A 226,128-nucleotide genomic window follows, 5' to 3' on the forward strand; every position below is an offset into this window, starting at 1 on the left:
ATGGCCCCGACCGCCGTCCAGGCGGCCTAACCCCAACTGTCACCTGTCCGTGCAGCAGTCCCGAGTGTTGGCCGGTGTGGCTCGGTTGCGTGAGACGCAGAGTTCAGCGTTACTGCGACATCGTGTCAACGACTTTCGAGGTTTCTTTGCCATTCGCCATAGGCGCGGAGAGTGTGCGTGAGACCGACCCCTCGCTGGGGCGTCGAACCGCGTCGAACCGCGTCGACCGGAGCGCGAGGTTCACGCGTGCTGCGCACGGGGACGGACCAAGGGTCCATCGCGGGCCGCCCTTCGCCTCTGCCCGTCCTCGGTCTGGCGGAGGAGACTCGGAAACGTGGTGTCGCACGCCTCGTCGGGGAGGGTCGTCATGTCGATACGGAAGTGGGCGCTGATCGGGGTCGCGGCCGCGCTCGCTGCGGCGCTCCAGGCTCCGGCGCCGGGGGCGACCGTCGCGGAGGACTCCTGGGGCCCGGTCCACAGGTTCGAGCGCAACCCCGCGGGCCAGTCGCTCACGGTGGACGGGCGCGACGTCACGACCGTCGCCTGGGGTTCGCAGCGTGGGTGGCCGGAACCGGTCAAGGTGGCCCGCCGTACGGCGCGCGGCCGGTGGCAGGCCCCGGTGACCCTCGGGGCGGGGTACGACCCGGTCGTCGCGGCCGACGCCGCCGGCAACGTGGTCGCCGCCTGGCGCCGCGACCGCGGGGGGTTCACCACGGGGGTCTGGGTCTCCCGGAAGCCAGCGGGCCACGGATGGACGACCCCGGTACGGATCTCCCGTGACAAGGCCGTCCCGGGCTACCCCGACGGCGAGAGCATCTACGGCGCCGGGAACCTCGACGTGGCCGTGCGCTCCGGCGGCGCGGCACTGGTGACGTGGGAGTGGGGCGACCCCGAGCGCGGCGTCCCGTACCGGGTCCAGGCGGTCTACCGGCCTGCGGGCCGGGCGTGGAGCGAGGTCACGACGCTGAGCCAGGGCGCGGGCGGCGCCCGCGCCACGATCGCGCCGAACGGGAGGGCGTGGGTCGCGTACGGCCGGCACCCGGCGACGGGCCCGACCCGGGTCATGGTCCGCTCCAGGCCGGCGGCCGGGCCCTGGGGCGCGGCCGAGCGGATCGGGTCAGGCTCCCTCGGTGCCGTCGAGGCCACCGGTCGCGGCGATGTCGTGGCCGTGTTCGCCCGCGGCGGCCGGGTGCGGACGGCCGTGCGCCACAGGACCACCGGAGCGTGGGACGCGCCGACACCCGTCACGCCAGCGTCGGTGCGCGCCCGGCGCTGGTCGGTCTCGCTGAACGCCGCCGGCGCGGCCGCGGTCGGCTACCTCGTCGGACAGCACCGGGTCGACGTCGTCCGTCGCCGCTCCGGGGGCCGGTGGACCGAGCCTCGGACGTTGGCCGACACGTCGCTGCGGCTGTCCGGGACCGTCGCCACGATCAACCGGGCCGGTGACGCCTTCGTCGGCTGGGACAACAGCTACGGGATCTGGGGCAGGTACCGGGCCGCCGGTGAGGGCTGGCGCCCGGCGACCGCGGCCCAGGAGGACACCGGCCAGGTCGACGTGCTCGAGGCGACCCAGGCGGCGCTGACGCCGAGCGGACGGGTGGTGCTGCTCTGGGATCAGGAGGCCCGGCCGCTGCGGGCCCGTGTGCTGCGCACCTCCTGAGCCTCCGCCCTGTCGGGGCGGAGGCGGACGGCAGCCTGAGCGATGCGGCGGGACCCGCGCGGACTCCGCCACCGCGTCGCCGGGACGCCCCCCGTTCCTCCCGCAGCCGGACCGGCGCCCTGCGCGCCTACGGGTCGGCTACACGGTCTCCTCGGCCATCAACCGCAGCCCGGATCCGGAGCTGGTCGCCGCGGTCGATCGAGATGCCGCGTCACATGGATATCCGCCCCGAGATGGCTGATTCAGGGGCGAATATCCATGTGACGTCGCACCACCCGGGCCGCAGCCCGGCAGCCGGCGCTACTGGACCTCGACGACGTCGACGAGGAACCAGAGCGTGGCGTTGCCCGGGATCGCGGACCCGCTGCCGGTCGCCCCGTAGCCGTAGGCCGGCGGGATCTGGAGCAGCACCCGGCTGCCGACCTTGACGTCGGTCAGGCCGATCGTCCAGCCCCGGATCAGCCCGCTGAGCGGCGAGGTGAGCGGCTCGCCGCGCGAGAAGCTCTCGTCGAACGGCGCGTCGGCGTCGTACGTGGAACCGAGGTAGTTGACGACCACGGTGTCGGTGGCCTTCACCGCGGCGCCGTCGCCCTCCTCGAGGACGACCCGCTGCACCGGGGTGTCGAGCGCGGGCTCGTCGATCCCAGAGAAGTCGAGGCCGGTGGGCTGGCCGCCCTTCTCGACGACCGAGGGCTGCGTCTCGGGATCGGCGTCGTGGACCTTGTCGTCGGTGGGCTCCGGGGAGCTCGCCTGCTTCTCGATCAGGTCGCCCACGAGGACGACGCTGTGCTCGGGGTCGATCCCGAGGGAGTTGCTCTCGGCCCGGGCGCCGAACACCGCCACCGGGTCGGCGACCACGGCGACGCGCGAGCCGTAGGTCTGACCCTCGAGCAGCGCCGTGAACACCTCGGCGAGCTGGGCGGGGTCGTAGGGGATCGCCTCCGGGGCGCCCTGGTCGTAGTCGCTGTACACCTGCTCCTCGGTGCTGCCGTTGCCGACCCACAGGTAGGTCATCACGGTGTCGCCCTCGGCGATGGCCTCGCCGTCGCCCTTGACCAGCGTGGTCGCCGACGTCTCGTCGGGCAGGTCGATGCTGTCGGACCACTCCGCGGAGATGCCCTCGCCGACCTCGCCGGTGAACGCGACCTGGTCGAGGGTGCCCTCGGTGGCCGCGGTCGCCCCCGACGACGCCGAGCCGGAGTCGTCGGTCGCGGTGTCGGAGTCGCCGCACGCGGCGAGCGCGGCGGTCAGGGCGGCGGCGGAGAGCAGAGCGGTGGGGCGTCGCAGGCGTCGGTGCACGTTCAGACCTTCTGGTTGAGGGCGCGACCTCGGCCGCGGGGAAGCGTGGGTGAGGCTACCGGGTGATCCTGTGCGCAGGCTGAGTCGGCGAACGCCGTGCGGCCTCGCGGTGGCCCCGTCGCGGCCGGGACCCGGCTACGGCGGCGGGCCCGCGGTCCGCGACGATGGCCCCATGACCCGCGTCCTTGACCTCCACGGCGACCTCCCGACCCTGCCCCTCGACCCCGAGACCGTCCTGTCCGGTACGCCGGCGGCGGGATCGCGCGCGCTCACCGAGGTCGGTGGCGCCGAGATCGGGGTCTGGGAGATCACCGCGGGGACGGTCACCGACGTCGAGGTCGACGAGGTCTTCGTGGTGCTGTCGGGGTCGGCGTCGGTGACGTTCGAGGACGGCGAGACGATCGACCTCGGCCCGGGCGTCGCCGTTCGGCTGAGGGCGGGGGACCGCACCACCTGGGTGGTGCGCGAGACGTTGCGCAAGATCTACGTGGCGTAGGGCCTCAGTCGGCGGGCTCGGCGTTGGCGCGCTCGGCCAGCGCCGCGAGCGCGTCCTCGCGCGTGTCGTGCACCTGCAGCGCGCGGAGCAGGCCGGTCAGGCGGAGCAGCCGCCGTACGGTGCCCTCGGGGCAGGCCACGGCGAAGCCCGTGCGGAGCACCCTCGCCTTCTTGTGGGTGCGCACGAGCACCCCCAGGCCCGCCGAGTCGATGAAGCCGAGGCCGGAGACGTCCACGACCAGGCCCGCGATACCGGCGATCAGCTGACCCTCCAGGGCGGCCCTGGCCGGGCCGGCTGAGAGCAGGTCCAGCTCGCCCGACAGCGCCACCACGGTGATGCCGTCGCGCTCCTCGGTCGTGACCGAGAGTCCCTCGATCTCGTGGTCGGCGGGGGTGCTGCTCATGGGGTCCTCCTCGTGGACGGTCTACGGCCTTCTACCCATCCCCGTCAGGCCTACACACCCCGGAGCGCCCGCGATCGCACCCGACGGCGGGGCGCGCCGGCCGCTGGGCGCCGACCTGCTGCCTGCCCGGCTCACCCAGGGCGCTCCGGGTGGCGGTGCCGCGCTGCGCTCGCTGAGGACGGGCCCGAGTCGAAGGTCCCTTCCCGCGGCCCGGGGGAGCGGGCAGGATCGGTCAGGCGCACCGGGCCGCTTGGGACCGGGACGAGGGGTCAGGGGCCGGCGATGGGCGAGACAGGATCACGGCCGACTGCGGCCGCCACGGCCGGCTTCTCGGCCATCCTGCTGACGCTCGCCTCCGCGCAGTTCCTGATGACCCTGGACAGCTCGGTCATGAACGTCTCCATCGCCACGGTGGCCGACGACCTCGGCACCGACGTCACCGGCATCCAGACCGCGGTCACCCTGTACACGCTGGTGATGGCGTCGCTGATGATCACCGGCGGCCGGATCGGGCAGAAGATCGGGCGCAAGCGAGCCTTCTCGCTCGGCTGTGTCGTGTACGGCGTGGGCTCGGCCACGACGGCGCTGGCGCCGAACCTCACCGTGCTGCTGATCGGCTGGTCGCTGCTGGAAGGCATCGGCGCGGCGCTGATCATGCCGGCCGTGGTCGCCCTCGTCGCGTCGAACTTCGAGGCCGCGCAACGCCCGCGTGCCTACGGGCTGGTGGCGGCCGCGGGGGCGATCGCTGTGGCGGCCGGCCCGCTGATCGGCGGCCTTCTGACCACGTACGCCTCGTGGCGGTGGGTCTTCGTCGGCGAGGTCGTGATCGTGCTCGGCATCCTGCTGCTCTCGCGGCGGATGGCCGAGAACCCGACCGATCCCAGTCGGCTCGACCTCGTCGGGACGGTCCTCTCCGCGATGGGTCTGGCGCTGGTGGTGCTGGGCATCCTCCGTTCGGGTGAGTGGGGCCTGACCCTCCCGAAGCCGGGCGCTCCCGCCTGGTTGGGTCTCTCGCCCGCGATCTGGCTGGTGCTCGGTGGCGGCCTCGTGCTCTTCGCGTTCCTCTCGTGGGAGCGACACCGGGTCGAGCGGGGCGCGGCGGTGCTCCTCGACCCTGCGATGCTGCGCAACCCGCAGCTGCGCGGCGGCCTGACGTCGTTCTTCTTCCAGTACCTGCTGCAGGCCGGGCTCTTCTTCTGCGTGCCGCTGTTCCTGTCGGTCGCCCTCGGACTGTCGGCGGTCGAGACCGGCGTGCGGATCCTGCCGCTGTCGCTGACGCTGCTGCTGGGCGCGGTGGGCATCCCGCGGTTCTTCCCGCGGGCGAACCCGCGGCGCGTGGTGCGTTCGGGCTTCCTCGCCCTGCTGGCCGGCATCGTGGTGCTGATGGGGGCCTTGGAGTTCGGGGCCGGACCCGAGGTGGTCACCGGACCGCTGCTGCTCGCCGGCCTCGGAATCGGCGCGCTGGCCTCCCAGCTGGGTGCGGTCACCGTCTCCGCGGTGCCCGACGAGCAGAGCGGCGAGGTCGGCGGCCTGCAGAACACGCTGACCAACCTCGGCGCGTCGATCGGCACGGCGGTGGCCGGCGCCGTGCTCGTCTCCGGCCTGACGGCGTCGTTCCTCACCGGGATCCAGCAGAACCCCGCCGTGCCGGACGACCTCGCCTCGCAGGCGCAGGTCGACCTCGCCGGCGGCCTCTCCTTCATCCCCGACGACGCCCTCGACACGGCGCTGGCCGATGCCGGGGTCACCGGCGCCACGGCGGACGCGATCGTGGAGGAGAACGCGGCGTCGCGGCTGGACGGCCTGCGGCGCGCGCTCGGTGCGCTCGCCCTGCTCGCGATGGTGGCGCTGTTCGTCACCGGCGGCGTCCCGACCCGCCAGCCAGGCTCCGGCTGAGGCGCGCCCTGCTGGCCGTTAGGTTGTCGGCGTGGGACGGAGGCAGCGCTGGCTGGTCGCGACAGAGCGCGGCTTCGACGGTCTGCGCCGCCGCTACCGCTACCGCGGTGGCCGGCAGCCGGACGACCTCCGGATCGAGGCCTACCTCGGGTACGCCGGCCCCGACCGCGCCGTGGTGGGCGGACGGGTCCTGGACGACCCCCCGCCGCCCATGGCGCAGGCGGGGGAGAGCCTCGGCGCGGCCGTCCGCCGCAGCGTCGGCCAGTTCCTCACGGTGGAGCTGCCGCAGGTGCCGCTGCGGATCCGGCTCGGGGCGGCCGAGGTCGAGGTGATCTCCGACGAGGAGGGCTACTTCCGCGCCGAGCTGGCCGTGGACGGCCTGCCGGTGCCATGGGCCGAGGGGAGCGTCGAGCTGGCGGCGCCGTACCGCGGCCTGGCGCCCGGCCACGCGACGCCGATCCGGGTCCGGGTGACCGGGCCGGACGCCCGGTTCGGGGTGATCTCCGACATCGACGACACGATCCTCGAGACCGGCGTGCAGCGGGCGGGGCGGATGCTGCGCACCACGCTGACCGGCTCGGCGCTGACCCGCACGCCGTTCCCCGGGGCCGCGGAGCTCTACCGCGACCTCGCGGGGCCCCGGGGCGACGGGAACCCGTTCTTCTACATCTCCTCCAGCCCGTGGAACCTGCACGCGTTCCTGGTGGCCTTCCTCGAGCACCGCGGCTTCCCGCTCGGACCGCTCCTGCTGCGCGACCTGATCGGCACGGCGGCCGGCCGAGCCCGGAAGCGGGACCGCATCGACGAGGTGCTGGCGCTCCACCCCGAGCTGCCGTTCGTGCTGATCGGCGACTCCGGTGAGAAGGACCCGGTGATCTACGCGGAGACGGTACGCCGCCATCCGGGTCGCATCCGGGCGGTCTACATCCGCGAGGTGCGGCTGGACCCCGGCGACGGCCGCGTCGAGGCCGTGACGGACGGCTGGTCCGAGGACGTGCCGTTCGTGCTCGCCGCCGACAGCGCCGCGGTACGCCGCCACGCGGCCTCCATCGGCCTGTTGGCCGAGCCCACCTGACCGCCCGCGGTCCTGAAGTGTGGGCCACGTCACTCCCGGGTTCCCCGCGGCGTAGAGTCGGGTGATGGTCCGTGTGCTTGCCATCGCCGATGAGGAGGCGCCCGACCTGCATGCCGGCGCGCTGCGGGATCTGGCGCCCGACCTGGTGCTCTCCGCCGGAGACCTGAACTGGGACTACGTCGAGTACGTGGCCTCGGCGGTGGACGCACCGGTGGCCTTCGTGCCGGGCAACCACGAGCCGGCGATCCCGCGCGTCAAGCAGACCCGCAACGGCACCTACGTCTGCGACGGCATCGTCTGCGACGCGCCCCGACCGCACGGCGCGGTCAACGCCGACCGCTCCGTGCTCGAGATCGCGGGGCTGCGGATCGCGGGGCTCGGCGGCTGCGTCCGCTACCGCGAGGGGCCGCACCAGTACACCCAGCAGCAGTACCGCAGGCTCGCCCGGCGTCTGGCCCGCCGCGCGCGGCGCGCCGGACCTGTCGACGTGCTGCTCACGCATGCGCCGCCGTTCGGGATGGGCGACGGGGACGACCGGCCGCACGAAGGGATCGAGGCGTTGCGCGACGCCATCGAGATCCTCCAGCCCACGTGGCACCTGCACGGCCACATCCACCCCTACGGCCACCCGAAGCCGGACCGGCAGCTGGGCGGCACCACGATCCGCAACGTCATCCCGTGGCGCATGCTGGAGATCACTCCTCGTGCCCTGGCGCCGCGCGACGCGGCGGGCAGAATGGTGTGATGAAGGACAGCGGATTCCCGCGCGCGGACGCCGAGAGCGACTTCCTGCGGGCCCGGCGGCAGGCCAGCCTCTCGGCGCTGGCCCGGCGGCTGCGCGGCGACGAGGATGCGGGCGAGACGCTCTCGTTCGCCGAGGTGGTCGAGGCGCTGGGGCGGCGGGCGGCGCGCCACCGGGGCATCCAGGAGATCCCGTTGGACGCGATCGTCGGCTCCGTCGACAAGGCCCGCGACTTCGACCGCCGGTTCCGGCCCACGTCGAACCGCAGCCGTGAGCGGTGGGAGCGGCTCGCGCTCAAGGCGCGCACGGGCACCTCGTTCCCGCCCATCGACGTCTACCAGCTCGGGAACCTCTACTTCGTCCGCGACGGCCACCACCGCGTCTCCGTCGCGCGGGCCCTCGGCGGCGCCACCATCGAGGCCGACGTGACCGAGGTGGAGACCGTGATCTCGACCGAGGGCATCGGCGGCCGACGTGACCTCGGCGACAAGAACTGGGGCCTACGCTTCCTGCAGCGCGTGCCGCTGACCGGTCGCCGCCGGGCCGAGATCGTCTGCACCGACGCCACCGACTACCACCGCCTCGCGGAGATGGTCGAGGCCTGGGCCTGCCGGCTGATGCACCGGGAGGGCGCCTACTTCGACAAGCCGACCATGGCTCGGCGCTGGTTCGACGAGGAGTACACCCAGGTGCTGGAGCTGATCGAGGAGGCCGGTGTCCGGGGACGCGACGAGACCGGTGCGGACGCTTACATCCGCGTCTCCCACGAGCGCTACCGCCTGATCCGCGAGCACGAGTGGAATCGCGAGGTCATGAAGCTCGTCGCCGAGCAGGGGCGTCCCCGGCGCCGCTGATCCGCACGCGGCGCGGGGCCACGACCTCAGGCGCCGGCGTGGGCGCCCGCCTTCTCCATCGTCAGGTTCGCGCCGTTGCTGGCGTCGAAGACGTGCATCATGTCGGTGTCGACGGACATGCTCGCCTCCTTCCCCTCGGCGACCTGGGAGGCCGGGTCGAGGCGGGCGGTCACCTGGGTCCCGCTGCCGTGCATGTCCTGCCCGGCGTCCTTGGCCAGCTCGTCGAGGTCGGTGGTGTGCGCCTCGCTGCCCTTGACGTTGAAGTAGGCGAAGATGTCGGAGCCCATCGACTCGACCACGTCGATCTCGACCTTGACCACCGGCTTCCCGTCGTCGCCGGTCAGGGCGGCGTCCTCGAAGTGCTCGGGGCGGAGCCCGATGATCACGTCGCGCCCCTTCGAGCCCTCGACGGCGCGGCGCACCCGGTCGGACATCGGGATCTTGCCGAGCCCGCTGTCGAGGCTGTCGCCCTCGATCACCGCGGGCAGGAAGTTCATCGACGGGGACCCGATGAACCCGGCCACGAACAGGTTCGCCGGTCGCTGGTAGAGCTCGGTCGGCGAGCCGACCTGCTGCACGACGCCGCCGCGCATCACCACGACCCGGTCGCCCAGCGTCATCGCCTCGGTCTGGTCGTGGGTCACGTAGAGCGTGGTCGTGCCGAGGGTCTTCTGGATCCGCGACACCTGCGTGCGCATCTGCACGCGTAGCTTGGCGTCGAGGTTCGACAGCGGCTCGTCCATCAGGAAGGCCTTCGGGTTGCGCACGATGGCGCGGCCCATCGCGACGCGCTGCCGCTGGCCGCCGGAGAGGTTGGCCGGCTTGCGGTCCAGGTGGGCGTTGAGCTCCAGCAGCGACGAGGCCTCGTCGACCTTCTTGCCGATCGTGGCCTTGTCGACGCCGGCGAGGACGAGCGGGAACGCCATGTTCTCGCGCACGGTCATGTGCGGGTAGAGCGCGTAGGACTGGAACACCATCGCGATGTCGCGGTCCTTGGGCGCCTTGTCGTTGACGACCGTGCCGTCGATCCGCAGCTCGCCCGCGGTGATGTCCTCCAGGCCGGCCACCATGTTGAGGGTGGTCGACTTCCCGCAACCCGACGGCCCGACCAGGATGATGAACTCGCCGTCGGCGATGTCCAGGTTGAAGTCGTCGACGGCCAGTGCTCCGTCGGGATAGCGCTTGACGACGTGGTCCAAGACGATTCCAGCCACGAGGTGCTCCTTTCCTGGGGCCAGGGCGTCAGCCCTTGACCGCTCCCGACGTGAGTCCAGCGACGATCCGGCGCTGGAAGAACAGGACGAAGATGACGATGGGGATGGTGATCACGACCGCCGCGGCGGCGATCGCCGCGGTGGGCTTCTCGAAGGTGGTCGCGCCGGTGAAGTAGGACATCGCCGCCGGCACGGTCCGGGCGTTGTTGGTCGAGGTCAGCGAGATCGCGAAGAGGAAGTCGTTCCAGCAGGCGATGAAGGCGAGGATCGCGGTGGTGAACACGCCGGGCATGGCCAGCGGCGCGATCACCTTGCGGAACGCCTGGTACGGCGTGGCGCCGTCCATCTTCGCCGCCTTCTCCAGCTCCCACGGGATCTCCCGGAAGAACGCGGACAGGGTGTAGATCGCCAGCGGCAGCGCGAACGTGACGTAGGGAATGATCAGGCCGAGCCAGGTGTCGAAGAGCCCGAGCGCGGTCTCGATCTTGAACAGCGGCGTGACCAGCGCGATCTGCGGGAACATCGACACCAGCAGGGCGGTGGCCACGATCGCCCGCTTGCCGGGGAAGTCGAGCCGGGCGATGGCGTAGGCGGCCATGGTGCCCAGCACCAGCGCGATGAACGTCGAGATCAGGCAGATGCCGATCGAGTTGATCAGCGCCCGGATGAAGTCGTCGTTCTTGAAGATCGTCGAGTACGCCTCGGACGTCGGGTTGCGCGGCAGGTAGTTGCCGTCGTTGAGGGTGTCGTCGCCCTTGAGGGAGAGCGAGATGATCCAGACGACCGGGATGAATGCGTAGAGCAGGACCACCAGGTCCGCGACGGCCCAGCCGACCTTCTTGCCCGTGGTCTCCGACGCCGCGGTCATCGTGCCTCTCCTTGTCCCGGCGCCGCCGCGCCGAAGAGCTTGACGAACAGGAACGCGATGATGGCGGTGGTGAGGAAGATGAGCACCGCCATCGTGGAGCCGATGCCGAGGTTGAGCCCTCGGATCAGGTTGTTGTAGGCCACGATCGAGACCGAGGAGGTGTCGTTCGCGCCGTTGGTCAGCACGTAGATGTTGTCGAAGATGCGGAACGCGTCGAGGGTGCGGAACAGCAGCGCCACCAGGATCGAGGGCTTGATCAGCGGCACCGTGATCCGCCAGAACCGCTGCCAGGCGTTGGCGCCGTCCATCGAGGCCGCCTTGAGCAGGTCCTCGGGGACCAGGGCGAGGCCGGCCATCAGCAGCAGCGCCATGAACGGCACCGTCTTCCAGACCTCGGCCAGGACGATGATCCACAACGAGGGCCATCGCTCGGTGAGCGGTGCGCTGTCCCCGGCCAGCCAGCCGATGCCTTGGGTCCAGGCGAAGCGCCAGGAGAACGCCGCCACCACGGTGACGATGCCGTAGGGCACCAGCGCGGACGTGCGCACGATGCCGCGGCCGATCAGCGTGCGGTGCATGACCACGGCCAGCGCCATGCCCAAGGCGAGCTCCAGCGTCGCCCCGACGACCGTCAGGAACATCGTCACGCCGAAGGCCTGCCACCAGATGCTGCTGCTCAGCACGGTGATGTAGTTGTCGAACCAGATGAACTCGTTCGCGTCGGGGGTGCGGAGGTCGGCCCGGAAGAAGGACAGGTAGATCGCGTAGATGATCGGGTACGCCGCGACGGCGAGCATCACGACCACCGCCGGGGCGACCAGCATCATGCCGAGGCGGGCCTCGTCCCGCTTGCCCTCGCTGGCCCGTCGCTTGGCGATCTTCGTGGTGTCGTCCTCGGGTGCGGTCGTCGTGCTCACGGCAGGATCCCCTTCCCGTCGATCGCGTCCTGGATGGAACCCTCCAGCTCGTCGGCCGTCTGCTGGGGGTCGATCGAGGTCGGCGGCGACAGCGTGGTCGACACGATGGTCGAGATGTTCTGGTAGAGCGGGGTCACCGGCCGCGGCACGGCCGTCTCCAGCTCGTCGAGCATGACCTCGTACATCGGGTAGGCCTCCTGGAACTCCGGCTCCTCGTACACGCTCGGCGACACCGGCGGGTCCCCTGCCTCCAGCGCCGTCTGCAGCTGGTGCTCCGGCGAGCGCAGGCACATCGCTGCCTCGTAGGCGAGGTCGGGGTTGTTGCTGTACTCGCTGATGGTGAGGTTCGAGCCGCCCAGAGTCGCGCGCGCCGGGGTGCCGGGCTCGAACTCGGGGATGCGGGCGAAGCCCAGATCCTTGGCGATCTCCGGGTCGGCCTGCCGCATCGCGGAGAGGACGTAGGGCCAGTTCAGGATGAAGGCGGCCTCGCCGTTCTGCATCTGGGCGAAGACCTCGGGCTCCTGGCTGTTGCCGAGGGACGCGCTGGCCAGGTCGCTGTTCGCGAAGTTGCTGATGATGTCGAGGGCCTCGACCGTCTTCTCGTCGACGGTCGGCGCGGTGCTGTCCTCGTTGACCAGGGTGCCGCCGAGCGAGGAGAGGATCGTGTTGAAGACGACGACGTAGCCCTCGTACTGTGCCGCGGTCATCCCGATGATGTGTGGCTTGCCCTCGTCGGCGAGCCTCTGGGCCTCCTCGGCCACCTGCTCCCACGTCGTCGGCGCTTCCGGGACGAGCGACTTGCGATACCAGAGGAGCTGGACGTTGGTGCTCTTCGGGATGCCGTAGAGCTTGTCGTCCCAGGTCGCGGTGGCCAGCGCCGGCGCGAGCACGTCCTCGCTAGCGGCGGCCTTCTGGTCCCCGGTGAGCTCGCGAATCCACCCCGCCTCGGCGAACTCGGCGGTCCAGGTGACGTCGGTGTTGAGCAGGTCCATGCCATCGTCCTTCGCGGCGAGGCGGCGGACGAATTGCTCCCGCTGGCCGTCGGCATCGCTGGGGATGAGGTTTCCGACGATCTTGTACTTCCCGTCGGCCTGCTCGTTGCAGTCGTCGATGATCTTGTCGAAGCCGGCCGCCGAGGCGCCGCCGTAGAGATTGATCACGGGCACGCCGCCGTCGTCGCCGCCGCACGCGGCGAGACCGCCGAGTGCGAGGGCCGCGACGCCGAGCGCCGCGTAGGTCTTCCGTCTCCTGGGGGGACCGGGGTGTCGCATCAGGTGGTGCCTCCTCCGAATCGAATCGGCCGGGCATGTGATGGGCGTCACATCTGAATCGAACGTAGGCCCTAGCGGGACGAGACCGCAACAGGCGACCCGGACTTTGCCAAGTCGTTATCCGGGGCCCGCGCCGGGCGTCGCCCCGGCGGCCGGGTCAGCGGATCCAGGCGGCCGCGTCGACGGGCAGGCGGCCGCCGTCGATGACGGCGCTCGCGACCAGAACCTCCCCCTCGAGAAGCGGCACCGGTGCGTCGCCCAGGTTCGCCACCACGCGCACCGAGTCGTCTCCTGGAGTTCCGATCTCGAAGGCGAGCACGTCCTCGCCGAGGTCGAGCCAGGTGAGGTCGCCGACGCCCAGCCGCAGGTCCCGGCGGACCCGCAGGAGCGTGCGGTAGAGCTCGAGCGTCGAGCCCGCGACGCCGTCCTGGCGGTCGACCGCGAGGTCGCCGTACGCCGCCGGCTGGGGCAGCCAGGCGTTGTCGTTCGGTCCGAACCCGTACGACGGCGCGTCGGCCTCCCAGGGGACGGGGACCCGGCAGCCGTCCCGGCCGAGGTCGGTACCGCCCGAGCGGAGCCAGTGCGGGCACTGCCTGACCTCGTCGGGCAGCTCGGTCGCCTCGGGAAGCCCGAGCTCCTCGCCCTGGTAGAGGTAGGCCGACCCGGGCAGCGCGAGCATCACTGTCGTCGCCGCGCGGGCGCGCCGCAGGCCGGCCTCCGCGTCGGGCTGCGGGTCGTCGGGGCCGATGCCGCCCATGTGCAGCGCGCCGGGCACCGGGTCGTACCCGAGGCGCGACGCGTGCCGCACCACGTCGTGGTTGGAGAGCACCCAGGTCTGGGGGGCGCCGACCTCGGCGACCGCCATCAGGGACGCGGCGATCTCCGCGCGCAGCTCCGCGGCGATCCAGGGGGTGGTCAGGAACCCGAAGTTGAAGGTCTGGTGCAGCTCGTCGGGGCGGACGTAGTCGGCCAGGGCCTGAGTCGGCCACACCCAGGCCTCCCCGCATAGGATCCGGTCGGCGTCCGCACCGGGCACGGCGTAGGAGTCCGTGACCGAGCGCCAGCGGCGGTAGATGTCGTGCACCCCCGGCTGGTCCCACATCGGCAGCGCCCCGGTCCGCTCGGTGCGCAGCGCGGCGGCGTCGTGCGGCACGTCGGGCAGCCCGGGCACCTTGACCAGGCCGTGGGCTACGTCGATCCGGAAGCCGTCGACACCCCGGTCGAGCCAGAACCGGATCACCGACTCCATCTCGTCGGCGACCTCGGGGTTGGACCAGTCGAAGTCCGGCTGGGTGGCGTCGAACAGGTGCAGGTACCACTGCCCGGGCCGCCCGTCCGCCTCGGTGACCCGGGTCCACGCGGGGCCGCCGAAGTTGCTCTCCCAGTTGTTCGGCGGCAGCTCCCCGGACTCGCCGCGACCCTCGCGGAAGACGTAGCGCGCGCGCTCGGGGCTGCCCGGCGGGGCGGCCAGCGCGGCCTGGAACCAAGGGTGCTCGCTGGAGGAGTGGTTCGGCACCAGGTCGAAGAGCACCCGCAGGCCCAGCTCGTGCGCCCGCTCGACCAGGGCGTCCGCGTCGGCGAGCGTGCCGAAGCGGGGGTCGATGTCGCGGTAGTCGGCCACGTCGTACCCGGCGTCGTTCTGCGGCGAGGTGTAGAACGGCGAGATCCAGATCGCGTCGGCGCCCAGCGCGGCCACGTGCGCGAGCCGCGCGGTGATCCCGGGCAGGTCGCCCAGGCCGTCGCCGTCGGAGTCCGACCAGGATCGGGGGTAGATCTGGTAGATCACGGCGTCGCGCCACCACGGCTGACGGTCCACAGGCTGCTGGTCTGCCACGTTCTCCTCCTCGCTCGGTCCCCGCTCCCGATCATGTCCCGGGCCGCCCGACGCGTCGAGGGGTGCGGAGGTGCGGCGCGTCAGCCGGTGCGGGCGAGCAGGCTGGCGAAGAGCTCGCCGTAGTCGATGAGGTGCCGGTCGCCGAGGAACCGGTCCAGCACGCGGGCGTGCGCGCCCGCCCCGAGACGGTCCCTCCGCCCGTCGTCGGCCAGCAGCCCGGCGGCCAGGACGCCGAACCGGTCGACGTCGGTCGGGTCCTCGAGGAGCACGCCGCTGACGTCGTCCTCGATCTGGTCGACGATGCCGCCGACGGCCGAGGCGAGCACCGCCCGGCCCTTCCACATCGGCTCGGTGACGGTCAGCCCGAACCCCTCCACGAGGCTCTTCTGGACCACGAGGTCCGCGTGTCGCTGCAGCGCGTTCACCAGGTGCGCGTTCTCGTCGACGTCGTCCATCGGCAGGCAGCAGAGGTGGACCCGGTCACGGGCGGCGCGGGGGAGGGCCGCGCGGAGCTCCCGGCACTCGGCGAGCACCTCGGCCCCCTCGGGGTCGTCGCTCACCCCCGCGGTGTCGGGGCCGACCAGCAGGAGATGGGCGTCGTCGGGGAACAGGTCGATCGTGCCGGCGAAGCCGGTCAGCACGCCGGCCATGTCCTTGAGGCGGTCCCAGCGGCTCACCTGGAGCACCACGCTCGCGTCCGAGGGCAGCGGACCGTGCTCGTCGAGGAGCAGGTCGCTGTGGGGCCGGACCGCCCCGCGGGTGCCGTCGCGACGGGTGTACCCGAGGCCCTCGGACGCCCCGTCGGCCACGATGCCGGCGAGGTCCAGGGCCGCGCGCGCGTCGCCCGGCGTGATCGGGGCGTTCTTGGCGCTGAACGGATCCAGCGACGGTGCGATCACGTGGACGCGCTCGGCCGGCAGCCAGGGAGGCACGTACGCGGCGCGCGAGAAGACCCACGCGTCGGCGCCCTCGACGTAGGGGCGCAGGAACGACCAGCCGCGGTCGGTATGGGCGTTGGTCCGGTCGGTGCCGATGTGACAGCGCCACACGACGCGTGCGCCCCGGCCGCGCAGCGCCTCGACCATGCCCGCGGTCTGCGGGTCGTGCAGCAGCACCACGTCGCCGGGGCTGACCCGGTCCACCCAGCCGTCCAGGTTGTTCGCGAGCACCCGCTCGTAGTGGGCGTGGTCCGCCTCCGTCAGGGCGGCGCCGTCCCCCGGGGCGCCATGGAGCAGGTGGTGCAGGCGCTTGGTCGTCGCGAAGAACGACCCGTCGCCGGCGAGCACGGCCCAGCGGGTGTCGACCCCGGCCCCGCGGCCGTAGGCGAGCAGCGTCTGCAGGATCTCCGCCACACCGCCGCCGTGCGCGGTCGAGTTGACGTTCCACACGATGCGGCCGGCCAGCAGACGGCGCGCGGCGTCGGCCGCGGCCTCCAGCGCCAGGACCCGCTCGGACGGGAGCACCTCGGCGAACCGGCGCAGCGGAAGGGCACCGATCTCGACCTCGCGCATGCCTCATCCTGCCCCAGGGAGGCGCGGGCGGTCAGCCCCGCGCTACTGCGCCGCGGCCCAGGCCGCTGCCGCCGCCTGGATGTCGGGGTAGCGCTCGGCCATCCGGACGGCGAGCGCCTGGGCGGCCTTGAGCGGGCGGACCATGACCATGAAGTCGACGATCCGGCCGTCCTCGTCGTAGACCAGGAAGTCGCAGCCGGTGATCGCCAGCCCGTCCACGCCGGCCTCGAACATCAGCGCGTGGTTGTCGCCGTCGCGCAGCTCGCGGACGTAGTGCAGGTCCTCGAACACCTCGACGACCGTGCGCAGGATGGCGTTGGTGATCGCCTTCCCGGGGTACGGCGAGAACGCCACCGGGCTGCGGAAGACGACGTCGTCGGCGAGCATCGCCTCCACGGCGTCCAGGTCCTTGCTCTCGACTGCCTCGCGGAAGGTGGTCACGGTGCCTCGCTCTCGGGTCGGTGATCGGTCGGCGCCGCGAGCCTAGGGGGTTCGACCGCGACCGCGGCCAGCAGCGCGCCGAGCGCGAACAGCGCGGCGCAGACGACCATCGCGGTCCCGAAGCCCTGGTCGAACCCCGCGGGGTCGTCGAACACGTCGCCGGTCAGCCCGGCGGCGACGGGCACCGCGGCGATCGCCAGCAGCGCCGCCGTGCGCGCCAGCGCGTTGTTGAGCCCGGACGCGAGGCCGGCGTGCTCGGCCGGGGCAGCGGACAGGGCGGTCGCGGTCAGCGGCGCGACGAGCGTGGCCAGCCCCAGCCCGAGCACCGCCACCGCCGGCAGCACGTCGCCGACGTACGTCGCCGTGGGGCCGATCCGCAGCGACAACAGCATCGCAGCGGCGCACAGCAGTGGCCCGGCGGTGAGCTGGAGCCGGGGGCCGATCCGCTGGGCGATCGCTCCGCTGCGTGCCGAGAGTGCCAGGGTGATCGCCGTGACCGGGATGGTCGCGGTGCCGGCGGCCAGCGCGGTCCACCCGGTGACCACCTGGAGCTGGACGACCAGCAGGAAGAAGAAGACCGCGATCGGGCCGTAGAGGACGAGGGTCACCGCGTTCACCGCGCTGAACTGCCGGATCCGGAACAGGTCGAGGGGCAGCAACGGGTCGTCGACCCGCCGCTCGACGCCCAGGAACGCGACCAGCGCCGCCGCGGCGAGCCCGGCCGCCGGCCACGACTGGCCGATCAGGGCGTAGGTGGCGGCGCCGAGCAGGGCCACGGTCAGCGCGGCGCCGAGCCAGTCCACCCGCCCGCGAGCCCCGCGGTCCACGGACTCGGGCATGTGGCGGAGGCTGATCGCGACCACCAGCGCGGCCAGCGGGAGGTTGACCAGGAAGACCCAGCGCCACGAGCCGAGGCCGAGCAGCCAGCCGCCGATCAGCGGCGCCAGCGCGCCGGCGACCCCGCTGAAGCCGGCCCAGGTGCCGATCGCGGGCCCGCGATCGGCCTCCACGAAGCTGGCCTGCAGGATCGAGAGCGAGGCGGGGGTGAGCAGGGCGCCGCCGACCCCCTGGAGCACGCGGGCGACGATGAGGAGCCCGATGGTCGGCGCCGCCGCGCACAGCAACGAGGCGAGGGTGAACCAGACCACGCCGACCAGGAACACCCGCCGGCGGCCGAGCCTGTCGCCCGCGGCCCCGCTGAGCAGCACCAGCGAGGCCAGGGTCAGGGTGTAACCGGTGACGGTCCACTGCAGGCCGGCGAACGAGGCGTCGAGGTCCTCGCCGATCGCGGGCAGCGCGATCGCGACCACGGTGCTGTCGACCGCGGCGAGCGCCGAGCCGAGCACGGTCGCCAGCAGCACCCACCGGCCGGCGGCCGATCGGTAGGTGAGCAGTCGCTCGCAGGTGACGGTCGGTGCGGCCACCGCCTCGGACGAGACGTCCGTGCAGGCGTAGGGGCCGAGCGGCTGGTGCATCGCGGACCACCTCTCGGGCGGTTGAACGATCTGCGCCGGGGCCGTCGTGCGCCCTCGGCGATGCGTTGCGGTCGCTGTTCACAGTAGGCGCACGACCGGGGCGTCGGTGCCGGTGGCCGCCCCGCCCCGACCGCGGCCGACCCCGACCGCGGGCTCACCCGGGTGGGTGCTGCCGGCGTTCCTAGCGACCGGTGGTCGCCAGGGCCTCCCACTGGACCGCGTCGTGCGCGGCGAAGACGGTCACCTCGGGGTGCCCGGTGGCCAGCTCGGCGAGACGCTCGTGGTTCTGCCGCACCCGGGGCCGGGACCAGGCGATGCTGTTCTCGAACAGCCGCAGCACCCGCGGGGTCGGTGTGCCGTCCAGCACGCCCCGGTGGAACATCGCGTCGCCGGCGTGCAGCAGCCAACCGGACTCCGTCTCCACCGCGACGCAGGCGTGGCCGCGGCTGTGGCCGGGCAGCGCCACCAACGCGATGCCGGGGGAGATCTCGGTGAGCTCGGTGGCAGCGGAGAAGCCGAGCCAGGCCTCGCCGTCGGCGCCGTGCTCGACGATCTTCGGGCCGTGGTCCCACTGCGGGGCCCGGTAGCGCAGCCGCTCCCGCCGGCCGGGTGAGCGCACGGCGGCGTCGTACTCCGCCGTGGTGACGTGCACGGCGGCCTCCGGGAAGTCGGCCAGCCCGCCGATGTGGTCGAGGTCGAAGTGCGTGAGCACGACGTGGCGGACGTCGTCGCGGCGGAAGCCGAGCGCCTCGACCTGGGTGGCCGCGGCCTCGGCCGGGTCCAGCGTGGGGCGCAGCAGCGTGCCGGTGGGGCCGAGTCGGGCGCGGGGCTGCGCGATGTCCGCGAGTCCGAAGCCGGTGTCGACCAGCACCAGGCCCGAGGCGTCGGTCTCGAGGAGCAGCACGTGGCAGACCAGCCGCCCGGCGAGCGGCGCGTTCATCGTGCCGCAGTTGAGGTGGTGGACTCGCATGGCGGACCTCCGGTGTCGGTGACGTCGCGTCACAGTCAACCAGCGGCGGCGTCCGCCGCGATGGGAGTCCGCCGAACGGTCGCCACCGGCTCAGCGACGGGTGACGTTCGCGTCGACGTCCTCGTCGGCGAGGTGCAGCAGCTCGCCGGCCAGCGCGGAGAGGGCGCGGCCCACCGCGAGCTCGTCGCCGATCTCCGGCACGCCCGCGTCGTGCGGGTTCTGTCGCGCCGTCCCGGTGCCGGACACGGTCCGCTCGCCGGTGTCGAGCCGGGCCTCCGCGTGCGTGTCGCCGTCGTGCTCGCCGATGAAGACCTCCACCCGCCACGTCTTGGTGTGCAGGTTGCCGGTCGATGCAGTCATGTCCGTCGCCTCCGGACCGCGTCCTGGCCCCGGCCACGGTGGCGGGGCGGATCCCGCGGATGGGCGACCGACGGGTGGCGTACCGCGGCACATGCGTAAAGGCCGTAGCACGCCGCCCGCCGGTCTCACTCCATTGCGCCACGATCCCGGCCGGCCCGGCAGAGCCGAAGGTCCCGAAGTTCCGGCGAGGGGCCTCGCGGTGCCTACCAGGCCATCACCGCGGTCTGGCCGGAGGCCCACGCGTAGTACAGCCGGGTGCGGACGACGTAGGAGCGTCCGGCGACGAGCTTGACCTTGACGAGGGCGTTGCGGTCCTCACCGCTGTCGTCGTCGCCGGCCAGGAACCTCAGCTCGCCGTCGACCTCCTCGAACACCACCAGGACCGAGTCGGCGGAGCCGAACGTGCCGACGCTGTACTCCCGGCTCGCGTCGGGGTGGAAGGCGAAGTCGGCCTGCTGACCGGGCGTCAGGGACAGCGGCGCCGACTGGAACGGCACCAGCTCCGGCAGGTCGTCGCCGTCCAGCGGCGGGTACCAGTAGCGCATGTAGGCCTGGTCGTCCGCCGAGAGGGTGCCCGGCGGCGTGATGCCGCCCCGGTAGGCCTCCGGGGCCAGGATCAGCCCGCCCGGGAACTGGTACTCCATGATGCTGTCCGGGTCCCAGGTGCCGCCCTCGACCTGACGCGGGTCGAGCTTGCGCAGCACGTTGTGGAAGGTGGTCTCCCGCGGCCAGTTGTTCGGCGGCCCGCCGAGGAACTCGTAGACCGCCTCCTCGTCCCAGGTGATGCCGGCGTTCGGGTTCTGGTGCTCGTGCGGCATGCCGAGCGTGTGCCCGATCTCGTGCCGGGCGGTGGTGTGCCCGTACGGGGTGGTCAGGTCCCACCCGAAGTTCATCGTCCGCTCGGTGGCCCCGATCCCGAGCACGTCGCGGCCCACGTAGGACCACGACCCGTCCCCGGCCTGGAAGCCGATCCGGACCTCGGACTCCGAGGCCTGGGTCACCTCGGTGAAGGAGAGCCCGATGCCGAGGTCCTTCCACTCCTGGAAGGCGGCCCGGACCACGTCCATCTGGTCCCCGTGGTCCGCCTCGTCCGCCAGGAAGTGGTAGTGCAGCACGGTGCCGTTGACCCACTTGCTGGCCGACACGAGGATCGCGCTCTGCCGGTCGAACGAGAGGTCGGGTCGGAGCTGCGGGAGGCTCCGCGGATAGGTGGAGCAGTAGTACAGCGGCTGGTCCTGTGGAAGTGCCATCGATAGTCACCAGATCTCGGGTCGGGAGGCACGGACGTCCTCCTCCGAGAATCCGCCGGCGCGGCTGGACACGTCAATGGCCCGCTCGGGTGGTCGTGTCCGCGACCGGTCCCCGGCGCAGCGTGGTCACCAGCAGGTACGCCGCCACCACCTGGGCGGCGAGGATGATCCAGCCGAGCGCGTCGGCGTGATCGGTGACCATCGCCCCGGCCACCGCGCCGCCCGCCAGCGCGCCGATCCCCTGGACGGCGGCGAAGATCCCGTAGGCGGTGGCCCGGCGCGCGGACGGCACCAGGTCCGCGACGAACGCCTTGACCGCGGAGTCCTGCACGCCGGTCGCGGCGCCCCAGACCACCACTCCGACGAGCACCACGGCCGCACGCGCGTCGAAGACCAGCCACGGCACCACGGCCGCCAGCACCGGCACCACCAGCAGCACGCGCCCCGACCAGCGGTCGAAGAGGGCACCGGTCGCCAGCGCCGCCACCGCTCCGACGGCCATCGCCACCGCGTAGACCAGCGGCGCCGCGGCCGTGGGGAAGACGCCGGCGCGGACGAACTGGAACGAGATGACGCCGAACGTCATCAGCCCGAACGTGGTCAGCGCGGCGGCCGCGGAGAACCGGTGGAAGGCCGCCGGCAGGTCCGCGCCCAGCGCGGGACGCACCAGCCCGGCCGGCGCCGGCGCCGCCACGGCCTCCGGGTCGGGCTCCGCGACCGCGGGCACCCGTCGGCGCAGCAGCGCGAGCAGCAGCAGCGAGACCGCGCCGGGGACGGCCAGCAGCGCCAGGCCCGGCCAGATCAGGCCGGTCGCGGCCGTCGTACCGGCGAGCAGGAGGGGGCCGGCGAAGGCACCGACCTGGTCCAGCGCCTTGTGCACGCCGAACGCCTTCCCGCGACCGGTGCGCACCGCGACGCGGGCGAGCAGTGCCGACTTCGCGGGGCTGCGGATCGCCTTGCCGGTGCGCTCGGCGAGGATCATCACGGCGGCGAACGCGATGCCGGCGGCGCCGAGCGCCGGCGCGAGGGCGAGCAGCGGCACGCAGACAGCGGTCAGGCCGTAGCCGAGGACGGTGAGCCGCCAGTGCCGCTGCGCGCGGTCGGCCCAGGGGCCGGTGACCAGGCGCAGCACCAGTGCGATCGCCTCGCCGGCTCCGGTGACCACGCCGACGGTCAGCGCGGACGCGCCCAGGCTGCCCAGGTAGGGGCCGGCGACCGACCGCATGCCCTCGTAGACCATGTCGGCGGCGAGGCTGACCAGGCCGAAGGCGACGACCGTGCGCCAGGGGGTCCAGGCGGCCGCCTGCGGCGTGCGGGCAGGCTGACCCCCGGTCGCGTCCGGTCCCGCGTGCGCCACCTGCCGACCTCCGCTCGTCGCCGACCCCGACCCGCCCCAGTCTGTCGCGGGAGCCCCAGCCTCGCGCGGCAACAGCCTGGACCGTCGCGTCGCGGCACCGGAATGATGCCAGCAGGAGGAACCGCATGAGCGCGAGCGAGAGCACTTCCGCCCCCGCGAGGCTGTCCTGGCCGACGCTGGCCGCGATGGTCGTCGGCAGCATGGTCGGCGCCGGCGTCTACTCGCTGCCCGCGAGCTTCGGCGTCGCCACCGGGGTCCTCGGCTCCCTGATCGCCTGGGCGATCGCGGGGACCGGCATGCTGATGCTCGGGCTGGTCTTCCAGAACCTCGCCATCCGTCGGCCCGACCTGGACTCCGGCGTCTTCATCTACGCGAAGGCCGGGTTCGGCGACTTCGCCGGCTTCACCTCCGCGATCGGCTACTGGGCGAGCGCGGTGGCCAGCAACGCCTTCTACTGGGTCTTCATCGGCGCCACGCTCGGTGGGTACGTCGACGGCTTCGGCGACGGCGACACCGTCCTGGCCGCCGCGCTCGGCACCGCCGGGGTGTGGCTCTTCCACGCGCTGATCGCCCGTGGCGTGCGGGACGCGGCGACGGTCAACCGGATCGTGACGGTCTGCAAGATCCTCCCGATCGTCGTCTTCGTGGTGGTGCTGCTCGCCAGCTTCGACGCGGGTGTCTTCGCCGACAACTGGACGGCCAGCGGCTTCGGCGACCTCGGCGGCCTCGACGAGCAGGTCCGCGACACGATGATCATCACGACGTTCGTCTTCGTCGGGGTCGAGGGCGCCAGCGTCTACTCCCGTTACGCCCGGCGCCGCGAGGACGTCGGCAAGGCCACCGTCCTCGGCTTCCTCAGCGTGCTCTCGCTGCTCTCCCTGGTCACCCTGTCCAGCTACGCGGTGATGCCGCAGCCCGAGCTCGCCGCGACCCGGCAGCCGTCGATGGTCGGCGTCTTCGGCTCGGTCGTGGGGGACTGGGGGGAGACCTTCATCAGCGTGGCGGTCATCGTCTCCGTCCTCGGCGCCTACCTGGCGTGGACGCTGATGGCGGCCGAGGTGATGTTCATTCCCGCCCGTACCGACGACATGCCCGAGCTGCTGGCCCGGGAGAATGCGCAGGGCACCCCGATCGCAGCGCTGATCGCCACCTCGCTGGGGGTGCAGGCGCTCCTCGGCCTGACGCTGTTCGTCGCCGACGCGCTCGACTTCATGCTGACCCTCTCCACCAGCCTGGTCCTGCTGCCGTACCTGCTGGCCGCCGGCTACGCGCTCAAGCTGGGCCTCACCGGGGAGGCCTACGACGGCGTCGCCTCCGGCGTACGGCGCCGGGAGACGGTGGTGGCGGGTATCGCGACCGGCTACACGATCTTCCTGTTCACCGCGGCCGGCCTGAAGTTCGTGCTGCTGATGACGGTGATCCTGGCGCCGGCGACGCTGCTCTACGTGAAGGCCCGCAGCGAGCACGGGCGCCGGCTCTTCACGCCGACCGAGGCGGCGCTGTGCGGGGTCGTCGTCGCGGCCGGCGTCGTCGGCGCGGTCGGGCTGTGGACCGATCGGATCACGATCTGACCCGCCCTGCGAAGCGGCGCGCTAGCGTCGCGGGGTGGGCGGCCGACCGACGACCAGCGACGGGATCGGCATCCCGTCACTGGTGGCGATCGGGGTCGGCGGGATGGTCGGCGGCGGTATCTTCTCCGTGCTCGGCCTGGTCGCCCAGACCGCCGGCGCGGGCAGCTACCTGTCGTTCGTGGTCGGCGGTGCCGTCGCGGCGCTGACCGGGACCTCCTACGCACGGCTCTCGGTCCGGCTTCGCAGCCGTGGCGGCACGGCGACCTTCCTGGACACCGCCTTCGGGACGACGGTGGCGGGACCGCTGAACGTGCTGCTGTGGCTGAGCTACTTCGTGATGCTCGGCCTCTACGCGGTCGCCTTCGGCGCCTACTTCTCGGTCCTGGTCGGACTGGACCCGAGCGGCCTGTGGCGCCACGTGTTCGGCAGCGCGGTGGTGCTCGTGTTCGCAGCGATCAACCTGGGCGGTGCCCAGCTGGTCGCGGGCGGCGAGGCGGCGCTGGTCTACGTCAAGGTCGCGGTGCTGGTCGTCTTCTGCGTCGGCGGGCTGACCGTGGTGGACACCGGGCGGGTGGCGCCCGACCAGTACCCGCCACTGGCCACGATCGTCTACGCCGGGGCCCTGATCTTCCTGGCCTACGAGGGCTTCGAGCTGATCGCCAACGCGGCCGAGGACGCCCGCGACCCCCAGCGGACGCTCCCGGTCGCCTACGGCGCGGCCATCGGCGGGGTGGTCGTGCTCTACGTGCTGGTCGCGTTCGTCGCGGTCGGCAACCTGACCCCGGCCGAGATCGCCGACCAGCGCGACTACGCGCTCGCCGCGGCCGCGGAGCCGGTGTTCGGCTCGATCGGCTTCACGCTGATCGCGGTGGCCGCGGTCGTGTCCACCGCGAGCGCGATCAACGCCACGATGTACGGCGCGGCGAAGTTCACCTACCTGATGGCCCGGCACGGCGAGCTGCCGCACCGGCTCGCCGTACCGGTCTGGAACCGCCCGGTCGGCGGCCTGATCGCGACCACGTTGGGCACCCTGCTGATCGTCAACACCGTCGACATCGAGGGCATCTCGCTGATGGGCTCGGCGGGCTTCCTGATCATCTTCGCCGCGGTCAACGTGGCCGCGGTGCGGATCGGCGGGTACGGCCCCGTCGGCCGACTCGTGCCGCTCGTCGGGGTGCTCGCCTGCCTGGGCTGCCTGGCCGCCCTGCTCTGGTACGCCGCGACGGAGATCCCCGCCCAGCTGCTGGTGCTGGCGGCGATGGTGCTGGTCGCCGTCGGCGGTGAGATGGCCCTGCGGGTGGGCCGTGCCGAGCGGGCCGCACTGGCGCGCCGGGCGCGCTGAGCGCGCGCTCGACAGGCGGGGCATCCATCCCACCCTCGGTGTGACCCTAGTCACAAATGACTGTTGGCGTGGTCACGGGCGTGCCCTAGGTTCGATGGAACTGTCTCGCAGCGTTGGGAGTCGCTCATGCGGAGATTTCTCGGGATCGCCGGCTCGGCCGTCGTCGTGCTGGCCACCTCGTTGGCACTGGCCACCTCACCCACCGCGTCGGCGGCGCCAGACGGCGACGACGATGCGCTGGACGCCTACACGGCTGAGGTGACCGCGGCCCAGCTGAAGGAGCTGAACGCCGCGGGCGTGGACGTCACCAAGGTGCGGGCGAAGGGCGACGGGTTCGAGGTGGACCTGGTGCTCGACGCCGTCGGCCGGGACAAGCTGCGCAGCCAGGGTCTGCGACCCCAGCTGACCAAGGTCGGGGGCAAGACCGTCCGCGAGTACGCCGAGTCCCAGGCCGAGAGCGGCTACGCGGTCTGGCGCGACTACGACGGTCCGGGCGGCTACGGGGAGATTCTGCGCGAGACGGCGAGGAAGTACCCGCAGGTCACCAAGCTGGTGAAGCTCGGGACGACCGGGCAGGGCCGCGACCTCCTCGCGCTCAAGGTCACCCAGGGCGCCCGCGGGATCGCCGACGGTAGCCGGCCGGCGGTGATCTACAGCGCCACCCAGCACGCCCGCGAGTGGATCGCGCCGGAGATCGACCGGCGCCTGATGGTCTACTACCTCAACGGCTGGCTGAAGAACGACAAGGCCATCACGAAGCTGCTGCGCACCACGGAGCTGTGGTTCTTCCCGGTGATGAACCCCGACGGCTACCAGTACACCTTCACCGAGGGCAACCGGCTGTGGCGCAAGAACCTCCGCGACAACGACGGTGACGGCCAGGTCACCGGCGCCGACGGCGTGGACCCGAACCGCAACTACCCCGAGCACTGGGGCTACGACGAGGAGGGCTCCTCCTCGATCCCCTCCAGCGGGACCTACCGCGGTCCGGCGCCGGCCTCCGAGCCTGAGACCCGGGCGATGATGAAGCTCCTCGACCTGTCGAACGCGGAGTTCCAGGTCAACTACCACTCCAACGGCGAGTGGCTGCTCTACCCCGAGGGGTGGCAGATCGGCTCGCCCACGATGGACGACCCGATCTACTACGCACTCTCCGGCAACCTGGACACCCCTGCCATCGAGGGCTACCACCCCGGCCTGAGCTCGGACGTCCTCTACAGCACGAACGGCGAGGAGAACGACTACGGTCACGCCGAGGCCGGGGCGCTGACCTGGACGCCGGAGCTCTCTCCGGGCTGCCCCACCTGCGGCTTCGTCTTCCCCGACGACCCGGCGCTGGTCGAGGCGGAGTTCCAGCGCAACCTGCCGTTCGCCCGCTCGGTCGCCGACTCGGCCGCCGACCCGGCGAACCCGAAGTCGGTCCTGGGCATCGAGACGAAGCCCTTCTACCTGAAGAGCGACGACGCCTACAAGGACGGCCTGCCCGGCGCGAACTTCACCTTCCCCTACTCCTACGGCGACCCGCAGCCGGTGCAGGTGCTGGCGAAGCGCTCCCTGGGGCCGGTGACGCTGAAGTACTCGATCAACGGCGGACCCGCGCAGAGCGCACCGACGTCCGAGTGGAAGCCCACCGGCCGTTACCAGCCGCCGTCGGTCTACTACCACCAGCTGCGCGGCACGGTGACCGGCACCGACCCCGGCGACAGCGTGGAGGTCTGGTTCGAGGGCGGTGGCGAGACCAGTGACTCCTTCACCTACGACGCGGTGGCCGAGTCCGGCAGCAGCGTGCTGGTGGTCGCCGCGGAGGACTACTCCGGCGCCTCGCCCAACCAGCCGGCCGGGCCGAACTACCTCGACTACTACCTGGACGCATTGGAGAACAACGGCATCACCGCCGACGTGTACGACGTCGACGCGATGGGCCGCGCCGCCCCCGACGACCTCGGCGTGCTGAGCCACTACGACGGCGTGATCTGGTACACCGGCGACGACATCGTGACCCGCAGGACCGGCTGGTCCGGCGGGAACGCCGACCGGCTGGCGCTCGACGAGATGCTCAACTTCCGCTCGTACCTGGACGAGGGCGGCCGGGTGGCCTACACCGGCGACTGGGCCGGCGAGCAGTACACCGGCAACGTCGGGAGCCAGCAGTACGACCCGAAGGGCGAGGGCCCGTGCCGCATCGGCGGGGTCCTCAACCCCGACTACGACCCCCGGCGCTGCGCCCCGTTGAACGGCGTCGGCGACGGGACGAACGACGTGCTGCAGTACTGGTTCGGCGGCTACCTCGCCGTACCGGGCGACGGTCTCGACGCCAACGGGGACGCCTACGGCGTCAACGGCATCGCCGACCCGTTCACCTCCCTCATGTGGGGGCTGAACGGCGGCGACGGGGCGGCCAACCAGTTCCAGACCTCGTCGTTCATCGCCACCAGCGGAGTGCTGCCGGTCAGCGACTACCCGCAGTTCGAGAGCGCGCCGGTGGCCCGCTACGACAAGCCCGGCGGCCCGTTCGACCCGCACACCGGCGACGCCTACGTCTACTCCCAGATCGCGGACGTGACGTACAAGCAGCTGAGTCGCTCGGTCGACGTGCCGGGCTCCGGAGGTGACCTGTCGTTCTGGACCTCCTACGACACCGAGGCCGACTGGGACTACCTGACCGTGGAGGTGCAGCGTCCCGACGGCACCTGGACCACGCTGCCCGACGCCAACGGCCACACGTCGCAGAGCACGGGCCTGAGCTGTACCTCGGGCTGGGCCGCACAGCTTCACCCGCAGCTCGACGCGTACCAGACCGTGAACGCGGACGGGACCTGCTCGCCCACCGGTACGACGGGGGAGTGGAACGCGGCGACGGGCAACTCGGGCGGCTGGCAGGAGTGGTCGATCGACCTCTCGGCCTTCGCGGGCGAGACGGTGCAGGTCTCCATCTCCTACATCAGCGACTGGGGCACCCAGAACCTCGGCGTCTTCGTCGACGACGTGACGTTGCCGGACGGCACCTCGACGTCGTTCGAGGGCGGCGACACCGGTGGCTGGGAGGTGACCGGACCGCCCGCGGGGAGCGCCCCGAACGCCAACAACTGGGTGTTCACCGACTCCTCGGGCTTCCCGGTCGGGGCGGTCATCTCCACGCCGCACTCGCTGCTGGCCGGCTTCGGGTTCGAGGCGATCAGCACGCAGCCCGAGCGCGACGAGGTGATGGGCCGGGTGCTCGAGCACCTGCTCCCGTGAGCGGCGCGCCCCCGGTGCCGTCCGCACCGGGGGCGCGCGACCGCTCGGCGTCCGCTCAGTGCAGCTGGTGGCGCCAGTCCTCCGGCACCCGGCCGGCCGGTCCCGGCACGGCCTGGTCCAGCGGGCGGTGCTGGGGGTCGGCGAGCGCGGGGCCGGCGACGAACGACTCGTCGACGTAGTCCCAGAACCAGGACTCGCCCGGCTCGAAGCTCTGCACGTAGCGGTGGCCGGCCTGCCGGGCGTGCCCGCTCGCGTGCTGGCTCGGGGAGGAGTCGCAGCAGCCGACGTGCCCGCACTGGGCGCAGCGTCGCAGGTGGAACCACCAACCGCCGGCCGCCTCGCAGTCCACGCATCCCGGGCCGCTCGGCCCGACCGTGACGTCGATCCCCGCGATGTCGCTCATGCAACGCTCCTGCCGTCGGTGGGTGTCACCGCCCAGCGTCGTGGTGATCGCGTCGGGGCGCAACCGACCCCGTCCCGCCCCAGGTGATCAGGCTCAGGCGACCATGACCGGCAGCCACTGCGCCGCGAACTGAGCCGTCACCCGCTTGATCAGCGCGTCGTCGGGCGGCTCGGTGTCGGCCAGCGGGAACGGCATCCGCAGGGCGTCGTACTTGTGCTGGCCGAGGCGGTGGAAGGGCAGGATCTCCACGCGCTCCACGGCCGGGCCCAGGGTGGCGGCGAACCGGGCGATCCCGTCGACGTTCTCGGCATCGTCGGTGACGCCGGGCACCAGCACGAAGCGGATCCACATCCGCTGGCCCACCGAGGCGAGGCGCTCGGCGAAGGCCAGCGTCGGCGCCACCTCCTTGCCGGTGAGGCGGCGGTAGGTGCGCGGGTCGTAGGACTTGATGTCGAGCAGCACCAGGTCGGTGACCGACAGCAGCTCCTCGTCGGCGCGGATGCCGAGGTGGCCGGAGGTGTCCAGGGCGGTCGACAGCTCCCACGCCTGGGCGGCGCGGAAGAACTCGGTGACGAACTCGGACTGCAGCAGCGGCTCACCGCCGCTGGCGGTGACGCCGCCGCGGGCGACCTGGAGGAAGCGCCGGTAGAGCTCGACGTCCTCCATGATCGCGTCCAGCCGCCGCCGGTGGCCGTCGCGCATGTGCCAGGTGTCCGGGTTCTGGCAGTACAGGCATCGCAGCGGGCAGCCGGAGAGGAACAGCACGAACCGCGTACCCGGTCCGTCGACCCCCGTGGAGAGGTCCCACGAGTGGACGGACGCCTCGAACCCGTCGGTCACCCCGCCCCCGCTCAGCCGGTCACATCGACTTGTGGAAGGTCCGCGAGATCACGTCGCGCTGCTGCTCGGGGGTCAGCTTCACGAAGTTCACCGCGTAGCCCGACACCCGGACCGTGAGCTGGGGGTAGTCCTCCGGGTGCTCCATCGCGTCCTCGAGCGTGGCCCGGTCCAGCACGTTCACGTTGATGTGGAAGCCACCGGCGTCGAAGTAGCCGTCGAGCACCCCGACGAGGTTGCCGATCTGCTCCTCGCGCTGCCGGCCCAGCCCGGAAGGCGTGATCGTCGAGGTCAGCGAGATCCCGTCGCGGGCGGCGTCGTACGGCAGCTTGGCGACCGACAGCGCCGAGGCGACCACGCCACGGTGGTCGCGCCCGTTCATCGGGTTGGCCCCCGGTGCGAACGGCTCGCCCGCCTTGCGGCCGTCCGGGGTCGAGCCGGTCGCCTTGCCGTAGACGACGTTGGAGGTGATGGTCAGCACCGACTGGCTGTGCTCGGCGTTCCGGTAGGTCGGGTGGCGTCGGATCCGGGCCATGAACGCCTCGACCAGCCACACGGCGATGTCGTCGGCCCGGCTGTCGTTGTTGCCGTACGTCGGGAACTCGCCGTCGATGTCGTAGCCGACGGCGAGGCCGGTCTCGTCGCGCTGCACGCGGACCGTTGCGTACTTGATCGCCGACAGGCTGTCCGCTGCCACCGACAGGCCGGCGATCCCGCACGCCATGAACCGGTGCACGGGGTAGTCGTGCAGCGCCATCTCGATGCGCTCGTAGGAGTACTTGTCGTGCATGTAGTGGATGACGTTGAGGGCGTCCACGTAGACCTCGGCCAGCCAGTCCAGCGTCCGTTCGTACGCCGCCAGGACGGTGTCGTAGTCGAGCACGTCGTCGGTGATCGGTGGGGTCGGCGGGGCGACCTGCTCGCCGGACATCTCGTCGCGCCCTCCGTTGATGGCGTAGAGCAGTGACTTGGCCAGGTTCACCCGGGCGCCGAAGAACTGCATGTCCTTGCCGACCCGCATCCCGGAGACGCAGCACGCGATCGCGGCGTCGTCGTCGAGGTTCTCGCGCAGCAGGTCGTCGGACTCGTACTGGATGGCGCTGGTGTCCAGCGACACCTGGGCGCAGAACCGCTTGAACCCCTCGGGAAGCGCGGGGGACCAGAGCACGGTCAGGTTGGGCTCCGGGGCGGGACCGAGGTTGTAGAGCGTCTGCAGGAACCGGAAGCTGGTCCGCGTCACCAGGGGGCGCCCGTCGGCGCCCATGCCGCCGATCGCCTCGGTCACCCAGGTCGGGTCGCCGGAGAAGAGCGCGTCGTAGTCCGGGGTGCGCAGGAAGCGCACGATCCGCAGCTTGATCACGAAGTCGTCGATCAGCTCCTGCGCGCCGGACTCGTCGAGGGTGCCGGCGGCCAGGTCGCGGGTCAGGTAGACGTCGAGGAACGAGGAGGTGCGGCCCAGCGACATGGCCGCGCCGTTCTGCTCCTTCACCGCCGCCAGGTAGCCGAAGTAGAGCCACTGGACGGCCTCGCGGGCGGTGCGCGCCGGCCCGGAGATGTCGTAGCCGTAGGCGGCGGCCATCTCCTTGAGCTCGAACAGCGCGCGGACCTGCTCGGCGAGCTCCTCCCGGTCCCGGATGATGTCCTCGGTGGAGGGCACGGTGTCGATCCCGGCGCGGTCGCGCTTCTTGTCCGCGATCAGGGCGTCCACCCCGTAGAGCGCCACCCGGCGGTAGTCGCCGATGATCCGGCCGCGGCCGTAGGCGTCGGGCAGGCCGGTGATGACCGCCGCCTTGCGGGCGGCGCGGATCTGGTCGGTGTAGGCGTCGAAGACGCCGTCGTTGTGGGTGCGCCGGTACTTGGTGAAGATCTCGCGGACGCTCGGGTCGACCTCGTAGCCGTACGCCGCCAGGCCCGACTCGACCATCCGCAGTCCGCCGTTCGGCATGATCGCGCGCTTGAGCGGGGCGTCGGTCTGCAGGCCGACGATCAGCTCCTGGTCCTGGTCGATGTAGCCGGGCGCGAACGCGGTGATCCCGGCAGGCGTGGCGGGGTCGACGTCGTAGATGCCGCGGGCCCGCTCCTCGGGGAACAGCGCGCTCACCGCACCCCAGACCGCGGACGTGCGCTCGGTCGGGCCGACCAGGAACGAGGCGTCGCCCTCGTAGGGCGTCCGGTTGCTGCGGACGAAGTCGGCGACGTCGATCGCGGACCGCCAGGGCCCGCCGACGAATCCCGCCCACGGGTCCGCCCCGACGTGCTCCACTGCTTGGTCGCTGGCCATCTGTACCTCCCGATAGGTCTGTCGGCCGACAGGTCCCGCGTCGTCAACGCTACGCCGCCGGGGCGGACGTCGGCAGGGGCGTTGGGCCGCGGGTCGGTGGGTCGGGGGAGGGGCCGAAGGTCCCTTGCCGCTCGCTGAACACCTGTTTAGCGTGCTGAACGTGGGTTCAATGACCGCCGGCGAGGACCCGGACCGCACCGCCAAGGCAGCGATCCGCGACGCGGCGACGGCGCTCTTCGCCGACCGTGGCCCGGAGGCGGTCACGGTCCGGCAGATCGCGGCGGCCGTCGGGGTCTCGCCGGCGCTGGTGGTCCACCACTACGGCAGCAAGGACGGGCTGCGCGGGGCCGTCGAGGCCCACGCGGCACGGACCTTCGAGGAGGTGATCGAGCAGCTCGGCTCCGACGACCTGGCCGCCGCCCTCAGCGGGGGCAGCACCGCGTCGCTGGCCCAGGCGTTCGCGGCCGCGTTCCCGCCGGGATCGCCGGTGCCGGCGTACCTGCGCCGCTCGCTGCTCGTCGGGGACGCGGCCGGCGACCGGGTCTTCGCCGGGTGGTTCGAGCTCACCGAGCGGCTGCTGGTCGACCTGGAGGCGGCCGGTGTGGCCCGCCCCAGCGGCGACCGGCGCGTGCGGGCGGCCTTCCTGCTGGTCAACGACCTCGCGGCGGTGCTGCTGGCCCGCCAGATCGGGGAGGTGTGCGGGCTCGACCTGCTCACCCCCGACGGCATGACCCGCTGGGCGGCCGAGGCCGCCGACGTCTACGCCCACGGCGCCTTCCAGGCGCCCGACGAGGGGAGTACCCATGCCTGACGAGATCATCCGGGCCGACGGCCTGGTCAAGGAGTTCGGGAGCTTCCGGGCGCTCGACGGCCTCGACCTCTCGGTCCGCCCGGGCGAGGTGCACGGCTTCCTCGGCCCGAACGGTGCCGGCAAGTCGACCACGATCCGGATCCTGCTCGGCCTGATGCGGCACGACGGCGGCCGCGTCGAGCTGCTCGGCGGCGACCCCTGGCGCGACGGGACGCGGCTGCGCGCCGACCTCGCGTACGTGCCCGGTGACGTCGCGCTGTGGCCCGGCCTCACCGGCGGGCAGTGCATCGACGTGCTGGCCTCCGTCCACGGCGGGCTCCGGGCCGAGCGCCGCGCCGAGGTGATCGAACGCTTCGACCTCGACCCCACCAAGCGGGCCCGGGACTACTCCAAGGGCAACCGGCAGAAGGTGGCGCTCGTCGCCGCGCTCGCGGCCGACGTCGGCCTCCTCGTCCTGGACGAGCCGACCTCAGGCCTGGACCCGCTGATGGAGCAGGTCTTCCAGGAGGTGATCCGCGAGCGTCGGGACGCGGGGAGCACCGTGCTGCTCTCCAGCCACATCCTCTCCGAGGTGGAGGCGCTGGCCGACCGGGTCAGCATCATCCGCAAGGGGCGCACCGTCACCACCGGCTCGCTGCGGGAGCTGCGCCGGCACACCCGGACCACGGTGCACGCGGTGACCCGCGCGGAGGTGGCCGGGCTGGAGGGCCTGCCCGCGGTGGCCGACCTCGCCTCGGTGCGCGGGGAGGCCGGGGTCGACACCCGGTTCACCGTCGGCCCCGACGGCCTCGGCGACGCCGTGGGCCGGGTGCACGCCGCCGGGGTCGAGAGCCTCACCGTCGAGCCGCCCAGCCTCGACGCGCTGTTCCTGAGCCGCTACAGCGACCAGCCGGAGGGACCGGGCGGCGAGGCGGGCCGGCACGCCGCGCGGCCCGACCAGCAGAACGTCGGGGAACCGGCATGAGCGGCACGTCGCTCCTGCTCCGGATCCAGGCGCGCGCCCAGTGGCGCCGGGTCGCGGTGTGGGTCCTCGCCATGGTGGCGTCGATGGCGTTCACCGCGCTGGCCGTCGCCGGCCTCTACGACACCCCGGCCAAGGTCGCCACGTACGGCGAGGCCGTGGTCAGCGATGCGCTGGTCGCGATCAACGGCCGCGTCGAGGGCATCGACACGCTCGGCGGGATCGTCCAGGACGAGTTCGGCTTCATGGGCTCCTTCCTGCTGCCGCTGATGGGCCTGGCGCTGGTCGCGTCGATGACCCGCGGCGAGGAGGAATCGGGGCGACTCGAGTCCCTGCTCGCGGGGCGCATCGGCCGGACCGCGCCGGTGCTGGTCTCCCTGGTGGTCGCGTCCGCCGCGATCGCCGCGATGGTGGTCGGCTTCGTCGGCTCCCTGCTGGCCTCCGGGATCGACCTCGGCGACGCGGTGCTCTACTCGCTGGCCTCGGGGATGGTCAGTCTGGTCTTCGCCGCGGTCGCCGCCACCGCGGCCCAGGTGGTGCTGCACGGGCGCGGGGTCTACCTGGTCGGCTTCGCCGTGGTCGGCCTCTCCTACGTGCTGCGCGGGGTCGGCGACGTGAGGGACTCCTTCTGGGTCTGGCTCTCTCCGCTGGGCTGGCTGGAGAAGACGGCGCCGTTCGCCGACCAGCAGCGGTGGTGGGTCCTGCTGATCCCCGCCGCCGTCTCCCTGGCGCTCGCCGCCGCCGCGCTGGCGTTGGCCGCCCGCCGCGACCTCGGTGCGGCGATCTACCGGCCTGGCCCGGGGCCGGCGTCGGCCTCGCCCCGACTGCGCGGTCCGCTCGGGCTGGCCGCCCACGGGCAGCGCGGCGCCTTCCTCGGCTGGCTGCTGGGCAGCGTGCTGCTGGCCGCGGTGATGGGGGCTCTGGCGCAGGAGATGGTCGACGCCGCCCTGGGCAACCCCGACCTGAGCCGCGCACTCGGGATCAGCGAGGGCGAGGTCATCGACGGCTTCCTGGCAGTCGTGCAGCTCTACCTCGCGATCCTCGGCGCCGGGTACCTGGTGCAGTCGATCGGCACGATGCGGCACGAGGAGGTCGGCGGTCGGCTCGAGCCGATGCTGGCCGGCGGGCTGTCGCGCTCGAGATGGCTGGCGGCACAGGTCGCGGTCGTCATCGTCGGCCTGGTCGTGGTCGTGGTGGGGTCCGCCGTGGCGTTCGGGCTCGCGACCGTCCTGTCGACGGGGGAGACCGGCTACCTCGGCACGCTGGTCGGGGCCGGACTGGCCTACCTGCCGGCCGAGCTCGTGATCGGCGCCGTCGGCGCGCTGCTGTTCGGCCTGCTGCCGCGCGCGTACGGGCTCGCGTGGGTGCTCTTCGGGCTGGTCGCCGCGATCGGGCTGCTCGGCCCCGGCCTCCAGCTGGACCAGTGGATCCAGGACCTGTCGCCGCTGACCCACGTCGGCAACCCGCCGAGCGGCACCGTGGAGGCGGCGTCGCTGGTCTGGCTCCTCGCGATCGCGGCAGCCCTGGTCGCCGGAGCGTTCGTCACCTTCCGGCAACGGCGGATCCCCCAGGGCTGAGGCCCGCGACACGCGCGGCCGGTGCCGCTAGCGTCGGCAACGGCCCGGACGCCCGGGAAGGTCGCTCACGGAAGGCGCCGATATGCGCACCCACGAGATCGGTACGACGGCCCGTCGTACCCGCCGCGTCGAGGCCCGGGACATCGAGCTGTTCACCGAGATCACGGGCGATCGGAACCCCGTGCACTACGACGAGGAGCTCGCCCGTGCGTCCCGCTTCGGCGGGATCGTGGTGCAGGGCGGCGTGACCTCCGGACTGCTCAACGCCGTGGTCGCCGAGGACCTGCCGGGACCGGGCAGCGTCTTCCTGGAGACCTCGTGGCGGTTCCTGGCGCCGGTCCGACCGGGCGACGTGATCACCGCCGAGGCGACGGTGACCGCGGTGCGCGATGACAAGCCGATCACCACCCTCGCCACCCGGATCACCAACCAGGACGGGGTCGTCGTCCTGGACGGGAGCGCTGTCGTCTGGCGGGATCCTGCGGTGGCCGAGGCCACCGACGCGGTCCGCGAGCAGTCGGACCCGCCGGCCTGAGCCGGGCGGAGGGTGGTCTCGGGGTCGCGCCTGACCGGGTCGCCGCGATCCCTCCACGGATTCGTCACGGATCCGCCAAGTTTCGCCGGCGGTGCTGGTCGAGGCTCGTGGCACAGGGCCACCGGCCACCCGGACGACCAGGAGAGCACCGATGTCCACCCTCAGCGATCCACGCCCGGCGAGCGTCCGTGCGGAGAGCCGCGGCACCGCCGCGGGAGCGACCGCACCGTTGGAGGCCGCCCGTGCCGGCGTGCACGACGGTCTGCGAGCGATCGTGCCGGTCTGCGTCGGCGTCGCGCCGATGGGGGTCGCCCTCGGCGCCCTGATCGGCGCCAGCGAGCTGGATCCGGTGGCGGCGCTCTCCTCGTCGGTGCTCGTGATGGCAGGGTCCTCCGAGCTCAGCCTGCTGGACATGAGCATCCGTGGGGTCGATGCCCTCGTGATCGTGGCGACCGCGCTGTTGATCAACGCCCGCTTCCTGGCCTACAGCGCTGCGCTGTCGAGCTGGTTCCCGACCTCCACCCGGTGGCAGCGCGCACTGATCGCTCTGCCCCTGGTCGATCAGATGTTCCTGGTCACCGCCCGCGACCACGAACAGGTGCGCCGCACGGAGGCGGCACGCCGCCGCTTCTACGCCGCCGCGGCGGCCACCCTGGTCGTGGTGTGGTGCGCGGCGCAGGTCTCCGGCTACCTGTTCGGCGCGCTCCTGCCCGAGGCACTCGCGCTCGACGCCGCCACCCCGCTGTGCCTGAGCGGGCTCCTCGCGGTCTCCCTCAAGAGCCGCCGGATGCTCGCGTCGGCGTGCGTCGGTGGTGCCGCGACCGGCCTCCTCGCGCTGGTCGCCGGCCCGGGCGCGATCCTCCTCGGCATCGCCGCGGCGGTCCTGCTGGTGCCCGCGGGGAGGGCGTCATGACGCTCTGGCTCGTGGTGCTGGCCACCGCCGTCGGTACCTATCTGATCCGCGCCTCGCTGCTGGTGCTGTGGAGCGGCCGGACGCCGCCCTCCGCCGTGGTCACGCGGGCCGCGCTGGTCGCGCCGGCCGCGCTCGCCGCGCTGCTGGTCAGCACGGGCGCCCACGCTCCTGGCCTGCCCGTCGTACTGGGGTGCATCGCGGGTTTCGCGGTCACCTACCGGACCAGGAACGTCATGCACGCGCTCGCGGCCGGCCTGCCGGTGGTCTGGATCGCCCAGGCGGCCGGCCTCGGCTGAGCGCTCCCCGGCGCTGGCCGCGCGCCGAACATGGGGATCGCCTCCCGATGTCGCCGGGCCGCTCCGTCCCTAGTTTCAAGCCGTCGGGTCAACGGCCCGCCGTACCCCAACCGAGGAGAGCACGATGAGCAAGACCTACCCCGAACCCGGCACCCGGCACCACGATGTCGTGGTCGTCGGCGCCCGCTGCGCCGGTGCGGCGACCGCGATGCTGCTCGCCCGCGCCGGGTACGACGTGGCTCTGCTCGACCGCTCCGAGCCGGGGGTCGACACGCTGTCCACCCACGCGCTCGCACGCGGCGGCGTGGTCCAGCTCGCCCGGTGGGGACTGCTCGACGAGGTCCTGGACACCGGAGCCCCCGCGGTGCGCACGGTCCGCTACCGCGAGTACGGTCCCGACGCCCGGGCTTCGGCGCCGATCACCATCAAGGACCGCGCCGGTGTCGACCTGATGCTGGCCCCGCGCCGTCACCGGCTGGACCCGGTCCTCGCCGGCGCGGCCGTCCGCGCCGGGGCCGCGCTGATGACCCGGACGACCGTGACCGACGTGCTCCGCGAGCCCGGGGGCCGGGTCCGCGGCGTGGTCGTCCGGCGGCCGGGTGGCGACGAGCTGCCCCTCACGGCGCGGCTCGTCGTCGGTGCGGACGGCGTACGCTCTCGCGTCGCCCAGCTGGTCGGTGCCGCCACCGGGGTCGCCCATGCCCCGACCGGCGCCATGGCCTACACCTATGTCCGGGGCGAGGAGTGGGACGGCTTCGAGTTCCACCTCGCGCCTCAGGCGTTCGCCGGCGTCTTCCCGACCCACGGTGGCGAGGCCTGCGTCTGGCTGGGGCAGCCCGCCGTCGCCGGCCGGGCGCTGCTGGCGGCCGGCGCGGACCGTGTCACGGCGTGGCGCGAGGCGCTGCGCGCGGCGGCTCCCGACCTCGCCGACGTCGTCGGGCGCGGGGAGGTGACCGCGCCGGTCCGCGGGTCGATCGGCCTGCCCAACCACCTGCGCCGGGCGGTCGGCCCCGGCTGGGCGCTGGTCGGGGACGCGGGCTACCACCGTGACCCGATCATCGGCCACGGCATCACCGACGCCTTCCGCGACGCCGAGCTGCTCGCCGCCGCCGCGCACCGCGCGCTCGGCGCACCGGGATCGGGAGACCCCGACGGATGCGAGGTCGACGCCGGCCTGGTCGCCTACGAGCGTGACCGGGACAGCCGCCTGGCCGAGACGTTCCGGCTCGCGCGGGCCCTCGGCGCCTTTCCAGGAGTCCGTCGCTTCGCCGACCTCCAGGTCGAGCTCAGCCGGGCGCTCGAGTCGGAGGCGTTGGAGCTGGCGGCCCGCCCGCAGTGGTGGCGCACCGCGGCGCCCGCCGCCTGAGCCCCGCCCGTCCACCTGACCCCCAGACGACCAGACCACCGGACCACCGGACCACCACTCTCCGAAGGAACCCCGCGATGACCACCACCCAGCAGCACCCCCGCATCAACGGCGTCGACACCGCCGCGCTCTTCGGCACCATCGACGTCGTCCGCACGCAGCCCGAGCTCGCTGCCTTCCGGTTCCGGTCCCGCTCGACCTGGGTCTCCGGCACCCACTCGGTCGGTACCTTCCTCGGCTTCACCGGGGCCGGCCAGGACCACCTGCACGCCACGCCCGTCGAGGTGCCCGCGGACCACCCGGCCGTGCTGACCGGCACGGACCACGGCCCGACCCCCGCCGAGCTGCTCCTCAACGCCCTCGGAGCCTGCCTGACCGCGGGGCTCGGCAACATCGCCGCGGCCCGCGGGGTGGAGCTGCGTGGCGTGCGGTGCACGGTGGAGGGCGACCTCGACCTGCGGGGCATCCTCGGCCTCGACGACTCCGTCCGCAACGGCTTCCGCGACGTGCGGGTCACGTTCGAGGTCGACAGCGACGCGGACGCGGCCACGGTCGCGGCGCTCGTGGCGCAGTCGCGCGCCCGCTCGGCGGTGTACGACGTGCTCACCGCAGGCACCCGGGTCGAGGTCGGGGTGGCGGCGTCATGAGCGCGAGCTTCCTGGCCGACCCCGAGCCCACCGCCGCCGTGCGGGAGCTGTACGCCGCCGAGGAGGCCGGTCAGGGCTACGTCGCCCACCTGACACGGCTCTGGGCGCACAGCCCCGAGGCGCTGCACCTGCTCGGCCAGCTGCTCGGCCTGGCCGGGCACCGGGGCGGCCTCGACGGTCGTGAGCGGACGCTGCTGGTCACCGCGGCGGCCGCGGCCAGCGGGAACTCGTACTGCTCCCTGGCCTTCGGGTCCAGGCTGGCGGCGGCGAGCACGGAGCGCGAGGCGGCGGCGGTCATCGCCGGCGGCACCCCGACCACCTCGGCCACCGATGCCGCCCTGGTGGCGTGGGCGCGCCGGGTCGCCGTGGACCCGCGGGCCACGACCGAGGCCGACCTCGCCGCGCTGCGCGAGGTCGGCTGCGACGACGGTCAGGTCTTCGCGATCACGCTCTACGTCGCGCTGCGCCTGGCCTTCGCCACCGTCAACGACGCGCTCGGCGCGGCACCCGACGCGGAGCTGGCCGAGCGGGTGCCCCCGGCGGTGCTGGCCGCGGTCGACTTCGGGCGACCGCCGGCGACGCGTCCGGGGGCCGTGGTCCGGGCAGGCGATCGCTGAGGGTCATCGGGCGAGCTCCTCCAGCACCCGGGCGCCGTGCTCGCGGACCGGCGCCAGATCCGCGGCCTGCGCGACGGCCCTCCGGGCGTCGTCGACCACGAGCTCGACATGGTGGGCGACCAGCCTGCGGTCGTCGGGGTCGGTGCAGAAGCGGCCGGTGGTGGCCAGCACCCGGATCAGTGCCCGGTCCACCCTCGGCTCCGCGCAGCCGTACCGCCTGATCTGTCCGGTGGCCAGATCGAGGTAGTAGGCCAGGTCGCGGCCGGGCACCACGACCCGGAGCGAGCCGCCGGCGTCGTACACGCACTGGTCGCCGAGCGGCCGCCGGACGAGGCTGGCGAGCAGGACGCCGAGGTGCTCGAGCGACTGGATGGTCGTGTACGGGTCGTTGATCGCGGGGGAGAGCGCCTTCACAGCGATGTCCGCGAGCTGTCGTACGCCGAAGGCGACGTCCTGCTCGACGGTGCGCTCGAACCCGACGCGCACCGCGGCCGGCAGGGCCGCGCGCAACGGCGCCGGGACGGCCGCGGCCACGGCCGGGGAGTCGCCCGCCCCCGGCCGCCACAGCCAGAGCAGCGGCGCGCCCGCCACGACGTACTCGCCGACCATGGCGGCCACCGACGCCACCAGGTCCCGCCCGGCGAGCTGAGGGACGAGCACCTCGGGGTGCACCGTCTGCACGTAGCCGGACCGGTGGGCGGGCACGGCGATCGCGGAGGCGGGCGGCGGCGGCTCCCGTCGGCCGGTCACGCCCCGGGTGGGCAGGTCGTGCTCGATCACGTGGAGAGTGCGGCGCTCCACCGAGCGCATCACCTCGTCGATCTGGATGGAGTGCGCCAGGTGGTGCACGAAGAACACCAGCATCAGCAGGCTGATGAAGAGCAGGGCCAGGGCGAAGCTGACCGCGAGGCGTGGATAGTCGTCGACCCGCCGGCCCGCGCTGACCCCGACCGTGAACAGGCCGGCGGTGCTGTAGGTGAAGGTCGCGACGAAGACGCTGAGCACGACCTGGTTGGGCCGGTCCCTCAGGAAGTTCCGCAGCAGGCGGGGCGAGAACTGGGTCGAGGCCAGCTGCAGCGCGACCACGGTCAGCCCCAGGACCAGGGCGATCACGGTGGCCAGCGTGCTGGAGATCGCGATCAGCAGGGTCCGGGCGTCGTCGGGGGTGCCCTGGAAGACGTACCAGCGGACGGAGGAGACCTGGACCTGCGCCAGCACGTAGCCGACGGCCAGGGCCAGGACGACGGCGGCGGTGGGCAGCACCCAGAGGGCGCCCCGCAGGTACTCCCGCACGACCTCGCCTCGCACGCTCCCCACAGTGGCCGCGCGGCGGCGCGTGGTCAACGCACCGCCGTGCCTGCTCACCGGGCCCGACGTCACGCGGCCCGGCCTCGCGTGGCCGCCGGGTCAGGAGAGCCCGAGCTCGTCGGCCTGGACCACGACCGCGCGGCGGTTCGGCAGGCCGAGCTTGGCCAGCACGGCCGAGACATGGTGGTCGGCGGTCTTCGGGGAGATGAAGAGCCGGCTCGCGATCTCTGCGTTGGTGAACCCGCGCGCGACCAGCTTGGCCACCTCGAGCTGGCGGTTGGTCAGGCCCGCGGGGTTGACCCGGGTGCTGGCGCGGGGGCGCTGCGGCACGTGGGGCAGGCCGTCCTCCCGCATCTCCTGCCGCAGCCGATCGGCGACGGCCACGGCACCGAGCAGGTCGAGGGCCTCGACAGCCGACACCCGGTGCTCGACCGCGGGCGAGTCGGCGAGCGCCAGCGCCGCGTCGTACTCGCAGCCCAACTCCCGCCACCAGGCAGCGGCGGCCGCGGGCCGGCCGGAGAGCGTCAGCCGGTACGGCTCGGCGACGGCGTCCGCCGGCGGGTCGGGCAGCAGGCCGAGGCGCACCAGCCAGACGGCGAGATCTCCCACGCCCCAGGTCGCGCCGGGCGCGCCGGCGAGGTCGTGGACCGCGGCCACCGCGAGGCCGGCCACCCGGTCGTCCCTCGCGCCGGTCAGCCAGGCGCGCTCCGCCAGGGCGGAGAGCACCGGCAGGCGCCGCAGCGGCTCGTCCAGGCGTCCGGAGAGCTCCCAGGCCTGCTCGAGGTGGCTGCCGCCGTCCTCGCCGCGGCGCAGTGCCACGAGGCCGGAGACGACGTGCGGCCAGAGCGCCGCGAGGGGCATGCCCGATCGGTCGAGCACCGCGGCCGCATCCTCCAGCGCCGCCTCCCAGCGGCCCTGCTCCAGCCGCAATCGCGATCGCACGCCCGTCTGCCAAAAGCGGCAGATCGGGATGTCACGCTCCGAGGAGAAGGCGAGCGCCTCCTCCAGCACGTGCTCGGCCGACCGCGGACGGCGCTGCTCGACGTCGAGGTTCGCCAGGTTGGAGTAGCCCGTCGAGGCGAGCTCGTCCAGGCCGGTCGCGCGCGCCTCCTCGATCAGGTCCACCAGTCGCGGGCGCGCGGCGGCGTCGCCCTGGGCGAGGTCGCTGACGGCGGTGAACAGACCGACCCGGGTCGCGAGTGCCGCGCTGCGGTGCCGGCGCGCGATCGCGTCGGCGTCGGACTGGCACTGCTGCACGAGCGCGAAGTCGCCGTTCTGGACCGCCAGGTAGCTGCGTGTGGTCTGCGCCTGGCCGAACTTCAGTTGCGCGTCCTGCGCCGGGAGGCCGCTGGTGATGGTCGCGGCCCGCTCCGCATGCGCCTCGGCCTGCGGACGCCGCGCGCTGTAGTACTGGTAGAGCGCGTAGGACTCGTGGGCGGCGGCGAGCCCCACCGGGTCCGCTGCCTCCTCCCACAGGCCGAACGTGGTCCCGACCGTGGCCAGCGCCGCGTCCAGCCGGTTCGTCATGTACAGCTCCTGGGCGAGCAGCGCCAACAACCGCGCGCGGTGCGCCGGCGTGGGTGGGTGAAGGTGCGCCAGAGCGGTCTCGAGGAACGCGACCGCCTCGGTGTGGGACCCGGCGCGGATCGCCTCCAGCGCCGCCGCCTCGGCGTACCGCACCGCGCGAGCGCCGTCCCGGGCGGCCACCGCGTGGTGGGTGAGGACAGCGAGGTCGCGCGGCTCGACGTGCTCCAGTGCCGCGACCAGGCGGGCGTGCAGGTGGGCGGCCCCGCCCGCCGGGATGGTGCTCTCCACGGCGAGGCGCGCCAGCTCGTGGCGGAACGACAGCCCTCCGCGATCGCGGAGCAGCAGCCCGCTGTCGTGCAGGCGACGCAGCGTCGGCAGGTCCACGTGCAGGGCCGGCAGGAGGCGGTCGTCCAGGCGGCCGGGCGCTGCCGCGGCGAGCTGGAGGACCTCGAAGTCGCCCGCGTCCATCCGAGCGGTCCGGGCCAGGACGGCGTCGCGGACGGTCGCCGGCAGCGGACGCCCCGGCTCCTTGGCGACCTCGACCACGAAGAAGGGGTTGCCCCCGGTCAGTGCGTGGACCGTGCCCGGTGCCAGCCCCGTGCCCGCCACCAGCTCGGCGACGGCGCCCTCGGAGAGCGGCAGGAGGCGGACGGTGGCGAGGTCGTCCAGCGCAGCGAAGTCGCCCAGGAGTGGTCGGGCGGAGTGCTGGGAGTCGATCGTCTCGTCGCGGTAGGTGACGACCAGCGTCAGCGGGATCGTCTCGATCCGTCGCACCAGGAACCGGAGCACCTCCGCCGACGCCGCGTCGATCCAGTGCAGGTCCTCCACCACGAACACCGTGCGCGCGGTGCCGAGGGACCGGTAGGCCGCCTCGCCCAGCGAGGCGAGGGTGGGTGCGGTGTCGGCGAGCAGCGAGCCAAGCCCGAGCTCGTCGGCGACGTCGCGGAACGGGCCGAGCGGCCGCGGGGTGCCCAGGGGGTCGCACGCGGCCCGGATCACCCGGACCTCCCCGGCGGCGGCGCAGGCGGCCGCCACCAGCGCGGACTTCCCGGCGCCGGCCTCGCCGACGACCGCGACTCCGGCGCCGCACCCGCGCGCCGTGCGCGCCACCGCCCGCCGAAGCACGTCGGCCTCGGCATCCCGCTCGAGGAGGGCCACCGGCTCACGGTAGGCGAGTCCCGCGCCCTCACCAAGGGCAGCGCGGGTCCGGGACGCGACCGTCCCGGACCCGCGCTGGTCAGGCGGCGGCACCGGGGGCGCTGTGCGGGCCGAACTCGTTGACCACGACCGAGACCAGGTCGGCCGGGAAGCCGCCCCGTCGGGCGTGTTCCAGGATGGTCTCGACGTCCTCGGTCTCGTGCAGGCAGTAGATCTTGTCGCCGGCGACGTAGCTCGTCACCCAGTGGTAGGGGACCCCGAGCGAGGCGACGGCCTCGTTGGAGGTCTGGGCGATCTCGGCCAGGTCGGCGTCGGTGAGGTTCGAGGCGCCGTCGATCTCGCGCTCGATGAGGAAGCGGTGCATGGTGGTGCTCCTTCGGTAGTGGTGCCGGCGGTCTGCCGGCGTCTCCCCAGAGTTGCTCGCCCCGCCGGGGAGGACATCGGGAGTGGGCCCCCATCTAGCGCGCTCGACGGCAGGGAGCGCGTCGGTGGGCGACCATGGAGCGATGGGGACGGTGGCAGTCGACGGTGACGACCTGACGCTCCGGCCGTGGGCGTACCCCGGCACGCCCGCACGTCGGGCGGGAGTGCTGCTCGGCGACGACTTCCGGCCGCTGGCGGCGCCCGATCCGGACACGGTGGACCGCGTGCTGCGCCGTGCCGGCGTCGTCCCGCTCGCCGCACGCCGCGCCGTGCTGGCGGTCGGCTCCAACGCCTCCCCGGCGGTGCTGCGGCGCAAGCTGGTCGCGGGTGGGGCGAGCGGCGCGGCACCACTGCTTCCCGTCGAGGTCGCGGGGATCGGGGTGGGCCACAGCGCGCACGTGAGTCGCGCCGGATACGTCCCTGCCGCCCCGGTCGCCGCGCCCGGCGCGCGACGGACCCTGGTCGCTGCCCTGCTCGACGAGGAGCAGGTGAGGTGCCTCGACGTGACCGAGCCGAACTATGTGCGCTGCCCGGTGCGCCTCGTCGACGCTCCTGCATGGCTCGAGTGGTCCGCCGCGGCGGGGGAGGGCTGGGTCTACGTCTCGCACCGGGGCGTCATCGCCCCGCCCGGTGCGCCGCCGGTGGAACTCCGCCCGCAGCCGGACGTGGTGCGGCTCCTGCACGGGGTGCTGCCGGAGCTCGGCCTGCTCGATCGCGGCTCCGGCGCGCGTGGCGCGATGCGTCGGCTCGGTGCCGACCCCGCGCTGCGCGAGGCCGTCCGGATCCGGCTGCTCGCGCGCGGCTGGGTGGCGGCGACGGATCCGGCGGGCTGAGGCCTCACCAGCCGAGCTCGCGCAGCCGCCGGTCGCCGATCCCGAAGTGATGGCCCACCTCGTGGACCACCGTGCGACGGACCTGGTCGACGACCTCGCCCTCGGTCGCGCAGCGCGCGGTGATCGCGCGCCGGTAGATGGTGATCCGGTCAGGCAGGACGCCGCCGTACGACGACGTCCGTCGGGTCAGCGGGATGCCCTGGTAGAGCCCGAGCAGGCCGGGGCGGCCGCCGTGGTGGTCGACGGTGACGGCGACGTTGTCCATCAGCCGGCCGAGCTCGGGCGGCAGCCCGTCCAGCGCCTCGGCGACGTACTCCTCGAACCGCTCCGGCTCCACCTCGACCATGGTCCGAGTCTCCCCCCACCGCTCAACGTCGTGGCGGCGCGGCGGGCCGCCGCGCCCCGAGACGCGCACCGCGGTCAGGTGTAGTCGAAGACCAGCCGGGCCGGCACCGAGCCGGCGAGCACCTCCGCGACCGCCTCATTGACGTCCTCCAGGCGCCGGGTCTCGGCGATCACCCTCGTCCGGCCCAGTGCATGCAGGCGGAAGACCTCGGCCAGGTCCTCGCGGGTGCCCACGATCGAGCCGATCACGCTGATCCCCTTGAGCACGGTGTCGAAGATCGGGATCCGCATCGGCCCCGCCTCCTCCGGCGGCAGCGCGACGCAGACCAGGCGGCCACCACGGCGCAGCGAGGCGAAGGCCTGCTCGAACGACGCGGGGCTCACCGCCAGCGCGATCGCGACGTCGGCCCCGCCGAGGTCGGCGATCGCCTCGACCGGATCGACCTTCGCCGCGTTCACCCCGTGGTCGGCACCGAGCTCGGCGGCCAGCGCGAGCTTGTCGTCGTCGATGTCGACCGCGACCACCTCGGCGCCGACGAGCCGTGCGTACTGCACCGCCAGGTGCCCGAGGCCGCCGATGCCGAAGACCGCGACTCGCTCGGCCGGGCTGATCCCGGCGACCTTGATCGCCTTGTAGGTGGTGACGCCGGCGCAGGTCAGCGGTGCCGCGTCCAGGGAGGAGACGCCGTCCGGGACGGGGACGGCGTAGTCGGCCGACGCCAGCGCATACTCCGCCCAGCCCCCGTCCACGGAGTACCCGCTGTTCTGCTGGGCCTCGCAGAGCGTCTCCCACCCGCTGATGCAGTGGTCGCAGTGCCCGCAGGCCTCGCCCAGCCAGGCAATGGCGACGCGGTCGCCGACGGCTCGACTGGTGACCCCGGCGCCGAGCGCGGTCACCGTGCCGACCCCCTCGTGGCCGGGCACGAACGGCGGCGTGGGCTTGACGGGCCAGTCGCCGTGCGCGGCGTGGATGTCGGTGTGGCAGAGCCCGCAGGTCTCCAGGCGTACCAGCACCTGTCCCGGCCCGGGCTCGGGTATCGCGCGCTCCTCGAGCGCGAGCGGCGCCTTGAACTCGGTGACGACGGCAGCCTTCATGGGTTCCTCCCTCGGGGCGATCGGTCCTCCTGGAGTCCAGCCAACGCGGGGGCGGCGTCCGCGGGCAGGGGCGAAGGTCCCGCCCGGCACCCCGCGAGGACCCTCCCGCTCGGCCCGTGCCCCGACGATGCTGGAGCCGTGACGGTCCCGACGATGAAGGGGTGGCAGACCACGGGCGACGGCGCGCTGCACTACGTCGACCTGCCGGTGCCCAGCACGGCTGAGGGTGAGGTGCTGGTGCGCGTGGAGGCGTGCGGCGTGTGCCGCACCGACCTGCACGTGCTGCACGGCGAGCTGCCGCCGCACCGGCCGCGGGTCGTGCCCGGGCACGAGGTGGTCGGGACGGTGGTGGCGGTCGGGGGCGATGTCGGCGGGGTGGCCCTCGGCGACCGGGTCGGCGTGCCGTGGCTGCGCAGCACCTGTGGCACCTGCCGCTGGTGCCGCACCGGTCGCGAGAACCTCTGCGAGCGCTCCGGCTACACCGGCTGGGACGTGGACGGCGGCTATGCCGAGTACGCCGTCGCGTCGGCCGCCTACACCTACCCGGTGCCGGCTGCCCTGGACGCCGCGCAGGCGGCACCGCTGCTGTGCGCCGGGATCATCGGCTACCGAGCCCTCAAGCGCGCCCGGCTGCCCGCGGGCGGGCGGCTCGGACTCTACGGCTTCGGCGCGAGCGCCCACCTCACCGCGCAACTGGCCCTCGCGCAGGGCGCGGAGGTGCACGTGGTCACCCGGGACGCGTCCGCGCGTCGGCTGGCGCTGGAGCTCGGGGCCTCGTCGGCGCTGCCGATCGGGAGCTCGCCGCCACCGCTGGATGCCGCGATCGTGTTCGCCCCGGCGGGCGAGGTGGCCCGCGACGCGATGGCGGACCTCGACGCGGCGGGCACGCTGGCGCTGGCCGGGATCTACATGACCGAGATCCCGCCGTTGGACTACGACCGCCACCTGTTCCGCGAGCGCACGGTCACCAGCGTCACCTCGAACACCCGGGCCGACGGCGTCGAGCTGATGCGCCTCGCGGCGCGGCTCGGCGTGGCCGCCACGGTCACGACCTATCCGCTGGACCGTGCCGAGGACGCTGTCCGTGACCTCGCGGCGGACCGGGTGCACGGCGTCGCCGTGCTCGACCTCCGCGGCTGACCCGTCGCCGGCTCGTGGGCGGTCACCCGGTCTCCTCGGTGGGGGCGACGGCCCCCGCGAGCGCGTCGCCGGTCGCGACGCGGTGCGCGCCGGCGTACACGTTGAAGGAGGAGCCGCGCAGGAACCCGACCAGCGTCATGCCGTGCTGCTCGGCGAGCTCGACGGCCAGCGTGGAGGGCGCCGAGACGGCGGCCAGGGTCGGGATGCCGGCCATCAGGGCCTTCTGCACGAGCTCGAACGAGGCGCGCCCGCTGACCATCAGCACGCTGCCCCGCAGGGGCAGCCGGCCGTCGAGCAGCGCGCGCCCGACGACCTTGTCCACCGCGTTGTGCCGGCCGACGTCCTCCTGCACGTCGAGCAGGTCGCCGTCGGTGGTGAACAGGCCGGCGGCGTGGAGGCCTCCGGTGCGGTCGAAGACCCCCTGGCCCGCCCGGAGTCGGTCGGGGAGCGCGGTCAGCGTGTCGACGCCGATCGCCGTGTCGTCGTCGGCGACGCTGAACCTGGTGGCGGCGCGGACGGTGTCGAGGCTGGTCTTGCCGCAGACGCCGCACGAGGACGTCGTGGTGAAGCTCCGGGTCAGCTCCGGCGCCGGGGGAGGCGTCCCCGGTGCGAGCGAGACGTCGACGACGTTGTAGCTGTTCCTGCCGTCCTCGCCGGCGCCCGCGCAGTAGCGGAGCGAGGCGATCTGGTCGGCGCGGTGCACCACTCCCTCGCCGGTGAGGAAGCCCGCGGCGAGCGCGAAGTCGCTCCCCGGCGTGCGCATGGTGACCGTCAGGGCGCGCCCGTCGACGCGGATCTCCATCGGCTCCTCCGCCACGAGCGTGTCCGTGACCCGCACCGATCCACCGTCGCGGAACCGCACCACCGGTCGCCTCGCCGTCACCCGTCCCACCTGGCACCTCCCTGTGCACCGAACCTACCCACCGGGGCAGGACGCGCGCGCCGATCCTGGCCCGCTCGGCGGTGCGGTGACGCTAACCTCACCGGGTGCCGCTGCTGCGTCGTCTCCTCAACCGCTCCGTCCACGCGGCCTGGCGCCGGCTGGAACGCCTCGGCGACGTGGCGCCGGGCACCGACCTGGCCGCGACGTTCGCCGACTTCGGTCGGGGGAGCTGCCTGGGCTTCCCGATCGAGGGCCTGTTCGGCGCGGAGTCGATCCACATCGGCGTGGACACGCTCATCGGCCGCTACTGCACGCTGTCGGTCGGGTACGGACCCGGCCAGCACTCGCTCCCGGCGCGCGGCCTGGTCATCGGGGACCGCTGCGTGATCGGCGCCCGAGCGTGCCTCACGGCCCACGACTCGATCGAGATCGGCGACGACGTCTGGTTCGGCAAGGACGTCTTCGTCTCCGACGCGAGCCACGGCTACCGGGACCTCCAGGTGCCGATCGGCCGCCAGTTCGGCGAGCACCTCCCGGTGCGGATCGGCGACGGCAGCTGGATCGGCCACGGCGCGATCATCCTGCCCGGCACCACCATCGGGCGTCACGTCGTGGTCGCGGCGGGGTCGGTGGTGCGCGGCGTGATCCCCGACCGCGCCGTGGTCGCCGGCGTGCCCGCTCGGGTCGTACGGCGCCACGAGGACGGGGTGGGCTGGGTCCGTCCAGCGGACCCCGAGGTGGCCACGACCGCGGCGTTGGAGCCGCTCCAGGCGCTGGAGTCCCAGGTCGGCTGACCGGCCGCTCGTGGCCTCGTGCCGTGACCGGCCGGAGCGGTCGGGTCAGCGGCGGCGGGCGGCGCGGAACGCGTCCTTGGGTGAGACCGCGGCGCTGTAGAGGAAACCCTGCGCCTGGTCGCAGCCGCGGTCGCGCAGGTAGCTCTCCTGGGCCTTGGTCTCGACGCCCTCGGCGACGACCGTCATGCCGAGCCCCTGGGCCATGCCGACGATCGCGTCGATGATCGGCGCGCGGTCGCTCGTGGGCGGCAGACCCCGCACGAACGTCCGGTCGATCTTCAGCTTGTCCATGGGGTAGCGCGCCAGGTAGGCGAGGCTGGAGTAGCCGAGACCGAAGTCGTCCACCGCGATCCCGACGCCCAGCTCGCGCAGCCGGTGCAGTGTCTCGGTCACGTGCCGACGGTGGTCCATCAGCACACCCTCGGTGATCTCGAGCTCGAGCTGGCCCGGGGCGAGCCCGGTGCGCTCGAGGATGGAGGCGACCGTCTCCACCCAGCCGTCGTGCCGGAACTGGTGCGGTGAGGCGTTGACCGCCAACCGCATCGGCCGGCCGATCTCGGCCTGGATGCGCACGATGTCGGCGCAGGCCCGCTCCAGCACCCAGGCGCCGAGCTCGACGATCATCCCGGTCTCCTCGGCGACGGGGATGAACCGGTCCGGTCCCACGTTGCCCAGGGTCGGGCTCTTCCAGCGCGCCAGCGCCTCGAAGCCGACGGTGCGTCCGCTGGCGAGGTCGATCTGAGGCTGGTACGCCACGGAGAGCTCGCCGTCGCGCAGCGCCTGGCGCAGTGCGGAGGCCAGGGAGAGCCGCTCGTTGGCGTCGATGCGCATGTCCTCGTCGAACCACTGGAGCTGGTTGCGCCCCGACGACTTGGCGTAGTACATCGCCGTGTCCGCGTTGCGCAGCACGACCGACGGCTCCGAGCCCTGCCGGGGGAAGTACGCGCCCCCGATGCTGAAGGTGGTGGTGAGGTCGTGGCCGAGCACGGTCATCGGCCGGGTCAGCTCGTCGAAGAGGGCGGTGGCGACCGCGGGCAGTGCGGTCGCCTCGCGCAGCACGACCACGAACTCGTCGCCTCCGAAGCGGGCGACGAGGCTGTGGTCGTCGGCCCAGGTCCGCAGCCGCTCGGCGACCTCCAGCAGCACGCGGTCGCCGACGTCGTGGCCCAGCGAGTCGTTGACGCGCTGGAAGTGGTCGAGGTCCAGCAGCAGCAGGGCGCCGTCGGTGCCGGACTCGATCGCCTCGGCGATGGCTCCGCCGAGGTGGCGCTCGAGCAGGCTGCGGTTGGGCAGGTTGGTCAGGGCGTCCTGCGTGGTCATCCGCCGTACGGCGTCCAGCGCCTCGCGCCGGGCGGTGATGTCGTGCGCGACCACGAGGTATCCGGTGAGCACGCCCGCCGGGTCCCGGAGCTCGCTGACTGCCTGGTTCACGTGGATGGTGGTGCCGTCGCCGCGTCGGTACTCGACGTCGCGCGGCGAACCGACGCGTTGCGCGAGCGGGGGACCGGTGTCCTCACCGGAGGCGGGCTCATCCGTCCCCGTGAGCTCGAGGTCGTGGATCGGGCGGCCCAGGAGGCAGCTGGCGCTCAGGCCGAGCAGCTGCTCAGCCGCCGGGTTGGCCGCGATCACCGTGCCGCAGCGGTCCGTGGCGAGTGCGCAGAACGGGATCGCCTCGAGGAAGGAGCGGCGCAGCCCTGCCTCGAGGCGCGCGCGCTCGCGGAGCCGTCCGCTGATGTCGGTCACCGAGGTGATGATGAACATGCGGTCGTCGAGGCGCACCGAGCTCACGCCGGCCTCGACGGGGACCTCGGTGCCGTCGCTGCGCAGGGCCAGGAACTGGCGGCCGTCGCGCATCTCGCGCGGGACGCGCACCTCCGAGTTGGTGACGTACGACGTGCGCATGGTGGCGTGCCGGGCCCGGTGACGCGCCGGCAGGAGCTCGGTCGACGCCATCCCGATCAGCGTGGAGACCGGGTACCCGTAGAGGCGCTCGGCCTGGGCGTTCGCGTAGACGATCCGACCGGCCTCGTCGGTCACCAGGATGACGTTCGGAGCGGCTCCCACCAGCTCGCGCAGGCGCACTTCCAGGTCGATCGCGGGAGTCGCGACCTGGGTCCCCTCGGAACGTCCGCTCATGTCCCTTCCTTCGTCGTCCGTCAACCGGTCCACGAAGGTCGGTGGCGTGATGGCGGTGAGGCTACTGGTTCGTCAGTCAACGCGTGTGGCAAATGCAAATGTCGTGTCGGGACGATGGGGAGAGATCACGTCCCACTACTCTCGCGAGAGTGACCGCGCCTGACTGGACCCCCGCCGCTCTCCCTCAGCGACCTGCCCGGATCGATCAGTTCGCCTCGCTCCAGGGGATCGACGGCGAAGGCTCCGGGACCGAGCGCTACGACCGGCTCTGGCGGTGGTCGGTCGCCGAGCCGGACGCGTTCTGGCGCGCCGTCGCGGACTACCTGGGGGAGGACCTGCCGGGACCGGCGCTGGCCGAGGAGCGGATGCCGGGGGCCGACTGGTTCCCCGACGCGCGGCTCAACTACACCGCCACCGTCTTCCGCGATCGCCCGGACGACGAGGTCGCGGTGATCGCCTGCACCGAGGACCCCAGCGCCACCGTGCGCCTCACCTGGGCCCAGCTCCGGGACCAGGTGGCCAGCCTCGCCGCGACGTTCCGCGACCTCGGCGTCAGCCGCGGCGACCGGGTGGTCGGCTTCCTGCCGAACGGCGCCGAGGCCGTGGTCAGCCTGCTCGCGACCGCCAGCGTGGGTGCCACCTGGGCGGTGTGCGGGATGGACTACGCGGCCTCCGCAGCCCGCGCCCGCTTCGAGCAGCTGGAGCCGACGCTCCTGGTGCACGCCTCCTCCTACCTGCACGGCGGCCGGCCCCACGACCGCGGGGACGTCGTCGCCGAGCTGGTCGGTGCGCTGCCGAGCCTGCGCGCCACCCTCGAGATCGGCACGGACGGGTGGGCCGCCGCGGTGGGCCGGGACGCCGAGCTGACGCCCGAGCCCGTCCCGTTCGACCACCCGCTCTGGGTCCTCTTCTCATCGGGAACCACCGGGCGCCCGAAGGGCATCGTCCACGGACACGGCGGCGCCGTGCTGGAGCAGGGCAAGCTCGCCGCGCTGCACTTCGACCTCGGTCCCGGCGAGCGGCTGCTGTGGTACACGACGCCGTCCTGGATGATGTGGAACTTCCTGGTCGGCGCCCTGCTGACCGGTGCCAGCGTGGTGGCCTACGACGGGTCGCCGGCGCGCCCGGGGCCGGACGGGCTGTGGGCGCTCGCCGCCGAGCACGAGGTGAGCGTGCTCGGCATGAGCCCCGGGTACGTCGCGGCGTGCCAGAAGGCAGGGGTCGGACCGGCCGGGCACGACCTTCACGGACTGCGCATGGTCGGCATCTCCGGGTCGACGTTCCCGGCGGGCAGCCACCGCGAGCTCCAGGCCAGCCTGGGGACGGGGGTGCAGATCTGCTCGATCAGCGGCGGTACCGACGTGGTCAGCGCGTTCGTCGGGGCGGTGCCGACCGTCCCGGTGTGGGCCGGCGAGCTCTCCCGGCCGTGCCTCGGTGTGGCGCTGGACGCGTACGACCCGGCGGGCCACCCGGTGCGCGGTGAGGTCGGTGAGCTGGTCGTGACCCGTCCGATGCCGTCGATGCCGGTGGCCTTCTGGGACGACGCCGACGGTTCGCGCTACCGGGAGGCCTACTTCGACACGTTCCCCGGGGTGTGGCGTCACGGCGACTGGATCACCCTGACCGACCACGGCTCGGTGGTGATCCACGGCAGGTCGGACGCGACCCTGAACCGCAACGGCATCCGGATGGGCAGCGGTGACATCTACGAGCCGGTCGAGGCCCTGCCGGAGGTGGCCGAAGCACTGGTGATCGGGGTGGAGCAGCCCGACGGTGGCTACTGGATGCCGCTCTTCGTCGTCCTCGCCGAGGGGGCCGAGCTCGACGACGCCCTGCGGCAGCGGATCACCACGGCGATCCGCACGCACGCCTCGCCCCGCCACGTGCCCGACGACGTGTACGCCGCGCCCGGGATCCCGCACACGCGCACGGGCAAGAAGCTCGAGGTGCCGGTCAAGAAGGTGCTGGCCGGCAAGGACCTCTCCGGTTCGTTCGACCCCGGCAGCGTCGATGCCCCGGACCTGCTGGAGTGGTACGCCGAGGTCGCCCGGCAGCGTCGCGGCTGAGCCCGGGCCGAGGTCGGCGGCACCTCCGAGTCTCCCGGGCCGCGAGCTCGTCGGCCGGCCGTTCGGCACGGCGTTCGGCACGGCGTTCGGCACGGCGTTCGGCACGGCGTTCGGCGGGGCCGATGTTCGCGTGAACGCGGGCCCGTGGCCGATCCACCGGTAGAATCAGACTCCCTGTTCCACCTTCGAAGGACCACACACTCGATGACACCCTGGCTTCTGCTGGGAATCGCCATCCTGCTCATCCTCGCCTGCGGTCTCTTCGTCGCCGCGGAGTTCGCCTTCGTCACGGTCGACCGTGGCCAGGTCGACCGCGCGGCGGAGTCCGGCGACACCTCTGCCATCGGTCTGCAGCGCGCGCTGCGATCGCTCTCCACGCAGCTGTCCGGAGCGCAGGTCGGGATCACCCTCACCAACCTGGGCATCGGCTTCCTGGCCGAGCCCGCGATCGCCGAGCTCCTGCGCGCCCCGTTGACCGGCATCGGGGTGCCCGACTCCGCGGTCAGCCCGGTCGCGGTGGCCTCGGGCCTGGCGATCAGCACGGTGCTGACCATGCTGATCGGCGAGCTCGTGCCCAAGAACGTCGCGATCGCGCTCCCGCTGGCCACCGCGCGTGCCACCCAGCGCCCGATGCGCCTGTTCACCGCGGCCTGCGCGGTGCCGATCCGGGGTCTCAACGGCAGCGCCAACGCGATCGTGCGCCGGCTGGGCATCGAGCCGCAGGAGGAGCTGCGCTCGGCGCGCAGCTCGACCGAGCTCGCCTCGCTGATCCAGCGCTCCGCCCACGAGGGGACGCTGGACGCGGACACCGCCGAGCTGATGGAGCGCTCGGTGGAGTTCGGGTCCCGGACCGCGGGCGAGATCATGACGCCGCGGGTGCGCACCCGCTCGCTCGGCGAGCAGGACCGTGCCAGTGCGGTGATCGCGCTGACCCGTGAGACGGGGCACTCGCGGTTCCCGGTGCTCGACGAGCAGGACGTCGTGGTCGGCACGGTGCACGTGAAGAACGCCGTGGCCCTGCCCCTGCACGAGCGCGCGACGGTCAAGGTCAAGCACCTGATGGCCCGACCGATCGAGGTCCCCGACACCCTCCGCCTCGACCCGCTGCTCGCCCTGCTGCGCGAGGACGGGTTCCAGATGGCGATCGTGCTCGACGAGTACGGCGACCACGCCGGGATCGTGACGCTGGAGGACGTGATCGAGGAGATCGTCGGCGACATCGCCGACGAGCACGACCGGCTCGGCGCCCGCGGCCGGCTGCGGCGCGACGGGTCCTGGTCGCTCTCCGGTCTGCTGCGGCCCGACGAGGTGGAGGACCTGACCGACGTGCCGCTGCCCGAGGGCGAGGACTACGACACGATCGCCGGCCTGGTGCTCAAGGTGCTCGGGCGGATCCCGGTCGCCGGTGACAGCGCGAGGGTGCCGCTCAGCGACCTCGACGAGGACGGCGAGGCGGTCGGCCGCACCGCGGTGCTGACCGTCGACCACATGGACGGACTGCGCATCGACCGGCTGTCGATGCGGGTCGAGGCGCACCCGGCGATGCCGGAGGAGGACCGATGAGCGACCTGTACGGCATCGGGCTGGCCGTCCTGCTGCTCCTGGCCAACGCCTTCTTCGTCGGCGCCGAGTTCGCGCTGATCTCCGCACGGCGCAGCCAGATCGAGCCCATGGCCCACGAGGGCTCGCGCATGGCGCGCACCACGCTGCGCGCGATGGAGAACGTCTCGGAGATGATGGCCGGCGCGCAGCTGGGCATCACCATCTGCTCGCTCGGCCTCGGTGCCGTGGCCGAGCCCGCGCTCGCGCACCTGCTGGAGCCCGGGATCGAGGCGCTCGGCCTGCCGCACGAGGCGGTGCACCCGATCGCTTTCGTGGTCGCGCTCGCCGTGGTGGTCTTCCTGCACGTCGTGCTCGGCGAGATGGTGCCGAAGAACATCGCGCTCGCCGGTCCCGACCGGGCGGCGCTCGTCCTGGGGCCGCCGTTGCTCGGCCTGGTGACCGTGCTGCGGCCGGTGATCGCCTCCATCAACGCGATGGCCAACGGCATCCTCCGCCTGCTGCGGATCGAGCCGAAGGACGAGGTGGCGAGCACCTACACCCGCGAGGAGGTGGCTGCGCTGGTGGAGGAGTCGCGCGGTGAGGGTCTGCTCGGCGACGGCGAGTACGACCGGCTCTCCGGTGCCCTCGGGTTCACCGAGAAGACCGTCGACGCGGTGATGATGGCCCCGGACCGGCTGGCCACGGTCGTCCGCGGTTCGACCGGGGCCGAGGTCGAGGCGCTGTGCGCGAGCACGGGCTTCAGCCGCTTTCCGGTGGTGGACGGCGCCGAGGCGCCGGAGCTGATCGGCTACCTGCACATCAAGGACGTCCTCGAGCCCGACGAGACCCGACGGCAGCGTCCCGTGGCGGACCGCTGGATCCGGCCGTTCGCCAATGTCACCCAGGGCAGCCAGCTGCACGAGGTGCTCGAGGTGCTCCAGCGTCGCGGTGCGCACATGGCCCGCGTCGTGGACACCTCCGGCACGACGCTGGGCGTGGCGGCGCTGGAGGACGTCATCGAGGAGCTGGTCGGGGAGATCCGCGACGCCGCGCACTCCGATGACCAGGCTGTGACGGGGGCTGACTAGGGTGACCACCGTGGCGGATCGGGAGAGCAGGCTCGAGCGCGCCTCCGGGCGGGTGCTGACGGTGCCCAACCTGCTGAGCATCCTGCGGCTGCTGCTGGTCCCGCTCTTCCTGTGGCTGATGCTGGGGCCCGAGGCCGACGGCTGGGCGCTGGTCGTCCTGGCGGTCTCCGGGGTCACCGACTTCCTGGACGGCTGGCTGGCCCGCAAGCTCGACCAGACCTCGCCGCTGGGCCAGCTCCTGGACCCGGTCGCCGACCGCCTCTACATCCTCGCCGTGGTGGTCGGTCTGGCGCTGCGCGACGTGATCCCGTGGCCGGTGGCGTTGGCCCTCCCGCTGCGCGACCTGCTGATGTGGGGCCTGGTCCCGCTGCTGCGCACCCGTGGCTACAGCGCGCTTCCCGTGCACTTCCTCGGGAAGGCAGCGACCTTCAACCTCCTCTACGCGTTCCCGCTGCTCCTGCTCGGCGAGGGCGACGGCACCGTGGCCACGCTGGCGCTGGTCTTCGGCTGGGCCTTCGCCGCGTGGGGCATCGGCCTCTACTGGTGGGCGGGGCTGCTCTACGCCTGGCAGGTGCGCACGCTCCTGGCGACCGTCGAGCGGGCACCGCGCCGGAAGGGGTCGGGCCGTGACTGACGTCACCGACCGGGCCCGGACGCCGCTGCTGACCCTGATCACCCAGGAGTCGCTGGACCAGGAGTACCAGGCCGTGGCCGACCGCCGCGGTCCCGGCGCGTCCTTGCGCCGTGTCTCGCGCGTCGGCGTGATCGCCGTCCTCGGCGCCTTCGCGCTGCTGGTCACCGTCGCGGCGGTGCAGACCTCGCGCAACGCGGCCGACCAGGACGCGAGCCGCGCGGCGCTGATCGCCCGGATCGAGAGCCGGCGCGACTCCGTCCACGACGCCCAGGGGCGCCTCAACGCCCTGCGCGAGCAGAACGCCCTCGACGAGCAGTCGCTGCGCGAGCTCGGCGACGAGCTCGCCGCGTTGGAGGCCCGGCGTGCTCGGATCGGCGCCGCCGCGGGCTTCACGCCGGTGGTCGGTCCGGGCATCCGGGTGACGGTCGACAACACTGCGCGGACCGCCCCCGGCAACGTCGTCCGTGACTCGGACCTCGCGGTGCTGGTCGACGCGCTCTGGTCCGCGGGAGCGGAGGCGATCGCGATCAACGGCCACCGCCTCACGGCGCGCTCGGCGATCCGGAACTCGGGTACGCCGATCGAGGTCAACAGCACCGGGATCGCTCCGCCGTACTCCGTCGTGGCGGTGGGCAACGTGGACCGCCTCGCCGCGGACTTCATCGAGTCCGACGCCGGCCAGGACTTCCTGGCGCTGGTGAACCAGTTCGCCTTCACCTACGAGGTGGACAACCTCTCGCAGGTCCGCCTGCCTGCCGCGCCCGTGGGGTTGCTCAGGCTACGGTCTGCGCGGGAGCTCTCGAACGAGGGCGCGGAACGACAGGGAGGCGGTGCGGCGTGATCGCGGTTCTGGGGCTGCTGGCGGGGGTCGCGCTCGGGCTGGTCTTCCAGCCCGACGTGCCGGTCGGTCTCGAGCCCTACCTGCCGATCGCGGTGGTCGCCGCCCTGGACGCGGTCTTCGGTGGCCTGCGCGCCTACCTCGACGGCATCTTCGACGACAAGGTCTTCGTCGTCTCGTTCGTCAGCAACGTGGTGATCGCCGCCGGCATCGTCTACCTGGGCGATCGACTGGGGGTCGGCGGCCAGCTCTCCACCGGCGTCGTCGTTGTCCTGGGCATCCGGATCTTCACCAACGCCGCCGCCATCCGAAGGCACGTCTTCCATGCTTGACGAGACCGACCAGCGCGCGGCCGAGGGCGCCGAGGAGTCGGTCGAGGAACCGACGGAGCAGCCGGTCGACGAGCCGACCGACGAGCCGACCGACGAGCCGACCGACGAGCCGACCGACGAGGCTGCGACGCAGGCGCCCGTGGCGGACCCGGCGCCGGAGGAGTCGACCCGGCGCACGTCGCCGGGCACCCCGGGCAGCCGCGTCGTGGCGGCGCTGCGCAACCCGACCCGGCGCCAGGTCGTGGTGGCGGTGCTGCTGGCCATGGTCGGCTTCGGGGCGGTGACGCAGGTGCGGATCGCCGGCGTCGAGGACAACTACGCGGGGCTGCGGCAGCAGGACCTGATCGACGTCCTCAACGCGTTGGCGGGCGCCCGGCAGCAGGCCGAGAGCGACGTCGACCGGCTGGAGACGGTCCGCGACGACCTGCGCAACGACAGCACCAAGCGACGGACGGCGCTCGAGCAGGCTCAGGGCGAGGTCGACGACCTGAACGTGCTGGCCGGTCTCGTGCCGGTCACCGGGCCCGGCATCCGGATCACGATCACCGAGGTGGACGGCACCGTCCGGCTCTCGTCGATGCTCGACACCGTGCAGGAGCTGCGCACCGTCGGCGCCGAGGCGATGCAGATCAACGGCAAGATCCGGATCGTCGCGCAGACCTCGTTCGCCGAGACCGACGGCGGGTTCCTGGTGGACGGGGAGCTCGTCGAGGCCCCGTTCGTCATCGACGTGATCGGCGACCCGGACGTGCTGAGTGCGGCGATGGTCTTCGCGTTCGGCCCGCGGCAGCAGCTGCGCGACGACGGAGCCGAGGTCGTGGTCACCAAGCTGTCCTCGCTCGACATCGAATCGGTGCGCGACAACGCCGATGGGCGCTTCGCGGAGCCGGACCCCGACCAGTAGCCTTCTGACCCGGGGCCACCGTCACGGTGGCCCGGACCAGCAGCGGCACCCGAGGAGCGCGCACCGTGAACCCCACGAACCTGAAGTACACCGCCGAGCACGAGTGGGTCGCAGAGGCGGGCAGTGCCCCGGGGTCGGTCCGGGTCGGCATCACCGACTTCGCCCAGGACGCCCTCGGCGACATCGTCTACGTGTCCCTCCCGGAGGTCGGCGAGGCCCTGACCGCCGGCGCGCCCTGCGGCGAGCTGGAGTCCACCAAGTCGGTGAGCGACATCTACGCGCCGATCGACGGCGAGGTCGTCGCGCGCAACGACGCACTCGACGCCACGCCGGAGCTGGTCAACAGCGACCCGTACGGCGAGGGCTGGCTCTTCGAGGTCGTCCCTTCGGTCGAGGGCGCGCTGGCCGATCTGATGGACGCCAGTTCCTACGAGGCCCAGCTCGGTTCCTGATCATCCGGCGCCGGGCAGGGTGTAGGTTCGAACCATCCACCTCACTGTCAGGGTGAGGGTTGTGCCTGAGGAGGCTTGATGCCGTTCTGCACCAACTGCGGTCGGCAGAACCCGGACGATGCGCGGTTCTGCTCCCAGTGCGGTACGCGGCTGGTGATCGCGGAGTCCGCGCCGACCGAGACCCCGGATCCCGCCGTCTCGCCGATGACCGAGACCACCGCGACGATCCAGTTCGGCGGCGGCGACAAGGTCGAGACGTCCGACCGGGCGCTGAACCCGGTCGATGCGGCGGCCGTCGACGCGCTGCCGCTCGGTCACGCCCTGCTGGTGGTGCAGAAGGGTCCGGGGGCGGGCAGCCGCTTCCTCCTCGACCAGTCCGAGGTGACCGCGGGCCGTCACCCCGACAGCGCGATCTTCCTGGACGACGTCACGGTCTCGCGCCGGCATGCGACGTTCCGCCGTGAGGCCAACGGGTACACGGTCGCGGACGCGGGAAGCCTCAACGGCACCTACGTCAACCGCGACCGGATCGAGCAGGTGCTGCTCAAGGACAGTGACGAGGTCCAGATCGGCAAGTACCGGTTGGTCTACTTCGCCGGGCACGAGAGCGCCTGATCTCGATGGTTCCCGCTCGCCCGGATCCGGCGCCCAGATCGGTCGCCGCCCGGGAGCTGTTCAACATCGGGCAGGTGCTCGACCTGCTGCGCGAGGACTTCCCGTCGGTGACGATCTCGAAGATCCGGTTCCTCGAGGAGCAGGGGCTGATCAAGCCCGAGCGCACCCCCGCCGGCTACCGGAAGTTCGCCCACCGCGACGTCGAGCGCCTGCGGTACGTGCTGCGCATGCAGCGCGACCACTACCTCCCGCTCAAGGTGATCGGGGAGCACCTCGACGCGATCGACAGCGGCCTGGCGCCGCCGCCGATCGAGCCGGTGGTCCCGGTGGTGCCGCAGGTGCAGCTCGGTGCCGACGGCGTGCCCACGCCGGAGTCCTTCCGGCGCCGCGACCAGGTGCGGCTCTCCCGGCAGGAGCTGATCAAGATCTCGGGCATCGACGAGGACCTGCTGACCGCGCTCGAGGGCTTCGGGCTGATCGTGGGGTCGGCGACCGGCCACTTCGACAGCGACGCGCTGGTCGTGGCGCAGACCGCGCGCGAGCTGGGTGACTTCGGCATCGAGCCGCGTCACCTGCGCGCGTTCAAGGCCGCCGCGGACCGCGAGGTCGGTCTGATCGGTCAGATCGTCGCGCCCGTGCGCCGCGGCCGCGACGCCGCGGCGGCGGCTCGGGCCGAGGAGGCCGTCAGCGAGATCGCCGCGCTGTCGGTCAAGCTGCACGCCACGCTCGTCAAGGCCGGGCTCCGCCGGCTCTGAGGTCCCACCGCCGTCCCCGGCTGTGAGTACGCTGGAGCCATGCGCGAGGTCGACGTCATGGGTGTCCGGGTGGAGATGCCGTCCAACCAGCCGATCGTGCTGCTGCGCGAGGTGAGCGGGGATCGCTACCTGCCGATCTGGATCGGCGCGGTGGAGGCGACCGCGATCGCCTTCGCGCAGCAGGGCGTGGTGCCCCCGCGCCCCCTCACCCACGACCTGATGAAGGACATCCTCACCGCGACCGGCAACGACCTGGAGCAGGTGCGGATCACCGACGTCCGTGACGGCGTCTTCTTCGCCACGCTGGTCTTCAGCTCGGGCGCCGAGGTCAGCGCCCGACCGTCCGACTCGATCGCGCTCGCCCTGCGCACGGGCACCACGATCTACTGCGACGAGGGGGTGCTCGACGAGGCGGGCCTCGCCGTGCCCACCGAGGAGGAGGACGAGGTCGAGCGTTTCCGTGAGTTTCTCGACCACGTCTCTCCCGAGGACTTCGAATCGACGTAACGTTCATGTTGAGGGTGAGAGTTTTCGCGACACGCCCCGTAGGTCTTTGACCCCCTTCGGGGGCACCCGTAGCGTCATCTCTTGCCCACCTGGAACCACGGAGGACCGAGTGAACGAGCAGCAGCCGAAGACGGCCCATGACCCTGCGGCATCCGCCGCCGCCGAGGAGCAGGGCCTCCTCTTCACCGACGACGTGTCGCCGCTGCCCAGCGACCTCGGCTACCGCGGTCCGACGGCGTGCAATGCCGCCGGCATCACCTACCGGCAGCTCGACTACTGGGCGCGTACCGGCCTCATCGAGCCCAGTGTGCGCGGTGCCAGCGGCTCCGGTTCGCAGCGGCTCTACAGCTTCCGCGACATCCTGATCCTCAAGGTCATCAAGAGCCTGCTCGACGCGGGCATCTCGCTGCAGCAGGTGCGTACCGCGGTCGGTCACCTCCGTGACCGGGGCACCGACGACCTGACGCAGGTCACGCTGATGAGCGATGGCGCCTCGGTCTACGAGTGCACGAGCAACGACGAGGTGATCGACCTCCTCCAGGGCGGCCAGGGCGTCTTCGGCATCGCGATCGGTGGTGTGTGGCGGGAGATCGAGGGCACGCTCTCCTCGCTGCCCAGCGAGCGTGCCTCGGACGGCTCGTCCTCCACCGGCGCCGACGAGCTCGCGGCTCGACGAGCCGCCCGCAACGCGGTCTGATCGTTCCTCACTGATAGGCTCTCCCGCGCCGTTGATGCTGCGCGGGAGAGTCTGTTCTCTTTTTCGGGATCGGGCGCCGAAGGGGCAATTCCTCCCCGGAACCTCTCAGGCACCAGGACTGCGCGGACCAGGCAACTCTGAAGTCGCGACGAGGCGATGACAGAGGGGGAGGGCTCGAGCGTCCGATCCGAGGAGCCTGAACCCGTGACCTCTCTTTCCGCCGGCCAGCCGGCCGACCTCTCTCCCTTCGTCGCCCGCCACCTCGGCCCCGACGACGTCCAGGTCGCGAGCATGCTCGCGCGCCTCGGCTTCGACTCCCTGGACGATCTGATGGATGCCGCGGTGCCCAAGGGCATCCGCGGCGGCGACCCACTGGCGCTCGGCCCCGGCGCGGACGAGGAGGAGACCGCCGCCGCGCTGCGCGCGCTCGCCGCGGCCAACGAGCCCGGCGAGGCGATGATCGGCCTCGGCTACCACTCGACCGTCACGCCCGCCGTGATCCGGCGCAACCTGTTCGAGGACCCGAGCTGGTACACCGCGTACACGCCGTACCAGCCGGAGATCTCGCAGGGCCGCCTGGAGGCCCTGATCAACTTCCAGACGATGGTCTCCGACCTCACCGGCCTGCCCACCACCGGGGCGTCGCTGCTGGACGAGGGGACCGCGGCCGGCGAGGCGGTGGCGCTGGCGTTCCGGGCCAACCGCAAGGCCTCCGGGCCGTTCGTGATCGACGCGGACGCGCTCCCGCAGACCATCGACGTGGTGCGTACCCGCGCCGCCGGCATCGGCGTGGAGGTCGTCGTCGCCGACCTCACCGACGGCCTGCCGGACGGCCCCGTGTCGGGCGTCCTCGTGCAGTACCCGGGGGCCTCCGGGCGGGTGCTCGACCCTCGTCCGCTGATCGAGCAGGCCCACGAGCGCGGCGGGCTCGCCGTGGTCGCCGCCGACCTGCTGGCCCTCACCCTGCTCGAGGCGCCGGGTGCGCTCGGTGCCGACGTCGTCGTCGGCTCCGCCCAGCGGTTCGGCGTGCCGCTCTTCTACGGCGGCCCGCACGCGGGCTTCATGAGCGTCCGCGCCGGCCTCGAGCGTCAGATGCCCGGCCGCCTGGTCGGGGTGTCGATCGACGCCGAGGGCCGCCCGGCGTACCGGCTGGCCCTGCAGACCCGCGAGCAGCACATCCGCCGCGACAAGGCGACCTCCAACATCTGCACGGCGCAGGTGCTGCTGGCCGTCGCCGCCGGCATGTACGCCGTCTACCACGGCCCGGCCGGGCTGCGGTCGATCGCGAGCCGGATCCACGAGCTGACCGGTCGCGCTGCCGCGTCGCTGCGCGAGGCCGGCCTCGAGCTGGTCGAGGAGACGTTCTTCGACACCCTCGGTGTGCGCGTCCCGGGACGGGCCGAGCAGGTGGTCGCCGAGGCCCGTGTCCAGGGGCTGCACCTGCGGCTGATCGACGCCGACACGGTCGGCATCTCCTTCGGCGAGACCGCCGGTGCCGGGACGCTGCGCGCCCTGCACGCGGCCTTCGGCATCACCCCGAGCGCTGTCGAGCCCCTCGCCGGCCTGCCGACGGGCCTGGCGCGGGAGACCGAGTACCTGACCCACCCGGTCTTCACCACGCACCACAACGAGACCTCGATGCTGCGCTACCTCAAGCGCCTCGCGCGTCGCGACTACGCGCTGGACCGCGGGATGATCCCGCTCGGCTCCTGCACGATGAAGCTGAACGCGACCACCGAGATGGAGCCGATCACGCTGTCCGGCTTCGCCGACCTGCACCCCTTCGTGCCGGCCGACGCCGCGACCGGCTACCGGCAGATGATCGAGCAGCTCGAGGGTTGGCTGGCCGAGGTCACCGGCTACGACCGCGTCTCGATCCAGCCCAACGCCGGCGCCCAGGGCGAGTACGCCGGCATGCTGGCGATCCGGGCCTACCACGTCGCCCAGGGCCAGGGGCAGCGCGACGTGTGCCTGATCCCCGCCTCGGCCCACGGCACCAACCCCGCCTCCGCGGTGATGGCCGGGATGCGGGTGGTCGTGGTGAAGTCCGCTGACGACGGCACGGTCGACCTCGACGACCTGCGGGCTCAGTGCGCCGCGCACGCCGACGACCTGGCCGCGATCATGGTCACCTACCCCTCGACCCACGGGGTCTACGAGGAGACCATCACCGAGCTGTGCGACATCGTCCACGAGCACGGCGGCCAGGTGTACATCGACGGCGCCAACTTCAACGCCCTCCTCGGCTACGCCAAGCCCGGCAAGTTCGGCGGCGACGTCTCGCACCTCAACCTGCACAAGACGTTCTGCATCCCGCACGGCGGCGGTGGCCCGGGCGTCGGACCGGTCGCCGTCCGCGAGCACCTGGCGCCCTACCTGCCCACCCACGTGCTGCACCCGGACGCCGAGCGTCGCGAGGGTGTGGGGGCGATCAGCGCCGCGCCGTACGGCTCCGCCGGGATCCTGCCGATCTCGTGGGCCTACGTCTCGATGATGGGGGCCGCCGGACTGACCCGCGCCACCGCGGTGGCGGTGCTCTCGGCCAACTACGTCGCCGCGCGTCTCGGCGAGCACTTCCCCGTGCTCTACCGTGGCGACTCCGGCCTGGTCGCGCACGAGTGCATCCTCGACCTGCGCGAGATCACCAAGCAGACCGGGGTCACGGTCGACGACGTCGCCAAGCGGCTCATCGACTACGGCTTCCACGCGCCGACGATGTCGTTCCCGGTCGCCGGCACGCTGATGGTCGAGCCGACGGAGTCGGAGGACCTGGCCGAGCTGGACCGCTTCATCGACGCGATGATCGCCATCAAGGGCGAGATCGACCGGGTCGCGGCGGGGGAGTGGGCCGCCGACGCCTCGCCGCTGCGGCACGCTCCGCACACCGGTGCGGTGCTGACCGGCGACTGGGACCGCGCCTACCCGCGCGAGCTCGGCGCCTTCCCGACCGGCTTCGACGCGGACAAGTACTGGCCGCCCGTCGCCCGGATCGACCAGGCCTACGGCGACCGCAACCTGGTCTGCTCGTGCCCGCCCATGGAGGCGTACGCCGACTGACCCGGACGAGGGGAGCACCCACGCCGTGACCGTCCACCGGTACGACGACGCGCTGGCCGGCCTGCAGGCCGCAGGCCGGCTGCCGTCGGTGTCGGGCGCCGTCGCCGAGGGGGGCCGCGCCGTCTGGTGGGGCGGGGTCGGGGAAGACCCGGTCCCGGTGCCGGGGACGGCGTACCGGATCGGGTCGATCACCAAGACGATGACGGCGGTCCTGGTGCTGCAGCTGGTCGAGGGCGGCGACGCCTCGCTCGACGACCCGGTGCGACGGTTCCTCCCCGACGCACCGCACGGCGACGCCACGCTCGCCGGGCTGCTGTCGCACACCGCCGGCCTGCCCAGCGAGCCCGTCGGCCCGTGGTGGGAGCGCACGACCGGCGCGGACCGCGCTGCCCTGTTCGCCGCCAACGCGGGTCGGGCGCCGATCGCCGGGCCGGGCGAGGTCTACCACTACTCCAACCTGGGCTTCGCGCTGCTCGGCGGGGTGCTCGAGGAGGCCCACGGCCGGACCTGGCGGGAGCTGGTCGCCGACCGGCTGCTGGGGCCGCTCGGGATGACGGCCACCGCGTACGGCCCGCCCCCGGGGCGCGCGCCGGGGTGGAGCGTCGACCACTTCACGGGCGTCCTGGCCGCGGAGCCGCACGCGGACACGGTGGCGATGGCGCCCGCCGGCCAGCTGTGGAGCACCCCGGGCGACCTGCTGACCTGGGCTGGGGTGCTGGCGCACGGCCATCCCCAGGTCCTGGGGGAGGCGACGGCGGCGTTGATGCGCGACCCGATCACCCCCGGCTACGGCCTCGGTGTGCGCCTCCTCGACGTCGACGGACACGCGTGGGTCGGGCACACCGGGTCGATGCCGGGCTTCCAGGCCAGCCTCTTCGCCGACCCGGCGACTGGTGACGCCGTCGCGGTGCTCGCGAACGCCACCACCGGGCTGCGCTCGGACCAGGTGCCCGTCCGGATGCGGGCGGCGGCTCCGACCGGCCCGAGGCCGTGGCATCCGACCGCGGACCTCCCGGATCCGGTCCGGGGCGTCCCCGGCCTCTGGTTCTGGGGCAACACCGCGTACTCGCTGGAGTGGTGGGGCGAGGACCTGCGGCTGCGCGACGTCCGCACCGGCGAGGTCGGCGACCGGTTCGGGCTCGCCGGCGAGCGCATCGTGGGGAGCGAGGGCTACCACCTCGGCGAGACGCTGGAGGTGCATCGCGACGCCCGGGGAGTGGTGACGCACCTGGAGTGCGCGACCTTCCTGTACACGAGGACGCCGTACGACCCCTCGGTGCCGGCCCCCGGAGGGCATCCGGACACCGTCCGCCGCGATTGAGAACGTGTTCTAGGCTGCCCCGGTGAGCGACTTCGTACCGGGCTGGTTCCGCAGGGGTGAGCGCGGCACGCTCCTCCCGCAGGCGCTGGCCGCCAGTCTGTGGAGCGACACGCAGATGCACGGCGTCGCGGTGAGCGGGTTGCTGGCGCTGACGCTGGAGGAGCACGTGGCCGAGCTCGGCCGCCCCGATCTGGTCCCGACCCGGTACCACGTCGATCTGTTCCGGCCCGCTCGGATGGTCCCGTCCGTCGGCCGGGCCACGGTGGTCCGCTCCAGCGCGCGACTGCTCCTCCTCGACGCCGTGATGGAGCAGGACGGCGAGCCGGTCGCTCGGGCGAGCGCGCTCTTCCTCCGCCCGGGGGAGGACCCCGCAGGCACACTCTGGACGGCCGCGGACCGTCCGGCCCCGCCGGGGCTCGACGTCGTACCGAACGACGGCGCCCACCACGTCCCGTTCTTCGCCAGCGATGCGCCCTGGTCCCAGAACTTCGGCGAGCACCAGAACGCGGGCCGCCACGCCACGTGGCAGACCGCGATGCCCGTGGTCGTCGGCGAGGAGGCCACCCCGTTCCAGGCGGTGGCCTCGGTCGCGGACGCCACCAGCATGGTGACCAACTGGGGGAGCGGCGGCATCGAGTACATCAACACCGACATCGACCTGACGCTCGCGCGGCGCCCCGACAGCACCACCCTGGGCATCCGCGCCACCGACCACGTGGCCGCACAGGGCCTCGCGGTCGGCACGGCCGAGGTCTTCGACCGGAGCGGGCCCCTGGGCACCGCGACGGTCACCGCGATGTCCAACGTGAAGCGGACGGTCGACCTGGGAGGGCCCGAGAACCCGATCCTCGGGCCCGACCGGGTCTGAGCGGGGCCGCTGCCCGAGCCGGGACCCTCAGCGGGCGGAGGCGGCCGCCGCGGCCACCGCAGCGCGCGGGGACCCGTGGAACGCGGGTCCGTGGCCCGGGACGACCACCTCGGCCTCCAGCTCCGACAGGAGCTCGAGCGAGGCCAGCGCCTCGTCGTCGTCGTGGTTGAAGAAGGACGGCAGGAGCTGAGGTCCCGGCGTGCGCGCGAGGGCGTGCTCGGTCATCAGGGCGTCGCCGACGAGCAGCGCACCCCGGTCGGGCAGGTGGAAGGCGGCGTGCCCCGACGTGTGTCCGGGCGTGGGCACCGGCACCGGGTGCCCGGGGAGGTCGAGGGGCTCGGTGGTGAAGGTGTCGACCGCCGCCAGTCGGTCGACACGCGCGGCCTTCAGCGCCACGATGTCCCGCATCCAGACCGCCACGTCGGGTCGCCAGACCCGGGCGAGCAGGGTCGCGACGGACACCTGCTCGATGTGGGCACCCGTCGCGTTCGGCACCTCCTTCTCGTGGACCAGCACCGGCGTCCCGACCTCGGCACGGAAGTACTCGGCGCTGCCCAGGTGGTCCGGATGGGCGTGGGTGAGGATGACGGCCGAGACGTCAGCGGGCGCTCGGCCCACCTTCTCCAGTGAGGCGATCACCCGGCCACGGTCGCCGGGATAGCCGGTGTCGACCAGCGTCACCTCGCCGCCGTCGACGATGAGGACCCACGCCACGTGCTTCGCGCGGGCCTGCCAGACACCGGGGGCGACCTCGTGTACGTCGACATTCACGCGTCGCAACGTAGCGGCCCGTGAGGCCGGCGTCGAGGCGCTGTCGGGAGCTCTGGGTGGTGCGGCGCGGGTGTGGTCGTGTGCCTGAGACAGCGGTAGGCGGGGTTCTCGGGCACACGACCCGCGGTCGGCAGCGGCGGGCAGGGAGCGGCGCCGGCGGATCGGGCGCTTCCGACCAGTCTCGGTGGGGCCGGACTGACCAGCGTCAGTGGGGCCGCCTCGAGGGCGCGGGGCTCCCGCCGGGTCAGCCCGCCTGCTGGTCCTCGACGATCTCGGCCTCCACGGCCTCGATGGCGTCCTCGATGGAGAGCTGCAGCTCGTCCCGGTCCAGGTCGGCGATCGCCTCGAAGTCGCCGCTGGTCAGCGCGCGCGGGACGACCTCGATCGGCTGCGGGGAGGGGATGACCGAGGACTCGTCCATCCGGTCCAGCTTGCGGGCGGTGACCAGCACGCGGGACTCCAGCGAGCCGGCGAAGGCGTTGTAGCTCTTCACCGTGCTCTCCAGCGAGCGGCGCAGCTTCTCGGCGTGCTCGCCCATCTTGAGGATCCGGAGGTAGAGCTCGCGGCCCAGGTCGAAGAGCTCCTTGGCGTCCTCGGTGAGCACGTCCTGGCGCCAGGTGAACGCCACGGTCTTGAGGATCGCCCAGAGGTTGGCCGGGGTGGCCAGCACGATGCCCTTGCCGAAGGCGTGCTCCAGCAGCGACGGATCCGCGTCGAGCGCCGCGGTCAGCAGCTGGTCGTTGGGGATGAAGGCGACCGTGAACTCGGGGCTGGCCGCGAGGCCGGACCAGTAGGACTTCGACGAGAGCGCATCGACGTGGCCGCGGACCTTCTTGGCGTGCTCGACCAGGTGCCGGTGGCGCACGTCGGGGTCGATGTCCTTGCGGCAGGCCTCCATGTAGGCGTTGTAGGGGGCCTTGGCGTCGATGGCCATCTGCTTGCCGCCCGGCATGTTGATCACCATGTCGGGTCGGCGCAGGCCCGAGTCGGCCTCGATCTGGTTCTGCAGGGTGAAGTCGACCCGCGACAGCAGTCCGGCCGACTCCACCAGCGTGGTGAGCTGGGTCTCGCCCCAGAACCCCCGCACGGCGTTGTTGGAGAGCGCGGAGGCGAGGGTGTCCGCGGCCTTCTTCGACTCCGCCACCGTGTGCTGGGTGGTGCGCAGCTGCTCGGCGAGCTCGCCGTGCTGGAGGTGGCGCTGCTTCTCCATGTCCTCCACGCGCAGCTGCATCGCTCGCAGCTGCTCCGCGACCGGGGTCAGGGTCTTGAGCACCTGGGTGTGCCCGGCGTCGGCCTTCTCGCGCTCCCGCTGGGCCTCCTGGTGCTGCCGCAGGATCTCCTGGTGCCGCTCGCGGGCGGCCGCGAGGACCTCCCGATGCTGCTCCTGGGCCGCGGTGAGGGCGGAACGGTGCTGCTCCTGGGCGGACTGGAGGGCCGCGCGCAGCTCGTCCAGGGAGGCCGCCGCGGCCGAGAGCCGGGCCTCCACCTCGGCGCGGGCCGCGGACTCCTGCGAACGGACCTCGGCGACGATCGCCTGCTGGCGCGCCTCGGCCAGCGCCTCGGCCTGGACCAGCTCCGAGCGGGCCCGCTCCACCTCGAACTGGAGCCGCTCGGCCTCGGCGCGTCCGCGCTCCGCCTCGCCGCGCAGCCGGTCCACCTCGCCGCGGTCCGCCGTGGAGGCTCCCGAGGTCAGGACACGCGTGGCCAGTGCGCCGACGGCGACGCCGACGACCAGCCCGATGAGCAGCAGCACGATCTCCATGCCTGCATCCAAACAGGCGGGCTCGACACAATCCCGTGGCCACGCCGGGGGAGGCCCGGTGTGACGGATCGCCGGTCTCCCGGGCGCCCGGCGCCGCCCTGTGCCAGCCTGGGCCCATGCGTCCCTGGACCGCCGTGCCGCCGCAGCCCGGGCGTCGCTTCGTGATCACCGGAGCCAGCAGCGGGATCGGCCTGGCCACCGCGCAGATCCTCGGGTCACGCGGCGCCGAGCTGGTGCTCGCCTGCCGCAACCTCGAGAAGGCCGAGGCGGCCGCCCGCACCGTGCCCGGTGCGGACCGGGGCCGCGTCCACGTCCGCCGGCTCGACGTCGCCGACCTCGGCTCGGTGCGCCGCTTCGCCGCGGCGACCGCCGAGGAGTTCGGCCACGTCGACGTGCTGATCAACAACGCCGGCGTGCTCGGCGTACCGCACCGGCTCACCCGGGAGGGCGTCGAGCTGCACTTTGCCACCAACTACCTGGGCCACTTCGCCCTCACCCACCTGCTGCTGCCCCACCTGCGCGACCGCGTGGTGGTCACCGGGTCGCGTGAGCACCGCGGCGGCCGCCTGGACCTGGACGACCTCGCCTGGCAGCGTCGCCGGTACCGGGTCTTCCGGGCCTACGCCGACTCCAAGCTGGCCGACCTGCTGTTCCTCGCCGAGCTCGATCGGCGGCTCCGCGCGGCCGGCAGCCCGGTGCGCGCCGTCGGGGCGCACCCGGGGGCGACGTTCTCCGCCATCACCAGCGGCACCGGCAACCCGGTACTGACCGCGATCGGCTCGTTCGGCCAGCGGCTGGTCAGCATGCCGACCTGGCGGGGCGCCCTGTGCACGGTCTACGCCGCGACCATGGACGTCCCCGGCAACGCCTACATCGGCCCGCACGGGCGGACCGAGATGTGGGGCTGGCCGGCGCCGGCACGGCGCAGCGCACGCGCCACCGACGTGGCGGCGGCGCGCGCGCTGTGGGAGCGGTCGGTGGAGCTCACCGGGGTCGACCTCCCGGGCGCGCTGCCGGCAGCCCCGTGATCAGCCCGTGATCGACACGCCCGTGATCTGGATCGAGGTCTTCGGCGCCCCGTCCTGTGCGCCCTCCGGCGTCACGCCCGCCCGGGCGGCGTCGGCGATCAGGTCGGTGCCGGTCGGATCCATGGCGCCGAACACCGTGTAGGCGGCGTTCAGTGCCGTGTCGCCGTAGCAGATGAAGAACTGCGAGCCGCCGGAGTCGGGTGCCCCGGTGTTGGCCATCGCCAGCGTGCCCTCGCCGTAGGTCTCCGACCCGGTGATCTCGTCGGGGACCGTGTACCCCGGGCCGCCGGTGCCGGTCCCGGTCGGGTCACCGCACTGCAGGATCTTGAAGACGTCGGCGACCGTCATCCGGTGGCAGGGGCTGTCGTCGTAGTACCCGCTCTCGGCCAGGAACACGATGGAGTTGACGGTGCAGGGCGCGGCGTCGGCGTCCAGGGTGATCGGCAGGTCGCCGATCGTGGTCTCCAGGGTCGCCTTCACCTCTCCCGAGACGGTCGGCTCGGCCGGCGGCAGTTGCGGGTCGGCGACGCTGCCATCGGGCGTGTAGGCGCACGTCGTGGCGGCGTCGGTGCTCTCGGAGGCCGCGTCGGACGCCGAGGCCGAGGCCGTGGTCGGGTCGCTCGCGGTGGCGTCCCCGTCGTCGCCCCCGCACGCGGAGAGGGTGGCCACGAGCAGCACGGCCGGTACAACGGCCAGGGAACGCGTCAGCATGGTTGGAAATCGTAGGCGCCCACCCCCGGCAATCCGGCGTAGGTTCGCCGGTATGGACCTCGGAATCCACTACGCGAACTTCAGCCACCCCGAGTGGCAGACCAGATTGGCGGACCGCCTCACGGCGACCGCCCAGGCCGCGGACGAGGGCGGAGTCGCCCTGTTCACGGTGATGGACCACTACTTCCAGATGGAGATGCTGGGTGGCCCGCCCGAGCCGATGCTGGAGGGCTACACGACCCTCGGCTACCTGGCCGGGATCACCGAGCGGGTCGACCTCGGCCTGCTGGTGACCGGCGTGACCTACCGGCACCCCGGACTGCTCGCCAAGATCGTCACCACCCTCGACGTGCTCTCCGGGGGGCGGGCCTGGCTCAACCTCGGCGCGGCCTGGTACGACCGGGAGCACGAGGGTCTCGGCGTGCCGTTCCCGCCGACGGCCGAGCGGTTCGAGCGCCTGGAGGAGACCCTGCAGATCGTGCGCCAGATGTGGAGCGACGACGACGGCCCCTACGAGGGCGCGCACTACCGTCTCGCCGAGACCGTCAACGTGCCGGCGCCGACGCGGGATCGGGTGCCGGTGCTGGTCGGCGGCACCGGCGAGCGCAAGACGCTGCGGCTGGTCGCGCAGTACGCCGATGCCTGCAACCTGTTCGCCGAGGGCACCGAGGTGATGAAGCACAAGCTGTCGGTGCTCCGGGAGCACTGCGACCGCCTCGGCACCGACTACGACGCGATCCGTACGACGATCCTGGTGATGACCGACCCGCTCGCCGACCGCGACGGGTTCCTGCGCGAGATGGAGGAGTACGCCGCCCTCGGGGTGTCGCTGGTGACGATGATGCCGCCCAGCGACGACCCCGAGGCGTGGGTGACGACGGTGGCCGAGGAGATCGTTCCCCGCCTCTCCGAGCTGTGAGCCTGGGTCAGTCGACCGGCCGGTAGATCAGCACCGAGCCCTGCGCGGCGCGGCCGCGACCGTCGACCACGGCCAGGTCGACGGTCCGCCCCGGCCAGATCGTGTCGGTGATGCCGTAGCCCCCGGGCAGGCCGGTGCTCGAGCCGAGCCGGCCGTTGGTCGCGAGCATGACCTGCTTCGCGGGCTGCCCCTTCGCGGCCACGAACCCGACCAGTCGGGGCGCGTCGGCCTCCTCCAGATCGAGGCGTGCGGTGCGGCCGGGCGCGTCGGCGAGCTCCCAGGTGCGCCCGGCGGCCTCGACGACGCGGTCGACCTCGACGCCGGCCACCTGCTCCCGCGCCCCGTCGCGGTAGATGCCGAGGCCGGCCACGGTGCCGTCGAGCGCGACGACCTCCTCCGACCCCCTCGACTCCGTCGTCGCGAAGGTGATCGTGTGCATCGTCCCGGCCGGATCGTCCAGCAGGTCGACGCCGGTCCCGCCGCCGCCCGCGTCGACGTCGGAGGGGTCACGGAGGCACTTCGAGTACAGCGTGGTGCCGTCGTCGATCCTGACGCTCAGCGCCATCGTGCGCTGCGACCCGCGGTCGCAGTAGAACGAGAAGGTCAGCGTCGAGATCGGCCCCGGCACCTCGAAGGTCATGCTGCTGGCCCCCTCCGGCAGGAAGCCGCCGTCGACGAGGGTCTCACCGGCGATCTCGTCACGGAAGACCGCGGTGCCGTTGGAGATGCCCGGGGGCAGGTGTCCGTCCACGCGCTCGAAGACCGAGAGACGGAGCACCGTCTCGGGAGAGATGCCCCGCGACCTGATCTCCAGCGGGACCGGGCCCGCCTGGATCGGCACCGGCGGCTGGTCCGCGTCACCGCCCATCAGCTGGGAGTGGACCGTGTCGAAGTAGGGGTCGACAAGGGTCACTCGCGCGCCGTCGGGCAGGTCGGTGGCCGACAGCTGAACGACCCGTGCGCGATCGCTGGAGGGAAGGTCGGCCGAGACGGTTCGTTCGCCCGGCTCGCCGTCCACGGCGAGGTCGAGCCGGTACTGGAAGCCGTTGACCTCGACCGTGGGGGCGTCGTCGGCCGGTTCGGCGTCCTTCCCGCCGCCCAGGGTCGGTACGCCGAGGGCGACCGCCGCCACCACGGCGGCGGTCCCGGCGGCCAGCGCGGCGTGGCGGCGGCGCCGGATGGCGCGGACGCGGCGGCGTACGGAGCCGATCCGGGCGGGGTCGGGCGCCCCGGCGACGGTCTCGGCGTCGTGGGCGAGCTGGCTGCGCAGGTCGTCGAGGGTGTTCATCGCGCACCTCCGGTGGTGTCGTCGGCGAGTGCGGGGTCGATCCTGAGGTGGGCCAGCGCCTTGTGCAGCTGGCTCTTCACGGTGCCGGTGCTGCACCCCATCACGTGGGCGGTCTCGGCCACGGAGAGGTCCTCGAAGAAGCGGAGGACCACCACCGCGCGCTGGCGCCGGGGGAGTCGGTCCAGCGCGTCGGCGAGGTCGTGCCGCTCGACGACCGCGGTGGCGCCGTGATCGCCGTCGGCACCCTCGGGGAGCGTCTCGGTGGGCTGCTCGCCGTGCCAGCGGCGGCCGCGCCAGCCGGCGTAGGTGGTGACCAGGATCCGGCGCACGTACGGCTCGGGGTGCTTCTCGATCCGGTGCCAGGCGAACCACGCCTTGCTGAGGGCGGTCTGCAGCAGGTCCTCGGCCATGGCGTGGTCGCGGGTCAGCAGGTAGGCGGTGCGGAGCAGGGCCTGAGCGCGGGCGGCCACGAAGGCCTCGAACTCGACGAGCTGGTCGGCATCGTTCGGCAACGCGGCCTCCGTTCGTCGGCTCGCGTCGGACGTTCGCAAGGTCATGCCCCTTCGACCGGGTGGCCCGGGGCTTGGTTGCCTCCGGCGCCCGGATTGTCGCGCCCCACGGCGGCGGTGTGGCGCACCTCGCGCAATCTGGACGCTCGTGGAGATCTTCGCGGCGAGTCCTGGTACCTCGACGACGAGGGCTGCCCCTACCTGACCGAGTGGGCGCCGGGCGGCCCGGCGGAGACCACCTCGCGGAGGAGGTGGAGCAAGCTGGTGACGGACCGGGCGCGGATCGCGTCCCGACCACCGCCGAGGCGCAGCGCACGGTGCCGGACGCCGTCCTGGCTCACGACCGCGACGTGGACCAGCCCCACCGGCTTCTCCGGCGTCCCGCCGTCGGGGCCGGCGACGCCGGTGGTGGACAGGCCGTACGTCGTTCCCAACCGCTCGCGGGCGCCCGCGGCCATCGCGACCGCGACCTCCTCGCTGACCGCGCCGACCTGGCGCAGCAGCTGCTCCGGTACTCCGACCTCGGCGGTCTTCGCCTCGTTCGCGTAGGTCACGAACCCGCCGAGCAGGTAGCGCGACGAGCCCGGGAGGTCGGCCAGCCGGCCGGCGACCAGGCCGGCGGTGCACGACTCCGCGGTCGCCACGGTCGCGCCGCGCGCGACCAGCAGGTCGGCCAGCACGCGGTCGACCGTGCGCCCGTCGGTCGAGAAGACCCGCGCGCCGAACCGGTCGACGAGCGCCGCGGTCAGCGACCGGTAGGCGGCCGCCGCCTCCGGCGCGAACCGCGTCACCACCTCCAGCTCGCCGTCGCGCAGGCAGGTGCTCACCTCGAGGTCGTCCAGACCGTGCCGCGCCTCGTGGTCGCGGAGCAGCCCGGCCAGCTCGGCCTCCGGGGGGCCCCAGATCCGGATCGTCTCCTCGTGCAGTGTCACCGCGCCGGCCAGCGCCGCCGCGACCTCCGGCGCCGCGAGCGCCGCGGGCCACATCGCCCGCAGCTCGCGGGGCGGGCCGGGGAGCACCAGCACCGGCGGCCCGTCGTGACCGTCGGGCGCGGGCACCACCAGGCCCGGCGCCGTCCCGGTCGGCTCCAGCACCCGCGCGCCGCGTGGCACCAGTGCCTGCTTGGCCGTGCCCGCCCGGACCTCGGCAGCGGGGGAGTCCCACCCGCGGTCGGCGTACAGCCGCTCGACGATCCTCTGGATCCGGGTCTGCAGCGCGACGTCCGGTGCCAGGGGGCGGGCCTGGAAGTCGGCGACCACGGCCGCGGTCAGGTCGTCCGCGGTCGGCCCGAGTCCGCCGGTGGTGATCACCAGGTCGTGCGAGGCGGCCAGGAAGCGCAGCGCGGCGAGGAGGTCGGCGGCGCGATCACCGACGACGACGACCTGGCCCACGTCGACGCCGAGGCGCCGCAGCTCCTCGGCGAGCCAGGACCCGTTGGCGTCGGCGACCCTCCCGGTGAGCACCTCGGTGCCCGTGACCACGATCCCCGCCCGCGCGCGCATGCGTCGATCGTAGGGGGCCGTGACCACGGGTCGCCGCCGGCGCCGAGGGCGCCCTGCTCGAGCCCCCACCCGCCCCGTCGGTTCGCGTGGCGGGGCTCGCCGGCGACCTCGCCGGCGAGCCGCTCGGTCACCGGGACGCCGGTTGACGTGGACGGAGGTCGCCGAGGTCGGCGTCCGCTGGGCGGTCGGCGTCGCCGACGGCCCGGAGGTCGATCTCGCCGGTGGCGCGGGCCGCCCGTTCCTCGGCCGCCTCGTCACCGTGGAACAGTCCGCCGACGTCCGTCCGCGGGGTGTGCACCCGGCTCCGCGGCGCCTCGACGATCTCGGTCCGCAGGCGCGGCATGCCGCGCTCGGCGTTCTCGCGGACCCAGGCGACCAGGTGCTCGCGGACGTGGCAGCGCAGGTCGAAGAGCGTGGGGGCGTCGCGGGCGGTGACCAGCACCCGCACCCGGACGTAGCCGCCGACGGCGTCGGTGACCTGCACGACCTTGGCCCGCCCGTCCCACAGGTCGGTGACCTCGAGTGCCCGGTCGACCTCGGCGCGCAGCGCCGCTGTGTCCACGCGCCAGTCCAGGTCGAGCTCGACGGAGCCGAGCAGCTCGGCGCTCTCCCGGGTCCAGTTCTGGAACGGGGTGGTGGTGAAGTAGCTGGACGGCAGCACCATCCGGCGCTCGTCCCAGAGCCGGACGACGACGTAGGTGAGGGTCAGCTCGTCGATCCAGCCCCACTCGCCCTCGACGATGACGGCGTCGTCGAGGCGGATCGCGTCGCTGAAGGCCAGCTGCAGCCCGGCGAAGACGTTGCCGAGGACGGAGGTCGCGGCGAGGCCGGCGACGACGCTGATCACGCCGGCCGAGGCGAGCACGCTGGCGCCGTACGCCTCGACGCCCGGGATGCTGAGCAGCACCGCGCCGACGGTGACCACCGCGCCGGCGACGTACACCAGGCGGCGCAGGATCATCACCTGGGTGCGCAGGCGCCGCGCGGCGCGGTTGTCCGCCCGGGCCACGCCCGCGGCGTTGCGGAGCAGCGCGAGGTCGACCAGGAAGACCAGTACGACGGTCAGCAGCCAGCCGGCGGCGAACACCATCGCGACCCTGGCCCCGCCGTCGACCGTGGCCCACCCCGGCAGGTCGTACCCGGCGTCGAGGTCGGCCAGCACGGGGGAGAGCGCGACCAGCGCGACGAGCGCCCGGAAGGGGATCCGGGCGCTCTCGGCGAGGCGTGAGGCGGGTGGCCAGCGTCGGGCGAGCAGGCCGATGCCCACCCGCGTCGCCGCGATCACCGCGACGGCGATGGCGAGGGCGACGGTCGCGGCCGCGAGCAGGTGCACGTTCGGTTCCTCCATCAGACCAGCGTGCCGGGGCGCCCGGCGGAACCGAAGGTTCTGTGGCCGGTTCCACACCGCCCGAGGATCGAACGCGGACGAGCCGCCGGGTGGGTCCTCACCCCGGCGGCTCGTACGTGTTGCTGGGTCAGGCCGGGCAGGTGTCCCGGTAGTCCGAGAGGTTGAACGAGCTCGGACCGGGGCACAGGTACGGGTCGTAGCGCGTGTCCTCGTCCAGGTAGCGCTTCAGCCACGAGACGAACAGCCGTCCCTGCCAGTCGTCGTCGGTGTTGGCGATCAGGTGGCCGGCGTTGTTGATCTCGCCGTACGCCTTCTCCGGGGCGTTGGTGAGCGTGTTGTAGAACGGGATCGAGTGCGAGGAGACGGGAGCGATCGTGTCGTTCTCAGCGCCGATGATCATGGTGGGGACGTCCACCCCGTACCAGGTCTTGTCGGTGTGCCACGGCTGCAGGGCGACGGCCGCCTTGACGATGCTGGGGCCGTTCTCGGCGGCGTACAGCGTGCCGCCGCCGCCCATCGAGTGGCCCGAGACCGCGATGCGGGACTCGTCGAGCCGGGCCGCGACGGCGCTGGGCGCGCGCTCGGTCAGGTACTCGACGCCGGCCAGGATCTGCCGGCCGCGGCTGTCGGGCTGGTCGTAGATCGTGTTGGTGTCGATGACCAGGACCACGAAGCCGTGGGAGGCCACCCGTCGTGCCAGCGGGATGTACTGGCTGGCGCGGGCCGTGAAGCCCGGCGAGAAGACGACGCCGCCGAAGGTGCCTGCGGAGGTGGACGTCGGGTAGTAGATGGTCCCGCCGCCGAAGCCGGACACGAAGGAGGACACCGAGTCGGTGCTCACCGAGAAGGAACCGCTCCCGAGCAGACTGCTCGCGGTGGGCGCAGGCCCGCGCTCGTAGCCGTCTGCCTGTGCGGGGCCCGCCACCAGGCCCGCCAGAGGGAGGGTCAGGGCTGCAGCAATCGCGCCGAGCCGGATCGCCAATTTTCGCACGAGATTCTCCTTTGCCAGGGGCCGGTGATCGGCCGCTCGACCCCGACGCTAGGACGCTTGATGTGTCGCGCGTCACAGTCGGACGGCCACAGCCTTGTTGTGCTGGATGCACAACCGCCCTTCTAGGGCGCTCGCACCAAACGACGCGCTCGTGCCCTGACCACGGGTCTGCACCGGGTGATGGCGCCCCGCGGTGACCGCGCTGGCGGTACGGCGACGGGGAGTGTTACTCAGCCGTCATCGAGCGCGGAGCGGGCGCCGGGGCACCGGCGACTCTCGCGTCGCCTCACTCGGCCGACGGCCCGGGGCCGCCCGGGTCGTGGGCGTCCTCATGCAGCCCGGCCGCCCGTGCGGCACGCTCCTCGGCCGCCTCGTCGCCGTGGAAGAGCCCGCCGACGTCGATGGCGATGGCCCCGATCCGGGAGTGCGGTGTGGTCACGATCTCGGTCCGCTGGCGCGGCATGCCGCGCTCGGCGTTCTCGCGGACCCAGGCGACCAGGTGCTCGCGGACGTGGCAGCGCAGGTCGAACAGCGTGGGGGCGTCGCGGGCGGTGACCAGGACGCGGACCCGGACGTAGCCGCCGACGGCGTCGGTGACCTGCACGACCTTGGCCCGCCCGTCCCACATGTCCGTGACGCTGAGTGCCCGGTCGACCTCGGCGCGCAGTGCGGTGGTGTCGACGCGCCAGTCGAGGTCGAGCTCGACGGAGCCGAGCAGCTCGGCGCTCTCCCGGGTCCAGTTCTGGAACGGGGTGGTGGTGAAGTACGACGAGGGCAGCACCATCCGGCGCTCGTCCCAGAGCCGGACGACGACGTACGTCAGGGTCAGCTCGTCGATCCAGCCCCACTCGCCCTCGACGATGACGGCGTCGTCGAGGCGGATGGCGTCGCTGAAGGCCAGCTGCAGCCCCGCGAAGACGTTGCCCAGCACGGGCCCGGCGGCCAGGCCCGCCACGAAGCTGATCACGCCGGCCGAGGCGAGCACGCTGACCCCGAAGCGGGAGACCGGCGGGAAGCTCATCAGCACCGCGCCGACGGTGAGCACGCCGCCGATCACGTAGACGAGGCGTCGCAGGATGAGCACCTGCGTGCGCAACCGACGCGCGGCCCGGTTGTCGGAGCGCGCCACCTCCGCCGCGTTGCGGCGCAGGCCCAGGTCGATGAAGAAGACGACCAGGCTGGTCACGAACCAACCGCCGGCCGTGATCGCGAGCACGCGGGCGGTGATCGCGGCCAGGTGCCAGCCCGGGGCGTCGCCCTCGGGGCGCAGGTGCTGGAGCACGGGGTTGAGCGCGATCAGGAGGACCAACACCCGGAACGGGACCCGCTCGCGGCGTGCCAGGTGGTCGAGCAGGGGCCAGCGGCGGGCCAGCAAGTGGGCCGCGACCTGCACCGCAACGATCACCGCGAGTGCCGCGACGATGGCGATGGTGGTGGCGGTCAGGAAGTAGGAGAGGTCGCCCTTCATCGCCACAGCCTGCCCGTCCGGCGGCACCAGCGGAATGCCTCGCGGCGCCGGATCCAGCGCGGCGCGCGAAACCGGTTCGCTCCCGGCCGGGCGGAACCGGCAGACTGGGTGCGGGCACGCGCAGGCGCGCGTCCCGGTGAGCGAGGGGACTGCTGGTGGGCGCGACGATCAAGGTGTCCGGGCTGTCCGCCGGACACGGCGCGGCGGCGCTCTTCTCGGGACTGGACCTGGTCGTCGGACCAGGGGACGTGGTCGGTCTGGTCGGCCCCAACGGGGCCGGCAAGTCGACGCTGCTGCGCACCCTGGCCGGCGAGCTGCGCCCCGAGGCCGGTGCGGTCGTGGTCGCCCCGGCGCACGCCACGATCGGCTACCTGCCCCAGGAGGTCGACCGGAGGCCCGGCGAGACGGTGCGCGGGTTCCTGGCTCGCCGTACCGGCGTGGCCGCCGCCCAGGCCGCCTTCGACGACGCGACCGCGCGGCTGGAGGCGGGGGCGCCCGGTGCCGACGATGCGTACGCCGACGCGCTGGAGCGATGGCTCGCCCTCGGTGCGCCCGACCTCGACGAGCGCGCCGAGGCGATCGCCGACGACGTCGGCCTCGCGATCGACCTCGAGCAGCCGATGACGGCGCTCTCGGGCGGTCAGGCCGCGCGCGCGGGCCTGGCCAGCCTGCTGCTGTCCCGGTACGACGTCTTCCTGCTCGACGAGCCGACCAACGACCTCGACCTGGACGGGCTGGCTCGGCTGGAGCGGTTCGTGGGGGACCTCGCCGCGGCGGCGGTGATCGTCAGCCACGACCGGGAGTTCCTGGCCCGCACGGTCAACCGGATCGTCGAGCTCGACCTCCACCAGCGGGCGATCAACGTCTACGGCGGCGGGTACGACGCCTGGCTGGCCGAGCGCGAGATCGCCCGGCGCCACGCCCGCGAGGCCTACGAGGAGTACGCCGACACGGTGTCCACCCTCCAGGCGCGGGCCGCCACGCAGCGCAACTGGGCCGCGCAGGGCGTCCGCAACGCGCGGCGCAGCATCAACAACGAGCCCGACAAGAACCTGCGTCGCTTCCGTGCGGAGTCGAGCGAGAAGCAGGCCGCCAAGGTCCGCCAGTCCGAGCGCGCCATCGAGCGCCTGGAGGTGGTGGAGGAGCCGCGCAAGGAGTGGGAGCTGCGGATGGAGATCGCCGCCGCGCCCCGTTCCGGTGCGGTCACCGCGGCCCTGCGGCAGGCCGTCGTACGGCGCGGGGACTTCACGCTCGGCCCGGTGTCGGTGGAGATCGGCTGGGCGGAGAAGGTGGCGATCACCGGGCCGAACGGTGCCGGCAAGTCGACGCTGCTCGCGCTGCTGCTGGGCCGGCTGGCCCCGGAGGCGGGGGAGTCGCACCTCGGGCCGGGCGTCGTCGTCGGCGAGGTCGACCAGGCACGGGCGCTCTTCGAGGGCGACGAGCCGCTGGTGGACGCCTTCCAGCGTCAGGTGCCCGACTGGGCGCCCGAGCCGGTGCGCACGCTGCTGGCGAAGTTCGGCCTCAAGTCCGACCACGTGCTGCGCCCGGCGAGCACGCTGTCGCCGGGGGAGCGGACCCGGGCGGCGCTGGCGCTGCTGCAGGCGCGTGGGGTCAACCTGCTGGTCCTCGACGAGCCGACCAACCACCTCGACGTACCGGCGATCGAGCAGCTGGAGTCCGCGCTGGCCGAGTTCCCGGGCACGTTGCTGCTGGTCACCCACGACCGGCGGATGCTGGAGGCGGTGCGGACCACCCGCGAGCTGCGCGTCGAGGGCGGGCGTGTGGGCGAGCGGTGAGCGGTGGCCCCGGTAGTACGCCTGAATTGCAGCCTTGATGAGGCCGGAATTCAGGCCTACTCTTGACGGGGTGCAGACACTGCCCATCTCCAAGGTCAAGGACCGGCTCAACGAGTTCGTCGATGCTGTCGCGCTGACCCGTGAGCAGGTCACCATCACCAAGAACGGCTCGCCGGCCGCCGTGCTCATCGGTGTCGACGAGTGGGAGTCGCTCCAAGAGACGCTCTTCTGGCTGTCCCAGCCCGGCATCCTGGAGGACATCGCCGAGGGTGAGCGGCAGCTCGCGGCGGGTGAGACGGCGGGGGAGGCGGAGCTCCGGGCCGAGTTCAACGTCCCGCGGCGTGGTGGCTCCGCTCCGGCTGCTGGCGCCTGAGCGAACGTGGGGTCGTCGTACGACGTTCGCCTGGCCTCGACGGCGCAGCATGACCTGCGTCGGGTTCCGCCGCGCATCGTGCCCGCGATCATCGAGTTCCTCTACGGAGATCTCTCCCGCGACCCCCGTCGCGTCGGCAAGCCCTTGCAGCGCGAGCTCGAGGGGTTCTGGTCCGCGCGGCGTGGTCCGTACCGAGTGATCTACCGGATCGATGACGGCGAACTGGTGGTGCTGGTCATTCGCGTCGACCAGCGGTACGCCGAGAAGCGGGTCAACGAGATCCTGCTGCGCCGGCAGTGGAATTCCGGGGCGGGCATGGGCTCTGACCAGGGTGTCCACCCGTGAACGACCTGTTCACCGACCACCTCGCCGCGTGGCGTGCGTACACGGCGACACCGTGGGCACGGATCCGGTACGCCGTCGTCGGAGACGTGCTGCGCCGTGAGTGTGACAGCCTGGGGGAGAGGCTCCGGATCCTCGACGTCGGCGGTGGCGACGGCCTGGACGCGGTGCCGCTGGCGGCACTGGGGCACGACGTGACGGTCCTCGACCCGTCCGCGGCGTGGTTGGCGGAGGCCCGGCGTCACGCGGCCGAGGCGGGCGTCGACGTCGCGACGGTCGTCGGCGGCCTGGACGACCTGCCCGACGGCACCTGGGATCTCGTGTTATGTCATTTCGTGCTGCGGTACCGGCCGGCCGGCCCGGGTGACGTGGAAGCGCTGGCGGCGCTGGTGCGTCCGGGCGGCAGGCTGTCGCTGATGGACGTCAATCCCGCCGGACGCGTCCTGCGGAAGCTGGTCTCCGAGGGTCCTGCGGCAGCCAGCGTCGAGCTCGTCGCTGACCGCCTGGAGACGGTGACCTTCGGGACCGATACCCGCAAGGTCGAGATCGACGACGCCGTGGCGGAGGCGCAGGATGCTGGACTCGACGTGCGTGCGCTGTACGGACACCGGATCGCCAACCATCTTCTGGTGGACGACGAGGCGAAGCGCGACCAGGAGTACTTCGAGCAGCTGCTTTCCCTGGAACGCGATCTGAGCGGTCGCGCACCGTTCAATCGCATCGGGATGGCGTGGCAGCTGCTCCTGGAGCGCCCCTGAGAGTCACACCGTTGTCATGACCCGGCTGTCATTCAGGAGAACGTCGTGGGGAGTGGCTCAGGGCGCTCCTCCCGACGCGCAATGACATAATGTCACTTATCGGCGATATGGCCCAGGAGGGGTCCCGAGGCGTCCGACGACCTGACGACGCATCGGTTTCACGACGGCGGGCCGAACAGCACCTCGACGGCACGTGAGTCGGCGTACTCCTCGAACCGCGCGATCCGTCCGTCGCGCAGGGTGACCACCAGGCAGGACGGGATCCGGACAGCCCGACCGTCGCCGCTGGCGCCCACGGTCACCGAGCGCACGACCCAGCCGCCGTCGAACACGTTCACCCTGACGTCCTCGACGCGCAGCTCCGCGCCGGCCTGGATGCTGCGCGTGCGTGACGGCGTCTGCTGGATCTCGGCCTCCCAGTCGCCGGTGTTGTGCCACGTGCTGACGCCGTGGGCGTACACGTCGTCGTCCGCGCGACGTCCCGCGAGGAACGCCGGCAGCCACCGGCGCGCGAGGTCGGCGGCCTGGTGCACGCCGGCGGTCGTGGGCGTCTCGATCACGACCTCACAGCCAGGCTCGTCCACAGGGCTCCTTCTCAGCCGGTGCGCCAGTTATGTCATCTGGATGCGCGTTGCGGGACGACGCTACCGGCGACGGCGTCGACCTGGAGCGCACTCCGTCAGTGAGGCCGGAGTCGGGCCGATCACGGCAGGTCGTGCGCGGATGACCCCGCAGGGGTTGACCTGGGGCGCCCCTCAGGGCGTTGTCTGGTGGGCATGACGCTTCCAACCCGCACCCTCGGCACCACCTCAGCGCTCGCCGTCTCGGCGCTCGGCCTCGGCTGCATGGGCATGTCGGAGTTCTACGGAACGCCCGACGAGGCCGGCGGCATCGCCACCATCCGGCGCGCGCTCGACCTCGGCGTCACGTTCATCGACACCGCCGACATGTACGGGCCGTTCACCAACGAGCGCCTGGTCGGCAAGGCGATCGCCGGCCGCCGCGACGAGGTGCAGCTGGCCACGAAGTTCGGCAACGAGCGGCTCGCCGACGGCACCCGGCTCGGGATCAACGGCAGTCCCGACTACGTCCGTCGCGCCTGCGACGCCTCGCTGGAGCGGCTGGGCGTGGATCACCTGGACCTCTACTACCAGCACCGGGTCGACCGGACGGTCCCGATCGAGGAGACCGTCGGCGCCATGAAGGAGCTGGTCGAGGCGGGCAAGGTACGGCACCTCGGCCTCTCCGAGGCGTCCCCGACGACGATCCGCCGGGCGCACGCCACCCACCCGATCACGGCACTGCAGACCGAGTACTCCCTCTTCACGCGCGACCTGGAGGACGAGATCCTGCCGACGCTGCGGGACCTGGGCATCGGACTGGTGCCCTACTCCCCCCTCGGCCGCGGCCTGCTGACCGGCGCCATCTCCAGCACGCCGTCGGCCGACGGCGATCGCCGCTCGACGGCGTACTTCCCGCGCTTCCTCGGCGACAACCTGACGGCCAACCTCCAGCTCGTCGACAAGGTGACGGAGGTGGCCGAGCGGAAGGGCTGCACGCCGGGTCAGCTCGCGCTGGCCTGGGTGCTCGCCCAGGGCGAGGACGTGGTGCCGATCCCGGGCACGCGTCGCGTCGCCTACCTCGAGGAGAACGTCGGGGCGGCCGCCGTGACGCTCGACACCGCCGACCTCGCGGCGATCGAGGAGGCCGTCCCGCGGGGTGCCGTCGCCGGTGATCGGTACGGCGACATGAGCTCCATCGACGCCTGAGCGGCCGGCTGGGGGTGGTCCGCGGCAGACTGGCGGGATGGCGACCGAGCTGACCCAGACCGACCAGCTGCGCGGCGGCAGGATCCACCTCTGCGAGCTCGCCGGGCTCGAGATCCGCGACTGCGAGGTCAGCGGGCTCACGATCGTCGACTGCTACGGCGGCGACGTCTCGCTGGGCGGCGACTTCGGGCGGGTGGTGGTGAACGACGTGGACGTGACGGCGTACGTCGAGGCCGAGCTGGACCGGCGGCACCCGGCCCGGGTGCTGGTCCGTGAGGCCGACTCCCCCGCCGACGTCCGCGCCGCGTGGGACGCGATCGTGGTGATGTGGGCCGAGACCGTCGAGCGGGCCCGGCTGCTCGGTGAGAGCGCGCTCCAGCGGCGGGTCGACGGTGAGTGGTCGTTCGTGGAGACGCAGCGGCACCTGCTGTTCGCCAGCGACGCCTGGGTCGGGAGCGCCGTGCTCGAGGAGGAGTCGCCCTTCCACCGCTGGGGCTACCCGGCGGGCAGCACGTCGCCGGAACAGGCCGCCAGCGCCGGGCTCGACCTGGGGGCGACGCCGACCCTGGACGAGGTGCTGGCCGCGCGCGCCGAGCGGATGGCGGTCGTACGGCGCCTCGTGGACCGGCTCGACGAGGCCGAGCTCGACCGGGTGTGCGCCCGCAGGCCCGCGCCCTGGTACGCCGACGAGGAGTACGTCGTACGGCGTTGCGTCAGGGTCGTGCTGAACGAGGAGGTCGAGCACCACCGCTATGCAGCGCGGGATCTCGCGGTGCTGCAGACGCAGGCGTGACCCGGCGGGCGCCGGTGCTACCCGATCCGGGCGATGCGTGAGCCGGTGGGCGCTGGGCATCGTCCGGTAGGTGACCTCCTCCCCCGCCCTGCCGACTGGCGGTCGGGCGAGCGCGTCGAGCGCGTCGAGCTCGTCGCTCCGGTCGACGCTGGCGGTGTTGCGGTCTGAGCTGATCGACCTGGCCCGCACCGCCCCGGGCGGTCTGGCCGTCGCGCACCGGTCGGCGTTGCGGACGCTGCTCCTCCTGGTGTGGACGCTCGCCATCGTGCTCGACGGCTACACCACGGTGGCGATGATGGGCGCCGGCATCTCCGAGGAGGCGAACCCCGTCGCCGCGGCGGCGATGTCGGTGATCGGTGTGCTCGGCTACACGATGGCCGCGTCCCTGCTCTCGGCCGCGCTGTGCCTGCTCGCGCTGGGCCGGCCGACCGGTCTCTACTCGTGGACCGTGGTCGCCACGATCGCCCTGGTGGGCTGCGCCAAGCTGGCCCAGGGCGCGGCGAACGCGCTGCTGTGGGTCCAGCTGACGTGAGCTCCCGGCCGGTGCGGCGGGTGACGTCTTGCGGCGCGGGAGGTGGCCCTGGTCGACTCACGGCATGGACACCGCATGGATCGCCCGCCCGGAGACGCCGGCCGACGACGGCCGGATCCGGGCAGTCAACGTCGCCGCCTTCCCCACCGCGGCCGAGGCCGACCTCGTGGAGGCCCTCCGGGCCGACCCGGACGCGTGGGTCGACGGACTGTCCTGGGTGGCGGAGGCGCCCGACGGCGCGGTCGTCGGTCACGCGCTGCTGACCCGCTGCACGGTCGGCGGCGAGCCGGCCCTGGCCCTCGCCCCCTGCGCCGTGCTGCCGGACCACCAGCGGACGGGTGCGGGAAGCGCCGCGATCCACGGTGCCCTCGCCGCCGCCCGGGAAGGTGGCGAGAGCCTCGTCGTGGTGCTCGGCCACGCCGACTACTACCCGCGGTTCGGCTTCGAGTCGGCCAGCAGCCTCGGCATCACCGCGCCGTTCGAGGTGCCGGACGAGGCGTTCATGGCGCTCCGCCTCGACCCGGACCGCCCGACCCCCGCCGGCGTGGTCGCCTATCCGCCCGCGTTCGGCGTCTGACGGCCACTGCCGGTCCGACGGGATCGGCTCGCCGCCCCAGCCCGGCGGCGGGCGATCGCCGCGGGCGACGCCGAGGCGGCGCGGATCGCGGCGCAGGCCCACGTGTCCTCGATCCTGGTGCGGATGCGCCGGGTGGCGCGGTCCACGACGTAGCGTCCACGACGTAGCGTCCACGCCGCCAGCGACGCGCGCCCGTCAGGAGATCGTGGCCGACTCCCCGGGGCGCAGGTCGATCAGCTCGCAGTCCGGTGCCAGACGCTCCAGCGCGCGCACGAACTCCGGGTGCGGCCGGTCGATCCACGGATCGGTCGGTCGGTGGATGATCGGCGGATGCAGGGTGCCCCAGTGGACGGCGAGTGCCCGCGCGGCGCCGGTGCGCACGCAGGCCTCGGCGGCCTGCACCGGATCGAGGTGCCCGCCCGACAGCCGCGGTCCCCAGCCGGCGATCGGCACCAGCACCAGGTCCAGGGGCCGACCGAGCATCTCCGGGATGTCGCTCATCGCGTCGAAGAGCTCGGTGTCCCCCACGGCCCACACCGTCCACCGGCTGCCCCGCACCAGGTGGCTGTTGACGGCGTTCGGGCGGTGCGGCATCGGGCGGTGCCCGTGTACGGCGGGGGCGGCGCGCACGCTGACCGGGCCGTCGGCGATCGGGTGCCACTCCTCGCCCAGGTCGACCCCGGCGAGGCCACGCCTGCGCAGCCACGCGGCGTTCAGCGGCGCGCTCAGCAGGGGCACGCCCGGGAACATCCGCAGCGACGGCAGCTCGGCGTGGTCGTGGTGGAGGTGGGAGATGAGCACGGCGTCGGGGTCCCGGTACAGCCGCGGGTGCGGCATCGGGTAGCGGCGTCGCAAGGGGCCGTTGTGCCGCTTGACCAGCGGGTCGGTCAGGATCCGGACCCCGTCGAGGTCCAGCGTGACCGTGGAGTGACCGATCCAGGACACGCTCAGGGCTCCGTCGGCGCGGTCGCTCCGAGCGCTGTCGGTCACGGTGCCTCCTCGTCCCACGTCGGCGCGGATCTACGCTCCCACGTCACGTCGGCACCCGGTAGGGCCGAGCCCCTCCGACCTCGCCGCCGGGGTGCGCGGCGGGCGGGGACCGGTCGGGTCCCCGCCCGCCTCCCGGACCCGTGGGACGTCAGGGGGTGTCCCACGGGCCGGGGTCCTCGTTCGGCCGATCAGGCCTCGGGCGCCATGTGGGGGTAGGCGACCGAGGTCGGCGGAACGAAGGTCTCCTTGATGGACCGGGGTGAGGTCCAGCGCAGCAGGTTGGCCGGCGAGCCGGCCTTGTCGTTCGTGCCCGAGGCGCGCGAGCCGCCGAACGGCTGCTGGCCGACAACCGCGCCGGTCGGCTTGTCGTTGATGTAGAAGTTGCCGGCGGCGAAGCGCAGGAGCTCGCTGGCCTCGGCGACCACCCGGCGGTCCTGGGCGAGGATCGAGCCGGTGAGGGCGTACGCCGAGAACGACTCCATCTGCTCGAGAACCTCGTAGTAATCGGCGTCCTCGTAGACGTGGACGGCCAGCAACGGGCCGAAGTACTCGGTCGCGAAGATCTCGTCGCCCGGGTCCTCGCTGACCACGATCGTGGGCCGGACGAAGTAGCCGACCGAGTCGTCGACCTGGCCGCCGGCGACGATCTCGAGGTGCTCGGCCGACCGGGCGCGGTCGATCGCGGCCCGCAGCCGGGCGAAGGCGCGGTCGTCGATGACGGCGCCCATGAAGTTGGTCAGGTCGGTGACGTCGCCCATGGTGAGGCCCTCGACCTCGGCGACCAGGTCGTCGCGGATCCGCTCCCAGAGGCTGCGCGGCACGTAGGCGCGTGAGGCGGCCGAGCACTTCTGCCCCTGGAACTCGAAGGCGCCGCGGATCAGCGCGACCCGGAGCACGTCGGCGTCGGCGGACGGGTGGGCCAGCACGAAGTCCTTGCCCCCGGTCTCGCCGACCAGCCGCGGGTAGGTCCGGTACGACGCGATGTTCTCGCCGACGGTCCGCCACAGGTGCTGGAAGGTCGCGGTGGATCCGGTGAAGTGGATGCCGGCGAGGTCGGGGTGGGTCAGCGCCACCTCGGAGACCTCGAGGCCGTCGCCGGGCAGCATGTTGATCACGCCGGCCGGAAGGCCCGCCTCCTCCAGCAGCTCCAGCACCAGGTGCGCGGAGGCCTGCTGGGTCGGCGACGGCTTCCAGACAACGACGTTGCCCATCATCGCGGGCGCGGTCGGCAGGTTGCCGGCGATCGCGGTGAAGTTGAACGGCGTGATGGCGTAGACGAAGCCCTCCAACGGCCGGTGGTCGCTGCGGTTCCAGACGCCGGGGCTGTTCGCGATGGGCTGCTCGGCGGTGATCTCCTTGGCGAAGTGCGCGTTGAAGCGCCAGAAGTCGATCAGCTCGCAGGCGGAGTCGATCTCGGCCTGGAACGCCGTCTTCGACTGGCCGAGCATGGTGGCGGCGTTGATCCGCTGGCGCCACGGGCCGGCCAGCAGGTCGGCCGCCTTGAGGAAGATCGCGACCCGCTCGTCGATCGGGAGCGCGCGCCAGGCCGGCGCGGCGGCGAGCGCCGCCTCGATGGCCTCCTCCGCGTCCTCGCGGGTGGAGTTGTTGAGAACGCCCAGCACGTGGCGGTGGTCGTGCGGCTGGACGACCTCGATCGGGGCGCCGCCGCCCATCCGGCGCTTGCCGCCGATGGCCGCGGTGAAGGCGACCGACTCCGCCTCCTGCAGGTGCAGCTCGGCGAGCAGCGCTGCCCGCTCCTCGGATCCCGGAGCGTAGGTCAGGTTCGGCTCGTTGACCGGGGCCGGCGTACGGGTGATGGCGTCCAAGGGGGTGCTCCTTCGGGTCGTGCTGCCGCGCGGTCCTCACGCGCGGGGCCACGGTCCACCGTAGGAGCGCCACGCGGCGCGGAGAACAGACGAATGTCCGAGAGCAGCGCTCGGAAGGTCGACCAGATGTCACGCCGTGAGGTAGTCGCTGAACGAGAGGGCCAGGTGCAGCGTGAGTCGATCCTGCCCACGCGTGAGATCCAGGCCGGTGGCGGCCTCGATCTGGCGGAGCCGGTGGTAGAGCGTCTGCCGGTGGATGGTGAGGGCGGCGGCGGTGCGGCCGGGGCTGCAGGCCTCGTCGAGGTAGGTCCGCGCCGTGCGGACCAACGTCTCGTCCGCGCCGAGCGCGAAGGCGCCCGCCGGTCCGGAGAGCACCGTGCGGCGCAGGTCGTCGGAGGCGAGGACCCGGAGCAGCTGGAGGGCGCCGAGGTCGTCCCACCGTGCCGGCGAAGGGACGCCGCCGGTCTCCGGCTGCCGGAGGGCTACCCGTAGGGCGGTCCGGGCGCCCGCCCAGCTGTCGGGCAGGCGCGCCAGGCCCGGGACCGCCGGCCCCACGCCGAACCGCAGCGAGCCGGCCAGCTCCTGGTCGGTCGGTCCGGGCGCGGAGAGGGCGCTCAGCAGCTCGCCGGCATCGCTCCACTCCCCCAGCCGGCGGGCTCCGATCAGCACGAGGCGCTCCGTGGCGCCGCGGCCCGGTCCGACGTGCTCGGCCCACACCACGCCCGGGCGGGCGCGCCGCGAGGCGACCTCGAGCGACCGCTCGGGGCCGGCGACCACCAGGCAGCGCACGGGGCCATCCAGCTCGAGCCCGGTCAGCGCCGCCAGGCCCCGAGCGGCCTGGCGGGTGTCGGCCCCGTCGAAGCCGATCAGGTCCGCCAGGTGCGCCTCGACCCGGGCCTGCCGCCGGCCGGCCTGGCTCAGCAGCACGCCGGCGGTCTCGGCGATGGCCATCGCGTCCGGCCACAGCGACTCCTCGACGGACTGGTCGGGGTCGATCAGCCAGAAGTAGCCGTAGGGGCGGCCCTGGTGGCGTGCGGGGACGCACAGCCGGGGGCTGATGCCGAGGTCGGGGTCGGCCGGCGTGCGGACCGGCTGCTCCGCGTCCCGGATGCCGTGGCCGTGGAACCAATCACGGATCTCGCGGCTCGCGCGCCGCTCGAGGATGGTGCGCCGGCGTACGTCGTCGACCTCGCCCTGGGCGGCGTACGTGATCAGGTTGAAGTCGGCGTCCTCGAGCACGCAGGGCCCTCCGAGGAGCGCGGCCAGGTCCTCGACCAGGGTCTCGAGCTGGCTGGTCACGGTCGCCATACCTGTGTCATTTGCTCCATATCCGGTCGCCGGATGTCGTCCATCTGTCCATACGCAGCCCCGCTCCGGGGATCTTACGCTCGGCTGCGACAGCGAAGGAGTGTGTGCCGTGCTGAGCACCGTGTTGAACAAGGCGTCCCGTAGTGGCCGCGCCCGTCGGGCCGTCGAGGCCGTCCCGATCACCCGCAAGGTCGTGGCCCGGTTCGTCGCCGGCGCCGAGCAGGCCGCCGCGCTCGAGGTGGCCCGCGACGCGGCGGCCGGAGGCCTGGCCACCAGCCTCGACATCCTGGGTGAGGGCGTCAGCGACATCGCCGGCGCCCGGCGCACCCGCGACCAGTACCTCGCCCTGCTCGACGCGCTCGCCAGCGCCGGCGCGGGCCCCGCCACGGAGGTCTCGGTCAAGCTCTCGGCCCTCGGACAGGCGCTGCCGGACCGGGGGCACCAGGTGGCGCTCGACCTCGCGGCCGAGATCTGCGCGGCGGCGACCGCGGCCGGCACGATGGTCACCTTGGACATGGAGGACCACACCACCGTCGACTCCACGCTGGCGATCGCCAACGAGCTGCGCCGCGAGCACCCGCGCACCGGCACCGTGCTGCAGTCCAACCTCCGGCGGACCGCCGGGGACATCGCCGACCTCGCCGCCGACCCGGTCCGGGTGCGCCTGGTCAAGGGCGCCTACAGGGAGCCGGCGTCGGTGGCCTACCAGCGCAAGGTCGAGGTGGACGAGGCCTACCGCGCCGACGTGGCGCGGCTGATGGCCTCGCGCTGCTACCCGATGGTGGCCACGCACGACCCGGCGATGATCGAGGTCGCCCGGCGCCGCGCCCGCGAGGAGGGTCGCGGGGCCAGCGACTGGGAGCTCCAGATGCTCTACGGCGTCCGGGGCGACCTCCAGACCGCACTGGTGGCCGAGGGGCACCAGGTCCGCGTCTACGTGCCGTTCGGCGAGGAGTGGTACCCCTACTTCATGCGCCGGCTGGCCGAGCGGCCCGCGAATGTCGCCTTCTTCCTGAAGGCGCTGGCCCGCGCCAGCTGAGCGCACTGACTCGACCGGCGGCGTGCCTCACCTCCCGAGGTACGCCGCCAGGTGCTCGCCGGTCAGCGTCGAGCGGTCCTCGATCAGCGCCGCCGGGGTGCCCTCGAACACCACGGTCCCACCGTCGTGGCCGGCGCCGGGCCCGAGGTCGATGATCCAGTCCGCGTGCGCCATCACCGCCTGGTGGTGCTCGATCACGATCACCGTGCGGCCGGCGTCGACCAGCCGGTCGAGCAGGCCGAGCAGCTGCTCGACGTCGGCCAGGTGCAGCCCCGTGGTGGGCTCGTCGAGCACGTAGACGTCGCCCTTCTCCCCCATCTGGTTGGCGAGCTTGATCCGCTGGCGCTCACCGCCGGAGAGGGTGGTCAGCGGCTGTCCGAGGGTGAGGTAGCCGAGTCCGACGTCGGCGAGCCGGGTCAGGATCTTGTGGGCCGCCGGGATCCGCGCCTCGCCGTCGGCGAAGAAGGGCTCCGCCTCGGCCACGGACATCCCCAGCACCTCCGCGATGTTGCGACCGCCGAGCGTGTACTCCAGGACCGCGGCCTGGAACCGCTTGCCCTCGCACTCCTCACACGGTGTCGCGACACCGGCCATGACCGCCAGGTCGGTGTAGATGACGCCGGCCCCCTTGCAGGTCGGGCAGGCGCCCTCGGAGTTGGCGCTGAACAGGGCGGGCTTGACCCCGTTGGCCTTGGCGAAGGCCTTGCGGATGGGGTCGAGGAGCCCGGTGTAGGTGGCGGGGTTGCTGCGCCGGGAGCCCTTGATCCCGCTCTGGTCGATCGCGACCACGCCCTCCCGGGGGGCGACCGAGCCGTGGATCAGCGAGCTCTTCCCGGAGCCGGCGACGCCGGTGACCACGGTGAGCACGCCGAGCGGGATGTCGACGTCCACGTCGCGCAGGTTGTGCGTGCTGGCGCCGCGGATCTCCAGGGTGCCGCTCGGCGACCGGACGTCCTCCTTCGCTCCCACCCGCAGGTCGAGGTGGCGTCCGGTGACGGTGTCCGCACCGCGCAGCTCCGCCACGCTGCCCTCGAAGACCACCTCGCCGCCACCGGACCCGGCGCCGGGGCCGAGGTCGACGACGTGGTCGGCGATCGCGATCGCCTCGGGCTTGTGCTCGACGACGAGGACGGTGTTGCCCTTGTCGCGAAGCCGGAGCAGCAGGTCGTTCATCCGGTCGATGTCGTGCGGGTGGAGCCCGATCGTGGGCTCGTCGAAGACGTAGGTGACGTCGGTCAGCGACGAGCCGAGGTGCCGGATCATCTTGGTGCGCTGGGACTCCCCGCCCGAGAGCGTGCCGGAGGGGCGGTCGAGCGAGAGGTAGCCCAGGCCGATCTCGACGAAGGAGTCGAGGGTCTCCCCCAGCGACGCCAGCAGCGGCGCCACCGACGGCTCGTCCAGGTCGCGCACCCACGCCGCGAGGTCGGTGATCTGCATCGCGCAGGCGTCGGCGATGCTGATCCCGGCGATCGTCGAGGACCGCGCCGCTGCGGTGAGCCGGGTGCCGTCGCACTCGGGGCAGGTGGTGAAGGTGATCGCGCGCTCGACGAAGCGCCGGATGTGCGGCTGCATCGCCTCGACGTCCTTGGCCAGGAACGACTTCTGGATCTGCGGGATCAGCCCGTAGTAGGTGAGGTTGATCCCGTCGACCTTGATCTTGGTGGCCTCCTTGTAGAGGAGGGTGTCCAGCTCCTTCTTCGAGTACGTGCCGATCGGCTTGTCGGGGTCGAACCAGCCGCAGCCGCGGTAGATCCGCCCGTACCAGCCGTCCATGCTGTAGCCGGGGATGGTGATGGCGCCCTCGTTGAGGGACAGGCTCTCGTCGTACAGCGCCGTCAGGTCGAAGTCGCTGACGCTGCCGCGTCCCTCGCAGCGCGGGCACATGCCGCCGGTGATGGAGAACTCGCGGCGCTCCTTGGTCTCCCGACCGCCCTTGGTGAACGTGACCGCGCCGGCCCCGGAGACCGAGGCGACGTTGAAGGAGAAGGCCTGGGGCGACCCGATGTGCGGCTGGCCCAGGCGGCTGAACAGGATCCGCAGCATCGCGTTGGCGTCGGTGACGGTGCCCACCGTCGACCGGGGGTTGGCGCCCATCCGCTCCTGGTCCACCAGGATCGCCGTGGTCAGGCCGTCGAGGACGTCGACGTCGGGCCGCGCCAGGGTCGGCATGAAGCCTTGGACGAACGAGGAGTAGGTCTCGTTGATGAGCCGCTGGGACTCGGCGGCGATGGTGCCGAAGACCAGCGAGCTCTTGCCCGACCCCGAGACCCCGGTGAAGGCGGTCAGGCGGCGCTTCGGGATCTCGACGCTGACGTCCTTGAGGTTGTTGACCCGCGCGCCGACGACCCGGATCCGGTCGTGGCTGTCGGCGGCGTGCTGGCTCTGCTCGGCCTCTGTGCCGGTGGTCGTCATCGTGCTGCTCCGTCCTCGGGGTCGCGCGTCAGGCTAGCGAGTGAACGGGCGGTACGACGGCCCGGTTCCCGACCGGTGCGGCGCGGCCGCCTCAGGGCTCGAGCAGCACCTTGATCGCGCGACGCTCGTCCATCGCCCGGTAGCCCTCGGCGGCCTCCGACATCGGCAGGGTGAGGTCGAAGACCGCGCCGGGGTCGAGCGTGCCGGCGAGCACCCGGTCCAGCAGGTCGGGCAGGTAGGCCCGCACCGGCGCCATCCCGCCGCGCAGGCCGATGTTCCGCTCGAACAGCGTGCGGATCGGTACCTCCACCCCGTGCGGCGCGCCGACGAAGCCGACGCCGCCTCCGGGCCTGGTCGCGTCGATGGCGGTCTTCATCGCTCCGTCGGTGCCGACGCACTCGAGGGCGGCGTCGGCGCCGACGCCGTCGGTGATCTCGAGCACGGCCTCCCGGGCTGCCTCGCCACGCTCGGCGACGACGTGGGTGGCTCCGAACGCCCGGGCCACCTCCTGGCGCGGCTCGTGGCGCGACATCGCGATGATCCGCTCCGCGCCCATCGTGGCCGCCGCCAGCACGCCGCACAGCCCGACGGCGCCGTCGCCGACGACGACGGCGGTCGAGCCGGGGGTGACGCCGGCGGCCACCGCGGCGTGCCAGCCGGTCGGCATCACGTCGGACAGGGCCAGCAGTGCGGGCACCAGGTCGGCGGACGGCGCCTCGGGCACGGCGACCAGGCTGCCGTCGGCCTGGGTCACGCGGGTGTACTGGCCCTGCCCGCTGCCGGTGAAGCCGAGGTTCGAGCAGGCGGAGTGCATCCCGGCCAGGCAGTGCGGACAGGTGTTGTCGCAGTGGTCGAACGGGACGACGACGTAGTCGCCGACCTTGGTCCGCGAGACCTCGGAACCCACCTCCTCGACGACCCCGATGCACTCGTGGCCGATCGTCGACCCGGGGCGGATCGGGTTCTCCCCGCGGTAGGGCCACAGGTCCGAGCCGCAGATGCAGCCGGCCGTGACTCGGACGATCGCGTCGGTCGGCTTCTTGATCACCGGATCGGGGACCTGCTCGAAGCGGATGTCCCGAGTACCATGGATCGTCGTGGCGAGCATGGCACTCATCCTTGCATCGCCGGGCAAGCAGTGCGGTCGCCGCCTCCGTCGACGCGGCGGGCCCCCGCTCGACACGCCGCGACGCGCCGACGAAGTTGCGATATCTCATATGTGAGTTACCGTCGTCGCATGGATGCTCAGCTCGATGAGACCGGCGACTACAAGGGCCGGATCGGCAACCTGATTCGCGACGCGCGCAAGCACCGTGGACTCACGCAGGCCCAGCTCGCCGACCGGCTCAACACCAGCCAGAGCGCGGTGAACCGGATCGAGAAGGGCCACCAGAACCTCTCGTTGGAGATGCTGGCGCGGATCGGCAGTGCACTGGACTCCGAGATCGTCGCGCTCGGCGCCGGCCCGACCCACCTGCGCGTGAAGGGTCCGACGACGCTGACCGGCAGCATCGACGTGAAGACCTCCAAGAACGCCGGTGTCGCGCTGCTCTGCGCCTCGCTGCTCAACCGCGGTCGCACGACGCTGCGCAAGGTGGCTCGGATCGAGGAGGTCAACCGACTGCTCGAGGTGCTCAGCAGCCTCGGCGTCCAGACGCGCTGGATGAACGAGGACAACGACCTCGAGATCATCCCGCCCAAGGAGCTCGACCTCACCGACATCGACGCCGAGGCTGCGCGCCGCACGCGCTCGGTGCTGATGTTCCTGGGCCCCCTGCTGCACCGTGCCGACGCCTTCGAGCTGCCGTACGCCGGCGGCTGCAACCTCGGCACCCGCACCGTCGAGCCGCACATGTCCGCGCTGCGCCCCTTCGGCCTGGAGGTCAAGGCGACCGACGGCTGGTACCACGGCCGCGTGAACCGGGCGATCGTGCCCGAGCGGGCGATCGTGCTGACCGAGCGCGGCGACACCGTGACCGAGAACGCGCTGATGGCCGCCGCCCTGCACCCCGGCACCACGACGATCCGCAACGCCTCGTCCAACTACATGGTCCAGGACCTCTGCTTCTACCTGCAGGCGCTGGGCGTGTCCGTGGAAGGGATCGGCACCACCACGCTGCGGGTGACCGGGCGCGAGGTCATCGACGTCGACGTCGACTACGCGCCGAGCGAGGACCCGATCGAGGCGATGTCGCTGATCGCCGCGGCGATCGTGACGCGTTCGGAGATCACCGTCCGCCGGGCGCCGATCGAGTTCCTCGAGATCGAGCTCGCGGTGCTGACCGAGATGGGCTTCCGGTACGAGCTGAGCGAGGAGTACCTCGCCGCGAACGGCCACACCCGCCTGGTCGACATCCGGACCCTGCCCTCGGACATGGTGGCGCCGCGCGACAAGATCCACCCGATGCCCTTCCCCGGCCTCAACATCGACAACCTGCCGTTCTTCGCGGTGATCGCCGCGGTCGCCCAGGGCGCCACGCACCTGCACGACTGGGTCTACGACAACCGCGCGATCTACCTCACCGAGCTCAACAAGCTCGGCGGCCGGGTGACGCTGCTGGACCCGCACCGGGTGATGATCGAGGGACCGACCTCGTGGTCGGGCGCCGAGCTGATGTGCCCGCCTGCGCTGCGGCCCGCGGTCGTCGTCCTGCTGGCGATGCTGGCCAGCAAGGGCACCTCGGTCCTGCGCGGCACCTACGTGATCCACCGCGGCTACGAGGACCTCGCCGAGCGCCTCAGCTCGCTGGGCGCCGACATCGAGACCTTCCGCGACATCTGATCGGCCGGAGCCGGTGTACCTGCGGCAGGGCAGGGTGCTGGCGTTCGCCCACCGCGGCGGCGCCTACCACCCGGAGATCGAGGGGCTGGAGAACACCCTGGCGGCGTTCCAGCACGCCGCCGACCTCGGGTACGACTACCTCGAGACGGACGTGGTGGCCACCCGCGACGGCGTGCTGCTGGCGTTCCACGACGACGTCCTCGACCGCGTGAGCGACGGCAGTGGGGCCATCGCCGAGCTGACGCTCGACGAGGTACGCCGGGCGCGGGTCGGCGGCCGCGAGGAGATCCCGGTCTTCACCGACCTGCTCGACGCGTTCCCCGAGGCGTGCTTCAACGTCGACCTCAAGTCCGAGGCCGCCGTCGAGCTGCTGGCGGACCTGGTGCTCGAGCGCGGGCTCGCGGAGCGCGTCCTGGTCGGCTCGTTCTCGGTACGCCGCACCCGGCGGTTCCGCCGGCGTACCGGTGGCCGGGTGGCCACGGCCGCCCACCCGTTGGAGGTGCTCGCCTTCCGCCTCTCCCCCACCGCCGCGATCGCCCGGCTGCTCACCCCCGGTCGGCCCGCCGCCCTGCAGATCCCCGTCACCCGCGGTCCGTTGCGGGTGCTCACCGAGGGCCTGCTGCGGCGTGCCCACGCAGCGGGGGTCCAGGTCCACGTGTGGACCGTCGACGAGCCGGACCAGATGCACGAGCTCCTCGACCTCGGAATCGACGGAATCTTCACCGACCGCACCGATCTGCTCAAGGATGTGCTCGTAGCGCGCGGCCAATGGTGGTCGCGCCGGAGGGGGAACCGATGACCAACGAGGCGCCGCTCCCGGTGGAGGGCCCGACCGCCGACGAGCTGTTCGGCCGCGGCAACGACGGTGACGGCGGCAGGCGCCGGTTCGGCTGGCCCGTCTACGCCTGGGGACTCTGGGACTGGGGCTCGGCCGCGTTCAACGCGGTGATCACCACCTTCGTGTTCAGCGTCTACATCACCTCCGACGACTTCGGGCCGGGTGCCGCCTCGAAGCTGGGCTGGGCGCTGGCGGGCGCGGGCCTGATGGTCGCGCTCTTCGCCCCGGTCAGCGGGCAGGGGGCCGACCGCTCGGGCCATCGCGGACGCTGGCTGGGCATCAACACCGGCCTGGTGGTCCTCGCCTCTGCCGGCATGTTCTTCGTCCAGCCCTCGCCGGACTACCTGTGGCTCGGCCTGCTGCTGCTGGCCGCCGGCAACGTCTTCTTCGAGTTCGCCTCGGTCAACTACAACGCGATGCTCTCCGAGGTGTCGACGCCGGCCACGATCGGGCGCGTCTCGGGACTGGGGTGGGGCCTGGGCTACCTCGGCGGCATCGTGCTGCTGCTGATCGTCTACTTCGGCCTGATCAGCCCGGAGGTCGGGCTCTTCGGCGTGGGTGACGAGAACGCCCTCGACGTGCGCGTGACCATGCTGCTCTGCGCCCTGTGGACCCTGGTCTTCTCGCTGCCCGTCCTGCTCACGCTGCGCGACCGCCCGATGCCCCGCGACGTCGCCCGCACGCGGATCGGGCTGCTCGCCTCCTACCGGCTGCTCTTCGCCAGCATCGCCGATCTCTGGCGGGCGGACCGTCGTACGGTCTGGTTCCTGGTCGCCTCGGCGGTCTTCCGCGACGGCCTCGCCGGCGTGTTCACCTTCGGAGCGGTGATCGCGGCCAACGTGTTCGACTTCAGCGACGGCGGCGTGATCATCTTCGGCATCGCGGCCAACGTGGTCGCGGGCGTGGCGACGATCGCCTTCGGGCACCTCGACGACCGCATCGGCGCGCTCCGGGTGATCCAGATCGCCCTCGTCTCCATGGTGGTCGCGGGCCTGGTGATCTTCGTGCTCCACGACGCCGGACAGGGGGCGTTCTGGGCGTTCGGGCTGCTCCTGTGCATCTTCGTCGGCCCCGCGCAGTCCGCCTCACGGTCCTATCTCGCACGGCTCATCGAGCCGGGGCGCGAGGGCCAGGTGTTCGGCCTCTACGCCACCACCGGGCGAGCGGTCAGCTTCCTGGCGCCCGCCGCCTTCGCGATCGCGATCTGGCTCGGCGCGACGGTGACCGGAAGCACGTCCGACGACGCCGAGTACTGGGGAATCCTCGGCATCGCCGCGGTGTTGCTCCTGGGCCTGGGCCTGCTCCTGGGACTGGTCCGGACGAGCGCCGCGGACGCGGCGGCCGCCCCGGAGTGAGACAGTCGTCACGATGGCAACCTTGCGGGCCTGGGTAGCGTTGAAGGAGACGAGGGCGTCCGTCCTCCGCTGATCGGGGACGTCCCCCGGCGACGGGTCCTCGTTGTCTCGGGCGATGGAGGTAGAGATGGCCGAACGTACGTTGCGTGGCGCCCGACTGGGTGGTCAGTCCTTCGAGGACGAGCGCGGGATCGAGTTCGCGGCACGCCAGCAGGTGGGATACCGCTGTCCGCAGGGTCACGAGTTCGAGATCACGATGTCGATGGAGGCCGAGGTCCCGGCGGTCTGGGAGTGCCCGCGATGCGGCGTCGAGGCCACCAGCACGGCCGGCATCCAGGCCGAGGAGAAGGTGGACAAGCCGCAGCGCACGCACTGGGACATGCTCCTGGAGCGCCGCTCCCCGGAGGAGCTGGAGGCGATCCTCACCGAGCGTCTGGAGCTCCTGCGCGGTGGCGAGATCGGTCCCGCGCACCTGCACCGCTCGTCCCCGCGCAAGCGCAAGGCGGCGCACACCTGAGGTGTGCCCCGACGGGCGTCACTGCTCGTCGTCGATGACCTCGCCCCGAACCACGGCATCACCGGCCGCCGGTCCGGGGCGGGTCTGCGTTCCGGGGCCGTAGACGGTCTGCCCGTAGGCGTTGGTCATCGTCACGGTGGCGCGCGACGCGGCGTAGGCGATCACCAGACGGCGGAACACGGGTCGCGTCGGCGGCAGGATGAGGAGCACGCCGAGGATGTCGGTGACGAAGCCGGGGCTGAGCATGAGCGCGCCGCCCAGGGTGACCAGGGCGCCGTCGGCCAGCTCGCGGGTGGGCAGCCCGCCCTCCTCGATCCTGGTGCGGAGCGCGCGCCAGGTGTGGCCCCACTCGCGCTTGAGCAGCCACGCACCGATCAGGCTGTCCACCACGAGCAGGACGATGGTGGGCGCGGCGCCGATCACCTGTCCCACCTGGATCAGCACGTACAGCTCGATGAGCGGTACGACGATGAAGGCGACGAACAGGACGATCGCCAGCCGGCGTCGGCCGGACCGGGTCATCGGCGCCCCCGCAGGCCCTGCCACCGCTCGCGGATCCCCCACTGCGTGACGCGTGCCAGCGACTCCAGCGCCACCTGACCGCTCATCTTCGAGTCGCCGCGGACGCGTTCGACGAACTCGATCGGCACCTCCGCGACGGTGAGGCCAGCGCGGAGCGTGCGCGCGGCCAGGTCGGTCTGGAAGACGTAGCCGGTGGAGCGCACCTCGTCGAGCGAGATCTTCTCCAGCGTCGTGCGCCGGAACACGCGGTAGCCCGCGGTGGCGTCGCGCACGTCGATCCCGAGCAGCAGCCGGACGTAGAGGTTGCCCCCGCGCGACAGCGCCTCGCGCTGCCAGGGCCAGTTGACCACCGAACCGCCGGGCACCCACCGCGAGCCGATCACGAGGTCGGCATCCTGCAGTGCGGAGAGCAGGCGGTGCAGCTGCTCGGGCTGGTGCGAGCCGTCCGCGTCCATCTCCCCGATCACGTCGTAGCCCTCGCCGAGGCCCCAGGCGAAGCCGGCCAGGTACGCCGCTCCCAGCCCGCCCTTGCCCTCGCGGTGGAGCACGTGGACGTGCGGGTCGGCCGCGGCCAGCTCGTCGGCGATCCGGCCGGTGCCGTCGGGCGAGGCGTCGTCCACGACCAGCAGGTCGACCTCGGGCTGCGCGCGGCGCAGCCGGTCGGCGATCCAGCCGAGGTTCTCGGCCTCGTTGTAGGTCGGCACCACCATCAGGACGCGGCCGAGCGCGTGGTGGTTCTGCGGTTCGTCAAGCAACGGGGGCCTCGTTCGCGCTGGGGACCACCGCCGACGGCGTCGGGGCGGGCTCGGTCGGCACGCCGGCATCGTGCCGATTCCGACGATACGCCAGAGCGCCCAGCGCGAGGCCGAGCAGCGCCGCGAGGGAGAGAAGTCGTGCCGGCCAGTCGCCCATCCGCACGGCGGGGGTGAGGGTGTCGCTGAGTCCCACCCGCTCGCTGAGCACCGCTGTGGTGCGCGGGTCCGCGGACGCGACGACCTCCCCCGACGGGGCGATCACGCCGCTGCGGCCGTTGGTGGAGGCGACCACGAGCCACCGGCCGGCCTCCAGTGCGCGCAGCCGGGTGATCGCGAACTGCTGCTCGATCTGGTGGGTGAAGATGAAGCTGGCGTTGCTCGTCTGCACCATCAGCATCTGGGCGCCGTTGCGCACCTGGGTGGTGGTGACGTCGTCGTAGGCGATGTCGAAGCAGATCGCGTCGCCGACCAGGGCCCCGTCCACGCGCAGCGGCGTGGTCCGGGTGCCGGCGCGCATGTCCCGTGTGATCAGGGCGAGCTGCCCGAACTTCGGGTCCCAGAGGTCGCGGAACGGGATGTACTCGCCGTACGGCACCGGGTGTCGCTTGGTGTAGCGGTCGCCGGGCCCGGTGACGGGGTCCCAGACGATGCCCTGGTTCAGGATGTGCCCGGGCTCGGGGTCGTCGACGAGACCGCCCACGACCACCGGCACGTCGATGGCCGAGACGGCGCGGCGGATACCCGCGCTCACCTCGCGGTCGTCGAACGGGTCGACGGCGGTGGAGTTCTCCGGCCACACCACGAAGTCCGGACGCTCGACCCGGCCGGCCGCGACGTCGGCCGCGAGGTCCTCGGTCGCCTGCACGTGGTTGGCCGTCACGCCGCGGGAGTCGTACAGGATGTCGTTGCCCGGCCCTGGCACGTTGCCCTGCACGGCCGCGACCGCGACCGTCCGGTCCGTGGTCACGTCGTACGGCGCGACGGCAGGGACCACCAGCAGAGCGACCAGTCCCACCGCCGGCGCGAGGCGCAGCCAGAGCGTGCCGCCGGCGTGGCGGTCAGCTGCGTGCACCAGCAGGAAGCCCAGCAGGGCCAGCGCGAACGAGAGCCCCGTCATCCCGAGGTAGGCGACCGCGGGGGCCGCGGGAGTGTCGATCGTCGCGAACGCCAGGCGGCCCCAGGGCATGCCGCTGGCGGGCCACACGCTGCGCAGGCACTCGGCCGCCGTCCAGACGGCGGCCGCCCACAGCGGCCAGGCGGGCAGGCGGCGCACCAACGGCATGGCGGCGCCGGCCGCGGCGTAGAACAGTGACTCGAGCGTGGAGAGGCCGAGCCAGGCGTCGGGACCGATGGAGGACCGCATCCAGTCGATGTGGGTGAAGTAGAAGGCGATGCCGAACAGCCAGCCGGTGAGCGCGGCGCGGCGCACGGTGAGACCGGTGCAGGACCAGCCGAAGAGGGCCACCCCCAGGGGCAGCAGCACCGGCCACGCGATGGGCTCGAACGCCGCCGAGGTGATCAGGCCGGCGAGGGTGGCGACGGCGCACCTGAGTGCCCACGCCCTGCGATCCGTCACAGGGAGCAAGGGTACGGCCACCCTGCGGGCGCCGGCCGCTCCGGGCCGACCGGGGGCGGAAGGGTCGCGCGCATCTTCGGGCCACTCCGAACATCGGCCGGCTGCCCATGTCGAAGCGTTGTCTAGGGTGCGCGAGACCCTTCCGCGTCGCACTCGCGGGGTGAACCGACCTCCGCGGACCGTCGGCGGGTGGAGCTGGTGCGACTCCCCCGACAGCGGCCACTCGGACGGCGGTCCACTTCCCGCGACCACATCGAGCGACGCTGGTAACTCTTGTGATGTGGGCGTGCCGTGTCAACCGTTTCAGAATCATCCACATTGGGTATGCGGGGAATCAGGCGTGGGCCAGGTCACGGCAGTGGGCTTTGTTTCATCTCGGTCGAGAGATCTGAACGTTTCGTGCGCGCCGATGACGCCGCCCTGTGCGGGCGGCGGTTCCCGGCACGGCCTCAGCCGGTGACGGGGCGGTTCTCGTAGTAGGTCGAGAGCACGATCGTGGTGCGTGTCGAGACGTTGGCCGCCGCGCGGATCCGGGCGAGCAGCTCCTCGAGCTCGACGGGCGTGCCGGTGCGCACCTTCAGGACGTAGGACTCCTGGCCGGCGACCGACCAGCACGACTCGATCTCCGCGATCCCCTCGAGCCGCTCGGGGCAGTCGTCGGGCTGCGAGGGGTCGATCGGCCGGATCGAGATCAGGGCCGTCAACGGCAGGCCCAGGTCGGCGTGGTTGATCGCCGCCCCGTAGCCGAGGATCAGGCCCCGCTTCTCCAGGCGCTTGACCCGCTGGTGCACCGCGGAGGTGGACAGTCCGGTCGCCTTGCCGAGGTCGGTGTACGACATCCGCCCGTCGGTCGCGAGCAGCTCCAGAATCCGTCGATCGATCTGCTCGACAGGTCCACTCTCGCTCACCCCGGACACCCTAGGGCATCGCCGCCCACTAGCGTGGGCGGGTGTGAGTGAGCGCCTGATGCTGTTGGACACCGCGAGCATGTACTTCCGGGCGTACTTCGGTTCCCCCGAGATCCTGGCGCCGGACGGCACGAACGTGAACGCCGTGCGCGGCCTGCTGGACTACATCTCCCGGCTGGTGGACCAGTACCGACCCACGCACCTGGCCTGCTGCTGGGACGAGGACTGGCGCCCGGCCTGGCGGGTCGAGCTGATCGACACCTACAAGGCCCACCGCGTGGTCGAGGCGGTCCCCGTCGGGCCCGATGTCGAGGAGGTGCCCGACACCCTGCTCCCCCAGGTGCCGGTCATCCGCGAGGTGCTCTCCGCGTTCGGCATCGCCGTGGTCGGTGCCGCCGGCTACGAGGCCGACGACGTGATCGGCACGCTCGCCACCGACGCCGGGATGCCGGTCGACGTCGTCACCGGCGATCGCGACCTGTTCCAGCTCGTGGACGACGAGCGCGCGGTCCGGGTGCTGTACATCGGGAAGGGCGTGGGGCGCCACGAGCGGGTCGACGAGGCCTGGGTGCGCGACAAGTACGGCGTGGAGGCCGGCCAGTACGCCGACTTCGCGACCCTGCGCGGCGACGCCTCGGACGGCCTGCCGGGGGTGAAGGGTGTCGGGGAGAAGACGGCGGCGACGCTGCTCGGCCGCTTCGGGGACCTGGCGCGGATCCGCGCCGCGGCGGCCGATCCCGCCGCGGAGATGGCGGCCGGCGTGCGCGCCAAGGTCGCGGCCGCGAGCGACTACCTCGATGTCGCCCCCCGGGTGGTCGCGGTCGCCCGGGACCTGCCGCTGGACCGGTCCGGGCTGGCCCTCCCTGTCGCGCCCGCCGACCCGGCGGCGCTGTCCGCGCTCGCGGAGCGCTGGGGCCTGGACAGCCCGGTGGCGCGCCTCACGGGCGTGCTCGGCGAGGCGTAACCCCGATTTAATTCCATTTGGTAATAGTTCGAAATCCGGCCTCCCTAGGTTCATCGCCACCGGGGCTCGACGCTGCGCCCCTTTGGCACTGCGGCCACCGCTCGACTGCGGTAGCCCGACTGACCGAGAGGGTCGTACCCACGTGTTCCCATCCCGCTCCCGCTTCGTCGCGGGCACCGTCCTCGCGCTGACCTCGACGCTCGCGCTCTCCGCGTGCGGCTCCAAGTCCGGAGAGGAGGGCGCGGTCGAGAGCTGCGTCGACACCTCCGGCGACACCATCAAGCTCGGCTTCCTGAACTCGCTCTCGGGTCCGATGTCGATCAGCGAGACCACGGTCTCCAAGTCGCTGAGCATGGCGGCCGAGGAGATCAACGCCGACGGCGGCATCCTCGGCAAGGAGATCGACATCGTCCAGGAGGACGGCGCCTCCGAGCCCACCGTCTTCAACGAGAAGGCCCAGAAGCTGATCCAGCAGGACTGCGTCGCGGCGGTCTTCGGTGGCTGGACCTCCTCGTCCCGCGTCGCCATGCGGGACACCTTCAAGCAGCTGAACTCGCTGCTGTTCTACCCGGTCCAGTACGAGGGCCTGGAGTCGGACCGGAACATCTTCTACACCGGTGCGACCACCAACCAGCAGATCATCCCGGCGCTGGACTTCCTCCGCGAGGAGAAGAAGATCACGTCGATCTTCCTCGCCGGCTCGGACTACGTGTTCCCGCGCACCGCCAACAAGATCATCAAGCAGTACGCGGCCGAGTACGGCATCGAGGTCGTCGGCGAGGAGTACCAGCCGCTCGACCAGGGCGCCTGGGGCACCGCGGTGGACAAGATCGTGGCCACCAAGCCCGACGTCGTCTTCAACACGATCAACGGCGACTCGAACGTCGCGTTCCTCCAGGCCTACGACGAGAAGGGCCTGAGCGCGAAGAACATCCCGATCGTCTCGGTGTCGATCGCCGAGGAGGAGGCCGCGGCCATCCCCGTCGACCTCACCGGACAGATGACGTCGTGGAACTACTACCAGACCGTCGACAGCCCGGAGAACAACGAGTTCGTCGCCGCCTTCAAGGCGAAGTACGGCAAGGACGCGGTGACCTCGGACCCGATGGAGGCGGCGTACACCTCGCTGTACCTGTACAAGGCGATGGTCGAGAAGGCCGACTCCTTCGACGTGGACAAGGTGATCGAGGCGGCCGGTGGCGTCTCCTTCGAAGCCCCGGAGGGCACCGTCACCGTCAACGGCGAGAACCACCACATCGCCAAGACCACGCTGATCGGCCAGGTCAACAAGGACAAGCTGATCGACGTGATCTGGTCCTCGGGCGAGCCGATCGAGCCCGACCCGTACCTCGAGGGCTACGACTGGTGGGACCCCAGCCAGGAGTGACCCGCTAGCCGAACCGGAGCGGTACGCCGCTCAGCAGTCGAGTGCCTCGGTGGTCCCGGTCGCAGCGCGGCCGGGACCACCGGGCCCGTCCCCGGCAGGAAGGCGTCTGGCATGGACGTTGTCATCTCGCAGGTCTTCACCGGTGCCTCGTTCGGCGCCGCGCTCCTCCTCATCTCCCTCGGCCTCGCCCTCACGTTCGGCCAGATGGGCGTCATCAACATGGCCCACGGCGAATTCGTGATGGCCGGCGCCTACACCGCCTACATGACCCAGCAGGTGGTCACGAACGCGGACGTCTCGCTGCTGATCGCGATCCCCGTGGCGTTCGTGATCGCCGGACTGCTCGGCGTCCTGCTCGAGGTCACGATCATCCGCTGGATGTACGACCGGCCCCTCGACACGCTCCTGGTCACGTTCGGTGTCAGCCTCGTCCTGCAGCAGGCGGCCAAGGACATCTTCGGTGCGCAGGCGGTCGCGGTCGAGGCGCCCAGCTGGCTGAGCGGCCAGATCGGGATCCTGGGCTACCGCTATCCCTACAGCCAGGCATTCATCCTGGTGCTCGCTCTCGGCTGCCTGGCGGCGATGGCGTGGCTGATGAAATCGACCGCCTTCGGCCGCCAGATGCGCGCCACGGTGCAGAGCCGCGGCCTGGCGGAGACGGTCGGCGTCTCGACCCGCAACGTGGACCGGTTGACCTTCTTCATCGGGTCCGGCCTGGCCGGCATCGCGGGTGTCGCGGTCACCCGGATCACCGCCGTGGAGTCGACGATGGGCCAGGAGTACATCATCTGGGCCTTCCTGGTGGTCGTCGTCGGCGGCATCGGGCAGATCAAGGGCGCCGTGATCGCGGCGTTCGCGTTCGGCATCCTCCGTTCGTTCCTCACCTACTTCACCGACGGGAGCATGGCCGTGGTGCTGACCTTCCTGATCGTGGTCGCCTTCCTCCAGGTCCGGCCGCAGGGCCTGTTCGTCGTCCGCACGCGGAGCCTCGTATGAGTGCCCCGGAGGCGGCCCCGACGGCCACGGCCACGCGGGCGCTCCGGGCCGCGGCGCCGCTGATCGGCATCGCGGTGCTCGCGCTGCTGCTCCTGGTGGTGGCTCCCGCGGTCCTCAGCCAGTTCCGGCTGAACAACCTGGGCAAGTACTGCTGCTACGCCATCGCCGCCGTCGGGATCGGCATCGCCTGGGGCCGCGGCGGCATGCTGGTGCTCGGCCAGGGGCTCTTCTTCGGCATCGGCGCCTACGCGATGGGCATGCACCTCAAGCTCGAGGCGGCGGAGTCCACGGGCGGGGTGCCGGACTTCATGCTCAACTTCGGCGACGGCACCCTGCCCGCGTGGTGGGAGCCCTTCCGGAGCGGGGCCTTCACGGTGGCCGCGATCATCGTGCTCCCGGCGCTGCTCGCGGCGCTGCTGGGGTTCTCCGTGTTCAAGCGCCGGATCAAGGGTGCGTACTTCGCCATCCTCTCCCAAGCGTTGACGGTGGCCTTCGCGGCGCTGCTGGTCTCGCAGATCAAGTACACCGGCGGCCAGACGGGCCTGAACTCGCTCAGCTCGTTCTTCGGCTACAACCTCTACGACCCGGCCAACCGGCAGATGCTCTTCTACATCACCGCCGGCCTGCTGATCGCGATGCTGGTGGTCACCTACCAGCTCTACCGCAGCCGCTTCGGCGAGCTGCTCGTGGCGGTCCGTGACGCCGAGGAGCGGGTCCGCTTCCTCGGCCACGACCCGGCCAACATCAAGGTCGTCGCGTTCGTCGTCGCCGCGATCATGGCCAGCATCGGCGGCGCCATGTTCGTGCCGCTGGCGGGCCTGATCAACCCGCGCGAGGTCAACGCCCTGGCCTCGATCATGCTGATCGCGGGCGTGGCGCTCGGCGGACGGGCGGCGCTCCTCGGTCCGGCGCTCGGCGCGCTCGCCGTGGGCTTCGGCAGGACCTACCTCTCGGAGAGCTTCCCCGAGCAGTGGACCTACTTCCTCGGCGCCCTCTTCATCGTGGTGATCCTCTTCATCCCGGCCGGCCTGGCCTCGGTCCTCCCCCGGCTCTGGGCGCGTTGGCGACCGGCACCGTCCACCCCGGCCCCGGCCCAGCAGGAGGCTCCCGCATGACGCCCAAGATCGCCCCGCCCGACAGCCGCGGACTCGACTACCTGGAGATCACCGGCCTGACGGTCGACTTCGACGGCTTCAAGGCCGTCGACGGCGTCGACCTGACCCTCCTCCAGGGCCAGCTGCACTTCCTGATCGGCCCCAACGGCGCCGGCAAGACGACGCTCGTCGACGCCGTCACCGGGCTGGTCCCGGCGACCGGACGCGCGGAGTACCGGGGGCGCCAGCTGCTCGGCATGAAGTCGCACCGGATCGTTCGGGCCGGGCTCGGCCGGACCTTCCAGACAGCGACCGTCTTCGAGGAGCTCTCGGTCCTGCAGAACCTCGACATCGCCGGCGGCGTGCACCGCTCCGCGTGGGGCATGCTGCGCGCCCGTCGCGGGGTGCCGGAGTACGTCCAGGAGGCGATGGAGACCATCGGCCTGTCCGCGCTGGCCGACCGGCCGGCGGGGGTGCTGGCCCACGGGCAGAAGCAGTGGCTGGAGATCGGGATGCTCCTGGTCCAGGACTCGAAGGTGATGCTGCTCGACGAGCCGGTGGCCGGGATGAGTGCCGAGGAGCGCGCCGAGACCGGCGACCTGCTGCGCCGGATCGGTGAGGAACGCACGATCGTGGTGATCGAGCACGACATGGACTTCGTCCGGGAGTACGCCGACATCGTCACCGTGATGCACGCGGGCAAGGTGCTGACCGAGGGCACGGTGGCCGACATCCAGGCCAACCCCAAGGTCCAGGAGGTCTACCTGGGCCGCACCGCGGAAGGAGCCGACCATGCTTGAGATCAGGGGGGTCACGGCCGGCTACGGCCGATCGATGGTGCTCGACGACGTCGACCTGAAGGTCCCCGAGGGCGGCGCCGTCGCTGTGATGGGCCACAACGGGGCCGGCAAGACCACGCTGCTGCGCGTCGCGGTCGGCCTGCTGCCGGTCAGGTCCGGCACCGTGCTGCTCGACGGCGAAGACGTCACCGCGATGCGCCCGAGCGCCCGGGTGAAGCGCGGCCTGGGCTACGTGCCGCAGGGGCAGCAGTCCTTCCCCCAGATGACGACCCTCGAGAACCTCCGGCTGATCACCACCGACAAGGCGGCGATCGACGACGTCCTCGACACGTTCCCGGCGTTGCGGGGGCTGCTGAGCAGACGCGCCGGCCTGCTGAGCGGCGGCCAGCGCCAGCAGCTCGCGATCGCGCGCACGCTGCTCACCCAGCCGCGGATGCTGATCCTCGACGAGCCGACCGAGGGCATCCAGCCGAACGTGGTCGCCGAGATCGAGGGGGTCATCGTCGACCTGACCAAGCGCGGCGACCTGTCCGTGCTCCTCGTCGAGCAGCACGTCGGGTTCGCGCTGCGCAGCACCGACTCCTACTACGTCCTCGAGTCGGGGCGGATCACCACGAGCGGTGCGGGCGGCGACGGAGCCCTGGAGGCCGTTCGAGCGGCGATGGCGGTCTAGACCCCTTGAACGCCGTGACGCCCGTCACTATGCAACCCTGGCCGCACGCTGCGACCGCGGCCGCGGCTCGCCGCGGCACCGACCTAGGAGGAGACGCTCACCGATGTACCTGACTGGGTCCGACACCGAGAAGCTGCTGCTCAGCGTGGCCGGGATGGTCGCGCGCGACCGTCTGGGTCGCGGCGTGAAGCTCAACTACCCCGAGTCGGTCGCGCTGCTGTCGTGCTGGGTGATCGAGGAGGCGCGAGCCGGCGCCGGCGTCGCCGAGCTGATGGAGCGCGGACGCGAGGTGCTCACCAGCGACCAGGTGATGCCCGGCGTGCCGGAGATGGTGGTCGACGTCCAGGTCGAGGCGACCTTCCCCGACGGTCGCAAGCTGGTCACCCTGCACCACCCGATCGCCTGACCCGGCGTCCCGACCCGAGTTCCTGATCCCATTGCGCGAGGAGTTCCGACCTGTGAGGAGAGCGGCATGAGCGGCGTCACCGACGGACCGGGCGCGACCCGGACGGCCCCGGGCACCGTGGTGCTCAACGGCGACCGGAGCGCCGAGGAGCGGGCCACCATCGTGGTCACGAACACCGGCGACCGGCCGGTCCAGATCGGCTCCCACATCCACCTGCCCGACGCGAACTCGGCTCTGGATCTCGACCGGGCGGCGGCCCACGGCTTCCGGCTCGACATCCCGTCCGGGACGTCGCGGCGCTTCGAGCCCGGCGCGTCCCAGGAGGTGGCGATCGTCGCCCTCCGCGGCGCTCGGACGGTTCCGGGGATCCAGGTCCGCAACGACGGGGGTGTCCTCGATGGTTGAGATCAGCAGGTCCGCGTACGCCGCGCTCTACGGTCCCACCGTCGGTGACCAGGTCAGGCTCGGTGACACCGACCTCTGGATCGAGGTCGAGCAGGACCTCGTCGTCGGCGGCGAGGAAGCCGTCTTCGGCGGCGGCAAGTCGATCCGCGAGTCGATGGCGCAGTCCACCCGGGCCTCGGCCGAGGGCGCGTTGGACACCGTGATCACGAACGCGCTCGTGCTCGACCACTGGGGCATCGTGAAGGCCGACGTCGGCATCCGCGGCGGACGGATCGTGGCGTTGGGCCGCTCGGGCAACCCCGACATCGCCGACGGCGTGCACCCCGACCTGGTGATCGGTCCCGGCACCGACGTCGTCTCCGGCGAGGGTCGGATCCTCACCGCGGGTGCGATCGACATCCACGTCCACCTGCTCTCCCGCTCGCAGCTGGTCGAGGCGCTGGCCACCGGGATCACCACGGTCGGCGGCGGCGGCACCGGACCCTCCGAGGGCTCGAAGGCCACCACGGTCACCCCGGGTGCCTGGCACCTGGCCGCGGTGCACCGGGCGCTGGACACCGTCCCCGTCAACGTGCTGCTCCTCGGCAAGGGCAACACCGTCAGCGCCGCCGGGCTGGCCGAGCAGGCGCTCGCCGGCGCCGCCGGCTACAAGGTGCACGAGGACTGGGGCTCGACCCCGGCCGCCATCGACGCCGCGCTGCGTGCCGCGGACGAGTACGGCCTGCAGGTCGCGCTGCACTCCGACAGCCTCAACGAGGCCGGCTTCGTGGAGTCCACCGTCGGTGCGATCGCCGGACGCAGCATCCACGCCTTCCACGCCGAGGGGGCCGGCGGCGGCCACGCGCCGGACATCCTGACCGTGGCCTCGCTCCCGCACGTGATCCCCGGATCGACCAACCCGACGCTCCCCCACACCGTGAACACGGTCGCCGAGCACCTCGACATGCTGATGGTCTGCCACCACCTCAACCCGCGGGTGCCCGAGGACCTGGCGTTCGCCGAGTCGCGGATCCGCGCCACCACGATCGCGGCCGAGGACCTGCTGCACGACATCGGCGCGATGTCGATCACCTCCTCCGACGCCCAGGCGATGGGCCGGATCGGGGAGGTGGTCTGCCGCACGTGGCAGGTCGCCCACGTGATGAAGGCCCGGTTCGGCGCGCACGCCGACCTGGGCGAGGGACCGGCGGACAACAAGCGTGCCAAGCGGTACGTCGCCAAGTACACGATCAACCCGGCGATCGCGCACGGCATCGACCACGAGGTCGGCTCCGTCGAGGCGGGCAAGATGGCCGACCTGGTGCTCTGGGACCCCCGGTTCTTCGGCATCCGGCCCGATGTCGTGATCAAGGGCGGCGCGCTGGTCTGGGCGGCGCTGGGCGACCCCAACGCCTCCATCCCGACGCCGCAGCCGGTCCTGATGCGGCCGACCCTGGTCGAGGACGGCAGCCCGTACTCGGTCAGCTTCGTCGCCCCGGCCGCCCTCGAGGACGGGCTGGCCGACCGGCTCGGCCTGCGTCGCGAGCTGGCCGCGGTCCGACCGACCCGCGAGGTGTCCAAGGCGTCGATGATCAACAACGACGCGCTCCCCCGCATCGACATCGACCCGGAGACCTTCGCCATCGACGTGGACGGCGAGCGGATCACCCCTGCTCCCGCGACCGAGCTGCCGTTGGCCCAGCTCTACACGATGTTCTGAACCACGACGAGATGGTGCTCGAGGAGATGACGGATCCGGGAGCCCGTGCGGGCGGACCGGGGGCGGGCGGGGTCGATCCCGAGCTGTTCCTGCTGCTGCTCGCGGACGCCCGGCTCCCGGTCGGCGGTCACACCCAGTCGGGGACGCTCGAAGGGGCGCTGGCCCACGGGTTGGGCGCGGCGGACGTACCCGGATTCCTGCGCGCCCGGCTGCTCGGGGTCACCCGGGTCGAGGCCGGCACCGCCGTGGCCGCCCGGGCGGCGGTGCTCTCCGGCGGCTCGCTGGCCGCGGTGGACGACGCGTGGGCGGCGCGCACCGTGGCGCCTGCGCTGCGCGAGGCCTCGCGCCAGCAGGGTCGGGCGCTGCTGATGGTCGTCGAGCGGATCTGGCCGGCCGCGCTGCCGCCGCTGGCCGGGCTGGACCGCCCGGCCCGGGCGACCGTGCTCGGGGCCGTCGCCGCGCACCTCGGGCTCGGCGCCGCCACGCTGGCGCGCCTGGTCGCGTACGACGACGTGCAGACCGTCTGCGCCGCGGCGCTCAAGCTGGTGCCGCTGGATCCGTTCGTCGTGACCGGCTGGGTGGCGCAGGCGCTGCCCGCCGTGGACGAGGTGACCCGAGCGGTCGCCGAGGTGACCGACCCGGCCGACGTGCCGGCCGTCGCCGCACCCCAGATCGAGGCGTGGGCGCAGGCCCACGCGACCACCACGAGGAGGCTCTTCCGTGCCTGAATCCGTTGCCCACCACTCCGAGGCCTCCCGGCCGCTCCGCCTCGGCGTCTGCGGACCCGTCGGCACCGGGAAGAGCTCCCTCATCGCCCTGCTCTGCCGTGAGCTGGCGGCCGACTGGAGCCTGGCCGTCGTCACCAACGACATCTACACCGACGAGGACGCCCGGTTCCTGCGCTCGGCGGGTGTGCTCGCCGAGGACCGGATCCGCGCCGTCGAGACCGGCGCGTGCCCGCACACGGCGATCCGCGACGACATCAGCGCGAACCTCATCGCGGTCCAGGAGCTCGAGCACGACTACCCGGGGTTGGACGCGGTGCTGCTGGAGTCCGGCGGCGACAACCTCACCGCGACCTTCTCCCCCGCCCTCGTCGACGTCCAGATCTTCGTGCTCGACGTGGCCGGTGGCGGCGACGTGGCGCGCAAGGGAGGGCCGGGTATCGAGCGGGCCGACCTGCTGGTCGTCAACAAGACCGACCTGGCGCCGTACGTCGGGGTGGACGTGGCGCGCATGCTCGACGACGCCCGGCGCGCGCGGGGCGATCGCCCGGTGATCGGGCTCTCGCGCTCCGACCGTGCCAGCATCGATGCGCTCCTCGCCTGGCTCGGCGCGGTCCGGGACCGTCACCGCGAGGGGCACTGGGTGCCGACGGACCCCGGTCCGATGGCCCCGCACTTCCACGCCGAGGACCACGAGCACGAGCACGAGCACGCTCACGAGCACGGGCATGCTCACGGACACTGACCGGGTCGCCCGCACCCGACTCCGGGCCACCCTCACCGACGCCGGCCGCTGCCGGGTACGCAGCGCCGTCACGCTCTCGGACCCGACCGCGCCCTCGGTGCGGCCGGTGGTGATGACCCAGGAGCGTGCCGCTGCCCGCGTCTCGCTCGTGCCGGAGGGCGCCCTGTTGCTGGCCGGCGACGCGGTGGAGATCGACGTCGAGGTGGAGGCCGGCGCGCGCCTGGACCTGGTCGAGCCCGGCGGCACGGTGGCCTACGACATGCGGGGCGCCGCCGCCCGGTGGTCCGTGCGGATCACCCTCGGTCCGGGCGCCGTGCTGACCTGGGCCGGCGAGCCGTTCGTGGTCTCGGCCGGAGCGTCGGTCGATCGGCGGACCTCGGTGCGCATGGCCGACGGCGCGGCGCTCGCGCTGCGGGAGACCTTGGTGCTCGGCCGGTACGGCGAGCCGCCCGGACGGATCACCCAGCGCACCGACGTGACCGTGGCCGGCCGCCCGGCACTGGTCGAGGAGATGCCACTGGACCCGACCACCGCGCCGCTGCTGCTGGGCGGTCACCGGGTGGTCGGCGCGGTGCTCGCGGTCGGAGGCGCGGCCGCCGGCGGACCGGTCGGTCCCGAGCGGGACCGGTACCTCCTCGAGCGCGGCGGCGCGTTGTGGCGCAGGCTCGGCTGCGAGGCTCACGAGGCCGACCTCGGCGAGGCGTGGCGGGCCGCGGTGGCGGCGGCCGGGGAACCGGCGTGGGTCCCCTAGGGCGGGAGCCCGCGGGTGCGGCCCGACGAGGCGCCGGGCCCGCCCTAGCGTGCGCGGGCGATCTGGTCGGTGATCCGGAACTCCAGTCCGTCTGCCTCGGCGAGATAGACGTCCTGGTCGACCAGGTTGCCGTCCAGCCGCATCAGGCCGCGTGGGCTGGAGTAGAAGTGGCCCGTCTCCAGGCGGGCGACCGACTCCATGGAGACCGACCCGCACACCTCGCCCAGCCGGGCGAGGAAGAGCAGTGCCTCGTAGCAGGACTCTCCCACGGCGTTGAGCGCGGGCGCCCAGGCTCCCCAGCGCCCGTAGTAGGCCGCGGCCAGCTCCGAGCTCTCGCTGGTGCGCAGCGAGTCGAAGTAGGCGGCAGCGGCGTAGAGGCCCTCGTGCGCGCCGGCTCCGCCGGCCAGCAGGGTGTTCTCCTCGACCGCGGGGCTGAGGCGGGGCATCTGGACGGCCAGGCCCGAGCGCGCGAACTGGCGGTTGAAGTGCACGGCGTCCTGACCCATCAGCAGCATGATCACGCCGTCCACGGGCTGGTCGTTGAGCCGGGCCAGTACGCCGCTGAAGTCGCTCGTGCCCAGCGGCACGTAGGTCTCGCTGACGACCTGGGAGTCCGTGCCCTCCAGGGCCAGCCGGGCGGTGGTCCCGGTGACACGGGGGAAGACGTAGTCGTTGCCGACGATCGCCCAGCGCCCGACGCCGAGCTCACGGCGCATCCAGTGGGCGGCGGGCAGGAGCTGGTTGATCGGGCGCTCGCCGAGCATGAAGACGCCCGGCGTCTCGTCGCCGCCCTCGTGCATGGCGGCGAAGGCGTAGACCACACGACCGCCGACGCGGCGGGTGATGGCCTGGCGCACCGCGGAGATGTGCCAGCCGGCGACCGCCTGCACGCGGCCGGTGTCGACCAGCGCGCCGACCTCGTCGGCGACCACCTCCGGGTCGCGACCGCCGTCCACGATCACCAGCTCGACCTCCCGGCCCGCGATGCCGCGGCCGGCGTTCAGCTGCTCCACGGCCAGCTCGCCGCAGGCCAGGCACGAGGGGCCGTAGATGCCGGTCGGTCCCTGCAACGGTACGACGAACGCGATCGCGAGCGTCCGGGCGGCGCGCAGCGCCGCGTACGTCTCGGCCACGGGACCTCCGTGGGGCAACGGTGGGCACGGCCGGCGACATTGCGGGCGCGTGGGACAACCGAGCGAACAGGTCTCGCCTACGATAGGGCCGGCCGGACCGCACCGTCGCGGGCTTCTCACGAATGTGACGCACGACCGGAGCGAGCGAGGTGACCCGATGCAGTCCCTGAGCGCGGAGGAGGCCACGGTGGCCGATCCGGCTGACGCCAACCCCGGCACGCCGAGCCTGGCTGTCCGGGTGCGTCAGGTCGAGGCGGCGCTGCGCGAGGTGCTGCAGCCGGTCCTCGACGAGCACGGACTCACACTCGAGCACTGGCGGATCCTCGCCGTGGTCGACGCCGACCCGGGACTCGGGATGAGCGAGGTGGCCACCCTGGCGGTGGTCCCGGCCGCGTCGCTGACCCGGCACATGGACCGGCTGGTCGAGCGCGCGCTGGTGGTCCGCCGGATCGACCCGGCGGACAGGCGTCGGGCCGTGGTCGCCCTCTCCCCGCTCGGCCGCGACTACGCGGCCCGGCTGCTTGCCGCGGAGCGGAGCGCCACCCTGCCGGTCGCGACCCCGACAGCCTGAACCGGCACGGACGTCCGGATCCCGACGCGGTCGAGGGCGGACTCGGGGCCGGCCGCGGGCGGGGCCGGGTCAGGCGCCCGCCACGATCCCACGGCGCAGCAGCCGCACCGACTCCTGGGCGACGGCGCGGACCGGCGTCCCGGCGGCAGCGTCGGCGATCTGGCCCATGAAGTCGACGAGCTGCTTCATCTGCCGCACGAAGTCGCCCGCGGTCAGGTCGGCGCGCCCGAGCACCTCGTCGAGGGCCTGGCCGTCGGCCCACCGGTAGGCGGTCCACGCGAACCCGGCGTCGGGTCGGCGGAGGAAGTCCAGCCGGTGGTCGCGCTCGAGGGCCTCGAGCGTGCCCCACAGCCGCACCAGCTCGTCGATCCGGACGCTCACCTGGCCGCCCGGGACGCCCGGCACGGCCTCGTCGGGTCGTCGGGCCTCGTAGACCAGTGTGGAGACGACCGCGGCGAGCTGCACCGGCGTCAGGCCGTCCAGCAGGCCGGCGCGCAGCGCCTCGGCCGCGACCAGGTCGAGCTCGGAGTAGATCCTCATCAGGCCCCGGCCACGGTCGGTGACGTCGTCCCCGTCCAGGTAGTCGAGTGCCTCCAGGACCTCGCAGACCCGGTCGAACGTGCGGGCCACGGTGTTGGTGCGCCGCTCGACGCGTCGGGCCAGGGTCTGCGCATCCCGGTCCAGCCGGTACCAGCGCTCGGCCCAGCGGGCGTGGTCCTCGCGCTCGGGGCAGCCGTGGCAGGGGTGCGCGCGGACCTGGGCGCGGAGCGCGGCGATCTCCTCGGCGACCGCGCCGTCGATCGGCGCCCGCTCGGCGCGCGGCCGGGTCACCGAGTGCGGCAGCTCGCGGACGGCCTCGCGGATCGCCTGCGCCACGTCCTTGCGCTGGTGCGGGTTGCGCGGGTCGATCCGCTTCGGCAGGCGGATCGTGGCGACCGGCTCGACCGGGACCGGGAAGTCGGGCGGCGAGAGCCGCTTGCCCTGCCGGTCCGCGGTGATCACCAGCGGCCGGTGGCCCTGCTCCGAGAGGCCGGGGTCGACGATCACCGCGGGTCCGGCGAACTTCCCGGCGGGGACCACGATCACGTCGCCGGCCCGCAGCTGCTCCAGGGAGGCGGCGGCCTCGGTGCGCCGGTCGGTGCGGCGGCTGCGGCTCGCCTCCTTCTCCTTGTCGCTGATCGCGCGGCGCAGCGCGGCGTACTCCATGAAGTCGCCGAGGTGGCAGGTCGCCGACTCCTCGTAGCCGGCGAGCGCGTCCTCGGCCTTGCGCAGCTGGCGGGCCAGCCCGACGACCGCCCGGTCGGCCTGGAACTGGGCGAACGAGAGCTCCAGCAGCTCGCGGGCACGGTGCCGGCCGTAGGCGTCGACCAGGTTGACCGCCATGTTGTACGACGGCCGGAACGAGGAGCGCAGCGGATAGGTGCGGGTGGAGGCGAGACCGGCCAGCTCCCGCGGGTTCATCCCCGGCTGCCAGAGCACGACCGCGTGGCCTTCGATGTCCAGGCCGCGTCGTCCGGCGCGGCCGGTGAGCTGGGTGTACTCCCCCGGTGTGATGTCGGCGTGCGTCTCGCCGTTCCACTTGGTCAGCTTCTCCAGCACGACGGTGCGGGCGGGCATGTTGATGCCCAGCGCCAGCGTCTCCGTCGCGAAGACCACCTTGACCAGCCCGCGCAGGTAGAGCTGCTCGACGCACTCCTTGAACGACGGCAGCAGACCGGCGTGGTGGGCGGCGACGCCGCGGCTGACGGCGTCGAGGAAGTCGTGGTAGCCGAGCACCTCGAGGTCCGCGGACGGGAGCCGGCCGACGGTGCTCTCGACGTACGCGATGGCCTCGTCGCGCTCCTCGGGGGTGGTCAGTCGGAGGTTGGCGTCGAGGCACTGCTGGACCGCGGCGTCGCAGCCGGCCCGGCTGAAGATGAAGACGATCGCCGGGAGCAGCTGCTGGCGCTCCAGCCGGTCGATCATGTCGGTGCGCGACGGGATCCACACCCGGCGGCCGTTGCCGACCGCGCGCGGGTTCTTCGACGATCCCGGCTTGCCCTTGCGCGGCGATCGCCGGTCGCGCATCAGGCGCGAGCTGGCCCAGTCGTCGCGGGCCAGGCGCATCAGCTCCTCGTTGACCGGGGCGCCCTCGCGGACGAACCCCGCGGCCGCGTCCACGTCGGAGGAGGCGAAGAGGTCGAGCAGGCGCCGGCCGACCATGACGTGCTGGTACAGCGGCACCGGCCGCCGCTCGGCCACGATCGTGCTGGTGGCGCCGCGCACGGTCTCCAGCCACTCGCCGAACTCCTCGGCGTTGGAGACGGTCGCCGACAGCGAGATCACCGACACCGACTCCGGGAGGTGGATGATCACCTCCTCCCAGACGGCGCCGCGGGAGCGGTCGGCGAGGTAGTGCACCTCGTCCATCACCACGTAGCCGAGGTCGACCAGGGTGCGGGAGCGCGCGTAGAGCATGTTGCGCAGCACCTCGGTGGTCATCACCACGATCGGCGCCTCGCCGTTGATCGAGGTGTCGCCGGTGAGCAGGCCGACCCGGTCGGCGCCGTAGCGGTCGACGAGGTCGTTGTACTTCTGGTTCGACAGCGCCTTGATCGGCGTGGTGTAGAAGCACTTGCGGCCGTTGTGCAGCGCCAGGTGGACCGCGAACTCGCCGACCACGGTCTTGCCGGCGCCCGTCGGTGCGGCGACCAGCACCCCGCGTCCGTCCTCGACCTCGCGGCACGCCTCCACCTGGAAGTCGTCGAGCCCGAAGGGGTACGCGCCGGCGAAGTCGTGGAGGACCGGGTGCTGCGCGCGACGCCGGGAGGCGGCGTACCGCTCGGCGGGGCTGGCCTCGGCGTCCTCGGCCTCCGGGTGCCCGTCGAACGCGGGGCGGTCGCGTCCGGCGCTCATGCGAGCACCTGGACGGCGGCGGGGACGGACTCCACGGTCAACGGCAACGCACCGAACCTCTCGCCGTCGGCGTAGCCGACGATGTCGGGAGCGGTCACCGTGACCCGGGTGGCCCGGTGACGCTCGAACTGGGGGTGGTGGACGTGCGAGCCCCGGAACAGCCGCGGGTAGGTGCGGACCAGGTCGGCCCTGGTGAGCGGACCGACCACGACCACGTCGAGGAGGCCGTCGTGCAGGTCCGCGCCCTCGCAGATGCGCAGTCCCCCGCCGTACGACGGCCCGTTCCCGACCGCGACCAGCGATGCCTCGAGGCGCACCTCGACGCCGTCGAGGTCGAGGACGTAGGGGCGAGGTCGGAAGGTGCGCAGCTCGGCGAGCGTGGCGAGGGTGTAGCGCGCCTGGCCGCGGGGCCGTCGCATCCGGTTGGCCCGCTCGTTGACGACGGCGTCGAACCCGGCGGCGAGCACCGTGGCGTAGTACCGGTCGCCGAGCCGCGCCAGGTCGATCGGACGGGGGTGGGCGGCGAGCAGGTGCCGGGCCGCGGCGCCACCGCCGGAGCGCGGCACGCCGAGGTACCGGGCGAGGTCGTTGCCGCCGCCGGCCGGCAGCAGCCCGAGGGCCACGTCGGTGCCGGCGACGAGCTGCAGCCCGAGGTTGACGAGTCCGTCGCCGCCGCAGACCACCAGGGCGTCCGCGCCGTCCGCGAGCGCCTTGCGGGCCAGGTCGGCGGCCTCCTCGGCGTCGCGACCGACCAGCGACCGGACCTGCCACCCCGCGCCCCGCAGCCAGGGCAGCGCCTCGTCGCGCACGCGCGGTGCGCGCCCGCCGCCCGCCGTGGGATTGGTGAGGACGACGACGTCCCGGATCTCGCCGGCCACCCGATCAGCCTAGGGCGTGCGGGGGTGGAATCACTGGCCGGCGCGCAAGCGGACGCTGAACCGCTCCCGGGGTGCCCCGACGGCCTGGGCCATCCGGCCGACGGCCTCCAGCACCTCGTCGGCGCTGTGCCGGGTGGTCGGCACGGCCAGGGTGAGCCGGCCGTCCCCGTCGGCGAGGTGCACCTGCCCCAGCTGCCAGGCGCGGTGGGCGGCGTACCGGGTCTCGGCGTCGACCAGCGCTCGGGGGTACGTCGTGTCGGCGGCGACCAGGTCGCAGCAGATCTCGGCGCCGTCCGTGTCGCTGGTCAGGGTGCCGCGCAGGGTGGAGCTGTCCATCGGGCTGTGCGCCGACCAGGTGACCTCGTGGGTGCCGATCCACTCGGGGAGGTCGAAGGGGTCGACGGCGGTCCACGTCCGGACCGCGGTCACAGGGGGCTCGCCTCGTCGGGCGAGAGACCTGCGTTGATGCCGCGCTCGGCGCGTCGCCGGTCGTTGAGCCGGGCGATCACCTCCGAGATCCCGAACAGCAGGATCATCGGAACCGCCATGAACGTCATCGTGAACGGATCGGTGGAGGGAGTCATCGCGGCCGCGAAGACGAAGGTGCCGATGATGATCCACGGCCGGTAGGCGCCCAGGGTCTTGCCGCTCACCACGCCCGCCAGGTTCAGCATCACGACGAAGACCGGGATCTCGAAGGCGATGCCGAAGCCGAGCAGGGTGCGGCTGAAGAAGGTCAGGTAGTCGTTGAACTCGACCAGGTTGGTGAGGCCGTCAGGGGTGAACCCGATCAGGATCTCCAGGCCCTTGGGCAGCGTCACGTAGCCGAGGACGATCCCGATCAGGAAGAGCGGGCCGGCGACGGCGAAGAAGATCGCCGACCACTTCTTCTCCTGCGGGTGCAGCCCGGGAAGGATGAACGCCCAGATCTGGTAGAGCCAGAACGGGCTGCTGAAGATGATCGCCGCCAGGCCGCACAGCTTGAGGGTCAGCAGGAAGCCGCCGGCCGCGCCGCTCGTGGTCGCCATCGTCCGCTCGTCGCCGAGGGCCTCGCGGGCCTGCTCGTAGGGCGCGTTGACCAGCTCGAAGAGCGGGTCGAAGAAGTAGATCGCGATCACGAACGCGAGCAGCAGGACGAGCGCGCACTTCAGGATGCGCGCGCGCAGCTCGCGCAGGTGGTCGGAGAGGGCCATCCGCCCGTCCGCGCCGACGGGGTGGACCGGCCGACCGACGAAGAGCTGGACGACTCCGGACAGGGACATTCAGGTGTGCGTGGGTGCGACGAGGCTCAGCCGGCGCTGGTGTCCCGGCGGTGGTCCTCGACGATCTCGCCCTCGGCGGGCTCCTCGGAGGACGGCAGGGCGTCCTTGGCCTTCTCCTCGTCGTCACGCAGGCCACGGGTCTCGGCCTTGAAGATGCGGAGCGCCTGGCCGGTGCCGCGGGCGAGGTCCGGCAGCTTCGCCGCTCCGAAGACCAGGATCACGATGGCGAGGATGATCAGCAGCTCCGGGGTGCCCGGCGCGCTGATGAGGGGGTGGGACATCGTGAGGACCAACTCTCCTGGGACGTGACAGTACGATCACCGGCCAGTCTACGCCGCCGCTGGCGAGGCGTTCGGCCGGCTGGCCCTTCCGACCATTGAACAGTCGCTGAACACCTGGGCCGTCGACGATCGGAGTCACCGGTAGCGGTCGAGCGTGGCGCGCGCAGCGCGCTCGTACGACGCGGCGAACTCGGGTGGGCCGAGCACGCTCGCGTGCGGCGCGAGCCGGAGCAGCAGCCGGTCCAGCCACTGGGGGTCCGCCACCAGCAGATCGACCTCGAGCGAGCCGTCCGGGCGGGGCCGGGCCGCGCGCATCGGGTAGTAGTCGACCGCCCACGACGCCTCCGGGGCGAGCAGCAGCGTGGCCACGACGCCGCCGGTGTCGGGCCGCTCGGCGAAGGCGCCGGCAGTGACGTCGCGCGGTGGGCGCCGCGGGGTCTCGGCCGCGGAGTCGAGCACCCGCGCGGCGGTGATCCGGTCCAGGCGGAACAGGCGGTCGCCGCCGGCGAGGTGGCACCAGCCGTCCAGGTACCGGAAGCGTCCGTGGGTGACCACCCCCTGCGGGTCCACGACGCGCTCCGAGAGCTCGTCGCGGCTCGGCACGTGGTAGCTCAGCAGTACCTGCCGGGACTCGTCGGCGGCGCGCTGCAGCGTGGCGGCGAGCGTGGCCAGCTCCGCCTCCCGCGGCTCGGTGGCGATCGCGACCGGTCCCGGCCCCCGGGAGGCCTCGGCGCCGGCGGTGACGGCGCGCTCGATCTTGGCCAGCACGCGGTCGACGAGTGCCACGGTCTCCGGTGAGGACCCCGTGCGCAGCGTGTGCAGGGCGACGGTGACCGCGGACGCCTCGGTGGGGCTCAGCCGCAGCGGCCGGGCCAGGTAGTCGGCATTGTCGACCCGGACCAGCCCGTCGGCCAGCGGCGTGCCGTCCTCGGTCACGAGCGCGTCGAGGTCGACGTCGATCAGGTCGTCGGGCAGTCCGCCGGGCAGGCCGCACAGGAAGAGCACCCGCAGGTCGGCCAGTACCTGTCCCGGCGTGGTGCCGAGCAGCTCCGCGGCCTCCCCCAGACGCACCTGGGGGCGGTGGTGAAGGTAGGGCACCAGCGTGAGCAGCCGGGCCACCTGGTCCCGCGCCCCCGGGACGGCGCGGGAGCTCACGCGACCACCGCGGTGAGCCGGTCGACGACCTGCTGGCGCAGCTCCACCGGCTGGACCAGCACCACGTCGGAGCCGTGGTAGAGCACCTCGTCGACCAGACCCCGCGCGGGGCGGTCCAGCTCGACCCGGTCCCAGTCCTCGCGACCGTCGGGACCCGTCACGCCGCGCGTCACCGTCGCCGCGCGCCGACGGAACGCGTGGCCGGTGTTCGGCCGGGCCAGCAGCACCGCGTGCGCGGCCCCGGGGACCGGCGCGAGCCGGCGGATCGTCTCGCGCAGGTCGATGTCGGGCGGGACGTCGTACGCGCCCGGGTGGCCGGTGCGGCGCACCGGGCCGGCGAACCGGTCCAGCCGGAAGACCCGCTCGGCGCCGCGGTCGACGTCGCGGCCGACGAGGTACCACCGGCCCGAGGAGCGGACCACGCCCCACGGCTCGACGCGGCGGGTCCGCGGCTCGTCCTCGTCGGGACGGCGGTAGTCGAAGGAGACCGCCGTCCGGGCGCAGACGGCCTCCCAGCACGCCGGGAAGGCCGGCTCGTCCGCGACCGCGCCGGGAGCGGCCAGGTCCAGCGCGGACAGGTTCACCCCCACCCCGGCCGCGGACAGCTTGCGCACCGCGTCCGCGGTCGCCTGGGTCATGGTCGCGTCCTGCCACACCCGGGTGGCCAGCGCCACCACCGAGGCCTCCTCGGCGGTCAGCGTGATCTCCGGCAGCGCGAACTGGTCGGCCGGGATCCGGTAGCCCACCTCGTCGTCGAAGTAGGCGTCGGTCGGGGCCACCTCGATCGGTACCCCCAGGCCGCGCAGCTCCTCCTTGTCGCGCTCGAACATCTTCTCGAAGGCGTCCGGGCGCGAGCCGGGGTACAGCAGCTCCCGGATCCGCTCCTTGGGGATCGGGCGGCGCTGCACGAGCAGCATGATCAGGAGGTTGAGCAGGCGCTCGCTCTTGGCCACCGGCATGGCTCAAGTGTGCCCGAACAGCCGTCAGGGCCGCTCTCCGAATTCGCCGGGAGCGGCCCTGTCGGGTGGCCGTGCGGTGTCGTTACTCGGTCGGGGCCTCGGTGGCCGCGGGAGCCGGGGTGTTCGCGGCGTCGGCGATGTCGACGACGAAGTACAGGGTGGAGTTGGCCGGGATGCTGTCGCCCTGCTTCTGGTCCCCGTAGCCGAGCGCCGGCGGGATCTCGAGCAGGACCCGGCTGCCGACGGTCTGGCCGACCAGGCCCTTCGACCAGCCCTTGACGACCGAGGCCTGCTTGCCGCCCACGACCGCGCTGAGGCCACCGGAGCGGGAGAAGCTCTCGTCGAACGGCTTCTTGCCCTTGTACACCTGGCCGAGGTAGTTCACCAGGATCGTCTGGCCGCTCTTCACGACCGGACCGTCGCCCTTGACCAGCGTGGCGACCTCGAGGTCGCCCGAGGGCTTCGGGGTGCCCTTGAAGTCGAGCGAGGCGGGCACACCGTCCTTCTCGACCACCGTCGGCGCCCAGGCAGGCGCCTTCTTCTCGGTGCCCGTCGGGGCGGCCAGCGAGGCCAGGTCGACGACGAAGACCAAGCCGTCCTCGTTGCCGATGCCGTAGTCGGTGAAGGCGGTCGTGTAGTCGGCGAAGGCCTGCGGCACTCCCACGGTCACCGCGAACCGGGTGCCCACGGTCATCCCGTCGTCGATCAGCCCGGAGAGGTAGCCGGTGAACAGGTCGGAGGCGACCTGGGGCTGCGCTGCCTCGCCGCCGACCGTGGCCAGGAACCCGGTGGTCTCCTGGTCGTAGGTGTCGAGGACGACGTCCTCGGTGAACCCGTCGGCGACCGTGTACTGGACGAGCACCTGGTCGCCGTCGGCGACCTCGGGGCCGTCGCCCTCGATCAGGGTCTTCTGCTCCTCCTCGCCGGCGACGAGCTGGTCGGAGAAGTCGAAGGTCGGCGTGGTGCCGAAGTCGCCGGACACCTCGACGGCGTCGAAGCCCTCGGCGCCGTCGGAGTCGTCGGAGCCGCAGGCGGCGAGCGACAGGGCGAGCGCCGGGGCGATCACGAGGGCGGTCGGGCGGCGGAAGGAGCGGGGCAGACGGCTGAGCACGGCCGTCACCCTACCCAGGCGGTCCCAACGCGGTGGCGCAGGCCCGCCGCGAGCCTCACATGCCGTCGATCAGCCGCTGCACCCGCTCGTCGTACGCCCGGAACGGGTCCTTGCAGAGCACGGTGCGCTGCGCCTGGTCGTTGAGCTTCAGGTGCACCCAGTCCACGGTGAAGTCGCGGCGCCGCTCCTGGGCGGTCCGGATGAACTCCCCGCGCAGCCGGGCGCGGGTGGTCTGCGGGGGCACCGACTTGGCCTCGAAGATCTTCAGGTCGTCGGTCACCCGGGCCACCGCCCCGCGCTTCTCGAGCAGGTAGTAGAGGCCGCGGTCGCGGTGGATGTCGTGGTAGGCGAGGTCGAGCTGGGCGACGCGCGGGTGGCTCAGCGGCAGGCCGTGCTTGGCGCGGTAGCGGTCGATCAGCTTCCACTTGATCACCCAGTCGATCTCGCGGTCGACCAGCCCGAGGTCGTCGGACTCGACGGCCTTGAGCGCCCGCTCCCAGAGGTCCAGCGCCCGCTCGATCACGGGGGTGGCGATGTCGCGCCGGTCGACGAAGTCACGGGCCTTCGCCAGGTACTCCGCCTGGATCTCCAGCGCGCTGGCCTCGCGGCCGTTCGCCAGCCGGACCTTGCGGGAGCCGGTGACGTCGTGGGAGATCTCCCTGATCGCGCGGATCGGGTTCTCCAGGGAGAGGTCGCGCATCACCACGCCCTCCTCGATCATCCGCAGCACCAGGTCGCACGAGGCGACCTTGAGCATCGTCGTGGTCTCGCTCATGTTCGAGTCGCCGACGATCACGTGCAGGCGGCGGTACTTCTCCGCGTCGGCGTGCGGCTCGTCGCGGGTGTTGATGATCGGCCGGCTCCGGGTGGTGGCGCTGGAGACGCCCTCCCAGATGTGCTCGGCGCGCTGGCTGACGGAGTAGCTGGTGCCGCGCGGGGTCTGGGTCACCTTGCCGGCGCCGACGATGATCTGCCGGGTCACCAGGAACGGGATGAGGACGTCGGCGAGCCGGCTGAACTCCCCGGCCCGGCCGACCAGGTAGTTCTCGTGGCAGCCGTAGGAGTTGCCCGCGGAGTCGGTGTTGTTCTTGAACAGGTAGATCTCGCCGGCGATGCCCTCGTCGTGCAGCCGCTGCTCGGCGTCCACCAGCAAGCCCTCGAGGACCCGCTCGCCGGCCTTGTCGTGGGTGACCAGCTCGACCACGTCGTCGCACTCCGGGGTGGCGTACTCCGGGTGGCTGCCGACGTCGAGGTAGAGCCGGGCCCCGTTGCGCAGGAAGACGTTGCTGGAGCGGCCCCAGCTGACCACCTTGCGGAACAGGTAGCGGGCGACCTCGTCGGGCGAGAGGCGGCGCTGGCCCTTGAACGTGCAGGTCACGCCGTACTCGTTCTCGATCCCGAAGATCCGCCGCTCCATGCCGATCACCCTAGCCCCGGGACCCTCAGGAGGGAGGTGCGATCGGCGGGTCGTCGTCCGCGGCGGGCGGCTCTCCGGAGAGCTCCGGCGCCGCGTGCTCCGCCTTGCCCCGCTCCCCCAGCAGGTCGCCGAGTCGCGCACCCATCAGCCGGCGGAACTTCCGCGGCTGGACGCGGGTGCGATCCAGCACCGCGACCTCGAGATCCTCGACCGGGATCACCCGGTCCTCGCTGGTGGTGTGCCCCAACGCGGCGACCGCGACCCGCAGCGCCTCGGCGAGGCTCGCGCCGGGAGCGTAGTGCTCCTTGAGGTAGCCGGCCACCGTCTCGGCGTCGCCGCCCATCACCGCGTAGCCGTGCTCGTCCGCGACCCGGCCCTCGTAGGTGAGCCGGTAGATCTGGTCGTCCTCGGGCGCGTCGCCGATCTCGGCGACGAAGAGCTCGACCTCGTAGGGCTTCTCGCCGCCGCTGGAGAAGATCGTGCCGAGCGTCTGGGCGTAGGCGTTGGCCAGTCCGCGGCCCGTGACGTCGCGCCGGTCGTAGGCGTACCCGCGCATGTCGGCCAGCCGCACGCCGGCGATCCGGAGGTTCTCGAACTCGTTGTAGCGACCGACGGCGGCGAAGGCCAGCCGGTCGTAGAGCTCGGAGACCTTGTGCAGCGCCTGCGACGGGTTCTCTGTGACCAGCAGTACGCCGTCGGCGTACTGGACCGCGACGAGGGAGCGCCCGCGGGCGATGCCCTTGCGCGCGAAGTCCGCCCGGTCCTTCATCAGCTGCTCGGGCGACACGTAGAACGGCATGCTCATCTCAGGCCCCCTCTCCCGTGGTGCCGGCATCCGGCCCGGTCAGCGGTGCCAGCGGCCCGTCGGGGCGCACCATCCGGCCACCGACCACGCGGTCGGCCAGCGCGCCGATCTCCGACTCCTCGAGGCGAACGGCGCCGTCGGCGGTGACCACCCAGACCATCGGGAAGATCCGCCGGGTCAGGTCCGGACCGCCGGTCGCGGAGTCGTCGTCGGCGGCGTCGTAGAGCGCCTGCAGGCAGATGCTGACGGCCTCGTCGCGGGAGAGGTTCTCGCGGTAGAGCTTCTTCAGCGCGCCGCGGGCGAAGAGCGAGCCCGAGCCGACGGTGAAGAACGAGGCCTCCTCGTGGCGGCCCCCGGTGACGTCGTAGCCGAAGATGCGGCCGACGCCGCGCTGCAGGTCGTAGCCGGCGAACATCGGGACCACGGCCAGGCCCTGCATCGCCATGCCCAGGTTGGCGCGGATCAGCGCGGAGAGCCGGTTGGCCTTGCCGTCCAGCGAGAGGACGGAGCCCTCGATCTTCTCGTAGTGCTCCAGCTCGACCTGGAAGAGCCGGACCATCTCCACGGCGAGCCCGGCGGTGCCGGCGATGCCGACCACCGAGTACTCGTCCGCGGGGAAGACCTTCTCGATGTCGCGCTGGGCGATCACGTTGCCCATCGTCGCGCGGCGGTCGCCGGCCATCACCAGGCCGCCGGGGAAGGTCACCGCGACGATGGTGGTGCCGTGCGGCGCGAGGTCACCGTGGGAGCCTGCCGGCAGGGAGCGGCGGGCAGGCAGCAGGTCGGGGGCGTTCTCGGCGATGAAGTCGCTGAAGGACGAGGTGCCCGGTCGCAGGTACGCGGCCGGGATGCGAGCGTCGGTCAACTACTCGCCGCCCTTCTGGATGAACGACTTCACGAAGTCCTCGGCGTTGGACTCCAGCACGTCGTCGATCTCGTCCAGGATCGCGTCGACGTCCTCGTCGAGGGCTTCCTTGCGTTCGGCGACGTCGCTCTCCGGGGCGACCTCGGCGGAGGATTCCTCGTCGGTTCCCTTGCGCGGTTGCTTCTGCTCCTGGGACATGCCCAGAGCCTAGCCACACATCGGTGGCGATCGGGGCGGATATCGCGCCGCGTCGTCAGCGGCTGAGTGCCCGCACCAGGTCGGTGGCGGTCGGGCTGGCGTCGATCAGGCCCCCGACGTGCGCGCGGGAGCCCCGCAGCGGGTCGATGGTGGGCACCCGCTGCAGCGACTCCCTGCCGGGCAGGTCGAAGATCACCGAGTCCCAGGATGCGGCGGCGACCTGGTCGGCGTACTTCTCCAGGCACCGGCCACGGAAGTAGGCCCGGGTCTCCTCGGGCGGCTCCGTGATCGCGGCGACCACCTGGTCGTCGCCGAGCAGCCGGCGGATGCGTCCGGCGCCGACGAGGCGGTGGTACAGCCCCTTCTCCGGGCGGATGTCGCTGTACTGCAGGTCGATGAGCTGGAGCTTGGCGTCGTCCCAGTCCAGGCCGTCGCGGGAGCGGTACTGCTCGAGCAGCTTGAGCTTGGCGACCCAGTCGAGCTGGTCGGCCAGCGACATCGGGTCGCGCTCCAGCCGGTCGAGCACCTCCTCCCAGCGGGCGAGCACGTCGGAGGTCTGGGCGTCGACGTCGCTGCCGAAACGGTCCTCCACGAACTTCTTGGCCAGGTCCAGGTACTCCATCTGCAGCTGGACCGCGGTCAACCGGCGACCGTCGGCCAGCGTGACCAGGTGCCGGAGCGAGGCGTCGTGGGAGACCGCACGCAGCGAGGACACGGGGGTGTCGACCGTCAGGTCCCGGTTGATGAACTTGGCCTCGATCATGGCCAGCACCAGCGCGGTGGTGCCGACCTTCAGGTACGTCGAGATCTCGGCCAGGTTGGCGTCGCCGATGATCACGTGGAGCCGTCGGTACTTCTCCGGGTCGGCGTGCGGCTCGTCGCGGGTGTTGATGATCGGTCGCTTGAGCGTCGTCTCCAGGCCGACCTCGACCTCGAAGAAGTCGGCGCGCTGGCTGATCTGGAACCCGGTGCCGCGCCCGTCCTGTCCCCGGCCCACGCGGCCGGCGCCGGTCACCACCTGGCGGCTGACGAAGAACGGGATCAGGTGCCGCACGATGTCCGCGAAGGGAGTCGAGCGGCGCATCAGGTAGTTCTCGTGGGCGCCGTAGGAGGCGCCCTTGTTGTCGGTGTTGTTCTTGTACAGCACGATCGACGGGTTGCCGGGGAGCTGGTGGGCCAGCCGGGCGGCGTCCAGCATGACCGCCTCCCCCGCCTTGTCCCAACGCACCACGTCGAGCGGCGTGACCACCTCGGGGGTCGAGTACTCGGGGTGGGCGTGGTCGACGTACAGGCGAGCACCGTTGGTGAGGATGACGTTGGCCAGCCCCAGGTCCTCGTCCGTGAGCTGCGAGGGGTCGGCCACCTGGCGGGACATGTCGAAGCCGCGGGCGTCGCGCAGCGGCGACTCCTCCTCGAAGTCCCACCGCGCGCGACGGGCGCGGATCGTGGCCGAGGCGTAGGCGTTGACCACCTGGGACGACGCCACCATCGGGTTGGCGCCAGCCTGGCCCTGGACCGCGATGCCGTACTCGACCTCGGTGCCCATCACACGTCGCACGCTCATGCATCGAGCCTACGCGAGGCGTGGGTCACAACGTGGCGATCGGAGGACGCGATCCGAGCGCTCGAGTCGGCCTCGCGCGGGGACCGCCGGAGCACGCGGAACGCAGACGGGCGGCGTGGTTCGGCAACTCCCGAACCACGCCGCCCGGCTCCGCGAGGCGCCCTGGTCAGCGGCTCTTGGCCACCTTGAACGCGATGGCGCCGATGCCGGCCGCGACGAGGACGATCAGGACGAACTTCTTCATGTGAATTCCTCCGGTAGGTGCTGCGAGCCGTCTGCCCGCGGGGCGATTCAATCAGGTCACAGGTACTGGCCGGTGTCCGACACCGTGTCGATCGATCTGCCCGGCTCCGTGCCCTGCTTTCCGGTGACCAGCGTACGGATGAAGACGATGCGCTCGCCCTTCTTGCCCGAGATCCGCGCCCAGTCGTCCGGGTTGGTGGTGTTGGGCAGGTCCTCGTTCTCCTTGAACTCGTCCACGCAGGCCTGCAGCAGGTGGGCGATGCGCAGGCCCTTCTGCTGGCGCTCGATGAAGTCCTTGATCGCCATCTTCTTCGCCCGGTCGACGATGTTCTGGATCATCGCGCCCGAGTTGAAGTCCTTGAAGTACAGGACCTCCTTGTCGCCGTTGGCGTAGGTGACCTCGAGGAACCGGTTCTCCTCCGTCTCGGTGTACATCCGCTCGACGGTGGCCCGGATCATCCCCGCGGCGCAGGCGTCGCGGTCGCCGCCGAACTCCGCGAGGTCGTCGGCGTGCAGCGGCAGGGACGGCGTGAGGTACTTGCTGAAGATGTCGCGCGCCGACTCCGCGTCGGGCCGCTCGATCTTGATCTTCACGTCCAGGCGTCCGGGGCGCAGGATCGCCGGGTCGATCATGTCCTCGCGGTTCGAGGCGCCGATCACGAGCACGTTCTCCAGCGCCTCGACGCCGTCGATCTCGCTCAGCAGCTGCGGCACGATCGTGTTCTCCACGTCGGAGGAGACGCCGGAGCCGCGGGTGCGGAAGAGTGAGTCCATCTCGTCGAAGAAGACGATGACCGGCGTGCCGTTGCTCGCCTTCTCCCGCGCGCGCTGGAACACCAGTCGGATGTGCCGCTCGGTCTCGCCGACGTACTTGTTGAGCAGCTCGGGGCCCTTGATGTTGAGGAAGTAGGACTTCCCCTCGGCTCCGGTGCGGGCCGCCACCTTCTTCGCCAGGCTGTTCGCGACCGCCTTCGCGATCAGGGTCTTGCCGCAGCCCGGCGGGCCGTAGAGCAGGATGCCCTTCGGGGGCTTGAGCTCGTGCTCGTCGAAGAGCTCGGGGTAGAGGTAGGGCAGCTCGACGGCGTCCTGGATCATCTCGATCTGGCCGGCGAGGCCGCCGATCGACTCGTAGGCGATGTCCGGCACCTCCTCGAGGACCAGCTCCTCGACCTCCGACTTGGGCACCCGCTCGTAGACGTAGCCCGAGCGGGAGTCCAGCAGCAGGGAGTCGCCCGCGCGGAGCCGCTCGGTCATCAGCGGCTCGGCCATCCGGACCACGCGCTCCTCGTCGGCGCCGGCGATCACCAGGCAGCGCTCGCGGTCGGCGAGGATCTCCTTGAGCATCACGACCTCGCCGACCGTCTCGTAGTCGAAGGCGGCGACGACGTTGAGCGCCTCGTTGAGCATCACCTCCTGACCGCGGGTGAGCTTGTCCACCTCGACGGCGGGGCTGACGGTGACGCGGAGCTTGCGGCCGCCGGTGAAGACGTCGACGGTGTCGTCGTCGTTGCGCTGGAGGAAGGTGCCGAACCCCGCCGGGGGCTGGGCGAGCCGGTCGACCTCCTCCTTCAGCTTGAGGATCTGGTCGCGGGCGTCGCGCAGGGTGCTGGCGAGCCGCTCGTTCTGGGCGGTGACCGCCGCCAGGGAGCGCTGGGCCTCCGCGAGCCGGGCGTCGAGCGAGCCCGACGCCCCGGACGGCGCGTCGGCCATCCGGCGACGTAGGTCGCGCACCTCGCCCTCGAGGTAGCCGACCTGGTGCGCCAGCTCCTCCCGGCTCATCTGGTCCCGGCCGTGGCCGCCGGTCATGCCTTCACCGATGTTGGACATACGTCCCACCTCCTCAGACACCACGACCCTACTCGGACGGATGTTGCGAGGAAGGACGTCGCCGCGGTCCGCGCGTCACGTTTGTATTGCGGGCGCGCGTTACCGAAGGGAGGCGTCGGGGCCGGGTGACGGTTACTCGCCGGTCACCTTGCCGTCATGCCGCGGTGCCGCTCCGGCCTCACTCGGCGGGCATGTCGGGCACGCCGGCCGGGCGCGGACCGGCGTAGTCCGGCCCGTAGGCGCCCGGCGCCGGGCGACGCTTCTTCATCGGTGCCCGCTCCCCCGGGGCCATCCGCCGCGCGGTGACCAGGAACGCCGTGTGCCCGATCATCTTGTGACCCGGGCGGACCGCCAGCCCCTCGACGTGCCAGTCCCGCACCAGCGACTCCCAGGCCGCCGGCTCGGTGAACCCGCCGTGCACCCGGACCGTCTCGACGAAGCGTGAGAGCTGGGTGGTGGTCGCGACGTAGGCGCACAGGATGCCGCCCGGCAGCAGCGCGTCCGCGGCGGCGTCCAGGCACTCCCACGGCGCGAGCATGTCCAGGATGATCCGGTCGGCGCGCTCGCCGGAGGCGGGCAGCGCCTCGGCCAGGTCGCCCAGCGTGAGGTTCCACGCCGGGTGCGTCTGGCCCTCGGGGGCGCCGAAGAACTGGGCGACGTTGCGACGAGCGACCTCCGCGAACTCCTCGCGGCGCTCGAACGAGGAGACGCGCCCGAAGGGCCCGACCGCGCGCAGCAGCGAGCACGTCAGGGCGCCCGAGCCGACGCCGGCCTCGACCACGTGGGCGCCGGGGAAGATGTCGGCCATCGCCACGATCTGGGCGGCGTCCTTGGGGTATACGACGGCGGCGCCGCGTGGCATCGAGACCACGTACTCCGAGAGAAGGGGGCGGAACACCAGGTACTCCCCGCCGACCGAGGAGGTGACCGTGAAGCCCTCCTCGCGGCCGATCAGCTCGTCGTGCTCCAGGTGACCCTTGTTGGAGAAGAAGCGCTTGCCCGGCACCAGCTCGAAGTTGTGCTTGCGCCCCTTGCCGTCGACCAGGCGCACCCACTCGCCCGCGCGCAGCGGACCGCGGTGCACGCCCGACCAGGCCTCGGCGGCGACGTCGCCGATCGCGGAGGTGGTGCTGCTGGGCTCGGAGCCGGTGCCGTTCGTCACCGGCGAAATCTATCGGGCCGGGCCCGTCGGCCCCTAACCGCCGGAGCGCACCACGCGGACGACGTCGGCGGTGGCCAGCACGCCGCACACCGTGCCGTCGCCCTCCAGCAGCACGTACTCCGAGGCCGGGGTCGACCGGATCGCCTCCACCAGCGCGTCGCCGGTGATCGAGACCGGCAGCGTCAGCCCCTGCTCGAGCGTGCGGGCCACGGTGGAGGTGGCGACCCACGGCCGGCGCTCGGGCGGGACGGCCGTGGCGGCGCGCTCGTCGACCACGCCGATCGGCGTGCCGGCGGCGGAGACCGTGACGATGCTGCCGGCGTGCGCCTCCTGCGCCCGTCGTACCGCCTCGGCGAGGGGGAGGTCCTCGGGGACCGCCATCGTGCGCCGGGCCAGGTCGCGGGCGACGATGCGTCCGAGCTGCTCGCGCACGGTCGCTGCCTGGAGCGCCTGGGAGGCGCCCATCCACAGGAACACCGCGACGATCACCGCCATGAACGGGCTGATCGTGCTGCGCGAGGAGTCCGCGACCTGGGCCTGGAGCAGGGCCCAGACCACGAGCGCGCCGGCGGCGACGCGACCTGCCCAGCCGGCGACGACGGTGCCCGTGCGGGCCTGACCGCTCAGCGCCCAGATCCCTGCCTTGAGCACGCGGCCGCCGTCCAGCGGCAGCGCCGGGACGAGGTTGAGGACACCGATCAGCAGGTTCGTCCAGGCCAGGCCCTCCACGATCAGCAGGGGGATGCCGCCCGGCGTGACGAACCAGAGCGCCAGGGCCGCGCCGCCCACCGCGAGCGACGTGATCGGCCCGACCACCGCGATCCAGAACTCCTGTCGCGGCGTACGGGCCTCGCCGTCGATCGCCGTGGCACCGCCGAGGAAGTGCAGCGTGATCGACTGGACACGGAACCCGAACCTGCGGGCCACCAGCGCGTGCGAGGCCTCGTGCAGCAGGATCGCGCCGTAGAGCACGATCGCGAACAGGACGCCGACCACGTAGGTGAAGATGCCCAGTCCCGGCTGGATCTGCTCCACCCGCGGGGCCATCAGGAACGCGATCAGCCCGGCGACCAGGAACCAGCTCGAGGAGACGAGGACGTCGCTGCCCGCGATCGTCCCGATCCGGAGCATGCCGCGCGGCGTGGGTCGACGCGGCGGGGACGACGGTGATCCGGACACACCACGAGGCTACCGGCGTGGGTCGAGCGCGGTGTCGGAGGTGTCACCTAGCCTCGTTGGCATGGCAGGTGAGCTGGTGGCGGACGGTGCGGTCGATGTGGAGGGGGCGGTGCCGGCCGACTCGGTCGCCGTCGCCGAGGTGGCCGAGGCGTTGGACGTCGTCGGGTCGCTGTCGCCGTCGCGCGCCGGCGACTTCCTGGCCTGCCCGCTGCTCTATCGCTTCCGGACCGTCGACAAGCTCCCCGAGCGCACCTCCCCCGACGCCGCCCGCGGCACGCTGGTGCACAAGGTGCTCGAGGACCTCTTCGACCTCCCGGCCGACGACCGCACCCCGGCCTCCGCCGAGGCGATGCTGGAACCGACCTGGGCCAGCCTCGTGGCGGCCGATCCGGACCTGGCGGACCTCTTCCCCGAGGAGGGCGAGGCGGTCGCCGGGTGGATGGTGAGCTGCCGCGAGGTGCTGGCCCGCTACTTCCGCCTCGAGGACCCGCGCCGCCTGGAGCCGGCCGAGCGCGAGCTCTATCTCGAGACGGTGACCGGCTCGCGCCTGCAGCTGCGCGGCATCATCGATCGCGTCGACGTCGCGCCCGACGGCTCGGTCCGGGTGGTCGACTACAAGACCGGACGCTCGCCGCGCGAGGGCGGGGAGGCGCGGGCCCTGTTCCAGCTGAAGTTCTACGGGCTGCTGCTGTGGCGGCTGCGCGGCGTGGTGCCACGCCGGTTGCAGCTGATGTACCTGGGCAACGGCGAGATCGTGCACTACGAGCCCGACGAGCAGGACCTGCTGGCCACCGAACGCAAGGTGGAGGCGCTGTGGCGGGCGATCGAGCTGGCCCGGACCACCGGCGACTGGCGACCGAGCCGCGGCCCGCTCTGTGCGTGGTGCGACCACCAGGCGCTCTGCCCCGCGTGGGGTGGCACTCCCCCGCCGCTCCCGGAGCCTGCGTCGGCCCTCGACCGGTCGGTCAACGGCTGACCGCGTCGACCAACCCGGCCACGCCCAGGTCGGTCAGGCTCTCGCGGTAGACGTAGCCCGGCTGCGGCGGCACCGGGACGTGGTGGGGCACCACGAGCACCGTGCACCCGGCCGCGGCGGCGGAGGCCGCCCCGGTCGGCGAGTCCTCGATCGCGACGCAGTCGGTCACGGGGACCCCCAGCCGGTCGGCGGCGACCAGGTACGGCTCCGGGTGCGGCTTGCCGCGGTCGACCTGGTCCCCGGTGACGACCACGTCGAACGTCCCCGGCGGCAGGTGCTCCAGGATCGGGTCGACGAACCGCTGGTAGGACATCGTCACCAGCGCGCACGGGATCCCGGCGGCGCGCAGGTGCAGCAGCAGCTCGCGAGCACCGGGGCGCCACGGCACCGAGTGCCGCACCCGCTCCACCACGCCGTCGAGCAGCATCTCGACGACCTCCTCGGGTGACTGCTCGAGGTCCAGCTTCTGCTTGATGTAGCGCCCGGAGACGATCAGCTCGTTGCCGACCAGCTGCATCGCGTCCTCGTGCGTCCACGTGCCGCCGTGGGCCTCGGCGATCTCCTCCTCCGTCGCCATCCAGTACGGCTCGGTGTCGACGACAGTTCCGTCCATGTCCCAGAGCACCGCTGCGAGCTTCACCACCGGATCGTTTCATGGTGCGACGTGGCAGCGCACGACCGCGGGACCGGGGGCACTCGCAGGCCCGCCCCAGTGGCGCGTACCGAGGAGCGATGGGTCGTGCCCCCGAGACCTACCTGTGGGGCGGTCGCTGGCACATGACCGATGTCCCCGAGCGATCGTCAGCGGCCGAGGTGGCGCCAGGCGACGTACTTCTCCACGGCGATCCCGTCGAACGCGGGGTCGGCGGCCAGGGCGAACCGCACCTTGGCCAGCTCGATCCGCATCGCCCGCGAGCCGTCGTCGGAGAAGCTCCACTCCGGGCCGATGTCGTCGGACACCTCGACCGCGATCGGGACACGGAGGCCGTGCTCGGCGGCGGCCGCGAGGGCGGGCTTGGAGAGCGCGACGATGCCGTCGGCGCCGAGGGCGTGGTCGACGAAGGTGATCACGGTGCCGCCGTCGGCGTGCGCGAAGAGGGCGGCGGCGAGGTTGGTGGCGCCCTGGTAGGTCTCGCTGGCGAGCCACCAGGGGACGTCGATGTGCACGGCCGGGCGGTTCGCGACCGCGGCGACCTGCTCGACCATGGTGACGAGCTGGGTCTTCACCGTCTCCCGGTCGGTGGTCCACTCGGGCAGTACCCACGGCTCGACGTCGTAGTTGACGCCGTCGAACGGGATACCCGAGGCGGTGAGGTCCTGCATCCACTGCACGGCCAGCTCGGGGTGGGCGGCCCAGGTGTTGTCGCCGCCGAGCGCGAAGACCTCGATGCCGGCCTCGTGGGCGCGCTCGACGACCTCGTCGAGCCATGCCCGCGTGTTGGTCCACACGCCGTCCTGGAGCGCCCAGGGCGTCGCGACCATGATGGAGGAGAGGCGGTGCCGCGAGGCGAAGCCGATCAGTGTCGCCGGCTCGTAGTCCGCGCTGATGGTGCCGGCCTCGATGTCCGCGGGGCTCTCCCACACGTACATCGTGTCGTTGCGGTCGAGCACGCCCTGGCCGACGCGGTGGCCCCAGCGGTGTCGGTGCTTGTGGTGGTGCGCGCCGACCGATTCGAGGGCGGCGGCGCTGGCCACGGTCCGGGCGTGCTCCTGCGTCGCGTTGGCGGCGGGTGCGCCGGCGACGAGGGTGACGCCCGTGACGACGCCGGCGACCGTGAGTGCGCCGAGGCGGCCGGTGCGGGCGGAGATGCGGCGGTGGTCAGATCCCGAGGTCCCGAGCATGTCCTCCATGGTCCCCCCGGAACACCCTTGTCCGCACATCGGCGCGGCCGAGGCCTCTACCACATCGCCTCGGCCCGCCGACGAGCGGGGTCGGATCTCCGCTCAGTCCTCGGGGTCGTAGCCGAGGTTGGGCGAGAGCCACTTCTCGGCCTCGGCCACCGTCCAGCCCTTGCGCTCGGCGTAGTCCTCGACCTGGTCGCGACCGAGCCGGCCCACCACGAAGTACTGCGCGTCGGGGTGGCTGTAGTAGAGACCCGACACCGAGGCACCGGGCCACATCGCCATGTGGTCGGTGAGCTCGATCCCGGTCGACGCCTGGACGTCGAGGAGCTCCCAGATGGTCCGCTTCTCGGTGTGGTCCGGGCAGGCCGGGTAGCCCGGGGCCGGACGGATGCCGGTGTAGCGCTCGGCGATCAGGTCGTCGTTGGTGAGGTCCTCGCCCGCCGCGTGGCCCCAGAACTCGGTGCGCACCCGCTGGTGCAACCGCTCCGCGAACGCCTCGGCCAGGCGGTCGGCCAGCGACTCCAGCAGGATCGCGGAGTAGTCGTCGAGGTCGTCCTTGAACGCCTGGACGCGCTCCCCCAGCCCGATGCCCGCGGTGACCGCGAACGCTCCCACCCAGTCCCGGCGCCCGGGGTCGGTGCCGACGGGCGCGACGTAGTCGGCCAGCGACCGGTTCGGGATCCCGGACCGGTGCTGCCCCTGCTGGCGCAGCTGGAAGAGCGTCGCCCGCTCCTCGCTGCGCGACTCGTCGGTGTAGACCACCACGTCCTCACCGGTGCTCGCCGCGGGCAGCAGGCCGTAGACGCCCTGGGCGGAGATCCACTGCTCGGCGATGATCCGGTCGAGCATGGCCTGCGCGTCGTCGTACAGCTTGCGGGCCGCCTCGCCGCTGGCCGGGTTGTTGAGGATGTCGGGGAACCTGCCCTTCATCTCCCAGGCGTTGAAGAACGGCTGCCAGTCGATGAACTCACGCAGCTCGGCCAGGTCGTAGTCCTTGAGCACGTGCACGCCGGGCGTCGCCGGCTGCGGCGGTGCGTAGCCGTCCCAGTCGATCGTGCTGCGGTTCGCCGTCGCGTCGGCGAAGGCGAGCTGCGGGCGCTCGGACTTGTTGGCGTGCCGGGCGCGCAGCGCGTCGTAGTCGGCCTGCACGTCGGCCATCAGCGCGGGCCGGCGCTCGTCGGAGAGCAGCGACGCGACGGTCGGCACCGACCGCGAGGCGTCCTTGACCCACACCACGGGGCCGTCGTACTTCTTGTCGATCTTGACGGCGGTGTGGGCCCGCGAGGTGGTGGCGCCGCCGATGATCAGCGGGATCTCCAGCCCGGCGCGCTGCATCTCTGCGGCGAAGCCGACCATCTCGTCGAGGCTCGGCGTGATCAGGCCGGAGAGCCCGATCACGTCGGCGCCGACCTCGGCGGCCTTGTCCAGGATCTTCTGCGCCGGGACCATCACACCGAGGTCGATGACGTCGTAGTTGTTGCACTGCAGCACGACCCCGACGATGTTCTTGCCGATGTCGTGGACATCGCCCTTGACCGTGGCCAGGACGATCGTGCCGTTGCTGTCGTTCTGGGCGGCCAGGGCCGGGTCGGCGGCCTTCTCCTCCTCGATGAAGGGGATCAGGTAGGCCACGGCCTTCTTCATCACCCGGGCCGACTTCACCACCTGCGGGAGGAACATCTTGCCGGCGCCGAACAGGTCGCCGACGACGTTCATGCCGTCCATCAGCGGTCCCTCGATCACCTCGATCGGGCGTCCGCCGCGCTCAGCGATCTGCGCCCGCAGCTCCTCGGTGTCGGCCTCGACGTGGGCGTCGATCCCCTTCACCAGGGCGTGGGTGATCCGCTCGCCGACCGGCAGGCTGCGCCACTGCTCGGCTGCGGCCTCCTCGACCTGACCGCTCCCCCGGTGCTGTTCGGCCAGCTCGAGCAGCCGCTCGGTGGCCGCGAGGGAGTCCCCCGTCCGGTTCAGTACGACGTCCTCGATGGCCTCGCGCAGCTCGGGATCGATCTGGTCGTAGGTGACCAGCGCGCCGGCGTTCACGATGCCCATGTCCAGCCCGGCGGCGATGGCGTGGAAGAGGAAGACCGCGTGGATCGCCTCGCGCACCGGGTTGTTGCCCCGGAAGCTGAAGGAGACGTTGGAGATGCCGCCGGAGACCTTGGCGCCCGGCAGGTTCTGCTTGATCCACCGGGTGGCCTCGATGAAGTCCACCCCGTAGGCGGCGTGCTCCTCGATGCCGGTGCCGACCGCGAAGACGTTCGGGTCGAAGATGATGTCCTCGGCCGGGAAGCCGACCTCGTCGACCAGGATCCGGTAGGCGCGCGCGCAGATCTCCTGGCGGCGCTGCAGGCTGTCGGCCTGGCCGTCCTCGTCGAAGGCCATCACCACGGCGGCGGCGCCGTACTTGCGGCACAGCCGGGCCTGCTCGACGAACTTCTCCTCGCCCTCCTTGAGCGAGATCGAGTTCACGATGGCCTTGCCCTGGACGTTCTTCAGGCCGGCCTCGATCACCTCCCACTTCGAGGAGTCGACCATCACCGGCACCCGCGAGATGTCGGGCTCGGCGGCGATCAGCTTGAGGAAGCGGTCCATCGCCGCGACGCCGTCGATCATGCCCTCGTCCATGTTGACGTCGATGACCTGGGCGCCGTTCTCGACCTGCTGGGCGGCCACCGAGAGCGCGGTGTCGTAGTCCCCAGCCTTGATCAGGTTCCGGAACCGTGCCGAGCCGGTGATGTTGGTCCGCTCGCCGACGTTGACGAAGAGCGAGTCCTCGGTGATCGCGAACGGCTCGAGGCCGGACAGCAGCATGTCGGAGGCGGGGGCCGCGGGGGTGCGCGCGTCCTGGTCGGCCACCGCCGCGGCGATCGCGGCGATGTGCGCGGGCGTGGTGCCGCAGCAGCCGCCGACCAGGTTGACGAAGCCGGCGCTGGCGAACTCCGCGACCACCGCGGCCGTCTGGTCCGGCGTCTCGTCGTACTCGCCGAAGGCGTTGGGCAGGCCCGCGTTCGGGTACGCCGAGACGAAGGTGTCGGCCACCCGCGCCATCTCGGCGATGTAGGGCCGCATCTCCTTGGCGCCGAGCGCGCAGTTGAGGCCGACGGCGAGCGGCCTGGCGTGGCGCACCGAGGCCCAGAACGCCTCCGTGACCTGCCCCGACAGCGTGCGACCGGAGGCGTCGGTGATGGTGCCGGAGATGATCACCGGCCAGCGTCGGCCGGCCTCGGCGAAGAGCGTCTCGACCGCGAAGATCGCCGCCTTGGCGTTGAGGGTGTCGAAGATGGTCTCGATCAGCAGCAGGTCGGCGCCGCCGTCGACCAGGCCCCGCGCGGCCTCGACGTAGGCCGCCACGAGCTGGTCCCAGGAGACGTTGCGTGCCCCCGGGTCGTTGACGTCGGGGCTGATCGAGGCGGTGCGCGTGGTCGGGCCGAGCGCGCCGGCGACGTAGCGCTGGCGGCCGGTCTCGGCCGCGACCGCGTCGGCCGCCCGACGCGCCAGCGCCGCGGAGGCGTGGTTGAGCTCGTAGGCGAGGTCGGCCATGCCGTAGTCGGCGAGCGAGACCGCGTTCGCGTTGAACGTGTTGGTCTCGATGATGTCGGCGCCGGCCTCGAGGTACTCGCGGTGGATGCCGGCGATGATCTGCGGCTGGGTGAGCGTGAGCAGGTCGTTGTTCCCGATCAGGTCGCTCGGCCAGTCGGCGAACCGCTCGCCGCGGTAGCCGGCCTCGTCAGGGCGGTCGCGCTGGATAGCGGTGCCCATGGCACCGTCGATGATGACGATCCGCTCGCGCAGGAGGGCGGTCAGCTCCGCGGTCGCGTCGGGCCGCCAGTCGGCCGGTGCGACGATCGGGTCTGCCATGCCAATTCCTTCCTCGATGGGAAGGCGTCCTTGATCCGTCGTTCGGAGTGCCGAGCGTGGCGGTCGGGCGGGACCCTTCCGTTGCAACGCCTCTCGGCTCCGGAGAAGTCTACGACGGCGCCCTTCGCCGTTCCTCCGCGGTTCCGGATCGTGACCCGTCTAGGCTCGTGAGCGTGATGGAGATCGAGGCGGTGCCCGACCTGGTCCGACCCGTGGTGATCGCGGCTTTCGAGGGGTGGAACGACGCGGCGGAGGCGGCCTCGGCGGTCGTCGACCACCTGATGCGCGTGTGGGACGCCCGCGTGGTCGCGGCGATCGACCCCGAGGACTACTACGACTTCCAGGTGAACCGGCCCAGCGTCGGGCTGGACGACAACGGGTTCCGCAAGCTGACCTGGCCCAGCACCCACATCGCGATCGCCTCCCCGCCGCAGCTGGACCGCGACGTCATCCTGATCCGCGGCATCGAGCCGAACATGCGCTGGCGCGGCTTCACCGCCGAGCTGCTGGCCGCCGTCGACGACCTCGGCGGAGAGCTCGTGGTGACGCTGGGCGCGCTGCTCGCCGACTCCCCGCACACGCGGCCGATCCCGGTGACCGGGACGGCCACCGAGCCGGAGCTGATCGACCGGCTCTCGCTCGAGGAGTCGACCTACGAGGGGCCGACCGGCATCGTCGGGGTCTTCCAGGACGCCTGCGTCCGCCTGGACCTGCCCTCGGTCTCCTACTGGGCCGCGGTGCCGCACTACGTCGCGCAGCCGCCCTGCCCGAAGGCGACGCTGGCGATCCTCGGCCACCTCGAGGAGCTGCTCGGCGTGAGCATCCCGCTCGGCGACCTCCCCGAGGAGGCGCGCGCCTGGGAGCGCGGCGTCGACGAGCTGGCCGGGGACGACGAGGAGATCGCCGACTACGTCCGCTCGCTCGAGGAGTCGCGCGACACCGCGGACCTGCCCGAGGCGTCCGGGGAGGCGATCGCCCGGGAGTTCGAGCGCTACCTCAAGCGCCGCGGTGGCGACCAGTCCGACTGAGCAACGTCGCCGAGTTGGGCCTTGTGGCGCGTCGACGCGCGACTTGTGGCGGTACGGCCGGTCTCGGCCCGCCACACCGCCCAACTCGGCCCGCCACACCGCCCAACTCGGCCCGCCACAAGGCCCAACTCGGCGGGTTGGCGTCAGACGAGGATGCCGAGCGCTGCGTCGAGGACCGGCAGCAGGGTGGCTGCGGCCCCGGCGTCGGAGGTGTCGGCCAGGCCGTCGGTGCCCAGCGTCGCCGCAGCCCAGGCGTCGATCGCCGCGGTGGCCCGCGGGGCGTCGAGGTCGTCGGCCAGCGCGGCGAGGACCTCGGCGACGACCGGCGCGGCCGGGGCGCCGGCCCCGAGCGAGAGCGCGCGGCGCCACGTGGCCAGGTCGTCGACGGCGGTCCAGAGCTGGTCGTCGGTCCACTCCCAGTCGGCGCGGTAGTGGTGGCGCATCAGCGTCAGGCGGATCGCCATCGGGTCCACGTCGCTGTTGCGCAGCGCCGAGACGAAGACGAGGTTGCCGCGCGACTTCGACATCTTCTCGCCGTCGTAGGCGACCATGCCGGCGTGCGAGTAGACCCGGGCGAACGGCTCGCCGGAGGCGGCCTGCACGTGGCCCGCGCACATCTCGTGGTGCGGGAAGACCAGGTCGCTGCCCCCGCCCTGCACGTCGAAGGCGCCGCCGAGGTGCTCGAGAGCGATCGCTGCGCACTCGATGTGCCAGCCGGGACGGCCGGGACCCCACGGGCTCTCCCAGGAGGGCTCCCCGGGTCGCTCGGCCATCCAGACGATCGGGTCCAGGGGATCCTTCTTGCCGGCCCGCTCGGGATCGCCGCCCCGCTCGCCGAAGAACCGGAGCATCGTCTCGCGGTCGTAGTTGGACTCGGTGCCGAACGCCGGGTCCGAGGCGACCGCGTAGTAGACGTCGTCGCCCACCCGGTAGATCGCGCCGGCCGCGTCGAGGCGCTGGATCAGGTCGATCACCAGCGGGATCGACTCCACCGCGCCGACGTACTCGTCCGGCGCCAGGATGCGCAGCGCCTGCATGTCCTGGCGGAACAGCTCGGTCTCGCGCTCGGCCAGCTCCACCCAGTCGACGCTGACCTTCTCGGCCCGCTCCAGCAGCGGGTCGTCGACGTCGGTCACGTTCTGCACGTAGCGGACCGGGTGGCCGGCGCTGCGCCAGGCGCGGTTGAGCAGGTCGAAGGCCAGATAGGTGTTGGCGTGGCCCATGTGGGTCGCGTCGTACGGCGTGATGCCGCAGACGTAGAGGCGGGCGGTGCCGTCCGGGGACGCGACGACACGGCCCCCGGTCGCGGTGTCGTGGAGCGACACCTCCGGCCCGGAGGCCACCGTGGGGATCTCTGGCGAGGTCCATGCGCGCATGGCGTCGATGCTAGTCACCGGGATCGGACGGCGCGGAGACGGGGCCGTCACGACGCGACGCGGGTCGGGGGCGTCCGGCGCGGATCAGAACGGCGGCCAGGGGATCGCCGGCCACCCGCTGCCAGCCGCCGGCAGCGCCCCGAACGCCAGGAGCCGCTCCGCCCGTCGCGCCGCCGCCTCGATCTCGTGGTCGACGAGCAGGTCGGCGAGACGGGCGCCCAGGTCGCCGCGCAGGGCGGACGCCACGGCTCCGACCACCTCGATCTCGGCCGGCGTCAGCTCGGTGCCCGCCCAGCCCCACAGGACGGTGCGGAGCTTCGGCTCGTGGTGGAACGTCAGCCCGTGGTCGACGCCGTACCGGTGTCCATCCGCCATCGCCAGCACGTGGCCACCCTTGCGGTCGGCGTTGTTGGCGAGCACGTCGTAGACCGCCAGCCGGCGCAGCCGCTCGGTGTCCTCGTGCACGAGCGTGATCGGGCGGTCGTGCTCGTCGAGGCCGTCGAACACGGGCAGCCAGCCGTCCGGCACCCGGTCCGCGGGCACCAGCGTGACGGCCTCCTGGGTCTCGTCGACGTGCTGCCACTCCTGGACCATGCCGGGGCCGTGCGGTCCTTCGTCCAGCCACGTGCGGGGCACCAGGTTCCAGCCCGTGCACTCCGAGAGGAGGTACGCCGCGACCTCCCGATCGGCCAGCGTGCCGTCGGGGAAGTCCCACAGCGGCCGCTCCCCCGCGACCGGCTTGTAGACGACCTCGAGGCCGTCCAGGTCGGCCAGGAACGTGGCGTTGGAGGCGGGCAGGATGCGGCCGCGGAGGGTCAGGGCCATGGGCGGTGCAGCCGGTCGCTCACGGGTCGCGGCGCTTGAACCCGTTGGCACGCACGCACAGGTGCCCGTCGGGGTCGATCGGCTGGCCGCAGAACGGGCAGGAGGGGCGCCCGGCGCCGATCACGCGCTCGGCGCGCTGCACGAAGGCGCGGGCGTGGCCCGGCTCCAGCCGGACCACCAGCATCTCCTCGGGCTCGTCGGGCTCCTCGATCTCGGCGCCGACCGGGAAGACCTCGATCACCACGCGCTCGTCGCCGGGGTCCCAGGACAGCGTCATGGTGCCGGCCCGGAACTCCTCGGCGATCGGCTGCTCCAACGGCTCGTCGTCGACCAGGTTCAGCGGAGCCATGGCCGGGATCACCGATCGGGTCTCGGTCTCGGCCATCACCTGGTCGAGCAGCTCGTCGACGCGCTCGGCCAGAGCCGCCACCTGCTGCTTCTCCAGGCCCACCGTGACCAGCTGGCGCTCGTCGCGTGCCTGCAGGAAGAAGGTCCGCTGCCCCGGCTCGCCGACGGTGCCGGCGACGAAGCGCTGGGGTGAGTCGAATCCGTGGACGATGCCCATGATGAAAGCCTAGGGGGCCGATTCCACCGGGCCGGTCCCGGGACCGGCGCCGCCCCCCACGGCCGCGTCGGAGCCGGAGGTGTGGCCGGCCGCGGCTCCTTCCTCGGTCGCGGGCGCGAGCCAGCCGAGGTCGCCGGCGTGGGTGTTGGTGCCGAGCACGAACGGCCGGTCCGGGGCGTAACGGATCACCGAGATCGAGGCGGGGTCGACGTGGACCCGCTGGAACAGGTCCAGGTGCAGGCCGAGCGCGTCGGCCAGCACCGACTTGATGATGTCGCCGTGGCTGACGGCGACCCAGACCGCCCCCGGTCCGTGCTCCGCCTCCACGAGGGCGTCCCGGCGGCGTACGGCGGCGACGGCGCGCTGCTGCATCGCGACCAGCGACTCCCCCGCCGGGAAGGCGGCCGCCGACGGCTGGGTCTGGACGGTCCGCCAGAGCTGCTCCTTGGCCAGGTCCTTCAGGGGGCGCCCCTGCCAGTCACCGTAGTCGCACTCGGCGAAGGCCTTGTCGGTCACGGGGCGGAGCTGGCGGCCGGCCTCGCGCTGGGCGCCGGCGATCGCCTTCGCGGTCTGCCGGCAGCGCTCCTGGGGGCTGGTCACCAGCACCGACAGCGGTACGGCGGCGAGGCGCTCGGCGGCGCGCGCGGCCTGAGCCACACCGGTGTCGTCGAGCCGGACACCGGGCAGCCGGCCGGCGAGGATGCCGGCGGCGTTCGCGGTCGTGCGGCCATGCCGCACCAGGATCAGGGTCGCCACGGTGACGGAGCCTAGCGGCGCGGCCGCGGCCCGACCGCCGGCGCGGGGGCTAGGTTGACCGCGTGATCGTCGACAGCGCCGTCTACCGCGCCGGCTCGCGGGTCGCCGTGGACTGCCACCGGCACGACTACGCCGCGCTCCGCGACGCCGCCGACCAGCCCGGCGACTTCGTCTGGGTCGGTCTCTACGAGCCGAGCCACGTCGAGCTGGGCACCGTCGCCGAGGCCTTCGACCTCCATCCGCTCGCGGTCGAGGACGCCGTCTCCGCCCACCAGCGCCCCAAGCTCGAGCGCTACGAGTCGGGACTCTTCCTGGTGCTCAAGACGCTCTGGTACGTCGATGCCGACGACGCGGTGGAGACCGGTGAGATCAATGTCTTCCTCGGCGAGGACTACGTGATCACCGTGCGGCACGGGCGCGGCTCCCCGCTGAGCGATGCCCGGCAGGAGCTGGAGCACCGGCAGTCCGTGCTGGGGCACGGACCGTCGGCGGTGGTCTACGCGGTCTGCGACGTGGTCGTCGACGCCTACGTCGGCGTCGTGCACGAGCTGCAGACCGACGTGGACGAGGTGGAGACCTCCGTCTTCAACGCCCAGCGGACCAACGACTCGGGGCGGATCTACACGCTCAAGCGCGAGATCGCGGAGGTACGGCGGGCGGTGCTGCCGTTGCGGGACCCGATGCGTCGCTTCGCCTCCGGCGGGGTGCCGCTCGTCGTGGAGTCCTCGGCGCCGTTCTTCCGCGACGTCAGCGACCACCTCGCGCAGGCCGCGGAGGAGATCGACAACCTGGATGCGCTGCTCTCGTCGGCCTTCGACGCGCACATGGCACGGATCGCGGTGCAGCAGAACGACGACATGCGCAAGATCTCCGCCGGCATCGGCCTCGCGGCGGTGCCGACGCTGATCGCGGGCTTCTACGGCATGAACCTGCCGCTGCCGTTCCCGCACTCGCCGGCCAGCACGATGATCGCGATCGCGCTGATGATCGGCTCGATCACGGCGTTGTGGATCTTCTTCAAGCGCTCCGGCTGGATCTGACCGGGCGGGTCCGCCCGCCGACCGCCGCCGCTCAGGGCGTCAGCACGCCACTGGCGAGCAGGCTGAGCACGGTCGCGCCCAGCACCACCCGGTAGATCACGAACGGCCGGTAGGAGTGCGTGGAGACGTAGCGCAGCAGCCAGGCGATCGCGGCGTACCCGACCAGGAAGGAGACGATCGTGGCGGTGATGGTCGGGCCCCAGCCGTAGCCGGCCTCCCCGGTCGCGCTCTCCCCCACGTGCGAGATCTCGCCGAGCTCGAAGAGGCCGGCCCCGACGACGGCCGGGATGGCCAGCAGGAAGGCGAACCGGGTGGCCGCGGCCCGCTCGAGCCCGAGGAACCGGCCCATCGAGATGGTCGCGCCCGAGCGGGACACGCCGGGGATCAGCGCGCAGGCCTGGGCCAGGCCCATCAGCAGCGCGTCGCGGAGGCTGAGGTTCTTCAGCTCCCGGTCGGTGCGTCCCACCCGGTCGGCGATCCCGAGGATCAGGCCGAGCACGATCAAGGTCGTGCCGATCACCCACAGGTTGCGGAAGTCGGACTCGATGACGTCCTTGAGCGCGATGCCCAGGACCACGATCGGCAGCGACCCGAGGATGATGTACCAGCCCATCCGGGCGTCGAGGGTGCCCCGGTGCTCGGGCTTGAACAGCGAGAGCACCCAGGCGCGGGCGATCCGCCAGATGTCGCGCCAGAAGAAGAGCAGCACCGCGACCTCGGTGCCGATCTGGATCACCGCGGTGAACGCGGCGCCCGGGTCGCCCCAGCCGAACAGCTCCGGGAAGATCCGGAGGTGCGCGCTGCTGGAGATGGGGAGGAACTCGGTCAGTCCCTGGAGGACACCGAGAAAGATCGCCTGGAGGTACTCGACCACGAGGGGTGATCCTAGGTGCCGCGCGGCGTGCCCCGTCGGGGGATCGGAGCACGGACCGCTACCTTGTGCCCCATGCAACAGCGGTACGTCGGCTCCAGCGGTCTCCGCGTCTCCCGACTCGGCCTGGGGACGATGACCTGGGGCAAGGACACGGACGAGCACGAGGCGCGCGACCAGCTGGTCGCGTTCGTGGAGGCCGGCGGGACGCTGGTGGACACCGCGGCCGGCTACACCGACGGTCGGTCCGAGGCGCTGATCGGCTCGCTGATCGGCGACGTCGTCCCCCGCGACGAGGTGGTCCTGGCGACGAAGGCCGGCATCTGGCGCCGAGGCGGCGATCGCGCCACGGACACCTCACGCGGGGCGCTGCTGCGCGGGCTGGACGAGTCGCTGCGCCGGCTCGGCACCGACTCCGTCGACCTGTGGCAGGTGCACATCTGGTCCGACGACGTGCCGCTGGAGGAGACGCTGGGAGCCCTGGACCACGCGGTCTCGAGCGGTCGGGCCACCTACGTCGGCATCTCGAACTACACCGGCTGGCAGACCGCGCAGGCGGCCACCTGGCAGCGGGCGATGCCGGGACGGGCGCCCGTGGTCTCCTCCCAGATGGAGTACTCGCTGGTGAACCGACGCGTCGAGCAGGAGGTGCTGCCCGCCTGCGCCGCGATGGGCATGGGTCTGCTGCCGTGGTCGCCGCTCGGCCGCGGCGTTCTCACCGGCAAGTACCGGGGCGGGACCCCCTCGGACTCCCGCGGCGCGTCGCCGGTCTTCTCCTCCTTCGTCGAGGCCTACCTGGACGAGCGCAGCCGGGGCGTCGTGGAGGCGGTGTGCCGCGCGGCCGACGGCCTGGGCTGGACGCCCCTGGAGGTGGCGCTCGCGTGGGTCCGCGACCAGCCGGGGGTGACCGCGCCCATCGTGGGAGCGCGCACGGCCGCTCAGCTCAAGGTCGCCCTGAAGGTCGAGGACCGGGTGCTCCCGCCGGAGATCCGGCACGCACTGGACGACGTCTCCGACCCCGCCCGATAGTCCGCCCGAGCACGCGAAAGCGGGTAGTCTCGCCGCGATGACCAGGCCGCCCACGCACCCCCGCGCGCGACTGCTGCGCGGGCTCGGACCCGGCGTCGAGTGGGAGTTCGAGCGGATCACGTTCGACCGGGCGTTCTCCCGCAACATGGTCGCGAAGCTGCTCGCCGAGCGGGCCGAGCACGGCGGCTGGGAGCTGGACCGGGTCCAGATCGGCCCCGACGGCAAGCGGCGCGTGGTGCTGCGCCGCAAGATCATCCGCGCGGTGCGCACCGCCTGACGGCCCGGGCCGTCGCCTGTTCTGGTGACCGCGCGGCCGGCGGGCGCCGAGTCGGGCCGCGCCCCTCCTACGCTGCCGCGCATGCAGGTGACGCGCCGGGGGACACTGCTCGGCGCCGGCGGGGTCGCCGTCGCGGCGGCCCTGGGAGCCGTCGCGGTGGACGCGGCGCCGGCGCGCGTCCGGCGGGCGCTCGGGCTCTCCCCCGACCTCTTCGTCCCCGACGCGGCCGAGGGCGAGGTGCGGCTCGACACCGTCGCCTCCGCGGCGATGGGCACCGAACTGGACCTCTTCACCGCCGTCCCGGCCGGGTATGGCGAGGGCGCGGGTCTGCCGGCGCTGCTGGTGCTCCACGGTGCGAGCTCGTCGGCCGCCCAGTTCCGCGACTTCGGCTTCACCCGGTTCGTGACCGCGGCGGTGGAGGCCGGGGCGCCTCCGTTCGTGCTGGTCGGCACCGACGACGGCCCGGACGGCTGGGTCCCGGGCGGCGGCGTCGATCCGTTCACGATGCTCCGCGAGGAGATGCCGCAATGGCTGGCCGATCGGGGGTTCGCCCCGGGCCGGCCGCGGGTGTGGGCGTGGTCGCGCGGCGGCTACGGGGCCCTGCGGCTCGCGCTGACCGACCCCGGGTGGGCCCGCGCGCTGGCGCTGTTCAGCCCGGCGGTGGCCGATGTCGACCCCGCGCTGGCCGACCTCAGCCCGCTGACGGGGCAGCGGATCGGCGTCTGGTGCGGCACCGAGGACCCGTTCCTCGACGACGTGCGCGCCGTGACCAACCGGTTGCCCACGCCGCCCGAGGTGTCGTCGTACGTCGCCGGCGGGCACACGCAGCAGTTCTGGAACGAGCACGCGCTCGAGGCGTTCTCGTGGCTGATGTCCGCGGACTAGCCCGATCCCGGGCCGCGCTCACACCTCGTCGAGGAACCGGTCCATCACCCGCGCACCGAACTCCAGCGCGTCGACCGGCACCCGCTCGTCGACGCCGTGGAACAGCGCGGTGAAGTCGAGGTCGGCCGGCAGCCGCAGCGGGGTGAACCCGTACGTGCGCATCCCGAGCCTCCCGAAGTGCTTGGCGTCGGTGCCGGCGCTCATCAGGAACGGTGCGACCAGCGCGTCGGGGTCCTCGGCCATCAGGCTGCGGGTCATGGCGTCCACCACCGCGCCCTCGTAGGGCATCTCCCACGGCGGCTGGTGGCTGACGAGGTCGACGGCGACGTCCTCGCCGACGAGCTCGGTCAGCGTCGCGAAGAACTCCTCCTCGTAGCCGGGCAGGAAGCGGCCGTCGACGTGGGCGCTCGCCTCGCTCGGGATCACGTTGACCTTGTAGCCGGCGTCGAGCATGGTCGGGTTGGCCGAGTTGCGCAGCACCGCGCCCAGCATCCGGGTGGCGCTGCCGAACTCCTCCATCAGCGCCACCGCGTTCTCCGGCGTGGGCTCCTCGCCGGCGAGCTCGCCGACGCAGGCGAGCAGCGTCCGCATCGTCGGCGTCAGGCGCAGCGGCCAGCGGTGGGTGCCGATCCGGGCGACGGCCGCCGCGAGGCGGGTGACCGCGTTCTCGTCGTTGATCATCGAGCCGTGTCCGGCGCGGCCGCGCGCCGTCAGCTTCATCCACGCCATCCCCCGCTCGGCGGCCTCGACCAGGTAGAGCCGGCGTCCGCGCACCGTGGTGCTGAACCCGCCCACCTCGCCGACGGCCGCGGTGCAGCCCTCGAACAGGTCCCGGTGGTCCCGGACCAGGACCTCCGCGCCGTGGTGCCCGCCGGCCTCCTCGTCCGCGGTGAAGCAGAGCACGACGGACCGCTCGGGCGCTCGGTCGGCGACCTGGCGCGCCCGGACCACGGCGAGCAGCATGGCGTCGAAGTCCTTCATGTCGACCGCGCCGCGCCCCCAGACGTAGCCGTCCCGGATCTCTCCGCTGAACGGGTGGACGCTCCAGTCCTCGGCGGCGGCCGGCACGACGTCGAGGTGGCCGTGCAGCAGGAGGGCGTCGTCGCGCCCGTTGCCGCCGCCCCAGCGGGCGACGACGTTGGCCCGCCCCGGGGCGGTCTCGATGATCGTGGGGTCGAGGCCCACCTCGGCCAGTCGGGCGGCGACGTACTCCGCCGCGTCGCGCTCCCCCGGCCCGTCCGTCGCTCCGTAGTTCGAGGTGTCGATCCGGATCAGGTCACGGCACAGGTCGACGACCTCGGCAGCTGGGTCGGGCCCGTCGGTACGGCGGTCGGGTGCGTCGTGGGCCACGTCCATGGGGGCCATCCAACCATGTCAATTCGCCGGCGCCGGCGCCTGTGACTTCGCTCGCACCTATCACCCCCGCTGAGCGGTGGCAACCCGTCCTGGCTGTGACCTAAAGCACAGGTAACGATCCGAGAACTTGGGTTCTGACCTGCGGATTTGGCGCACTGGAACGCGGTGCCCGACGCATGCGGGCATCTCCGCGAACGAAGGAAAGAACCGTGACGACCCTGCGACACACCCTGCGCAAGGCACTGGTCGTGCCTGCCGTCAGCGGACTCGCGGTGGCCGGTGTCTTCCTGACGCCTCAGGCTACCGCAGCCGTCAGCGAGCGCGTGCGACTGGTCTCCGCCGAGGCCACCCTCGAGGTCGCCGAGGCCCAGAGCCTCCGCGTCCAGCGCCGGCCCGCGCTGCGCCCGATCCGCGAGGCCGTGACCCGGCCGGAGATCGCACCGGTGACCGCTGTGCTTCCCGTCGCCGGCTACCAGCTCACCGGCCGCTTCGGGAACGCCGGCGCGATGTGGTCCTCGAGCCACACCGGTCTCGACTTCGCCGCCCCGCTCGGCACGCCGGTGCGCGCCGTCGTCGGCGGCCGTGTGGTGGCGGCCGAGTACGCCGGCGCCTACGGCATGCGGGTGACGGTGATCGACGACAAGGGCCGGAGCTGGTGGTACTGCCACCTCTCGGCGTTCGGCGTCAGCGTGGGCCAGGTGCTCGCGCCGGGCGACCACGTCGGGGCACTGGGCTCCACCGGCAACTCGACCGGGCCGCACCTGCACCTGGAGATCCGCGACAACGACGTCCCGATCGACCCCGAGTCGCTGCTGCCCGAGCTCGGCGTCCAGCCCTGAGTCGCTCGTCGGCGGGGCCAGCTCCCCGCTGACCCCGCCGACGTCCGACCAGGACGGGGGTCAGCCGACGCCCACCTCGTGCCAGGCGCCACGCACGACCTGGGTGGCGCCCTTGTGCACCGCGCCGGACTTGACCAGGATCCGCGCGGACTCGGCGGTCTGGGCGGCCGCCTGCGCGAAGGTGGCACGGGGACGCAGGAAGTTCAGCGCGTGGTACCAGATCCGGGCGGCCACGAGGGTGTCGCCGAGCTCGGTGGCGACCCGGTAGAACGCCCGGTTCGGGATGCCCGAGTTGATGTGCACCCCTCCGTTGTCCGCGTTGCCGGTGTAGCGGTCGGCGTAGTGCGCGGGCTGCGGGTCCTTGCCCAGGATCGGGTTGTCGTAGGCCGTGCCCGGGTAGCGCATCGAGCGGAGCGCCTCGCCGTACAGCTCCGGGCCCATGATCTCGTCGCCGATGAGCCAGTCGGCGTCCTCCGGCCGCTCGCCGGCCGCCCACTGGGTGATCGCGGTGCCGAACGCGTCGCTGAAGTGCTCGTTCAGTGCCCCCGACTCGCCCTGGTAGACCAGGCCCGACGCGAACTGGGTGACGCCGTGCGCGAGCTCGTGGGCGACGACGTCGAGCGAGCGGGCGAAACCCGAGAAGATCACGCCGTCCCCGTCGCCGAAGGTCATCTCGTCGCCGTCCCAGAAGGCGTTGTTGTAGCTGGTCCCGTAGTGCACGTTGAGGACCAGGTCGAGGGCCCGGTTGTCGATCGAGTTCCGGTTGAGGGTCTCCCGGAAGTAGGAGCGGACCAGGCCGGCGTTGTCGTACGCGTTGATCACGTCGGCGTCCTTGGTCTCCGGGCCGCCCTCGGGTCGGACGAGCGTGACCCGCTGGTTGGTGGTGTTGCCGCTGTCGAACACCTCGCGGCGGGCGGTGCCGGTCGCCGGCGGGGCCAGCTCCACCGGCATGCCGGTCTCCTCGGCGGCCTCGGCCTTCTCGGCGAGCTCGCTGAGCCGGCCGGCGCGACGGTCTCGCGCCTCGCCGCTGAGGTCGGCCTGGGCCTGGTCGACCGACGGTGCGGCCGCGCTCTCGACGAGGGCTGACTCGACGTACGGCGGCACGTAGAAGCACTGCGGTCGGGCAAACGTGGTGGTCATGATTCCTCCTGGGGGTGGTGTGGCGGGGACGTCACCCTGAGGACCCCCGGACGGCCCGTCAGATACGTCCGAGAGACCCTCGCCAGGGCGGGCCGGCGCGCCTAGGGTGCGAGAGGTGACCACGAAATCGGCGGCGGCCGCCCTCGCGCTCCTCCTCGGACTCGTCCTCGGTGCCTGCAGCGACGACGACGGCACGTCCGGCTCGTCCTCCACCGACTCCTCGTCCACGGCGGAGGCCACGGAGGCGTCCTCGGAGGCGTCATCGGAGACGTCCGACACCGGTGCGGAGCCGGAGGTCTGTGCCGACGCCGACGAGCTCGAGGCGGCCATCGACGAGCTCAAGGCGGTGAAGCTGACGTCGCCGGGTGGCCTGCGGGCGCTCCGCGACCAGCTGGCCGCGCTCCAGGAGCCGCTCGCGTCCCTGCGGGCCGCGGCGCGCACCGAGTTCTCCACGGAGCTCGACGCGGTGGACGCCGCCCTCAGCGACCTCGGGGACAGCATCGGCACCGCCGTCGCCTCGCCGAGCCGGGACAACCTCACCGCCGTCCGCGACAGCGCCGACGGCGTCACCTCGGCCGTCCAGGACCTGGCCACCGCGGTCAAGGCGGCCTGCTAGCCGGCGTCCTCACCGCCGAGCCCGGCGTCGCGCGCGGCCACGACTGCCTGCGCGCGGTCGCGCAGCCCGAGCTTGGCGAAGACGTGGCGCACGTGGGTCTTCACCGTGGCCATGCTGATCACCAGCTCCGCCGCGATCTCCGCGTTCGACCGTCCGCGCCCGATCAGCGCCAGGATCTCCCGCTCCCGGTCGCTCAGGTCGCCGAAGCCCGCAGGCAGCGTCGGCGGCGCCGGCGGCCGGGAGGCGAAGTGGTCCATCAGCCGGGCCAGCACCGCCGGCGCGACCACCGGCTCCCCGGCCGCGGCTCGGCGTACCGCATCGGTCAGGCCATCCGCCGTCACGTCCTTGAGCAGGAAGCCGGCCGCCCCCGCGCGGAGTGCCTCCACCACGTGCTGGTCCAGGTCGAAGGTGGTCAGCACGATCACCCGGGTCCTGGCGCCCGAGGCCACGATCCGCCGCGTGGCCTCGACGCCGTCGAGCACCGGCATCCGCACATCCATGAGCGTGACGTCGGGTTCCAGCGCGTCGACCGCCGCGACCGCCTCGACTCCGTCGCCCGCCTCGCCGACCACCTCGACCCCGGCGAGCTCGAGGATCAGCCGGAGTCCCTGGCGCACCAACGCCTGGTCGTCGACCAGCAGCACGGTCGTCACGGTCGGACCGTCCTGGGCAGCGCGACGCGCAGCACGAACGAACCGTCGGCCATCCCGGCTGAGAAGGTGCCGCCGAGCAGCTCCGCCCGGTGCCGGATCCCGGTCAGACCTCGCCCCGGCGCCGCCGTGCCCCCGGTGGGCGTCGCCCGGTTGGCGGAGTGCACGACCACGGCAGCCTCTCCCCACTCCACCCGCACCTCGACCGGGTGCCCCGGCGCGTGCCGGCCCGCGTTCGTGAGGCACTCACGGACGATGCGCTGCACGGCCATCGCCGTCGGCGACGGGGCGGACTCCGGCGTACCGGTGACGGTGAGCGTGCAGTCGATGCCCGCGCTCCGGGCCCGTGCGGCGAGCGACTCGACGTCCTCGGCCGCCCCCGCTCCGGCCGCCCCGTCGACACCGAGCGCGTCGACCACCTGACGCATCTCCGCCAGGGCCCGGTGCGCAGTGGCGCGGATCGCCTCGACCGGCTCGCCCGCTCGCTCCGGCTGCTCGCGCAGCGCCGCCCCGGCCGCCTCGGCGTGGATCGCGATCAGGGTCAGCTCGTGGCCCAGCACGTCGTGCAGCTCCTGCGCGACGCGTGCCCGCTCCGCACCGATCGCGGCCTCCTCCACGCGGGCCCGCTCCTCGCGCAGCTCACCCGCGAGCGCGGTCAACGCCTCGTTCTGACGGTGCAGGTGGCGTACCAGCCGTCCCGCCAGGACCGGTGCCAGCACCGCCAGGACGCCGCCGATCACGGCCACGGGCGCCTCGGGCCCGAGGAAGGTGCCGACCACCGTCGCGCCGCAGGCGAAGGCCGTCACCCCGGCCACCGCGAGCACCGGCTCACCCCGCGAGCCGAGGGCGAAGAACTGCAGCAGCACCGCCACGAAGCCGAGCACCGGGAAGCCGTCCAGCGGGAGCAGCCAGAACACCGAGGAGAGCAGCGCCGCCTCGACCGGCCAGGTACGCCGCCAGGCCAACGGCAGCGTCGTGCCGACCACGTACAGGGCGGCGACACCGGGCGCGGCGAACGGGACGGCCGCCGCCTGGGCCAACCCCGCGAGGACGAGACCGCCGGCCAGGCCCGCGTCGAGCGGCGTGGTGTGGAGGCGGTCCAGCGGGCGCACGCTCGGAGGCTAGGCGAGCCGGCGGCGCTCGCGCATCACCCCACGGGATGAGCAGCGGTCACGCCCGGGGGTCGATGTGACGCACCCGACCGGGTTCCTAGCGTCGGACCACCGGCCCGCCCCGGGCCACCCCGACCCCGAAAGGACATCCGATGACCGCCACCGAGACGGGCCGCCCGGCCCTCGCCGACCAGCCGCCGGACGCGGCGACGAGCACCACTGCCTGCCCGCCCGGCTCCGACCTGGTCCGACTGAGCGCCCGGTTCGGACTCGCGTTCACCATCGCCCAGCTGACCGTGATGGTCGCCATGGTCACCATCGTGCTGCCCCACGGCGGCTCGCCCGGCAGTGGCGCACTCGACCGCGGGCGAAGCGTGCTGGAGGTGCAGGAGCTCTACCGGGTGGGCAACTACGCGTTCATGCTGGCGGGCACGCTGCTGCTCGGCTTCCTCGGAGCCGTCGCCGTCCACCTTCGACGGGTCGACGCCAGCGGCGTGCTCGCGGTGGTCGCGGTGTCGTCCGGTGCCCTGCTGGCGCTCGTCTGGCCGTTGGGTGGCCTGCTGCACGACGTCGCCCTGGAGGCCGCGTCGGCGGGCAGCGACCTGCGGCTGCTCGGCGGCTGGGACTCGGTGGCGCCGTACACGCTCGCGCTCTCGGTGCTGCCGCGAACCTTCTTCGTGGGCGCCATCGTGCTCGGTCTGCGGCGCGCGGGGACGGCACCGTGGCTCCAGCGCACCGGGTGGGTGCTCCTCCCGATCGGGCTGGTCGGGAGCGCGGTGACCATCACCGCGGCGGTCTTCCCGCTGCTGGCGCTCAGCACCCTCGGATACGAGCTCTGGGTCGGGTTCCTGGCCTGGCACTGGCTGCGGGGCCAGCGATGAGCGCCGCTGGCAAGGTGGGCCCGGTCGGCCAGGTGGACCTGCCGGGCCAGGCGTGGGTGGCCGACGGACCGATCGACCACGTCGGGATGTACGCGATGCACTACGCCTTCCGGCGCGACCTCGCCGACCTGGCGGCGACGGTGCCGCGAACCGCCGTCGAGGACCGGCACGCCTGGCGAGCGTTGGACGCGTACTGGCGGCTGTTCGCCGAGCTGCTCCACCACCACCACACCGTCGAGGACGAGCACTACTGGCCGGCGCTGTCCGTGGCCGTGGACCGCCGCGGGGACGAGGACGACCGGGCGCTGGTGGCCGCGATGGCCGACGAGCACGCGGAGATCGCGCCCGCACTGGTGGCGGTGGGGATCGGTTTCGACGCCATGCGGCGGCACGCGAGCGTGTCCGTCCGCCACCAGGTGGCCGACGGGCTCTCGCACCTGCGGACGGCGCTCGAGGACCATCTCGCCCACGAGGAGCGGGAGACCTTGCCGCTGGTCCAGCGCGTGCTCGACGGGCCCGCCTACGAGGACGTCGAGCGTGCGATCGGCCGGGCCTATCCGCTCCGGCTGGTGCTCACCTTGGTGCCGTGGGTGACCTACGGACTCAACGAGGAGGACGCGGCGCAGGTGTGGGAGCGGGCGGGGCGACCGCACCGCGTCGTCCACCGCCTCACCCGACGCGGGTTCGAGCGGCGCCACCGCGACGCCTTCGGCGGCTGACGGTGCCCGGCTGGCCCGGTCTCGCGGGCCAGCCGGGCACCGTCCGGCTCCTGGGCCCGGGAATGCATCGCGGTAGTCGGTGCGCGGACGCGGTCGGTGATGGTCTACTCCCGGTAGAGCGCCCGCGGACTGGCGCGTGCCCCGACGATCGGAGCTCCGACGTGACCCCCGAGCCGACCTCACGCCTGGTCGACACGGTGGGGCGCGTCCTTCCCGGGGTGGCGGGACTGCGCGGCTATCGTCCGTCCCTGTTCCGCCAGGACCTGGCCGCCGGCCTGGTGATCGCCACCCTGCTGGTCCCCCAGGGGATGGCGTACGCCGAACTGGCCGGGCTGCCGGTCATCACCGGGCTCTACACCACCATCCTCGGGCTCGTCGGCTACGCCCTGTTCGGGCCGTCCCGGGTCCTCGTCCTCGGGCCGGACTCCGCGCTGGGGCCGATGATCGCCGCCACCGTTCTCCCGCTCGCGGCCGCGGACGGCGACCCGCAGGCGGCGGTCGCCTATGCCGCCGTCCTGTCCCTGATGGTGGGGGCGATCACGGTGTCCCTGGGCGTCTTCAAGCTCGGCTTCGTCGCGGACCTGCTCTCCCGACCCACCCAGGTCGGCTACATCAACGGGCTCGCACTGACGATCCTGGTCGGCCAGCTCCCGAAGCTCTTCGGCTTCTCCGTCGACGGCGACAGCCTGCTCTCCGACGTCACCGGGTTCGTGGACGCGGTGGCCGGTGGCGCGACGGTCGGTCCGGCGCTCGCCGTGGGCGTCGCGTGCCTGGCCCTGATCCTCGCCCTGCAGCGTCTGTTGCCCGCCTTCCCCGCGGTGCTGGGCGCCGTGCTGCTCGCGATCGCCGCGGTCGCGCTCTTCGACCTCGGGGCGCGCGGGGTCGAGCTGGTCGGCGAGCTCCCGGCCGGGTTCCCGCCGTTCGACATCCCCACGGTGCCGTTGGCCGACCTGACGCTGCTGTTCGGCGGGGCGCTCGGGATCGCACTGGTCTCGCTCACCGACACGATCTCGACCGCGTCGGTGTTCGCTCGGAAGACCGGCGCGGAGGTCGACGGAGACCGCGAGATGATCGGCGTCGGCGCGGCCTGCATCGCTGCCGGCCTGTTCCAGGGATTCCCCACCAGCACCAGCGGCTCGCGGACCGCGGTCGCGTTCCAGGCCGGCTCCCGGACCCAGGTCACCGGCCTCGTGGGCGCCGCCACCGTCCTCGCGATGCTGCTCTTCGTGCCGGGTCTGCTGCGCGACCTCCCGCAGCCGGCGCTCGCGGCCGTGGTGATCGCGGCGTCCTTCTCCCTCGCCGACCTCGCCGGCATCCGGCGACTGCGGCGGCAGCGGCGCTCGGACTTCGTCCTGGCGCTCGTCGCGTTCCTGGGCGTGGCGCTGCTGGGCGTGCTGCCGGGGATCGCCGTCGCCGTCGGCCTGTCCATCCTGAACGTCTTCCGGCGGGTGTGGTGGCCGCACCAGGCGATGCTGGGCCGGGCGGGCGACCTGCGCGGGTTCCACGACACGGCGTACCGGCAGACCACCGAGCACCTTCCGGGACTCGCCATCTACCGCTTCGACGCTCCGCTGCTGTTCGCGAACGCGCGCACGTTCCGCGACCAGGTACGGCGGATCGCCGCCATCGAGCCCCGCCCCCGGTGGATCGTGGTCGCCGCCGAGCCGATCACCGACGTCGACACCACGGCCGCCGACATGCTCGAGGAGCTCGAGGAGGAGCTCGACGAAGCGGGCACGCGGCTGGTGTTCGCCGAGCTGAAGGACGCCGTGCGGGACAAGGTGGAGCACTACGAGCTGGCGCGGACGCTGGCCGAGGACCGGTTCTACCCGACGGTCCGGACCGCGGTCGAGGCCTACGAGCGGCGCTCCGGCGCCGCCTGGGTCCCCGGGCCGAGCCCGTACCGGCTGGAGCCGTAGGCAGTCGCGCTACGCCTTGAAGCGCCCCGCGAAGGCGCGCAGGGGCAGGTCGGCGCTGGTGATGACACCGGGCGCGGCCGCGACGACGGACGCGATCGCGTTGAGGGCGGGCAGGCCGGTGACGGTCATCCCGATCGAGGCGAAGTCGTCGACGTTCGAGAGGTCCGTGCCGGGTGCCGGGAAGATCATGTGCTTGCTGTAGATCTGCGGGTCGCCGGTGATCTGGGTGATGTAGCAGCCCTTGACGTCCCACTTCGGCAGGGTGTGCGGGGTCATCTGCCACTCGATGTGCGTCTCGACGCGGGGCACGCCGGCGACGGTGCCCACGTACTTGACGTAGCTGCCGCCCAGGGAGCCCGCGGGCAGCTGGTACCAGCCGAGGTCGACGTCCTTGGTGCAGGCGCCCAGCTCGTACTCGAACGCGACCTCGTCGAGGTCGAGGTCGAACGCGTCGGCCATCATCCACACGGCGTCGGCGAAGACCCCGGTGTACCTGCGCAGCATCCCGGGCAGCGCCGGGTCGTCGACCGGGCGTCCGTAGCCGACCTGGCGCCAGGTGTCGGCGGAGTGGTGGCAGGAGACGTCGACCGACTCGATGGTGGTGACGTTCTCGATCTCCGCGACGTCCGCGGACGCGACGAGGCCCAGGACCTGGTTGAGGCCGGGGTTCATCCCGGTGCCGTAGAACGTCGCACCGCCCGCCTTGGCGGCCTCGTCGATGATCGCGGTCCACGACCGCCCCGAGGGGTGCGGGTGGTTGGCGGTGCGGTGGTGACCGGTGATCCAGTCGGCGGTGGTGACGATGTTGATCCCGGCCGCGAGCACCTCCAGGTAGAGGTCCTCGTCCGGGAAGACCCCGTGGAAGGTCACCACGTCGGGCCGCGCGGCGACGATCTCCGCGACCGTGCCGGTGGCCCGGAGGCCGACCGGAGCCAGGCCCGCCAGCTCGCCGACGTCGCGGCCCACCTTGTCGGGGGTGTAGCAGTGCACCCCGACCAGCTCGAGGTCGCTGCGGCGTCCGATCCGCTTGATCATCTCGCTGCCGACGTTGCCGGTGGCGACCTGGAAGACACGGAGCGGTGCGCTGGGCTGGTTCATCGGCTTCCTCTCGGGAGGGATGTCGCCACGATCGAGGCGATGGTGGGTGATGTCAACGGGGCCGGAGTCGGTTGCTCCGGGTGCGACGGGCTGGCAAGGATGGGTCACAGGCACGAGGAGGCCCCATGAGAGCCGTCGTCCAGGACCGCTACGGTCCGCCCGAGCTGCTGCGCATCACCGAGCTCCCTGAGCCGGAACCGGGACCGGGCCAGGTGCAGCTGCGGGTGGCGGCGACCTCGATCAACCTGAGCGACTGGGAGAACCTGGTCGGCTCCCCCGCCTACGCCCGGATCGGCGGCCTGCGCCGCCCCCGGCGACCGGTGCTCGGGTCGGACATCGCCGGTCGCGTCACCGCCGTGGGACCTGGAGTCACCGACTTCGCCGTGGGCGACGAGGTCTACGGCGACAACCTGTTCCTGAAGGGCGGCTTCGCCGAGTACGCCGTCGCGCCGGTCACGGCGCTGGCCCTCCGGCCCGACGGGCTGAGCGCCGTGGACGCCGCGACGATCCCCCAGTCGGGTGCGATCGCGCTGCAGGGCACCGCCTCGGTGACGGAGGGTGACCGGGTGCTGGTCAACGGCGCGGGCGGCGGCAGCGGCACCTTCGCGGTCCAGCTCGCGAAGCGCGCCGGCGCCCACGTCACGGGTGTCGACAACGGCACCAAGCTGGACTTCATGTCCTCGCTCGGGTGCGACGAGGTGATCGACTACCGGAGCGATGACTTCACCCGAGGCCGCCCGCCCTACGACCTGATCCTGGACATGGTCACCGGCCGCTCGGTCTTCGCCTACCGTCGCGCGCTCGCCCGCGGGGGTCGCTACGGCTGCACCGGCGGTCCGGCGCGCGCCCTGCTGCGCGTGGCCACGCTCGGCGGTGTCGTGGGACTGGCGACCGGGCGGCGGATCGGCATGCTCGTCATCAAGGAGGGGCCAGAGCACTTCGAGCCACTCGCCCGACTCTGCGTCGCCGGCGAGGTGGCGACCCGGGTCGACAGCGTCGTCCCCCTCGACGAGGCGCCCGCCGCGCTGGCCCGCGTCGGGGCCGGCCGGGCGCTGGGGAAGGTGGTCGTCGTACCGGGCTGAGGGCCGTGCCGACTTCGTCGCTTCGCAGCGCCGTGCCCCGGCGCCGAGGCAGGATGTGGCCCGGGGTGCAGCACCACCCCGCGACGCCGATGCACGGGAGTGACCATGGACCTGGAGATCCACGACGAAGCGCGGGTGCGCACCCTCACCCTCAACCGGCCTGAGGCGTTGAACGCCTTCAACGAGCGGTTGTACGACGCTACGACCGAGGCGTTGCTGGCCGCGGCCGAGGACCCGCAGGTGGCCGTCGTGGTGCTCACCGGCAGCGGACGGGCCTTCTCGGCCGGCACCGACCTGCTCGAACTGGGCCAGATGTCGAGCGACCCGTCCTTCGAGCGCGGCCAGCACGGCTTCATCGGCCTCGTCGACGCGCTGGTGGAGTTCCCCAAGCCGCTGATCTGCGCGGTGAACGGGATCGGCCTCGGCATCGGCGCCACCATCCTCGGCTTCGCCGACCTCGCGTTCATGTCCGGCGAGGCCCGGTTGAAGTGCCCGTTCACCAGCCTCGGCGTCGCTCCGGAGGCCGCCTCGAGCTACCTGCTCCCCCGGCTGGTCGGTCGCCAGAACGCCGCCTGGATGCTGCTCAGCTCGGAGTGGATCGGCGCCGAGCAGGCCCGCGAGATGGGGCTGGTCTACCGCGTCTGCGCGCCGGAGGACCTGCTGCGCGTGACCCGCGAGCACGCCGAGACCCTCGCCCGGCAGCCGATCTCCTCGCTGGTCGCGGTGAAGCAGACGATGACGGCGCCGCTGCGCGAGCAGATCCGCGCGGCCCGCGACCGGGAGAACGCCGAGTTCGGTCGGCTCCTGGGCGGGCCGGCCAACCTCGAGGCGCTGACCGCCTTCGCCGAGGGTCGCCGGCCCGACTTCACCGCGCTGCCCGCCGGCCTCTGACGAATCCGTGGCGGAGAGCCCGTCGCCACTCTGGTAGGGATGCCCTGTGCTGCTGCGACGCCTGGAGTACCTGATCGCCCTGGAACGCGAGGGCCACTTCGGGCGCGCCGCCGAGTCCTGCCACCTGTCGCAGTCGGCCCTCTCCTCGGCCATCAAGAAGCTGGAGGCTGAGCTCGGCGTCCCGATCGTCCGCCGCGGCCAGCGCTACGAGGGGCTGACGCCCGAGGGCCTCGAGGTCCTCGCCTGGGCGCGGCGCACGCTGGCGGAGCAGGCCGCGCTCGCGCAGCGGCTGAGCGCCCTGCAGTCCGGACTGACCGGCACGCTGCGGCTCGGGGTGATCCCCACCGCGCTGCCGGCGGTCTCGCGTCTGACGGCCCCGCTGCGGGAGTCGCACCCCGATCTCCGGTTCGAGATCCGCTCGATGTCGGCACGCCGGATCGTCGCCGAGCTCGACGCGTTCTCGATCGACGCCGGGATGACCTACCTCGGCGACGGGCTGGCCGGGTTGCGCACGGTCCCGCTCTACGAGGAGCGGTACCTGCTGCTCGCCCCGCGCCGGGACTCCCCGGCCGAGGCGGTGCCCGCCGCGCCGGCCACGTGGGCCGACGTCGCGGGCGCGCCGCTCTGCCTGCTCACCGGGGAGATGCAGAACCGCAGGATCATCGAGGCCGAGCTGGCCGCCGCCGGTGTGAGTCCGCACGTCGTGGTCGAGACGGACAGCGTCTCCGGCGTCTACGACCACCTCGCCCCGCTGGGGCTGGCCAGCATCGTTCCGCATGCCTGGCTCGCCAGCCACGGCCTCCCGGACGGGTACGACGCCCGGCCGCTGCCGCGGGCCGCCGATCCCAGCCCGGTGGGACTGGTGCTCTCCGGGTCAGGCCCCGATCCGCTGGTGGTGCAGGCACTGCTCGGCGTCGCTCGCGACCAGGACCTCGCCCGCACCCTGTAGCGCGTGCTCGAGCGGCGCAGCCGCCGCCGGCGCGTCCTCCGCCACCCGATCCGCGCGGCTGTAGACGTTCATCGACGTCCCACGCAGGAAGCCCACCAGCGTCAGCCCGTGCTCGTCGGCGAGCTCCGCGGCCAGCGACGACGGTGCGGAGACCGCGGCGAGCATCGGGATGCCGGCCAGCACCGCCTTCTGCACCAGCTCGAAGGAGGCACGGCCGCTGACCATGAGGACCGTCTCGCGCAGGGGCAGCATCCCGTTGCGGGCGGCGTGCCCGATCACCTTGTCGACGGCGTTGTGGCGGCCGACGTCCTCGCGCAGCACGAGCAGCTCGCCGTCCGCCCCGAACAGCGCCGCGGCGTGCAGGCCGCCGGTGCGGTCGAAGACGCGCTGCGCCTCCCGGAGCCGGTCGGGCAGCAGCGCCAGAGTCCGCGGGGCCACCCGCACCGGGTCGTCGGCCACCCGCCAGGTCGACGCCATCCGGACCGCGTCGATGCTCGCCTTGCCGCACAGCCCGCAGGACGAGGTGGTGTAGAAGTTGCGCTCCAGGCCGCCCTCGGGGAGCCGCACCGACGGGTCGAGGGCCACGTCGACGACGTTGTAGGTGTTGACGCCGTCAGCGGTGGCGCCGGCGCAGTAGCGGATCGCGCGGACGTCGTCGGCGGCGTGCACGACCCCCTCGCCGACCAGGAACCCGACGGCCAGGTCGAAGTCGTCCCCGGGGGTGCGCATGGTCACGGTGAGCGGTCGTCCGGCCAGCCGGATCTCCATCGGCTCCTCGACGGCGAGCACGTCCGCGCGTCGGTCCACGACGCCGCCTCGGTAGCGGACCACCGGTCGGCGCACGGTCACCCGGCCCATCAGCGATCCCCCGCCTCGTGCACCGGCTCGTGCACCGGCTCGTGCACCGGCTCGTGCGCCGGCTCGGCGACCCTCGGCTCCAGGCGGACGACGATCCCCTTGGAGGTCGGCGTGTTGCTGATGTCCGCGACGCTGTCGAGCGGGATCAGCACGTTGGTCTCCGGGTAGTAGGCGGCCGCGGACCCGCGCGCGGCCGGGTAGGCGATGACCGTGAAGCCGGGCGCCCGGCGCTCGACGCCGTCGGTCCAGACGCTGACGAGGTCGACCGTCTGGCGGTCCGCGATGCCGAGGTCGGCCAGGTCCTCGGGATTGGCCATCACGATCCGGCGCGCGCCGTGGATGCCGCGGTAGCGGTCGTTGTCGGCGTACGGGATGGTGTTCCACTGGTCGTGTGAGCGCAGGCTCTGCAGCACCAGGTGCCCCGGCGGCGCCTGCAGCCACTCCAGGTCGTTGCGGGTGAAGACCGCCGTCCCGCTCGGCGTCGGGAACCTGTACTCGTTGACCGGGTTGGGCAGCCGGAAGCCCGCCGGGTCGGCGACGCGAGCGTTGAAGTCGTCGAAGCCCGGAACCACGCGGGCGATCCGGTCGCGGATCAGGCCGTAGTCACGCTCGAACTCCGCCCACGGGATCGTCGACCTCTCGCCCAGGGTGCGGCGGGCGAGCCGACTGATGATGGCGACCTCGCTGAGCAGGTCCGGCGACGCCGGGCGAAGCCGTCCGTAGGAGGCGTGCACCTGGCTCATCGAGTCCTCGACGGTGACGAACTGCTCGACGCCGGCCTGGACGTCGCGGTCGCTGCGGCCCAGGGTCGGCAGGATCAGCGCCGTCTCGCCGCAGACCGTGTGGGAGCGGTTGAGCTTCGTCGAGATCTGCACCGTCAGCCGGCACCTGCGCAGCGCCTCCTCGGTGACGTCACTGTCCGACATCGCCCGCACGAAGTTGCCGGCGACGCCGAAGAAGACGCTGGCGTGGCCGTCGCGCATCGCCCGGACGCCGTCGACCGAGTCGAAGCCGTGGCGGGTCGGCGCCGTGAAGCCGAACTCCGCGCCCAGGGCGTCCAGGAACCACTGCGGCATCCGCTCCCAGATGCCCATCGTCCGGTCGCCCTGGACGTTGCTGTGGCCCCGCACCGGGCAGACGCCGGCGCCGGGACGTCCGATGTTGCCGCGCAGGAGCAGGAAGTTCACGATCTCGCGGATGGTCGGCACGCCGTGCTTGTGCTGGGTCAGGCCCATCGCCCAGCAGACGATGATCCGGTCGCTGCCCAGCACCAGGTCGCGGACGCCCTCGATCTCCGCGCGGGTCAGGCCGGTGGCGGTGAGCACGTCGTCCCACCCGGTACGTCGCAGGTGGGCCGCCGCCTCCTCGAACCCGCTGGTGTGGTCGTCGATGAAGGCCCGGTCCAGCACCGTGCCCGGCGCGGCGTCCTCCGCCTCGAGCAGCAGCCGGTTGAGCATCTGGAACAGCGCCAGGTCGCCGCCGGCGCGGATCTTGAGGAAGACGTCCGCCAGCGCGGTGCCCTTGCCGACGATCCCGCGTGCCTTCTGCGGGTTCTTGAAGCGCATCAGGCCGGCCTCGGGGAGCGTGTTGACCGCGACCACCTTGCCGCCGTTGCGCTTGGTCTCCTCCAGGGCCGAGAGCATGCGGGGGTGGTTGGTGCCGGGGTTCTGCCCGACGACGAAGACCAGGTCGGCGCCGTGGATGTCGTCCAGCGAGACGCTGCCCTTGCCGATGCCGAGGGTCTGGTTCAGCGCCGAGCCGCTCGACTCGTGGCACATGTTGGAGCAGTCGGGCAGGTTGTTCGTGCCGAAGGCGCGGGCGAACAGCTGGAGCAGGAACGCCGCCTCGTTGCTCACTCGCCCCGAGGTGTAGAACATCGCCTCGTCCGGGGAGCCGAGACCGCGCAGCTCCCCGGCCATCAGGTCGAACGCCTCGTCCCAGCCGATCGGGGCGTAGTGGGTGGCACCGGGGCGCTTCACCATCGGCTCGGTCAGCCGGCCCTGCTCGTTGAGCCACCGGTCCGTGCGGGTGCCGAGGTCGGCGATGGCGTGGTCGGCGAAGAACTGCCGGGTGACCCGACGCGTCGTCGCCTCGTCGCTGATGTGCTTCGCGCCGTTCTCGCAGTACTCGTTGCGGGCGCGGTGCGGGCCCTCGGGCCAGGCGCACCCGGGGCAGTCGATGCCCTTCGACTGGTTGAGGCTCAACAGCGTGAGTGCGGTGCGCCGCGTGCCGCTCGACCCGATCGCGTAGGTGAGCGCGTGACGGACGCCGGGCACGCCGGCGGCGTACGTCTTGGGCGGGGTGACCCGGAGCTCGTCGTTCTCGTCCACTGCCTGGGTCATGACGCCGACCATCGGGGGCCGGCGGGTCGTCGGTCAAACACGAAGTTCCGCGTGGCCGATCGACGTCATCGATCGTCGCTCTCCGCCGCCGAGCGACCACCCTCACGCTCCCGGGACTGCCGGGGCGGCGCGGGCCCTGTGGCAGACTCGTTCGACCCACGGGCCGCATCGCGCGCCGGCGGCTCCCGGCGTCGGAGGCGCACCCAGCAGCGGGCCGTGGCACACACCACCTCTCGGGCCGCGACGCGATCGCCGCGGATCGGCTGCGAAGTCGACCGAGTGCGCACCACCCGACCGAACACCGAAAGCGAGACCGCCTTGCGCTCCTCCACCTTCAACGAGGATCACGAGTCCTTCCGTCAGACCCTGCGCTCCTTCATCGCCGCCGAGGTCTCCCCCCACTACGACGAGTGGTTCGAGGCCGGTCAGGTCCCCAAGGAGCTCTACAAGAAGCTCGCCGACCTCGGGGTCTTCGGCATCTCGGTGCCGGAGGAGTTCGGCGGCGCGGACATGGACACCCACAAGTTCGAGGCCGTCCTCTACGAGGAGACCTCCCGCGCCGGCGTCACGCTCGGTGGCTCGGGCGTGCACGTCCTGCTCGCCCTGCCCTACATCAAGATGCTGGCGACGGACGAGCAGAAGAAGCGCTACCTGCCGAACTTCGTCGCCGCCGAGGAGATGTGGGCCCTCGCCATGACCGAGCCGGGCACCGGCTCCGACGTGGCGGGCATCCGCACGACGGCCAAGCTGTCCGAGGACGGCACGCACTACGTGCTCAACGGCGCGAAGACCTTCATCACCGGCGGCGTCCTGGCCGACCGGGTGATCGTCGCGGCGCGGACGAGCGCCCCGACCGAGGACGACCGCCGCCACGGCCTCTCCCTGCTCGCCGTCGACGCCCACTCCGAGGGCTTCACCATCGGCCGCAAGCTGGACAAGCTCGGCCTGCGCACCTCGGACACCGCCGAGCTGGCCTTCACCGACGTCAAGGTGCCCGTCGAGGACCTGCTCGGCGAGGAGGGCAAGGGCTTCTACTACCTGGGGCACAATCTCGCCTCGGAGCGTTGGGGCATCGCCTACGGCGCGTTCGCCCAGGCCCAGGCGGCCCTGCGGTTCACCCAGGAGTACGTCGAGCAGCGCACGGTGTTCGGCAAGACGGTCGCCTCGTTCCAGAACACCAAGTTCGAGCTCGCCGCCTGCAAGGCCGAGGTGGACGCGGCCGAGGCGGTCGCCCATCGCGCGCTGGAGGCGCTCGACGCCGGTGAGCTGACCGCCGCCGAGGCCGCTTCGGCGAAGCTGTTCTGCACCGAGGTCGCCCACCGCGTGATCGACCGCTGCCTCCAGCTCCACGGTGGCTACGGGTTCATGAACGAGTACCCGATCGCCCGCCTGTACGCCGACAACCGGGTGAACCGGATCTACGGCGGCACCTCCGAGGTGATGAAGATGATCATCGCCAAGGACATGGGGCTCTGAGGCGGCGGCCCAGCCTCCCTGACGACGACGGAGCCCCGGGGCATCGGCCCCGGGGCTCCGTCGCGCGTGTCTCCGCCGCTCAGCCCTGCTGGTAGAGCCCGAACTCGACCTTGCCGGCGTCGTCGACCCCGGCGTCGAGGATCTTGTCGTCGAGTGCGGCGGCTGCGTGCGGATCCAGGTAGACGACGGCGCCGTCCTGTGCGACGACGGCGTCGTCGGGCTCCGCGGCGTGGGCCGTGGTCACGGCGAACGAGTCGTCCGCGGAACCGGAGATCCTCAGGCCGGGCGTCCCCTCCGCTGCGGGGTCCGCGGTCAACTGCTTCACGATCGTGGCGGCGTTCTCGGTCAGCGCGAGCATGGGATGCCTTCCCGTTGGGTGCAGATCAGCCATCCACCGTTCCAGGCGACCGGGGCCGGTTCAAGGTCCCGCGCGTGTCGGCCCCGGCCCCGGCGCCCGCGTCGACGCGCGGCGGGAGCGGCGCGGCGACCACGGCCTGCCGCCCGAACCGTTCTCTCACTACAGTCGGGTGACCGACCTCGGGAGCGGGCTCCAGAGGCGGCCTCGACCAGCGACACGACGACGGACGGAGTGGTCAGGGTGGTGTCGAGCCGGCGCTCTGGCGGGACGGTCACCGGACCCGACGTACGGCGTGGTGGGCGCGCGTGGCTGCGCATCCTCCTGGTGGGCGGAGGGCTCTGGACGATCACGCTCGCCAGCGTCGCCGCGAGCCGCAACGAGTACCTCGTGCCCACCCTGCTGGTGCTGGGTGCGTTCACGGTGCCGGTGGCGACCGTCGCGTTCGCACTGGACCGGGTCGGGCCGACGCGGCTCGACGGGACGACGGTGCTGCAGGCGTTCCTGGCCGGCGGCCTGATCGGCCTGGTCGTCGCCGCGACGTTGGAGTCCTCTCTCCTGCCTGCGGTCAACTTCTACCTCGGTGTCGCGGTGATCGAGGAGCTGGTCAAGGGTCTCCTCATCGTCGCCTTCGCCCGGCAGGTGAGGACCCGCGAGCCCCGGGTCGGAATGGTGCTCGGGGCTGTCGTGGGTGCCGGCTTCGCCGCCTTCGAGAGCATGGGCTACGCGTTCAACGCGCTGGTGGATGGCACCGACAGGCCGCTGCTGGCCGCTACGACCGTCGCGATCGCGCGGGCCGCCATCGCGCCGCTGGCGCACATCACCTGGTCGGCGATCCTCGGCGGGGCGCTCTTCGCGTCCGCAGCCCGGACCGGCCGCTACCTGACGGTGGCCACGGCGATGGCATGGGCGGGCGTCACTGCCCTGCACGCGCTGTGGGACATCGCCGCACCCATCGCGATCGTGGTCAACCGCGGGATGGACGGTTGGGGGTGGGACTGGAGCCTGCCGCTACCGACCAGGTGGATGCCCCACCCGGATGTCCGCGATGCCGCGATCTTCGTGGCGGTCTACGGCGTGCAGTTCCTCGCCATCACCGCGGTCGGCACCTGGTGGCTCGCTCGCGCCTGGCGCCACGGGGCGCAGCGGGTCAGGTGACCCCGCTGCGCCCCGTGGCGCGACGGAGGGTGGACCACCTCGGTCGTTCCGCCCGCGTCTGCCCGCGCGCGGTGGCCCTCACCCCTCGATCACGGTGCCGGCGACGACGTCGCTCGGGCCCTTGCGCGCGACGAGCGCCAGCCAGACCAGCAGGGCGCCGCCCATCAGGATGAACAGTCCGAAGAGCCAGGACAGTCCGGTGGCCGTCTTGTCGGGGTGCGTCACGAACAGGATGCCCAGCGCCAGGTCGACGGCGGCGCTGAGGAACGCGAGCCATCGCGACATGCCCAGAGAGCCCCCGAAGGCGGCGAACACCTCGAAGATGCCGCGGATCAGCAGCCAGAAGCCGATCACCCAGATCACCGTGCTGGCGGCGACGCCCGGCCGGAAGATGCAGAAGAACGCCGCGATGAGCGCGAGCACGCCGAGCAGGCCGAACAAGCCCTTCGCGGCGCCGGAAGGGGCGCGGATCGCCGCGGCCAGGAGTCCGATCCCGTCGGCCAGGGCCCAGACCCCGACGAGGATCACCAGGACCTTCAAGGTGATGTCGGGCCAGACCATGACGGCGATGCCGATCGCCGCGGCCGCGAGGCCGCGCACGAGCAACGCCTTCCAGTCGGGCCTGGTGAACGCGACGCCGAGAGTGGTCGTCGTTCCTGCCACCATTGCTGCTCCTCCCTGTGGCGGAGCCGCAGCGGCCCAGCCCCGACATGTGTTGCGGGCGACCATGGCAACGTACTGCAGGCGCGGCACTTCGGACACCAGCCATCGGCACCCGACAGACCGCGATCGCCACCGTCATCGCGATGGGTGCTCCCCGCCAGGTTGTCGGCGGCGCCCGCCCCGCGCACCGTCCACACCCTCCGGCGCGAGCGGTCGCGAGGCCGTTGCCTCCGTCATTCCACCCGCCGCTAACGGCCCCAGATGGCGTCGAGGATCCTCATGCGCACGGTGTTCAGCGTCGGCACCAGCGCGGCAAGGACGGCGACGACGACGAGCAGCACGACGTTCTGTCGCGTGGTCGCGAGCTCGGCCACCAAGACCACCGGGCCGTTGGGGAACTCGAACGGGTGCTGCTCGACGTACGGCAGGAGCACGAGGCGGTAGACCGCGAGGCCGAGGCCGATGCCGATCAGCGCACTGATCGCCGACTTCAGCACGTAGCTGAGGACGATCGCCGTGCCGCGGATGCCGATGGCGCGCTCGATGCCGATCTGACGACGACGGTTGGTGAGCTCGACGTAGGTGAGGATGAAGACCGTGATCGCCGCGACGATCAACGAGATCAGCCGCATGATGTTGTTGATCAGGCCGAAGGTCTCGATCTGGTCCTGGATCGATGCGGTCAGCTCCTGGGAGCTGTGGAACTCGACGTCGCCTCGGATCGGCTCGATCGCCTCCTGCAGGTACTGCGGCGTGACGTCGCGATCGGCCCTGATGAAGACACGGGTGACGGTGTCCTTGGCCGGGACCTCGGCCTTCGGCTGCAGTGCGCCGGTCAGCTGGTCCTGCTTGTTCTGGCTGGGGCCCTCCACGTCCGCGGCCCGGTGGAGTGACTCGGCAAGCCCGGCCGTCGAGGTGGTGAGCTGTTCAGAGGACGACGCCACCGACAGTGCCGCGTCCTGCACCGCGTCAGCCGCTCCGACAGCGGCGCCGGAGCCGTCGGCGAGGTCCGAGGCGCCGTCGGCCAGGTCGGAGGCGGCCGCGTGCAGCTGGCGGCTCGCCTTCGCCAGATCGCCGGCCGCCCCGGTGAGGCCCTCGAGCGAAGCGGCGACGGTGGTGACCTCGCCCGCCGATCGTCCTGCCGTCGCGGCCACGTCGGCCAGGTCCTCGGCGTGGGCGGCCTCGTCGGCGCAGTGGGTCGGGTCGGTCGTCTGCGCGGGGCACGCCGCGGCGAGCTCCGCAGCGGTCCTGGCGGCGTCGGCGATCTGCTGGGCAGAGGTGACCGCCGTGGGCACGACGACCTCGTCGAGCTGATCCGACAGCCTCGCGAGGTTCCTACGCAACGCCTTCGCTCCCGCCCGGACCTCGCCGGCGGCATCGGCGACCTGGCGCGCAGACGAACCGACGCCGGACGTGCCGTGGTCGAGGGTACGGCTCCGGGCGGCCAGCGAGCCGGCCGCGTCGGCCACCCCGTGCACCGCATCGCCGAGGCCCGCCTGCCCGTCGGTGATCGTCTCCGCTGCGTCGGCGGCATCCCCCACCGAGCCGGTCAGCTCCTCCAGAGCATCGAAGGTGTCCTCGACGACTCCGGCGAGGTCGGTCGCCGGCTCCAGCGTGTCGACCGCACCGGTGGTGATGAAGGCGCCCTGGTCGCTGAGCACGAACCGGTTGTCGAAGATGCCGCGGACCGCGAACCTCTTCGTCGCCCCGCCGATCATCGTGACCCGGACCCTGTCACCGACATGGACGTGGCGCAGGGAGCCGGAGTAGCCGCGCCTGTCGGACTGGTCTGCGCCCGCGATGTCGATGCCGAGCACGATGCCGCCGGTGTCGTCCGGCTCGAGCCAGTCCCCTTCGATGAGGTTGCCCGGCGTGGTGAAGACGTCGTCGTAGCTGTCCGGGTCGATCGCGTCGACGCCCCAGGCATCGGACTCGCCCCGGAAGGCGATCTGGTTGCCGACGCGGCGTACGCCGGTCGCCGCGGTCACGCCGTCGGCCTCCCGGATCCGGGCGAGGTAGGCATCGGCGTCGTCGATCGAGTCCCGGTCCGCGGACGTGACGACCAGGTCGGCGGTTGCCGTGTCGGTGACCTGGCGCTGGATGTTGGCGACCGCGCCGTTGATCAGGGACGGAAGGAAGACGACGCTGATGAAGACCACGGCCAGCATCAGCACCGTCATCAGGGTCACGCCGAGGTTGCCCCGCGCCAGCGACCGGATCGCCAGGAACCCCGCCACGCGCAGGTTGCGGCCGGGGTTCATGCGGGGATCCCGTCGCCGACGAGGACTCCGTCCTCGAGGTGGACCTCCCGGGACGCGTGGACGCGTTCGGCGGGATCGTGGGTCACGTAGAGCACGGTCACGCCGAGCTCGCGGTTGAGCTGGCTCAACGCCTCCATCACCGTGCGACCGGAGGCGGTGTCGAGGTTGGCGGTCGGCTCGTCGGCGTACAGCACCACGGGGTCGTTGATCAGCGACCGTGCGATCGCCACCCGCTGCTGCTCACCACCCGACAGCTCCTTGGGCCGGTGACGTGCGCGGTCCTCCAGCCCGACCCGAGCCAACAGCTCCCGCGCCTTGGCACGCCGCTGCCGTGCGCCGCCACCGCGCATCATCGCCGGGAGGTAGACGTTCTCCTCCGCGGTGAGCTCCGGCAGGAGTGCGTACTCCTGGAAGACATAGCCCAGCTTGGCCAGCCGCAGCGCGGACCGGCGGCGTTCCGGCAGTCCGCTGACCTCCTCGCCGTCGATCTCGATCGTGCCCTCGGTGGGGCGGTCGATGAGGCCCAGCTGACGTAGGAGGGTGCTCTTGCCTGATCCACTGCGCCCCATGATGCAGACCATCTCGCCCGCGGCGACGTCGAGCGTCACACCCCGCAGCGCCTCGACCCGCACCGATCCGAGCGCATAGACCTTCGACACTCCACGAACCGCGATCATCGCGACGTCCCCTGTCCACCGCTGCCCTAAACTGTCATTCCTGACACTATCAGGACAATGTGTCAGGCCTGACAGTTTCCAGGGGTCGGTGAGGGAGGGGTATGACCGAGGAACTCGGGCGCCGCGAGGCGCACAAGGCGGCTACCCGGCGAGCCCTCCAGGATGCGGCCACCCGCCTGTTCGCGGCACAAGGCTTCAACGGAACGACGGTGCAGCAGATCGCCGACGCCGCCGGGGTCACCGAGCGGACCTTCTTCCGCTACTTCGGCAGCAAGGACGAGCTCCTCGTCGACCTGATCCTCGGTGGACTACCTCTGCTCCAGGCCGCCATCGCCGCGCGCCCTGCCGGCGAAGCGCCACTGGCCGCGGTGAAGGGCGCTCTGATCGACACCGTCTCGGCGGTCATGGACGACGAGCGTCGGCCCGTCCTCGCCCGCCTGTTCGAGGGCGGGCCGCCCGGGGTCCACCTCCAGCAGGCGGGCGCCCACCTCCTCCTCCGCTTGGAGGCGGCCTTCGCCGAAGCCCTCGAGCAACGCTTGTACGGGGGCTCGGGCGCCGAGATCTCCGACGCGGCGGCCTTTCGCGCCGAGGTGCTGGCCGCGGTCGCCGTCGCCGCCACGCGGCGCGCCCTGATGCGCAACGGCGAGCTCATCGCTCGGGGCCAGGGCTCGCGCCAGGACCTGGTGCGGCTGATCGAGTCCGCCTTCGCCGCCCTCGAGTGACGCGCCACGCTGCTGCCCGGCCCGGAAGGCCATTCCGGCGGCGCCCGCCTGCGAACCCGCTGGACCGGCCCGAGGCCCGGCAACAGCGGCCACCGCATCGTGGGCCGCTCGGTGGACGCTTGGACGCCGAGCGATGATGGGCGAGTGAGCGACGACGCCGGTCAGACGGTCAGCGAATCGGTGTGGGAGTACCCCCGGCCACCGATCGTGGTCCCGTCGCGCGAGCACGTCGTCATCGAGCTGGACGGCAAGGTCGTGGTGGACGCCCGACGCTCGCTGCGCGTCCTGGAGACCAGCCATCCACCGGTCTACTACGTTCCGCGCGCCGCCATCGCGCGCGGCTTGCTCAGGCCGGTCACCGGACGGACGTGGTGTGAGTTCAAGGGGTCGGCGTCGTACTTCGACGTGGTCTGCCCGAGCGGTCGGGTGGTGTCCCGGGCGGCGTGGCACTACCCGGAACCCGCCGCGGGCTTCGAGGCGCTCGAGGGCCACGTCGCCTTCTACCCGGGCCGGATGGATCGGTGCACGGTCGATGGCGAGACGGTCGTCGCCCAACCCGGCGACTTCTACGGCGGCTGGATCACCAGCAGGGTGACCGGCCCCTTCAAGGGTGCGCCGGGAACACTCGGCTGGTAAGGCCCGGCGCGGCCGCGGTCGTGTGCCCCGGAACCCGCGCTCCCGATGCCTCACGCACAGGACTCGCGTCCCGGAGCAGCCGCCCGCCCCACCGCCCCTGGTCGGTCAGACGAACAGGCCCCGGTTCGGGTTCGCGTGGTGACGGTGGTGCGTGCCGGGCAACCAGCGACGCGCGGTCCGGCGGAGGCGCCGGTGAGGATCCCAGCGGTCCAGTCGTTCCAGGCCGAGCCCGAGGCCGGCGACGTCGAGCTCGGCGGCGAGCCCCGGTACCTCACGGTCGCGTCCGCGCCGACCGCGCCTCAGTCCCGGTTGGCCGGCAGCTTCGGGATCAGCCAACCCAGGAAGTCCGACGGGCTGCGGGTCTGGATCCAGAGGTCGCCGGGGCCGGTCAGGGTCGCGACCAGCCCCTCTCCGGAGAGCAGCGTCGACTTCCATCCGCCCACCTTCGCCACCTCGTAGCGGATGCTCTCGGTGAAGGCGACGATGTGACCGGTGTCGACCTTCAGCACCTCGCCCGCCGCCAGGGAGCGGCGCTCGATCGCGCCGTAGCTGGAGACCAGCATGTCGCCCGATCCCGTGCATCGCAGCAGGAACAAGCCTTCCCCCGAGAAGAACGTACGACCCCCACCCCACGTGGTGTCCACGTCGACACCAGCGTCCGAAGCCATCCAGGAGCCCGACTGGACCAGGACCGGTGACCCGGTCACGGGGAGGTGGATGAGGTCTCCGGGGAGCGTGGGCGTGAGTGCCAGCTCACCTCCGCTGGGCGCCCGGAAGGTGTTGATGAAGAAGCTCTCGCCGCCGAGCACCGATCGCTTCAGGCCCTTCAGGAGGCCGCCCTGGGCCTTGGTCTCGATCTCCACGCCGCCCGACATCGTGGTCATGGCACCGGCCTCCGCCTTGACCTCGCTCCCGGGCGGCAGGTTGATGACCGCCATCGCGAACGACGGGCCGTACCGGATGTCGACGTCCATGCCTGGCACCTCTCGTGGATGGTTCGGAGGCTACCGCGGGGTCCGTGGTGCGGCGAGGCCCGGCGAGGTGGGTTCCCCCGGCGACCGCGGCGTCAGCACTGCGTGCCATCGGCGGGCACGGTGCCATCGACGAGGTAGGCCGTCACGGTCCTGTCGATGCACGCGTTGCCACCGGTCAGGTACGCCGTGTGCCCGTCGCCGTCCCGGGTCAGCAGCACCCCGGACTCCAGCAGGTCGGCGAGGTTCTCGGAGTTGACCAACGGTGTCGCCGGGTCCCGGGACGTGCCGACGACAAGGATCGGGGCGGCACCGGGTGCGGTGTAGTCCGGCGCCGCGAGGTCGGTGGAGATCGACAGGTCCCGGCAGTCGGCCGTGGCCGCGGCGGCGTGGTAGAGATGGGCGCCGAAGACCGGCGATTCCGCGGTGAACTCGTCCTCCGTGACCTCGCCCTCCGGCGCGATCTGGCAGTCCAGCGCGTTGACCATGTTCTGGGCGACGTACTGGTTGCTCTGGTAGCGCTTCCGCCCGCGGTTCGCGTAGGCGTCCGCGCTGGCGAGCAGCTTGCTGCCGTCGCCGTCGAGCGCGGCGCCGAGTGCGGCGGTGAGCTTCGGCCAGTCCGACTTCGTGTAGAGGGGCTCACCGATCCCGAAGAAGGCGAGCGAACCGGTCAGGGGCCGTTCCTGGTCGCCGGTCGGCAGCGGATCCGCGTCGACCTGGGCCAGCAGCCCCTGGACCGCGTCCGTGACGTCCTCGACGCTGCTCCCGACCGGGCAATCGCCGCCGTCCACGCAGTCGGCGGCCCAGGCGTCGAACGCGGTCTGGAACCCCTGCGCCTGCCCTTGCGCCGACTCCATCGGGGTCTGCGTGGGGTCCAGCGCGCCGTCGAGCACCATCCGACCGACGTGGTCGGGGAAGAGCGCGGCGTACGTCGTGCCGAGGAAGGTGCCGTAGGAGAAGCCCAGGTAGTCGAGCTCCTCGGCCCCGATCGCCTGACGGATGACCTCCATGTCCTGCGCGTCCTCGACGGTGGTGACGTGGGAGGCCTCCTCACCATTGGTCTCCGCGCAGCCCTCGGTCAGGGTCTCCAGACCCTCCTCGGCGTCCGCCTCGCCCTCCTCGGTGCCGGGTACGGCGGAGGCGACGACATCGTCCAGCGCGGCCGTGTCGAGGCAGGTCAGAGGGGAGCTCTTGCCGACGCCGCGGGGGTCGAAGCCGATCAGGTTGTAGGTCTCGATGAGCTCCGGAGCGACATTCTCGGCTATGTCCGGCAACGCCACGGCCAGGTCCAGTCCCGAACCGCCGGGCCCTCCGGGATTGCTGAAGAGGAAGCGGTCGGAGTCCGGGTCGGCCATCAGCCGCACCAGCGCCAGCTCCATGTCACCTCCGCCCGGGTCGTCGTAGTCGACGGGCACCGTGATGGTGGCGGTCGCGATCGAAGCGGTGACCGGCGTCCAGTCGATCACCTGTGAGGTGTACGCCGAGAGGTCGGCCGTCGACGCGCTGCCCGGAGCCGACCCCGGTGGGGAGCCGGATGGCGAGTCGTCCTCGCCGCTGCACCCGGCGACAACCAGTGCGCAGGTCGCCACCAGCGCGGCACCACCACGTCGCCTCGCCCGACCGATCTCCCGAGAATCCATCGGCATCTCCTGCCTCGACCCCACCTCAGAATCGTGAGTCGCCCGCGGCTCGTCAACCCATCGCCCCCGAGCTCCGACGAAGATGGAGGGGCCCACACCGAGGACCCGCCGCGGGCGACGCAGGCCCACTCGGCAGGCACCGACGCCCCCTTCGGAGGGTCTGGCGCGCCGACGGATGCGTGTCCTAGGTTGACTGGCACCCCACCGGGCCGGCTTCCGGCCGGCCGCTCCTCCACAGGAGGGCCACATGCACGTCTCGGGCAGATCGACGCTGGCCGCGCTCGCGCTCATTCTCCCCCTGACTCTCGCCGGGTGCGGCGACTCCGATGACGGCACGGGCGCCGCCGACGAAGCGTCGAGCCCGCCGACGTCCTCCAGCCCACCGACGAGCGAGCCGACCAGCGCGGCTCCCGTCGCCGTGCCCTCGGGCCCGTTCGACGATCTGACCTTCCAGATGGTCACCTCCGACGGCGCCGCCGACGTCGCCGGCAAGGCCAAGAAGGCCTGCGACAACGCCGACGAGGAGAGCCTCACCGTCGCCTTCACCGACGGCTCCACCACCGTCTCGATCGATGTCACCGGAGCCAAGGGGACGGTCATGGTGTCGGGCGGCACGGAGTTCGAGGGCACCGTGGACTCGATCACGGTCGGCGACGACGGCAGCGTCCAGGTCAGCGGGTTCGGCGCGGTGGCCGACGACTCCGCCGAGCCGGCCACCTTCGCCATCGGCGGTAGCTGCGCGGTCCCGGTGCCGAAGGACACCCAGAGCGCCGAAGCGAGCCCGAGCAGCAACGCCGGTGCCGGCTCAGGGACCTTCGCGATGACCACCAAGGACGGCTCGATCGACATCAGCGGCCCCCACACTGCGTGCAAGAACCCCGACGAGTCCACCCTGTCGACGTCCTTCAAGGGCGGCGGCAACACCGTCCAGGTCAGCGTCAAGGGCGGCACGGGCGGGGTCACGGTGTTCGGCGGCGCCGAGTTCGAGGGCACCGTCGACTCGATCACCGTGGGCGACGACGGCAGCGTCCAGATCAGCGGCAAGGGCAGTCCGGCCGATCCCGGCGCGTCACCCACCACGTTCACCATCACCGGATCCTGCTGACACCCGGCGGTCACGATGTCCACGCCCGCGCCGGCACGCCCACCCGGCTCCTGTGCCAGCTCCCGACAGCTCAGTCGAGCCCGGTGAACGAGCGCTAGCCCCGCACGGCACCACCACCCACCACCACGGAGGAACCATGGAAACCTGGCAGATCTTCACCTATCTCATCGGCCTCGTGATCGCCATCTACATCATCGTCGACGCCTGGCGCTCCAACGCGTCGACGGGGGCCAAGATCGGTTGGACGATCGGGGCGCTGTTCTGCAACCTGCTCACCCTCATCCTGTGGCTGGTCTGGGGGCGCAAGAACGCCTACGAGGGCAGCTGACTCAGCCGATCCAGTCCGCGAGGCCCGTGTCGGGGTAGAGCGCGTCGGTGACCTGGAGGAAGACCGGGAAGTTGCCGTTGCAGGCGTTGGTGCCGAAGGCCAGCGCGACGCCGGTATCGGGGTTGTAGAAACTGAGCGCCTCCCACCCGAGCGCCTCCCCCTCGTGGCCGATCCAGTCGCCGATCTGGAAGATGCCGAGCCCGTAGGGCAGGCCGTTGGACAGGTCCTCGGTGGTGAGGCGCTCGGTCACCAGCTCGTCGGGCAGCAGCGCGTCGCCCGAGCCCGACAGCGCCCAGATTCCGAGGTCGCGGAGGGTGGAGTGCATGCCGCCGCCACCTTGGCCGTAGGAGACGTTCCAGTCGGTGGTGTCCTCGCCGGCGCTCACCCCGGTCGCCCCGTCGCCCTTCAGCTCCTTGACGCATCCGGCGTTGAGGTAGCCGTGGGTGCCCGGCTCGGGGAGCGTGGTGTCCTCGTTGGGCGGGAGGGCGGCGACCGACATCCCGAGGGGCTCGGTGATCCGGGACCGGATCAGGTCCTGGAGGCTCGAGCCGGTGACCTCCTCGACGATCTCCTGGAGGATCAGGTAGTTCGTGGTCGAGTAGGTCCCGACCGACGCTCCCCCAGCGTCGAGCCCGGTCCGGATCAAGGTGTCGGCGTCGTACACGGTGTCCGGGTTCGCGGCGGTCTCGGCGACGGTCGCGTCCGGCACGTTCATGTAGTCCTGGATGCCGCTGCGCATGGTGAGGAGCTCACGGAGGGTGACGTCGGCGACCTCGGCGACCTCGGAGAAGGTCTCGGCGACCTCGGGGCCGGCCTCGGCGACCGTCTGGTCGAGCTCGAGCTCCCCCTCGTCGACCAGCTGCAGGACGACCGTCGCGGTGAAGGTCTTGCTGATGCTTCCGATCCGGAGGACCTGGTCCACCGCCGCCGGTGCGCCGCCGGCCTCGGCCTCGCCGTACGCCTGCTCGTAGTAGCCCTTCTCCGGGTCGTACACGCCCACCCAGTAGCCCGGGGAGACCGACAGCGCGCCGGCGGCGTCGACCGCGTCGTCCACCGCGGTCGCGTCCGTATCGGACATCTCGTCCGCCGGTAGCCCGACGTCCACCGTCGCCGCCCCCGACGTCTCTGCGGCGCCCGGCGAGTCGCCCTCGTCCCCGCAGGAGGTCAGCAGGAGCACCACCGCGACGGGGATGGTCAGCTGGCGAGACAGCGATGTCACGTTCATGGCACCTCCCGAGCTCGAGCCAGAACGCGGGGGGCAGCCCGGCGCGAGCCTGAGGTCCACACGAACCTCCTCGACCGACCGGCGTCAAGGAGCCCGCGGGGCGGACAGCTGCCCTTCCGCCGCCCTACGGTGGTGGCGTGAAGGACGAGCCACAGCACGGCGTGGTCTCCCCGCCGGACGCCCCGGGTCACACCGTCGCACACGGCGGGCGCCGGCTGACCTGGCCCAGGCTCCTCGGGCTCCTGGTGCTGGCGCTCCTCGTTCTCCCCCTGGCGGTCCCAGGCGCGACCCAGGCCGGCGCCGACGAGTACCCGACCGTCGGGGACGCGGCAGATCAGGCCCTCCAGGCCGCGGCGACGCTCGCGGTCGTCGTGCTCGCGATCACCTGGCTGCGCTGGTGGCGGCCGGTCTGGCGGGAGCCCGACGCGAGGCCGCGGGCTCGGCCGTGGGTCTGGATCGCGGGCCTCCCGCTCCCCCTGGCGCTGGCAACGGCCGACTGGTCGCGCATCGCCGCCGTTCCCGACGTGGCGCTGACGCTCGCGCTCTTCGCGCTCCTCGTGGGCGCCGGGGAGGAGCTGCTCTTCCGCGGCGTCATGCTGACCTTCCTGCGCGAGCGGCACCGCGAGTGGGTGGCGGTGCTGGTGACCACGGTGGTGTTCGCGACCCTGCACTTCACCGAGGGAGTTCCCGGGGTGCTGGACAACCTGGCGTTCGGCTACCTGGCGTACCTGATGCGCAGGGTGTCCGGAGGTCTGCTGGTGCCGATCCTCGTCCACGCGGCGGTCGACTTCAGTGTGTGGAGCGCCTTCTGCGGTCCGGGCCCGTACGAACCGGACTCCACCAGCTTCTTGCTGTTCCTGAGCTTCGTCGGCCTCATCGTGGTCCTTCTCGTCCTGCGCCGGCGGATGTTCGACCCGGTGACCTCTGCCGCTGGGACATCCGTCCCGCCGGAGCAGGACAAGGGCGGCTGACGCCTCCTCCGGTCGGCCCCCCGAGACCCGGCCGCGAGTGGCTCGGCCATCGGCCCGTCCGGTCGAGCGACCCGCAGCCCGGGAGCACGGTGGTGCCCAGCGCGCCGACGGCACTGAAAGCCGGCCGCGATCAGGAGGACGGGAGGAGCACGCTCTGCCCGTGCCTCGTCAGGGACAGAACCCGTAGACCCGAAATGCCGGGTTCGGCTTCACGAACACGTGGTGCAGCGCCCGCCCGACCCACGGCTCACCGCGCAGCCGCGGGTGGCCGCCGTCGACCTGGAGAACGACGTGGGCCGGCACGGTCCGCGATGCCGCTGGCGCCGCGTCGGTCCAGCAGTCTGCGGCGTCGAGCAGCCGCGCGACCCGGTCGGCCCCCAGCGGCGCGGCCGGCGCGTCGGTGCGCTGCCCGGGCGCGAGGTCCGCGACCGGACGGGCCGGCTGGCCACGGAGCACGAGCGCGCAGGACGCGACCACGGCGAAGGTCAGCACGGATGACCACAGGGCGCGGAGCAGTGCCGTCCTCATGCTGCACCCACCTCCATCGCCGGCTCAGCCGCCACCGCTGTCTGCGGCCCGGGCAGCACGAGAGCGGCGACCAGGGCCGCTGCGAGACAGAGCGCGCCGATGACCACGCAGGCGATGCTGATCCCGCCCAGGAAGGCCTCGTTCACGTCGGCCTTGGCTAGGCCGGCCAGCGGCCCGATCGTGAGGGCGGCGCCGACCGAGTCCTGCGCCGCGGCCAGCTGGCCCGCCGGGAGCTGACCGGACCACAGGTCACTCAATCGGGACGCGTAGACCGAGGAGAAGAGCGAGCCGACCACCGCGACGCCCAGGGTCCCGCCGAGCTCCCGGGTCGCGTCGTTGACCGCCGATCCCACGCCGGCCCGCGCGGGCGGGAGGACGAGCAGGATGGACTCGGTGGCCGGGGTGGCGATGAGGCCCATGCCGATGCCCATCAGCACCATCTGCGGCACCACGACCGTCGGGTAGTCGGTACTGGCATCCAGTCGGGCGATCCACAGGAACGCGGCGCCGAAGCTGATGAGTCCGCTCGTCACCACCACCTTGGTGCCGATCCGTGGCGCGAGGTTCGCTCCGAGCACCGACGCGACCGCGATGCTGGTGGCCACCGGCAAGATCCGGGCGCCGGTGGAGAGCGGCCCGTAGCCCCGGATGAACTGGAAGTACTGGGTGATCAGGAAGATGAAGCCGAACAGGGCGAAGAAGGTGATCGTCACCGCACCGCACGCCCCGCTGAACCGGCGATCCCGGAACAGGGAGACGTCCAGCATCGGATGCGCACTGGCCCGTTCGGCGAGGACGAACCAGACCAGGAGCAGCCCGCTGCCCGCGAAGCCGACGAGCGTCGGGGTGGCGGTCCAACCGCGAGCGGGTGCCTCGATGATGGTGTAGATGAGCAGCCCCAGCGCGGCCACCGACAGGACCAGTCCGGTCGTGTCGAGCTTCGGCACGGAGGGGTCCTTGGACTCGGGCACGACGGCGTACGCCAGTGCCGCGGCGACCAGCGCCAGCGGGACCAGTGCCCAGAAGACGCTGCCCCAGTAGAAGTGCTCGAGCAGCAGGCCGCCGGTGACGGGGCCGGCGGCGACGCCGACCCCGACCACGGCGCCCCAGATCCCGAGTGCCGCCGCTCGCTGCCGACGGTCGGTGAAGGTGTTGGCGATGATCGACAACGTGGTCGGGAAGATCAGGGCCGCGCAGGCTCCCATCGCGAACCGCAGCGCGACCAGCGCGCCGACCGAGGTCACCAGCGCGCCCGCCACGCTGGTCAGCGCGAACCCCAGCAGCCCGAGGATCAGCGCCGGCCGGCGCCCGAACCGGTCGGAGACGCTGCCGGCAGCCAGCACCAGAGCGGCGAAGGCGAGGTTGTAGCCGTCAACCACCCACTGCAGCTCACGGGTGCCGGCGCCGAGCTCGTCGGAGAGGCTCGGCAGCGCGACGTTCACGATCGTGGTGTCCAGGTTGATGGCGAGGACGGCCGCACACACCGTCATGAGAATCGCGACGTTCCTGCGGGTCATGGGAGACTCCCGTCCGAGATGTTGACACCGACAACATCGAGTGCACCACCGAATGTTGACAGTGTCAACACCCCTCTAGGATGGGCGACGATGAGCACCTACCACCACGGCAACCTGCGCAGCGAGCTGATCGCCACGGCGACCGAGCTCGCCCGGCGATCGGGGCCCGACGGCGTCGCCCTGCGCGAGGTCGCCCGCCAGGCGGGCGTCTCCCACAACGCCGCCTACCGCCACTTCTCGGACCGCGACGCTCTGCTCGCCGAGGTCGCCGCGGTCGCGATGGCCCAGCTCGAGCTCTCCATGCGCGAGCGCACCGCTCGGATCGCGGAGCCGGACCCCGGCCGCCGTGCCCGCCTGCGGCTCTCCGAGACGGGCCGCGCCTACGTGGACTTCGCCCTGGCGGAGCCGGGGCTGTTCAAGGTCGCCTTCGCCTCGATGAGCACGCTGGCGACCGCCACCGCCCCGGAGGTCACGCCGGCGCCCGAGCGGTCCGCGGCCGCGGTCGAAGGTTGGGAGCATGCCGGCCCGTACGGCGTCCTGGGCCACGTCCTCGACGAGTTGGTGGAGGCCGGCCAGCTGAGCCCGCAACGACGCGAGGGGGCCGAGCTCACCTGCTGGAGCGCCGTGCACGGTTTCGCGGCACTGCACCAGACCGGCCCCCTGCGCGCCGTCGAGCCCGAAGAACGCCGGCGCGCGCTCGAGGGGCTCCTCGCCACGATCGAGCACGGCCTGCTCGACGCGTGAGCGGGCGCCAAGCGGATCTCGGCGCGCGCCATCCTGCGCCATGATGGGCCGGTGGGCGCCGCTACAGATCGGACTGCGACGGAATCGGTGTGGGCCTACCCCGAAGCCGCCGCGGGCTACGAGGTGCTCGCGGCCACCTCGCCCTCCGTCCCGGCAGGATGGTTCGCTGCACGGTTTACGGCGAGGAGGTCGTCGTCCGGCCTGGAGACTTCTGCGGCGGCTGGATCACCGGCCAGGTGGCCGGCCCTTCAGGGTGGACCTGGCACGCTCGGCTGGTGGGCATCCTGAACGCCGCGAAGGACTGAGGAGCGGATGGCATGACGCGACGAGCGCTGAACGACGCGGTGACGACCGCGGGCGTCGATGCCGCCCGTCGAGCGGGGGGACGAAGGATGCGCGCCGTCGTGCTCGACGCCCCGGGGCCCGTCGAGGCGCTGCACCTCCGAGAGCTCCCCGTCCCCCGACCCGAGCCTGGGTGGGTGCTGATCTCGGTGAAGGCCTTCGGCCTGAACCGCTCCGAGCTGCACACCCGACTCGGTCTGGCAGAGGGCATGACCTACCCCCGCGTCCTGGGCATCGAGGCGACCGGTGTGGTCGCCTCGTGTCCCGGCGGCGAGCTCGCCCCGGGACAGCAGGTGGTGGCGCTGCTGGGCGGCATGGGCCGGCGCTTCGACGGCGGGTACGCCGAGTACACCTGCGTGCCCGTCAGCCAGGTGATCGCCTTCCACAGTGACCTCCCCTGGTCGACGCTCGGCGCCGTACCGGAGATGCTGCAGACCGCCTACGGCTCACTCACCGTCGGCCTGGACGTGCGGCCCGGCCAGACGCTGCTCGTTCGCGGCGGCACCTCCAGCGTGGGGATGACCGCCACGATCCTGGCGAAGAGGATGGGCCTGAGGGTCCTTGCGACCACCCGGAACCCCGACAGCGTCGACCTGCTCACCTCGGTGGGGGTCGACCACGTCCTGATCGACGACGGCCCGCTCGCCGACCGGGTCCGCTCCCTCGCTCCCGGCGGGGTCGACGCCGCACTGGACCTGGTCGGCACGCCGACCCTCCCCGACTGCCTGCGGGCCACGCGTGTCCACGGCGTCGTGTGCATGTCCGGGATGTTGTCGAACCAGTGGACCTTGCCGGACTTCTACCCCACCGGAGACATCCCGAGCGGCGTCCGCCTCACCGGCTACAGCGGCGAGGCGAGCGACCTCCCGGCCCCCGTCCTCCAGGAGTTCCTCGACGCGGTCGCCGCCGGCGATGTCACCGTGCCGATCGGCCGGATCTTCCAGCTCGACGAGATCCGCGAGGCACATCGGCTGATGGAGGAGAACGCCGCCGGCGGGAAGATCGTCGTGCTCACCGGCCGAGGAGGGACCAGCTGAGCCGTGGCGCACCGGGCCCAGCGGGTGCCGCTGGCGAAGGCTGTGAGTGGCCGCACGCCTTGCGGGTCAGATGGCAGGTGCGGTCGGGGTTCGCGCCGAGCACAATGGGGCCATGCCGATCACCCGCGGGTTCTCGCGGCGGCGCCCCACGCCGGCCGCCGACCGGATCCCACCCGGTCAGTACGACGTCGGCGCGGGGTGGCCCGTCCTCAGCGCCGAGGCGACCCCGCGCCTGGATCCCGACCGCTGGACCCTCACGGTGGACGGGCTGGTCGACACGCCCCGGACCTGGACCTGGGACGAGCTGCGCGAGCTGCCAGGGTCGCACTTCTCCGGCGACATCCACTGCGTCACCACGTGGTCGAAGCTCGACGTCACGTTCACCGGGGTGAGCGTCGACGTGCTGCTCGATGCCACCGGGCCGCAGCCGGAGGGCAGGTTCGTGATGGCGCACTCGGTGACCGGCTACACGACCAACCTGCCCCCGGCCGACCTCGTCGACGGCAAGGCCTGGGTGGTCTGGGAGTTCGACGGCAAGCCACTGCCCCGCGACCACGGGGGCCCGCTGCGGCTGCTGGTGCCGCACCTGTACTTCTGGAAGTCCGCGAAGTGGGTGTCCCGGCTGGAGGTCAAGGCGGTCGACGAGCCCGGCTTCTGGGAACGCAACGGCTACCACGACCGCGGCGACCCGTGGCGCGAGCAGCGCTACCAGGGCGACTGACGTGGGGCCCGCCGAGCGCTCGGTCGAGGAGGCCGAGGCGGTCGCCGCGCACCGCGCCACCGCCTGGACCGACGGCACGATCATCGAGAAGGACCTTCCCTCCCCCACCACCGTGCGGCTGCGCATGCACGTCGCCCGGCGTGACGGCCACCGTCCGGGGCAGCACTACCTCATCCGGCTGCGGGCGCCCGACGGCTACACCGCCCAGCGCCCCTACTCGCTGGCCTCCGACCCCGACGACCCGCTGCTGGAGTTCCTCGTCGAGCGGCAGCCCGACGGCGAGGTGTCGGAGTTCCTCGCCGACGTCGCCGAGGTCGGCGACGTCCTCGAGCTGCGCGGTCCGATCGGACGCTGGTTCACCTGGGACTCCGGTACGCCGGCCCTCTGCCTGGTCGGCGGCACCGGCGTCGTGCCCGCGGTCGCCATGGCCCGCACCGCCCGTCGGCTGGGCCGCGCGGAGCTGGTGCGGATCGCCGCCATGGGACGCACCCCCGCCCAGCTGCCCTACGCCGCGGAGCTGGAGAGGCTCGGCGCCACGCTCGCGTTCACCCGCCACGACACCCCCGAGCGGGGCGCCGGGCCCTTCACGCCCGAGGAGATCGACCCGCTCCTGGCCGGAGCCGAGACGTTCTTCGTCTGCGGGTCGGCCCGCTTCGCCGCCTATGCCGAGACCCTCCTCCTCGACCTGGGCGTGGACCCGCGCTCCATCCGCGTCGAGCGGTTCGGAGCGTCAACAGGCGACGAGGTCGACCCGACGAGCTGACCTCGACAACGCCCCGCGAGCCGCCGGCCCAGGGACCTTCGTCATCCGATCCGGGCCGGATCGCCCTCCCCGCCGGCGGCCAACCGGCGAAGAGTCAGGTCATGGGCGGCAAGACGACCGCGGTCGCCGAGGGCTCCGCGTCGGCGATCTGGACCCGCGCCCTGGTCAAGGACTTCGGCTCGACCCGGGCGCTGGACGGCCTCGACCTGGACGTCGCGATCGGCGAGGTGCACGGCTTCCTGGGGCCCAACGGTGCGGGCAAGACGACGACGATGCGAATCCTGCTCGGCATGCTGCGCGCGTCGGACGGCGCGGTCAGGCTCCTGGGCGGTGACCCCTGGCGCGAGTCCGCCCGCCTGCACCGCCGGCTGGCGTACGTCCCGGGCGAGGTCAACCTGTGGCCGAACCTCACCGGCGGCGAGGTGATCGACCTCCTCTCGGACCTGCGCGGCGGGCTCGTCCCGTCACGCCGGGCCGAGCTCCTCGAGCGGTTCGACCTCGACCCGACCAAGCAGATCCGTGCGTACTCGAAGGGGAACCGGCAGAAGGTCGCGCTGATCGCGGCGTTCGCCTCCGACGTGGAGCTCTACCTTCTCGACGAGCCGACCTCGGGCCTGGACCCACTGATGGAGTCGGTCTTCCAGGACGTGGTCCGGTCCGTGCGCAAACGGGGGCACACCGTGCTGCTCTCGAGCCACATCCTCTCCGAGGTCGAGGCGCTGTGCGACCGGGTCACGATCATCCGGAACGGTCGCGCGGCCGAGTCCGGCACCTTCGCCGACCTGCGGCACCTCACCCGCACCTCGGTGGCGGTCGAGACCGCGCGTCCGGCGACCGTGCTGGCCACGCTCGCGGGGGTGCACGACCTCACGCTGGAGGAGACCGCCGCGCGGTTCAGCGTCGACCTCCGCGACCTCAACGACGTGCTGCAGGCCCTGGTCGGCTGCGGTGTCCTCTCCTTGACCTGCACGCCGCCGACCCTCGAGGAGCTCTTCCTCCGGCAGTACGGCGACGAGCTGGACGCGGTCGCAGAGGCGGTGTGAGGCGGTGTCCGGCGGCGTCGCCGAGCAGTTCGCGGGCACCGCGAGGCTGGTGCGCCTCGCCGCACGGCGTGACCGTTACACGACCGCCGCGTGGTGGGCCGGGCTCGGGCTCTTCGTCGCGGCGACCACCGCGATGTTCGCGGACAGCCTGGCGGAGCAGGTGAACCTGGTCCGGGAGACCCAGCTGGTGGCGACCAACACCGGCATGCGGCTACTCGGCCTGACCTCGGGGCCCAGCATCGGCGGCTACATGCTGCACCGCGAGTTCGTCACGCTCGCGGCGCTGGCCGCGCTGATGAGCACCTTCTGCGTCATCCGGCACACGCGTCAGAACGAGGAGCTCGGTCGCTCCGAGATGCTCGGCTCGACGGTGGTCGGGCGGTTCGCCGCGCTGACCGCGGGGGTCCTGGTCGCCCTGGCCGCGGACCTGGTCCTCGCCGTCGTGCTCGGCCTCGCGATCCTCTCCGCCGGGCAGCCGGTCGAGGGATCGTTCCTGGCCGGCGCGTCGGTCGCGGCGGTCGGGGCCGTGTGGGTGGGCGTCGCCGCCGTCACCTCCCAGCTGTCGTCGACCACCCGGGGTGCCTCCGGCATGGCGGCCGGCGCGCTCGCCGCCGCCTTCGTGCTCGCCGGCATCGGGAACATGGTCGGCACCGTCGACGAGGCCGGTCTCCGAGTGACCAGCGGCTGGCCGTCCTGGCTTTCGCCGATCGGGTGGGGCCAGCAGACCCGACCGTTCGGCGGCGCCCACTGGGCCCCGCTGCTGCTCTGCGTCCTCGCCCTCGGCGTACTCATCGCCGTCGCGGCGGCGCTCTCCGCCCGCCGCGACGTCGGCCGGGGGCTGTGGCCGGAGCGCAGGGGTCGTGGCGCGGCAGTCGGATGGCTGCTGAGTCCGGTCGGCCTGACCTGGCGGCTGCAGCGGGGCGCGTTCCTCGGCTGGGCCGCCGCGATGGCCATGTTCGGCCTGATCTTCGGCACCCTCACCGAGCAGATCCAGAACCTCGAGGGGGACGCCAGGGACTGGTGGACGGCCGCCGGCGGGACCGACGTGATCCTCGACGCCTACCGGGTCTCCATCATCCAGATGGCGGGGATGTTCGTGGCGATCTACCTGGTGCAGGTGCTGCTTCGGATGCGGGTCGACGAGGTTGGCGGCACCCTCGAGCCGATGCTGGCCACTGGCGTGACACGGGCCCGCTGGGTCGCGGGTCACCTGGTGAACGCCGTTGCCGGCGCCACGGCCCTGATGGTGCTGTTCGCGGTGTGCATGGGCCTGACCGCCGGCCAGGTGCTCGGCAGCACGGCCTCACAGGTGGCCGACCTGATCGGGGCCGGACTGGTGCAGCTGCCGGGCGCACTGGTGGTCGGGGCCGCGGTGGTCGCGGCCACGTCGGTCGCGCCGTCGTGGTCCGCGCCGGTCAGCTGGACCCTCATGCTGGCCATGATCGTCGCCGGTCCGATGTTCGGCCCCAGCCTGAACCTGCCCGATGCGGTGCAGGACCTCTCCCCGTTCACGCACAGCCCCAAGGCACCGGCGGTGCCGGTGACGTCCGGACCGCTGCTGACCCTGACCGCCATCGGCATCGCGCTGGTCCTCGCCGGGTTGCTCGCGCTCCGTCGCCGCGACCTGGCGCTGCCGGCCTGAGGCCGCCAGAGGGACCGGTCCCGCACGGGTGCAGCCTGCCCGCCGGCCGCGACCGCGGTGCGGCGACGACGGCCGTCAGCAGCCGGGCAGCGCCTTGGACACGTAGCCCTGGGCGCTCAGCCGCTCCAAGATCTGGCCCGGTGCGGCGACGCTCTGGCGAGGGTCGCGTCCACGCCGGGCCTGTTCCAGTCTTGCGGGTCGGTGTCCCACAGCCACAGTGCCTCGTACTCGGCCGCGACCGCCGCCCGCCCGTGCACCCTCGACGCGCGGCCCGTCCGGAGACACGCTCGAGCGAGGATCGACGCCGACCGCGGCGAGCGGTCAGTCGGCTCGCCCGTGCCTGGTGTCGTACGCCCATATCGCGATCTCGACGCGGTTGCGGGCGCCGATCTTGGTCATCAGAGACGCGACATGGGTCTTCACCGTGCTCAGGCCGACGAAGAGCTCGGTGGCGATCTCGGCGTTGGTCCGGCCCCGTGCCACCAGCGCGAGCACCTCCTTCTCGCGCGCGGTGAGCGGGTCGATGGGCTGGACCGGCACCACCGGCCCCTGGTCTGCGAAGGTCGCCAGCAGCCGGCGGGTGATGTTGGGGGCGATCAGCGCGTCCCCGTTCGCCGCCGCGTGGATGGCCTGCACGAGCAGCTGTGGGCCCGCGTCCTTGAGCAGGAAGCCGCGTGCACCGGCGCGTAGGGCTCCGAGGACGTACTCGTCGAGGTCGAAGGTCGTGATCACGACGACCGCCATCGGGTCCGCCACGTCCGGCCCGGCCAGGCGTCGCGTCACCTCCACGCCGTCGAGACCGGGCATCCGGATGTCGATGAGGAGGACATCGGGACGCAGCCTGGTCGCCAGGTCGAGCGCCGCGGGCCCGTCGGCCGCCTCCCCCACGACCTCGAGGTCGGGTTGCGCGCCGAGGATCATCACCAGCCCGGTCCGGACCAGGTCCTGGTCGTCGGCCACGACCACCCGGATGCTCATGGCGCCAGCCCCTGCAGCGGCAGCACCGCCTCGACCACCCAGCCACCCTCGGGTCCCGGCCCTGCGGAGAGCGACCCTCCGAGGAGCTGGGCGCGTTCGGCCATGCCCAGCAGCCCGAACCCAGGCTGCGGAGCGGGCCCCGGCTGGATCTGGCCGTCGTCGCTGACACGCAGCCTGACGGCGTCGCCGTCCCGGCGTACGTCGATCCCGACGTGGGTCGCGCCCTGGGCGTGCCGTACGGCGTTGGTCAGCGACTCCTGCGCGAGTCGGTAGAGCGCGGCGTCCACCGCTCGTGCCAGCCGGGTCAACGAGCCGTCCAGCGAGACCTCGACGGTGGGCATCGCGTCATCGCGCGCCAGGCCAGGCAGGTCCGCGACTCCGAGCTGCGGTGAGTAGGCGACGGCTTCCTCCTCACGCAGCACCCGCACCATCGATCTCATCTCCGCCAGGGTGCGCGACGCCTCGAGCTCGATCGCGGCCAGCACCGCGGCAGCCTTCTCGGGCTGGCTGCCGGCGACCACGCCACCGGCCTGCGCCTGCACCGCGATGGCCGAGACGTGGTGGGCCACGGTGTCGTGCAGCTCGCGCGCCAGCGCCACCCGCTCCTGGTTGCGGACCTCGCGCTGTTGGCGGTGCCAGAGGTCCGCGCGGTAGCGGAACACCGCGGCGAGGGCGACGAGCAGCAGCAGGAGAACGCTGCCCCCGAAAGCGTCGGTCCAGCCCGCGGAGGTGGAGTACATCCCCACCGCGACGACGGCTGTCACGAACGCCGTCCCCCAGACGATCTCCCGTCCCGAGCCCCACCGCACCAGGGAGTAGAGCAGGATCAGGACGGCCATCATGGAGTAGAGGCCGAGCTCCCCGGTCGACGCCGTCGCGTCGAGGGCCGAGAGCAGCCCCGCGGCGCCCCACCCGAGCAGGGCGGCCATCAGGGGGCGGCCCCGCCGCCAGAGCAGGGCCGGCACCAGCGCCAGGGCGAGCACCGTCACCAGGGGTCGCCAGGCCACGTCCGGCCGAACGATGCCCTCGACCACGACCGCGGCCGCGAACACGCCCACGAGCAGCCAGTCGAGACGCCCGACGGGTGGGGCGTCGGCGGGCCGCGGTTCATGCCAGACCGAGCGCCGGACGGTGACCACGGCTCCAGCCTAGGGACCGGCGCGCCTCGGCGTACCCGCCGAAAGAACGAGTGTCGGCCCGTTCGATCGGCCAGGCGAACCCGAGCCTGCGGGCCGATGTGCCCGCCGCCGGGCCCAGCGATCGTGGACCTACCGATCCACACCACGACAACGGAGCCCCATGATGGAAACGCGTCACCCCGACACCGCACTGGACGACCAGCCGATCCCGGTGAGAGTCAGGCTCGCCGCAACGTGGACGAGCTTCATGTTCCTGTACGCCTACGTGGACATCCTCAACTTCTTCACGCCCGGCGTCGTCGAGGACATCCTCGACGGCAGGGTCTTCGAGTTCGATCTCTCCCAGACCTTCTCGACCACGGCGCTGACCCTCGTCGCCATCCCGATCCTCATGGTCGTGCTGTCGGCGACGCTGCCCGCCCGGGCGAACCGCGTCACCAACCTCGTCGTGGCCGCGGCCTACGTCCCCGTGACGGCGTTCAACGCGGTGGGCGAGTCCTGGCTGTACTTCTACGGCCTCGGCATCGTGCTCGAGCTGACCCTTCTCGCCCTCATCCTGCGGTACGCCTGGACGTGGCCCCGCACCACACCGCCGGCGATCCTGGCGACCGACCCCGACGCCGCAGCCGTGCGGGCCTGGGTTGCTGGGCCACCGAACGCGACGCGCGGGGAGGATTGATCGCTACCCGTCACTCCTGCCCGCTCATCCCCCGATCAGCTCGCGACCCGCAGCGACGAACCAGACGTTCAGACCCACCCGAATGCGGCCGTGCCGACCTCTGCTGCGGCGGGCGCGAGCGTCGCGACACCGGCGACACCGTCGGCCCCGACCACGAGCCCCGGGGCCCCGACGCGACGACTGAAGGTGCGGACGCGAAGGGCGGGAGGGAGACCAGGATCAGCCAGATCGAACCGACCAGCTCCATCCCTCCGCCCAGGGCATCCTGGAGGACGGAGAGCGTGACCCGGGTGGTCAGTGCACGCTCGCGATCGCCGGCTTCGAGCTCGACCACGGCACGGTGCCAGGTCCAGCCTCGACAGGTCGTCGGTCAGCGTGCGGCCGCTGCAGGTCCCGCGGCCCCGGTGAGCGTGGGCGCCGCCAGGCGTGCCTGAGACCGTCGCCGAGGCGGTCGCGACGACTGATGACCGGCGGGCCGGGGAGCGATCCTGGCCTACGAGACCAGCCTGGCGCCCTCGCGTCCCTCATGACCGGCCAGCCGGGGCGCCGTCGTCGTCCCCGCCAAGGCGGCCTGGCGGCGCGCCGCCATGGCCGCGAGCGCGCGCTCCTTGGCCCGGTCGATCGCGACCTCGATCTGGGCGGTGACCTGGAGGAGCTCGTCGTAGGGGACGCTCGAGTGGCCCGCTTGCGCGTACTGCACCAGTCGTTCGACGTGGCCCTGGAGCTGCTCGAGCCAGAACGTGGCCTCCGGTCCGAGCTCCTCTGCGTAGCGGTCGTCGCCACCGCCCTCGTCGACCTTCTTGAGCATGTCCGGACGTTAGGGTCGCGGACGCCGTCGGGTGCGTCTCGTCCAGCCCACTACCCCGGTCTTCGGTACGCGACCGTGAGTGCCGCCGCCGCGCCGTCGCCCCAGGAGCGCGGAGGGGTCACGCTCCGGTCGAGGGGACGGTGACACGCCCCGCACCCTCGATGGCTGCCACGCCGTGGACCTCGAGCCAGGCCAGCGCCACCTCCACCACCGCTGCCCTGGCGGCGACCCGGCCGCCCAGGAGCTCCTCGGCGCGAGCCACGCGGTAGCGCACCGTGTTGGGGTGTACGAAGAGCAGCTCGGCCGTCGTCTCCACGTGCTGGCCGCAGCGCAGGTAGGTCAGCAGGGTGGCACGCAGGGTGGCGTCCGCCTTGGCGCCGCCCAGCAGTGGCTGGAGGGTCCGGCACACCATCTCGCGGGCCAGTTCGTCGGCTCCGGTCAAGCAGACCAGCTCGATCTCTCCGTACGCATGCACCGCGCTCGGCGCCCGTAGCCCGGTCCGGTGCGCGGAGAGCGCCTGCAAGTGGCTCAACCGGAACCCGCTCGGCCCCGTGGTCGGCCGTCCGAGCGCGAGGTGCAGGCCGTGGTCACGCACGACTGCGTCGACCTTGGCGACGTCGAGCGCGGGCTGCGTCGGAGTCGCGATCCAGCCCCACAGCTCGCGGCTGGCCGCAAAGGTGGTGAGTGGCGCTGGGAGTCCCAGCCGCTGGCACACCCTCTCGGCCAACTCGAACAGGCGGACCTCCTCCTCCATGCCCCGCGGCGCCGACAGCACGAACGCGGTCTGCCAGCAACCCAGTCTGTGCCCGAGCAGCCTCTCCAGTTGCGCCGTGGGTGGCGCGCCGGCCAGCAGCGCGTCGATGGCCTCGGTCCGGCGGGCGTGCGCGCCCTCGGACAACCGCGTCCGCTCGGCGGTGAAGTGGTCGGTGAGTCGCTCGACCGACTCGTCGATCCACTGTTCCGCGCGCAGCCACACGGCAAGGAGCGCCTCGTCGCGGGGTACGTCGGGCGGCAGCGACCCGGGCTCCGTCCGATCGATGAAGTATCGGAAGGTGCTCTTGTTCGCCACCCGGTAGACCTTGAGCAGGACGTTGACGTCGAGGTGGCGACGCGCGATGGCCAGGCTCAGGTCGATCGCCGCCTGCGGCAGCGCGAGCCGGTGCTCCCCGGAGAGCCCGACGAGGAAGTTGCGCCAGTGCTGTCGGGTCGAGGCGTGGAGCGCCTCCACCAGGGCCGCGTCGCCGGCGATCTCGGGGACAGCGCCCAGAATGACGTCGTCGACGCTGCGAACGAACGCATCCACCTCGGGTGCTCGCAGGGCAGCCTCCGCGAACCCGTCCAGCCACCGCAGCACCGACTGCTCCGTCGTATTCACTCTGCCTTCTTTGGCCATAGCCACCACGACTCAGGGAAGCGACGCCTCCATGTCGTCATGATCTTGGATCCTGCCACAAAACCTGATGGTGGATGTGTTGTGCGTCACAAGCGATCCGGGATCCTCCGGACCGAGCATGGAGCCACGATCCAGCGAAAGGAAGACCATGGGCGAGTACGACTACATCGTCGTCGGGAGCGGTTCGGCGGGTGCGGTGCTCGCCGCACGGCTGAGCGAGGACCCGGGCATCTCCGTCCTCGTTCTTGAGGCGGGCGGCAGGAGTCGGCCGAACATGAACGTGCAGATTCCCGCCGCGTTCGCCAAGCAGTTCCACACCGACCTCGACTGGGACTACGAGTCCGAGCCCGAGCCGCACCTCGGCGGGCGCCGCATCTACCAGCCACGCGGCAGGATGCTCGGGGGCACCAGCGGCATGAACGCGATGATCTACATCCGCGGCAACCGCGCCGACTACGACGGCTGGGCCAAGGCGGGAGCCGACGGCTGGTCCTACGACGAGGTCCTGCCGCTCTTCCGTCGGATGGAGCGCAACAGCCGCGGCGCGAACCAGTTCCACGGCGACTCGGGCCCCCAGTACGTCGAGGACGCCCCCGACCCCCGCGAGTCATCGCGCCAGATGGTCGAGGCGATGGCGGACATCGGCATCGCGCAGAACGACGACTTCAACGGCGCGCAGCAGGAGGGCGCCGGCCTGTATCAGCGGTTCACCCGGCGGGGTCAGCGCTGGACGACCTGGGACGGCTACCTCGCTCCGCGGCGCAAGCAGTCCAACCTCACGATCATCCCGAAGGCGCTCGTGCACCGGATCGTCATCGAGCGCGGCCGCGCCACCGGTGTCGGCGTCCGCATCGGAAACGAGGTCCAGACGATCCGCGCACGCCGAGAGGTGATCCTCAGCGCCGGGGCTTACAACACCCCCCACCTGCTGATGCTGTCGGGGATCGGCCCCGCCGACCACCTGGCCGAGCACGGCATCAGCGCCCTGGTGGACAACCCGCATGTGGGCGCCCACCTGATGGACCATCCCATGTACCTCGTCAACTGGGACACGAGTGACACCGACAACCTCGCGTTCGCCGAGAAGCCGGCGCAGCTGGCGCGATACCTGTTCACCCGCAAGGGCATGCTGACCTCGAACGTCGGTGAGTCGGGCGCCTTCTTCCACACCAGCGTCGCCGACGACGCACCGGCGATGCAGATGATCGGTGCGCCGGCGTACTTCTGGGAGCACGGCGCCGGCACCTACGACGGCCGGGCTCTGGCCATCGGCCTCTCCCTGGTCGGGGCCCGGTCCGAGGGCTGGGTGCGCCTCGCCTCGGCCGACCCCGAGCGCAAGCCCCTGATCTGCAACAACTACTTCTCCGACCCACGCGACATGCAGTCGATGCTGGACGGCATCGAGCGGGCCCGCGAGGTGATGGCCGCCCTGGCGCGGCGCGGACGAGCCAACCACGAGATCCACCCGGGCCCGTCCTACCCCACGCGCGCCGAGCTCGACGACGCGGTCCGGACCGGCGTCGAGCACACCTACCACCCCAGCTGCACCGCCCGGATGGGCGCCGAGGGCGAAGGCGTGCTCGACGCGCAGCTGCGGGTACGGGGCGTCGATGGGCTCCGCGTCGCGGACGCCTCGGCCATGCCCCGGGTGACCCACGGCAACACGCATGCGCCCACCATGCTGATCGGTGAGAAGGCCGCGGACATCGTCCGGAACGGGCACTGAGACCGGCGTCGCGGGGCCGGATCCCGCTGCGTCAGAGCACCGCGGGATCAAGGTCGAGCATCGTCCTGTCCCCCGAAACGACCATGGCCAGCCAAGGATGTGCCTGCGGCAGGTCGCGCGCGATGAAGCAGCCCGCGGCCTGCCGCCTGGCCACTCCCGCCGACGCGTCCTCCACGTCGAATGCGCCGTCCCGGCCGGTCGTGCCGAGACGGCGACGCTCGGCCGCACCGGGGCGACGTCGCGCCGCTCAGCTCAGTGGCGTCCTCCAGCACCCGGCTCACGTGCCTCAGGCTGCGCGACGGCTACCGCAAGGTGGACGTGTCAGAAGGGATGGCCGAGGCAGTGTTGATGAACGGCCCCGCACCCGTTCAGACACTCTTGGTACAGCGGAGAGCGCCGGTACTGGAACCTGCAGCCATCACGACACCAGTCGTAGTAAAGCCCGCCGACGGTCCAACGAGAGCGAGAACCCCGATCGAGGGATTCGATCGGCGAGGTGATCACGCCTTCGGGCGCGGACCTTCGGGTGGTCCGGTGCAGGCTGAAGACGCCGCGCGCTCAGCGTCCGTTCAGCGACACGCTCGCGTACGCCCGAGTGGTCGATCACGAAGCTCCGTCCGCACGGCCCGCGCCTCGCTCCTCCGGGTAGCACGGCGCGGTCGGTCGCACGTCCTCTCTCAGCGGCCCAGGGCGGTGCTCAGGTCGAACCAGGTCGCCGGGTCGCGCGAGGCGACGGTCAGGTCCGCGAGCGCCTTCTTCAGGTCGTCGATCGGCGGCTTCGGTTCGGCGTCGACGAAGTCGATGAACACGTTGGCGCCCTCGAGGCGGAGGCCGATGCGCTCGCCGTCCACGAGGCAGCCGGGGTGCCCCTGGTAGGTGAAGTCTTCCGCGAAGGGGGTCCCGTCGGAGCCTTGGCAATCTGTCCCGGCCCCGGAGGTCGCCCAGAGATGGACCTCGTCGTTGAACGAGAGCCACCATGACCAGTCGCCGTCGAAGTACTGCACACTCGTGTCGTGAGCTGTTGCGGCCGACGGGAGTGATGCCGGCAGCGTGCCTACGCGGACGGGGATGAGTACGGCCTCGCCACCGGGGCGGACAGCCTCGGCAGCCGTCAGCATCCTGCTGCGCAGGTCCGAGGGCGGCACCGAGTCGCGGACGGGCGTGGACACCTCGGCCCAGAGGCCCGGTGCGTACTCCCACGCGAGAATGGCCGACCACTGGCCGGGCAGGACCGACTCGACGTAGGTGCCCGACCTCCCGTTGACGGAGACGTCTTGCCCGGTGCTGCCTGAGGGCAGGTCCGGGGCGCGGCCCTCGTAGTAGACAGCCACGGACAGGTCCAGGCCGCCGCCGACGCCGAGGACCATGACGCCGATCGACTGCCGGTCGGGGTCGATCGCCCAGTTGCCCGTCGTCACGAGGTCGGGCACCGCCTCGACGTGGAAGCCGAACTCGCGGACGTCGGCGAGGGTGTCCGGTGCGACCAGTGGGGCGTGGAGCCCGCGCCGGTCTGCCGGGAGCGGCGAGTCAGTTGGACGTTCACCGGCCAACAGGGAACCGGCCGCGATCACCGAGGCCAGGGCAACGGCCCCTGCGCCGGCAAGCAGGCCGCGGTTCCGGCGCACCCGGCGTCGACCGCGATGGAGGTCGTCGGCGACGGGAACGTGAGGGGCGGAGATGTGGTCGTGGTAGTCCACCAGCCGGCTCAACACCTCGTCTTCGTGGCTCATCGTTGTTCCTCCTGCCCGGGTGCGACCCCGAAGGCCGGGGCCAGTGCCCGCCGGAGCGCGGCGACCGCGTCGGCAGTCTGGCTCTTCACGGTGCCAGTGCTGATTCGCAGCTCTGCGGCGGTCTCCTCGATGGTGAGGTTCCAGATATGGCGCAGCACGATCACCCGACGCTGGCCTGGAGGTAGCGCCCCGATCGCGGCCCTGATGAGGTCGGCGTCCTCGACCGGGAACCCCGGCTCGAGTGGGATGTCTCGGGGCTCCGCGGGCCGTTCACGTCGCCACGGCCGCCGCCGGTCGCTGTAGTGGGCGTTCACGATGATCGCGCGCACGTAGCCGTCGATGTTGTCCATCCGCTCGACCCGACCCCAGGCTGCGTACAGCCGAGTCAGGGCGTCCTGGACGACGTCCTCGGCACGATGCGGATCCCCACACATCAGGCACGCGGTGCGGAACAGCCGTGGCCGCCGTGTCGCCACGTACTCGACGAACGCTGATTCGTTCATTGCGGCCCCCTTTCGTTCACCTAACGCGCCGACAGGGCAAGACTGTTGGGTCGAGGAGGCAACTTTCTTGGCCCGATGCTCATGCCGCAACCTCAGGAGTGCCCGCTCATGCCGCGATCCGGGCGGTCGCACGCCGCTTCACTCCTGACACGCTCCGCATGCCGATCCAGCGGTCGCCGGGGCACCCGTCTCGCCAGCGCCGCAGGAGGAAGTGCGCGCTTGATCGCCGAGACCGAGCCGCCTGGGGGGTCAGGACCGCCACGAACGCGTACTCCCCAGCACCCGGAGCCCGAGGACGCGCCAGGCCCTTCGTCGGCTCAGGCCTGAAGTCCGGGGATTCACTCCCCCAAGTACTAGTCTGCTGGCCAGGAGGCCGACCCCCCGAGCCCGGCCACCTGTCCCGGAGGGGCGGCGATGCCAGCGACGGATCACGACACAGTGCGCGCGGCACTGGCTGGCTTCGGCATGACCGACGATCAGCTCGCGCGGCTCGACCGGCTGCCGCCCCGATTCGCCACCTCGCTCGTGTGGTTGATGGAGCACTGGCCCGGACGCGTGGCGCTCCGCATCGCAACCGGGCTGCAGCGCATCCAGGTGTTCGACAGGGCGATGACCATCGCGGCCCAGCTGTTCACCTCGGTCTTCCCGATCCTCATCATGGGGGCGGCGCTGTTCGGCGCCAACCGCGTCTCGTCGGCCATCTCCGCGGTCGGCACCCTGCCCGAGGACACGCAGAACCTCCTCGACGAGGTGGCTGACGGCAGCGACAGCGCGACGTTCGGCCTACTGGGGGTCTTGGTGGTGCTGGTGTCCGCGACCAGCCTCTCCCGCGCGATGATCCGCGCCTACGACGCCGTGTGGATGAACGGCCGCAGCCGCACCCGGCTCAACCAGGCCTGGCGGTGGTTCGTGGCCGTGCTCGCCCTGGCCCTGGCCGTGGCGGTCACGCAGAAGCTGGTCCTCCTGTTGCAGCCGTTGCCACCCCGAGACTGGTGGGCCACCGCGATCGTGGCGGTCATCAACGTGGCTATCGCCGCCCTGGTCCCGTGGTTCCTCCTGGCCGGCCGCGTCCCGTTGCGCTGGCTCATGCCGGGCGCCGTCCTGTACGCGATCGGCTTGCTGCTGGCCCATCCGATCTCGACCCGCTACCTGTCGGCCTCCATCGAGCTGAGCGCCGCCCGGTTCGGGGCCATCGGGGTCGCGTTCACCTACCTCACCTATCTGTACGTCATCGCGTGGTGGCTGCTGGCCACAGCCGTCGTGGGCCAGGTGATCGCGACCGACGAGGGCGCGTTCGGCCAGGTCGTCCGCGGTCGCCCCCGCGAAGGGAAGCCCGCCGCACCGGCACCGACACTCCAGTCGAATGCGGACGATCACTGAGACCGGTGCATCGGTTCAGCCCGGCGCCTGGGCGGGCCACGCCGGTCAGCCATTCCAGCGAACCCAGACGCACCGGCGTCGCCGTGAGTCCCGGCGATCCAGCTCAGGGGGCGCGGTCCTCCTCCGCCACGGCGCCTGGATCCAGGCCCCGCTTGGCCGCCGAGACGAAGGTCCGCACGATGACGCCGATCAGGACCAGGTCGAGCAGCATCTGCACCGCCACGACGATGCGGGCGAGGTCGGTCTCGGGGGTGATGTCGCCGAACCCGACGGTCGAGAACACCGTGACCGCGAAGTAGAGGGCGCCGACGTGGTCCAACGGACGGCTGAAGGAACCGTCGGACAGGGTCAGGTACGCGCTGGCGAACAGCACCAGGAAGAGGATGACGATGGTCCCCAGGGCCTGGATCGCGCGCAGCTCGGGCAGGTCCGCGGCCACCACCCTGCGCAGCTGCCGGGTCACTGACATCGCGAAGATGACCGCGCCGACCACCAGGACCCCCACCGCAGTCCAGGCGGCGTGACCGGCCGGCCCGATCAGGAAGTACACCCCGAGCAGGGCCGACCAGGTCACCAGCAGCGTGAGGGTGGTGGTGGCAACCTCGCGCCAGCGCCGGGAGGCCTCCAGCTCGGCCAGCCGACGAGCCATCAGGTCACCTCGTTGACGTCGTCCGCGGGGGCGTCGCGAGCCCGCGACGTCGGCGCAAGGGGATGGGACCGGTCATGGTCAGGAGTCGATCGCCTCGTCCAGCTTCACTCCGGCAGACCGCCGACGGCGCCCAGGCCGGCAGCGCCGCCGACGCTGCCGTCGTGGGCCTCGACCTTGACCGCCCCGTCCTCGTCCCGGTCGATCACCACGGCGCCGACCACGATCAGGTCGGTGTCGGCCTGCGCCTGCTTGAGCGCCTTGAAGTCCTCCGCTGCCGAGGAGGGGTCGTCGTACGACGCCACGTAGAGCGCCGGGTTCGGATCAGTCATCTCGTCCGCTTCCTCTCCGATGTGTTGACCCTCCTTCGGAACCATCCAGCCACCTCGCCAGTGGCGTCGCCAGAGCCCGACGGCCCTCCACGCAGGGACCACCAGCAGCGAGCAGCCCGCGTGACGGCCTTCCGCCGCGACACCGCGGACGCGCAGGATGGCTCCAGGTCGCGACGCGTTGCTCCGAGTGGGGCCGACTCCCCCACCCGCCAAGCGCCACAGGTGGCGCTACCTGGGGTAGCACCACCTGTGGCCCCATGACGTGCGCGTCGTTCCACCGGCCGAGGCCCCAGCGTGATCCGGGCCGCCGGCCTGGCCCCGGGTCGCCTCACCCAGGGTCATTCCCTTGCCACCAACCGCTCGCGCGGCGCAGTGCAGGAGGTGCCGGGCGGTCGGCGACCGGTGGCGGGCCCTTCAGCGGCCGCAGAGAAGGGGCCCCTCGGCACCACCTACACCCGGTGAGGGATCGTCACCCCGCGGACGGCGTACGGCGAGAACGGGTTGCTGGCGGCCGACCCATCGCTCACGCGAGCGCCTCCACCAGCGCGCGGGCGACCGATGCCGAGGACTGCGGGTTCTGGCCGCTGATCAGGTTGCCGTCCACCACCACATGGTCGCCCCAGGGCTCCCCCACGCTCACCTCGGCGCCGAGCTCACGCAGCCGGGACTCGACCAGGAACGGCGCCTTCGGCGCGAGGCCCGCCTGCGCCTCCTCGGCGTCGGAGAACGCGGTCACCTTGCGACCGGCGAGCACGGGTGCGGCGGCGATCAGGGCGGCGGCACCGTGGCAGACCACCCCGAGCGGGCGGCCGGCCTCCAGGGTCGCGGCGATCAGGGCTCCGGAGGTCGGATCGACGGCGAGGTCCTCCATCGGGCCGTGGCCGCCGGGATAGAAGACGGCGTCGTACGCCGACGGGTCGACCTGGTCCAGCGCCAGCGGCGCCTTCAAGCCCTCGATCCCGTTGATGGCGGTGGCGAGGTCCTCGCCGCCGGTCGCCTCGGGTGCCAGGCTGCGGGCGTCCACGGTCGGAACGACGCCACCGGGGGTGGCGAAGAGGACCCGGTGCCCGGCCTCGATCAGGGACCGGTACGGGGTGACGAGCTCCTCGGCCCAGTAACCGGTCGGGTGCGCGGTGCCGTCGGACAGGGTCCAGGAGGAGGATCCGGTGACGACAAACAGGACGGTGCTCACAGCGTTGCTCCTTCGAGCGTTCGATGACTGTCGGACGCGGGTTCAAACAGGGGCGACTAGCCATCTCATCCAATACATTGCCTCTATGAGCCATAGCGAAACCGATGGCTTGGCGGACCTGGCCCGATGGCGCACGTTCCTCGCGGTGTACCGCACCGGCTCGCTCACCGCCGCCGCCCGCACGCTCGGCCTCGCGCAACCGTCGGTCAGCGCGCAGCTCCAGGCACTGGAGCGCGCCCTCGGTGCGCAGCTGTTCGAGCGGCATGCCCGCGGCGTCGTACCGACCCCCCGAGCGGACACGATCGCGACCCGGTTGGCAGCCCCCTACGACGCCCTCACTGACGCGGTCGCCGGCGTGGCCGGGGCGGCCGGCGCCGTGGACGCGAAGCCCGTCCAGCTGGCAGGGCCCGCGGAGTTCGTCGCCGAGATCGCGCTGCCCGCACTGGCGCCGATCATCAGGTCCGGCATCCGCGTGCGCGTGACCACCGGGCTCGCCGCCGACCTGCTCACCGGCCTCCGTGGCGGACAGTTCGACCTCGTGGTCGCCGCCGAACGCCCCCGCGGACGACCCCTCCCCTTCGAGCCGCTGGGCGACGAGGAGTTCGTTCTGGTCGGCGCACCGTCCTCGCTCGGCACGCCGCTGGGCGATCTCCCGGTCCTGTCGTACGCACATGACCTCCCGATCCTGCGGCGCTACTGGCGCCACGTCCTGGGCACGCGCATCGACGTCGAACCTGCCCTGACCTTCCCGGACCTCCGGGCATTGCGCCAGGCGGCCGCGCTGGGGCTGGGAATCACGGTGCTGCCGCGCTACCTGTGCCAGGAAGCGATCGACACCGGAGTGCTGATCGCACTGGACGAGCCCGAGGATCCACCGATCAACACCCTCTATCTCGCGCGACGGCCGGGGCTGCCGGAACATGGCTCGGCCGAGCGCGTGCGCAGGGCACTCCTCGACGCGACCGCACCTTGGCGGTGAATGAGGGACGCGCCCCCGGGGGTCGGGACTCTCGGGCTTGCCGGTCGAGCATGGTCCGGCCACGCCACCTGTTCGTGCAGCAGACCCCACCTTCAGAAGCGGCAGCTGCACGGGCGTGACGGCCAGCGAGCCGACGGCGCTGTACCGCGTCTTCAGCGGCAACAAGGAACTCGGCCCCTACTGCACCAGAACGAAGCCGTCGGGCCCGGTTCACCCTGAGCCCGAAGGACTTCGGCGTTCCGTCCAGCGGAGGCTCATCTGCGCAGGTCGACGGGCCGAAGGCGAGGATCGGCGCGTTGAGCGGAACCCGCGCCACGTCGGACGTGGTGCTACCCGCGGCAGCACCACGCCAGCCACATTGGGTGCCGTCCCGCAGGCACCGCCGGGGCAGTCGCGCGGAGTTCCCCAGCGCCGAGGACCGAGCCGGGTCGGCGATCTGCAATCGACAGGTCCACCGGGCGACGCACTTCCATACTGACGCGGTGACCGCGCGACTCCCTTCCGACCTGATCGTCCGCCCGGAACCCGCGAACATCCGCGTGGTGTGGCCCAACGAAGCCCACGACTTCACGCCGTGGCTCGCGGCCAACCTGAGCTGGCTCGACGAAACGCTGGAGCTGGGAGAACTTCAACTGGTCGGTACCGAGATGCCGATCCCCGGATTCGCCAGGAACCTCGACATCCTCGCCACCGCCGCCGACGGCACCCGGATCGCGATCGAGAACCAGTACCGCAAGGTCGATCATGACCACCTGACCCGAGGACTCGCCTACGCCGTCGGGCACGAGTGCGGCGCGCTCGTCGTGATCGCCGAAGCCCATGGCCGCGAGTTTGTCGCCATCGCTGACTACCTGAACCACGCCTATGAAAGCGTCGGCGCCGAGCGCGGCATCGCCGTCTTCCTCGTGGAGCTCAGTGTGCAGAAGGTCGGCGCCCACTTCGTGCCACGCTTCACCGTGGTGTCGCGGCCGAACACCTGGCTCACCGACGTCCACCAGTCCCCCTCTGGCGGCGGAGACGATCGCTCGGTGGCGGCATTCCTTGCGAGGTGCCCAGCCGACTTTCGCCCCGTCGCGGCCCAGGTCATCGAGGACTGGCAGCGACGGGAGGGCGCCTTCATCCGGATCACCCCCTCCTCCGCGTCCATCTCCCTCGACTATCCGTACTCCGCGACTACCGGTCACACGTCGATCTACGGCATCTACGACAACGGAGGGCTCGGAGTCCAACGGGGCTACTACCGGGCGAGCGTCGTTCCTGACGAGCGCGTCGAGGAGATGGATGCCGTGATGGCGTCATGCTTCCCGACCCTGACCGACAAGCCGTTCTATCGAACGGCCAGGGACTTCGAGCCCGCCGGAGCCGCACGCTTCGCCGACTGGCTGATCGCCGTGGGGATGGAAGAGGAACAGACTCAGGCATGATCGGACGCCGCCCAAGACCCGCCCGGTGGCCGATCGGCCTGCGACGCACTTCGGCCGCCGCCTCGCAACCGAGCGCTGAGTCGCGAACCCGGGCGGCCCGGGATCACTCCCCGACAGGGACCGGGTCGCTCCGTCAGATTGGGTGGGTGCCAGTTCCCCCTCGGATCGCGCCTGAACCCCGGGGCTTCACGGCCCCATCGCGCTCCCCGCTGGAGCACCAGAGGAGGAAAGACAGAAGAGCCCCAGACCTGTTCTCCCAGGTCAGGGGCTCTTCATCTGTGTCCGAGGGGGGACTTGAACCGGTCTGGCCACACGCTCAGAAACACAGATTGGACACCTCTGAGCGTGAAATCCGGTCCCGTTCACTCCCGTTCACCACGCCCAGGTACGGGGTCGTGCTACCCGGGGTAGCACCCGACAAGCTGTTGTTTGATCCGACTCTGCGGCCATCCGGCGGGCGGTTCACCAGGTCCAGCGGCCCGCGTCCTACCGCCCAGTCTGCTGCGGCGCGGGCGGCGCGACGTCACATGGATTCTGGCCCCTCATTCGGCCAATTCAGGGCCAGAATCCATGTGACGACGGGCGCCAGTCGTGATCGGCCCGCGTCCGACCGCCGCGTTCGGGGCGCTTGTCGCGCGACGCCGGTAAGCTCGTGCGCAAGGACCTGGGAACCACGAGTCCCCCGGGGTCGTCGCCTTTGAGCCATGCCTGACATCCACCGTTCAGCGGCCCTTCGGCGACAGCAGCGATCTGGACCCTCGGCCACGAGGCGTCGATACCGAAGGCGCGCATGTCTTCGAGTCCCGGATCCGCCATGCCGTTGGGCATGAACATGTCCCACAACCCGATGCGGCCGTCGTGGCAGAAGTTTCTCGGCAGGTCGTCCCGCTGGCTGAACGCCTCGATGCCACCGGGGTAGTCGCGCTTGACGTCGGCGACCGAGAAGAGCACGAAGCCCATCCAGCCAATGAACACACTCATCGCGCCTCCAGGTCGGAGCAGGCTCATGAGGATAGGAGATGCTCAGCCGGGCTGAGGTCATCTCCGGAATCTCGACCGACGATTGGCCGCTGCGTCCGGCAGCGGTCCTTCCGGCGCCTATCGGCCCGGGCCGACGTGGAGGCCCGGCGGGCGTGCTGAACGTGAGCCGCTCAGTTCGGCGGCCAGACCACTTCGAATCGCTCGAACGCGACCTCGGTGTCGTCAGCGAAGATCAGTCCCAGGGCGCGGCACTCTCGCATGAAGAACCGGGTGTGCGCGTCCAGCCACCAGGACCCGTTCGGTCGCCCTCGCCCTCGTCCCAGGCGAACGCGTCGTCGACCGATGACAACGCTCCCACCCGGACCTCCGTCGTGCGAATGACCGCCAGCGGAGTCCCGTCTCCTCCGAGCACGATGCTCCGGTCACCCACCTGGGGCAAGGGTTCGTTCTCCGCCTCGAAGGCTGCCAGGAGTCCCGCGGTCGCGCGCTTCGGTCCATGGACGACAAGAAGGCCGAGCTCGTCGGCCATCTCTGCAGAGTCACCGAACGCGAACGAGGACGCCAGCGGACCGTCGTAGCCACTGGCCGCGACGAACGCCGACCACATCTCGTCCACCGCCGGCTGGCGGGTACGTGCCTCGGCCACGGTGCCACCCTAGCCGCGCCCCATCCATCTCGCCCCGGGGCACGACGCCGCGAAGCGACAGTGTCAAAGCGCCTCGATCGCCGACCGAGATCGCCCGAGCGAGATCGCCCGAGCGGGTCGTCGCCTCGACGATTTCGGCCAGCATGGTCTGCAGTACCGGGGTGTTGGCTGCCTGGTCGCGGTTAGACTCCCGCACGCACGCGGCGAGAGGGAGCACCATGGGTCTGGGCGGCAGGCTGATCACCGGCGTCGGGATCATCGCGGCAGGCGTTCTGGCTGCTTCGGGCGTGGGGGATGCCCTGGAGACACTTCGCAGGAGGAGTTCGCCACTCTCTTTCGACGACGGACTGTCCGAGCAAGAGTTCATCGCGATGGCACGTGAGACCGCTCGGCAAACGCCTCGGGTTGGCGACGTGGTTGTCACGGGCATGGCGGTACGCCTCCACGTGCGATCCAACAGTGGGCTTTCCACCTGGACCGCGGAAGTCGACTTCAATGACTACGGACATCTGACCGGCAAGCACTGGACGAAGTCCGACAACCCCAAGTCGCTGGTTCCCGGGTACTTCGCCGACGCGATGCAGGCGCAGATAGAGAGGCACGTCGGCCGGATCAATCCGCAAAGCGGGTGAGCGGGGCCGGCCGAGGACTGCGTCGATCCGCCGCGAATGCTGCGGGTTCCGACGTCCGCGGCTCGCCTAGGCAGCCAACACGAATGGCATCGCTAGTCCCGCGACCGTGCCGACGACTCCGAGCACCAAGAATACCTTGTTGGTCACACCATTGGCATAACAGAGCCGAAGGCAGATATTGGCCTTGTTTGACGGATAGAGCAACTGGATTTGCTTCTTATTCAGGACATCAAGAAGAACGTGGGAAGCGAAGCCCAGTGCGAAGGAAATCGCAAGCGCGGGAAAAATTGCCAACAGGCCGATACTGAATAACGCAAGAGCGAGAATCGAGTGACTAAAGCCACGATGCTTCGACCAAAGTCGCGAGCAGGTGGACGTTCCCGCCAATATCAAGGCACCAACTGACAGTACCGTGCGATTGCCCTCGCTTATCGCAGTCGTCACCTGACCTCGGATAATCACATCCACCAGAAGGGCCGTCCCGACAAGCGCAAGAACAATATATCTGGCATGCAATGCATCGCGGCACTTGCGATTGGATCGGACTTCGATGTCACACATGATCCCGCCCACCGAGCCGCCGATCACCGCCACCAGACAGCCACCGAGGTCGGTCGGTCGTGAGACAAGGAGAGCCGATGCGACTCCCACGCTGATGTGAGTCTTCCCCATCATGGCGCCTCCTGCAGATCAGCCGCCTTGCCGCGGTCCGTCGGCCCGAAGGCTATCGACGTTCGTCGGCCGCGGCGGCGGGAGCGCGACTGGGCCCCCGGCGAGCGACATTGCAGCAGGTGTCACGCTTCGGGCTCAGGAGTGATGCCTTACCTCATACCGCGTCGATCCGCCGCAGCTGACCGCAGCCGCGGGTGTACTGCGCAGCCGGTGGCTATAGCCAACGGGTCGGATCCCGGAATCGCTCTCGGACGAACCCGCGCCTGTGACATCCGCGGCTGCCGCGGCCCGGACCCGCCGCGGACGGCGTCAGTAGCAGTCGCCGGCCGGGTGCACCGTGAAGCACTTCGGGCAGGCCTGGACCTCGGTTGCCGGGTCGCTCGCCGAGGGAGCGCTGCCGCACGTCGCGCAGCGGAGCATGCTGCGGAGCTCCTGAGGGGTGGCGTGGCAGACGTAGGAGACCTTTTCCGACCGGTCACCCATCGGGTAGGGATCGAGTTCAGGGGTGGTCTTCCGGTACCAGTGCGGGCAGTCCCAGGTGTGGAGTCGCTTGTCCGTCGGCACCACGCCCAGGTGGTTGACCGGGACGTACTCCTGCCCGGTGACGCCCTCCACGGGACTGGTCAGAATCTCGCGGGTCGTGGTCATTTCTACCCTCTGCTCCTCGGTCGGTGCGCACCTTGAGTATCCACGCTCGCAGCAGTCAACCTCGCCGATGACGCCCGCTGCCGGCCGGGGTGGCGGTCAGATGATGCCCGCGTACACACTGATCCGGCGCGCAGATGGGACTCGCGCCAGGCGGCGTCTATCCGCCGCAAGTGACGCGCAGGCGATCCGTAAGCGGCTCCATCGCTTGAGGCGGGATCAGGACTGCCACGATCGCCTACTCCCCCAGCATCACGGTCCGAGGGGGTGCCAGGTCCCCCACCGGACTAAGCGCGAATCCAGTCCTAAAACGGCCCTCGGTGCTACCCGGGGTAGCACGGTGGTAGCAAAAACAGAACAGCCTCTGACCTGTTTGACCAGGTCAGAGGATGTTTTGTTCTGTGTCCGAGGGGGGACTTGAACCGGTCTTCCCTCACGCTCGGAAACCCAGGTTGGACACCCCTGGGTGGAAAATCCGGTCCCGTTCACTCCCGTTCACTACGCCCAGGTACGGGGGCAGGCTCCCCGCGGGAGCACCGGCAATCTGTAGTTTGAACCGACTCTACGAGGACCAGGCCGTCAGGTCAGCAGGCCGAGGTATTGCTTGCGCGCCTTCATCGCGTGGATGAGCATCTCGTTGCCGCTGTCGAACACCAGCACCGTCAACTCCAGCAGTCGGCCGGTCGGGTCGAAGCCGAGGCGGAACTCAGCGACGGGGTGTTCCTCGGTCTCAGCAGCCCGGTAAGCCGCATGCTCTGCCGCGTACACCGCATCATCCGGATCGATCCCATGCTTGAGCGCCGAGTCGTGGACGATCACTACGCGACGTGCGCCCAGAGCCGGATCGCCTCACGGATCGCCTCGGATCGAGTCAGGCCGTCCTGTTCCGCCTTGGCGGTCAGGGCGTTGAGGAGTTCCTCGTCCATCCGCACCGGGATGATCGCGCTCTCACCCTCGGCGCTCGGGTCGAGCTTCGGGCGACCGCGACGCTTGAGCACCTCGACGTCGTATCCCTGCTCGGCGCGCGCAACTGCCTCGTCGATCAGCTGCTCGGTGACCGGCACGCCCTTGATCGTCTCGCCGTCGTACGCCTTCGCCATGCCATTACTGTAATACAGCGACTCTGGAGCGATAGCGGCGTTCGAGAGCATGTAGCCAGGCTGCGTCGGCCCGCGAGGGCGATCCGCGGCCGGGCCTCAACGCGACGTTGACAACAGTCTATTGATCATCGGATCCTTGGTCTATGTCGAGCAGGGATCAGCGCAACGCCGAAGCCATCGATCGGGCTCGAGCGAGCCTGCGCGCAGCGGGCGCGGAGGAACTACCGCCACAGCCGTGGCAGCACACCGGCCAGCCCGCCTCCGACGCAGATCTCGTCCGGTACGCCGCGTGGCGAGCCCGCAAGCCCGACGTGGACATCGACATCGTGACCAGCGGAATCCGTCTGCTGGAGTCCGCTCGGGCCGAGCTCGACCAGATCGAGGCCGCGCTGCTGTTCGCCGCGCGAACCGCGGGCGTCACCTGGCCGAACCTGTCGGACGCCCTCGGCCTCCGATCGGCCCAGGCCGCTCAGCAGCGTCTGACCCGGGTGGCCGCCCGGTTGGACGCCGGAGCCGAGCAGTGAGCCGAGCCGTCACCGGTGTCGTGGCTCTGAGCGACGCCGACCAGAGCCACGGCGGCAAGGCCGCCGCCCTCGGCACCCTCGCGCGGGCCGGCTTCGCCGTTCCCGACGGCGTGGTCATCCCCGGGCCGCGGGTCGACGCCTGGCGCGACGTGAGAACCGAGGACCTCGAGGACCGGTTGGCGGACGTAGCACCAGGCCCCTATGCCGTCCGGTCCTCCAGCAATGCTGAGGATGGACCAGACGCGTCGTTCGCCGGGCAGTTCCACACCTCGCTGAACGTGCCTGCCGGTCCCGCACTCATCGATGCGGTCGCCCGCACAGCGGCCTCCCTTGAAGCAGCAGCGCCGGCGGCGTACGCGGCGCGACTGGGCCACCCCGCTGAACAGAACATCGCGGTCATCGTCCAGCGGATGGTCGCCACCCATCTCGCAGGAGTGATGTTCACCCGGCACCCGGTGACCGGCACGGACCGATGCGTGATCGAGGCCATCCGAGGGCTCGGCGACACCGTCGTCGACGGCTCCAGCACGCCCGAGCGCTGGACGGTCGGCACCGACGCCGACGTCACCGTCGACCGGCCCGGCGACATGCCGCCGGTGCTGACCGAGCGACAAGCACACGAGCTCGTCGCCCTCGGGCGCCGGATCGAGGCACTGTTCGGCAGCCCGCAAGACATCGAGTGGGCCATCGCGGACGGAAGGACCTGGATCCTCCAGTCCCGCCCGGTGACCGACGCGGGCCCGCAGGCAATCCCGTCGGAGGACACGGTCATCGATCCCGACCGCGTTCTGGTGACCGGGAGCCCCGCGAGTCCGGGCCGGGCGGTCGGCACCGCGCGGGTCATCGCCGACCTGGATCAGTTCGGGCACTTCCAGCCGGGAGACGTCCTGGTCTGCCAGACGACCTCACCGGCCTGGACGCCCCTGCTGGCGAGCGCCTCCGCCGTGGTCACCGAGATCGGCGGCATCCTGTCGCACGCCGCGATCGTGGCCCGTGAGTTCGGCATCCCCGCCGTCGTCGCCGCGCCCGGGGCGATGGGCCGGCTGTCGGGACACGACCGCGTGCATGTGGATGGGAGCACCGGCGTCGTCTCAGTCGTGCGCGCGAGCGGGGAGACCCGATGAGCACACATCGAAGCGACCCCGGCCTCCTGGTCCTCCACGCCGTACGCACGCTCGGGTACGCCGACGCGGAGCGGCTGGCCGCGCACACCCGGCTGAGCGAACAGGAGGTCGAGGAGCACCTCCTGGACAGCCAGGCGCACGGACACCTCGCCTGGTCGTCCTTCGCCGGCGACGGAGGCTGGTCGATGACCGAGGCCGGCAGGACCCACGGTGAGCGGCTCCTGGCCACGGAGCTGGACGCGACCGGCGCGCGGGCCGAGGTCGCGGCCGTCCACCACGACTTCCTACCGTTCAACGACGCCGTCTCGGCCGCGTGCACGCGGTGGCAGCTGGCCGAGCTCGGAATCGACAACGAACCGATCACCATCGACGACGTCCTCGACACCCTCCGGAAGGCGAGCGATGCACTGGAGGAGTTCGAGGCCCGCCTGACCCGACACCTCGACCGTTTCCGCGGTTACCACACCCGATTCGCCACCGCGCTGCAGCGCGCGAGCAACGACCCGTCCTGGATCACCGGAACCGACCGCGACTCGGCCCATAGGGTGTGGTTCGAACTCCACGAGGACCTCATCGCCACTCTCGGCCTCAAACGCTGACACGTGTCCGGGGCCGGCATCAACGAATGGTCCGTGCCCAGCCAGCCCCAGACCTAAACACATGGCGACGGCGCCCAACCTCGGCGCTGGGGACTTCACCCGCGGCCCAGATCCCGAGGGGGTGCCAGCTCCCCCTCGGATCACGCCCGGAAACAGGGGTTTCACTCCTACGCGTGCTCCCCGCGGGAGCACCAGGGGAGCAAGAACAGAAGAGTCCCTGACCCGTCCTCCCAGGTCAGGGACTCTTTCTTCTGTGTCCGAGGGGGGACTTGAACCCCCACGCCCTAATACGGGCACTAGCACCTCAAGCTAGCGCGTCTGCCAATTCCGCCACCCGGACAGGGTGCCTTGCGACGGGTAGAACCGTAGCAAACACCTGACCCGACAACGGAATCGGGGACCCTCTCAGCGGCTGCGCCACCCGGTGACCTGGGCACGGGTCGGCTCCCAAGGGTCGAAGCGCAGGCGCATCCCGGCCTCGGCGGGCGTGCGGTCGGCCTTCCGGTGGTTGCAGGACGAGCACGCCGCCACCGTGTTCAGCCAGGCCCACGGTCCCCCGCGCGAGCGCGGTACGACGTGATCGACCGTGTCCGCCCGGGAGCCGCAGTAGGCGCAGCGACGTCGGTCTCGTCGGAGCACCGCCTCACGCCCGAACGCGGCCGGGCGATGCATCCAGGTGGCCACCACGTAGCGGACCAGGCGCACCACCTTGGGCCAGGGGTGGGGGCCGATCGTCCGGTCCTCATCTGCCTCGTGGACCACGGCGACGCCGCGAAAGAGCATCCGCACCGCGTGCGGGAAGGAGACCAGGTCGTGGGGCTCACACGAGGCGTTGAGCAGCACGACCGGCGCATGGTGGGCCAACGCCACCACCTCCTCAGCAACGCCGTTCTCTTGCAGTGTGAGTGTGCGGCACGCAAACGTCCATCCAGTTTCGAAGATGTTGCCCCTCTGGTGCACGGCTGTTGGCTCACCTCCGGCCGTTCCGACCCCGAGGGCCCGGCGCCCCGCGGCCGGCGCGCGGCGGCCGATGCTGCTGGGTGCGGGATACTCGGCGCGTGGACCAGCTGCGCGTCGCCTTCGCCCCCGGAGTCACCCCCGACAAGTGGAAGAAGGTCTGGCGCGAGCGCCACCCCCGCCTGCCGCTCTCGTTGATACCGATCGAGGCCGGCGAGGGGCGCGAGGTCCTCGACGAGGATCGCGCGGACATGGCGCTGCTGCGCTTGCCCGTCGACCGCGAGCGCCCGTCGGCCCTCCACGCCGTCACCCTGTACGACGAGCTGCCGGTGGTCGTCGTTGCCCGCGACCACTGGGTCGCCGCCGCCGGCGAGCGGGACGAGATCCCGCTGGCGGACCTCGCCGGCGAGCAACTGGTGCTCCCCCATCCGTCCGGATGGGCGCCCGACGTCGAGCAGCTGGCGTTCCCGCCGATGACCGTGAAGGAGGCCATCGAGGTCGCCGCCTCGGGCACCGGCGTGGCGATCGTGCCGATGTCGATGGCGCGGCTCTACCGGCGCAAGGACGCCACCCACCGGGTCGTCGCCGGGCTCGACCCGACCCAGGTCGCGCTGGTCTGGCCGCGCGACGCCGACAGCCCGCTGCACCAGGACTTCGTCGGCGTCGTCCGCGGGCGCAAGGCGTCCAGCAGCCGCTGAGCTCGCCCGTCAGACCAGCGGGTAGGTCGCGACCAGGTGCGCCGCCAACACGCGGGCGCTGGCGTCCACCACGCTCGTCCAGTCGTGAGCGGAGTCGTCGGCGTTGTCGGAGACGTGCTTGACCAGGTGCACCGGCACCGCGAACGCATCCGCGACGAAGGCGATCGCATAGCCCTCCATGTCGACCAGGTCGGCCTGCTCGGCCAGGCGCGCCCGCGCGACCGGGTCGGTGACGAACACATCCCCGGTGGCCAGCACGACGGGCGACTCGGAGACGGTCAGCCGCTCACGCGGGTCCTCGCCCAGGGCCCGCAGCGCATCGGCGCTGAGGTCGTGGTTGAGCACGGCGCCCGGCTCGAACAGACCCTCGTGGTGGTCGTGCAGGGAGCCCGCCGTGCCGAGGTTGACCACGGTCAGCCCCGCCAGGCCGTCCCGGGCCTCCAGCGCGCCGAGCCGTCGGGCGAGAGCGGTCGCGGCGGCCACCTTCCCCATGCCGGTGACCAGGACGTCGTACCCCGCGGGGACGTGCGCCGCCTCGGCCGCGGAGGCGGCGACCACCAGCACCCGACGCCCGGCGCCGCCGGCCGGGCGAATCGACCCCGTCACCAGCTCGTCACCAGCTCGTCGCCAGGGGGCGACCCTCGTGGAACCCGGCGGCGGACTGGATGCCGACGATCGCGCGCTCGTGGAGCTCGGCCAGCGTCCGGGCGCCGGCGTACGTGCAGGCCGAGCGGACTCCCGAGGCGATCTGGTCGATCAGGTCCTCCACGCCGGGCCGCTCGGGGTCGAGGTACATCCGCGAGGACGAGATGCCCTCCTCGTAGAGCCCCTTGCGCGCCCGGTCGTAGGAGGATTCCGTAGCGGTGCGGCCTGCCACGGCGCGGGCGGAGGCCATCCCGAACGAGACCTTGTACGCGCGGCCCTCCGAGTCCAGCATCAGGTCGCCGGGCGACTCGTGGGTGCCGGCGAACCAGGAGCCGATCATCACGGACGCGGCGCCGGCGGCCAGTGCCAGCGCCACGTCGCGGGGGTGGCGGACGCCGCCGTCCGCCCACACGTGCGCGCCGAGGTCCGCGGCCTGCGCCGAGCAGTCCAGCACGGCCGAGAACTGGGGGCGACCCACCCCGGTCATCATCCGCGTCGTGCACATCGCGCCCGGCCCGACGCCGACCTTCACGATGTCCGCGCCCGCCTCCACCAACGCCCGTACGCCGGCGGCGTCGACGACGTTGCCGGCGGCCACCGGCACCTGCGGGTCGAGAGCACGCACCGCCTTCAGCGCGTCGATCATCCGTTCCTGATGGCCGTGGGCGGTATCCACCACGAGGCAGTCCACCCCGGCGTCGAGCAGCGCGGTGGCCTTGGCCGCCACGTCGCCGTTGACGCCGATCGCGGCGGCGGTGCGCAGCCGTCCGAGGTCGTCGACGGCCGGCGTGTACAGCGTGGCTCGGAGCGCCCCGGTCCGGCTCAGGACGCCGACCAGCAGCCCGTCCTCGTCCACGCCGACCGCGAGCGCGGATCGCGCCCGGTCGAGCGCGTCGAACGCGGTCCGGGGATCGACGTCGGCGGGGACCGTGACCACCTCGGTCGCCATCACCTCGCGCACCTGCGCGAAGCGGTCGACCTCGGCGCAGTCCGCGGCGGTGACCACGCCCAGCGGACGGCCGTCCTCGACGACCACGGCCGCCCGGTGGGCGCGCTTGGGGATCAGCGACAGCGCCTCGGCCACGGTCTGGGTGGGGCTCAGCATGATCGGGGTGTCGAGCACCAGGTGCCGGGTCTTCACCTCGGCGATGACGTCCGCGACCACCTCCAGCGGGATGTCCTGCGGGATCACGGTGAGGCCGCCGCGACGGGCCACCGTCTCGGCCATCCGCTTGCCGGCGATCGCGGTCATGTTCGCCACCACCAGCGGCAGCGTCGCGCCCGTGCCGTCGGTGGTCGACAGGTCGACGTCGTAGCGGCTCGCCACCGACGACGGCCCGGGGACCATGAAGACGTCGTCGTAGGTCAGGTCGTGGGAGGGGACGCGGTCGTCGAGGAAGCGCACGTCACAACAATCTAGTCGACAACCCGAGGCCGGGCACCGCTCCGCCACGGTGGATGATCGCGGGGTGGCCACGCACCTTGCCTCCGCCCCCGGCCGGGTCAACCTCATCGGCGAGCACACCGACTACAACGGCGGTCTCTGCCTGCCGTTCGCGCTGCCGCTGGAGACGACGGTCGAGCTGACCCCGCGCCCCGACGGAGAGGTCCACCTGCGCAGCGCCGAGGCCGGCCGCTGGGACGGCACCCTCGACGACGTCCGCGCAGGAGCGGCGACCGGCTGGGCCGCCTACGTGGCCGGCGTCCTCTGGGCCCTGGCGGAGGCCGGCCACCCGGTCCCCGGCTGCGACCTCCGGATCAGCAGCACGGTCCCGCTCGGGGCCGGCCTCTCCAGCTCGGCCTCGCTCGAGGCCGCGGTCGCCGTGGCGCTCGCGGACCACCTCGGCCTCCCCCTCGACGACGCCGGCCGGCGATCGCTCGCCACCGCCTGCATCCGCGCGGAGACCGAGTACGTCGGCGCGCCGACCGGTGGGCTGGACCAGCTCGCGGTGCTGCTGGCCGAGGAGGGCACCGCGGTGCTGATCGACTTCGAGGAACCGACCACCACGCGTCGGGTGCCGCTCGCCCTGCCCGGTGCCGGCCTCGGCATACTGGTCACCGACACCGGTGTGCGCCACCAGCTCGCCGCCGGCGGCGGGTACGCCGAGCGGCGGGCGCAGTGCGAGGCCGCCGCCCGCGCGCTCGGCCGACCGACGTTGCGACCCGTCGAGATCGGCGACCTCGACCGTCTGTACGACCCGGTGCTGCGGCGCCGCGCGCGCCACGTGGTCACCGAGAACGCTCGGGTCACCGCCGTCGCGGCTGCGGCGGGCGCCGGCGACTGGACCAGGGTCGGAGCACACCTGACGGCCTCGCACGCGTCGCTGCGCGACGACTTCGAGGTCACCGTCCCGGCGCTGGACCTGGCCGCCGCCACGGCCGAGGAGCACGGGGCCCTCGGGGCGCGGATGACCGGTGGCGGCTTCGGCGGGTCGACGCTGGCGCTGGTGCCGCTCGCCCGGGCGGACGCCGTACGGGCCGGGATCGACGAGGCCTTCACGCGCCACGGGCTCCCGCGGCCGACCCACCACCTGGTGGAGCCGTCCGCGGGAGCCCGCCCGCTCTCGCGCTGATCGCCTCGGCGTTCAGCGCGTCACTTCAGCTCGCTGCTGGACAGCCCCAGCACGCGCCGCGCCACGATCAGCTGCTGGATCTGCTGCGTCCCCTCGAAGATGTCGAGGATCTTGGAGTCGCGCGCCCACTTCTCGAGCAGCTCGCCCTCGCTGTAGCCGACCGAGGCGCAGAGCTCGACGCAGGAGAGGGTGACGTCGGAGCCGACCCGCCCCGCCTTCGCCTTCGCCATCGACGCCTCCAGCGAGTTGGGCTGGCGGTTGTCAGCCATCCAGGCGGCCTGCAGCATCAGCAGCCGCGCACCCTCCCAGTCCGACTCGAGCTGGAGGAACTTCGCGGCCGCCGCGGACTGCAGCAGCCCCGGACGGTCGTAGTCGACCTCCACGCCGGCCTGCTCCAGCAGGTCGCGGCTCAGGTCGAGCGAGGCCCGGGCACAGCCGACCGCCATCGCGGCGACCAGCGGCCGGGTGTTGTCGAAGGTCGCCATCGCCCCGGCGAACCCCTGCTCGACGTTGATCTCCGGGGAGCCCAGCAGGTTCTCCACGGGCACCCGGGCGTCGGTGAAGGTGATCACGGCGGTGTCGGAGGCGCGGATCCCGAGCTTCTCCTCCAGGCGCTCGACCTTCACCCCCGGCGTGCCCTTCTCGACCACGAACGACTTGATCGCCGCGCGGCCGAGGCTCTTGTCGAGCGTCGCCCACACCACGATGCAGTCCGAGCGCTCACCGGAGGTCACGAAGATCTTCTCTCCGTTGAGCACGTAGTGGTCGCCGTCGAGCACCGCCGTGGTGGAGATCGCCGCCGAGTCCGAGCCGAACGAGGGCTCGGTGATCGCCATGGACGCCCACTTGCCGGCGAACCGCTCCAGCTGCTCGTCGTTGGCGACCGAGGCGATCGCGGAGTTGCCGAGCCCCTGCCGAGGCATGGAGAGCAGCAGTCCCGTGTCGCCCCAGCACATCTCCGTGATGGTGGTGACCGAGGCCATGTTGGAACCGTTCTTCACCGTGCCGGCGTCGGCGGACTCCTCACGGCGTACGCCGGCGGCGCCGGCGCCCTCGCTCGCCCCGGAGGCGGCGAGGCCGTCGATCATCGCCGCCAGCATGTCGAGCTCCTTGGGGTAGGCATGCTCGGCGACGTCGTACTTGCGGGAGATCGGTCGCAGCATGTTCATCGCGACCTGGTGGGCCTGCTCGATCACGGCCCGGTGCTTGCGGGGCACCTCGAGGTTGATCGCCATCAGACCAGCACCGTCCCTTCCATGATCCCGATCGACCGGAGGTCGCGGTACCAGCGCTCCACCGGGTGCTCCTTCACGAATCCGTGACCCCCGAGCAGCTGGACGCCGTCGAGGCCGATCTTCATCCCCTTCTCCGCGCAGACCTGGCGGGCCAGCGCGACCTCCCGGGAGAAGTCCTTGCCGGCCGCGGCACGCGCCGCCGCCCGATAGGTCAGCAGGCGCATGGCCTGCAGCTCGATCGCGATGTCCGCGACCATGAAGGCGACCGACTGCCGGTGGGCGATGGGCTCGCCGAACGCGTGCCGGTCCTTCACGTACGGCGTCACGTAGTCGAGCACTGCCTGCGCCGTCCCTACCGCCAGCGCGCACCAGGCGAGGCGGGAGAGACGGACGAGCTCGGTGTAGGTGGTGCCGTCGGCCGCGCCCAGGAGCGCGTGCTCCGGCACGGTCACCCCGTCCAGCGCGAGCCGGGTCATCGCCGCCGCGCGCACGCCCATGGTGGGGTCGCTCTCGACGCTCAGTCCCTCGGCACCGGACTCCACCAGGAACAGGGCGGGGCTGCCGCCGAGGTCGGCGCCGACGATGAACAGCTCCGCCTCCGCGCCGCGGGCGACCAAGCTCTTGACCCCGTCGAGCCGGTAGCCGTCGGGCACCCGGGTGGCCGTGGTCCTCGGCGCGAGCACGTCGGCCAGGACGGCGGGCTCGTTGAGCGCGATCGCCGCGGCGGGGACGTCGTCGCCGGTGAACGCCGGCAGGTAGGTCTGCTGCTGCTCATCGGTCCCCCAGAGACCGATGGCAGTGGCGACCGACCCCGGGGAGAGTGCGGCGACCGCGAGCCCCATGTCCCCGTGGGCGAGCGCCTCGGCGACCAGCGTGCCGGCCATCGCGGAGCGCTCGGCCGAGATGCCGCCGACGGCCTCGGGCAGGCCCAGGATCGGGAGTCCGATCTCCAGGCTGGCCTTGAGCATGGCGTCCGGCGCCGCGCAGGCGTGGTCCGCCTCGGCCGCGGCCGGGCGCAGCACCTCGGCGGCGAACTCGGACACCACGTCGACCAGCATCTGCTCGTCCTCGGTGGGCGTGAGGTCGAAGACCCCCGTGTCGACCGCTGCGGTCGGGCGCGCCCCCGCCGCACCGCGCGAACCCGACCGGGAGAAGGTGCGGCCAGCCTTGGTCAGCGCGGTGAAGCCCGCGCGGGTGACCGAGAAGACGGCCTGCTCGGTCTGCTTGCGCAGCCCGACGCGGTCCAGCAGGTCCGCCTGGGCGACCCGGTTCAGCCCAGCCACGAGGTAGCCGATCGGGTCGCGCGTCTCGGTGGACGCGAGCCCGTTCCGCCCGCCGGGACGGAGGTGGTTCATCAACGACATGGTGTCACTGTAACTCGGAGTTACACATAACGCTACAACTCTGCCCGATCCGCAGGAATCGGCCCCTCCGGCGCACCCACTTATGCTCGGCCCCATGGCGAGAGGCAGCTCGGAACCGACCGAGGAGATCGTTCACGCACCCCATGGGCCGCTGCCCGGTGGCGGCACCGTTCGACCGATGACCAGGTGGGGTACGCCGGTGATGCACCGGCCCCAGGCGCGGGTCACCGTCTTCGACGACGCGTTGCGCGAGCTGGCCGCCGACATGGTCGCGACGATGGAGGCGGCGGACGGCGTGGGCCTGGCCGCCTGTCAGATCGGCGAGGACGTCGCGATGTTCGTCTTCGACTGCCCGGACGAGGCCGGCGAGCGCTGGGTCGGCGTGGTCTGCAATCCCGTGCTGACCCTGCCCGAGGGCAAGGAGCGGCGTCTCGACGACAGCGACGAGGGGTGCCTCTCGTTCCCGGGCGCGTTCGTCGGCTGCGCCCGCCCGGACTTCGCCACCGTCGACGGCACGGGGCTCGACGGCGAGCCGGTCTCGTTCTCCGGAGACGGCCTGCTGGCCAAGTGCCTCCAGCACGAGACCGACCACACCAACGGCATCGTGTTCGGGGACCGGCTCTCCTCGCGCGCCCGCAAGAAGCTGCAGAAGCAGCACGACGCCGCCGTCGACGAGTTTCCCTCGGACTGGCCCGCGTGACGCGAGTCACGCGCTAGCGTCGGGGCTATGCCGCTCGATCCCGAACTGGTCCCCCTGCTTCAGCTCGTCGCCGCCGGCACGCCGGTGCACCAGCTCGCGCCGGCCGACGCGCGAGCGTCGTTCCGCACGATGTCGGTCGACATGCGACCGCTCGACTCCGCGGCGATCGTCGACTCCGTCGAGGACACCACGGTCAGCGGCGCCGAGGGACCTCTGCGGGCCCGGGTGTACCGGCCGTCGGGTGCCGGTCCGTTCCCGACCGTCGCCATGTTCCACGGCGGTGGCTTCGTCCTGGGTGACCTCGACACGCACGACGCGATGGCGCGTGCGATCTGCGCCGGCGCCGAAGCGGTCGTCGTGAACGTCGACTACCGGCTCGCCCCCGAGTTCCCGTTCCCCGCCGCCGCGGACGACGCGATCGCGGCCACCCGCGACGTGCTCGCCCGAGCGGCCGAGTTCGGCGGCAGCGACGTCGTGGCGGTAGCCGGCGACTCCGCGGGCGGCAACCTCTCGGCCGTCGCGACCCAGCACGTCCCGGGCCTCTCCGCCCAGCTGCTGGTCTACCCCGCCACCGACCTCACCGGCAGCCACCCCTCGCACACCGAGAACGCCACGGGGTACTTCCTCGAGCGGGACACCATGGCGTGGTTCGGCGCCGCCTACCTGGGTGATGCGGACCCCCTGGACCCCAAGGCGTCCCCGCTGCGGGGCACCCTGGCCGACCTGCCCCCGGCGCTGGTCGTCACCGCCGAGTTCGACCCCCTGCGCGACGAGGGCATCGCGTACGCCGAGGCGCTCGCCGCCGCCGGCGTGCCGGTCGAGCAGACCACCTTCCCGGGCCTCATCCACGGCTTCTTCGACATGGGCCCCTGGTCGGTCGCGTGCCGCAAGGCGGTCGACGAGACGGTCGCGGCCTTCGGCGCCCTCCTCCGAGCCGGGGGTTAGGCCCCGCCTCGGCGGCGACTAACCCCCGGTTCGACGATGGGAGGTGACGTAGCAGGCCACTGCGCTGGCCGCCGCCACGTTCAGCGAGTCGATGCCCGCCGCCATCGGGATGATCGCCCTGCGGTCCGCCGCCTCCTGCCAGCGGGGCGAGATGCCGTGTCCCTCGGAGCCGAGGACCAGGGCGACCTTGTCCAGGCCGGCCACCGCGTCCTCGATGGGGGTGGCGTCGTCGGCCAGCGTCAGGGCGACGGTCGTGAACCCTGCTCGCGACAGCGCCGGCAGGGCGTCGTACCAGTCCGGGAGCCTGGTCCAGGGCATCTGGAAGACCGCGCCCATCGCGACCTTGATGGAGCGCCGGTAGAGCGGGTCCGCGCAGCGCGGTGCGAGCAGCACCGCATCGAAGCCGAGTGCGGCGCCGCTGCGAAACACAGCACCGACGTTCGTGTGGTCCACCACGTCCTCGAGGACCAGCACCGAACGCGCGCCCTCGAGGACGGATTCCACCGAGGGCAGCGGTCGCCGCTCCAGCGACGCCAGGGCGCCACGGTGCACGTGGAAGCCCGTGACCTCCTCGGCCAGCTTCTCCGAGAGCACGTAGCAGGGCGCGTCGGAGCCATCGAGGACGTCGGCCAGCCCGTCCAGCCAACGCGGGGCCATCAGGAACGACCGTGGGCTGAACCCGGCCTGCACCGAGCGGCGGACGACCTTCTCACCCTCCGCGAGGAACAGACCGTGCTCAGTCTCGAGCGCCTTGCGCAACTGGGTGTCGCGGAGGTCGCGGTAGTCCGCCAGCCGCGGGTCGGCCGGGTCGGTGATCTCGATCAGGTGCGCCACCGGCCGGATTCTGTCAGGCGGGGCTCTCTGCGGCGAAAGCCGACGGGTGCGCCACGCGCACCACGTCGCCGATCACGATGATCGCCGGCGGGCGCACCGCCTCGGCGACCAGGCGATCCGCCAGGGTGCCGAGCGTGGCGAGCACGGTCCGCTCGGTGGGCATGCTGCCGTCGCAGACCACAGCGACCGGGGTGGACGACTCCCGCCCCCCGGCGATCAGTGCCTCCGCGATCCGCGGGGCGTTCTCGACGCCCATCATGACCACCACGGTGCCCCGCATCCGCGCCAGTGCGTCGTAGTCGACCAAACCCTCGGGATGTCCGGGCGGGAGGTGGCCGGAGACGACGGTGAACTCGTGGGTCACGCCACGATGGGTGACCGGGATGCCGGCGAGCCCCGGTACGGCGACGGGCGACGTGATGCCGGGGATGACGGTCACCGGCACGCCGGCCTCACGGCAGGCCAGGATCTCCTCGTAGCCGCGTCCGAAGACAAAGTTGTCGCCGCCCTTGAACCGGACGACGCGCTTGCCGGCCAGCGCCCGGTCGACGATGACGCGGTTGATCTCCTCCTGCTGCGCGGAGCGGCCGCGGGGCAGCTTGGCGACGTCGACCAGCTCCACGTCGGACGGGATCTCGTCGAGGAGCTCGCGCGGCGCGAGCCGGTCGGCGACCACGACGTCGGCCTCCATGAGCGCCTTGCGCCCGGCGATCGTGATCAGCTCCGGGTCGCCGGGCCCGCCGCCGATCAGCGTGACGCCCGGGGTGTGGTCGCGGTGGTGGCGAGCGGTGATGCTGCCGTCGCGCAGGCCGGTGAGGATCTCGTCGCGCACGCCGGCGGAACGACGCGGGTCGCGGTTGCCGAGCACGGCGACGGTGACGCCGGCATGGCGGCCCACCGCGGGGGTCCATGCCGTTCCCCGGGTGGCATCGTCGGAGCGGACGCAGAAGATGCGCCGCTCCTCGCAGGCCGCGGAGACGGCGTCGTTGACCGCGCGGTCGTCGGTCACGGCGATGACGTACCACGCTGGGTCGATGTCGCCGGCCTCGTAACGGCGCCGGTGCCAGGTGACCTCACCGCCGCTGGCCAGGCCCTCGATCGCCGGGGTGACCTCGGGCGAGACCACGTGGACGTCCGCGCCGACCGCGATCAGTCCGGGGATCCGGCGCTGCGCGACGTGGCCGCCGCCGACGATCAGGACGTGACGGCCGGCGAGGCGGAGGCCGGAAGGGTACGGCGCGAACTCACTCACCGGGCCATTCTCGCTGGTCCGCGGGTCGCGGCCGTCGCGCGCGACCAGCCTGCGGACTACGTTGACGACATGAGCCTCGACCGTCCCGTCGCCCCCGATCCCTACCCGCTGCTGCCCGCCGTCGCGTCGTTCTCGGTGACGAGTGCCGACGTCACCGACGGTGGACCGCTCAAGGACGATCAGGTCGCGGCCCTCGGGAACACCTCGCCGCAGCTGTCCTGGTCCGGAGCGCCGGAGGGGACCACGTCGTACACCGTCACCTGCTTCGACCCCGACGCCCCGACGCCGAGCGGCTTCTGGCACTGGGTGCTGGTCGACCTACCGGCGGACGTGACCTCCCTGGAGGCCGGCGCGGGGGCCGAGGGCGCGCCGCTCCCCGGCGGCGCCTTCATGTGCCGCAACGACGGCGGCAGCCACGCGTTCATGGGTGCCGCGCCGCCGCAGGGAGATCAGGTGCACCGGTACTACTTCGTGGTGCACGCGGTGAAGGAGGAGACGCTCGGCGTCGACGCCGACGCGTCCCCCGCCGTGGTGTCGTTCAACCTGGCATTCAAGTCGACGGCTCGCGCGATCATCCACGGCACCTACCAGCACTGACCCCCGGCTCGGTGGGGCCCGGCCCCGGCTCGGCGGGGCCTGACCCCCGGCTCGGCGGGGCCTGACCCCGGCTCGCGTGTCAGGCGGTGGGGTCGCTGGCCCGCCGCAGCAGCGCCTCGAACGGCGTGGGCGCGGCGAGCTCGTCCTCCACCAGCCGCCGCGCCGGCGCGGCGGCCGAAACGCCCGCCGCGGCGCCACCGGCGCCACCGCCGGCGCCGCCGACGGCCAGTGCCAGCTCGGCCGCGGCCCGCGCGATCCGCTTGTCCAGTGCGCTCTCCCCCGCGGCCCGGTCACCGGCCGACCCGAAGTCCTCGCTCGCCGCGAAGACCCCCGTCGGCACGACGACGGCGTGCAGGTAGGCGAAGAGCGGGCGCAGCGCGTGATCGAGCACCAGCGAGTGGCGCGCGGTGCCCGCGGTCGCCGCGATCAGCACCGGCTTGCCGTCGAGGGCGCCGTTCTCCAGGACGTCGAAGAAGGTCTTGAACAGTCCCGAGTAGCTCGCGGCGAACACCGGGGTCACCACGATCAGCCCGTCGGCCCGACGGACGCGCTCGATGGCCGCGGCGAGGTCGCCGGACGGGAAGCCGGTGAGCAGGTTGTCGGCCAACGCGTGCGCCAGAGCACGCAGCTCGACGATCTCGATCTCGACCTCGACGCCCCGCGCGTGCAGGGCCTCGGTGGCGCCGTCGGCGAGCCGGTCGGCGAGCGACCGGGTGGTCGACGGGACCGACAGCCCCGCGGCCACCACCACGATCCGCTTCGAGGCAGTCACAGCGCGTCGACCGCCTCACGGTCGCTCGTGCCGGTCGCGGTGTCCTCGCCGTGCACGCTGGTATCGCGGGCGCCGCCGGCCGCAGCGACCAGCGAGGCGTGGGTGGGCGCCTCGGGGATGTGGGCCGGGCGTCCCTCGGCGAATCCCTTGCGCATCTCCGGCAGGATCTCGCCGAGCAGGTCGAGCTGCTCCAGCACGGTCTTCAGCGGCAGTCCGGCGTGGTCGATCAGGAACAGCTGGCGCTGGTAATGACCGGCGTACTCGCGGAAGGAGAGCGTCCGCTCGAGCACCTGCTGCGGCGAGCCCACGGTGAGCGGCGTCTGCGAGGTGAAGTCCTCCAGCGACGGGCCGTGGCCGTAGACCGGGGCGTTGTCGAAGTACGGACGGAACTCGTTCCACGCGTCCTGGCTGTTGCGCCGCATGAAGAACTGGCCGCCGAGCCCGACGATCGCCGTGTCGGCCGGGCCGTGTCCGTAGTGCTCGAACCGCTCGCGGTAGAGCCGGACCATCTGCGCGGTGTGCGAGGCCGGCCAGAAGATGTGGTTGTGGAAGAACCCGTCGCCGTAGTACGCCGCCTGCTCGGCGATCTCGGGGCTGCGGATCGAGCCGTGCCACACGAACGGCGCGACGCCGTCCAGCGGGCGGGGCGTCGAGGTGTACCCCTGGAGCGGGGTGCGGAACCGGCCCTGCCAGTTGACGACGTCCTCGGTCCAGAGCCGGCGCAGCAGCGCGTAGTTCTCGACGGCGAGGTTGATCCCCTCGCGGATGTCCTTGCCGAACCACGGATACACGGGGCCGGTGTTCCCGCGGCCCATCATCAGATCGACGCGGCCGTCGGTCAGGTGCTGGATCTTGGCGTAGTCCTCGGCGATCAGGACCGGGTCGGTGGTCGTGATCAGCGTCGTGGCCGTCGAGAGGAGGAGGCGCTCGGTCTGGGCGCCGATGTAGGCCAGGGTCGCGGTCGGGTTGGACGCGATGAACGGCGGGTTGTGGTGCTCGCCGGTGGCGAAGACGTCCAGGCCCACCTCCTCGGCCTTCTTGGCGATCGCGACGGTCGCCTTGATGCGCTCGTTCTCCGTCGGGGTGCGCCCGGTCGTGGGGTCGGTGGTCACGTCACCGACGGTGAAGATGCCGATCTGCATGGTCCGCTCCTTGCTCGTCGCGGTCATCCGGGCCGCTGCGGTAGTTGATTTTGCAACTACTTCCTGGAACCAGTCTCCCCCGCGTCCTATTCCCTGCGCAACGCAGGCGCCCCTCACAACGACGACGGCCCGCCCACCTCGCGGTGAGCGGGCCGCCGTACCGGTGCCCGAGTACCTCAGTAGACCGTGGGCTCGCCCTCGGCCGCGGGGCCGGCCTCGACCGGCTCGTGGTTGATCATCTGCGCGTAGGCGTGGTTCTCGTGCTGGATCATCCGCACCAGGAAGCCGACGAACATCAGCACGGCGACGGCGACGAAGATGCCGGGCCACGCGGTTCCCGCGCCGGTGAAGACGGCGGTGACGTCGTCCCAGTTGTCGATCGGGCTCATGCGCTGTACTCCTCGGTGACGGTGACGCGGGTGACGGTGACCGGGATGCCCTCCGGGTACGGCGTCGCCGGGACCTCCGAGAGGTCCAGGCCGGCCAGCTCGACCTCACGCGGGATCCGCAGCAGGTTGACCTTCTTCAGCAGCAGCGAGATCAGGTAGCCCGGGATGAAGCCGAGCGCCGCGAGCACCACCATGCCGCCGATCTGGCCGAGCGGGTTGATGGCGGGCAGGTCGCCGACGTTCGGGTAGCCCCAGAGCACGAAGCCGGACACGACCAGGCCGTAGACAGCGCAGCCGCCGTGCACGGTGACCGCGCCGACGACGTCGTCGATGCCGAACTTCTCGATGAGGCGACCCATCGACGGGATCAGCAGGCCGCCGACGGTGGCGATGATGAACGCCAGCGCGGGGTGGTAGAGGTCCATGCCCGGGGCCACCGAGATGACACCGGCCAGGCCGCCGGAGATCGTCCAGAACGGCTCGCCCTTGGACGCGATGTAGGCGCCCATGATGCCGCCGGACAGGCCCATCAGGGTGCTGAAGGCGACCGCCGAGAGGTTGGTCGGGTTGCCGAAGATCGAGAAGTAGCCCTCGTTGGTGTAGACCACGCAGCCCATCAGGAAGCCGAAGAAGCCGATGAAGATCAGCATCAGGCCGAGCATCGTGAGCGGCAGGTTGTGCGGCGGGATCGTGACGGCCTTGCCGTCGACGAAGCGCCCGATCCGCGGGCCGAGGTTGATCAGCACGCCGAGCGTGAAGGCGCCGGCGATCAGGTGCACGCAGCCGGCGGCACCGAAGTCGTGCCAGCCCCACTTGGTGAGCAGCCAGCCGTTGCCGTGCCAGGCCCAGGAGGCGCCGATGATCCAGACGACCGAGCCGAGCACGGTGGTCAGGATCAGGAAGGAGCTGGTGCGGATGCGCTCCAGCACGGCGCCGGACATGATCGAGCCGGTGGTGGCGGCGAAGAGGGCGAACGCGCCCCAGAAGATGCCGTTGACCGACGCGACGTTCGGCCCCGAGTCGGACGACCACGGGAGGGCCAGCTCGGCGCCGGCGAAGTCGAGCGAGCCGACGGGGAACTGCGGGAAGGCGTAGTAGAACCACCAGCCGAAGAAGAAGAAGGTCGAGATCACGACCGAGAACGTGAGCAGGTTCTTCATCGCCGAGGCGAGCACGTTCTTCGAACGCGAGGCGCCGACCTCGTAGGCGAGGAAGCCGGCGTGGATGGCGATCATCAGGGCGATCGAGACCCAGTAGAACAGGTCAGTGATGACACTGTTCATTGCTGCGAGAGTTTCCTCCGGTGTCACGGATGACCTCCATGGGATCAGGCGAAACGGGCACCGGGCGCCGTCGACCGGATGTCTGGACGCTATTGACGCGGCTGCTCGCAGCGGTCACCACGCTGTTACAGGTCCGTGAACACTGAGAATGAACGGCGTCCACTCCAAGTGGCGCCGGCGCGGCACCCGTGCGGTCCGGCACCGACGGCGCCCGACCAGTCCTGGCTCGGCTCAGATCCCGTCGGGGAAGGCGACCACCGAGAGGAAGCGGATCGGCAGCTCGATCAGCTGCACCGGGCCGTGCGCGCCCTCCCCGTCCAGGGTCAGCGAGTCGCCCGGGGCCATCCGGTAGACCGACCGCCCGTGCCCGTAGTCCATGACGCCCTCGACCATGTGCAGGAACTCGGTGCCCGGGTGCTGGAACATCGGGTACACCTCGCTGTCCTCGCTCAGCGTCACCATCAGGCACTCCAGTCGCTTGTGCTCCCCGCGCAGGGCGCCCAGCAGCTCGTACGAGTGGCCCTGCTTCGTGCCGTTGCGGGTGATGGTCGGGCCGGAGCCGGCCTTGGTGAACGACGCCTCGCGTTCGGCGTCGGCGCCGCGGATCAGCGCGGTGACCGGCACGTCCAGCCCGGTGGCCAGCCGCTGCAGCGTGTGCAGGCTGCAGGAGGTCTGCGCGTTCTCGATCTTCGAGAGCATCGCCTTGGAGATGCCGATCCGCTCCGCGAGCTCGGTGACCGAGAGGTCGTAGCGCAGCCGCAGCGACCGGACGTTCTGCGCGATCGCCGACTCCAGCTCCAGGTCGTCCCCGGTCTCGCCGCGGACGCGGTCACGGGCGGTGCCGGCGACGTTGCGGATCAGGTCGTCGTGCGCCCCGGGCGCGTCGGACATGGACATGCACATGAGCCTAGAGCCCCCTCTTCCCTCGGGTGAGCAGGTGCTCCAGCGCGGCGGCCAACGCCACCGCGCCGGCCTCCGCGTCCGCGTCCTCGGCGTGCTCGTCCGGCGCGTGCGAGACCCCCGATGGGTTGCGGACGAAGAGCATCGCCGCCGGCACGTGGTCCTTCAGCACTCCGGCGTCGTGGCCAGCGCCGGTGGCCAGCACCGGCGCCCCCGGCAGTACGGCGCGGAGCTCGTCGCGCAGCGCCGGGTCGAAGTCGACCGTGGAGCTGAAGGACTCCTCCGCCATGGTCGCGGTGCACCCCTGCTCGGCGGCCGCCAGCTCGGCGGCGGCCCGCACCTGCTCGACCAGGCCGAGCGTGGTCGCATCGTCGGGATGCCGCACGTCCAGCCACAGGTCGACGCGGGAGGCGATCACGTTGGTGCCGCCGGGTGTCGGGACCAGCCGGCCCACCGTGGCGCGGGCGTCCGGGACGCCGCGGGCCAACCGCTGCACCGCGACGACCAGCTGGGCGGCCGCGACCATCGGGTCCCGCCGGTCCGCCATCAGCGTGGTGCCGGCGTGGTTGCCGACGCCGGTCACCGTCACCCGCCACCGTCCGTGGCCGAGGATCGAGGAGCCGACGGCCACCGGCCGGTCCAGGTCGACCAGGCCGCGCCCCTGCTCGACGTGGAGCTCGACGAAGGCGCCGATCCGGCCCAGCGCGGCCCGGTCGGCGCCGACGTGGCGGGGGTCGCCACCGGTGGCACGCAGCGCGTCGGCGTAGGTGGTGCCGTCGGGATCCTTCAGCGCGAGCGCCCGCTCGGGGGTGATGGCACCGGTCATCAGCCGGGACCCGAGGCAGGCGACGCCGAAGCGGGAGCCCTCCTCCTCGGGGA

Annotated in this window: 217 protein-coding genes, 1 tRNA gene and 1 riboswitch (1 of these 219 only partly in view); of the genes, 105 read left to right on the forward strand and 113 right to left on the reverse strand. The window is 72.2% G+C overall.

Annotated elements, in window-relative coordinates; genetic code table 11:
* Positions 1–367 precede the first annotated feature (367 nt).
* Entirely contained in the window at positions 368–1,660 is a 1,293-nt protein-coding gene (locus E8D34_RS07770) for a hypothetical protein (protein WP_136594063.1), read from the forward strand.
* A gap of 300 nt (positions 1,661–1,960) precedes the next feature.
* Here the strand turns inward: E8D34_RS07770 and E8D34_RS07775 are convergent, their stop codons facing one another.
* Complete coding sequence (locus E8D34_RS07775) at positions 1,961–2,959, reverse strand: FKBP-type peptidyl-prolyl cis-trans isomerase (RefSeq protein WP_136594064.1); 999 nt, start codon at positions 2,957–2,959, stop codon at positions 1,961–1,963.
* 172 nt (positions 2,960–3,131) lie between these two features.
* Here E8D34_RS07775 and E8D34_RS07780 point away from each other — a divergent pair, with 172 nt between their 5' ends.
* Entirely contained in the window at positions 3,132–3,455 is a 324-nt protein-coding gene (locus E8D34_RS07780; RefSeq protein WP_136594065.1) for a cupin domain-containing protein, read from the forward strand.
* A gap of 4 nt (positions 3,456–3,459) precedes the next feature.
* On the opposite strand, the gene E8D34_RS07785 is transcribed toward E8D34_RS07780, so the two are convergent.
* Positions 3,460–3,858, reverse strand: coding sequence for an STAS domain-containing protein (locus tag E8D34_RS07785; protein ID WP_136594066.1), 399 nt, complete (start codon positions 3,856–3,858; stop codon positions 3,460–3,462).
* Between the two features lie 282 nt (positions 3,859–4,140).
* On the opposite strand from E8D34_RS07785, the gene E8D34_RS07790 reads away from it, so the two are divergent.
* The 4 genes from E8D34_RS07790 to E8D34_RS07805 all read left to right on the forward strand — a co-directional run bounded on the left by E8D34_RS07790 (position 4,141) and on the right by E8D34_RS07805 (position 8,425).
* Entirely contained in the window at positions 4,141–5,754 is a 1,614-nt protein-coding gene (locus tag E8D34_RS07790; RefSeq protein ID WP_136594067.1) for an MFS transporter, read from the forward strand.
* Between the two features lie 31 nt (positions 5,755–5,785).
* Positions 5,786–6,829 (forward strand): phosphatase domain-containing protein, encoded by a 1,044-nt coding sequence (locus tag E8D34_RS07795; RefSeq protein WP_136594068.1) that lies wholly within the window; start codon positions 5,786–5,788, stop codon positions 6,827–6,829.
* 64 nt (positions 6,830–6,893) lie between these two features.
* A complete protein-coding gene (locus tag E8D34_RS07800; protein ID WP_136594069.1) occupies positions 6,894–7,574 on the forward strand; it encodes a metallophosphoesterase in 681 nt (226 codons plus the stop codon).
* Entirely contained in the window at positions 7,574–8,425 is an 852-nt protein-coding gene (locus E8D34_RS07805; RefSeq protein WP_136594070.1) for a ParB N-terminal domain-containing protein, read from the forward strand. Before E8D34_RS07800 ends, E8D34_RS07805 begins: the two co-directional genes overlap by 1 nt.
* 26 nt (positions 8,426–8,451) lie before the next feature.
* Here the strand turns inward: E8D34_RS07805 and ugpC are convergent, their stop codons facing one another.
* From ugpC to E8D34_RS07865, 12 genes are all read right to left on the reverse strand, one after another.
* Positions 8,452–9,639 (reverse strand): sn-glycerol-3-phosphate ABC transporter ATP-binding protein UgpC, encoded by a 1,188-nt coding sequence (gene ugpC / locus E8D34_RS07810; RefSeq protein ID WP_136594071.1) that lies wholly within the window; start codon positions 9,637–9,639, stop codon positions 8,452–8,454.
* A 28-nt stretch (positions 9,640–9,667) separates the two neighbouring features.
* Complete coding sequence (locus E8D34_RS07815; protein WP_136594072.1) at positions 9,668–10,507, reverse strand: carbohydrate ABC transporter permease; 840 nt, start codon at positions 10,505–10,507, stop codon at positions 9,668–9,670.
* Positions 10,504–11,424 (reverse strand): sugar ABC transporter permease, encoded by a 921-nt coding sequence (locus E8D34_RS07820; protein WP_276606587.1) that lies wholly within the window; start codon positions 11,422–11,424, stop codon positions 10,504–10,506. Before E8D34_RS07820 ends, E8D34_RS07815 begins: the two co-directional genes overlap by 4 nt.
* Entirely contained in the window at positions 11,421–12,695 is a 1,275-nt protein-coding gene (locus E8D34_RS07825) for an ABC transporter substrate-binding protein (RefSeq protein ID WP_136594073.1), read from the reverse strand. The genes E8D34_RS07820 and E8D34_RS07825 overlap by 4 nt, the downstream gene beginning before the upstream one ends.
* Positions 12,696–12,852: 157 nt before the next feature.
* Positions 12,853–14,529 carry a glycoside hydrolase family 13 protein gene (locus E8D34_RS07830; protein ID WP_136594074.1) on the reverse strand — a complete coding sequence of 559 codons (1,677 nt, stop codon included), beginning with the start codon at positions 14,527–14,529 and terminating at the stop codon, positions 12,853–12,855.
* Between the two features lie 80 nt (positions 14,530–14,609).
* Positions 14,610–16,040, reverse strand: coding sequence for a glycosyltransferase (locus E8D34_RS07835; protein WP_136594075.1), 1,431 nt, complete (start codon positions 16,038–16,040; stop codon positions 14,610–14,612).
* A 42-nt stretch (positions 16,041–16,082) separates the two neighbouring features.
* Positions 16,083–16,481, reverse strand: coding sequence for a nuclear transport factor 2 family protein (locus E8D34_RS07840; protein ID WP_136594076.1), 399 nt, complete (start codon positions 16,479–16,481; stop codon positions 16,083–16,085).
* Positions 16,478–17,956 carry an MFS transporter gene (locus E8D34_RS07845; RefSeq protein ID WP_136594077.1) on the reverse strand — a complete coding sequence of 493 codons (1,479 nt, stop codon included), beginning with the start codon at positions 17,954–17,956 and terminating at the stop codon, positions 16,478–16,480. Before E8D34_RS07845 ends, E8D34_RS07840 begins: the two co-directional genes overlap by 4 nt.
* Positions 17,957–18,137: 181 nt before the next feature.
* The gene (locus tag E8D34_RS07850) at positions 18,138–18,926 is read right to left on the reverse strand and encodes an MBL fold metallo-hydrolase (protein ID WP_136594078.1); all 789 of its coding nucleotides are present in this window, start codon (positions 18,924–18,926) and stop codon (positions 18,138–18,140) included.
* A 90-nt stretch (positions 18,927–19,016) separates the two neighbouring features.
* Complete coding sequence (locus tag E8D34_RS07855; RefSeq protein ID WP_136594079.1) at positions 19,017–19,286, reverse strand: DUF1876 domain-containing protein; 270 nt, start codon at positions 19,284–19,286, stop codon at positions 19,017–19,019.
* A gap of 203 nt (positions 19,287–19,489) precedes the next feature.
* Positions 19,490–20,536 (reverse strand): M12 family metallopeptidase, encoded by a 1,047-nt coding sequence (locus E8D34_RS07860; RefSeq protein ID WP_136594080.1) that lies wholly within the window; start codon positions 20,534–20,536, stop codon positions 19,490–19,492.
* 73 nt (positions 20,537–20,609) lie between these two features.
* Positions 20,610–21,893: an MFS transporter gene (locus tag E8D34_RS07865; RefSeq protein WP_240771219.1), complete on the reverse strand. Its 1,284-nt coding sequence runs from the start codon at positions 21,891–21,893 to the stop codon at positions 20,610–20,612.
* Between the two features lie 125 nt (positions 21,894–22,018).
* On the opposite strand from E8D34_RS07865, the gene E8D34_RS07870 reads away from it, so the two are divergent.
* The 3 genes from E8D34_RS07870 (at position 22,019) to E8D34_RS07880 (ending at position 28,043) form a co-directional block, all read left to right on the forward strand.
* Positions 22,019–23,464, forward strand: a complete 1,446-nt coding sequence (locus tag E8D34_RS07870) for a basic amino acid/polyamine antiporter (protein ID WP_136594081.1) — start codon at positions 22,019–22,021, stop codon at positions 23,462–23,464.
* A gap of 34 nt (positions 23,465–23,498) precedes the next feature.
* Positions 23,499–24,806 (forward strand): APC family permease, encoded by a 1,308-nt coding sequence (locus E8D34_RS07875; protein WP_206056609.1) that lies wholly within the window; start codon positions 23,499–23,501, stop codon positions 24,804–24,806.
* A 126-nt stretch (positions 24,807–24,932) separates the two neighbouring features.
* On the forward strand, positions 24,933–28,043 hold the full coding sequence (locus E8D34_RS07880) for a M14 family metallopeptidase (RefSeq protein ID WP_136594082.1): 3,111 nt from the start codon (positions 24,933–24,935) through the stop codon (positions 28,041–28,043).
* A 55-nt stretch (positions 28,044–28,098) separates the two neighbouring features.
* Here E8D34_RS07880 and E8D34_RS07885 read toward each other — a convergent pair whose 3' ends face one another.
* The 3 genes from E8D34_RS07885 to pflB form a co-directional block, all read right to left on the reverse strand.
* The gene (locus tag E8D34_RS07885) at positions 28,099–28,446 is read right to left on the reverse strand and encodes a UBP-type zinc finger domain-containing protein (protein WP_136594083.1); all 348 of its coding nucleotides are present in this window, start codon (positions 28,444–28,446) and stop codon (positions 28,099–28,101) included.
* A gap of 93 nt (positions 28,447–28,539) precedes the next feature.
* Positions 28,540–29,286, reverse strand: coding sequence for a pyruvate formate-lyase-activating protein (gene pflA / locus E8D34_RS07890; RefSeq protein WP_136594084.1), 747 nt, complete (start codon positions 29,284–29,286; stop codon positions 28,540–28,542).
* A 19-nt stretch (positions 29,287–29,305) separates the two neighbouring features.
* Complete coding sequence (gene pflB, locus E8D34_RS07895; RefSeq protein ID WP_136594085.1) at positions 29,306–31,564, reverse strand: formate C-acetyltransferase; 2,259 nt, start codon at positions 31,562–31,564, stop codon at positions 29,306–29,308.
* Positions 31,565–31,733: 169 nt separating this feature from the next.
* Here pflB and E8D34_RS07900 point away from each other — a divergent pair, with 169 nt between their 5' ends.
* The 9 genes from E8D34_RS07900 (at position 31,734) to E8D34_RS07940 (ending at position 39,287) form a co-directional block, all read left to right on the forward strand.
* Positions 31,734–32,375 (forward strand): TetR/AcrR family transcriptional regulator, encoded by a 642-nt coding sequence (locus E8D34_RS07900; protein WP_136594326.1) that lies wholly within the window; start codon positions 31,734–31,736, stop codon positions 32,373–32,375.
* Complete coding sequence (locus E8D34_RS07905) at positions 32,368–33,339, forward strand: ABC transporter ATP-binding protein (protein ID WP_136594086.1); 972 nt, start codon at positions 32,368–32,370, stop codon at positions 33,337–33,339. Before E8D34_RS07900 ends, E8D34_RS07905 begins: the two co-directional genes overlap by 8 nt.
* Positions 33,336–34,913 (forward strand): hypothetical protein, encoded by a 1,578-nt coding sequence (locus E8D34_RS07910; protein ID WP_136594087.1) that lies wholly within the window; start codon positions 33,336–33,338, stop codon positions 34,911–34,913. The genes E8D34_RS07905 and E8D34_RS07910 overlap by 4 nt, the downstream gene beginning before the upstream one ends.
* 82 nt (positions 34,914–34,995) lie before the next feature.
* Entirely contained in the window at positions 34,996–35,448 is a 453-nt protein-coding gene (locus E8D34_RS07915) for a MaoC family dehydratase (RefSeq protein WP_136594088.1), read from the forward strand.
* A 151-nt stretch (positions 35,449–35,599) separates the two neighbouring features.
* Positions 35,600–36,361 (forward strand): AzlC family ABC transporter permease, encoded by a 762-nt coding sequence (locus E8D34_RS07920; protein ID WP_136594089.1) that lies wholly within the window; start codon positions 35,600–35,602, stop codon positions 36,359–36,361.
* Complete coding sequence (locus tag E8D34_RS07925) at positions 36,358–36,657, forward strand: AzlD domain-containing protein (RefSeq protein ID WP_136594090.1); 300 nt, start codon at positions 36,358–36,360, stop codon at positions 36,655–36,657. The genes E8D34_RS07920 and E8D34_RS07925 overlap by 4 nt, the downstream gene beginning before the upstream one ends.
* Before the next feature lie 124 nt (positions 36,658–36,781).
* A complete protein-coding gene (locus E8D34_RS07930; protein ID WP_136594091.1) occupies positions 36,782–38,023 on the forward strand; it encodes an FAD-dependent monooxygenase in 1,242 nt (413 codons plus the stop codon).
* Positions 38,024–38,100: 77 nt separating this feature from the next.
* Complete coding sequence (locus E8D34_RS07935) at positions 38,101–38,670, forward strand: OsmC family protein (protein ID WP_136594092.1); 570 nt, start codon at positions 38,101–38,103, stop codon at positions 38,668–38,670.
* On the forward strand, positions 38,667–39,287 hold the full coding sequence (locus E8D34_RS07940) for a carboxymuconolactone decarboxylase family protein (RefSeq protein ID WP_136594093.1): 621 nt from the start codon (positions 38,667–38,669) through the stop codon (positions 39,285–39,287). Before E8D34_RS07935 ends, E8D34_RS07940 begins: the two co-directional genes overlap by 4 nt.
* Before the next feature lie 3 nt (positions 39,288–39,290).
* Here E8D34_RS07940 and E8D34_RS07945 read toward each other — a convergent pair whose 3' ends face one another.
* The 3 genes from E8D34_RS07945 to E8D34_RS07955 all read right to left on the reverse strand — a co-directional run bounded on the left by E8D34_RS07945 (position 39,291) and on the right by E8D34_RS07955 (position 43,644).
* Positions 39,291–40,595, reverse strand: coding sequence for a DUF2254 domain-containing protein (locus E8D34_RS07945; protein ID WP_168929367.1), 1,305 nt, complete (start codon positions 40,593–40,595; stop codon positions 39,291–39,293).
* Between the two features lie 99 nt (positions 40,596–40,694).
* The gene (locus tag E8D34_RS07950) at positions 40,695–43,280 is read right to left on the reverse strand and encodes an AAA family ATPase (protein ID WP_136594095.1); all 2,586 of its coding nucleotides are present in this window, start codon (positions 43,278–43,280) and stop codon (positions 40,695–40,697) included.
* A gap of 79 nt (positions 43,281–43,359) precedes the next feature.
* Positions 43,360–43,644: a DUF4242 domain-containing protein gene (locus E8D34_RS07955; RefSeq protein WP_136594096.1), complete on the reverse strand. Its 285-nt coding sequence runs from the start codon at positions 43,642–43,644 to the stop codon at positions 43,360–43,362.
* A gap of 142 nt (positions 43,645–43,786) precedes the next feature.
* Here E8D34_RS07955 and E8D34_RS07960 point away from each other — a divergent pair, with 142 nt between their 5' ends.
* Positions 43,787–44,536 carry a hypothetical protein gene (locus tag E8D34_RS07960; RefSeq protein WP_136594097.1) on the forward strand — a complete coding sequence of 250 codons (750 nt, stop codon included), beginning with the start codon at positions 43,787–43,789 and terminating at the stop codon, positions 44,534–44,536.
* Positions 44,537–44,540: 4 nt separating this feature from the next.
* Here E8D34_RS07960 and E8D34_RS07965 read toward each other — a convergent pair whose 3' ends face one another.
* Together E8D34_RS07965 and adhP are read right to left on the reverse strand one after the other, a co-directional pair.
* Positions 44,541–44,882: a metallopeptidase family protein gene (locus tag E8D34_RS07965; RefSeq protein WP_136594098.1), complete on the reverse strand. Its 342-nt coding sequence runs from the start codon at positions 44,880–44,882 to the stop codon at positions 44,541–44,543.
* A 74-nt stretch (positions 44,883–44,956) separates the two neighbouring features.
* Positions 44,957–45,976 carry an alcohol dehydrogenase AdhP gene (gene adhP, locus E8D34_RS07970; RefSeq protein WP_136594099.1) on the reverse strand — a complete coding sequence of 340 codons (1,020 nt, stop codon included), beginning with the start codon at positions 45,974–45,976 and terminating at the stop codon, positions 44,957–44,959.
* Positions 45,977–46,114: 138 nt separating this feature from the next.
* Between adhP and E8D34_RS07975 the strand changes: the two genes are divergently transcribed.
* Complete coding sequence (locus tag E8D34_RS07975; RefSeq protein ID WP_240771220.1) at positions 46,115–47,116, forward strand: zinc-binding alcohol dehydrogenase family protein; 1,002 nt, start codon at positions 46,115–46,117, stop codon at positions 47,114–47,116.
* Between the two features lie 22 nt (positions 47,117–47,138).
* On the opposite strand, the gene fdhD (E8D34_RS07980) is transcribed toward E8D34_RS07975, so the two are convergent.
* Positions 47,139–48,008, reverse strand: coding sequence for a formate dehydrogenase accessory sulfurtransferase FdhD (gene fdhD / locus E8D34_RS07980; RefSeq protein ID WP_206056611.1), 870 nt, complete (start codon positions 48,006–48,008; stop codon positions 47,139–47,141).
* Between the two features lie 95 nt (positions 48,009–48,103).
* Here fdhD (E8D34_RS07980) and E8D34_RS21525 point away from each other — a divergent pair, with 95 nt between their 5' ends.
* On the forward strand, positions 48,104–48,793 hold the full coding sequence (locus E8D34_RS21525; RefSeq protein WP_276606588.1) for an acyltransferase: 690 nt from the start codon (positions 48,104–48,106) through the stop codon (positions 48,791–48,793).
* A gap of 45 nt (positions 48,794–48,838) precedes the next feature.
* Here the strand turns inward: E8D34_RS21525 and E8D34_RS07990 are convergent, their stop codons facing one another.
* A complete protein-coding gene (locus tag E8D34_RS07990; protein ID WP_136594101.1) occupies positions 48,839–50,929 on the reverse strand; it encodes an EAL domain-containing protein in 2,091 nt (696 codons plus the stop codon).
* Between the two features lie 149 nt (positions 50,930–51,078).
* On the opposite strand from E8D34_RS07990, the gene E8D34_RS07995 reads away from it, so the two are divergent.
* The 15 genes from E8D34_RS07995 to E8D34_RS08065 all read left to right on the forward strand — a co-directional run bounded on the left by E8D34_RS07995 (position 51,079) and on the right by E8D34_RS08065 (position 66,605).
* Positions 51,079–52,995: an acetoacetate--CoA ligase gene (locus E8D34_RS07995; RefSeq protein WP_240771222.1), complete on the forward strand. Its 1,917-nt coding sequence runs from the start codon at positions 51,079–51,081 to the stop codon at positions 52,993–52,995.
* Between the two features lie 204 nt (positions 52,996–53,199).
* Positions 53,200–54,558 (forward strand): hemolysin family protein, encoded by a 1,359-nt coding sequence (locus E8D34_RS08000; protein ID WP_136594103.1) that lies wholly within the window; start codon positions 53,200–53,202, stop codon positions 54,556–54,558.
* Positions 54,555–55,625 (forward strand): hemolysin family protein, encoded by a 1,071-nt coding sequence (locus E8D34_RS08005; RefSeq protein ID WP_136594104.1) that lies wholly within the window; start codon positions 54,555–54,557, stop codon positions 55,623–55,625. Before E8D34_RS08000 ends, E8D34_RS08005 begins: the two co-directional genes overlap by 4 nt.
* Positions 55,626–55,635: 10 nt before the next feature.
* The gene (locus E8D34_RS08010) at positions 55,636–56,259 is read left to right on the forward strand and encodes a CDP-alcohol phosphatidyltransferase family protein (protein ID WP_136594105.1); all 624 of its coding nucleotides are present in this window, start codon (positions 55,636–55,638) and stop codon (positions 56,257–56,259) included.
* Entirely contained in the window at positions 56,252–57,100 is an 849-nt protein-coding gene (locus tag E8D34_RS08015) for a DUF881 domain-containing protein (RefSeq protein WP_136594106.1), read from the forward strand. Before E8D34_RS08010 ends, E8D34_RS08015 begins: the two co-directional genes overlap by 8 nt.
* Positions 57,097–57,429, forward strand: coding sequence for a small basic family protein (locus tag E8D34_RS08020; RefSeq protein WP_136594107.1), 333 nt, complete (start codon positions 57,097–57,099; stop codon positions 57,427–57,429). Before E8D34_RS08015 ends, E8D34_RS08020 begins: the two co-directional genes overlap by 4 nt.
* Entirely contained in the window at positions 57,422–58,333 is a 912-nt protein-coding gene (locus E8D34_RS08025; protein WP_136594108.1) for a DUF881 domain-containing protein, read from the forward strand. The genes E8D34_RS08020 and E8D34_RS08025 overlap by 8 nt, the downstream gene beginning before the upstream one ends.
* 65 nt (positions 58,334–58,398) lie before the next feature.
* Positions 58,399–58,785 (forward strand): glycine cleavage system protein GcvH, encoded by a 387-nt coding sequence (gene gcvH, locus E8D34_RS08030; protein WP_136594109.1) that lies wholly within the window; start codon positions 58,399–58,401, stop codon positions 58,783–58,785.
* A 78-nt stretch (positions 58,786–58,863) separates the two neighbouring features.
* A complete protein-coding gene (locus E8D34_RS08035) occupies positions 58,864–59,400 on the forward strand; it encodes an FHA domain-containing protein (RefSeq protein ID WP_136594110.1) in 537 nt (178 codons plus the stop codon).
* Between the two features lie 5 nt (positions 59,401–59,405).
* Positions 59,406–60,155 (forward strand): MerR family transcriptional regulator, encoded by a 750-nt coding sequence (locus E8D34_RS08040; protein ID WP_136594111.1) that lies wholly within the window; start codon positions 59,406–59,408, stop codon positions 60,153–60,155.
* Positions 60,156–60,194: 39 nt separating this feature from the next.
* Positions 60,195–60,662, forward strand: coding sequence for a bifunctional nuclease family protein (locus tag E8D34_RS08045; RefSeq protein WP_136594112.1), 468 nt, complete (start codon positions 60,195–60,197; stop codon positions 60,660–60,662).
* Positions 60,663–60,771: 109 nt separating this feature from the next.
* Positions 60,772–61,359: a MerR family transcriptional regulator gene (locus tag E8D34_RS08050; RefSeq protein ID WP_136594113.1), complete on the forward strand. Its 588-nt coding sequence runs from the start codon at positions 60,772–60,774 to the stop codon at positions 61,357–61,359.
* 32 nt (positions 61,360–61,391) lie between these two features.
* Positions 61,392–61,490, forward strand: a riboswitch (glycine riboswitch).
* Positions 61,491–61,563: 73 nt separating this feature from the next.
* Positions 61,564–64,416, forward strand: a complete 2,853-nt coding sequence (gene gcvP / locus E8D34_RS08055) for an aminomethyl-transferring glycine dehydrogenase (RefSeq protein ID WP_276606589.1) — start codon at positions 61,564–61,566, stop codon at positions 64,414–64,416.
* A 25-nt stretch (positions 64,417–64,441) separates the two neighbouring features.
* Positions 64,442–65,737, forward strand: coding sequence for a serine hydrolase domain-containing protein (locus E8D34_RS08060; protein ID WP_136594115.1), 1,296 nt, complete (start codon positions 64,442–64,444; stop codon positions 65,735–65,737).
* Positions 65,738–65,759: 22 nt separating this feature from the next.
* Positions 65,760–66,605, forward strand: a complete 846-nt coding sequence (locus E8D34_RS08065; RefSeq protein WP_136594116.1) for an acyl-CoA thioesterase domain-containing protein — start codon at positions 65,760–65,762, stop codon at positions 66,603–66,605.
* A gap of 27 nt (positions 66,606–66,632) precedes the next feature.
* Here E8D34_RS08065 and E8D34_RS08070 read toward each other — a convergent pair whose 3' ends face one another.
* Together E8D34_RS08070 and rmuC are read right to left on the reverse strand one after the other, a co-directional pair.
* Positions 66,633–67,376: an MBL fold metallo-hydrolase gene (locus E8D34_RS08070; protein WP_136594117.1), complete on the reverse strand. Its 744-nt coding sequence runs from the start codon at positions 67,374–67,376 to the stop codon at positions 66,633–66,635.
* A 244-nt stretch (positions 67,377–67,620) separates the two neighbouring features.
* Entirely contained in the window at positions 67,621–69,138 is a 1,518-nt protein-coding gene (rmuC, locus tag E8D34_RS08075) for a DNA recombination protein RmuC (RefSeq protein ID WP_206056612.1), read from the reverse strand.
* Between the two features lie 116 nt (positions 69,139–69,254).
* On the opposite strand from rmuC, the gene E8D34_RS08080 reads away from it, so the two are divergent.
* Positions 69,255–70,166 (forward strand): SDR family NAD(P)-dependent oxidoreductase, encoded by a 912-nt coding sequence (locus E8D34_RS08080; RefSeq protein ID WP_136594118.1) that lies wholly within the window; start codon positions 69,255–69,257, stop codon positions 70,164–70,166.
* Here the strand turns inward: E8D34_RS08080 and E8D34_RS08085 are convergent, their stop codons facing one another.
* Positions 70,167–70,877, reverse strand: coding sequence for a peptidylprolyl isomerase (locus E8D34_RS08085; protein ID WP_136594119.1), 711 nt, complete (start codon positions 70,875–70,877; stop codon positions 70,167–70,169).
* 52 nt (positions 70,878–70,929) lie between these two features.
* Between E8D34_RS08085 and E8D34_RS08090 the strand changes: the two genes are divergently transcribed.
* Positions 70,930–71,796: an LLM class F420-dependent oxidoreductase gene (locus E8D34_RS08090; protein ID WP_136594120.1), complete on the forward strand. Its 867-nt coding sequence runs from the start codon at positions 70,930–70,932 to the stop codon at positions 71,794–71,796.
* Positions 71,797–71,803: 7 nt separating this feature from the next.
* Here E8D34_RS08090 and E8D34_RS08095 read toward each other — a convergent pair whose 3' ends face one another.
* The 6 genes from E8D34_RS08095 to E8D34_RS08120 form a co-directional block, all read right to left on the reverse strand.
* On the reverse strand, positions 71,804–73,084 hold the full coding sequence (locus tag E8D34_RS08095) for a hypothetical protein (RefSeq protein ID WP_136594121.1): 1,281 nt from the start codon (positions 73,082–73,084) through the stop codon (positions 71,804–71,806).
* Positions 73,081–73,596 (reverse strand): SigE family RNA polymerase sigma factor, encoded by a 516-nt coding sequence (locus E8D34_RS08100; RefSeq protein ID WP_240771223.1) that lies wholly within the window; start codon positions 73,594–73,596, stop codon positions 73,081–73,083. The genes E8D34_RS08095 and E8D34_RS08100 overlap by 4 nt, the downstream gene beginning before the upstream one ends.
* 194 nt (positions 73,597–73,790) lie before the next feature.
* Complete coding sequence (locus E8D34_RS08105; protein ID WP_136594123.1) at positions 73,791–75,095, reverse strand: competence/damage-inducible protein A; 1,305 nt, start codon at positions 75,093–75,095, stop codon at positions 73,791–73,793.
* A gap of 127 nt (positions 75,096–75,222) precedes the next feature.
* Positions 75,223–76,443: a mechanosensitive ion channel family protein gene (locus E8D34_RS08110; RefSeq protein ID WP_206056614.1), complete on the reverse strand. Its 1,221-nt coding sequence runs from the start codon at positions 76,441–76,443 to the stop codon at positions 75,223–75,225.
* 127 nt (positions 76,444–76,570) lie between these two features.
* Positions 76,571–77,284 carry a phosphohydrolase gene (locus E8D34_RS08115; protein WP_240771224.1) on the reverse strand — a complete coding sequence of 238 codons (714 nt, stop codon included), beginning with the start codon at positions 77,282–77,284 and terminating at the stop codon, positions 76,571–76,573.
* A 436-nt stretch (positions 77,285–77,720) separates the two neighbouring features.
* Positions 77,721–78,902, reverse strand: a complete 1,182-nt coding sequence (locus E8D34_RS08120) for a mechanosensitive ion channel family protein (RefSeq protein ID WP_136594124.1) — start codon at positions 78,900–78,902, stop codon at positions 77,721–77,723.
* A gap of 155 nt (positions 78,903–79,057) precedes the next feature.
* Between E8D34_RS08120 and E8D34_RS08125 the strand changes: the two genes are divergently transcribed.
* From E8D34_RS08125 to E8D34_RS08140, 4 genes are all read left to right on the forward strand, one after another.
* The gene (locus tag E8D34_RS08125; RefSeq protein WP_136594125.1) at positions 79,058–80,698 is read left to right on the forward strand and encodes an ABC-F family ATP-binding cassette domain-containing protein; all 1,641 of its coding nucleotides are present in this window, start codon (positions 79,058–79,060) and stop codon (positions 80,696–80,698) included.
* Positions 80,699–80,768: 70 nt separating this feature from the next.
* The gene (locus tag E8D34_RS08130) at positions 80,769–81,071 is read left to right on the forward strand and encodes a type II toxin-antitoxin system Phd/YefM family antitoxin (protein ID WP_136594126.1); all 303 of its coding nucleotides are present in this window, start codon (positions 80,769–80,771) and stop codon (positions 81,069–81,071) included.
* A 6-nt stretch (positions 81,072–81,077) separates the two neighbouring features.
* Positions 81,078–81,416 carry a type II toxin-antitoxin system RelE/ParE family toxin gene (locus E8D34_RS08135; protein ID WP_136594127.1) on the forward strand — a complete coding sequence of 113 codons (339 nt, stop codon included), beginning with the start codon at positions 81,078–81,080 and terminating at the stop codon, positions 81,414–81,416.
* Positions 81,413–82,171: a methyltransferase domain-containing protein gene (locus tag E8D34_RS08140; protein WP_136594128.1), complete on the forward strand. Its 759-nt coding sequence runs from the start codon at positions 81,413–81,415 to the stop codon at positions 82,169–82,171. The genes E8D34_RS08135 and E8D34_RS08140 overlap by 4 nt, the downstream gene beginning before the upstream one ends.
* Positions 82,172–82,329: 158 nt before the next feature.
* Here the strand turns inward: E8D34_RS08140 and E8D34_RS08145 are convergent, their stop codons facing one another.
* Complete coding sequence (locus E8D34_RS08145; RefSeq protein ID WP_136594129.1) at positions 82,330–82,755, reverse strand: hypothetical protein; 426 nt, start codon at positions 82,753–82,755, stop codon at positions 82,330–82,332.
* Between the two features lie 192 nt (positions 82,756–82,947).
* On the opposite strand from E8D34_RS08145, the gene E8D34_RS08150 reads away from it, so the two are divergent.
* The 4 genes from E8D34_RS08150 to E8D34_RS08165 all read left to right on the forward strand — a co-directional run bounded on the left by E8D34_RS08150 (position 82,948) and on the right by E8D34_RS08165 (position 85,842).
* A complete protein-coding gene (locus E8D34_RS08150; RefSeq protein WP_136594130.1) occupies positions 82,948–83,940 on the forward strand; it encodes an aldo/keto reductase in 993 nt (330 codons plus the stop codon).
* A gap of 37 nt (positions 83,941–83,977) precedes the next feature.
* Entirely contained in the window at positions 83,978–84,733 is a 756-nt protein-coding gene (locus E8D34_RS08155) for a DinB family protein (RefSeq protein WP_136594131.1), read from the forward strand.
* Positions 84,734–84,890: 157 nt separating this feature from the next.
* On the forward strand, positions 84,891–85,265 hold the full coding sequence (locus tag E8D34_RS08160) for a DUF5658 family protein (protein ID WP_136594132.1): 375 nt from the start codon (positions 84,891–84,893) through the stop codon (positions 85,263–85,265).
* A gap of 64 nt (positions 85,266–85,329) precedes the next feature.
* Positions 85,330–85,842: an N-acetyltransferase gene (locus tag E8D34_RS08165; RefSeq protein WP_136594133.1), complete on the forward strand. Its 513-nt coding sequence runs from the start codon at positions 85,330–85,332 to the stop codon at positions 85,840–85,842.
* A gap of 195 nt (positions 85,843–86,037) precedes the next feature.
* Here the strand turns inward: E8D34_RS08165 and E8D34_RS08170 are convergent, their stop codons facing one another.
* From E8D34_RS08170 to E8D34_RS08180, 3 genes are all read right to left on the reverse strand, one after another.
* Positions 86,038–86,832 carry an MBL fold metallo-hydrolase gene (locus E8D34_RS08170; protein WP_206056616.1) on the reverse strand — a complete coding sequence of 265 codons (795 nt, stop codon included), beginning with the start codon at positions 86,830–86,832 and terminating at the stop codon, positions 86,038–86,040.
* A 188-nt stretch (positions 86,833–87,020) separates the two neighbouring features.
* Positions 87,021–88,658 carry an L-glutamate gamma-semialdehyde dehydrogenase gene (pruA, locus tag E8D34_RS08175; RefSeq protein ID WP_136594134.1) on the reverse strand — a complete coding sequence of 546 codons (1,638 nt, stop codon included), beginning with the start codon at positions 88,656–88,658 and terminating at the stop codon, positions 87,021–87,023.
* Positions 88,659–88,787: 129 nt separating this feature from the next.
* Positions 88,788–89,966, reverse strand: coding sequence for a helix-turn-helix domain-containing protein (locus tag E8D34_RS08180; RefSeq protein ID WP_136594135.1), 1,179 nt, complete (start codon positions 89,964–89,966; stop codon positions 88,788–88,790).
* A 109-nt stretch (positions 89,967–90,075) separates the two neighbouring features.
* Here E8D34_RS08180 and E8D34_RS08185 point away from each other — a divergent pair, with 109 nt between their 5' ends.
* The gene (locus E8D34_RS08185) at positions 90,076–91,005 is read left to right on the forward strand and encodes a proline dehydrogenase family protein (RefSeq protein WP_136594136.1); all 930 of its coding nucleotides are present in this window, start codon (positions 90,076–90,078) and stop codon (positions 91,003–91,005) included.
* Positions 91,006–91,032: 27 nt separating this feature from the next.
* Here the strand turns inward: E8D34_RS08185 and E8D34_RS08190 are convergent, their stop codons facing one another.
* Both E8D34_RS08190 and E8D34_RS08195 read right to left on the reverse strand, forming a co-directional pair.
* Entirely contained in the window at positions 91,033–93,417 is a 2,385-nt protein-coding gene (locus tag E8D34_RS08190; protein ID WP_136594137.1) for an excinuclease ABC subunit UvrA, read from the reverse strand.
* Between the two features lie 91 nt (positions 93,418–93,508).
* The gene (locus E8D34_RS08195; protein WP_136594138.1) at positions 93,509–94,525 is read right to left on the reverse strand and encodes a zinc-dependent alcohol dehydrogenase family protein; all 1,017 of its coding nucleotides are present in this window, start codon (positions 94,523–94,525) and stop codon (positions 93,509–93,511) included.
* Positions 94,526–94,654: 129 nt separating this feature from the next.
* On the opposite strand from E8D34_RS08195, the gene E8D34_RS08200 reads away from it, so the two are divergent.
* From E8D34_RS08200 to E8D34_RS08215, 4 genes are all read left to right on the forward strand, one after another.
* Complete coding sequence (locus tag E8D34_RS08200) at positions 94,655–96,199, forward strand: UDP-N-acetylglucosamine 1-carboxyvinyltransferase (protein ID WP_136594139.1); 1,545 nt, start codon at positions 94,655–94,657, stop codon at positions 96,197–96,199.
* A 13-nt stretch (positions 96,200–96,212) separates the two neighbouring features.
* Positions 96,213–96,998, forward strand: a complete 786-nt coding sequence (locus E8D34_RS08205) for a glycerophosphodiester phosphodiesterase family protein (RefSeq protein WP_240771225.1) — start codon at positions 96,213–96,215, stop codon at positions 96,996–96,998.
* Positions 96,995–98,392: an MFS transporter gene (locus tag E8D34_RS08210; protein ID WP_206056620.1), complete on the forward strand. Its 1,398-nt coding sequence runs from the start codon at positions 96,995–96,997 to the stop codon at positions 98,390–98,392. The genes E8D34_RS08205 and E8D34_RS08210 overlap by 4 nt, the downstream gene beginning before the upstream one ends.
* Positions 98,393–98,519: 127 nt before the next feature.
* A complete protein-coding gene (locus E8D34_RS08215) occupies positions 98,520–98,909 on the forward strand; it encodes an RNA polymerase-binding protein RbpA (RefSeq protein ID WP_136594141.1) in 390 nt (129 codons plus the stop codon).
* An 18-nt stretch (positions 98,910–98,927) separates the two neighbouring features.
* Here the strand turns inward: E8D34_RS08215 and E8D34_RS08220 are convergent, their stop codons facing one another.
* From E8D34_RS08220 to E8D34_RS08235, 4 genes are all read right to left on the reverse strand, one after another.
* The gene (locus tag E8D34_RS08220) at positions 98,928–99,431 is read right to left on the reverse strand and encodes an FxsA family protein (protein ID WP_136594142.1); all 504 of its coding nucleotides are present in this window, start codon (positions 99,429–99,431) and stop codon (positions 98,928–98,930) included.
* The gene (locus E8D34_RS08225) at positions 99,428–100,141 is read right to left on the reverse strand and encodes a polyprenol monophosphomannose synthase (protein WP_240771247.1); all 714 of its coding nucleotides are present in this window, start codon (positions 100,139–100,141) and stop codon (positions 99,428–99,430) included. Before E8D34_RS08225 ends, E8D34_RS08220 begins: the two co-directional genes overlap by 4 nt.
* Before the next feature lie 37 nt (positions 100,142–100,178).
* On the reverse strand, positions 100,179–101,762 hold the full coding sequence (gene lnt / locus E8D34_RS08230) for an apolipoprotein N-acyltransferase (RefSeq protein ID WP_136594144.1): 1,584 nt from the start codon (positions 101,760–101,762) through the stop codon (positions 100,179–100,181).
* Positions 101,763–102,211: 449 nt separating this feature from the next.
* A complete protein-coding gene (locus E8D34_RS08235; protein WP_240771226.1) occupies positions 102,212–102,670 on the reverse strand; it encodes an Lrp/AsnC family transcriptional regulator in 459 nt (152 codons plus the stop codon).
* Positions 102,671–102,728: 58 nt separating this feature from the next.
* Between E8D34_RS08235 and E8D34_RS08240 the strand changes: the two genes are divergently transcribed.
* The 12 genes from E8D34_RS08240 (at position 102,729) to E8D34_RS08295 (ending at position 113,315) form a co-directional block, all read left to right on the forward strand.
* The gene (locus E8D34_RS08240; RefSeq protein ID WP_136594334.1) at positions 102,729–103,634 is read left to right on the forward strand and encodes a 5'-3' exonuclease H3TH domain-containing protein; all 906 of its coding nucleotides are present in this window, start codon (positions 102,729–102,731) and stop codon (positions 103,632–103,634) included.
* Between the two features lie 142 nt (positions 103,635–103,776).
* Positions 103,777–105,021 carry an urea ABC transporter substrate-binding protein gene (gene urtA / locus E8D34_RS08245; protein ID WP_136594146.1) on the forward strand — a complete coding sequence of 415 codons (1,245 nt, stop codon included), beginning with the start codon at positions 103,777–103,779 and terminating at the stop codon, positions 105,019–105,021.
* 111 nt (positions 105,022–105,132) lie between these two features.
* Positions 105,133–106,017 carry an urea ABC transporter permease subunit UrtB gene (gene urtB / locus E8D34_RS08250; protein WP_136594147.1) on the forward strand — a complete coding sequence of 295 codons (885 nt, stop codon included), beginning with the start codon at positions 105,133–105,135 and terminating at the stop codon, positions 106,015–106,017.
* Complete coding sequence (gene urtC / locus E8D34_RS08255; protein WP_136594148.1) at positions 106,014–107,132, forward strand: urea ABC transporter permease subunit UrtC; 1,119 nt, start codon at positions 106,014–106,016, stop codon at positions 107,130–107,132. The genes urtB and urtC overlap by 4 nt, the downstream gene beginning before the upstream one ends.
* Entirely contained in the window at positions 107,129–107,911 is a 783-nt protein-coding gene (gene urtD, locus E8D34_RS08260) for an urea ABC transporter ATP-binding protein UrtD (RefSeq protein ID WP_136594149.1), read from the forward strand. Before urtC ends, urtD begins: the two co-directional genes overlap by 4 nt.
* Positions 107,904–108,584 carry an ATP-binding cassette domain-containing protein gene (locus E8D34_RS08265; RefSeq protein WP_136594150.1) on the forward strand — a complete coding sequence of 227 codons (681 nt, stop codon included), beginning with the start codon at positions 107,904–107,906 and terminating at the stop codon, positions 108,582–108,584. Before urtD ends, E8D34_RS08265 begins: the two co-directional genes overlap by 8 nt.
* 103 nt (positions 108,585–108,687) lie before the next feature.
* Positions 108,688–108,990, forward strand: a complete 303-nt coding sequence (locus E8D34_RS08270) for an urease subunit gamma (RefSeq protein WP_136594151.1) — start codon at positions 108,688–108,690, stop codon at positions 108,988–108,990.
* A gap of 66 nt (positions 108,991–109,056) precedes the next feature.
* A complete protein-coding gene (gene ureB, locus E8D34_RS08275) occupies positions 109,057–109,395 on the forward strand; it encodes an urease subunit beta (protein WP_136594152.1) in 339 nt (112 codons plus the stop codon).
* Positions 109,388–111,094, forward strand: coding sequence for an urease subunit alpha (locus E8D34_RS08280; protein WP_136594153.1), 1,707 nt, complete (start codon positions 109,388–109,390; stop codon positions 111,092–111,094). Before ureB ends, E8D34_RS08280 begins: the two co-directional genes overlap by 8 nt.
* A gap of 26 nt (positions 111,095–111,120) precedes the next feature.
* The gene (locus E8D34_RS08285; RefSeq protein ID WP_136594154.1) at positions 111,121–111,822 is read left to right on the forward strand and encodes an urease accessory UreF family protein; all 702 of its coding nucleotides are present in this window, start codon (positions 111,121–111,123) and stop codon (positions 111,820–111,822) included.
* Entirely contained in the window at positions 111,815–112,564 is a 750-nt protein-coding gene (gene ureG / locus E8D34_RS08290) for an urease accessory protein UreG (protein WP_136594155.1), read from the forward strand. The genes E8D34_RS08285 and ureG overlap by 8 nt, the downstream gene beginning before the upstream one ends.
* Positions 112,548–113,315, forward strand: a complete 768-nt coding sequence (locus E8D34_RS08295) for an urease accessory protein UreD (RefSeq protein ID WP_136594156.1) — start codon at positions 112,548–112,550, stop codon at positions 113,313–113,315. Before ureG ends, E8D34_RS08295 begins: the two co-directional genes overlap by 17 nt.
* A gap of 44 nt (positions 113,316–113,359) precedes the next feature.
* Here the strand turns inward: E8D34_RS08295 and E8D34_RS08300 are convergent, their stop codons facing one another.
* Positions 113,360–114,448 carry a substrate-binding domain-containing protein gene (locus E8D34_RS08300; protein WP_136594157.1) on the reverse strand — a complete coding sequence of 363 codons (1,089 nt, stop codon included), beginning with the start codon at positions 114,446–114,448 and terminating at the stop codon, positions 113,360–113,362.
* A 157-nt stretch (positions 114,449–114,605) separates the two neighbouring features.
* On the opposite strand from E8D34_RS08300, the gene E8D34_RS08305 reads away from it, so the two are divergent.
* Positions 114,606–115,019 (forward strand): MarR family transcriptional regulator, encoded by a 414-nt coding sequence (locus E8D34_RS08305; protein ID WP_206056622.1) that lies wholly within the window; start codon positions 114,606–114,608, stop codon positions 115,017–115,019.
* A gap of 69 nt (positions 115,020–115,088) precedes the next feature.
* Here the strand turns inward: E8D34_RS08305 and E8D34_RS08310 are convergent, their stop codons facing one another.
* From E8D34_RS08310 to E8D34_RS08385, 16 genes are all read right to left on the reverse strand, one after another.
* Positions 115,089–117,914 (reverse strand): DEAD/DEAH box helicase, encoded by a 2,826-nt coding sequence (locus tag E8D34_RS08310; RefSeq protein ID WP_136594158.1) that lies wholly within the window; start codon positions 117,912–117,914, stop codon positions 115,089–115,091.
* Positions 117,911–118,792: a YegS/Rv2252/BmrU family lipid kinase gene (locus E8D34_RS08315; RefSeq protein ID WP_240771227.1), complete on the reverse strand. Its 882-nt coding sequence runs from the start codon at positions 118,790–118,792 to the stop codon at positions 117,911–117,913. The genes E8D34_RS08310 and E8D34_RS08315 overlap by 4 nt, the downstream gene beginning before the upstream one ends.
* Before the next feature lie 30 nt (positions 118,793–118,822).
* On the reverse strand, positions 118,823–119,221 hold the full coding sequence (locus E8D34_RS08320; protein WP_136594159.1) for a hypothetical protein: 399 nt from the start codon (positions 119,219–119,221) through the stop codon (positions 118,823–118,825).
* Positions 119,218–120,054: a twin-arginine translocase subunit TatC gene (gene tatC / locus E8D34_RS08325; protein WP_136594160.1), complete on the reverse strand. Its 837-nt coding sequence runs from the start codon at positions 120,052–120,054 to the stop codon at positions 119,218–119,220. The genes E8D34_RS08320 and tatC overlap by 4 nt, the downstream gene beginning before the upstream one ends.
* A gap of 26 nt (positions 120,055–120,080) precedes the next feature.
* Positions 120,081–120,335, reverse strand: coding sequence for a twin-arginine translocase TatA/TatE family subunit (gene tatA / locus E8D34_RS08330; RefSeq protein WP_136594161.1), 255 nt, complete (start codon positions 120,333–120,335; stop codon positions 120,081–120,083).
* Positions 120,336–120,470: 135 nt separating this feature from the next.
* Entirely contained in the window at positions 120,471–121,490 is a 1,020-nt protein-coding gene (locus E8D34_RS08335; RefSeq protein ID WP_136594162.1) for a WYL domain-containing protein, read from the reverse strand.
* The gene (locus E8D34_RS08340; RefSeq protein WP_136594163.1) at positions 121,487–122,449 is read right to left on the reverse strand and encodes a WYL domain-containing protein; all 963 of its coding nucleotides are present in this window, start codon (positions 122,447–122,449) and stop codon (positions 121,487–121,489) included. Before E8D34_RS08340 ends, E8D34_RS08335 begins: the two co-directional genes overlap by 4 nt.
* An 82-nt stretch (positions 122,450–122,531) precedes the next feature.
* The gene (locus tag E8D34_RS08345; RefSeq protein WP_136594164.1) at positions 122,532–123,560 is read right to left on the reverse strand and encodes an FKBP-type peptidyl-prolyl cis-trans isomerase; all 1,029 of its coding nucleotides are present in this window, start codon (positions 123,558–123,560) and stop codon (positions 122,532–122,534) included.
* Between the two features lie 55 nt (positions 123,561–123,615).
* Positions 123,616–124,977 (reverse strand): Pup--protein ligase, encoded by a 1,362-nt coding sequence (pafA, locus tag E8D34_RS08350; RefSeq protein WP_136594165.1) that lies wholly within the window; start codon positions 124,975–124,977, stop codon positions 123,616–123,618.
* 25 nt (positions 124,978–125,002) lie between these two features.
* Positions 125,003–125,782 carry a proteasome subunit alpha gene (gene prcA / locus E8D34_RS08355; RefSeq protein WP_136594166.1) on the reverse strand — a complete coding sequence of 260 codons (780 nt, stop codon included), beginning with the start codon at positions 125,780–125,782 and terminating at the stop codon, positions 125,003–125,005.
* A gap of 1 nt (position 125,783) precedes the next feature.
* Positions 125,784–126,647, reverse strand: coding sequence for a proteasome subunit beta (prcB, locus tag E8D34_RS08360; RefSeq protein ID WP_136594167.1), 864 nt, complete (start codon positions 126,645–126,647; stop codon positions 125,784–125,786).
* On the reverse strand, positions 126,648–126,845 hold the full coding sequence (locus E8D34_RS08365; protein ID WP_136594168.1) for a ubiquitin-like protein Pup: 198 nt from the start codon (positions 126,843–126,845) through the stop codon (positions 126,648–126,650). It lies immediately after the preceding gene.
* A gap of 55 nt (positions 126,846–126,900) precedes the next feature.
* On the reverse strand, positions 126,901–128,409 hold the full coding sequence (gene dop, locus E8D34_RS08370; RefSeq protein ID WP_136594169.1) for a depupylase/deamidase Dop: 1,509 nt from the start codon (positions 128,407–128,409) through the stop codon (positions 126,901–126,903).
* A 300-nt stretch (positions 128,410–128,709) separates the two neighbouring features.
* On the reverse strand, positions 128,710–130,479 hold the full coding sequence (gene arc, locus E8D34_RS08375; protein WP_240771228.1) for a proteasome ATPase: 1,770 nt from the start codon (positions 130,477–130,479) through the stop codon (positions 128,710–128,712).
* Between the two features lie 178 nt (positions 130,480–130,657).
* On the reverse strand, positions 130,658–131,563 hold the full coding sequence (locus tag E8D34_RS08380) for a tRNA (adenine-N1)-methyltransferase (RefSeq protein WP_136594338.1): 906 nt from the start codon (positions 131,561–131,563) through the stop codon (positions 130,658–130,660).
* Between the two features lie 111 nt (positions 131,564–131,674).
* Positions 131,675–132,820, reverse strand: coding sequence for a site-2 protease family protein (locus E8D34_RS08385; RefSeq protein WP_240771229.1), 1,146 nt, complete (start codon positions 132,818–132,820; stop codon positions 131,675–131,677).
* Between the two features lie 61 nt (positions 132,821–132,881).
* On the opposite strand from E8D34_RS08385, the gene E8D34_RS08390 reads away from it, so the two are divergent.
* Positions 132,882–133,796, forward strand: coding sequence for a PD-(D/E)XK nuclease family protein (locus E8D34_RS08390; protein WP_136594171.1), 915 nt, complete (start codon positions 132,882–132,884; stop codon positions 133,794–133,796).
* On the opposite strand, the gene E8D34_RS08395 is transcribed toward E8D34_RS08390, so the two are convergent.
* From E8D34_RS08395 to metH, 3 genes are all read right to left on the reverse strand, one after another.
* Positions 133,786–134,436 (reverse strand): HAD family phosphatase, encoded by a 651-nt coding sequence (locus E8D34_RS08395; RefSeq protein WP_240771230.1) that lies wholly within the window; start codon positions 134,434–134,436, stop codon positions 133,786–133,788. The two genes, E8D34_RS08390 and E8D34_RS08395, sit on opposite strands and share 11 nt — an antisense overlap.
* Positions 134,437–134,597: 161 nt before the next feature.
* Positions 134,598–135,638 carry a hypothetical protein gene (locus E8D34_RS08400; RefSeq protein WP_136594172.1) on the reverse strand — a complete coding sequence of 347 codons (1,041 nt, stop codon included), beginning with the start codon at positions 135,636–135,638 and terminating at the stop codon, positions 134,598–134,600.
* Positions 135,639–135,740: 102 nt separating this feature from the next.
* Positions 135,741–139,502, reverse strand: a complete 3,762-nt coding sequence (metH, locus tag E8D34_RS08405; RefSeq protein WP_136594173.1) for a methionine synthase — start codon at positions 139,500–139,502, stop codon at positions 135,741–135,743.
* A gap of 173 nt (positions 139,503–139,675) precedes the next feature.
* Here metH and E8D34_RS08410 point away from each other — a divergent pair, with 173 nt between their 5' ends.
* A complete protein-coding gene (locus E8D34_RS08410; protein ID WP_206056624.1) occupies positions 139,676–140,530 on the forward strand; it encodes a PAC2 family protein in 855 nt (284 codons plus the stop codon).
* A 143-nt stretch (positions 140,531–140,673) separates the two neighbouring features.
* On the opposite strand, the gene mshC is transcribed toward E8D34_RS08410, so the two are convergent.
* The 4 genes from mshC to E8D34_RS08430 all read right to left on the reverse strand — a co-directional run bounded on the left by mshC (position 140,674) and on the right by E8D34_RS08430 (position 144,052).
* Positions 140,674–141,906 carry a cysteine--1-D-myo-inosityl 2-amino-2-deoxy-alpha-D-glucopyranoside ligase gene (gene mshC, locus E8D34_RS08415; RefSeq protein WP_136594174.1) on the reverse strand — a complete coding sequence of 411 codons (1,233 nt, stop codon included), beginning with the start codon at positions 141,904–141,906 and terminating at the stop codon, positions 140,674–140,676.
* 84 nt (positions 141,907–141,990) lie between these two features.
* On the reverse strand, positions 141,991–142,731 hold the full coding sequence (locus E8D34_RS08420; protein ID WP_136594175.1) for an SCO1664 family protein: 741 nt from the start codon (positions 142,729–142,731) through the stop codon (positions 141,991–141,993).
* A 19-nt stretch (positions 142,732–142,750) separates the two neighbouring features.
* On the reverse strand, positions 142,751–143,296 hold the full coding sequence (locus E8D34_RS08425) for a DUF3090 domain-containing protein (RefSeq protein WP_206056625.1): 546 nt from the start codon (positions 143,294–143,296) through the stop codon (positions 142,751–142,753).
* Positions 143,297–143,305: 9 nt separating this feature from the next.
* Positions 143,306–144,052, reverse strand: a complete 747-nt coding sequence (locus E8D34_RS08430; protein WP_206056626.1) for an MSMEG_4193 family putative phosphomutase — start codon at positions 144,050–144,052, stop codon at positions 143,306–143,308.
* A gap of 62 nt (positions 144,053–144,114) precedes the next feature.
* Here E8D34_RS08430 and E8D34_RS08435 point away from each other — a divergent pair, with 62 nt between their 5' ends.
* Positions 144,115–145,092 carry a magnesium and cobalt transport protein CorA gene (locus tag E8D34_RS08435; RefSeq protein WP_136594177.1) on the forward strand — a complete coding sequence of 326 codons (978 nt, stop codon included), beginning with the start codon at positions 144,115–144,117 and terminating at the stop codon, positions 145,090–145,092.
* A 31-nt stretch (positions 145,093–145,123) separates the two neighbouring features.
* On the opposite strand, the gene E8D34_RS08440 is transcribed toward E8D34_RS08435, so the two are convergent.
* The gene (locus E8D34_RS08440) at positions 145,124–145,966 is read right to left on the reverse strand and encodes an undecaprenyl-diphosphate phosphatase (RefSeq protein ID WP_136594178.1); all 843 of its coding nucleotides are present in this window, start codon (positions 145,964–145,966) and stop codon (positions 145,124–145,126) included.
* 72 nt (positions 145,967–146,038) lie between these two features.
* Between E8D34_RS08440 and E8D34_RS08445 the strand changes: the two genes are divergently transcribed.
* The 3 genes from E8D34_RS08445 to E8D34_RS08455 all read left to right on the forward strand — a co-directional run bounded on the left by E8D34_RS08445 (position 146,039) and on the right by E8D34_RS08455 (position 148,154).
* Positions 146,039–146,992: an aldo/keto reductase gene (locus tag E8D34_RS08445; protein ID WP_136594179.1), complete on the forward strand. Its 954-nt coding sequence runs from the start codon at positions 146,039–146,041 to the stop codon at positions 146,990–146,992.
* 37 nt (positions 146,993–147,029) lie between these two features.
* Complete coding sequence (locus tag E8D34_RS21530; RefSeq protein WP_136594180.1) at positions 147,030–147,269, forward strand: DUF5703 family protein; 240 nt, start codon at positions 147,030–147,032, stop codon at positions 147,267–147,269.
* 81 nt (positions 147,270–147,350) lie between these two features.
* On the forward strand, positions 147,351–148,154 hold the full coding sequence (locus E8D34_RS08455) for an alpha/beta hydrolase-fold protein (RefSeq protein WP_136594181.1): 804 nt from the start codon (positions 147,351–147,353) through the stop codon (positions 148,152–148,154).
* Positions 148,155–148,172: 18 nt separating this feature from the next.
* Here the strand turns inward: E8D34_RS08455 and E8D34_RS08460 are convergent, their stop codons facing one another.
* The gene (locus tag E8D34_RS08460; protein ID WP_136594182.1) at positions 148,173–149,510 is read right to left on the reverse strand and encodes a M20/M25/M40 family metallo-hydrolase; all 1,338 of its coding nucleotides are present in this window, start codon (positions 149,508–149,510) and stop codon (positions 148,173–148,175) included.
* A 209-nt stretch (positions 149,511–149,719) separates the two neighbouring features.
* Here E8D34_RS08460 and E8D34_RS08465 point away from each other — a divergent pair, with 209 nt between their 5' ends.
* The gene (locus tag E8D34_RS08465) at positions 149,720–150,349 is read left to right on the forward strand and encodes a M23 family metallopeptidase (protein WP_168929370.1); all 630 of its coding nucleotides are present in this window, start codon (positions 149,720–149,722) and stop codon (positions 150,347–150,349) included.
* 60 nt (positions 150,350–150,409) lie between these two features.
* On the opposite strand, the gene E8D34_RS08470 is transcribed toward E8D34_RS08465, so the two are convergent.
* Entirely contained in the window at positions 150,410–151,489 is a 1,080-nt protein-coding gene (locus tag E8D34_RS08470; protein WP_136594184.1) for a M4 family metallopeptidase, read from the reverse strand.
* A gap of 115 nt (positions 151,490–151,604) precedes the next feature.
* On the opposite strand from E8D34_RS08470, the gene E8D34_RS20720 reads away from it, so the two are divergent.
* A complete protein-coding gene (locus E8D34_RS20720) occupies positions 151,605–152,105 on the forward strand; it encodes a hypothetical protein (protein WP_168929371.1) in 501 nt (166 codons plus the stop codon).
* On the opposite strand, the gene E8D34_RS08485 is transcribed toward E8D34_RS20720, so the two are convergent.
* Complete coding sequence (locus tag E8D34_RS08485) at positions 152,102–152,758, reverse strand: response regulator transcription factor (RefSeq protein ID WP_206056628.1); 657 nt, start codon at positions 152,756–152,758, stop codon at positions 152,102–152,104. The genes E8D34_RS20720 and E8D34_RS08485 overlap by 4 nt on opposite strands.
* Positions 152,755–153,867 (reverse strand): histidine kinase, encoded by a 1,113-nt coding sequence (locus E8D34_RS08490; RefSeq protein ID WP_136594186.1) that lies wholly within the window; start codon positions 153,865–153,867, stop codon positions 152,755–152,757. The genes E8D34_RS08485 and E8D34_RS08490 overlap by 4 nt, the downstream gene beginning before the upstream one ends.
* A 152-nt stretch (positions 153,868–154,019) precedes the next feature.
* On the opposite strand from E8D34_RS08490, the gene E8D34_RS08495 reads away from it, so the two are divergent.
* From E8D34_RS08495 to sulP, 3 genes are all read left to right on the forward strand, one after another.
* Complete coding sequence (locus tag E8D34_RS08495) at positions 154,020–154,748, forward strand: hypothetical protein (protein WP_136594187.1); 729 nt, start codon at positions 154,020–154,022, stop codon at positions 154,746–154,748.
* Positions 154,745–155,467 (forward strand): hemerythrin domain-containing protein, encoded by a 723-nt coding sequence (locus E8D34_RS08500; protein ID WP_136594188.1) that lies wholly within the window; start codon positions 154,745–154,747, stop codon positions 155,465–155,467. Before E8D34_RS08495 ends, E8D34_RS08500 begins: the two co-directional genes overlap by 4 nt.
* Positions 155,468–155,628: 161 nt before the next feature.
* A complete protein-coding gene (sulP, locus tag E8D34_RS08505) occupies positions 155,629–157,386 on the forward strand; it encodes a sulfate permease (RefSeq protein ID WP_240771231.1) in 1,758 nt (585 codons plus the stop codon).
* A 9-nt stretch (positions 157,387–157,395) separates the two neighbouring features.
* On the opposite strand, the gene E8D34_RS08510 is transcribed toward sulP, so the two are convergent.
* Positions 157,396–158,484: a dihydrodipicolinate reductase gene (locus E8D34_RS08510; RefSeq protein ID WP_136594190.1), complete on the reverse strand. Its 1,089-nt coding sequence runs from the start codon at positions 158,482–158,484 to the stop codon at positions 157,396–157,398.
* Positions 158,485–158,609: 125 nt separating this feature from the next.
* Here E8D34_RS08510 and E8D34_RS08515 point away from each other — a divergent pair, with 125 nt between their 5' ends.
* The 3 genes from E8D34_RS08515 (at position 158,610) to E8D34_RS08525 (ending at position 161,406) form a co-directional block, all read left to right on the forward strand.
* Positions 158,610–159,566, forward strand: coding sequence for an NAD(P)-dependent alcohol dehydrogenase (locus tag E8D34_RS08515; protein WP_136594191.1), 957 nt, complete (start codon positions 158,610–158,612; stop codon positions 159,564–159,566).
* Between the two features lie 105 nt (positions 159,567–159,671).
* Entirely contained in the window at positions 159,672–160,457 is a 786-nt protein-coding gene (locus E8D34_RS08520; RefSeq protein ID WP_136594192.1) for an enoyl-CoA hydratase-related protein, read from the forward strand.
* Between the two features lie 46 nt (positions 160,458–160,503).
* Positions 160,504–161,406 (forward strand): LysR substrate-binding domain-containing protein, encoded by a 903-nt coding sequence (locus E8D34_RS08525; protein ID WP_136594193.1) that lies wholly within the window; start codon positions 160,504–160,506, stop codon positions 161,404–161,406.
* Here E8D34_RS08525 and fdhD (E8D34_RS08530) read toward each other — a convergent pair.
* Both fdhD (E8D34_RS08530) and E8D34_RS08535 read right to left on the reverse strand, forming a co-directional pair.
* A complete protein-coding gene (gene fdhD / locus E8D34_RS08530; protein ID WP_136594194.1) occupies positions 161,332–162,264 on the reverse strand; it encodes a formate dehydrogenase accessory sulfurtransferase FdhD in 933 nt (310 codons plus the stop codon). The two genes, E8D34_RS08525 and fdhD (E8D34_RS08530), sit on opposite strands and share 75 nt — an antisense overlap.
* On the reverse strand, positions 162,264–164,606 hold the full coding sequence (locus E8D34_RS08535) for an FdhF/YdeP family oxidoreductase (RefSeq protein ID WP_136594195.1): 2,343 nt from the start codon (positions 164,604–164,606) through the stop codon (positions 162,264–162,266). The genes fdhD (E8D34_RS08530) and E8D34_RS08535 overlap by 1 nt, the downstream gene beginning before the upstream one ends.
* 318 nt (positions 164,607–164,924) lie before the next feature.
* On the opposite strand from E8D34_RS08535, the gene E8D34_RS08540 reads away from it, so the two are divergent.
* Entirely contained in the window at positions 164,925–166,082 is a 1,158-nt protein-coding gene (locus tag E8D34_RS08540) for an acyl-CoA dehydrogenase family protein (RefSeq protein WP_136594196.1), read from the forward strand.
* Between the two features lie 79 nt (positions 166,083–166,161).
* Here E8D34_RS08540 and E8D34_RS08545 read toward each other — a convergent pair whose 3' ends face one another.
* Positions 166,162–166,440, reverse strand: coding sequence for a Fe-S cluster assembly protein HesB (locus E8D34_RS08545; protein WP_136594197.1), 279 nt, complete (start codon positions 166,438–166,440; stop codon positions 166,162–166,164).
* A gap of 324 nt (positions 166,441–166,764) precedes the next feature.
* Between E8D34_RS08545 and E8D34_RS08550 the strand changes: the two genes are divergently transcribed.
* A complete protein-coding gene (locus tag E8D34_RS08550; protein ID WP_168929372.1) occupies positions 166,765–167,595 on the forward strand; it encodes a PrsW family glutamic-type intramembrane protease in 831 nt (276 codons plus the stop codon).
* A 78-nt stretch (positions 167,596–167,673) separates the two neighbouring features.
* On the opposite strand, the gene E8D34_RS08555 is transcribed toward E8D34_RS08550, so the two are convergent.
* From E8D34_RS08555 to E8D34_RS08565, 3 genes are all read right to left on the reverse strand, one after another.
* On the reverse strand, positions 167,674–168,261 hold the full coding sequence (locus E8D34_RS08555) for a DUF308 domain-containing protein (protein ID WP_168929373.1): 588 nt from the start codon (positions 168,259–168,261) through the stop codon (positions 167,674–167,676).
* Positions 168,262–168,506: 245 nt separating this feature from the next.
* A complete protein-coding gene (locus E8D34_RS08560) occupies positions 168,507–170,519 on the reverse strand; it encodes an FtsX-like permease family protein (RefSeq protein WP_136594200.1) in 2,013 nt (670 codons plus the stop codon).
* Complete coding sequence (locus E8D34_RS08565; RefSeq protein ID WP_136594201.1) at positions 170,516–171,196, reverse strand: ABC transporter ATP-binding protein; 681 nt, start codon at positions 171,194–171,196, stop codon at positions 170,516–170,518. The genes E8D34_RS08560 and E8D34_RS08565 overlap by 4 nt, the downstream gene beginning before the upstream one ends.
* A gap of 101 nt (positions 171,197–171,297) precedes the next feature.
* On the opposite strand from E8D34_RS08565, the gene E8D34_RS08570 reads away from it, so the two are divergent.
* Entirely contained in the window at positions 171,298–171,918 is a 621-nt protein-coding gene (locus E8D34_RS08570) for a TetR family transcriptional regulator (protein ID WP_136594202.1), read from the forward strand.
* Positions 171,919–172,062: 144 nt separating this feature from the next.
* Positions 172,063–172,554 carry a DUF427 domain-containing protein gene (locus E8D34_RS08575; protein ID WP_136594203.1) on the forward strand — a complete coding sequence of 164 codons (492 nt, stop codon included), beginning with the start codon at positions 172,063–172,065 and terminating at the stop codon, positions 172,552–172,554.
* Between the two features lie 299 nt (positions 172,555–172,853).
* Here E8D34_RS08575 and E8D34_RS08580 read toward each other — a convergent pair whose 3' ends face one another.
* Complete coding sequence (locus E8D34_RS08580; RefSeq protein ID WP_136594204.1) at positions 172,854–173,528, reverse strand: TIGR00266 family protein; 675 nt, start codon at positions 173,526–173,528, stop codon at positions 172,854–172,856.
* A gap of 92 nt (positions 173,529–173,620) precedes the next feature.
* On the reverse strand, positions 173,621–174,991 hold the full coding sequence (locus E8D34_RS20725) for an alpha/beta hydrolase (RefSeq protein WP_168929374.1): 1,371 nt from the start codon (positions 174,989–174,991) through the stop codon (positions 173,621–173,623).
* Between the two features lie 421 nt (positions 174,992–175,412).
* Between E8D34_RS20725 and E8D34_RS20730 the strand changes: the two genes are divergently transcribed.
* Both E8D34_RS20730 and E8D34_RS08590 read left to right on the forward strand, forming a co-directional pair.
* Positions 175,413–176,270, forward strand: coding sequence for a hypothetical protein (locus tag E8D34_RS20730; RefSeq protein ID WP_168929375.1), 858 nt, complete (start codon positions 175,413–175,415; stop codon positions 176,268–176,270).
* 136 nt (positions 176,271–176,406) lie between these two features.
* Entirely contained in the window at positions 176,407–176,598 is a 192-nt protein-coding gene (locus tag E8D34_RS08590) for a PLD nuclease N-terminal domain-containing protein (RefSeq protein WP_136594206.1), read from the forward strand.
* 1 nt (position 176,599) lies between these two features.
* On the opposite strand, the gene E8D34_RS08595 is transcribed toward E8D34_RS08590, so the two are convergent.
* On the reverse strand, positions 176,600–177,817 hold the full coding sequence (locus tag E8D34_RS08595) for a serine hydrolase (protein WP_168929376.1): 1,218 nt from the start codon (positions 177,815–177,817) through the stop codon (positions 176,600–176,602).
* 143 nt (positions 177,818–177,960) lie between these two features.
* Between E8D34_RS08595 and E8D34_RS08600 the strand changes: the two genes are divergently transcribed.
* Positions 177,961–178,794 carry a CPBP family intramembrane glutamic endopeptidase gene (locus E8D34_RS08600; RefSeq protein WP_136594208.1) on the forward strand — a complete coding sequence of 278 codons (834 nt, stop codon included), beginning with the start codon at positions 177,961–177,963 and terminating at the stop codon, positions 178,792–178,794.
* A gap of 168 nt (positions 178,795–178,962) precedes the next feature.
* Here E8D34_RS08600 and E8D34_RS08605 read toward each other — a convergent pair whose 3' ends face one another.
* Positions 178,963–179,322, reverse strand: a complete 360-nt coding sequence (locus tag E8D34_RS08605; protein ID WP_136594209.1) for a hypothetical protein — start codon at positions 179,320–179,322, stop codon at positions 178,963–178,965.
* Positions 179,319–180,839, reverse strand: a complete 1,521-nt coding sequence (locus tag E8D34_RS08610) for an MFS transporter (RefSeq protein WP_136594210.1) — start codon at positions 180,837–180,839, stop codon at positions 179,319–179,321. Before E8D34_RS08610 ends, E8D34_RS08605 begins: the two co-directional genes overlap by 4 nt.
* A gap of 90 nt (positions 180,840–180,929) precedes the next feature.
* Between E8D34_RS08610 and E8D34_RS08615 the strand changes: the two genes are divergently transcribed.
* The 6 genes from E8D34_RS08615 to E8D34_RS08640 all read left to right on the forward strand — a co-directional run bounded on the left by E8D34_RS08615 (position 180,930) and on the right by E8D34_RS08640 (position 187,131).
* On the forward strand, positions 180,930–181,583 hold the full coding sequence (locus E8D34_RS08615) for a TetR/AcrR family transcriptional regulator (protein WP_136594211.1): 654 nt from the start codon (positions 180,930–180,932) through the stop codon (positions 181,581–181,583).
* 317 nt (positions 181,584–181,900) lie between these two features.
* Positions 181,901–182,962, forward strand: coding sequence for a zinc-binding alcohol dehydrogenase family protein (locus tag E8D34_RS08620; protein ID WP_206056630.1), 1,062 nt, complete (start codon positions 181,901–181,903; stop codon positions 182,960–182,962).
* 112 nt (positions 182,963–183,074) lie between these two features.
* Positions 183,075–183,683 (forward strand): sulfite oxidase-like oxidoreductase, encoded by a 609-nt coding sequence (locus E8D34_RS08625; protein WP_136594212.1) that lies wholly within the window; start codon positions 183,075–183,077, stop codon positions 183,681–183,683.
* 1 nt (position 183,684) lies between these two features.
* On the forward strand, positions 183,685–184,446 hold the full coding sequence (locus tag E8D34_RS08630) for an FAD-binding oxidoreductase (protein ID WP_240771232.1): 762 nt from the start codon (positions 183,685–183,687) through the stop codon (positions 184,444–184,446).
* Between the two features lie 101 nt (positions 184,447–184,547).
* Entirely contained in the window at positions 184,548–185,489 is a 942-nt protein-coding gene (locus E8D34_RS08635) for an ABC transporter ATP-binding protein (RefSeq protein ID WP_136594213.1), read from the forward strand.
* Positions 185,490–185,493: 4 nt separating this feature from the next.
* Entirely contained in the window at positions 185,494–187,131 is a 1,638-nt protein-coding gene (locus E8D34_RS08640) for an ABC antibiotics transporter (protein ID WP_136594214.1), read from the forward strand.
* Positions 187,132–187,452: 321 nt separating this feature from the next.
* Here E8D34_RS08640 and E8D34_RS08645 read toward each other — a convergent pair whose 3' ends face one another.
* A complete protein-coding gene (locus E8D34_RS08645) occupies positions 187,453–188,109 on the reverse strand; it encodes a response regulator transcription factor (protein ID WP_136594215.1) in 657 nt (218 codons plus the stop codon).
* On the reverse strand, positions 188,106–189,248 hold the full coding sequence (locus E8D34_RS08650; protein ID WP_136594216.1) for a sensor histidine kinase: 1,143 nt from the start codon (positions 189,246–189,248) through the stop codon (positions 188,106–188,108). The genes E8D34_RS08645 and E8D34_RS08650 overlap by 4 nt, the downstream gene beginning before the upstream one ends.
* Before the next feature lie 160 nt (positions 189,249–189,408).
* On the opposite strand from E8D34_RS08650, the gene E8D34_RS08655 reads away from it, so the two are divergent.
* Positions 189,409–189,927, forward strand: coding sequence for a DUF6326 family protein (locus tag E8D34_RS08655; protein ID WP_240771233.1), 519 nt, complete (start codon positions 189,409–189,411; stop codon positions 189,925–189,927).
* 493 nt (positions 189,928–190,420) lie between these two features.
* Here E8D34_RS08655 and E8D34_RS08660 read toward each other — a convergent pair whose 3' ends face one another.
* Complete coding sequence (locus tag E8D34_RS08660; protein ID WP_136594217.1) at positions 190,421–190,735, reverse strand: hypothetical protein; 315 nt, start codon at positions 190,733–190,735, stop codon at positions 190,421–190,423.
* 118 nt (positions 190,736–190,853) lie between these two features.
* Positions 190,854–192,110, reverse strand: a complete 1,257-nt coding sequence (locus E8D34_RS08665) for a helix-turn-helix domain-containing protein (RefSeq protein ID WP_136594218.1) — start codon at positions 192,108–192,110, stop codon at positions 190,854–190,856.
* A gap of 166 nt (positions 192,111–192,276) precedes the next feature.
* Between E8D34_RS08665 and E8D34_RS08670 the strand changes: the two genes are divergently transcribed.
* Entirely contained in the window at positions 192,277–193,854 is a 1,578-nt protein-coding gene (locus E8D34_RS08670) for a GMC family oxidoreductase N-terminal domain-containing protein (RefSeq protein ID WP_168929377.1), read from the forward strand.
* A 677-nt stretch (positions 193,855–194,531) separates the two neighbouring features.
* Here E8D34_RS08670 and E8D34_RS08675 read toward each other — a convergent pair.
* On the reverse strand, positions 194,532–195,584 hold the full coding sequence (locus E8D34_RS08675; RefSeq protein ID WP_136594220.1) for a hypothetical protein: 1,053 nt from the start codon (positions 195,582–195,584) through the stop codon (positions 194,532–194,534).
* The gene (locus E8D34_RS08680; RefSeq protein ID WP_136594221.1) at positions 195,581–196,087 is read right to left on the reverse strand and encodes a SigE family RNA polymerase sigma factor; all 507 of its coding nucleotides are present in this window, start codon (positions 196,085–196,087) and stop codon (positions 195,581–195,583) included. The genes E8D34_RS08675 and E8D34_RS08680 overlap by 4 nt, the downstream gene beginning before the upstream one ends.
* 414 nt (positions 196,088–196,501) lie before the next feature.
* On the opposite strand from E8D34_RS08680, the gene E8D34_RS08685 reads away from it, so the two are divergent.
* Entirely contained in the window at positions 196,502–197,467 is a 966-nt protein-coding gene (locus E8D34_RS08685; RefSeq protein WP_136594222.1) for a YhjD/YihY/BrkB family envelope integrity protein, read from the forward strand.
* Between the two features lie 103 nt (positions 197,468–197,570).
* On the opposite strand, the gene E8D34_RS08690 is transcribed toward E8D34_RS08685, so the two are convergent.
* The 3 genes from E8D34_RS08690 to E8D34_RS08700 all read right to left on the reverse strand — a co-directional run bounded on the left by E8D34_RS08690 (position 197,571) and on the right by E8D34_RS08700 (position 199,637).
* Positions 197,571–198,116 (reverse strand): potassium channel family protein, encoded by a 546-nt coding sequence (locus tag E8D34_RS08690; RefSeq protein ID WP_136594223.1) that lies wholly within the window; start codon positions 198,114–198,116, stop codon positions 197,571–197,573.
* A gap of 104 nt (positions 198,117–198,220) precedes the next feature.
* Positions 198,221–198,445 carry a hypothetical protein gene (locus E8D34_RS08695; protein ID WP_136594224.1) on the reverse strand — a complete coding sequence of 75 codons (225 nt, stop codon included), beginning with the start codon at positions 198,443–198,445 and terminating at the stop codon, positions 198,221–198,223.
* Between the two features lie 523 nt (positions 198,446–198,968).
* On the reverse strand, positions 198,969–199,637 hold the full coding sequence (locus E8D34_RS08700; protein ID WP_136594225.1) for a type 1 glutamine amidotransferase domain-containing protein: 669 nt from the start codon (positions 199,635–199,637) through the stop codon (positions 198,969–198,971).
* A gap of 85 nt (positions 199,638–199,722) precedes the next feature.
* Between E8D34_RS08700 and E8D34_RS08705 the strand changes: the two genes are divergently transcribed.
* Both E8D34_RS08705 and E8D34_RS08710 read left to right on the forward strand, forming a co-directional pair.
* Positions 199,723–200,616, forward strand: coding sequence for a LysR family transcriptional regulator (locus tag E8D34_RS08705; RefSeq protein ID WP_136594346.1), 894 nt, complete (start codon positions 199,723–199,725; stop codon positions 200,614–200,616).
* Positions 200,617–201,098: 482 nt separating this feature from the next.
* Positions 201,099–202,040, forward strand: a complete 942-nt coding sequence (locus tag E8D34_RS08710) for a hypothetical protein (protein ID WP_136594226.1) — start codon at positions 201,099–201,101, stop codon at positions 202,038–202,040.
* Between the two features lie 555 nt (positions 202,041–202,595).
* Here the strand turns inward: E8D34_RS08710 and E8D34_RS08715 are convergent.
* On the reverse strand, positions 202,596–203,048 hold the full coding sequence (locus E8D34_RS08715; RefSeq protein WP_136594227.1) for a hypothetical protein: 453 nt from the start codon (positions 203,046–203,048) through the stop codon (positions 202,596–202,598).
* A gap of 205 nt (positions 203,049–203,253) precedes the next feature.
* Positions 203,254–203,667: an ASCH domain-containing protein gene (locus E8D34_RS08720; RefSeq protein WP_136594228.1), complete on the reverse strand. Its 414-nt coding sequence runs from the start codon at positions 203,665–203,667 to the stop codon at positions 203,254–203,256.
* A 218-nt stretch (positions 203,668–203,885) separates the two neighbouring features.
* Here E8D34_RS08720 and E8D34_RS08725 point away from each other — a divergent pair, with 218 nt between their 5' ends.
* Entirely contained in the window at positions 203,886–204,299 is a 414-nt protein-coding gene (locus E8D34_RS08725; protein WP_136594229.1) for a hypothetical protein, read from the forward strand.
* Positions 204,300–204,365: 66 nt separating this feature from the next.
* Here the strand turns inward: E8D34_RS08725 and E8D34_RS08730 are convergent, their stop codons facing one another.
* The 4 genes from E8D34_RS08730 to E8D34_RS08745 all read right to left on the reverse strand — a co-directional run bounded on the left by E8D34_RS08730 (position 204,366) and on the right by E8D34_RS08745 (position 206,716).
* Positions 204,366–204,974, reverse strand: a complete 609-nt coding sequence (locus E8D34_RS08730; RefSeq protein ID WP_136594230.1) for a metal-dependent hydrolase — start codon at positions 204,972–204,974, stop codon at positions 204,366–204,368.
* Positions 204,975–205,280: 306 nt separating this feature from the next.
* Positions 205,281–205,619 carry a hypothetical protein gene (locus tag E8D34_RS08735; protein ID WP_136594231.1) on the reverse strand — a complete coding sequence of 113 codons (339 nt, stop codon included), beginning with the start codon at positions 205,617–205,619 and terminating at the stop codon, positions 205,281–205,283.
* A 576-nt stretch (positions 205,620–206,195) separates the two neighbouring features.
* The gene (locus E8D34_RS08740; RefSeq protein WP_136594232.1) at positions 206,196–206,435 is read right to left on the reverse strand and encodes a toxin; all 240 of its coding nucleotides are present in this window, start codon (positions 206,433–206,435) and stop codon (positions 206,196–206,198) included.
* Complete coding sequence (locus E8D34_RS08745; RefSeq protein ID WP_136594233.1) at positions 206,435–206,716, reverse strand: ribbon-helix-helix domain-containing protein; 282 nt, start codon at positions 206,714–206,716, stop codon at positions 206,435–206,437. The genes E8D34_RS08740 and E8D34_RS08745 overlap by 1 nt, the downstream gene beginning before the upstream one ends.
* Before the next feature lie 143 nt (positions 206,717–206,859).
* Here E8D34_RS08745 and E8D34_RS08750 point away from each other — a divergent pair, with 143 nt between their 5' ends.
* From E8D34_RS08750 to E8D34_RS08760, 3 genes are read left to right on the forward strand one after another with little or no spacing between them, the layout of a single operon-like run.
* Entirely contained in the window at positions 206,860–207,240 is a 381-nt protein-coding gene (locus tag E8D34_RS08750) for a hypothetical protein (protein ID WP_136594234.1), read from the forward strand.
* Positions 207,237–208,364 (forward strand): PEP/pyruvate-binding domain-containing protein, encoded by a 1,128-nt coding sequence (locus E8D34_RS08755; protein ID WP_136594235.1) that lies wholly within the window; start codon positions 207,237–207,239, stop codon positions 208,362–208,364. The genes E8D34_RS08750 and E8D34_RS08755 overlap by 4 nt, the downstream gene beginning before the upstream one ends.
* Positions 208,361–208,963 carry a hypothetical protein gene (locus E8D34_RS08760; RefSeq protein WP_136594236.1) on the forward strand — a complete coding sequence of 201 codons (603 nt, stop codon included), beginning with the start codon at positions 208,361–208,363 and terminating at the stop codon, positions 208,961–208,963. Before E8D34_RS08755 ends, E8D34_RS08760 begins: the two co-directional genes overlap by 4 nt.
* A 254-nt stretch (positions 208,964–209,217) precedes the next feature.
* On the opposite strand, the gene E8D34_RS08765 is transcribed toward E8D34_RS08760, so the two are convergent.
* Both E8D34_RS08765 and E8D34_RS08770 read right to left on the reverse strand, forming a co-directional pair.
* Positions 209,218–209,303 (reverse strand) — tRNA-Leu (locus E8D34_RS08765).
* Positions 209,304–209,368: 65 nt separating this feature from the next.
* Positions 209,369–209,827, reverse strand: coding sequence for an HNH endonuclease (locus E8D34_RS08770; protein WP_240771234.1), 459 nt, complete (start codon positions 209,825–209,827; stop codon positions 209,369–209,371).
* A gap of 194 nt (positions 209,828–210,021) precedes the next feature.
* Here E8D34_RS08770 and E8D34_RS08775 point away from each other — a divergent pair, with 194 nt between their 5' ends.
* A complete protein-coding gene (locus E8D34_RS08775) occupies positions 210,022–210,618 on the forward strand; it encodes a LysR substrate-binding domain-containing protein (protein WP_240771235.1) in 597 nt (198 codons plus the stop codon).
* A 9-nt stretch (positions 210,619–210,627) separates the two neighbouring features.
* On the opposite strand, the gene E8D34_RS08780 is transcribed toward E8D34_RS08775, so the two are convergent.
* Positions 210,628–211,224: a nucleosidase gene (locus E8D34_RS08780; protein WP_240771236.1), complete on the reverse strand. Its 597-nt coding sequence runs from the start codon at positions 211,222–211,224 to the stop codon at positions 210,628–210,630.
* 7 nt (positions 211,225–211,231) lie between these two features.
* Entirely contained in the window at positions 211,232–212,668 is a 1,437-nt protein-coding gene (locus tag E8D34_RS08785; protein ID WP_136594238.1) for a GuaB1 family IMP dehydrogenase-related protein, read from the reverse strand.
* A 64-nt stretch (positions 212,669–212,732) separates the two neighbouring features.
* Here E8D34_RS08785 and galK point away from each other — a divergent pair, with 64 nt between their 5' ends.
* Entirely contained in the window at positions 212,733–213,836 is a 1,104-nt protein-coding gene (gene galK / locus E8D34_RS08790) for a galactokinase (protein ID WP_240771237.1), read from the forward strand.
* 20 nt (positions 213,837–213,856) lie between these two features.
* On the opposite strand, the gene E8D34_RS08795 is transcribed toward galK, so the two are convergent.
* Both E8D34_RS08795 and E8D34_RS08800 read right to left on the reverse strand, forming a co-directional pair.
* Entirely contained in the window at positions 213,857–215,071 is a 1,215-nt protein-coding gene (locus E8D34_RS08795; RefSeq protein ID WP_136594240.1) for an acyl-CoA dehydrogenase family protein, read from the reverse strand.
* Positions 215,071–216,426, reverse strand: coding sequence for an acyl-CoA dehydrogenase family protein (locus tag E8D34_RS08800; RefSeq protein ID WP_346763607.1), 1,356 nt, complete (start codon positions 216,424–216,426; stop codon positions 215,071–215,073). Before E8D34_RS08800 ends, E8D34_RS08795 begins: the two co-directional genes overlap by 1 nt.
* Positions 216,427–216,613: 187 nt before the next feature.
* Between E8D34_RS08800 and def the strand changes: the two genes are divergently transcribed.
* Together def and E8D34_RS08810 are read left to right on the forward strand one after the other, a co-directional pair.
* Positions 216,614–217,135, forward strand: coding sequence for a peptide deformylase (gene def / locus E8D34_RS08805; RefSeq protein WP_240771238.1), 522 nt, complete (start codon positions 216,614–216,616; stop codon positions 217,133–217,135).
* 27 nt (positions 217,136–217,162) lie between these two features.
* The gene (locus E8D34_RS08810; RefSeq protein WP_136594243.1) at positions 217,163–218,080 is read left to right on the forward strand and encodes an alpha/beta hydrolase; all 918 of its coding nucleotides are present in this window, start codon (positions 217,163–217,165) and stop codon (positions 218,078–218,080) included.
* Between the two features lie 18 nt (positions 218,081–218,098).
* Here the strand turns inward: E8D34_RS08810 and E8D34_RS08815 are convergent, their stop codons facing one another.
* A complete protein-coding gene (locus tag E8D34_RS08815) occupies positions 218,099–218,914 on the reverse strand; it encodes an RNA methyltransferase (protein WP_136594244.1) in 816 nt (271 codons plus the stop codon).
* Positions 218,915–218,927: 13 nt separating this feature from the next.
* Positions 218,928–220,166: a uroporphyrinogen-III C-methyltransferase gene (cobA, locus tag E8D34_RS08820; protein ID WP_136594245.1), complete on the reverse strand. Its 1,239-nt coding sequence runs from the start codon at positions 220,164–220,166 to the stop codon at positions 218,928–218,930.
* A 69-nt stretch (positions 220,167–220,235) separates the two neighbouring features.
* Between cobA and E8D34_RS08825 the strand changes: the two genes are divergently transcribed.
* A complete protein-coding gene (locus E8D34_RS08825) occupies positions 220,236–220,763 on the forward strand; it encodes a YbhB/YbcL family Raf kinase inhibitor-like protein (protein WP_136594246.1) in 528 nt (175 codons plus the stop codon).
* Between the two features lie 79 nt (positions 220,764–220,842).
* Here E8D34_RS08825 and E8D34_RS08830 read toward each other — a convergent pair whose 3' ends face one another.
* The 6 genes from E8D34_RS08830 to E8D34_RS08855 all read right to left on the reverse strand — a co-directional run.
* Complete coding sequence (locus E8D34_RS08830) at positions 220,843–221,535, reverse strand: CE1759 family FMN reductase (protein WP_136594247.1); 693 nt, start codon at positions 221,533–221,535, stop codon at positions 220,843–220,845.
* Positions 221,532–222,677 (reverse strand): LLM class flavin-dependent oxidoreductase, encoded by a 1,146-nt coding sequence (locus E8D34_RS08835; RefSeq protein WP_136594349.1) that lies wholly within the window; start codon positions 222,675–222,677, stop codon positions 221,532–221,534. Before E8D34_RS08835 ends, E8D34_RS08830 begins: the two co-directional genes overlap by 4 nt.
* A gap of 176 nt (positions 222,678–222,853) precedes the next feature.
* Positions 222,854–223,066: a hypothetical protein gene (locus E8D34_RS08840; protein WP_136594248.1), complete on the reverse strand. Its 213-nt coding sequence runs from the start codon at positions 223,064–223,066 to the stop codon at positions 222,854–222,856.
* Positions 223,063–224,349 (reverse strand): ammonium transporter, encoded by a 1,287-nt coding sequence (locus tag E8D34_RS08845; protein WP_136594249.1) that lies wholly within the window; start codon positions 224,347–224,349, stop codon positions 223,063–223,065. Before E8D34_RS08845 ends, E8D34_RS08840 begins: the two co-directional genes overlap by 4 nt.
* Positions 224,350–224,580: 231 nt before the next feature.
* Positions 224,581–225,246: an XRE family transcriptional regulator gene (locus E8D34_RS08850; RefSeq protein ID WP_240771239.1), complete on the reverse strand. Its 666-nt coding sequence runs from the start codon at positions 225,244–225,246 to the stop codon at positions 224,581–224,583.
* Between the two features lie 10 nt (positions 225,247–225,256).
* Positions 225,257–226,128: the 3' portion of an allantoate amidohydrolase gene (locus tag E8D34_RS08855; RefSeq protein ID WP_136594250.1), read on the reverse strand. The gene runs 397 nt beyond the window's last position; only the last 872 of its 1,269 coding nucleotides appear in the window; its start codon lies beyond the right edge, outside the window — the gene reads right to left on this strand; the stop codon is at positions 225,257–225,259.

It is taken from the genome of Nocardioides sp. GY 10113, assembly GCF_004919105.1.
Taxonomy (GTDB): Bacteria; Actinomycetota; Actinomycetes; order Propionibacteriales; family Nocardioidaceae; genus Nocardioides.

Excerpts from the sequence above, each read along its gene's own strand:
- E8D34_RS08645 (WP_136594215.1), bottom strand. The coding sequence starts at position 188,109 with ATGAGCATCCGGGTGGTCGTGGCCGACGACCAGGACCTGGTCCGGACC.
- E8D34_RS08280 (WP_136594153.1), top strand. The coding sequence starts at position 109,388 with ATGGTTGAGATCAGCAGGTCCGCGTACGCCGCGCTCTACGGTCCCACC.
- E8D34_RS07845 (WP_136594077.1), bottom strand. The coding sequence starts at position 17,956 with ATGCACCAGCCGCTCGGCCCCTACGCCTGCACGGACGTCTCGTCCGAG.
- E8D34_RS08565 (WP_136594201.1), bottom strand. The coding sequence starts at position 171,196 with ATGATCGCGGTTCGTGGAGTGTCGAAGGTCTATGCGCTCGGATCGGTG.
- E8D34_RS08825 (WP_136594246.1), top strand. The coding sequence starts at position 220,236 with ATGAGCCTCGACCGTCCCGTCGCCCCCGATCCCTACCCGCTGCTGCCC.
- E8D34_RS08120 (WP_136594124.1), bottom strand. The coding sequence starts at position 78,902 with ATGAAGGGCGACCTCTCCTACTTCCTGACCGCCACCACCATCGCCATC.
- E8D34_RS07855 (WP_136594079.1), bottom strand. The coding sequence starts at position 19,286 with ATGACTGCATCGACCGGCAACCTGCACACCAAGACGTGGCGGGTGGAG.
- E8D34_RS08285 (WP_136594154.1), top strand. The coding sequence starts at position 111,121 with ATGACGGATCCGGGAGCCCGTGCGGGCGGACCGGGGGCGGGCGGGGTC.
- E8D34_RS07790 (WP_136594067.1), top strand. The coding sequence starts at position 4,141 with ATGGGCGAGACAGGATCACGGCCGACTGCGGCCGCCACGGCCGGCTTC.
- E8D34_RS08085 (WP_136594119.1), bottom strand. The coding sequence starts at position 70,877 with ATGCTGACGCGTTCCCTGGCCGTTGTACCGGCCGTGCTGCTCGTGGCC.
- E8D34_RS07915 (WP_136594088.1), top strand. The coding sequence starts at position 34,996 with ATGCGCACCCACGAGATCGGTACGACGGCCCGTCGTACCCGCCGCGTC.
- E8D34_RS08210 (WP_206056620.1), top strand. The coding sequence starts at position 96,995 with ATGACCAACGAGGCGCCGCTCCCGGTGGAGGGCCCGACCGCCGACGAG.
- E8D34_RS08045 (WP_136594112.1), top strand. The coding sequence starts at position 60,195 with ATGCGCGAGGTCGACGTCATGGGTGTCCGGGTGGAGATGCCGTCCAAC.
- E8D34_RS08165 (WP_136594133.1), top strand. The coding sequence starts at position 85,330 with ATGGACACCGCATGGATCGCCCGCCCGGAGACGCCGGCCGACGACGGC.
- E8D34_RS08310 (WP_136594158.1), bottom strand. The coding sequence starts at position 117,914 with ATGAGCGCCGGACGCGACCGCCCCGCGTTCGACGGGCACCCGGAGGCC.
- E8D34_RS07880 (WP_136594082.1), top strand. The coding sequence starts at position 24,933 with ATGCGGAGATTTCTCGGGATCGCCGGCTCGGCCGTCGTCGTGCTGGCC.
- E8D34_RS08520 (WP_136594192.1), top strand. The coding sequence starts at position 159,672 with ATGGACCTGGAGATCCACGACGAAGCGCGGGTGCGCACCCTCACCCTC.
- E8D34_RS07850 (WP_136594078.1), bottom strand. The coding sequence starts at position 18,926 with ATGCGAGTCCACCACCTCAACTGCGGCACGATGAACGCGCCGCTCGCC.
- urtB (WP_136594147.1), top strand. The coding sequence starts at position 105,133 with ATGGACGTTGTCATCTCGCAGGTCTTCACCGGTGCCTCGTTCGGCGCC.
- E8D34_RS08000 (WP_136594103.1), top strand. The coding sequence starts at position 53,200 with ATGACACCCTGGCTTCTGCTGGGAATCGCCATCCTGCTCATCCTCGCC.
- E8D34_RS08560 (WP_136594200.1), bottom strand. The coding sequence starts at position 170,519 with ATGAACCCCGGCCGCAACCTGCGCGTGGCGGGGTTCCTGGCGATCCGG.
- E8D34_RS21530 (WP_136594180.1), top strand. The coding sequence starts at position 147,030 with ATGACCAGGCCGCCCACGCACCCCCGCGCGCGACTGCTGCGCGGGCTC.
- E8D34_RS20730 (WP_168929375.1), top strand. The coding sequence starts at position 175,413 with ATGCACGTCTCGGGCAGATCGACGCTGGCCGCGCTCGCGCTCATTCTC.
- E8D34_RS08635 (WP_136594213.1), top strand. The coding sequence starts at position 184,548 with ATGGGCGGCAAGACGACCGCGGTCGCCGAGGGCTCCGCGTCGGCGATC.
- tatC (WP_136594160.1), bottom strand. The coding sequence starts at position 120,054 with ATGTCCCTGTCCGGAGTCGTCCAGCTCTTCGTCGGTCGGCCGGTCCAC.
- E8D34_RS08655 (WP_240771233.1), top strand. The coding sequence starts at position 189,409 with ATGATGGAAACGCGTCACCCCGACACCGCACTGGACGACCAGCCGATC.
- E8D34_RS08845 (WP_136594249.1), bottom strand. The coding sequence starts at position 224,349 with ATGAACAGTGTCATCACTGACCTGTTCTACTGGGTCTCGATCGCCCTG.
- metH (WP_136594173.1), bottom strand. The coding sequence starts at position 139,502 with ATGGCAGACCCGATCGTCGCACCGGCCGACTGGCGGCCCGACGCGACC.
- E8D34_RS08190 (WP_136594137.1), bottom strand. The coding sequence starts at position 93,417 with ATGACGACCACCGGCACAGAGGCCGAGCAGAGCCAGCACGCCGCCGAC.
- E8D34_RS08690 (WP_136594223.1), bottom strand. The coding sequence starts at position 198,116 with ATGGCTCGTCGGCTGGCCGAGCTGGAGGCCTCCCGGCGCTGGCGCGAG.
- E8D34_RS08510 (WP_136594190.1), bottom strand. The coding sequence starts at position 158,484 with ATGAACCAGCCCAGCGCACCGCTCCGTGTCTTCCAGGTCGCCACCGGC.
- E8D34_RS08555 (WP_168929373.1), bottom strand. The coding sequence starts at position 168,261 with ATGGTGGCAGGAACGACGACCACTCTCGGCGTCGCGTTCACCAGGCCC.
- E8D34_RS08500 (WP_136594188.1), top strand. The coding sequence starts at position 154,745 with ATGAGCGCCGCTGGCAAGGTGGGCCCGGTCGGCCAGGTGGACCTGCCG.
- E8D34_RS08730 (WP_136594230.1), bottom strand. The coding sequence starts at position 204,974 with ATGATGGGGAAGACTCACATCAGCGTGGGAGTCGCATCGGCTCTCCTT.
- E8D34_RS08390 (WP_136594171.1), top strand. The coding sequence starts at position 132,882 with ATGGCAGGTGAGCTGGTGGCGGACGGTGCGGTCGATGTGGAGGGGGCG.
- E8D34_RS08340 (WP_136594163.1), bottom strand. The coding sequence starts at position 122,449 with ATGCCGGTGGCCAAGAGCGAGCGCCTGCTCAACCTCCTGATCATGCTG.
- arc (WP_240771228.1), bottom strand. The coding sequence starts at position 130,479 with ATGTCCAACATCGGTGAAGGCATGACCGGCGGCCACGGCCGGGACCAG.
- E8D34_RS08680 (WP_136594221.1), bottom strand. The coding sequence starts at position 196,087 with ATGAACGAATCAGCGTTCGTCGAGTACGTGGCGACACGGCGGCCACGG.
- E8D34_RS07900 (WP_136594326.1), top strand. The coding sequence starts at position 31,734 with ATGACCGCCGGCGAGGACCCGGACCGCACCGCCAAGGCAGCGATCCGC.
- E8D34_RS07940 (WP_136594093.1), top strand. The coding sequence starts at position 38,667 with ATGAGCGCGAGCTTCCTGGCCGACCCCGAGCCCACCGCCGCCGTGCGG.
- pflB (WP_136594085.1), bottom strand. The coding sequence starts at position 31,564 with ATGGCCAGCGACCAAGCAGTGGAGCACGTCGGGGCGGACCCGTGGGCG.
- E8D34_RS07825 (WP_136594073.1), bottom strand. The coding sequence starts at position 12,695 with ATGCGACACCCCGGTCCCCCCAGGAGACGGAAGACCTACGCGGCGCTC.
- E8D34_RS08670 (WP_168929377.1), top strand. The coding sequence starts at position 192,277 with ATGGGCGAGTACGACTACATCGTCGTCGGGAGCGGTTCGGCGGGTGCG.
- mshC (WP_136594174.1), bottom strand. The coding sequence starts at position 141,906 with ATGCGCGCATGGACCTCGCCAGAGATCCCCACGGTGGCCTCCGGGCCG.
- E8D34_RS08625 (WP_136594212.1), top strand. The coding sequence starts at position 183,075 with ATGCCGATCACCCGCGGGTTCTCGCGGCGGCGCCCCACGCCGGCCGCC.
- E8D34_RS08850 (WP_240771239.1), bottom strand. The coding sequence starts at position 225,246 with ATGTCCATGTCCGACGCGCCCGGGGCGCACGACGACCTGATCCGCAAC.
- E8D34_RS08605 (WP_136594209.1), bottom strand. The coding sequence starts at position 179,322 with ATGAGGACGGCACTGCTCCGCGCCCTGTGGTCATCCGTGCTGACCTTC.
- E8D34_RS08305 (WP_206056622.1), top strand. The coding sequence starts at position 114,606 with ATGCAGTCCCTGAGCGCGGAGGAGGCCACGGTGGCCGATCCGGCTGAC.
- E8D34_RS08200 (WP_136594139.1), top strand. The coding sequence starts at position 94,655 with ATGGATGCTCAGCTCGATGAGACCGGCGACTACAAGGGCCGGATCGGC.
- def (WP_240771238.1), top strand. The coding sequence starts at position 216,614 with ATGACCAGGTGGGGTACGCCGGTGATGCACCGGCCCCAGGCGCGGGTC.
- E8D34_RS07935 (WP_136594092.1), top strand. The coding sequence starts at position 38,101 with ATGACCACCACCCAGCAGCACCCCCGCATCAACGGCGTCGACACCGCC.
- tatA (WP_136594161.1), bottom strand. The coding sequence starts at position 120,335 with ATGTCCCACCCCCTCATCAGCGCGCCGGGCACCCCGGAGCTGCTGATC.
- E8D34_RS08750 (WP_136594234.1), top strand. The coding sequence starts at position 206,860 with ATGTCGAGCAGGGATCAGCGCAACGCCGAAGCCATCGATCGGGCTCGA.
- E8D34_RS08215 (WP_136594141.1), top strand. The coding sequence starts at position 98,520 with ATGGCCGAACGTACGTTGCGTGGCGCCCGACTGGGTGGTCAGTCCTTC.
- E8D34_RS08195 (WP_136594138.1), bottom strand. The coding sequence starts at position 94,525 with ATGCTCGCCACGACGATCCATGGTACTCGGGACATCCGCTTCGAGCAG.
- E8D34_RS08570 (WP_136594202.1), top strand. The coding sequence starts at position 171,298 with ATGACCGAGGAACTCGGGCGCCGCGAGGCGCACAAGGCGGCTACCCGG.
- E8D34_RS07920 (WP_136594089.1), top strand. The coding sequence starts at position 35,600 with ATGTCCACCCTCAGCGATCCACGCCCGGCGAGCGTCCGTGCGGAGAGC.
- E8D34_RS08150 (WP_136594130.1), top strand. The coding sequence starts at position 82,948 with ATGACGCTTCCAACCCGCACCCTCGGCACCACCTCAGCGCTCGCCGTC.
- E8D34_RS08265 (WP_136594150.1), top strand. The coding sequence starts at position 107,904 with ATGCTTGAGATCAGGGGGGTCACGGCCGGCTACGGCCGATCGATGGTG.
- E8D34_RS08835 (WP_136594349.1), bottom strand. The coding sequence starts at position 222,677 with ATGCAGATCGGCATCTTCACCGTCGGTGACGTGACCACCGACCCCACG.
- rmuC (WP_206056612.1), bottom strand. The coding sequence starts at position 69,138 with ATGGAGATCGTGCTGCTGCTCATCGGGCTGGTCGTCGGCGTCGCCGTC.
- E8D34_RS07800 (WP_136594069.1), top strand. The coding sequence starts at position 6,894 with ATGGTCCGTGTGCTTGCCATCGCCGATGAGGAGGCGCCCGACCTGCAT.
- E8D34_RS07960 (WP_136594097.1), top strand. The coding sequence starts at position 43,787 with ATGGGGACGGTGGCAGTCGACGGTGACGACCTGACGCTCCGGCCGTGG.
- E8D34_RS07770 (WP_136594063.1), top strand. The coding sequence starts at position 368 with ATGTCGATACGGAAGTGGGCGCTGATCGGGGTCGCGGCCGCGCTCGCT.
- dop (WP_136594169.1), bottom strand. The coding sequence starts at position 128,409 with ATGAGCGTGCGACGTGTGATGGGCACCGAGGTCGAGTACGGCATCGCG.
- E8D34_RS08495 (WP_136594187.1), top strand. The coding sequence starts at position 154,020 with ATGACCGCCACCGAGACGGGCCGCCCGGCCCTCGCCGACCAGCCGCCG.
- E8D34_RS07965 (WP_136594098.1), bottom strand. The coding sequence starts at position 44,882 with ATGGTCGAGGTGGAGCCGGAGCGGTTCGAGGAGTACGTCGCCGAGGCG.
- E8D34_RS08795 (WP_136594240.1), bottom strand. The coding sequence starts at position 215,071 with ATGGCGATCAACCTCGAGGTGCCCCGCAAGCACCGGGCCGTGATCGAG.
- E8D34_RS08180 (WP_136594135.1), bottom strand. The coding sequence starts at position 89,966 with ATGGCGACCGTGACCAGCCAGCTCGAGACCCTGGTCGAGGACCTGGCC.
- E8D34_RS08035 (WP_136594110.1), top strand. The coding sequence starts at position 58,864 with ATGCCGTTCTGCACCAACTGCGGTCGGCAGAACCCGGACGATGCGCGG.
- E8D34_RS07910 (WP_136594087.1), top strand. The coding sequence starts at position 33,336 with ATGAGCGGCACGTCGCTCCTGCTCCGGATCCAGGCGCGCGCCCAGTGG.
- E8D34_RS08220 (WP_136594142.1), bottom strand. The coding sequence starts at position 99,431 with ATGACCCGGTCCGGCCGACGCCGGCTGGCGATCGTCCTGTTCGTCGCC.
- E8D34_RS08400 (WP_136594172.1), bottom strand. The coding sequence starts at position 135,638 with ATGCTCGGGACCTCGGGATCTGACCACCGCCGCATCTCCGCCCGCACC.
- adhP (WP_136594099.1), bottom strand. The coding sequence starts at position 45,976 with ATGAAGGCTGCCGTCGTCACCGAGTTCAAGGCGCCGCTCGCGCTCGAG.
- fdhD (WP_136594194.1), bottom strand. The coding sequence starts at position 162,264 with ATGGGCCGGGTGACCGTGCGCCGACCGGTGGTCCGCTACCGAGGCGGC.
- E8D34_RS08675 (WP_136594220.1), bottom strand. The coding sequence starts at position 195,584 with ATGAGCCACGAAGACGAGGTGTTGAGCCGGCTGGTGGACTACCACGAC.
- E8D34_RS08110 (WP_206056614.1), bottom strand. The coding sequence starts at position 76,443 with ATGGAGGAACCGAACGTGCACCTGCTCGCGGCCGCGACCGTCGCCCTC.
- E8D34_RS08685 (WP_136594222.1), top strand. The coding sequence starts at position 196,502 with ATGCCAGCGACGGATCACGACACAGTGCGCGCGGCACTGGCTGGCTTC.
- E8D34_RS08705 (WP_136594346.1), top strand. The coding sequence starts at position 199,723 with ATGAGCCATAGCGAAACCGATGGCTTGGCGGACCTGGCCCGATGGCGC.
- E8D34_RS08615 (WP_136594211.1), top strand. The coding sequence starts at position 180,930 with ATGAGCACCTACCACCACGGCAACCTGCGCAGCGAGCTGATCGCCACG.
- E8D34_RS08455 (WP_136594181.1), top strand. The coding sequence starts at position 147,351 with ATGCAGGTGACGCGCCGGGGGACACTGCTCGGCGCCGGCGGGGTCGCC.
- E8D34_RS08225 (WP_240771247.1), bottom strand. The coding sequence starts at position 100,141 with ATGGTGGTGCCGACCTACAACGAGGCCGAGAACCTCGGCTGGATCGCC.
- E8D34_RS07785 (WP_136594066.1), bottom strand. The coding sequence starts at position 3,858 with ATGAGCAGCACCCCCGCCGACCACGAGATCGAGGGACTCTCGGTCACG.
- E8D34_RS08745 (WP_136594233.1), bottom strand. The coding sequence starts at position 206,716 with ATGGCGAAGGCGTACGACGGCGAGACGATCAAGGGCGTGCCGGTCACC.
- E8D34_RS08420 (WP_136594175.1), bottom strand. The coding sequence starts at position 142,731 with ATGGCCCTGACCCTCCGCGGCCGCATCCTGCCCGCCTCCAACGCCACG.
- pafA (WP_136594165.1), bottom strand. The coding sequence starts at position 124,977 with ATGGAGCGGCGGATCTTCGGGATCGAGAACGAGTACGGCGTGACCTGC.
- E8D34_RS08040 (WP_136594111.1), top strand. The coding sequence starts at position 59,406 with ATGGTTCCCGCTCGCCCGGATCCGGCGCCCAGATCGGTCGCCGCCCGG.
- E8D34_RS07870 (WP_136594081.1), top strand. The coding sequence starts at position 22,019 with ATGAGCGCGAGCGAGAGCACTTCCGCCCCCGCGAGGCTGTCCTGGCCG.
- E8D34_RS08365 (WP_136594168.1), bottom strand. The coding sequence starts at position 126,845 with ATGTCCCAGGAGCAGAAGCAACCGCGCAAGGGAACCGACGAGGAATCC.
- E8D34_RS07905 (WP_136594086.1), top strand. The coding sequence starts at position 32,368 with ATGCCTGACGAGATCATCCGGGCCGACGGCCTGGTCAAGGAGTTCGGG.
- E8D34_RS07860 (WP_136594080.1), bottom strand. The coding sequence starts at position 20,536 with ATGGCACTTCCACAGGACCAGCCGCTGTACTACTGCTCCACCTATCCG.
- E8D34_RS08105 (WP_136594123.1), bottom strand. The coding sequence starts at position 75,095 with ATGCGCGCGCGGGCGGGGATCGTGGTCACGGGCACCGAGGTGCTCACC.
- prcA (WP_136594166.1), bottom strand. The coding sequence starts at position 125,782 with ATGAGCATGCCGTTCTACGTGTCGCCCGAGCAGCTGATGAAGGACCGG.
- E8D34_RS08840 (WP_136594248.1), bottom strand. The coding sequence starts at position 223,066 with ATGAGCCCGATCGACAACTGGGACGACGTCACCGCCGTCTTCACCGGC.
- E8D34_RS08095 (WP_136594121.1), bottom strand. The coding sequence starts at position 73,084 with ATGAACACCCTCGACGACCTGCGCAGCCAGCTCGCCCACGACGCCGAG.
- E8D34_RS08715 (WP_136594227.1), bottom strand. The coding sequence starts at position 203,048 with ATGAGCCTGCTCCGACCTGGAGGCGCGATGAGTGTGTTCATTGGCTGG.
- E8D34_RS08155 (WP_136594131.1), top strand. The coding sequence starts at position 83,978 with ATGGCGACCGAGCTGACCCAGACCGACCAGCTGCGCGGCGGCAGGATC.
- E8D34_RS08620 (WP_206056630.1), top strand. The coding sequence starts at position 181,901 with ATGACGCGACGAGCGCTGAACGACGCGGTGACGACCGCGGGCGTCGAT.
- E8D34_RS08695 (WP_136594224.1), bottom strand. The coding sequence starts at position 198,445 with ATGACTGATCCGAACCCGGCGCTCTACGTGGCGTCGTACGACGACCCC.
- E8D34_RS07805 (WP_136594070.1), top strand. The coding sequence starts at position 7,574 with ATGAAGGACAGCGGATTCCCGCGCGCGGACGCCGAGAGCGACTTCCTG.
- E8D34_RS08005 (WP_136594104.1), top strand. The coding sequence starts at position 54,555 with ATGAGCGACCTGTACGGCATCGGGCTGGCCGTCCTGCTGCTCCTGGCC.
- E8D34_RS08660 (WP_136594217.1), bottom strand. The coding sequence starts at position 190,735 with ATGCTCAAGAAGGTCGACGAGGGCGGTGGCGACGACCGCTACGCAGAG.
- E8D34_RS07835 (WP_136594075.1), bottom strand. The coding sequence starts at position 16,040 with ATGCGCGAGGTCGAGATCGGTGCCCTTCCGCTGCGCCGGTTCGCCGAG.
- E8D34_RS08470 (WP_136594184.1), bottom strand. The coding sequence starts at position 151,489 with ATGACCACCACGTTTGCCCGACCGCAGTGCTTCTACGTGCCGCCGTAC.
- urtD (WP_136594149.1), top strand. The coding sequence starts at position 107,129 with ATGACGCCCAAGATCGCCCCGCCCGACAGCCGCGGACTCGACTACCTG.
- E8D34_RS08760 (WP_136594236.1), top strand. The coding sequence starts at position 208,361 with ATGAGCACACATCGAAGCGACCCCGGCCTCCTGGTCCTCCACGCCGTA.
- E8D34_RS08080 (WP_136594118.1), top strand. The coding sequence starts at position 69,255 with ATGCGTCCCTGGACCGCCGTGCCGCCGCAGCCCGGGCGTCGCTTCGTG.
- ureB (WP_136594152.1), top strand. The coding sequence starts at position 109,057 with ATGAGCGGCGTCACCGACGGACCGGGCGCGACCCGGACGGCCCCGGGC.
- E8D34_RS08090 (WP_136594120.1), top strand. The coding sequence starts at position 70,930 with ATGGACCTCGGAATCCACTACGCGAACTTCAGCCACCCCGAGTGGCAG.
- E8D34_RS08460 (WP_136594182.1), bottom strand. The coding sequence starts at position 149,510 with ATGGACGTGGCCCACGACGCACCCGACCGCCGTACCGACGGGCCCGAC.
- E8D34_RS08735 (WP_136594231.1), bottom strand. The coding sequence starts at position 205,619 with ATGACCACGACCCGCGAGATTCTGACCAGTCCCGTGGAGGGCGTCACC.
- E8D34_RS07990 (WP_136594101.1), bottom strand. The coding sequence starts at position 50,929 with ATGAGCGGACGTTCCGAGGGGACCCAGGTCGCGACTCCCGCGATCGAC.
- E8D34_RS08445 (WP_136594179.1), top strand. The coding sequence starts at position 146,039 with ATGCAACAGCGGTACGTCGGCTCCAGCGGTCTCCGCGTCTCCCGACTC.
- E8D34_RS07815 (WP_136594072.1), bottom strand. The coding sequence starts at position 10,507 with ATGACCGCGGCGTCGGAGACCACGGGCAAGAAGGTCGGCTGGGCCGTC.
- E8D34_RS08295 (WP_136594156.1), top strand. The coding sequence starts at position 112,548 with ATGCTCACGGACACTGACCGGGTCGCCCGCACCCGACTCCGGGCCACC.
- E8D34_RS07955 (WP_136594096.1), bottom strand. The coding sequence starts at position 43,644 with ATGCACCGCTTCCTCATCGAGCGCGAGATCGACGGCGCCTCGAACCTC.
- E8D34_RS07930 (WP_136594091.1), top strand. The coding sequence starts at position 36,782 with ATGAGCAAGACCTACCCCGAACCCGGCACCCGGCACCACGATGTCGTG.
- E8D34_RS08545 (WP_136594197.1), bottom strand. The coding sequence starts at position 166,440 with ATGCTCGCGCTGACCGAGAACGCCGCCACGATCGTGAAGCAGTTGACC.
- E8D34_RS08515 (WP_136594191.1), top strand. The coding sequence starts at position 158,610 with ATGAGAGCCGTCGTCCAGGACCGCTACGGTCCGCCCGAGCTGCTGCGC.
- E8D34_RS08800 (WP_346763607.1), bottom strand. The coding sequence starts at position 216,426 with ATGAACCACCTCCGTCCCGGCGGGCGGAACGGGCTCGCGTCCACCGAG.
- E8D34_RS08535 (WP_136594195.1), bottom strand. The coding sequence starts at position 164,606 with ATGACCCAGGCAGTGGACGAGAACGACGAGCTCCGGGTCACCCCGCCC.
- E8D34_RS08425 (WP_206056625.1), bottom strand. The coding sequence starts at position 143,296 with ATGGGCATCGTCCACGGATTCGACTCACCCCAGCGCTTCGTCGCCGGC.
- E8D34_RS08240 (WP_136594334.1), top strand. The coding sequence starts at position 102,729 with ATGCTGTTGGACACCGCGAGCATGTACTTCCGGGCGTACTTCGGTTCC.
- E8D34_RS08580 (WP_136594204.1), bottom strand. The coding sequence starts at position 173,528 with ATGGACGTCGACATCCGGTACGGCCCGTCGTTCGCGATGGCGGTCATC.
- E8D34_RS08610 (WP_136594210.1), bottom strand. The coding sequence starts at position 180,839 with ATGACCCGCAGGAACGTCGCGATTCTCATGACGGTGTGTGCGGCCGTC.
- E8D34_RS08270 (WP_136594151.1), top strand. The coding sequence starts at position 108,688 with ATGTACCTGACTGGGTCCGACACCGAGAAGCTGCTGCTCAGCGTGGCC.
- E8D34_RS07780 (WP_136594065.1), top strand. The coding sequence starts at position 3,132 with ATGACCCGCGTCCTTGACCTCCACGGCGACCTCCCGACCCTGCCCCTC.
- E8D34_RS07885 (WP_136594083.1), bottom strand. The coding sequence starts at position 28,446 with ATGAGCGACATCGCGGGGATCGACGTCACGGTCGGGCCGAGCGGCCCG.
- E8D34_RS08810 (WP_136594243.1), top strand. The coding sequence starts at position 217,163 with ATGCCGCTCGATCCCGAACTGGTCCCCCTGCTTCAGCTCGTCGCCGCC.
- E8D34_RS08590 (WP_136594206.1), top strand. The coding sequence starts at position 176,407 with ATGGAAACCTGGCAGATCTTCACCTATCTCATCGGCCTCGTGATCGCC.
- urtC (WP_136594148.1), top strand. The coding sequence starts at position 106,014 with ATGAGTGCCCCGGAGGCGGCCCCGACGGCCACGGCCACGCGGGCGCTC.
- E8D34_RS07925 (WP_136594090.1), top strand. The coding sequence starts at position 36,358 with ATGACGCTCTGGCTCGTGGTGCTGGCCACCGCCGTCGGTACCTATCTG.
- E8D34_RS08725 (WP_136594229.1), top strand. The coding sequence starts at position 203,886 with ATGGGTCTGGGCGGCAGGCTGATCACCGGCGTCGGGATCATCGCGGCA.
- E8D34_RS08025 (WP_136594108.1), top strand. The coding sequence starts at position 57,422 with ATGCTTGACGAGACCGACCAGCGCGCGGCCGAGGGCGCCGAGGAGTCG.